General features: G+C 72.6%; 222 protein-coding genes, 5 tRNA genes and 2 pseudogenes (2 of these 229 running past the window's edge). 84 read left to right on the forward strand and 145 right to left on the reverse strand.

All coding sequences use genetic code 11. The features are described from left to right. Window positions 1-358 carry the start of an HNH endonuclease gene (locus ACH4C6_RS20800; protein WP_398110066.1) on the reverse strand. It extends 440 nt beyond the left edge of the window, so the window shows 358 of its 798 coding nt (coding positions 1-358); its start codon is at window positions 356-358; its stop codon lies off the left edge, out of view. A gap of 205 nt (window positions 359-563) precedes the next feature. After that, window positions 564-1580, reverse strand: a complete 1017-nt coding sequence (locus ACH4C6_RS20805) for an SEC-C domain-containing protein (RefSeq protein ID WP_398110067.1) — start codon at window positions 1578-1580, stop codon at window positions 564-566. 193 nt (window positions 1581-1773) lie between these two features. Here ACH4C6_RS20805 and ACH4C6_RS20810 point away from each other — a divergent pair, with 193 nt between their 5' ends. The 3 genes from ACH4C6_RS20810 to ACH4C6_RS20820 all read left to right on the forward strand — a co-directional run bounded on the left by ACH4C6_RS20810 (window position 1774) and on the right by ACH4C6_RS20820 (window position 3911). Then, window positions 1774-2085, forward strand: coding sequence for a DUF6412 domain-containing protein (locus ACH4C6_RS20810; protein WP_398110068.1), 312 nt, complete (start codon window positions 1774-1776; stop codon window positions 2083-2085). 113 nt (window positions 2086-2198) lie between these two features. After that, a complete protein-coding gene (locus ACH4C6_RS20815) occupies window positions 2199-2909 on the forward strand; it encodes a YidC/Oxa1 family membrane protein insertase (protein WP_398110069.1) in 711 nt (236 codons plus the stop codon). Window positions 2910-3053: 144 nt separating this feature from the next. Then, window positions 3054-3911 carry a fumarylacetoacetate hydrolase family protein gene (locus tag ACH4C6_RS20820; RefSeq protein WP_398110070.1) on the forward strand — a complete coding sequence of 286 codons (858 nt, stop codon included), beginning with the start codon at window positions 3054-3056 and terminating at the stop codon, window positions 3909-3911. A gap of 110 nt (window positions 3912-4021) precedes the next feature. On the opposite strand, the gene ACH4C6_RS20825 is transcribed toward ACH4C6_RS20820, so the two are convergent. From ACH4C6_RS20825 to ACH4C6_RS20835, 3 genes are all read right to left on the reverse strand, one after another. Then, window positions 4022-4888, reverse strand: a complete 867-nt coding sequence (locus ACH4C6_RS20825) for an LLM class F420-dependent oxidoreductase (RefSeq protein ID WP_398110071.1) — start codon at window positions 4886-4888, stop codon at window positions 4022-4024. 95 nt (window positions 4889-4983) lie between these two features. Beyond that, window positions 4984-5502 (reverse strand): heme-degrading domain-containing protein, encoded by a 519-nt coding sequence (locus ACH4C6_RS20830; protein ID WP_398110072.1) that lies wholly within the window; start codon window positions 5500-5502, stop codon window positions 4984-4986. Further along, complete coding sequence (locus ACH4C6_RS20835; protein ID WP_398110073.1) at window positions 5499-6590, reverse strand: Gfo/Idh/MocA family oxidoreductase; 1092 nt, start codon at window positions 6588-6590, stop codon at window positions 5499-5501. The genes ACH4C6_RS20830 and ACH4C6_RS20835 overlap by 4 nt, the downstream gene beginning before the upstream one ends. 95 nt (window positions 6591-6685) lie before the next feature. Here ACH4C6_RS20835 and ACH4C6_RS20840 point away from each other — a divergent pair, with 95 nt between their 5' ends. From ACH4C6_RS20840 to ACH4C6_RS20860, 5 genes are all read left to right on the forward strand, one after another. After that, a complete protein-coding gene (locus ACH4C6_RS20840) occupies window positions 6686-7771 on the forward strand; it encodes an ROK family protein (RefSeq protein ID WP_398110429.1) in 1086 nt (361 codons plus the stop codon). Window positions 7772-8133: 362 nt separating this feature from the next. Further along, window positions 8134-8919, forward strand: a complete 786-nt coding sequence (locus ACH4C6_RS20845) for an LPXTG cell wall anchor domain-containing protein (protein ID WP_398110074.1) — start codon at window positions 8134-8136, stop codon at window positions 8917-8919. A 92-nt stretch (window positions 8920-9011) separates the two neighbouring features. Beyond that, the gene (locus tag ACH4C6_RS20850; protein ID WP_398110075.1) at window positions 9012-9791 is read left to right on the forward strand and encodes an HAD-IIA family hydrolase; all 780 of its coding nucleotides are present in this window, start codon (window positions 9012-9014) and stop codon (window positions 9789-9791) included. Between the two features lie 120 nt (window positions 9792-9911). Next, window positions 9912-10541, forward strand: coding sequence for a hypothetical protein (locus ACH4C6_RS20855; protein ID WP_398110076.1), 630 nt, complete (start codon window positions 9912-9914; stop codon window positions 10539-10541). 3 nt (window positions 10542-10544) lie between these two features. After that, window positions 10545-11222: a class F sortase gene (locus tag ACH4C6_RS20860; protein ID WP_398110077.1), complete on the forward strand. Its 678-nt coding sequence runs from the start codon at window positions 10545-10547 to the stop codon at window positions 11220-11222. Window positions 11223-11225: 3 nt separating this feature from the next. Here ACH4C6_RS20860 and ACH4C6_RS20865 read toward each other — a convergent pair whose 3' ends face one another. Continuing rightward, window positions 11226-11969 carry a hypothetical protein gene (locus ACH4C6_RS20865; protein ID WP_398110078.1) on the reverse strand — a complete coding sequence of 248 codons (744 nt, stop codon included), beginning with the start codon at window positions 11967-11969 and terminating at the stop codon, window positions 11226-11228. A 60-nt stretch (window positions 11970-12029) separates the two neighbouring features. Here ACH4C6_RS20865 and ACH4C6_RS20870 point away from each other — a divergent pair, with 60 nt between their 5' ends. The 6 genes from ACH4C6_RS20870 (at window position 12030) to ACH4C6_RS20895 (ending at window position 17286) form a co-directional block, all read left to right on the forward strand. Continuing rightward, window positions 12030-13601: a phytoene desaturase family protein gene (locus ACH4C6_RS20870; RefSeq protein WP_398110079.1), complete on the forward strand. Its 1572-nt coding sequence runs from the start codon at window positions 12030-12032 to the stop codon at window positions 13599-13601. Between the two features lie 168 nt (window positions 13602-13769). Further along, window positions 13770-14162, forward strand: a complete 393-nt coding sequence (locus ACH4C6_RS20875) for a hypothetical protein (protein ID WP_398110080.1) — start codon at window positions 13770-13772, stop codon at window positions 14160-14162. Next, window positions 14159-14797 carry a DUF5819 family protein gene (locus ACH4C6_RS20880; RefSeq protein ID WP_398110081.1) on the forward strand — a complete coding sequence of 213 codons (639 nt, stop codon included), beginning with the start codon at window positions 14159-14161 and terminating at the stop codon, window positions 14795-14797. Before ACH4C6_RS20875 ends, ACH4C6_RS20880 begins: the two co-directional genes overlap by 4 nt. Window positions 14798-14805: 8 nt before the next feature. Beyond that, the gene (locus ACH4C6_RS20885; RefSeq protein WP_398110082.1) at window positions 14806-15900 is read left to right on the forward strand and encodes a hypothetical protein; all 1095 of its coding nucleotides are present in this window, start codon (window positions 14806-14808) and stop codon (window positions 15898-15900) included. 22 nt (window positions 15901-15922) lie between these two features. Then, window positions 15923-16429: a hypothetical protein gene (locus tag ACH4C6_RS20890; protein ID WP_398110083.1), complete on the forward strand. Its 507-nt coding sequence runs from the start codon at window positions 15923-15925 to the stop codon at window positions 16427-16429. After that, on the forward strand, window positions 16426-17286 hold the full coding sequence (locus ACH4C6_RS20895) for a serine hydrolase domain-containing protein (protein WP_398110084.1): 861 nt from the start codon (window positions 16426-16428) through the stop codon (window positions 17284-17286). The genes ACH4C6_RS20890 and ACH4C6_RS20895 overlap by 4 nt, the downstream gene beginning before the upstream one ends. A gap of 285 nt (window positions 17287-17571) precedes the next feature. Here the strand turns inward: ACH4C6_RS20895 and ACH4C6_RS20900 are convergent, their stop codons facing one another. Then, complete coding sequence (locus ACH4C6_RS20900; RefSeq protein WP_398110085.1) at window positions 17572-18516, reverse strand: helix-turn-helix transcriptional regulator; 945 nt, start codon at window positions 18514-18516, stop codon at window positions 17572-17574. 435 nt (window positions 18517-18951) lie between these two features. On the opposite strand from ACH4C6_RS20900, the gene ACH4C6_RS20905 reads away from it, so the two are divergent. After that, window positions 18952-20007: a glycoside hydrolase family 6 protein gene (locus ACH4C6_RS20905; protein WP_398110086.1), complete on the forward strand. Its 1056-nt coding sequence runs from the start codon at window positions 18952-18954 to the stop codon at window positions 20005-20007. A gap of 93 nt (window positions 20008-20100) precedes the next feature. On the opposite strand, the gene ACH4C6_RS20910 is transcribed toward ACH4C6_RS20905, so the two are convergent. From ACH4C6_RS20910 to ACH4C6_RS20920, 3 genes are all read right to left on the reverse strand, one after another. Beyond that, window positions 20101-22041 carry a galactose oxidase-like domain-containing protein gene (locus tag ACH4C6_RS20910; protein ID WP_398110087.1) on the reverse strand — a complete coding sequence of 647 codons (1941 nt, stop codon included), beginning with the start codon at window positions 22039-22041 and terminating at the stop codon, window positions 20101-20103. Continuing rightward, complete coding sequence (locus ACH4C6_RS20915; RefSeq protein WP_398110088.1) at window positions 22038-24038, reverse strand: glycosyltransferase family 2 protein; 2001 nt, start codon at window positions 24036-24038, stop codon at window positions 22038-22040. Before ACH4C6_RS20915 ends, ACH4C6_RS20910 begins: the two co-directional genes overlap by 4 nt. 623 nt (window positions 24039-24661) lie before the next feature. Further along, a tRNA-Lys gene (locus tag ACH4C6_RS20920) sits at window positions 24662-24735 on the reverse strand. Window positions 24736-24933: 198 nt separating this feature from the next. On the opposite strand from ACH4C6_RS20920, the gene ACH4C6_RS20925 reads away from it, so the two are divergent. The 4 genes from ACH4C6_RS20925 to ACH4C6_RS20940 all read left to right on the forward strand — a co-directional run bounded on the left by ACH4C6_RS20925 (window position 24934) and on the right by ACH4C6_RS20940 (window position 28821). Next, entirely contained in the window at window positions 24934-26250 is a 1317-nt protein-coding gene (locus ACH4C6_RS20925) for a peptidoglycan-binding protein (protein WP_398110089.1), read from the forward strand. A 136-nt stretch (window positions 26251-26386) separates the two neighbouring features. Beyond that, window positions 26387-27508 (forward strand): SPFH domain-containing protein, encoded by a 1122-nt coding sequence (locus ACH4C6_RS20930; RefSeq protein ID WP_398110090.1) that lies wholly within the window; start codon window positions 26387-26389, stop codon window positions 27506-27508. 101 nt (window positions 27509-27609) lie between these two features. After that, window positions 27610-28215 (forward strand): lytic polysaccharide monooxygenase, encoded by a 606-nt coding sequence (locus ACH4C6_RS20935; protein WP_398110091.1) that lies wholly within the window; start codon window positions 27610-27612, stop codon window positions 28213-28215. A gap of 108 nt (window positions 28216-28323) precedes the next feature. Continuing rightward, window positions 28324-28821 (forward strand): hypothetical protein, encoded by a 498-nt coding sequence (locus ACH4C6_RS20940; protein WP_398110092.1) that lies wholly within the window; start codon window positions 28324-28326, stop codon window positions 28819-28821. A 45-nt stretch (window positions 28822-28866) separates the two neighbouring features. Here ACH4C6_RS20940 and ACH4C6_RS20945 read toward each other — a convergent pair. The 7 genes from ACH4C6_RS20945 to ACH4C6_RS20975 form a co-directional block, all read right to left on the reverse strand. Further along, window positions 28867-28943: transfer RNA gene (locus tag ACH4C6_RS20945), tRNA-Lys, on the reverse strand. A gap of 52 nt (window positions 28944-28995) precedes the next feature. Then, on the reverse strand, window positions 28996-29802 hold the full coding sequence (locus ACH4C6_RS20950) for an IclR family transcriptional regulator (RefSeq protein WP_398110093.1): 807 nt from the start codon (window positions 29800-29802) through the stop codon (window positions 28996-28998). A 197-nt stretch (window positions 29803-29999) separates the two neighbouring features. After that, the gene (locus ACH4C6_RS20955; RefSeq protein ID WP_398110094.1) at window positions 30000-30785 is read right to left on the reverse strand and encodes an amino acid ABC transporter ATP-binding protein; all 786 of its coding nucleotides are present in this window, start codon (window positions 30783-30785) and stop codon (window positions 30000-30002) included. Beyond that, on the reverse strand, window positions 30775-31425 hold the full coding sequence (gene ehuD, locus ACH4C6_RS20960; protein WP_398110095.1) for an ectoine/hydroxyectoine ABC transporter permease subunit EhuD: 651 nt from the start codon (window positions 31423-31425) through the stop codon (window positions 30775-30777). The genes ACH4C6_RS20955 and ehuD overlap by 11 nt, the downstream gene beginning before the upstream one ends. After that, on the reverse strand, window positions 31422-32123 hold the full coding sequence (gene ehuC / locus ACH4C6_RS20965; RefSeq protein WP_398110096.1) for an ectoine/hydroxyectoine ABC transporter permease subunit EhuC: 702 nt from the start codon (window positions 32121-32123) through the stop codon (window positions 31422-31424). The genes ehuD and ehuC overlap by 4 nt, the downstream gene beginning before the upstream one ends. Then, a complete protein-coding gene (gene ehuB / locus ACH4C6_RS20970; protein WP_398110097.1) occupies window positions 32120-33046 on the reverse strand; it encodes an ectoine/hydroxyectoine ABC transporter substrate-binding protein EhuB in 927 nt (308 codons plus the stop codon). The genes ehuC and ehuB overlap by 4 nt, the downstream gene beginning before the upstream one ends. A 120-nt stretch (window positions 33047-33166) precedes the next feature. Next, window positions 33167-34114, reverse strand: coding sequence for a D-2-hydroxyacid dehydrogenase (locus ACH4C6_RS20975; RefSeq protein ID WP_398110098.1), 948 nt, complete (start codon window positions 34112-34114; stop codon window positions 33167-33169). Window positions 34115-34426: 312 nt separating this feature from the next. On the opposite strand from ACH4C6_RS20975, the gene ACH4C6_RS20980 reads away from it, so the two are divergent. Further along, window positions 34427-35155: an aspartate/glutamate racemase family protein gene (locus ACH4C6_RS20980; protein WP_398110099.1), complete on the forward strand. Its 729-nt coding sequence runs from the start codon at window positions 34427-34429 to the stop codon at window positions 35153-35155. 149 nt (window positions 35156-35304) lie between these two features. Continuing rightward, window positions 35305-36402 carry an LLM class flavin-dependent oxidoreductase gene (locus ACH4C6_RS20985; RefSeq protein WP_398110100.1) on the forward strand — a complete coding sequence of 366 codons (1098 nt, stop codon included), beginning with the start codon at window positions 35305-35307 and terminating at the stop codon, window positions 36400-36402. Here ACH4C6_RS20985 and ACH4C6_RS20990 read toward each other — a convergent pair. Continuing rightward, a complete protein-coding gene (locus tag ACH4C6_RS20990) occupies window positions 36372-38237 on the reverse strand; it encodes a putative bifunctional diguanylate cyclase/phosphodiesterase (RefSeq protein ID WP_398110101.1) in 1866 nt (621 codons plus the stop codon). The two genes, ACH4C6_RS20985 and ACH4C6_RS20990, sit on opposite strands and share 31 nt — an antisense overlap. Before the next feature lie 307 nt (window positions 38238-38544). On the opposite strand from ACH4C6_RS20990, the gene ACH4C6_RS20995 reads away from it, so the two are divergent. After that, window positions 38545-39816 (forward strand): M6 family metalloprotease domain-containing protein, encoded by a 1272-nt coding sequence (locus tag ACH4C6_RS20995; RefSeq protein WP_398110102.1) that lies wholly within the window; start codon window positions 38545-38547, stop codon window positions 39814-39816. Window positions 39817-39896: 80 nt separating this feature from the next. Here ACH4C6_RS20995 and ACH4C6_RS21000 read toward each other — a convergent pair. From ACH4C6_RS21000 to ACH4C6_RS21035, 8 genes are all read right to left on the reverse strand, one after another. Next, a tRNA-Lys gene (locus ACH4C6_RS21000) sits at window positions 39897-39970 on the reverse strand. Further along, window positions 39961-40596: a bifunctional DNA primase/polymerase gene (locus ACH4C6_RS21005; protein WP_398110103.1), complete on the reverse strand. Its 636-nt coding sequence runs from the start codon at window positions 40594-40596 to the stop codon at window positions 39961-39963. Before ACH4C6_RS21005 ends, ACH4C6_RS21000 begins: the two co-directional genes overlap by 10 nt. Before the next feature lie 146 nt (window positions 40597-40742). Continuing rightward, complete coding sequence (locus tag ACH4C6_RS21010) at window positions 40743-41111, reverse strand: hypothetical protein (RefSeq protein ID WP_398110104.1); 369 nt, start codon at window positions 41109-41111, stop codon at window positions 40743-40745. 139 nt (window positions 41112-41250) lie between these two features. Then, a complete protein-coding gene (locus ACH4C6_RS21015) occupies window positions 41251-41403 on the reverse strand; it encodes a hypothetical protein (protein ID WP_398110105.1) in 153 nt (50 codons plus the stop codon). Continuing rightward, window positions 41400-42734 (reverse strand): AAA family ATPase, encoded by a 1335-nt coding sequence (locus ACH4C6_RS21020; RefSeq protein WP_398110106.1) that lies wholly within the window; start codon window positions 42732-42734, stop codon window positions 41400-41402. The genes ACH4C6_RS21015 and ACH4C6_RS21020 overlap by 4 nt, the downstream gene beginning before the upstream one ends. Beyond that, window positions 42731-44323 carry a hypothetical protein gene (locus tag ACH4C6_RS21025; protein WP_398110107.1) on the reverse strand — a complete coding sequence of 531 codons (1593 nt, stop codon included), beginning with the start codon at window positions 44321-44323 and terminating at the stop codon, window positions 42731-42733. Before ACH4C6_RS21025 ends, ACH4C6_RS21020 begins: the two co-directional genes overlap by 4 nt. Then, a complete protein-coding gene (locus tag ACH4C6_RS21030; protein WP_398110108.1) occupies window positions 44314-45432 on the reverse strand; it encodes a hypothetical protein in 1119 nt (372 codons plus the stop codon). Before ACH4C6_RS21030 ends, ACH4C6_RS21025 begins: the two co-directional genes overlap by 10 nt. After that, window positions 45383-46336 carry a phosphatase PAP2 family protein gene (locus ACH4C6_RS21035; protein ID WP_398110109.1) on the reverse strand — a complete coding sequence of 318 codons (954 nt, stop codon included), beginning with the start codon at window positions 46334-46336 and terminating at the stop codon, window positions 45383-45385. The genes ACH4C6_RS21030 and ACH4C6_RS21035 overlap by 50 nt, the downstream gene beginning before the upstream one ends. 187 nt (window positions 46337-46523) lie before the next feature. Between ACH4C6_RS21035 and ACH4C6_RS21040 the strand changes: the two genes are divergently transcribed. After that, window positions 46524-47117, forward strand: a complete 594-nt coding sequence (locus tag ACH4C6_RS21040) for a histidine phosphatase family protein (protein WP_398110110.1) — start codon at window positions 46524-46526, stop codon at window positions 47115-47117. Between the two features lie 134 nt (window positions 47118-47251). On the opposite strand, the gene ACH4C6_RS21045 is transcribed toward ACH4C6_RS21040, so the two are convergent. After that, complete coding sequence (locus ACH4C6_RS21045) at window positions 47252-48703, reverse strand: hypothetical protein (protein ID WP_398110111.1); 1452 nt, start codon at window positions 48701-48703, stop codon at window positions 47252-47254. A gap of 297 nt (window positions 48704-49000) precedes the next feature. Here ACH4C6_RS21045 and ACH4C6_RS21050 point away from each other — a divergent pair, with 297 nt between their 5' ends. Further along, window positions 49001-49396: a hypothetical protein gene (locus ACH4C6_RS21050; RefSeq protein WP_398110112.1), complete on the forward strand. Its 396-nt coding sequence runs from the start codon at window positions 49001-49003 to the stop codon at window positions 49394-49396. Between the two features lie 58 nt (window positions 49397-49454). Then, window positions 49455-50324 carry a spermidine synthase gene (locus tag ACH4C6_RS21055; RefSeq protein ID WP_398110113.1) on the forward strand — a complete coding sequence of 290 codons (870 nt, stop codon included), beginning with the start codon at window positions 49455-49457 and terminating at the stop codon, window positions 50322-50324. Between the two features lie 28 nt (window positions 50325-50352). On the opposite strand, the gene ACH4C6_RS21060 is transcribed toward ACH4C6_RS21055, so the two are convergent. Next, window positions 50353-50883 (reverse strand): hypothetical protein, encoded by a 531-nt coding sequence (locus ACH4C6_RS21060; protein WP_398110114.1) that lies wholly within the window; start codon window positions 50881-50883, stop codon window positions 50353-50355. A gap of 132 nt (window positions 50884-51015) precedes the next feature. Here ACH4C6_RS21060 and ACH4C6_RS21065 point away from each other — a divergent pair, with 132 nt between their 5' ends. Together ACH4C6_RS21065 and ACH4C6_RS21070 are read left to right on the forward strand one after the other, a co-directional pair. Further along, complete coding sequence (locus tag ACH4C6_RS21065; RefSeq protein ID WP_398110115.1) at window positions 51016-51714, forward strand: response regulator transcription factor; 699 nt, start codon at window positions 51016-51018, stop codon at window positions 51712-51714. Beyond that, window positions 51711-53105 carry an ATP-binding protein gene (locus tag ACH4C6_RS21070; protein ID WP_398110116.1) on the forward strand — a complete coding sequence of 465 codons (1395 nt, stop codon included), beginning with the start codon at window positions 51711-51713 and terminating at the stop codon, window positions 53103-53105. Before ACH4C6_RS21065 ends, ACH4C6_RS21070 begins: the two co-directional genes overlap by 4 nt. 279 nt (window positions 53106-53384) lie before the next feature. Here ACH4C6_RS21070 and ACH4C6_RS21075 read toward each other — a convergent pair whose 3' ends face one another. The 4 genes from ACH4C6_RS21075 to ACH4C6_RS21090 all read right to left on the reverse strand — a co-directional run bounded on the left by ACH4C6_RS21075 (window position 53385) and on the right by ACH4C6_RS21090 (window position 58179). Beyond that, window positions 53385-54821, reverse strand: a complete 1437-nt coding sequence (locus tag ACH4C6_RS21075) for a GH1 family beta-glucosidase (protein WP_398110117.1) — start codon at window positions 54819-54821, stop codon at window positions 53385-53387. Window positions 54822-54935: 114 nt separating this feature from the next. Further along, window positions 54936-55844, reverse strand: coding sequence for a carbohydrate ABC transporter permease (locus ACH4C6_RS21080; RefSeq protein WP_398110118.1), 909 nt, complete (start codon window positions 55842-55844; stop codon window positions 54936-54938). A gap of 11 nt (window positions 55845-55855) precedes the next feature. Further along, entirely contained in the window at window positions 55856-56869 is a 1014-nt protein-coding gene (locus ACH4C6_RS21085) for a carbohydrate ABC transporter permease (protein ID WP_398110430.1), read from the reverse strand. Window positions 56870-56874: 5 nt separating this feature from the next. Beyond that, the gene (locus ACH4C6_RS21090) at window positions 56875-58179 is read right to left on the reverse strand and encodes an extracellular solute-binding protein (RefSeq protein ID WP_398110119.1); all 1305 of its coding nucleotides are present in this window, start codon (window positions 58177-58179) and stop codon (window positions 56875-56877) included. Window positions 58180-58581: 402 nt separating this feature from the next. Here ACH4C6_RS21090 and ACH4C6_RS21095 point away from each other — a divergent pair, with 402 nt between their 5' ends. Then, a complete protein-coding gene (locus ACH4C6_RS21095) occupies window positions 58582-59637 on the forward strand; it encodes a LacI family DNA-binding transcriptional regulator (RefSeq protein WP_398110120.1) in 1056 nt (351 codons plus the stop codon). A 128-nt stretch (window positions 59638-59765) separates the two neighbouring features. Here the strand turns inward: ACH4C6_RS21095 and ACH4C6_RS21100 are convergent. The 4 genes from ACH4C6_RS21100 to ACH4C6_RS21115 all read right to left on the reverse strand — a co-directional run bounded on the left by ACH4C6_RS21100 (window position 59766) and on the right by ACH4C6_RS21115 (window position 62660). Continuing rightward, a tRNA-His gene (locus tag ACH4C6_RS21100) sits at window positions 59766-59838 on the reverse strand. 115 nt (window positions 59839-59953) lie between these two features. After that, window positions 59954-60556: an oligoribonuclease gene (gene orn / locus ACH4C6_RS21105; RefSeq protein WP_398110121.1), complete on the reverse strand. Its 603-nt coding sequence runs from the start codon at window positions 60554-60556 to the stop codon at window positions 59954-59956. Window positions 60557-60714: 158 nt separating this feature from the next. Continuing rightward, the gene (locus ACH4C6_RS21110; protein ID WP_398110122.1) at window positions 60715-61950 is read right to left on the reverse strand and encodes a helix-turn-helix domain-containing protein; all 1236 of its coding nucleotides are present in this window, start codon (window positions 61948-61950) and stop codon (window positions 60715-60717) included. Between the two features lie 377 nt (window positions 61951-62327). Beyond that, entirely contained in the window at window positions 62328-62660 is a 333-nt protein-coding gene (locus tag ACH4C6_RS21115) for a hypothetical protein (protein ID WP_398110123.1), read from the reverse strand. A gap of 308 nt (window positions 62661-62968) precedes the next feature. On the opposite strand from ACH4C6_RS21115, the gene ACH4C6_RS21120 reads away from it, so the two are divergent. Beyond that, window positions 62969-63496, forward strand: coding sequence for a universal stress protein (locus tag ACH4C6_RS21120; protein WP_398110124.1), 528 nt, complete (start codon window positions 62969-62971; stop codon window positions 63494-63496). Between the two features lie 122 nt (window positions 63497-63618). Continuing rightward, on the forward strand, window positions 63619-64179 hold the full coding sequence (locus ACH4C6_RS21125; RefSeq protein ID WP_398110125.1) for a hypothetical protein: 561 nt from the start codon (window positions 63619-63621) through the stop codon (window positions 64177-64179). A gap of 180 nt (window positions 64180-64359) precedes the next feature. On the opposite strand, the gene glmS is transcribed toward ACH4C6_RS21125, so the two are convergent. From glmS to ACH4C6_RS21140, 3 genes are all read right to left on the reverse strand, one after another. Beyond that, entirely contained in the window at window positions 64360-66177 is a 1818-nt protein-coding gene (glmS, locus tag ACH4C6_RS21130) for a glutamine--fructose-6-phosphate transaminase (isomerizing) (RefSeq protein WP_398110126.1), read from the reverse strand. A gap of 12 nt (window positions 66178-66189) precedes the next feature. Beyond that, on the reverse strand, window positions 66190-66447 hold the full coding sequence (locus tag ACH4C6_RS21135) for a hypothetical protein (RefSeq protein ID WP_369196586.1): 258 nt from the start codon (window positions 66445-66447) through the stop codon (window positions 66190-66192). A gap of 131 nt (window positions 66448-66578) precedes the next feature. Beyond that, window positions 66579-67460 (reverse strand): DUF4429 domain-containing protein, encoded by an 882-nt coding sequence (locus ACH4C6_RS21140; protein ID WP_398110127.1) that lies wholly within the window; start codon window positions 67458-67460, stop codon window positions 66579-66581. 149 nt (window positions 67461-67609) lie between these two features. Here ACH4C6_RS21140 and ACH4C6_RS21145 point away from each other — a divergent pair, with 149 nt between their 5' ends. Further along, entirely contained in the window at window positions 67610-69139 is a 1530-nt protein-coding gene (locus ACH4C6_RS21145) for a beta-N-acetylhexosaminidase (RefSeq protein ID WP_398110431.1), read from the forward strand. A gap of 109 nt (window positions 69140-69248) precedes the next feature. Here ACH4C6_RS21145 and ACH4C6_RS21150 read toward each other — a convergent pair whose 3' ends face one another. The 10 genes from ACH4C6_RS21150 to ACH4C6_RS21195 all read right to left on the reverse strand — a co-directional run bounded on the left by ACH4C6_RS21150 (window position 69249) and on the right by ACH4C6_RS21195 (window position 82302). Further along, window positions 69249-71021, reverse strand: a complete 1773-nt coding sequence (locus tag ACH4C6_RS21150; protein ID WP_398110128.1) for an IucA/IucC family protein — start codon at window positions 71019-71021, stop codon at window positions 69249-69251. Further along, window positions 71018-71569, reverse strand: coding sequence for a GNAT family N-acetyltransferase (locus ACH4C6_RS21155; RefSeq protein ID WP_398110129.1), 552 nt, complete (start codon window positions 71567-71569; stop codon window positions 71018-71020). The genes ACH4C6_RS21150 and ACH4C6_RS21155 overlap by 4 nt, the downstream gene beginning before the upstream one ends. Then, window positions 71566-72843, reverse strand: a complete 1278-nt coding sequence (locus tag ACH4C6_RS21160; protein ID WP_398110130.1) for a lysine N(6)-hydroxylase/L-ornithine N(5)-oxygenase family protein — start codon at window positions 72841-72843, stop codon at window positions 71566-71568. The genes ACH4C6_RS21155 and ACH4C6_RS21160 overlap by 4 nt, the downstream gene beginning before the upstream one ends. After that, window positions 72827-74269 (reverse strand): lysine decarboxylase DesA, encoded by a 1443-nt coding sequence (gene desA, locus ACH4C6_RS21165; RefSeq protein ID WP_398110131.1) that lies wholly within the window; start codon window positions 74267-74269, stop codon window positions 72827-72829. Before desA ends, ACH4C6_RS21160 begins: the two co-directional genes overlap by 17 nt. A 154-nt stretch (window positions 74270-74423) precedes the next feature. After that, window positions 74424-75266, reverse strand: coding sequence for a siderophore-interacting protein (locus tag ACH4C6_RS21170; protein ID WP_398110132.1), 843 nt, complete (start codon window positions 75264-75266; stop codon window positions 74424-74426). A 124-nt stretch (window positions 75267-75390) separates the two neighbouring features. Beyond that, window positions 75391-76434: an ABC transporter substrate-binding protein gene (locus ACH4C6_RS21175; protein ID WP_398110133.1), complete on the reverse strand. Its 1044-nt coding sequence runs from the start codon at window positions 76432-76434 to the stop codon at window positions 75391-75393. 207 nt (window positions 76435-76641) lie between these two features. Next, window positions 76642-77802, reverse strand: a complete 1161-nt coding sequence (locus ACH4C6_RS21180; protein WP_398110134.1) for an acyl-CoA dehydrogenase family protein — start codon at window positions 77800-77802, stop codon at window positions 76642-76644. Window positions 77803-77807: 5 nt separating this feature from the next. After that, window positions 77808-78758 (reverse strand): hydroxymethylglutaryl-CoA lyase, encoded by a 951-nt coding sequence (locus tag ACH4C6_RS21185; protein ID WP_398110135.1) that lies wholly within the window; start codon window positions 78756-78758, stop codon window positions 77808-77810. Next, the gene (locus ACH4C6_RS21190) at window positions 78755-80671 is read right to left on the reverse strand and encodes a biotin carboxylase N-terminal domain-containing protein (protein ID WP_398110136.1); all 1917 of its coding nucleotides are present in this window, start codon (window positions 80669-80671) and stop codon (window positions 78755-78757) included. Before ACH4C6_RS21190 ends, ACH4C6_RS21185 begins: the two co-directional genes overlap by 4 nt. 14 nt (window positions 80672-80685) lie before the next feature. Then, window positions 80686-82302 carry a carboxyl transferase domain-containing protein gene (locus ACH4C6_RS21195; RefSeq protein ID WP_398110137.1) on the reverse strand — a complete coding sequence of 539 codons (1617 nt, stop codon included), beginning with the start codon at window positions 82300-82302 and terminating at the stop codon, window positions 80686-80688. Between the two features lie 86 nt (window positions 82303-82388). Here ACH4C6_RS21195 and ACH4C6_RS21200 point away from each other — a divergent pair, with 86 nt between their 5' ends. The 3 genes from ACH4C6_RS21200 to ACH4C6_RS21210 all read left to right on the forward strand — a co-directional run bounded on the left by ACH4C6_RS21200 (window position 82389) and on the right by ACH4C6_RS21210 (window position 85534). After that, complete coding sequence (locus tag ACH4C6_RS21200; protein ID WP_398110138.1) at window positions 82389-82982, forward strand: TetR/AcrR family transcriptional regulator; 594 nt, start codon at window positions 82389-82391, stop codon at window positions 82980-82982. 464 nt (window positions 82983-83446) lie between these two features. Continuing rightward, on the forward strand, window positions 83447-84604 hold the full coding sequence (locus tag ACH4C6_RS21205; RefSeq protein ID WP_398110139.1) for an acyl-CoA dehydrogenase family protein: 1158 nt from the start codon (window positions 83447-83449) through the stop codon (window positions 84602-84604). A 45-nt stretch (window positions 84605-84649) separates the two neighbouring features. Further along, entirely contained in the window at window positions 84650-85534 is an 885-nt protein-coding gene (locus ACH4C6_RS21210) for an acyl-CoA thioesterase (protein WP_398110140.1), read from the forward strand. Window positions 85535-85566: 32 nt separating this feature from the next. Here the strand turns inward: ACH4C6_RS21210 and ACH4C6_RS21215 are convergent, their stop codons facing one another. Together ACH4C6_RS21215 and ACH4C6_RS21220 are read right to left on the reverse strand one after the other, a co-directional pair. After that, window positions 85567-86355, reverse strand: a complete 789-nt coding sequence (locus ACH4C6_RS21215; protein ID WP_398110141.1) for a phosphatase — start codon at window positions 86353-86355, stop codon at window positions 85567-85569. Window positions 86356-86460: 105 nt separating this feature from the next. Beyond that, entirely contained in the window at window positions 86461-87936 is a 1476-nt protein-coding gene (locus ACH4C6_RS21220) for a PucR family transcriptional regulator (protein ID WP_398110142.1), read from the reverse strand. Between the two features lie 129 nt (window positions 87937-88065). On the opposite strand from ACH4C6_RS21220, the gene ACH4C6_RS21225 reads away from it, so the two are divergent. The 7 genes from ACH4C6_RS21225 to ACH4C6_RS21255 all read left to right on the forward strand — a co-directional run bounded on the left by ACH4C6_RS21225 (window position 88066) and on the right by ACH4C6_RS21255 (window position 99077). Further along, window positions 88066-89532: a sodium:solute symporter gene (locus ACH4C6_RS21225; protein ID WP_398110143.1), complete on the forward strand. Its 1467-nt coding sequence runs from the start codon at window positions 88066-88068 to the stop codon at window positions 89530-89532. Between the two features lie 56 nt (window positions 89533-89588). Then, window positions 89589-90569 carry an agmatinase gene (speB, locus tag ACH4C6_RS21230; protein ID WP_053674033.1) on the forward strand — a complete coding sequence of 327 codons (981 nt, stop codon included), beginning with the start codon at window positions 89589-89591 and terminating at the stop codon, window positions 90567-90569. Beyond that, window positions 90566-92251: a thiamine pyrophosphate-binding protein gene (locus ACH4C6_RS21235; RefSeq protein WP_398110144.1), complete on the forward strand. Its 1686-nt coding sequence runs from the start codon at window positions 90566-90568 to the stop codon at window positions 92249-92251. The genes speB and ACH4C6_RS21235 overlap by 4 nt, the downstream gene beginning before the upstream one ends. A gap of 87 nt (window positions 92252-92338) precedes the next feature. Continuing rightward, window positions 92339-93190, forward strand: a complete 852-nt coding sequence (locus ACH4C6_RS21240) for a serine hydrolase (RefSeq protein ID WP_398110145.1) — start codon at window positions 92339-92341, stop codon at window positions 93188-93190. Between the two features lie 113 nt (window positions 93191-93303). Then, a complete protein-coding gene (locus ACH4C6_RS21245; RefSeq protein ID WP_398110146.1) occupies window positions 93304-97029 on the forward strand; it encodes an ABC transporter ATP-binding protein in 3726 nt (1241 codons plus the stop codon). A gap of 104 nt (window positions 97030-97133) precedes the next feature. Then, complete coding sequence (locus tag ACH4C6_RS21250; protein ID WP_398110147.1) at window positions 97134-97523, forward strand: hypothetical protein; 390 nt, start codon at window positions 97134-97136, stop codon at window positions 97521-97523. Window positions 97524-97640: 117 nt separating this feature from the next. Then, the gene (locus ACH4C6_RS21255) at window positions 97641-99077 is read left to right on the forward strand and encodes a S28 family serine protease (RefSeq protein WP_398110148.1); all 1437 of its coding nucleotides are present in this window, start codon (window positions 97641-97643) and stop codon (window positions 99075-99077) included. 19 nt (window positions 99078-99096) lie between these two features. Here ACH4C6_RS21255 and ACH4C6_RS21260 read toward each other — a convergent pair whose 3' ends face one another. The 6 genes from ACH4C6_RS21260 to ACH4C6_RS21285 form a co-directional block, all read right to left on the reverse strand. Continuing rightward, window positions 99097-99753, reverse strand: a complete 657-nt coding sequence (locus ACH4C6_RS21260; RefSeq protein WP_398110149.1) for a hypothetical protein — start codon at window positions 99751-99753, stop codon at window positions 99097-99099. Between the two features lie 114 nt (window positions 99754-99867). Then, window positions 99868-101703, reverse strand: a complete 1836-nt coding sequence (locus ACH4C6_RS21265) for a glycoside hydrolase family 3 protein (RefSeq protein WP_398110150.1) — start codon at window positions 101701-101703, stop codon at window positions 99868-99870. Between the two features lie 412 nt (window positions 101704-102115). Continuing rightward, window positions 102116-103408 (reverse strand): LPXTG cell wall anchor domain-containing protein, encoded by a 1293-nt coding sequence (locus tag ACH4C6_RS21270; protein ID WP_398110151.1) that lies wholly within the window; start codon window positions 103406-103408, stop codon window positions 102116-102118. Between the two features lie 255 nt (window positions 103409-103663). Next, window positions 103664-104461 carry a sugar phosphate isomerase/epimerase family protein gene (locus ACH4C6_RS21275; RefSeq protein WP_398110432.1) on the reverse strand — a complete coding sequence of 266 codons (798 nt, stop codon included), beginning with the start codon at window positions 104459-104461 and terminating at the stop codon, window positions 103664-103666. A 32-nt stretch (window positions 104462-104493) separates the two neighbouring features. After that, window positions 104494-105663: a dihydrodipicolinate synthase family protein gene (locus ACH4C6_RS21280; protein ID WP_398110152.1), complete on the reverse strand. Its 1170-nt coding sequence runs from the start codon at window positions 105661-105663 to the stop codon at window positions 104494-104496. Beyond that, a complete protein-coding gene (locus tag ACH4C6_RS21285) occupies window positions 105660-106811 on the reverse strand; it encodes a Gfo/Idh/MocA family protein (protein WP_398110153.1) in 1152 nt (383 codons plus the stop codon). Before ACH4C6_RS21285 ends, ACH4C6_RS21280 begins: the two co-directional genes overlap by 4 nt. A gap of 277 nt (window positions 106812-107088) precedes the next feature. Between ACH4C6_RS21285 and ACH4C6_RS21290 the strand changes: the two genes are divergently transcribed. The 3 genes from ACH4C6_RS21290 (at window position 107089) to ACH4C6_RS21300 (ending at window position 110254) form a co-directional block, all read left to right on the forward strand. Next, window positions 107089-108138, forward strand: a complete 1050-nt coding sequence (locus ACH4C6_RS21290; RefSeq protein WP_398110154.1) for a LacI family DNA-binding transcriptional regulator — start codon at window positions 107089-107091, stop codon at window positions 108136-108138. Between the two features lie 193 nt (window positions 108139-108331). Beyond that, window positions 108332-109258: an amidohydrolase family protein gene (locus tag ACH4C6_RS21295; protein ID WP_398110155.1), complete on the forward strand. Its 927-nt coding sequence runs from the start codon at window positions 108332-108334 to the stop codon at window positions 109256-109258. Between the two features lie 198 nt (window positions 109259-109456). Then, window positions 109457-110254 carry a sugar phosphate isomerase/epimerase family protein gene (locus tag ACH4C6_RS21300; protein ID WP_398110156.1) on the forward strand — a complete coding sequence of 266 codons (798 nt, stop codon included), beginning with the start codon at window positions 109457-109459 and terminating at the stop codon, window positions 110252-110254. A gap of 229 nt (window positions 110255-110483) precedes the next feature. On the opposite strand, the gene rbsD is transcribed toward ACH4C6_RS21300, so the two are convergent. From rbsD to ACH4C6_RS21325, 5 genes are all read right to left on the reverse strand, one after another. Then, on the reverse strand, window positions 110484-110873 hold the full coding sequence (rbsD, locus tag ACH4C6_RS21305) for a D-ribose pyranase (RefSeq protein WP_398110157.1): 390 nt from the start codon (window positions 110871-110873) through the stop codon (window positions 110484-110486). Beyond that, window positions 110870-111784, reverse strand: coding sequence for a ribokinase (locus ACH4C6_RS21310; protein ID WP_398110158.1), 915 nt, complete (start codon window positions 111782-111784; stop codon window positions 110870-110872). The genes rbsD and ACH4C6_RS21310 overlap by 4 nt, the downstream gene beginning before the upstream one ends. Window positions 111785-111859: 75 nt before the next feature. After that, window positions 111860-113806, reverse strand: a complete 1947-nt coding sequence (locus ACH4C6_RS21315; protein WP_398110159.1) for a substrate-binding domain-containing protein — start codon at window positions 113804-113806, stop codon at window positions 111860-111862. Continuing rightward, complete coding sequence (locus ACH4C6_RS21320) at window positions 113796-115331, reverse strand: sugar ABC transporter ATP-binding protein (RefSeq protein WP_398110160.1); 1536 nt, start codon at window positions 115329-115331, stop codon at window positions 113796-113798. Before ACH4C6_RS21320 ends, ACH4C6_RS21315 begins: the two co-directional genes overlap by 11 nt. Continuing rightward, window positions 115328-116347 carry a LacI family DNA-binding transcriptional regulator gene (locus tag ACH4C6_RS21325; protein ID WP_398110161.1) on the reverse strand — a complete coding sequence of 340 codons (1020 nt, stop codon included), beginning with the start codon at window positions 116345-116347 and terminating at the stop codon, window positions 115328-115330. The genes ACH4C6_RS21320 and ACH4C6_RS21325 overlap by 4 nt, the downstream gene beginning before the upstream one ends. 309 nt (window positions 116348-116656) lie before the next feature. Here ACH4C6_RS21325 and ACH4C6_RS21330 point away from each other — a divergent pair, with 309 nt between their 5' ends. Continuing rightward, window positions 116657-117307 carry a dihydrofolate reductase family protein gene (locus ACH4C6_RS21330; RefSeq protein ID WP_398110162.1) on the forward strand — a complete coding sequence of 217 codons (651 nt, stop codon included), beginning with the start codon at window positions 116657-116659 and terminating at the stop codon, window positions 117305-117307. On the opposite strand, the gene ACH4C6_RS21335 is transcribed toward ACH4C6_RS21330, so the two are convergent. Beyond that, window positions 117279-118118 (reverse strand): MBL fold metallo-hydrolase, encoded by an 840-nt coding sequence (locus ACH4C6_RS21335; RefSeq protein ID WP_398110163.1) that lies wholly within the window; start codon window positions 118116-118118, stop codon window positions 117279-117281. The two genes, ACH4C6_RS21330 and ACH4C6_RS21335, sit on opposite strands and share 29 nt — an antisense overlap. Window positions 118119-118204: 86 nt before the next feature. On the opposite strand from ACH4C6_RS21335, the gene ACH4C6_RS21340 reads away from it, so the two are divergent. Beyond that, window positions 118205-118798 (forward strand): CGNR zinc finger domain-containing protein, encoded by a 594-nt coding sequence (locus ACH4C6_RS21340; protein ID WP_398110164.1) that lies wholly within the window; start codon window positions 118205-118207, stop codon window positions 118796-118798. A 507-nt stretch (window positions 118799-119305) separates the two neighbouring features. Here ACH4C6_RS21340 and ACH4C6_RS21345 read toward each other — a convergent pair. Next, a complete protein-coding gene (locus tag ACH4C6_RS21345) occupies window positions 119306-119782 on the reverse strand; it encodes a MarR family winged helix-turn-helix transcriptional regulator (protein WP_398110165.1) in 477 nt (158 codons plus the stop codon). 68 nt (window positions 119783-119850) lie between these two features. Here ACH4C6_RS21345 and ACH4C6_RS21350 point away from each other — a divergent pair, with 68 nt between their 5' ends. The 3 genes from ACH4C6_RS21350 to ACH4C6_RS21360 all read left to right on the forward strand — a co-directional run bounded on the left by ACH4C6_RS21350 (window position 119851) and on the right by ACH4C6_RS21360 (window position 124766). Beyond that, the gene (locus ACH4C6_RS21350) at window positions 119851-120723 is read left to right on the forward strand and encodes an alpha/beta fold hydrolase (protein ID WP_398110166.1); all 873 of its coding nucleotides are present in this window, start codon (window positions 119851-119853) and stop codon (window positions 120721-120723) included. A gap of 295 nt (window positions 120724-121018) precedes the next feature. Then, the gene (locus tag ACH4C6_RS21355) at window positions 121019-123298 is read left to right on the forward strand and encodes an ATP-dependent RecD-like DNA helicase (RefSeq protein ID WP_398110167.1); all 2280 of its coding nucleotides are present in this window, start codon (window positions 121019-121021) and stop codon (window positions 123296-123298) included. Window positions 123299-123476: 178 nt separating this feature from the next. Further along, window positions 123477-124766 carry a citrate synthase gene (locus ACH4C6_RS21360; RefSeq protein ID WP_398110168.1) on the forward strand — a complete coding sequence of 430 codons (1290 nt, stop codon included), beginning with the start codon at window positions 123477-123479 and terminating at the stop codon, window positions 124764-124766. A 703-nt stretch (window positions 124767-125469) separates the two neighbouring features. On the opposite strand, the gene ACH4C6_RS21365 is transcribed toward ACH4C6_RS21360, so the two are convergent. After that, window positions 125470-127710, reverse strand: a complete 2241-nt coding sequence (locus tag ACH4C6_RS21365; RefSeq protein WP_398110169.1) for a heavy metal translocating P-type ATPase — start codon at window positions 127708-127710, stop codon at window positions 125470-125472. 148 nt (window positions 127711-127858) lie between these two features. Beyond that, a complete protein-coding gene (locus ACH4C6_RS21370; RefSeq protein WP_369195535.1) occupies window positions 127859-128098 on the reverse strand; it encodes a heavy-metal-associated domain-containing protein in 240 nt (79 codons plus the stop codon). A gap of 211 nt (window positions 128099-128309) precedes the next feature. Here ACH4C6_RS21370 and ACH4C6_RS21375 point away from each other — a divergent pair, with 211 nt between their 5' ends. Continuing rightward, window positions 128310-129353: a zinc-dependent alcohol dehydrogenase family protein gene (locus ACH4C6_RS21375; protein WP_398110170.1), complete on the forward strand. Its 1044-nt coding sequence runs from the start codon at window positions 128310-128312 to the stop codon at window positions 129351-129353. Between the two features lie 69 nt (window positions 129354-129422). On the opposite strand, the gene ACH4C6_RS21380 is transcribed toward ACH4C6_RS21375, so the two are convergent. Then, window positions 129423-129623, reverse strand: coding sequence for a MerR family transcriptional regulator (locus tag ACH4C6_RS21380; RefSeq protein WP_333933447.1), 201 nt, complete (start codon window positions 129621-129623; stop codon window positions 129423-129425). A 391-nt stretch (window positions 129624-130014) separates the two neighbouring features. On the opposite strand from ACH4C6_RS21380, the gene ACH4C6_RS21385 reads away from it, so the two are divergent. The 9 genes and pseudogenes from ACH4C6_RS21385 to ACH4C6_RS21425 all read left to right on the forward strand — a co-directional run bounded on the left by ACH4C6_RS21385 (window position 130015) and on the right by ACH4C6_RS21425 (window position 141079). Then, window positions 130015-130152 carry a hypothetical protein gene (locus ACH4C6_RS21385; protein WP_398110171.1) on the forward strand — a complete coding sequence of 46 codons (138 nt, stop codon included), beginning with the start codon at window positions 130015-130017 and terminating at the stop codon, window positions 130150-130152. A 47-nt stretch (window positions 130153-130199) separates the two neighbouring features. Further along, window positions 130200-130316, forward strand: a pseudogene (locus tag ACH4C6_RS21390) (5-deoxy-glucuronate isomerase); the annotation flags it as partial. Between the two features lie 12 nt (window positions 130317-130328). Next, window positions 130329-130529 (forward strand): annotated as a pseudogene (locus tag ACH4C6_RS21395) (hypothetical protein); the annotation flags it as partial. Then, window positions 130526-132028: a CoA-acylating methylmalonate-semialdehyde dehydrogenase gene (gene mmsA, locus ACH4C6_RS21400; RefSeq protein ID WP_398110172.1), complete on the forward strand. Its 1503-nt coding sequence runs from the start codon at window positions 130526-130528 to the stop codon at window positions 132026-132028. The pseudogene ACH4C6_RS21395 and the gene mmsA, both read left to right, overlap by 4 nt. Window positions 132029-132248: 220 nt before the next feature. Beyond that, on the forward strand, window positions 132249-133637 hold the full coding sequence (locus ACH4C6_RS21405) for an APC family permease (RefSeq protein WP_398110173.1): 1389 nt from the start codon (window positions 132249-132251) through the stop codon (window positions 133635-133637). 268 nt (window positions 133638-133905) lie between these two features. After that, window positions 133906-136560, forward strand: coding sequence for an alpha/beta fold hydrolase (locus ACH4C6_RS21410; RefSeq protein WP_398110174.1), 2655 nt, complete (start codon window positions 133906-133908; stop codon window positions 136558-136560). Further along, on the forward strand, window positions 136557-137423 hold the full coding sequence (locus tag ACH4C6_RS21415; RefSeq protein ID WP_398110175.1) for an ABC transporter permease: 867 nt from the start codon (window positions 136557-136559) through the stop codon (window positions 137421-137423). Before ACH4C6_RS21410 ends, ACH4C6_RS21415 begins: the two co-directional genes overlap by 4 nt. Window positions 137424-137571: 148 nt before the next feature. Next, on the forward strand, window positions 137572-139062 hold the full coding sequence (locus ACH4C6_RS21420; protein ID WP_398110176.1) for a von Willebrand factor type A domain-containing protein: 1491 nt from the start codon (window positions 137572-137574) through the stop codon (window positions 139060-139062). 97 nt (window positions 139063-139159) lie between these two features. Next, entirely contained in the window at window positions 139160-141079 is a 1920-nt protein-coding gene (locus ACH4C6_RS21425) for an AMP-dependent synthetase/ligase (protein ID WP_398110177.1), read from the forward strand. 78 nt (window positions 141080-141157) lie between these two features. Here the strand turns inward: ACH4C6_RS21425 and ACH4C6_RS21430 are convergent, their stop codons facing one another. Further along, entirely contained in the window at window positions 141158-141553 is a 396-nt protein-coding gene (locus ACH4C6_RS21430) for a rodlin (RefSeq protein ID WP_266457110.1), read from the reverse strand. Between the two features lie 246 nt (window positions 141554-141799). On the opposite strand from ACH4C6_RS21430, the gene ACH4C6_RS21435 reads away from it, so the two are divergent. From ACH4C6_RS21435 to ACH4C6_RS21445, 3 genes are all read left to right on the forward strand, one after another. After that, window positions 141800-142195, forward strand: a complete 396-nt coding sequence (locus tag ACH4C6_RS21435; protein WP_376334374.1) for a rodlin — start codon at window positions 141800-141802, stop codon at window positions 142193-142195. Between the two features lie 232 nt (window positions 142196-142427). Continuing rightward, window positions 142428-142655 carry a chaplin gene (locus ACH4C6_RS21440; protein WP_398110178.1) on the forward strand — a complete coding sequence of 76 codons (228 nt, stop codon included), beginning with the start codon at window positions 142428-142430 and terminating at the stop codon, window positions 142653-142655. Window positions 142656-142792: 137 nt separating this feature from the next. After that, entirely contained in the window at window positions 142793-143524 is a 732-nt protein-coding gene (locus ACH4C6_RS21445; protein ID WP_398110179.1) for a chaplin, read from the forward strand. Window positions 143525-143577: 53 nt separating this feature from the next. On the opposite strand, the gene ACH4C6_RS21450 is transcribed toward ACH4C6_RS21445, so the two are convergent. Next, complete coding sequence (locus ACH4C6_RS21450; RefSeq protein WP_398110180.1) at window positions 143578-143796, reverse strand: hypothetical protein; 219 nt, start codon at window positions 143794-143796, stop codon at window positions 143578-143580. Between the two features lie 40 nt (window positions 143797-143836). Continuing rightward, window positions 143837-145045 carry an ATP-grasp domain-containing protein gene (locus ACH4C6_RS21455; protein ID WP_398110181.1) on the reverse strand — a complete coding sequence of 403 codons (1209 nt, stop codon included), beginning with the start codon at window positions 145043-145045 and terminating at the stop codon, window positions 143837-143839. A gap of 128 nt (window positions 145046-145173) precedes the next feature. On the opposite strand from ACH4C6_RS21455, the gene ACH4C6_RS21460 reads away from it, so the two are divergent. Further along, a complete protein-coding gene (locus tag ACH4C6_RS21460) occupies window positions 145174-146466 on the forward strand; it encodes a glycoside hydrolase family 26 protein (RefSeq protein WP_398110182.1) in 1293 nt (430 codons plus the stop codon). A gap of 38 nt (window positions 146467-146504) precedes the next feature. Here the strand turns inward: ACH4C6_RS21460 and ACH4C6_RS21465 are convergent, their stop codons facing one another. The 8 genes from ACH4C6_RS21465 to ACH4C6_RS21500 form a co-directional block, all read right to left on the reverse strand. Further along, complete coding sequence (locus ACH4C6_RS21465) at window positions 146505-147608, reverse strand: GNAT family N-acetyltransferase (protein ID WP_398110183.1); 1104 nt, start codon at window positions 147606-147608, stop codon at window positions 146505-146507. Beyond that, window positions 147605-148255 carry a lipopolysaccharide biosynthesis protein gene (locus tag ACH4C6_RS21470; RefSeq protein WP_398110184.1) on the reverse strand — a complete coding sequence of 217 codons (651 nt, stop codon included), beginning with the start codon at window positions 148253-148255 and terminating at the stop codon, window positions 147605-147607. The genes ACH4C6_RS21465 and ACH4C6_RS21470 overlap by 4 nt, the downstream gene beginning before the upstream one ends. After that, window positions 148252-149403, reverse strand: a complete 1152-nt coding sequence (locus ACH4C6_RS21475) for a glycosyltransferase (RefSeq protein ID WP_398110185.1) — start codon at window positions 149401-149403, stop codon at window positions 148252-148254. Before ACH4C6_RS21475 ends, ACH4C6_RS21470 begins: the two co-directional genes overlap by 4 nt. Further along, window positions 149400-150191, reverse strand: a complete 792-nt coding sequence (locus ACH4C6_RS21480; protein WP_398110186.1) for a polysaccharide deacetylase family protein — start codon at window positions 150189-150191, stop codon at window positions 149400-149402. Before ACH4C6_RS21480 ends, ACH4C6_RS21475 begins: the two co-directional genes overlap by 4 nt. Then, window positions 150175-151851 carry a murein biosynthesis integral membrane protein MurJ gene (gene murJ / locus ACH4C6_RS21485; protein WP_398110187.1) on the reverse strand — a complete coding sequence of 559 codons (1677 nt, stop codon included), beginning with the start codon at window positions 151849-151851 and terminating at the stop codon, window positions 150175-150177. Before murJ ends, ACH4C6_RS21480 begins: the two co-directional genes overlap by 17 nt. Window positions 151852-152432: 581 nt before the next feature. Next, complete coding sequence (locus ACH4C6_RS21490; protein WP_398110188.1) at window positions 152433-153776, reverse strand: O-antigen ligase family protein; 1344 nt, start codon at window positions 153774-153776, stop codon at window positions 152433-152435. A gap of 6 nt (window positions 153777-153782) precedes the next feature. Next, window positions 153783-155207, reverse strand: coding sequence for a sugar transferase (locus ACH4C6_RS21495; protein WP_398110189.1), 1425 nt, complete (start codon window positions 155205-155207; stop codon window positions 153783-153785). Then, window positions 155204-156367 (reverse strand): glycosyltransferase family 4 protein, encoded by a 1164-nt coding sequence (locus tag ACH4C6_RS21500; protein WP_398110190.1) that lies wholly within the window; start codon window positions 156365-156367, stop codon window positions 155204-155206. Before ACH4C6_RS21500 ends, ACH4C6_RS21495 begins: the two co-directional genes overlap by 4 nt. A gap of 473 nt (window positions 156368-156840) precedes the next feature. On the opposite strand from ACH4C6_RS21500, the gene chpG reads away from it, so the two are divergent. From chpG to ACH4C6_RS21530, 6 genes are all read left to right on the forward strand, one after another. Continuing rightward, window positions 156841-157080, forward strand: a complete 240-nt coding sequence (chpG, locus tag ACH4C6_RS21505; protein WP_062926927.1) for a chaplin ChpG — start codon at window positions 156841-156843, stop codon at window positions 157078-157080. Window positions 157081-157329: 249 nt separating this feature from the next. After that, on the forward strand, window positions 157330-157959 hold the full coding sequence (locus ACH4C6_RS21510; protein WP_398110191.1) for a hypothetical protein: 630 nt from the start codon (window positions 157330-157332) through the stop codon (window positions 157957-157959). A gap of 168 nt (window positions 157960-158127) precedes the next feature. Then, window positions 158128-158412 (forward strand): hypothetical protein, encoded by a 285-nt coding sequence (locus ACH4C6_RS21515; protein WP_398110192.1) that lies wholly within the window; start codon window positions 158128-158130, stop codon window positions 158410-158412. Window positions 158413-158622: 210 nt separating this feature from the next. Further along, window positions 158623-159141: a hypothetical protein gene (locus ACH4C6_RS21520; RefSeq protein ID WP_398110193.1), complete on the forward strand. Its 519-nt coding sequence runs from the start codon at window positions 158623-158625 to the stop codon at window positions 159139-159141. A gap of 168 nt (window positions 159142-159309) precedes the next feature. Next, window positions 159310-159804: a tyrosinase family oxidase copper chaperone gene (locus ACH4C6_RS21525; RefSeq protein ID WP_398110194.1), complete on the forward strand. Its 495-nt coding sequence runs from the start codon at window positions 159310-159312 to the stop codon at window positions 159802-159804. Then, on the forward strand, window positions 159788-160654 hold the full coding sequence (locus ACH4C6_RS21530; protein WP_398110195.1) for a tyrosinase family protein: 867 nt from the start codon (window positions 159788-159790) through the stop codon (window positions 160652-160654). The genes ACH4C6_RS21525 and ACH4C6_RS21530 overlap by 17 nt, the downstream gene beginning before the upstream one ends. Window positions 160655-160748: 94 nt before the next feature. Here ACH4C6_RS21530 and ACH4C6_RS21535 read toward each other — a convergent pair whose 3' ends face one another. The 4 genes from ACH4C6_RS21535 to ACH4C6_RS21550 all read right to left on the reverse strand — a co-directional run bounded on the left by ACH4C6_RS21535 (window position 160749) and on the right by ACH4C6_RS21550 (window position 162901). Then, a complete protein-coding gene (locus ACH4C6_RS21535; protein ID WP_398110196.1) occupies window positions 160749-161030 on the reverse strand; it encodes a chaplin in 282 nt (93 codons plus the stop codon). A 194-nt stretch (window positions 161031-161224) separates the two neighbouring features. Beyond that, the gene (locus tag ACH4C6_RS21540; protein ID WP_398110197.1) at window positions 161225-162184 is read right to left on the reverse strand and encodes a D-2-hydroxyacid dehydrogenase family protein; all 960 of its coding nucleotides are present in this window, start codon (window positions 162182-162184) and stop codon (window positions 161225-161227) included. A gap of 55 nt (window positions 162185-162239) precedes the next feature. Next, complete coding sequence (locus tag ACH4C6_RS21545; RefSeq protein WP_398110198.1) at window positions 162240-162446, reverse strand: dehydrogenase; 207 nt, start codon at window positions 162444-162446, stop codon at window positions 162240-162242. 149 nt (window positions 162447-162595) lie between these two features. Beyond that, window positions 162596-162901, reverse strand: a complete 306-nt coding sequence (locus tag ACH4C6_RS21550) for a hypothetical protein (RefSeq protein ID WP_398110199.1) — start codon at window positions 162899-162901, stop codon at window positions 162596-162598. A 487-nt stretch (window positions 162902-163388) separates the two neighbouring features. Here ACH4C6_RS21550 and ACH4C6_RS21555 point away from each other — a divergent pair, with 487 nt between their 5' ends. Next, window positions 163389-163625 (forward strand): helix-turn-helix domain-containing protein, encoded by a 237-nt coding sequence (locus ACH4C6_RS21555; protein WP_398110200.1) that lies wholly within the window; start codon window positions 163389-163391, stop codon window positions 163623-163625. Window positions 163626-163895: 270 nt separating this feature from the next. On the opposite strand, the gene ACH4C6_RS21560 is transcribed toward ACH4C6_RS21555, so the two are convergent. After that, window positions 163896-164246, reverse strand: a complete 351-nt coding sequence (locus ACH4C6_RS21560) for a hypothetical protein (protein ID WP_398110201.1) — start codon at window positions 164244-164246, stop codon at window positions 163896-163898. 3 nt (window positions 164247-164249) lie between these two features. Beyond that, window positions 164250-164423 (reverse strand): hypothetical protein, encoded by a 174-nt coding sequence (locus tag ACH4C6_RS21565; protein WP_398110202.1) that lies wholly within the window; start codon window positions 164421-164423, stop codon window positions 164250-164252. Window positions 164424-164584: 161 nt separating this feature from the next. On the opposite strand from ACH4C6_RS21565, the gene ACH4C6_RS21570 reads away from it, so the two are divergent. Next, window positions 164585-165346 (forward strand): GntR family transcriptional regulator, encoded by a 762-nt coding sequence (locus ACH4C6_RS21570; RefSeq protein ID WP_398110203.1) that lies wholly within the window; start codon window positions 164585-164587, stop codon window positions 165344-165346. A gap of 113 nt (window positions 165347-165459) precedes the next feature. Here the strand turns inward: ACH4C6_RS21570 and ACH4C6_RS21575 are convergent, their stop codons facing one another. From ACH4C6_RS21575 to ACH4C6_RS21730, 32 genes are all read right to left on the reverse strand, one after another. Next, window positions 165460-165789: a hypothetical protein gene (locus tag ACH4C6_RS21575; protein ID WP_398110204.1), complete on the reverse strand. Its 330-nt coding sequence runs from the start codon at window positions 165787-165789 to the stop codon at window positions 165460-165462. After that, window positions 165786-166256, reverse strand: coding sequence for a hypothetical protein (locus tag ACH4C6_RS21580; RefSeq protein WP_398110205.1), 471 nt, complete (start codon window positions 166254-166256; stop codon window positions 165786-165788). Before ACH4C6_RS21580 ends, ACH4C6_RS21575 begins: the two co-directional genes overlap by 4 nt. Beyond that, the gene (locus ACH4C6_RS21585; protein WP_398110206.1) at window positions 166256-166525 is read right to left on the reverse strand and encodes a holin; all 270 of its coding nucleotides are present in this window, start codon (window positions 166523-166525) and stop codon (window positions 166256-166258) included. The genes ACH4C6_RS21580 and ACH4C6_RS21585 overlap by 1 nt, the downstream gene beginning before the upstream one ends. A gap of 52 nt (window positions 166526-166577) precedes the next feature. Further along, on the reverse strand, window positions 166578-167369 hold the full coding sequence (locus tag ACH4C6_RS21590) for an N-acetylmuramoyl-L-alanine amidase (protein WP_398110207.1): 792 nt from the start codon (window positions 167367-167369) through the stop codon (window positions 166578-166580). A 67-nt stretch (window positions 167370-167436) separates the two neighbouring features. Next, complete coding sequence (locus tag ACH4C6_RS21595) at window positions 167437-169068, reverse strand: right-handed parallel beta-helix repeat-containing protein (protein WP_398110208.1); 1632 nt, start codon at window positions 169066-169068, stop codon at window positions 167437-167439. A 10-nt stretch (window positions 169069-169078) separates the two neighbouring features. Beyond that, on the reverse strand, window positions 169079-172405 hold the full coding sequence (locus ACH4C6_RS21600) for a hypothetical protein (RefSeq protein WP_398110209.1): 3327 nt from the start codon (window positions 172403-172405) through the stop codon (window positions 169079-169081). An 11-nt stretch (window positions 172406-172416) separates the two neighbouring features. Beyond that, on the reverse strand, window positions 172417-174744 hold the full coding sequence (locus ACH4C6_RS21605; RefSeq protein ID WP_398110210.1) for a hypothetical protein: 2328 nt from the start codon (window positions 174742-174744) through the stop codon (window positions 172417-172419). Between the two features lie 174 nt (window positions 174745-174918). Then, on the reverse strand, window positions 174919-175410 hold the full coding sequence (locus ACH4C6_RS21610; RefSeq protein WP_398110211.1) for a hypothetical protein: 492 nt from the start codon (window positions 175408-175410) through the stop codon (window positions 174919-174921). Further along, entirely contained in the window at window positions 175407-175856 is a 450-nt protein-coding gene (locus ACH4C6_RS21615) for a phage tail tube protein (protein WP_398110212.1), read from the reverse strand. The genes ACH4C6_RS21610 and ACH4C6_RS21615 overlap by 4 nt, the downstream gene beginning before the upstream one ends. A gap of 58 nt (window positions 175857-175914) precedes the next feature. Further along, a complete protein-coding gene (locus ACH4C6_RS21620; RefSeq protein WP_398110213.1) occupies window positions 175915-176328 on the reverse strand; it encodes an HNH endonuclease signature motif containing protein in 414 nt (137 codons plus the stop codon). A 74-nt stretch (window positions 176329-176402) separates the two neighbouring features. Then, window positions 176403-176825 (reverse strand): minor capsid protein, encoded by a 423-nt coding sequence (locus ACH4C6_RS21625; RefSeq protein WP_398110214.1) that lies wholly within the window; start codon window positions 176823-176825, stop codon window positions 176403-176405. Beyond that, window positions 176818-177168 (reverse strand): hypothetical protein, encoded by a 351-nt coding sequence (locus ACH4C6_RS21630; protein ID WP_398110215.1) that lies wholly within the window; start codon window positions 177166-177168, stop codon window positions 176818-176820. The genes ACH4C6_RS21625 and ACH4C6_RS21630 overlap by 8 nt, the downstream gene beginning before the upstream one ends. Before the next feature lie 9 nt (window positions 177169-177177). Beyond that, window positions 177178-177495, reverse strand: coding sequence for a hypothetical protein (locus ACH4C6_RS21635; RefSeq protein ID WP_398110216.1), 318 nt, complete (start codon window positions 177493-177495; stop codon window positions 177178-177180). Then, on the reverse strand, window positions 177492-177896 hold the full coding sequence (locus ACH4C6_RS21640; protein ID WP_398110217.1) for a hypothetical protein: 405 nt from the start codon (window positions 177894-177896) through the stop codon (window positions 177492-177494). The genes ACH4C6_RS21635 and ACH4C6_RS21640 overlap by 4 nt, the downstream gene beginning before the upstream one ends. Window positions 177897-177899: 3 nt before the next feature. Continuing rightward, a complete protein-coding gene (locus tag ACH4C6_RS21645) occupies window positions 177900-178109 on the reverse strand; it encodes a hypothetical protein (RefSeq protein ID WP_398110218.1) in 210 nt (69 codons plus the stop codon). Beyond that, window positions 178109-178633 carry a hypothetical protein gene (locus tag ACH4C6_RS21650; protein WP_398110219.1) on the reverse strand — a complete coding sequence of 175 codons (525 nt, stop codon included), beginning with the start codon at window positions 178631-178633 and terminating at the stop codon, window positions 178109-178111. The genes ACH4C6_RS21645 and ACH4C6_RS21650 overlap by 1 nt, the downstream gene beginning before the upstream one ends. Before the next feature lie 14 nt (window positions 178634-178647). After that, window positions 178648-179652, reverse strand: a complete 1005-nt coding sequence (locus tag ACH4C6_RS21655; RefSeq protein ID WP_398110220.1) for a major capsid protein — start codon at window positions 179650-179652, stop codon at window positions 178648-178650. 16 nt (window positions 179653-179668) lie between these two features. Beyond that, entirely contained in the window at window positions 179669-180469 is an 801-nt protein-coding gene (locus ACH4C6_RS21660) for a hypothetical protein (protein ID WP_398110221.1), read from the reverse strand. Between the two features lie 46 nt (window positions 180470-180515). Then, a complete protein-coding gene (locus ACH4C6_RS21665; RefSeq protein ID WP_398110222.1) occupies window positions 180516-181640 on the reverse strand; it encodes a phage minor capsid protein in 1125 nt (374 codons plus the stop codon). Then, window positions 181591-183147, reverse strand: coding sequence for a phage capsid protein (locus ACH4C6_RS21670; protein ID WP_398110223.1), 1557 nt, complete (start codon window positions 183145-183147; stop codon window positions 181591-181593). Before ACH4C6_RS21670 ends, ACH4C6_RS21665 begins: the two co-directional genes overlap by 50 nt. Beyond that, window positions 183134-183331, reverse strand: coding sequence for a hypothetical protein (locus tag ACH4C6_RS21675; RefSeq protein ID WP_398110224.1), 198 nt, complete (start codon window positions 183329-183331; stop codon window positions 183134-183136). The genes ACH4C6_RS21670 and ACH4C6_RS21675 overlap by 14 nt, the downstream gene beginning before the upstream one ends. Beyond that, window positions 183331-184614 (reverse strand): PBSX family phage terminase large subunit, encoded by a 1284-nt coding sequence (locus ACH4C6_RS21680; RefSeq protein WP_398110225.1) that lies wholly within the window; start codon window positions 184612-184614, stop codon window positions 183331-183333. The genes ACH4C6_RS21675 and ACH4C6_RS21680 overlap by 1 nt, the downstream gene beginning before the upstream one ends. Then, the gene (locus ACH4C6_RS21685) at window positions 184604-185140 is read right to left on the reverse strand and encodes a helix-turn-helix domain-containing protein (protein ID WP_398110226.1); all 537 of its coding nucleotides are present in this window, start codon (window positions 185138-185140) and stop codon (window positions 184604-184606) included. Before ACH4C6_RS21685 ends, ACH4C6_RS21680 begins: the two co-directional genes overlap by 11 nt. 18 nt (window positions 185141-185158) lie before the next feature. Next, window positions 185159-185335, reverse strand: a complete 177-nt coding sequence (locus ACH4C6_RS21690; RefSeq protein WP_398110227.1) for a hypothetical protein — start codon at window positions 185333-185335, stop codon at window positions 185159-185161. Between the two features lie 285 nt (window positions 185336-185620). Continuing rightward, window positions 185621-185758: a hypothetical protein gene (locus ACH4C6_RS21695; RefSeq protein WP_398110228.1), complete on the reverse strand. Its 138-nt coding sequence runs from the start codon at window positions 185756-185758 to the stop codon at window positions 185621-185623. Between the two features lie 39 nt (window positions 185759-185797). Next, complete coding sequence (locus tag ACH4C6_RS21700; RefSeq protein ID WP_398110229.1) at window positions 185798-185947, reverse strand: hypothetical protein; 150 nt, start codon at window positions 185945-185947, stop codon at window positions 185798-185800. Window positions 185948-186082: 135 nt separating this feature from the next. Continuing rightward, complete coding sequence (locus tag ACH4C6_RS21705; RefSeq protein WP_398110230.1) at window positions 186083-186676, reverse strand: hypothetical protein; 594 nt, start codon at window positions 186674-186676, stop codon at window positions 186083-186085. Then, window positions 186673-187185, reverse strand: a complete 513-nt coding sequence (locus ACH4C6_RS21710) for a hypothetical protein (protein ID WP_398110231.1) — start codon at window positions 187183-187185, stop codon at window positions 186673-186675. The genes ACH4C6_RS21705 and ACH4C6_RS21710 overlap by 4 nt, the downstream gene beginning before the upstream one ends. Continuing rightward, window positions 187182-187826, reverse strand: coding sequence for a hypothetical protein (locus ACH4C6_RS21715; RefSeq protein WP_398110232.1), 645 nt, complete (start codon window positions 187824-187826; stop codon window positions 187182-187184). Before ACH4C6_RS21715 ends, ACH4C6_RS21710 begins: the two co-directional genes overlap by 4 nt. Then, window positions 187826-188629, reverse strand: coding sequence for a DUF2637 domain-containing protein (locus ACH4C6_RS21720; protein WP_398110233.1), 804 nt, complete (start codon window positions 188627-188629; stop codon window positions 187826-187828). The genes ACH4C6_RS21715 and ACH4C6_RS21720 overlap by 1 nt, the downstream gene beginning before the upstream one ends. A gap of 68 nt (window positions 188630-188697) precedes the next feature. Beyond that, window positions 188698-188868, reverse strand: coding sequence for a hypothetical protein (locus ACH4C6_RS21725; RefSeq protein WP_398110234.1), 171 nt, complete (start codon window positions 188866-188868; stop codon window positions 188698-188700). Then, a complete protein-coding gene (locus tag ACH4C6_RS21730; protein WP_398110235.1) occupies window positions 188865-189020 on the reverse strand; it encodes a hypothetical protein in 156 nt (51 codons plus the stop codon). Before ACH4C6_RS21730 ends, ACH4C6_RS21725 begins: the two co-directional genes overlap by 4 nt. 143 nt (window positions 189021-189163) lie before the next feature. Between ACH4C6_RS21730 and ACH4C6_RS21735 the strand changes: the two genes are divergently transcribed. Then, on the forward strand, window positions 189164-189610 hold the full coding sequence (locus ACH4C6_RS21735; RefSeq protein WP_398110236.1) for a helix-turn-helix transcriptional regulator: 447 nt from the start codon (window positions 189164-189166) through the stop codon (window positions 189608-189610). A 56-nt stretch (window positions 189611-189666) separates the two neighbouring features. Here the strand turns inward: ACH4C6_RS21735 and ACH4C6_RS21740 are convergent, their stop codons facing one another. The 23 genes from ACH4C6_RS21740 to ACH4C6_RS21850 form a co-directional block, all read right to left on the reverse strand. Continuing rightward, window positions 189667-189876: a hypothetical protein gene (locus ACH4C6_RS21740; RefSeq protein WP_398110237.1), complete on the reverse strand. Its 210-nt coding sequence runs from the start codon at window positions 189874-189876 to the stop codon at window positions 189667-189669. Next, on the reverse strand, window positions 189873-190583 hold the full coding sequence (locus ACH4C6_RS21745) for a hypothetical protein (protein WP_398110238.1): 711 nt from the start codon (window positions 190581-190583) through the stop codon (window positions 189873-189875). Before ACH4C6_RS21745 ends, ACH4C6_RS21740 begins: the two co-directional genes overlap by 4 nt. Before the next feature lie 217 nt (window positions 190584-190800). Next, window positions 190801-191418, reverse strand: a complete 618-nt coding sequence (locus ACH4C6_RS21750; RefSeq protein ID WP_398110239.1) for a hypothetical protein — start codon at window positions 191416-191418, stop codon at window positions 190801-190803. Continuing rightward, window positions 191415-191612 carry a hypothetical protein gene (locus ACH4C6_RS21755; protein WP_398110240.1) on the reverse strand — a complete coding sequence of 66 codons (198 nt, stop codon included), beginning with the start codon at window positions 191610-191612 and terminating at the stop codon, window positions 191415-191417. The genes ACH4C6_RS21750 and ACH4C6_RS21755 overlap by 4 nt, the downstream gene beginning before the upstream one ends. After that, window positions 191609-191821 carry a hypothetical protein gene (locus ACH4C6_RS21760; protein WP_398110241.1) on the reverse strand — a complete coding sequence of 71 codons (213 nt, stop codon included), beginning with the start codon at window positions 191819-191821 and terminating at the stop codon, window positions 191609-191611. The genes ACH4C6_RS21755 and ACH4C6_RS21760 overlap by 4 nt, the downstream gene beginning before the upstream one ends. Further along, entirely contained in the window at window positions 191818-192090 is a 273-nt protein-coding gene (locus ACH4C6_RS21765; protein ID WP_398110242.1) for a hypothetical protein, read from the reverse strand. Before ACH4C6_RS21765 ends, ACH4C6_RS21760 begins: the two co-directional genes overlap by 4 nt. 151 nt (window positions 192091-192241) lie before the next feature. Continuing rightward, entirely contained in the window at window positions 192242-193105 is an 864-nt protein-coding gene (locus ACH4C6_RS21770) for a hypothetical protein (RefSeq protein ID WP_398110243.1), read from the reverse strand. Between the two features lie 157 nt (window positions 193106-193262). Then, complete coding sequence (locus ACH4C6_RS21775) at window positions 193263-193532, reverse strand: helix-turn-helix domain-containing protein (protein WP_398110244.1); 270 nt, start codon at window positions 193530-193532, stop codon at window positions 193263-193265. Window positions 193533-193581: 49 nt separating this feature from the next. Then, window positions 193582-193941, reverse strand: a complete 360-nt coding sequence (locus tag ACH4C6_RS21780) for a hypothetical protein (protein ID WP_398110245.1) — start codon at window positions 193939-193941, stop codon at window positions 193582-193584. Further along, a complete protein-coding gene (locus ACH4C6_RS21785) occupies window positions 193938-194690 on the reverse strand; it encodes a hypothetical protein (protein WP_398110246.1) in 753 nt (250 codons plus the stop codon). Before ACH4C6_RS21785 ends, ACH4C6_RS21780 begins: the two co-directional genes overlap by 4 nt. 165 nt (window positions 194691-194855) lie before the next feature. Next, window positions 194856-195737, reverse strand: a complete 882-nt coding sequence (locus ACH4C6_RS21790) for a hypothetical protein (RefSeq protein ID WP_398110247.1) — start codon at window positions 195735-195737, stop codon at window positions 194856-194858. Further along, window positions 195734-196501, reverse strand: coding sequence for a helix-turn-helix domain-containing protein (locus ACH4C6_RS21795; protein WP_398110248.1), 768 nt, complete (start codon window positions 196499-196501; stop codon window positions 195734-195736). Before ACH4C6_RS21795 ends, ACH4C6_RS21790 begins: the two co-directional genes overlap by 4 nt. After that, window positions 196501-196704, reverse strand: coding sequence for a hypothetical protein (locus tag ACH4C6_RS21800; RefSeq protein WP_398110249.1), 204 nt, complete (start codon window positions 196702-196704; stop codon window positions 196501-196503). Before ACH4C6_RS21800 ends, ACH4C6_RS21795 begins: the two co-directional genes overlap by 1 nt. Next, on the reverse strand, window positions 196701-197201 hold the full coding sequence (locus tag ACH4C6_RS21805) for a hypothetical protein (protein ID WP_398110250.1): 501 nt from the start codon (window positions 197199-197201) through the stop codon (window positions 196701-196703). Before ACH4C6_RS21805 ends, ACH4C6_RS21800 begins: the two co-directional genes overlap by 4 nt. Further along, the gene (locus tag ACH4C6_RS21810; RefSeq protein WP_398110251.1) at window positions 197194-197415 is read right to left on the reverse strand and encodes a hypothetical protein; all 222 of its coding nucleotides are present in this window, start codon (window positions 197413-197415) and stop codon (window positions 197194-197196) included. Before ACH4C6_RS21810 ends, ACH4C6_RS21805 begins: the two co-directional genes overlap by 8 nt. Further along, window positions 197412-198092, reverse strand: coding sequence for a hypothetical protein (locus ACH4C6_RS21815; RefSeq protein ID WP_398110252.1), 681 nt, complete (start codon window positions 198090-198092; stop codon window positions 197412-197414). The genes ACH4C6_RS21810 and ACH4C6_RS21815 overlap by 4 nt, the downstream gene beginning before the upstream one ends. A gap of 70 nt (window positions 198093-198162) precedes the next feature. Next, window positions 198163-198585 carry an HNH endonuclease signature motif containing protein gene (locus ACH4C6_RS21820; protein ID WP_398110253.1) on the reverse strand — a complete coding sequence of 141 codons (423 nt, stop codon included), beginning with the start codon at window positions 198583-198585 and terminating at the stop codon, window positions 198163-198165. Next, window positions 198585-199766, reverse strand: coding sequence for a phage recombination protein Bet (gene bet, locus ACH4C6_RS21825; protein WP_398110254.1), 1182 nt, complete (start codon window positions 199764-199766; stop codon window positions 198585-198587). The genes ACH4C6_RS21820 and bet overlap by 1 nt, the downstream gene beginning before the upstream one ends. Further along, window positions 199766-200002 carry a hypothetical protein gene (locus ACH4C6_RS21830; RefSeq protein ID WP_398110255.1) on the reverse strand — a complete coding sequence of 79 codons (237 nt, stop codon included), beginning with the start codon at window positions 200000-200002 and terminating at the stop codon, window positions 199766-199768. The genes bet and ACH4C6_RS21830 overlap by 1 nt, the downstream gene beginning before the upstream one ends. Continuing rightward, window positions 199999-200181, reverse strand: a complete 183-nt coding sequence (locus tag ACH4C6_RS21835; protein ID WP_398110256.1) for a hypothetical protein — start codon at window positions 200179-200181, stop codon at window positions 199999-200001. The genes ACH4C6_RS21830 and ACH4C6_RS21835 overlap by 4 nt, the downstream gene beginning before the upstream one ends. Window positions 200182-200257: 76 nt before the next feature. Beyond that, entirely contained in the window at window positions 200258-200914 is a 657-nt protein-coding gene (locus ACH4C6_RS21840; RefSeq protein ID WP_398110257.1) for a hypothetical protein, read from the reverse strand. Continuing rightward, a complete protein-coding gene (locus ACH4C6_RS21845) occupies window positions 200911-201240 on the reverse strand; it encodes a hypothetical protein (protein WP_398110258.1) in 330 nt (109 codons plus the stop codon). Before ACH4C6_RS21845 ends, ACH4C6_RS21840 begins: the two co-directional genes overlap by 4 nt. A 91-nt stretch (window positions 201241-201331) precedes the next feature. After that, window positions 201332-201601 carry a hypothetical protein gene (locus tag ACH4C6_RS21850; protein WP_398110259.1) on the reverse strand — a complete coding sequence of 90 codons (270 nt, stop codon included), beginning with the start codon at window positions 201599-201601 and terminating at the stop codon, window positions 201332-201334. A gap of 538 nt (window positions 201602-202139) precedes the next feature. Here ACH4C6_RS21850 and ACH4C6_RS21855 point away from each other — a divergent pair. Continuing rightward, on the forward strand, window positions 202140-202541 hold the full coding sequence (locus tag ACH4C6_RS21855; protein WP_398110260.1) for a hypothetical protein: 402 nt from the start codon (window positions 202140-202142) through the stop codon (window positions 202539-202541). A gap of 399 nt (window positions 202542-202940) precedes the next feature. Here ACH4C6_RS21855 and ACH4C6_RS21860 read toward each other — a convergent pair whose 3' ends face one another. Beyond that, window positions 202941-203897 carry a tyrosine-type recombinase/integrase gene (locus ACH4C6_RS21860; RefSeq protein WP_398110261.1) on the reverse strand — a complete coding sequence of 319 codons (957 nt, stop codon included), beginning with the start codon at window positions 203895-203897 and terminating at the stop codon, window positions 202941-202943. A gap of 100 nt (window positions 203898-203997) precedes the next feature. Further along, window positions 203998-204070, reverse strand: a tRNA-Arg gene (locus tag ACH4C6_RS21865). Between the two features lie 321 nt (window positions 204071-204391). Here ACH4C6_RS21865 and ACH4C6_RS21870 point away from each other — a divergent pair. From ACH4C6_RS21870 to ACH4C6_RS21910, 9 genes are all read left to right on the forward strand, one after another. Further along, complete coding sequence (locus tag ACH4C6_RS21870) at window positions 204392-205999, forward strand: dynamin family protein (protein ID WP_398110262.1); 1608 nt, start codon at window positions 204392-204394, stop codon at window positions 205997-205999. 3 nt (window positions 206000-206002) lie between these two features. Then, complete coding sequence (locus ACH4C6_RS21875; RefSeq protein WP_398110263.1) at window positions 206003-207853, forward strand: GTP-binding protein; 1851 nt, start codon at window positions 206003-206005, stop codon at window positions 207851-207853. Window positions 207854-208085: 232 nt separating this feature from the next. Next, window positions 208086-208562 (forward strand): single-stranded DNA-binding protein, encoded by a 477-nt coding sequence (locus tag ACH4C6_RS21880; RefSeq protein ID WP_398110264.1) that lies wholly within the window; start codon window positions 208086-208088, stop codon window positions 208560-208562. Window positions 208563-208834: 272 nt separating this feature from the next. After that, window positions 208835-210241 (forward strand): Cys-Gln thioester bond-forming surface protein, encoded by a 1407-nt coding sequence (locus ACH4C6_RS21885; RefSeq protein WP_398110265.1) that lies wholly within the window; start codon window positions 208835-208837, stop codon window positions 210239-210241. 469 nt (window positions 210242-210710) lie between these two features. Then, a complete protein-coding gene (locus ACH4C6_RS21890) occupies window positions 210711-210914 on the forward strand; it encodes a cold-shock protein (protein WP_359325161.1) in 204 nt (67 codons plus the stop codon). Between the two features lie 252 nt (window positions 210915-211166). Further along, window positions 211167-212681 carry a DEAD/DEAH box helicase gene (locus ACH4C6_RS21895; RefSeq protein ID WP_398110266.1) on the forward strand — a complete coding sequence of 505 codons (1515 nt, stop codon included), beginning with the start codon at window positions 211167-211169 and terminating at the stop codon, window positions 212679-212681. Between the two features lie 251 nt (window positions 212682-212932). Next, a complete protein-coding gene (locus ACH4C6_RS21900) occupies window positions 212933-213112 on the forward strand; it encodes a hypothetical protein (protein ID WP_398110433.1) in 180 nt (59 codons plus the stop codon). A 52-nt stretch (window positions 213113-213164) separates the two neighbouring features. Next, complete coding sequence (locus ACH4C6_RS21905) at window positions 213165-213491, forward strand: SCO5918 family protein (protein WP_398110267.1); 327 nt, start codon at window positions 213165-213167, stop codon at window positions 213489-213491. Window positions 213492-214052: 561 nt separating this feature from the next. Continuing rightward, window positions 214053-214418 (forward strand): helix-turn-helix domain-containing protein, encoded by a 366-nt coding sequence (locus tag ACH4C6_RS21910; protein WP_398110268.1) that lies wholly within the window; start codon window positions 214053-214055, stop codon window positions 214416-214418. A 128-nt stretch (window positions 214419-214546) separates the two neighbouring features. Here the strand turns inward: ACH4C6_RS21910 and rfbD are convergent, their stop codons facing one another. From rfbD to ACH4C6_RS21925, 3 genes are read right to left on the reverse strand one after another with little or no spacing between them, the layout of a single operon-like run. Next, window positions 214547-215395, reverse strand: coding sequence for a dTDP-4-dehydrorhamnose reductase (gene rfbD / locus ACH4C6_RS21915; protein ID WP_398110434.1), 849 nt, complete (start codon window positions 215393-215395; stop codon window positions 214547-214549). A 32-nt stretch (window positions 215396-215427) separates the two neighbouring features. Beyond that, window positions 215428-216414: a dTDP-glucose 4,6-dehydratase gene (gene rfbB, locus ACH4C6_RS21920; RefSeq protein WP_398110269.1), complete on the reverse strand. Its 987-nt coding sequence runs from the start codon at window positions 216412-216414 to the stop codon at window positions 215428-215430. Further along, entirely contained in the window at window positions 216411-217478 is a 1068-nt protein-coding gene (locus ACH4C6_RS21925) for a glucose-1-phosphate thymidylyltransferase (protein ID WP_398110270.1), read from the reverse strand. The genes rfbB and ACH4C6_RS21925 overlap by 4 nt, the downstream gene beginning before the upstream one ends. A 220-nt stretch (window positions 217479-217698) precedes the next feature. Here ACH4C6_RS21925 and ACH4C6_RS21930 point away from each other — a divergent pair, with 220 nt between their 5' ends. Together ACH4C6_RS21930 and rfbC are read left to right on the forward strand one after the other, a co-directional pair. Next, window positions 217699-219744: a glycosyltransferase gene (locus ACH4C6_RS21930; RefSeq protein WP_398110271.1), complete on the forward strand. Its 2046-nt coding sequence runs from the start codon at window positions 217699-217701 to the stop codon at window positions 219742-219744. 27 nt (window positions 219745-219771) lie between these two features. After that, the gene (gene rfbC / locus ACH4C6_RS21935; protein ID WP_398110272.1) at window positions 219772-220368 is read left to right on the forward strand and encodes a dTDP-4-dehydrorhamnose 3,5-epimerase; all 597 of its coding nucleotides are present in this window, start codon (window positions 219772-219774) and stop codon (window positions 220366-220368) included. Window positions 220369-220434: 66 nt separating this feature from the next. Here the strand turns inward: rfbC and ACH4C6_RS21940 are convergent, their stop codons facing one another. After that, window positions 220435-220496, reverse strand: the 3' portion of a protein-coding gene (locus ACH4C6_RS21940) for a zinc-dependent alcohol dehydrogenase (protein ID WP_398110273.1). Its footprint extends 1114 nt past the window's final position; 62 of the gene's 1176 nt are visible here — the last part of the coding sequence; its start codon lies off the right edge, out of view — the gene reads right to left on this strand; it ends in the stop codon at window positions 220435-220437.

The raw sequence follows: 220496 nt of genomic DNA on the forward strand, positions 1-220496 counted from the left end.
ACCTCTTGTGTGCTTGACGGTCCTCATCAAGCCAGTACCGTGCTCCCCGAGCCTCGAGCCGGTACTCGTCTGTGCCGAGCGAGCCGTCATCTTTGTATGAGGGGATGATCCATCCCACTGAGCGCAGTGTGCGGAGTCGGCGATTGAGGTGCTCCGACCTGCCCACGATGCCAGGACCCAGCGCATCGCGAAGTTCGTTCATCGTGAATATGTCGTCTATTTCCTTGTTGAACCAGAGCCAGGCTGCAAGACGTCGTTCCTGACCGAACGGCTTCTTCTGTGTGCCGGGCTGGATTGTGACCTCCCACCATGGCGTTCCGCAGGGGGCTATTGGTCCATCGTTTGAACTGGCGTCCACCCTCAGAAGTATGGCCGGCCAGTTGGATCAGGGGCCGAGAGCCTCAAATGCTGCGCTGATGGAAGCGAGCAGGCGGGTCCAGGGACGCGGGAGCCAGAAATCCCTGGAGCAGCGGTGAGCAGGGCCAGCCGCCCGGCGTTGTGGCGCGTTCGTGAATTCGCGCGTGCCGGGCGGCTCAGTGGCAGTCTGCCGTGAGGGGGCGAGGTCAGGCGGTCGGGCCGTGGCACTCCCCATACGCCCGCCCCGACCCGCACCAGCAGTTCGAGCCGTCCTGCGGCGGCCACGCCACTGCTCGCCCCCGGGCCGCGAGCGTCGTCGCGTACTGGGGGAGCAGCGTCGGGTCCCCCGGGGAGCTGCCCTCCGAGGCCGCGAAGGCCTCGTAGGACGGGACCGTGCCCGTGACGATGCCGAGGTTCGGGGTGCCGGAGGCGGACAGTTCCCGCAGGGCGCGCTCTATCGAGGCCAGGTGCTCCTCCTGGGACGGGTACTCCTCGGCGAGCGCCGGGTACGCCTCCAGGAGTTCCGACAGTTCCGGCGCCGGCCAGTGCAGGATCGCCACCGGGAACGGGCGGGACAGCGCCGCGCGGTACGCGCCCAGTTCCGCTCGCAGGCGGAGGATCTCCGCCTCCAGTTCCGCCGGGTTCTCCGAGCCGAGGGACCAGACGCGCTTGGGGTCGTGCAGTTCGTCCAGGGAGACCGGCAGGGAGTGCACCGAGTCCGCCAGGGCGTCCCACTCGTCGTGGGAGCGGCCCAGCATGCGGCGGACCCGGTGGCGGCCGAAGAGCAGCGGGTGGGTCGGCTGCGCGGGGTGCGCCACGTCCGTCAGCAGGTGGCGCACCGCCTCCGTGAAGGTCTCGTGCGCTGCTTCCAGCTCGTCGTGGTTCTCCAGGGCCTCCGCGACGATGACCCAGGGGGCCGGGTCCTGGGGGGCCGAGGCGCGGACGCCCTCGATGATCGCCCGGGCCTCGGCCTCGTGGCCGTACTCCCAGAGGTTCGAGGCCTTCAGGGCGCGGACCAGGTGCGGGTTGTCCAGGCCGTCGGGAGAGGCCAGGAGGCGGTCGTAGAGCTTGGTGGCGCTGGGGCGGTCGCCGGACAGTTCCAGGTGGGCAGCCGCCCGCAGCAGCAGGGCCTCGGCGTCCTCGGGGTACAGGCCGGCGGTCCGCTCCAGGCGTGCCGCCTCGGCGGTGTGGTCGACGTTTTCGGCAGGCGTGTCGGGGCGCATGGGGGACACCGTACTGCCGGGAGGTGACAAGCGTGAGAGATCCGCAGGCCGGACCCGATGACGGACGTGCGGCGCGGCTCCCGCTCCCGCTCCTGCACCGGCGTCCACACCCCGGTCCGGCCGGGAGGGCGATCTTGTATAACGTCAGCAGAGATACGGTCAGCAGATACGCACAGGGGAGGAGGGGCAGCCGGTGAACCGCACCAGGTCCGCGCTGCGTCCCGTCCTCGCGCTGTTCCTCCTCGTCGCCGGGGTGCTGCTGCTCGACACCGGCAGCCTCTTCGCCACCGTCGCCCTCGCCGCGACCGCCGCCGCCTCGGCCGCCCTCGCCGTCTGCTCCGTCGTCGCCTCGCGCTGCGCGCCCGCCGTGCCGCGCACCCGGGTGCGCACGGCCATCCGGGACCGCGACCGCCGTACGGCCTTCCTGCCCCAGCGTGATCCCGACGCCCGGGGGCGCACCCGGCCCCGGGCGCCCGGTCACGCCCTCCGGGCGACCGTCGCGTAGGGAACCCCTCGGGGAGTCCAGGGACTTCCGGGCCTCCATGGGGCCGATCCCGCGCGGGTCGTCATGCCGCCTTCTCCGATTCCGGCACGACGAGACCCCCGGAGGGCTCACCCATGTCCGTCTTCGCTCACCTGGTCGAGCAGCTCGCCGACCTGCTCCAGCCGCTGTTCGGCGCCTCCGCGGCCGCCGCCGCGATCGTCCTGTTCACCGCGCTTGTACGGCTCCTCGTCCATCCCCTGTCCCGGGCCGCCGCGCGGGGCCAGAAGGCGCGGACCGCGCTGCAACCGCGGATCGCCGAGCTGCGCAGGAAGCACGCCGGGAATCCCGAGAAGCTGCAGCGGGCCGTGCTCGACCTGCACACCGAGGAGAAGGTCTCGCCGCTGGCCGGCTGCCTGCCCGGGCTGCTCCAGGTCCCCGCCTTCTTCCTGCTCTACCACCTGTTCTCCAGCGACACGCTCGGCGGCGAGGCCAACGGGCTGCTCGGTCACCGGCTGCTCGCCGCACCGCTCGGCGGGCGGTGGGCCGACGCGCTCGACAGCGGGCTGTTCGGCGGGGCGGGGCTGGTGTACGTGGGGCTGTTCGCCGTGGTCGCGTGCGTCGCCGTGTTCAGCTACCGGCTCAGCAAGCGCATGATGGCCGCCAACCCGGTGCTGCCGTCCGGGGACGCCGAACAGGTGCCCGGGGCGGGGGCGGTGGCCAGGGTCATGCCGTTCATGTCGTTCTTCACGCTGGTCACCGTGGCCGTGGTGCCGCTGGCGGCCGCGCTGTACGTCGTCACCAGCACGACGTGGAGCGTCATGGAGCGGGCCGCGCTGTACCGCTGACCCGGCGGTGCGGGGTCCAGTACGTGAACGGGGTATTGCGGACTGCACCCCGACCTTGGAGGATCGACCAGCCCTGCCGATGGCTCCCCGCCGCATCCGGGTCGCGCGCGTCGGACGGGCGCCCGCGATCGAGGGAGACTGATCATGAAGCTGCTGCGAGTCGGTACGGCCGGGGCGGAGCGGCCCGCGCTGCTCGACACCGACGGGATCCTGCGGGACCTGTCGGGTGTCGTCCCGGACGTCGACGGCGCGCTGCTCGCCGACGAGGAGGCGCTCGCCCGGGTCCGGGCGGCCGCCGACGCCGGCACGCTGCCCGTCCTGGATGCGGCCGGACTGCGGATCGGGCCGCCGCTGGGGCGGATCGGCAAGATCGTGTGCATCGGGCTGAACTACCACGACCACGCCCGCGAGACCGGGGCCGAACCGCCCGCCGAGCCGGTCGTGTTCATGAAGGCGCCGGACACGGTGGTCGGCCCCGACGACACGGTGCTCGTGCCCCGGGGCTCCCGCAAGACCGACTGGGAGGTCGAACTGGCCGTCGTCATCGGGCGGACGGCCAGGTACCTGGAGTCGGCGGCGGAGGGGCGGGCGCATGTCGCCGGGTACGCGGTGGCGCACGACGTGTCCGAGCGGGAGTTCCAGATCGAGCGGGGCGGCACCTGGGACAAGGGCAAGAACTGCGAGACGTTCAATCCCCTGGGGCCGTGGCTGGTGACCGCGGACGAGGTGCCCGATCCGCAGGCGCTGTCGCTGCGGCTGTGGGTCAACGGGGAGCTGAAACAGGACGGGACGACCGCCGAGCAGATCTTCCCGGTCGGGGAGGTCGTGCGGTACGTCAGCCGGTTCATGACCCTGTACCCGGGAGACGTCATCAACACCGGGACGCCGGCGGGCGTGGCCATGGGGCAGCCCGAGCCGAAGCCCTACCTGCGGGCCGGGGACGTCGTGGAGCTGGAGGTCGAGGGGCTCGGGCGGCAGCGGCAGGAGGTCAAGGACGCGTAGCGCTCCGCTGGGAGGGGCGGGGAACTCCGTGTCCGTACGCGGCTGCGGGCAGTCCGTGGCCGGTCGCGCAGTTCCCCGCGCCCCTCAGGGCGCGACACGGTGCGCTCCCCTCACGCCAGCGTCGAAGCCAGGTTCCGCCACGCCGTCCTCGGGAGGGCGTCGCGCGGGGAGCCGTCCAGGACCTGGAGGGCCAGGTGGTCCGCTCCCGCGTCGAGGAACGCGTCGATCTTCGTGCGGATCGCCGTGTCGTCGCCCCAGGCGAACAGGGCGTCCACCAGGCGGTCGCTGCCGCCGTCGCGCAGGTCGTCCTCGGTGAAGCCGTGCCGCAGGAAGTTGCCGGTGTAGTTCGGCAGCGGCAGGTAGAGCTCCAGGAACGCGCGGGCCAGCGCGCGGGCGCGGTCCGGGTCCCGCTCGGGGATCACGCCCAGCTCGGGGGCGAGCAGCGGGCCGTCACCCAGGATCTTCCGGGCGTGCGCGGTGTGTTCGGGGGTGACCAGGTACGGGATCGAGCCCGCCGCCCGGTCGCGGGCCAGGCGCAGCGACCTGGGGCCGAGCGCGGCCAGCAGCCGCCGGTCCGCCGGCATCCCGGCGGCGTCCAGCGCGTCGAGGTGACCGACCAGGGCCGTGTAGGGGCGGGCGTACTGCTCCACCCGCTGGGCGTGGCTGACGCCGAGGCCGAGCAGGAACCGGCCGGGGTGCGCGGACTCCAGGTCCGCGAAGGCCCGGGCGGTGGCGGCCGGTTCGTGCTCCCAGATGCTCTGGATGCTGGTGCCGACGACGATCCGGGAGGTCGCGTCGAGGAGCGGGGCGGCGTTGGCCGCGGAGGAGTTGCCGCCCAGCCAGAGCGCGCCGAAGCCGAGTTCCTCCAGTTCGGCGGCGGCCTCGGTGAGTTCCCCGCGCCGCTGCGGGTCCTCCGAGCGCAGGCCCACGCTCCAGACGCCGTACCGGCCGACCGCTTCCTTGACGGGCGTGCTCATCTGTCCGTTCCCTCCGGTGGGCGCCAGGTGCTGCGTACGGCAGGTGCCAACCGGAGGGAGCCGGGGTTGATTCCGCCGGGCTGGGCGGACGACCCCTAGCGGTCGAGGAACCGCTCCAGCGCCTCCACCACGAGCCGGTGGTCGTCGAGCTGCGGCAGGCCGGACACCGTCACCGCCCCGATCACGCCCACGTCCTCGACGGTGATCGGGAAGGAACCGCCGTGGGCCGCGTAGGTGTCCGGGTCGAGGCGGGAGGACTCCTCGAAGGTCGTGCCCTTGGCGCGGAAGCGGGCGCCGACCAGGTAGGAAGCGGAGCCGTACCGCTCGACCACCCGGCGCTTGCGGGCGATCCAGGCGTCGTTGTCCGGGGTCGAGCCGGGCAGGGCGGCGTGGAATAGCTGCTGTCCGGCCCGGTGGATGTCCACGGCGACCGGGGCCTGCCGCTCCCGGGCCAGCTCGACCAGCAGCGAGCCGAGGGCCCAGGCGTCGTCGTGGGTGAACCGGCGGAACACCAGGCGGCGTTCCTGCTTCTCCAGCTCCTCCAGGCTCGGGGTCAGCTCCGGGTGGAACTTCGGCCCGAGCTCCTGGGTGTGCGGGGTGTTCCGGGCGGTCACAGGGTCACCGTCACCTTCTCGCGCGCCGAACGGCGGGCGGCTTCCAGTACGTCCAGGGCGGCGGCCGCCTCGCGTGCCGTCACCGGGTTGGGGGCGCCCTCGAGCAGGGCCTTCGCCACGGCGGCGTAGTAGGCGGGGTAGTCGCCCGGCAGGGTCGGCTCGGGGCGGCCGCCGCCGGTCACCGGGGACTCGCCGGCGCCCACCCGGCCCCACAGGGACTCGGGCTCCACGCCCCAGCCGGGCCCGGGGCGCCGGCCCTCGCGCAGGGCGGCCTCCTGGGGATCCAGGCCGTGCTTGACGTATCCGGCGGTGGAGCCCAGGACGCGGAAGCGCGGGCCGAGCTGGGCGGTCGTCGCGGAGACGTACAGGTGGGAGCGGACGCCGCTTGCGTGCGTGAGGGCGATGAACGTGTCGTCGTCGGTCTCCGCGCCGGGGCGGCGGACGTCCGTCTCCGCGTACACCGAGGCCGCCGGGCCGAACAGGACCAGGGCCTGGTCGACGACGTGGCTGCCCAGGTCGTAGAGCAGGCCGCCGATCTCCGCGGGGTCGCCGGACTCCCGCCAGCCGCCCTTGGGCTCGGGCCGCCAGCGCTCGAAGCGGGACTCGAAGCGCAGCACGTCGCCCAGCTGGCCCTCGTCCAGCAGCTTGCGCAGGGTGAGGAAGTCGTTGTCCCAGCGGCGGTTCTGGAAGACGGACAGGAGCAGCCCGCGCTCCTCGGCCAGGGCGGCCAGGGCGCGTGCCTCGGCCGCGCTGCCCGCCACGGGCTTGTCGACCACGACCGGCAGACCGGCCTCGAGGGCGGTCGTCGCGAGCGGCACATGGGTCTTGTTCGGTGACGCCACCACGACCAGGTCCAGCTCGCCGGCCCGCGCGAACAGCTCGTCCGGTGAGGCGGCCAGGCGGACGTCCGGGAACTCGGCGCGCGCCTGCTGCTGCCGTTCCGGGTTCGAGGTGACGACCGTGTCGAGCACGAGGCCCTCGGTGGCGGCGATCAGCGGGGCGTGGAAGACGGAGCCGGCGAGGCCGTAGCCGACGAGGCCGACGCGGAGCGGCGAGCCGGAAGCGGTGCCGGTGGGTGTGCCAGTCATGCCGTCCACTTTCGCAACGCTGTTGCCAAAGTGCAAGCGCCGGGGACAATGGGGGCGTGAACAGGGCGGACGACAGGACGGGCGGAGTGGGCGGCATGCGGGGCACGGGCGGCGGGGTGAACCTGCCGGCCCTGCGCAGCCACAACACCGCGCTGGTCCTGGACCTGCTGCGCACCGCGGGGGAGGACGGGATCAGCCGGCTCGAACTCGCCGAGCGGACCGGTCTCACCCCCCAGGCGGTCAGCAAGATCACGGCCCGGCTGCGGCAGGACGGGCTCGCGGCGGAGGCGGGACGACGCGCCTCGACGGGCGGCAAACCGCGCACGGTCCTGCGGCTGGTGCCCGAGGCCGGGCACGCGGTCGGCGTCCACCTGGACCGGGACGAGGTGCGGGCCGTGCTCGTGGACCTGCGCGGGAGCGTGGTCGGGGAGCGGCGGGCCGCGCTGGACCTGGGCGCGGGAGCCGCATCCGTACTGGCGGCGGTGACGGGCGCGGTGCGGGAGGCGGCACACGGGTCCGGCGGCGCCCTGCTGGGCGCGGGCGTCGCGCTGCCGGGGCCGCTCGACCACGCCCGGGGCGTGCTGCACCGGGTGACCGGTTTCCCCGAGTGGGACGGCTTCCCACTGCGGCAGGCCCTGGCGGATCGGCTCGCGATGCCCGTGGTCGTCGACAAGGACACCAACGCGGCGGCCCTCGGCCTGGCCGCCGGGGGAGAGGCGGGCTCCTTCGCCTACCTGCACCTCGGCACGGGCCTGGGCGCCGGGCTCGTCTTCGGCGGCGCCGTGCACCGGGGGGCCCGGACCGGGGCCGGGGAGTTCGGCCACCAGGTGATCCGGCTGGACGGCCCGCCGTGCACCTGCGGCCAGCGCGGCTGCGTCGAGGCACTGTGTCTGGCGGCGGTGGAACGCGGCGACCCGGCGGAGGCGGCCCGGGTGCTGGGCACCGCGGCGGGGAACCTGGTCGGCCTGCTCGACATCGACGTGGTCCTGCTGGGCGGGCGGACGGTGGCGGCGGCGCCGGAGGCGTTCGTGCGCGGGGTCGGCGCGGTCCTGGCGGCCCGGGCCCGGCGCACCGGTCAGGACGAGGTGCCGGTGCGGATCGCTCCGGGCGGTGACCGGGTGGTGGCGGCCGGGGCGGCGCAGCTGGTGCTGGGGCCGGTGTTCGGGCGCGGGGGCGGGTGAGGGCGCCTGCGCGGGCCCGGGGGCCGTGCCAGACGGGCAGGCGGGGCCGTGCCGGACGGGCGGGCGGGCGGACGGTGGCGGTGCCGGAGGCGTTCGGGCGCGGGTCCGGTGGGGTCGTGCCGGACGGGTGGACGGTGGCGGCGGTAGCGGAGGCGTTCGGGCGCGGGTCCGGTGGGGTCGTACCGGGCGGGCGGACGGTGGCGGTGGCGCCGGAGGGGGTTCGTGCGCGGGGTCGGCGGGGGCGTGCCGGGCGGGCGGGTGGGGGGCGGTGTCCGCCGAGCGGGCGGTTCCGCGCCGCCGTTCGGGGGGCTTCCCGGCGCGGCGGACGTACCGGAGGCCCCGCGCGGCAAGGTCACGTCATCATGCGACCCTGCACGCCCGTACACCTCTGCCTCGCGACGGCGGCGGCCGTCCTGCTCCCTGGTGCCCACCCGGCGTACGCGGACGACCCGGCGCCCGCCTGTGCCGCGCCCGACGACCACACCTTCCCGCTCACCACCCGCGTCCACGGCGGACCCGGCACGTACACGGCCGGCGGCGGGTTCGGTACCTGGTACGTCGACCTGACCAACACGACCGACCGGACGTGCGAGGACATCCACCCCGTCGTGGTGCTGGTCGACGACAAGCGCGCCCTGGAACCCTCCCAGCCGCGGCTGGAGTTCTTCGACGGCCCGCGGGCCCACCCCGTGCGGTTCGAGCAGACCGGCGAGGACGAACTCGTGGGGGCGTTCTCCGACGAGGAGGGCGGCTTCCGCGGGTTCACCGTCGGCCCCGGCGGGACCGTCACCGTGAAGGTGCGGCTCGCGCTCACCTCGGACGCCGTGCCGAACGACGTCACCGTCAACGCGGCGGTCGTCCAGCGCCACGACGACGACGGCGACTGGGTGGGGCAGTCCGGCGACTACCGCTTCCGGATCGAGGAGGGCGGCACCGACACCGACACCGACACCGACCCCGGCACCGGGAACCGGCCCGACGCCGAGCCCGAACCGAGCCCCGACTCCTCCGCCCCGCCCCGCGAGGACCGCTTCCCGTTCGCGGAGGAACTCGCCAGCACCGGGTCCGGTGTCCGGATCGCGGCCGCCGCGTCGGCCCTGCTGCTCGCCGCGGGCGGCGCCCTGCTCCTCGCACGCCGCCGCCGTTAGACGGGGTACCCGGGGACGGGCCGTTCCCCAAGATCCCGGCACTGTTTAGGCTGGATCGCACGCTGGACCGCGTACGGCAGGAGATCCCGCACATGGCAGACCGCAAGCCCATCCAGTCGTGGCTCACCGACATGGACGGCGTCCTCATCCACGAGGGCGTACCGATCCCCGGCGCCGACGCCTTCCTGAAAAAGCTGCGGGAGTCCGGCAGGCCCTTCCTGGTCCTCACCAACAACTCCATGTACACCCCGCGCGACCTGCACGCCCGGCTGCGGCGCATGGGCCTGGAGGTGCCGGTCGAGAGCATCTGGACCTCGGCCCTGGCCACCGCGCAGTTCCTGGACGACCAGCGGCCGGGCGGCTCGGCGTACGTCATCGGCGAGGCCGGGCTGACCACCGCGCTGCACGACATCGGCTACATCCTCACCGACCACGAGCCGGACTACGTCGTCCTCGGCGAGACCCGCACCTACTCCTTCGAGTCCATGACGAAGGCGGTCCGGCTCATCAACGGCGGTGCCCGCTTCATCTGCACCAACCCCGACGAGACCGGCCCCTCCACCGAGGGCCCGCTGCCCGCGACCGGCGCGGTGGCCGCCCTGATCACCCGGGCGACCGGCAAGAAGCCGTACTTCGCGGGCAAGCCGAACCCGCTGATGATGCGGACCGGCCTGAACGCCATCGGGGCGCACTCCGAGAGCAGCGCCATGATCGGCGACCGCATGGACACCGACGTGCTGGCCGGCATGGAGGCCGGGATGCAGACGTTCCTGGTGCTCACCGGCCTGACGCGGCCCGACCAGGTCGAGGACTTCCCGTACCGGCCGTCGCAGGTCGTGGACTCCATCGCCGACCTCGTCGACCGGATCTGACCCGGGCACCGGCACCCGCGCGGGCCAAACCCGTCACCACCCGTACGGAGCAGCCGCCGCGTCCCTGCGGATGCGGCGGCCCACCGTGCGGGGGAGGCTCCAGGCGTCTGGAGGTTCACGATGGGTTCCCTGAAAGTCACTGTCTGCACCGGCGTCCTGGCCGCGGTTCTCCTCTCCCCGGCGGCGCACGCGGCGGACGGAGGGGGCGTCACGGTGACCCCGGCGTCCCCCGCACCGGGCGGTGACGTCACGCTGCGCGTGACCGACTGCGCGCGGCGCACGGCCGTCGCCGTCTCGCCGGCGTTCGTGGCGGACGCCCGGCTCACCGTCGCCGGCGACCGCACGCTCACCGGTGACAGCCGGGTCCGCTCCACGCTGGAGCCGGGCCGGTACCCGGTGCGCATCGCCTGCGGGGACACCGCCCGGGCCGGCATCCTCACCGTCCGGGACGGCGACGGCCGCCCGCGGTCGTCGTCCGTGCCCGCTCCCGGAGCGGCGGGGCAGCCGCCCGTGCCCGGCAGGGGCGGGCAGCCGTCGGCTCCCGCCGAGGGCGAGCGGGCGCCGGGCGCACCGGCCACACCCGTCGCTCCCGTCCGGGCCGGTGGTGGCGCAGCCGCGGGACTCGTGGCGGGCGGGGAGCGCGCGGCCGGGCCCGGCACGGCCCAGGGCGTGACCGGCCTGGTCCTGGCGGGCGTCGCCGCCGCGGTCGTCGTACTCGGTGGTGTCCGCAGGCGACGGGGGACGGGCTGACCCATGTCCGACCTGGAACAGTCGTACCGGCGCCCCTCCGGCACCGGCCGCATGCTCGCGGGCGTGGCCTGGGTGGTGCTGCTGCTGGGGCTGTGGCTCTGGGGCCGCGAGGTCACCGACGTGCGGCACGGCATCTCGGCGCCCACCACCGGTGACATGGCCGCGGCCGGACGCCCCCCGGACGTGAAGCTGCCGCCCGCGCACCGGCCGCTGGGCGACGCGGTGCCGCAGCGCGTCGACATCCCCGGACTCGGTGTCCAGGCCCCGGTGGTGGCGCGCGGCCTCGACGCCCGGGGGGCCCTCGACCCGCCGCCCTTCGACCAGCCGGGCGTGGTCGGCTGGTACGCCGGAGGGGCGGCGCCCGGGGCCCGGGGGACCGCGCTGATGGTCGGCCACGTCGACACCGACTCCCGGCCCGCCGTGTTCTTCCGGCTCAGCGCCATGCGCCCCGGCCAGACGATCCGGGTGGTCCGGGCCGACGCCCGGGTCGCGGAGTTCACGGTCGAGTCGGTCCAGGTCCTCACCCGCGACCGCTTCGACGCCCACCAGGCGTACGGGTCACGCGAGTCGGGGCGGGCCGAGCTGCGGCTGATCACCTGCGGCGGCAGCTTCGACCGGGCGACCCGCAGCTACACGGCGAACGTGGTGGTCTCGGCGTACCTGACGGGGAGGGGGGCGTAGCGCTCAGGGGAGCCGGTCCAGGTCGATGCTCGTGCCGGGGGCGGGCGCCTTCGCGGCAACCGGCCGGTTCCAGTCGGTGAAGGTCGTGGTGACGGTGTCGCGGTCCTTGATCCGCTCGACGACCCTGACCGGCCCGGGGGCCCTCGGGCCACCCACAGTGCTGACCAGCACCGAACCGGCCTTGTCACTGACCGACTTGGCCCACCGGCCTTCGGAAGCGACCGGCTCGGCCCAGACGAAGGGGCCCTTGCCCACCGCGCGTGCGAGGGCGCGCTGGATGCCGCCGAGGTCGCACAGGGCGGCCATGCCGCGCAGTTGCTCGTGCTCGGTGCCGCCGCGCAGATAGCGGTTCTCCAAGGCCGGGGGCACCTCGCCACCGTCGCCGAATTGTGTCTTCCAGAAGTGGACGTCCGGCTTGAGCCATAAGGTGCCGCCGATCCTGATGACGTCGGCGGTGCCGTCTGCGGAGCTGATCCGGCCCGCGCACCGCCCTTCACGGTCCATGGCGAGATCGATGTCCATCGCCTCGGGACCCGACTGTTCCATCCGCACGCGCACCGACGACGCGGCCCGGACGCCGGCCACGGCTTCCGAGGAGATCTCGTCCGGTTCCATGTCCCGTTGCGGTCCCGTGCCCATGCCGGCCCAGGTGCCGAGAAGGACCACCGAGACGGCGGCCGCGACAGCGGCGCCGTACCAGGGTGTGCGCATCCGCGTCATGACCACGCGCTTCTTCTCCCCGTTCATGTCGGCCCATCCTGCTTGGGCGGGCTGGGGAGCGGCAACGGAAGCCGGCCGAATGACACGATGCTGCATCTCCGCTTCCACTTGCGGACGTCGCCGCAGGTCCCGGGCGTTCTCCGTGGTGCCATCGATCCCGTGCGAACGCTGAGGAGTGCGGGGGAGAGTGTGGCGAGCGACCCTGACGTGGTGATTGTCGGGACCGGGCCCAACGGTCTGGCGGCCGGCGTGACGATGGCCCGGGCGGGGTTGCGGGTCACCCTGTACGAGCAGGCGACGAGCATCGGCGGCGGGCTGCGCGGCGCGTCCCTGTTCGACCGGGACATCACCCATGACATCTGTGCGGCGGTGCATCCCATGGCCGTCGCCTCCCCCTTCCTACGCGCCTTCGACCTGGCCGCGCGCGGCGTGGAGGCACTGGCGCCCGACATCAGCTACGCCCATCCGCTGGACGGCGGTCGGGCCGCGCTGGCTCACCGCAGCCTCGAGGAGACGTGCGCCGGGCTGGGGCCGGACGGGCCGCGCTGGCGGCGGCTGATGGAGCCGCTGCTGGAGCACAGCGCTGGTGTGGTCGAAATGATGCTGTCGTCGCAGCGGGCGCTGCCCGGTGATCTCGGTGTCGCGTCCGCCTTCGCGCGGCGTACGCTCGCGCACGGAACCCGCCTGGCCTCGCACGGCTTTCGCACCGAGGAGGCGCGCGCCCTGCTCACCGGGGTGGCGGCGCACGTGGTGGGTCCGATGCCGAGCATGGCGTCGGGCGCGGTGGCACTGCTGCTCGGGCACCTGGCCCACGGCGGCGGGTGGCCTGTGCTTCGCGGCGGCAGCGTCCGCATGGCCGAGGTGCTGGCCGATGACATCCGGGCGCACGGCGGGGTGTTCCACACCGGTCGGCGCATCACCGACCTGCGCCAACTCGGTCGCCCCAAGGCCGTGTTGCTGGACCTGACACCCAAGGGCCTCGCGCGGATTGCGCCCGGGCTGCCCACCGGGTACCGGCGCCGTCTGGCCCGCTTCCGGTACGGGCCCGGCGCCGCCAAGGCCGACTTCCTCGTCAGCGATCCCATCCCGTGGGCCGATCCCGCCGTCGGCCGGGCCGGCACCGTCCACCTGGGCGGCACCCAGGCACAGATGTGGCGCCAGGAGACGGCCACCGCCCGGGGCAGGGCCACCGACGAGCCGTTCGTGCTGGTCGTCGATCCCGCGGTCGCCGACCCCGAGCGGGCCAGACCTGGCAAGCGGCCCGTATGGGCGTACGCCCATGTGCCGAACGGGGACCGCCGTGACGCGGTCGAGCTGGTGCGTGCACGCATCGAGCGGTACGCACCAGGCTTCTCCGAGACGATCGTGGCGCAGCGCGGCATCAGCGCGCACGACTACGAGAGCCACAATCCGAACTACGTGGGCGGCGACATCGGCGCCGGAGCGATGACCTTGCTCCAGAGCGTGCTGCGTCCCACCGCGCGCCTCGACCCCTACACCACTCCGCTGCGCGGTGTGTACCTGTGCTCCGCGTCCACTCCGCCCGGCCCCGGGGTGCACGGGATGGCCGGTCATCTCGCGGCCTGTTCAGCGCTGCGACGGGAATTCGGCATTCGTCGGGCGCCGTCGTTGGGGCCGAAAGGCCGTGGCATGAAGTAGCCACCTGCTGCCACTTGCTGAAGCGTTCCCCCCTGGAAATAGTGGCACGGCGATGTAATGATCGCTTCACACCGGTGGTTCTCAGTCGGTTCAGGAGAAGCGAGAAATCGAGAAGGCCTGCGGCCGGCCGATTCCATCGGTCAGTGAAAACAAAAACAGGGGAGAGAAATGAAGAAGGGCATCACGGCAGCCGGCCTCATGCTGGGGGCGGCCGCCATGGTGGTGACCACCCAGGTCTCGGCCCAGGCCCAGCCGGCCGTGCCGACGACTCCGGCGGTCCAGCAGGCCGCCGCCGTCAACGCCGAACCGGAGATGAAGCCGGCCGCCATCGGCGGTCTGGTGCGGGTGGCCGGCAGGGCTGTCGGCAAGGCCGCCACCAAGGCCGGCAAGGCCGCCAAGAGCGCTGCCGAGAAGGGCTATGTCCACGCCAAGGCGGCGGGCAGTACCAAGGCCGTCCGCAACTCGGTGGGCAACATGGTCCGCATCGCCAGCCTCGGCTCAGCTCCGGCCAACACCGGTGCCGCGCAGGCCGAGTCCGTCGAATCGATCTTCGACAAGTGACGGACCACTCCGTGGCCAGGAGGGCGGCGCTGCTGTGCGGCGCTGCCCTCCTGGGCGTGTACTTCGCTCTGGCAGCCTTCTCCCAGGCGCCGCTGAGCCCCGCCAAGATCCGCTATGGCGACAAAGTCAACAGTGCGCTCAGCCCCTATTTCACGCAGGACTGGTTGCTTTTCGCTCCCGAACCCTTGGCCGACGACCGCGGGATTCTCGCCCGGGCCTCCTGCTCCGGCGGAAACAGAACTCCCTTCTATGACGTGACCAATCCCTATATCGAGCGCACGCAGAAAGACAGGTTCTTTCCCTCACGCATGTCCCGGCTGGTGTCCGGCGGAATGCAGTCCATGGAGAACAGCGACCCGTTCCTGAACCGGGTGCGGCAGCAGGAGGCGGAGCGCGACAAGCCCGTCCTGCCACCCCTCCCCTTCGAGAAGCGCAGCCGGGAGAGCGCCGAACTGTTCCTCGCCCGCTACTCCCTCACACAGATGCCGGGCGTGTGCGACGGCGAGCCCGAGAAGGTCCAGGTGCGGGTGTATGTGCACGAGTTGCGCCCCTGGTCCAAGCGCAACGACCCCAAGGCGAAGGAACCGGTCCACGTCGAGGACCTGGACTGGCACAAGGTGGGTGACCTGCAATGAGAGGGGCGATGGGCCGGACCGTCGGCTTCACCGCGCTGCTGGACCGCCTGAGCGGTTCCCCCGCCGCTGTGACAGGGGTGTCCGGGACGCGGGCCCTGCTTGGGTTCATCGGCTTTATGTTCTACGCCGGCAACTACGGTGAGCGCGGCTACCTGTTCGGCCCAGAGGGCGTGTACCGGTGGCAGGACTTCATCGACGGCCTGCACGATAATGGCACGTTCAGCCTCTACGCGCTCAGCACGTCGGGGGCGTGGTTCGAGCTCGTCTTCCACCTGGGCATGATCGCCGCGCTGGCGGTCACCTTCGGTGTCGGCGGCCGGCTGGTCCTTGCCGTCCACTGGGTGTTTCTGTGGTCGGTGTACCAGCGCATACCGCTGATCCTCGACGGGGGCGACAACCTCGCCTACATCGTGCTGCCCATGCTGCTGCTGACCAACTGCTACGACCGGTTCTCCTTCTCCACCGGCCTCGTACGGCGCTGGTCCGGCCGCGTGCCCGCCGTGGTGCGCGCCATGACGCCCGCGCTGCACAACCTGGGCGTCGTCGCCGTCGCCGCCCAGATCTGCCTGGTCTACATCGTCAGCGGCCTCTACAAGGTCCAGGGCAGGATGTGGCAGGACGGAACGGCCCTCTTCTATGTGCTGCGCATACCCGAGTTCGAATGGCCGGGGGTCTCCCGGCTGCTGTACGAGAACGACCTGCTGGTCATGGCGGGCACCTACGGTGCCACGCTTTTCATGGTCTACTTCCCGCTCGGCGTCCTCGTCCGGAGCCTGAGGCCGTGGGCCGCGCTGGGCTCCATCGGGCTGCACCTGTCCATCGCCCTGCTCATGGGGTTGACCAGCTTCGCGCTGACCATGGTGGCCTGCGACCTGATCTTTCTCAGCAGGGGGGTCGACGCGGGACTGCGGCGCGCCCGGGCAACCGGCCGGCGGCTGAGCAGCGTCCTACGAGACCGGAAGGTGTGGCCGGAAGGGGACGCCCCGCTCACCACGGCCGACAACACCGGAGACACAGGGGTTTTGACGCGTACCGCCGAGAAGAGGGGTTCGATCAGTGGCAGAACAGAGCAGGCCGACCACACCGCCGAACGGACGGCCTGACGGGTCAGCCGGTACGGGCACGATGGTCGGGCTCTTCTGGTTCGACCGGAACGGGTGCTGGCTCGGGGCCCCGGCCGGTGAGGAGGGGACGGGGGTCCGCCTGACCGACGAAGGGCTCACGCCCGTCGGCACCGCGGCAGCCGGACCGCTGAGCTGGTCCGTGACCGAGCGGGTGACCGTGCCGGACGCCCCCGCCCGCTCGGGCTTCCAGCGCCGTCTGCGTACCGCCGTCGACCTGGCCACGACCATGGCGGGATTCGGTGGCCCGGACACCGGTCACGGAATGACGGTGTGCGTCACCCACGCCGGTGGAGAGAGCGAGTACGCCGTTCACTCGGCTGCCGCGGTCGCCTACACCGAACGGGAGGTCGAGCTCTCTCACCGGCTGCTGGCCCGGTTCGTCTCCGGTGAACTGCGTCCCAACGTGCTCACGGAGCGGTGGCGGTCCGCCGGTGCGCGCTCCGGTCCGAAGCCGCAGGAGCGGGAGGCCTTCCTGGAGCGGCTGCTGGCCCTGCCGGCGCGACCGTGAGCCCGCTGCTGCCCCGGCGCGCCGTACCGGAATGCGTGCTGCGGCCGGGGCGTGAGCCCCGCACCTCGCACGGCCACGCAGCGGACCGGTTCGTCGAGATCGGCTCACTGACGAAGGTGCTCACCGGAACGGCCCTGACGCGTATGGCAGCGGCCGGGCTGCTGGATGTCGACGACCCGGTGGAGCGGTGGCTGCCTCAGGCGCCCGCGTCCGGCATCACCCTGCGGCACCTGATGGAACATACCTCGGGGCTGCCCCGCACTCCCCCCGGGGTGAAGGGCCTCAGCCGCGACCCGTACGCCGCGTTCGGCCCGCGGGCGCTGGAGGAGACACTCACCCGGCTCGACCGCATTTCGACGAGCCCAGCCGGTCTGCGGCAGGAGTACTCGAACCTGGGGTACGCCGTGCTGGGAGCGGCTCTCGTCGCCGCCGCACGACAGCCGTATCCGGACCTGCTGCGCAGGCATGTCCTGGGCCCGCTGGGCGTCGCCGATGAGGTGCTGGTCGCCCCGCCCGCCGACCGCACCCTGCGGGCGAAGGGCCGCTTCGGCGGCCATCGCGCCGCCTGGACCATGAGCGGGGCCATCCTGCCCGCCGGTGGTCTGTGGGCCACGCCCCGAGCCCTGGCCGCCGTGGTCAGCGGCCTGCTGGTGGAGCGGAAACTCGGTGCTCCTTCCCCCGCGTGGCAGACGGCGGGCCGACTGCTCTGGCACAACGGGGCCACCCGGGACGCCTCCGTCTTCGCCGGTGCGTTCGCCGACACCGGGGACTGGGTGCTCATCCACCGCATCGGCGGCTCACCGGACGACACCGACCGGATCGGCCTCGACGTCCTCGCCGAGTCACGCCCGCGATAGCGGGAAGCACGTACGTCACCGACCGGCCGGGAGGGCCCTTCCGAACGTTCGTGGCCGGAGGGAGGGCAGGGTCAGGTTTCACCAGCCGGTCAGGCGGTCGTCGACTGCCGACCTGGAGGCACGCGCTTAACGGCCCGCGGGACGCGCAAGGGCCGTGACGGCTCGCCGAGACCGCACCGTCACCATCGCCTCGATCCTTCTCCGGATCTGACCGGCGAAGACGATCTCAGGTGCATGCCTCGGGCCGGCTCCGGAGGGCACAGTGCTCTCCGGAGCCGCTCGCGGTCAGATCCAGCCGCGCTCGCGCGCGATCAGTGCAGCCTGGGCCCGGTTGCCCGCGCCGAGAGCCGCCAGCAGTTCCGCGATGCGCCGGCGGTACGTCCGTACCGAGATACCCATCGCCCGTGCTCCGGCCTCGTCCTTGCCGACCTGGCACATCAGGGTGAGGATCTGCCGCTCGCCCTCCGTGGGCGAGGCCGTGACCGGGCGCTCGTCGTCGACTGGGATCCGGGCACCGTCCCAGAGCCTGTCGAACAGGGCGCGGACACTTTTGACCAGACTGCCCTCCTGGACCACCAGCACGTCGCGTGACGCGTCCGGGGCGTCCTCGGCCACCACCGCGATCCGGCCGTCGTACACGAGCATGTGCTCGCCCAGCCGGTCCACCACCCTCACCTCGGCCCCGTGCCGGGCGAGGCTCCGGAGCCGGGACAGCGCCGACTCCTGGTGCAGCGCCTCGCCCGCCACGACGACGCGCACGCGCACCCCGCGCCGCAGGGCGCGCAGGAGCGCCGGTTGCTCGGGACCGGCGGACGGCTGGGCGGAGAGGATCTCCCTGCGGGTGAAGAGGGCCAGACGGTCGATCCGCTCGCGCACAGTCGTGGTGTCCCGCAGCCGCTCGATGCGCTCCGCCGGGAAGGCGCCCGGCTCTTGGGCGGCACGCAGCTCACCCACCAGCCGGTGGGACCGGGTGATACCCCGCAAGTCCCGCTGCAACTGCTGTAGGCGCAGATCGGTGAGCCGGTCGACGGCGGCCTCTGGCGCGATCGCGAAGACCTCGTCCTCCTCGACGATCTCCAGCAGGCCCAACCGGCACAGGCGCTCCACCGCGCCGTCCACCGCTGACCGGGACACGCCCTCGATCTCCGCCTGAGCCTGGGACGCGCCATGGTGGTGCAGGAAGTACTGATAGACGTCACCTTCTTGGGTGGAGAGCCCGAGAATCGACAAATCCACTTTGTGCAACGATTCCCCCATATGTAAAGCGTCAGTCGAGGGGGTGTGGGACCAAGCCTGCGGGGTGGTCAGCCCACGCAAGAAGCGGCGGTTCCGTGCAGCTCGACCGAAGTATCTACTTCGGAGCGCCGCACCCCCCTTAGTTTTTCCGGCCACCGCCACAACTCGCGGCAGTGGGACATGGTTTGAACGAAGGTTAGCGCAGGGGGGCGAAGGGCTCGCCGAGGGGGAACGATCACGCAGCCGAGGTGAATCATCGGCCGCAGGACGGGCACCGCTGAGAATTCCGGACGCGACGGCTCCGGGTGTCGGACGGGTGCTGATCGCGCGGTATCGGCGGCACCGGCGTACATGAAGTGAGCACCCACGGGCGCCACGGGACGTATGTCAGGATTGAGCCTTGTACGGGTGTACCCGAGGGGGAGTGGGATGTACGGCAGCAGGGGGGTCGGGGCGTCTGGGGGGAGGCGGGCGTCCGCGGTGGTGCTGGGGGCGGCACTGCTGGTCACGGGGTGTTCCTCCGGCGACGGAGGGGACGGCAGGGACGGCAGGGACGGCAAGGACGGCGCCGGGGCCGCGGGTGCGGGGGACACCCGGCAGCCCCCGGGGAGCGCCCCGTTCTGGGTCAACCCGGACGGCACGGCGGCACGGCAGGTGGCCGCCCTGGAGAAGGCCGGCAAGAAGCGGGAGGCCGGGCAGATCCGCCGCATCGCCGAACAGCCGGTCGCCGAATGGATCGGACCGGACGACCCGGAGGAGCAGACGCGGGGCCTGACCGAAGCGGCCGACGAGGCGGGCCGCACCGCGCTGCTCGTCCTCTACAACATCCCGCACCGCGACTGCGACCAGTACTCCCAGGGCGGCGCCGCCGACGGCGACGCCTACCGCGCCTGGGTGGACGGCGTGGCCGCGGGCATCGGCGACCGGTCCGCCACCGTCGTCCTCGAACCGGACGCGCTGCTCCACCTCGTGGACGGCTGCACCCCGCGCGAGTACCACGAGGAGCGCTACGACCTCCTCGAAGGCGCGGTCACCGCGCTGAAGGCGCTGAAGAACACGAAGGTCTACCTCGACGCGGGCAACGCCGGCTGGCAGGACCCCGACCGGATCTTCGCGCCCCTGGAGCGGGCGGGCATCGCCCGCGCCGACGGCTTCTCGGTGAACGTCTCCAACTTCTACTCCACCGAGGACTCCCTCGCCTACGGCAAGCGGCTGTCCGCCAAGGTCGGCGGCAAGCACTTCGTCATCGACACCAGCCGCAACGGCAACGGCCCCTACACCGGCGGCGATCCGGACGAACGCTGGTGCAACCCGCCCGGCCGCGCCCTGGGTGAGACCCCGACGACCCGGACCGCCGACCCGCTGGTCGACGCCTACCTGTGGGTCAAGCGGCCGGGCGAGTCCGACGGCGAGTGCAAGGGCGGCCCCAAGGCCGGCCAGTGGTGGCAGGACTACGCCCTGGGCCTGGCGAAGGCCACCGGCTGACGTGATGCCCGGGCCGCCGGCCCACCGACGGCGTGCCAGGGGCGCCCCCCCCGACGGGAGGCGCCCCTGGCGCGCGGGAGACCGGCCGCGGTCCTACGGCACCTTCACCCACCGGGCCCTGCTCGGTGTGCCGTCGGCGTTCGTCACGAACAGCATGTACCAGCCGGACTGCACCAGGTTGCGGTTCTTCGGCACGGTCACCTTCAGCTTGTCGCCGTCGGCCGTGAAGTCCAGGGCGATCGACCGCTGGTCGACATCCGTGACGTGCGTGGCCGCACTCGGCCGGATCAGCCGGACCTTCTCGACCTTCGCCGCGTCCCGCGAGGTGAACGTCCCCGTCCCGCCCCGCTGGAGGGTCCGCGGACCGCCCGACAGCTCGGGTCGCTCCGCACCGCCGTACAGGTACGGCGGTGTGTAGATCTCGATGCGCTGCTCGAACTCGCCGGGCTTGGTGTTGGCCTCGTCGCCGTAGAGCGAGTCGGAGCCGAAGAACATCACGCGGCCGTCGGGCAGCAGGATCGACCCCGAGTGGTAGTTGCGGCCGACCAGCGGGTCGGCGACGCGCCGGAGCTCGTTCTTCTCCGTGTCGTAGAGCCGCGCCTCGAAGATGTCGGAGTCGCCGCGACCGCGGTAGTCCTCCGAGCCGCCGGAGATCAGCACGCTGTCGTCGGGCAGGATCGAGGCGTTCGGGTAGCGGGTGCCCCTGTCCAGGGAGGGGCCGTCCACGAAGCGCGGGTCCGGCTTCTTCAGGTCGACGATCCGGGTCTTCTCGCTGGACCTCTCGGACTCGCCGACGCCGCCGCCGCCGACCACCATGTACTTCTCGTCCTGCGCCGGCGGCAGCAGCACCGTGCCGGACGTCTCCATCAGGGTGGGGTCGCTCAGACCGGGGATCTTCGAGAACGCGTTGGTGTCCACGTCCCACACGCCCGGCTCACGGCCCACGTCGTCCGGCCCGTAGCCCGCGTTGGACCCCGAGTAGAAGACCTTGCCGTTCTGCATGAGGAACAGCGCCGGGTAGGTCGGGAACTGCCGGACCTTGCCGGTGTAGGCCCACTTACCGGTCTTCGGGTCGAACACCTCGTTCTTGCCGGGGACGAGCTGGCCGATGTCGTCGAGGCCGGAGACGCTGAGGACCTTCCCGTCGCTCAGGGTGGTGAGCGTCGGGTACCAGCGGGCCTCCTTCATCGGGTCGACCTTGATGTACTTCTCGGCCACCGGGTCGAACTCGTAGGCGTCCCGGATGCCCTGGAAGTCCTTCTTGTCGAGGGCGAGTTTCTGCGCGATGCCGTAGGTGTTCCGGGCGTCGGCGCCCTTCAGGCCGTGCACCCGGTAGTTGTCCTGCGTGCCCGTCTCGTACTTCTTGCCGCGCCTCTGCGCCTCGACGTAGATCCGGCCCAGCCCGGGGTCGTTGCGCAGGAACCTCCCGGTCGCCTTGTCGAAGACCTTCTTCGCGCGCGGGACGAGCACCGGGTCCTTGGAGACGAACGTCCGGTGGTTGTCCTTGCCGGTGAACGCCGTGCCGGCGGGCAGCGTGATCGGCTCGTCCGGGTTCTCGTTGTGGACGATCATCAGGCCGCCGGCCTTGGTGACGTCGCCCTTGAGCTTCTCGTAGCGCTTGGTGCCGCCCGCGATCAGCAGGTTGCCGTCGGCGAGCTGCGTGTGGCCGGTGCAGAACAGGTCGGCGGGCGTCGGGACCTTCTTGACGGTGCCCCGGACCGGGTCCCAGATCCGGGTGTCGAACTTCTTCGCGTCGAAGTTGTCCTGGTCGTTGCCCGACCCCGCGACCAGCAGCACCTTGCCGGTGCGCAGCAGCGCCGCGTGGATGGTGTTCTGCCGGTACTCCTCGGGGAAGTCGACGATCTCCCACTTGCCGTTGGCGGCTTTGTACTCCGGCTTGTTGATCGTGTACTGGTGGTATTGCGCGGTGCCGAAGCGGTAGAGCCACGGCCCGTTCATCCCGGCCAGCGCGAGCACCACCGCCGTGCCGATGGCGAGTCGACGGGCCCGGCGGCGGCCTGCACGGTCGTTCATTCCTTACGTCCCCCAAGTCCACCAAGGGCGATCTGCATGGTCTGGCCGGCTCCCTGGGCCTCCCCCTGCGCGTCGGGGGCGGCGGCCCAGCCGGGCGTGTGCCGCGGGGTGTGCGGCGTCTGCGCCCGCGCGGCGGCAGGTGGCTGCGTGCGGTGCGGCGCCTCGGGGTCCTGCTCCGCGCCCCCGGCGTCGCCGCCGGGCCCCCTGGCGTCCTGCCGCAGTTGCCAGCGCCAGGCGAACACCGGTGAGGCCGTGATCAGCAGCGCGAAGGTCGCCCAGGTGATCATGGCCGGGTGGGCGTGGCCCAGGGTGAGGCCGGCCGCGATCGAGCCGCCGAAGACCAGGACGAAGTACCAGTGGTAGCGGAACGTGCCGAACCAGCGGTCCGGGCTCGCCGAGTCGCCCTTGGGCGTGACCACGAACTTGCTCTTGCGCCGCAGCACCGAGTCGATGAGCGCCTTGGCGTACAGCGGCGCCGACAGCGCGGACATCACCATGCCGGCCACCCCGCCGGAGCCCTCGGGCTCGTGCGGCGAGACGTTGTGCCGGCGGTTCCAGACGTACAGGCCGATCTGCAGGGCGGAGGCGTTGCCGTAGAGCATCAGCCACACGGCCGGGTCGATGTTCACACCCGAGGCGCCCAGCCCCAGGAACAGGCAGCAACTCAGCGCCGCCAGGATCCAGTTCAGGGCCGACATCGGGTAGAAGATGATCATCATGGTGTAGTTGAAGAGCTTGCCCGGCGGCAGCGAGTACCAGCCCTTCCAGTACTGCTTGAGGATCGTCTCGTACGTCCCCCGCGACCAGCGCATCTGCTGGGTGAAGAAGTCCGTCCAGGCGCTCGGGCCCTCACCGACGGCGAGCACGTCCGGGGTGTACACCGAGCGCCACTTGCGGCCCGTGGCCGGGTTCTTGTGCCGGTGCATCTCGAAGCCGGTGGCCATGTCCTCGGTGATCGAGTCGTACAGACCGCCGATCTGCTTCAGCGCCGTGATGCGCACCGCGTTGGACGTACCGACGAACATCGGGGAGCCGTAGCGGTTGCCCGCGCGCTGGATCAGCGCGTGGAAGAGGAACTGCTGCGACTCGGCGGCCTTGGTGATCGGGTTGTCGTAGTTGCCGTAGACCTGCGGGCCGATGACGAAGCCGACGTCCGGGTCGCGGAAGAAGCCGAGCATCCGCTCCAGGTAGTTGGGCAGCGGCACGTGGTCGGTGTCGACCGAGGCGAAGAAGTCGTAGTCGTCGCCGTGCGCCTCCAGCCAGGCGTTGTAGTTGCCGTGCTTGGTCCTGGCGCGGTGCGGGCCGGCGGCCTGGTTCCACTGCGCGACGCCCTTGCGGGAGAAGTGGTGCACGCCCAGGCGCTCACAGACCGCCTTCACCTCGGGGTCGTCGCCCTCGTCGAGCAGCCAGACGTGCAGCAGACCGCGGTGGCGGATCCTCACGGCCGCCTCCAGGGTCTTCGTCACCATCTCCAGCGGCTCCTTGCCGGGCACGAAGGAGGTGAGGAAGGCCACTCTGGTGCCGGTCTCGGGCACCACCGGGACCGGGTCCCGGGCGACCAGCGTGGCGTGCGCGTTGGACAGCACGTTCATGCAGCGGAAGAACTCGATCAAGCCGATCGACACGAGCATGACCATGTCCAGCGCGGGCAGCCAGGCGAAGGCCGGGTGGTCGCGCTCGGTCCAGTGCTCGGGCTGGAGCAGCCAGAACAGCAGCACCAGGGAGAGCACGGGCGCCGCGGCCAGCATCAGGGCCACCCGGACGCGGTGCGGTTCTCCGGAGATGAGCGAGCGGTACTGCACCCGGTACGGCTTGCGCGGATCGGGTTGGGTGAGGGGACCTGCGAGCCGGCTGTAGTGCTCGTAGTCGTAGCGCGGCAGCGTCTTCCTGATCCGCCGGAACGTCCCCGTGGTGCTCATCCGGTGAGCCGGCACCCTCAGCCGGGTGGTCCGGGACGGGTCGTGGTCTGGCCGGGCACCCGTGGGCCTCGACGTCATGAGTCTTCCCCCCACACGCGGACAGCCGCGTGTCGCGTAGCTTTCGTGCCGCCTGCGGGTCCCCCTAGACCGGAACAGGCGTATTCAGTGATATGCCGCGATCACCACGTCATTCCCACCCATAGACGTGGAAAAGCGACCTTCCGGTTGCAGATGCGTCCCACGGCATCGCGTCTCGGTCCGGGAGCCCCTACTCCCGCCGCTCCGCCCAACCGGTACGGATCCCCCCAACTGCCACGAAGTCGCAGCTTTCTGATGAACCAGGGGCCCAGCGTTCTACGGCGTCCCTCATGATCGCAAGATGCGCAACACGGTGTTCACCGGTCATACGCGCTCATTATGGTGCGCACAGGAGCCTTGTGGGGCGGGTGTGGACAAAAAGGCGCGGATGTGCTCGACGCGCTCCCCCCGGCCCTTCCCGCTCGCGCCGCGTCCGTGTACGCGCTCGGCAGCAGGTACGGGCGGCGGGTGCGTCCCGTTCACGGCGAGAGGGTATCCGGCCCCGCGGGCGACGGGTGGGTGTTCTCCGCAGAGAAAGGTTTCAGCCAAGGAAGTCGGCGGTGCGGGACGACTCCGGGCACGCGAAAGGCCCCCCGCTTCCGCGAGGGGCCTTCCACCGTCTGTGCGCCGCCAGGGACTCGAACCCCGGACCCGCTGATTAAGAGTCAGCTGCTCTAACCAACTGAGCTAGCGGCGCCTGCTGACACGGAAACTCTACAGGACGCCCGGGGGTGCTCCGGACCACCCCCGGGCGGCCCGGGACGCCCCGGGCGGGTCCCGCGTACATCATTCGGACCGTCAGCATGCGCGTGCGGAAGACAGTTGCGAAACTGGCGACGCGCTCCCGCACGTGCACGGGTGCCGTACATTCCGCCGGAAGTGTGAGGGGAATCGCATGGAGTCTCCGGTATTCGAGGAATTCGACCCCGCGAGCGACTGCGACTGTCCCGGCTGCGTGCACTGGCGGCGGGTCCTGCCGCATTCCCGGGCCGGCCGCGGGGCCGCCCACCCGGCCGCCCACCGGGCGCTCGCCCTGGCCGCCGTGGCCTCCGCCGCCCTCGGTGCGGGGCACGCCGTACCGGCCGTCGCCGCCCCGCACGCACCGCACCGCCCGGGTGGTCTCCCCGCAGGTGAGGAGCCCGACACGCCGCAGGGGGAGCGGGCCCCGCTGCACGGTCCGGGTGGGCGCCCGGCGCCGCAGTCCAGCGCGCCGAAGCCCACCGCCATCACCCGAGCGGAGATCATCGACCGGGCCAAGATCTGGGTCGCGGCGAAAGTGCCGTACAGCATGAGCGCGTACTGGTCCGACGGTTACCGGCAGGACTGCTCCGGCTATGTCTCGATGGCCTGGAAACTGCCGGGGAACGAATGGACCGGAAGTCTCGCCCAGTACGCGGAACGGATCACGAAAGAGGAACTCCAGCCGGGCGACATTCTGCTGTTCCACAATGCGGCCTCCCCGACCAGCGGCTCCCACGTCACCCTCTTCGGCGGCTGGACGGACGCGGCGCACACCACCTACACCGCCTACGAGCAGACCCGCCCCCACACCCGCCGGCAGTCCACCCCGTACGCCTACTGGAGCGACTCCGACCGGTACGTCCCCTACCGCTACAAGGGCGTCACCGCCGAGGAGCCCGCGCCCGAGCCGGGCGGCGGGAACCCGGGCGCCCCGGCCGTGACGCCGTATCCGGGGGCGGTGTATTTCGGCCCCGGCGCGAACAACCCGTACGTCACCCGACTCGGCCGCCTGCTCGTCGCCCGGGGGGCCGGGGGCGCCTACGCCGCCGGCCCCGGACCCCGCTGGACCGACGCAGACCGGCGGGCGACCCGGGCCTTCCAGCAGGCGCAGGGCTGGACGGGCGCGGACGCCGACGGGCTGCCCGGCCCGCTCACCTGGGAGCTGCTGGTCACGGGCAAGGGCAAGGACGTCACGGGCGGGGTGGCGGGGCCGCCGCCCGCCTCCCACGGCGTGCCCGGTTACCCGGGGCGGGCGCTGTTCCGGCCCGGCGCCGACAACGCCTACGTCACCCGGCTCGGGCAGCAGCTCGTGCGCAAGGGGTACGGCAGGTTCTACAGGGTCGGGCCGGGCCCCCGCTGGACCGAGGCCGACCGGCGGGCCGTCGAGGCGTTCCAGCGCACCCAGGGCTGGCGCGGCGGTGCGGCGGACGGCTACCCGGGCCCGGAGACCTGGCGGCGGCTCTTCTCGTGACGCCGGCGGCCGGCGGTGCCCGGCCCCCCGGGCCGCGCCTCCGGCCGCCGGCCCCGACCCCCGGCCGGGCCCGTCGAACGGGCCCGGCGGCGGGACCACCGTTGTGACGCATCTGGCGCGGAGGCTGGAGGCACGCATGAGTACGACCACTTCCCACACGTCCGAGCCCGACCGACCGGCCGAAGGGCCGGCCCGGCCCGCCCGGCTCATCCAGAACGAGTCCACCACCGAGATCCCCGTCCACCTGCTGTTCCGCGACGACCCGGACCCGGCGCCGGTGGCGCTGAAGCCGGCGGTCGTGGGCCGCAGGCACGGCACGGGGGAGCAGCCGCGCCTGCGCCGGCCGGGGGCCGTGCCGGTCCGCCCGGTGCCGCGGGCCGACCCGGACCTCGCGGAGCGGCCCGCGCGGGTGCTGCCGGGCGCGGCCGGCGTGCTCGCGGGGCTGTGCGGGGCGGCGGGGTGCGCGGCCACCTCCTGGTGGGCGGGGGTACTGCCGCCCCTGGTGGTCCAGGCGCTGGGTCTGCCGGCCGTCTCCGGGGCCGGGCTCGGCCCCGCGCAGTGGGCGGCGTACGCGGGTGCCGGTGCGCTCGGCCTGTTCGGATTCGGCGGACTGGCGCGGGGGCGTACCGGCCGGGCCTGGGTGCTGGATCTGTTCGGCCGCTACCGGGGGACGGTGCGCCGCTCCGGGCTGCTGTGGGTCAACCCGCTGCTGCTGCGGCGCCGGGTGGACGTGCGGCTGCGGCACTGGCGCAGCGAGCCGGTCCCGGCGGCCGACGCGAGCGGGGTCGCCCTGCGTGTGGTGGTCCTGGTGGTCTGGCGGGTGCGGGACACCGCCCGGGCGACGCTGGGCGTCGAGGACCACGAGACGTACCTGCGCGAGTGCGTCGAGGCGGCGCTGGCCCGGGTGCCCGTGGAGATGCCGGGCGGGGCCCGGGGCCCGGGGGGTGCGGCGGGGGAGGCGCTGACGCGCCTGGTGGCGGCGGACGCGGCACCGGTCGGCCTGGAGGTGTACGCGGTGCAGCCGCTGCGGGTGGAGTACGCCCCGGAGGTCGCCGCCGCGATGCACCGCCGCCGGATCGCGGCACTGGACGCCCAGCACCGGGCGAGCGTGCTCACCTCGGTCGTGGACTCCGTCGAGGACACGGTGACCCGACTGACCATGCGGGGACTGGTCGAACTGGACGACTACGAGCGGAAGGTGCTGGTGAAGGACCTGACGGTGGCGTTCTGCTCGGGCCGCGGGGAATCAGCTCCGTGATTGGTATGGACATGTTCAACTAACGGTCCTACGCTCGCCTTGGTCTAGACCTTCATGCACGGCTCACTGAACCCTCCCCCACGTTTCCCAGGAGCGGCAGCATGCGCACAAGGACCAAGGCGTCCGCACTCGCGGTGGGACTGGCCACGACCGGAGCTCTCTTGCTCTCCTCCGGCGGGGCCAGCGGCCACGGCTACACCGACCTCCCCATCAGCAGGCAGAAGCTCTGCCAGAACGGCACCGTGACCAACTGCGGCTCCATCCAGTGGGAACCGCAGAGCGTCGAGGGGCCGAAGGGCTTCCCGGCCTCCGGACCGGCCGACGGGCAGATCTGCAACGGTGGCGTCGGCCACTTCAGTCAGCTCAGTGCGCCCAGGACACCGTCCGGTGCGGCCTGGCCCGCCACGAAGGTGACGGGTGGTCAGAACTACACGTTCCGCTGGCAGTTCACGGCCATGCACGCCACGAGCGACTTCAAGTACTACATCACCAAGCCGGGCTGGAACCAGAACCACAACCTGTCCCGGTCCGACCTCAACCTGACGCCGTTCTTCACGGTGCCGTACAACGGCCAGCGGCCGCCGTCCACGCTCTCGCACAGCGGCCGGCTGCCGTCGGGGCTGAGCGGCCGTCATGTGATCGTCGCGGTGTGGACGGTCGCCGACACGGCCAACGCGTTCTACGCCTGCTCGGACGTCACCTTCTGACGCCCTGCGCACCTCTGAGGTTCTCTTGAGTCACCGGCGCGGCCGGCGTGGGTAGGTTCCTGCCACGCCGGCCGCTCGGGTCCGGCGCAACGACCTCGGGGGTGCGCGATGGACGTGGTCATCTACGTCGTGCCCGGTGTGATCATGGCTCTGGCGCTCTTCATGGCCTACCGCGTCGTACGGCGCTGGCTGCAGATCCGCGGCGCCTGGAACAGCGGGCTGACGGCCGAGGGGCGCTGCCTGCGGGCGTACACCACGGTGAGCGGCGGGCACGGGGACACCTCCGTGCGGACCACGCTCCACCACGTCTACGAGTTCATCGCCCAAGACGGCCGGGTCGTCCGCTTCGAGGAGGACGGCGGCCCCGGCACGACCGTCGAGGGCGACTACGTCACCGTGTACTACAGCGGCGGCCCCCGGGTGGTGGCCACCGCCCAGCCGCCGAGCCGGGTGCGGCAGACCGCGAGCGCCGTCGGCGCCCTGGTCTTCCTGGGCGTGATCGTCGTCTTCTGCGCCGGTTTCGTGACCGCCTACGGCCAGACCTTCGGCTCGTCCGGCGACATCGTCTTCAGTGTGGACGACAGCGGGACGTCCCAGCTGCCCTGAGCACGTCGAAGGGCCCCTCGCTCCCACGAGAGGCCCTTCGACGTATGGTGCGCCGCCAGGGACTCGAACCCCGGACCCGCTGATTAAGAGTCAGCTGCTCTAACCAACTGAGCTAGCGGCGCATGACTCACGCCGACCGCCGGAACGTGTTCCGCGGCTGGCGACGAGAAAATACTACCCGGCCCGGAGGGGTGCTCCGGACCACCTCGACGGCAGGCCCTGGATCGCCAGGGAGAGCAGGACCGGGGCCGCGCTGCGGTTGAGGGTCTCGGCCGCCCGGCGCAGGCGGTGGGCCTGTTCGACGGGCAGGGACAGGGCCAGGCAGCCGGCGGAGGATCCGGCCGTGATCGGGACGGCCGCGCACACCGTGCCGACCGCGTACTCCTGGAGGTCCAGGACCGGCACCGTCGGCGGCTGGGCCTCCAGCCGGGACAGCAGCAGCCGGTCGCTGGTGATGGTGCGCGAGGTCAGGCGGGCCATCCGGTGGCGGGCCAGGTGGTCGCGGCGCCCGGCGTGGTCGAGCTGGGTGAGCAGGCTCTTGCCGATGGCGGTGGCGTGGGCCGCGGAGCGGAAGTCGACCCACTCGTGGACCCTGGGCAGGGCGGGACTGTCGGCGTACTGGGTGACGCTGATCTCGCCGTCGACGTAGCTGCTGATGTAGACGGCCGCACCGACCGCGTCGCGCAGCCGGTCGAGGGTCTGCTGGAGTGTGTCCCGCAGGGCCTGCTCGTGCTGCCGGACGGAGGTGAGGCGGGCCAGGGTCTCGCCGGTGACGTACGAGCCGTCGGCGATCTGCTCGACGTAGCCCTCGCGGCGCAGCATGCGCAGCAGCGCGGTCAGCCGCTCGGGGTCGATGCCGGTGTGCCGGGCGAGGCCGGCGCCGGTGACGCCGCCGGGTCGGTGCGCCACGGTCTCCAGCACGCGCAGCGCGTCCTGGGCCGAGTGGTGTGGGGTGGTCGGCGGCTCGTGCTTCAGCGCCACGGTGGTCTCCCCCTGCGCTTGCTGTAGGGCCGTGATCCGGTCGGTCGACCTGTTCCAGGCTAGCGGGCAAACGCCGTGTGCGGAGCGGGGGTTGACAAGATTCCGGGCCGCCCGAACTGGGGCAACGGCACCCGGGCACATGCCGGCGGCATGCCCCGGTCCGGGCGGTCCGTGTTCTGCCTGGTCACCACGTGTAGTCAGAGGACTGCGCTGAGGAACTCCCGGGTGCGGTCCTTCTCCGGCTCGCTGAACATCTTCTCCGGCGGGCCCGACTCGATGATGCGACCGGAGTCGAGCATCAGTACCTGGTCGGAGATGTCCCGGGCGAAGTTCATCTCGTGGGTCACACAGAGCATCGTGATGTCGGTGGAGCGGGCGATGTCCCTGAGGACGTCGAGCACTCCCGCGACCAGCTCCGGGTCGAGCGCGGAGGTGACCTCGTCCAGCAGCAGCACCCGGGGGCGCATCGCCAGGGCCCGGGCGATCGCCACCCGCTGCTGCTGGCCGCCGGAGAGCCGGCCCGGGTGCGCGTCGCACTTGTCGGCCAGGCCCACCAGGTCGAGCAGCCCCTTGGCCCGCTCCACCGCCTCGTCCTTGGACAGGCCGAGGACGGTGACGGGCGCCTCGGTGATGTTCCGCAGCACCGTCATGTTCGGGAACAGGTTGAACTGCTGGAACACCATCCCGATCTTCTTGCGGACCTCGCGGACCTCCTTGTCGGAGGCCGGGAACAGCCGCTGCCCGTCCACGGTGATGGTGCCCTCGTCGGGCTTGGCCAGCGTCATCAGCAGCCGCAGGATCGTGGTCTTGCCCGATCCGGAGGGGCCGATGAGGGTGACGTGCTTGCCGGCGTCCACGGAGAAGTCCAGGTGGTCCAGGACGGTGTTGTCGCCGAACCGCTTGGTGACCTGCTCCAGCCGGATCAGCTCGCCGGTGCTCCCGGTGGGGTTCTTCTCGGGGTCGGTGCGGATGTCAGTGGGCAAGGCGACGCTCCAGGGCTCGCAGGCCAAGGCTGGCCAGGTAGGAAATGACGATGAAGGCCACGCCGATCAGCGTGACGGGCTCGGTGAACCGGAAGCTCTCCTGCGCGAACAGCCGCGCCTCGCCGAGCATCTCCAGCACCGTGATCGCCATCAGGATCGGGGTGTCCTTGAGCATCGCGATGACGTAGTTGCCGAGGGCCGGGACGACCCGGCGGATCGCCTGCGGCAGGATCACGGCCGTCCAGGTGCGGCGCAGCGGCAGGTTCAGTGCCGTCGCCGCCTCCCACTGGCCGGCCGGCACCGCCTCGATGCCGGCGCGGTAGACCTGCATCGTGTACGTCGAGTAGTGCAGTCCGATGCCGACGACACCCGTGGTGAGCGCCGAGAAGGCCACGCCCCACTCGGGCAGCACGTAGAAGAGGAAGAACAGCTGCACCAGCAGCGGGGTGTTGCGGACGAACTCCGTGACCGCCCCGACCGGCCAGGTCACCCAGCGCGAGGGCACCCGCATCATCAGCGCCCACACCAGGCCCAGCGCGAAGGAGATCACCGAGCCGAACAGCAGCGCCTGAAGGGTGACCAGCAGGCCGTCCCAGAAATGCGGCATGAAGTCGGAGACCGCGCTCCAGTCCCAGTTCATCGCACCGCCTCCACCACGACCGGCTCGGGCGCCCGCGTCGCACCGCCGGGCCCCTTCCCGACGCCCGCCTTCAGCTTCCGCTCCAGCCCGCGCATGCCCCGCGTGAGCAGGAACGCGATCACGAAGTAGATCAGCAGGACGTACGTGTAGACCCCCGCGCTCTCCTGGAGCGCCAGCCGCACCAGATTGCCGCTGAACGCCAGGTCACCCATGCCGATGATCGACACCAGGGCGGTCCCCTTGAGCAGTTCGACGAGCAGGTTGGAGAACGGCGGGATCATCTCCGGCACGGCCTGCGGCAGCAGGATCAGCCGCATCCGCTGCCAGGGCGTGAAGCTGAGCGCGATCCCGCCCTCCCTCTGCGCCGGGTCGACCGCGTTCAGCGCGCCGCGCACGATCTCGGAGCCGTACGCCCCGTAGGTCAGGCCGAGTGCCAGCGTGGCCGCCCACAGGGGCACGAGCTGCCAGCCGAAGGTGATCGGCAGCACGAAGAACACCCAGAAGATCATGATCAGGGCGGAGGTGCCGCGGAACACCTCGGTGTAGAAGCCCGCGAGGAAGCGGACGATCCACAGCCGGTGCGTGCGGGCGATGCCGACGACGAAGGAGACCGCCGTGGCCAGCAGTGTGCCGAGGACGAGCAGCTGGATCGTGACCCAGACGCCCTTGAGTACCAGTTCCCACAGTCCCGAGGTCATCCGCCGCACAGCTCCTTCGCGGTCAGGTCCGTCATCTCGGCCTCGGTGAAACCGAAGGGCTTGAGGATGCGGAACAGCTCGCCGCTCTTCTTGAGCTTGCGCAGCTCCACGTTGAAGGCGTCGCGCAGGTTCGTCTCGGTCGGCCGGAAGGCGAACGCGCCCCCGTCGACGTGGGGTTTGCCGCCCACCAGGGGCTTGAACGGCTCGGTCGCCTCCGCCTTGGCGGACTTCTTCACGACCTCGCGCACGGTCAGCGCCGTCCCGGCGAACACGTCCACGCGTCCGGCCTCGACGGCGTTGAGCCCCGCGACCTGGTCCGGGACGATGAGGATGTCGCTCTCCTCGTACCCCGCCTCGACGGCGTACTGGATCTCCGCGTAGCCGGTCCCGGTGGCGAACGCGGCCTTCTTCTCGACGACGTCCTCGTAGCTGCGCAGCCCCTTGGGGTTGCCCTTGCGCACGATGAACGCGTCGAGCATCTGGTAGTCGGGGTCGGAGAAGACGACCTGCTCGCAGCGCTCGGGGTTGACGTACATCCCGGCGGCGACGACGTCGAACTGCTGGGAGTTCAGGCCGGGGATAAGTGAGCCGAACTCGGTCGGCACCGGTTGCACCCGGTCGACGCCGAGCCGCTTGAAGATCACTGCGGCGAGTTCCGGTGCCTCGCCGGTCAGTTCGCCGTTCCTGTCGATGTAGCCGAACGGGATCTCGCCGGCGATCCCCAGGCGGACGACGCCCGCCGCGCGGAGCCGGTCGAGGAGGTCACCGCCTTCGACGTCCGAGGCGGTGGCCACCCGGCTGCATCCGGTGGCGCCCAGCGCGCCGAGCGCCGCCACCCCCGCGAGCAGCGACCGGCGTGTGGGTCTCGGACCGGGCCTCGGTATGTGTTCCGGACTTCTCGGGCTTCTGTGTGGTGGAGCCATGGGCGCGCGGCTACCCGAACGCCTCCGGGTTATGCAGGTCTTTTCAAGCCCCGCACGCCTGCCGTACGGACCGGCCGGCCGGGTCCGGTGCCCGCGGGGACGTCCGCCCTCCCCGGCACGTCACGGCCCGGGAACGTATCCGCGGCTCTTGTCCACCACGTTCCTCAGCGGCTCACCGGCCGCCCACCGTTCGAAGAACTCCACGAACTGCGCCGCGAGTTCGTCCCGCCGGCCCTCGGTGTCGCCGCTCATGTGCGGGGACACGATCAGGCCCGGCACCCGCCACAACGGGCTGTCCCCGGGCAGCGGTTCGGCCTCGAAGACGTCCAGGGCGGCCCCGGCGATCCAGCGCTTCTCCAGGGCCTCGGCGAGGGCCTCCTCCACGACCAGCGGGCCGCGGCCGACGTTGACGAACCGGGCGGAGGGCTGCATCACGCCGAAGCGGCGCGCGTCGAACATGCCGCGCGTCCGCTCCGTGAGGGGTGCCGCCGCGATCACCCAGTCGGCGCGCGACAGCAACCGGTCCAGGTCCTCCGGGCCGTGCACCCGGGCGCGCGCGGTCCGTCCGACCAGTGCCGTCGTGACCCCCAGGGCCTTCAGCGTGCGGGCCACGGCCCGGCCGACGGGACCGGACCCGACCACCACCGCCCGGCTGCCCGCCACCTTCCGGGACTCCCGGTGCCGCCAGGTCCGCTCGCGCTGGAGGTCCAGCGTCCGGGGCAGATCCTTGGCCATGGCCAGCACCAGCGCGGCGACGTACTCGGCGACCGGCTGGTCGAAGACCCCCCGCGCGTTGGTCACCACCGTGTCGGAGGCGGTGAGTCCGGGGCACATCAGATGGTCCACACCGGCACTCGCGGTGTGCACCCAGCGCGGGCGCGGGCCCTCGCCCGGCCAGGCGTCCGCCACGGCCCGCGAGGTGAAGTCCCACACCAGCAGGACGTCCGCGTGCGGAAGACGCCGGGCGAGTCCGGCCGCGTCGGTGTGCTCGACGCGAGCGCGTCCGGTGAGCCGGCCCAGACGGGGGAGCGGCTCGGCGTCCAGGACGAGCAGGGTGGGGGTGGGCATGAGCAGCCGTTCCTCCAGCCGTTCGGCGGATCCGGCCGGCGCGGACGCCGGGCGGGGACGGCAAGGGGCCCGGAGCCGGCCGGGCGGGAACCCGGGCGGACCGACCACGCTGGCACCCTTGGCCCGCGGCCGTCAACACACACCGTCGCCCGCCCGTCGCCCCCCCCCCGTGAGACCGGTGCCCCGGCGGGGGCCGCGCCCAGCCGCACGACCCCGCGAACTCGGCCAACCCGGTGACGGAGACGGGCGGCGCTGCGTCGACTGGGTACCCGGTCCCCGAGTACGGAAAGCAGAGCAGCAGGAAGGCTGGACATGACAGCGCTGGGATTCCTCTACCCGGGCCACTCCGCCGACGACGACTATCCGCGCATCGAGCAGCTGCTGGGCAGCGACATCCGGGTGGACCTGGTGCACACCGACCTCGGTGAGGAGAGGCACCGGATCGACACGACGGCGGCGGGCGACGCGGCCGGGCGCCTGGCGGCCGAGGTGCAGGAGCTGCGGCACGCGGGCGCGGACGCCGTGGTCTGGGCGTCCACGAGCGGCGGTTTCGTGCGCGGCTGGGACGGCGCGCAGGACCAGGTCCGCACGCTGGCCCAGGCAGCCGGCATGCCCGCCTCCTCGACGTCCTTCGGCTTCGTGCACGCGGTGCGGGAACTGCGGGTGCGGCGGGTCGCGGTCGGTGCGGCCTACCCGGAGGACGTGGCGCAGCTCTTCGCGCAGTTCCTGCGCTCGGACGGTGTCGACGTCGTCTCGGTGCACGCCTCCGGCGGCACCGCGGCCGCCGCGGGCGGCTGGGGCGAGGCCGAACTCCTCGCCCTCGCCCGCGCGTCCGACCACCCCGACGCGGAGGCACTCCTGCTGCCCGGCACGGACCTGCGCACCGCCGCCCACATCCCGGCCCTGGAGAAGGAACTCGGCAAGCCGGTCCTCACCGCCAACCAGGTCACGGTCTGGGAGGCCCTGCGCCTGGCGGACCGCCGCGTGAACGCCCCCGAGCTGGGAGCCCTCTTCACCCGCGAACCGATCGTCCAGGTCTGATCGTCCAGGTCTGATCGTCCAGGGCTGACGCCGGGGCGCTGTCCGCGGCGCCCGGCCGGCCGGGTCCCCGTGGTCCGGGAACAAACGGAGACAGTCCCCTGTTACAGCCGGAACGACAGCACACGGCCCACAGCAGGAGGCACCCCACCGTGGCGGCAGACGAGATTCGCGGCGCAGCGCAGGGCAGCGCCCCCGTCCCCCTCTCCGTACTGGACCTGGTCACCGTGGGGGCCGGCCGGACCGCCTCCGACGCGCTGCGCACCAGCGTCGAGCTGGCCCGCCTCGCCGAGCGCCGCGGTTTCCACCGGTACTGGGTCGCGGAGCACCACTCCATGCCGGGTGTGGCCTCCTCTTCCCCGGCCGTGATCCTGGCCCACCTCGCCGCCCACACCGACCGCATCCGCCTCGGCTCGGGAGGAGTGATGCTGCCCAACCACGCCCCGCTCGTGATCGCCGAGCAGTTCGGGACGCTGGAGGCCATGGCCCCCGGCCGCGTCGACCTCGGTCTCGGCCGCGCCCCGGGCACGGACGGCGCCACCGCCGCCGCCCTGCGCCGCACCGAGCGGCTGAACGAGGGCGCCGACGACTTCCCGGAGCAGCTCGCCGAGCTGATCCGCTTCCTCGACGACGACTTCCCCGACGGGCACCCCTACCGCCGCATCCACGCCGTGCCGGGCCCCGTGCAGGCCACGTCCCCCGGCGGTGTCCAGTCCCCGCACCGCCCGCCGATCTGGCTGCTCGGCTCCTCCGGCTTCAGCGCCCGGCTGGCCGGCGTCCTCGGGCTGCCCTTCGCCTTCGCGCACCACTTCTCGGCGCAGAACACCGTCCCCGCGCTCGACCTGTACCGCGAGTCCTTCCGGCCGTCCGCCGTGCTCGACCGGCCGTACGCCCTCATCGGCGTCTCCGCGCTCGCCACGGACGACGAGCGGGAGGCCCGCCGCCAGGTGCTGGCCGCCGCCCTCAACATGGTCCGGCTGCGCACCGGCCGTCCCGGCCTGGTGCCCACCCCCGAGGAGGCGGAGGCGTACCCGTTCAGCCCCATGGAGCGCGAGTTCGTCGACTCCTGGAACGCCAACGTCGTCCACGGCACCCCGGACGAGGTCCGCTCCGGCCTGGACGACCTGGCCAAGCGCACCGGCGCCGACGAACTGATGATCACGGCCAACGCGCACGGCGCGGACGTCCGCGTCCGCTCCTACGAGCTGATCGCCGACGCCTACGGATTGCCGACGCCCGCCTCGGCCTGAACGCCCGGCGTGCCCAGCAGCTCGGAGATGCGGTCCGGCGGCACCGGCCGGGAGTAGAGCCAGCCCTGCCCGGTGTCGCAGCCGATGCTGCGCAGCCGGGTGGCCTGCGCGGAGGTCTCCACGCACTCGGCCGTGACGGTCAGCCCGAGCCGGTGCGCGAGCTGGATCATCGCCTCGACGACCACCTGGTCGGCCGGGTTGGCCCGCGCGGCGGCCTCCCGGTCGTCGTACTGGAAGCCCCGCACGAACGAGCCGTCCAGCTTCAGCGCCGACACGGGCAGCCGGCTCAGGTAGGCGAGGTTGGAGTAGCCGGTGCCGAAGTCGTCGATGGCGATGCGCACGCCCATGTCGCTGAGGGCCTTCAGCGTCTGCAACGGGCGGCCCGCCGAACCCATCACGGCCGACTCGGTGAGTTCCAGCTGCAACAGGCGCGGTTCGAGTTCCGTCCCGGCCAGGACCTCCGCCACGTCCGCCACCAGGTCGGAGTCCCAGATCTGGCGCACCGCCACGTTCACGCTGACGAAGATCGGCGGCTCGCCGGGGTGGTCCAGCTGCCAGCGGCGGGCCTGCTCGCAGGCCGTGCGCAGCACCCAGCGGCCCAGCGGGACGATGGAGCCGTCCTCCTCGGCCAGTCCGATGAACCGATTCGGCGTCAGTACGCCGAACTGAGGATGATTCCAGCGGATGAGCGCCTCGACGCCGTGCAGCCGGTCGTCCTCCATGCCCACCAGCGGCTGGTACTCCAGCCGGAACTCGCCCCGGTCGATGGCCGGGCGGAGCGTGGAGGCGAGGGCCTGCCGGGTCATGCGGTGCGCGTTGCGCTCCGGGTCGAACAGGGTCCAGCGGGCCTTGCCGTCGGCCTTCGCCCAGTACAGCGTCGTGTCGGCCGCCTGCATCAGGGCCGTCGGGGTCGTCCCGGCCGCATGCCGTTCGACCACCCCGATCGACGCCGAGACCGACAGCCGCTGCCCGGAGAGGTCGAACGGGTCCTGGACCGCGCGCAGCGCCGACTCGGCCAGCTCGGCCAGCTGTTCGGTGCCGGTGGAGTCCTCCACGAGGAGGGCGAACTCGTCCCCGCCGAGCCGGGCGACCAGCGGGACGGTGGTCCGGGAGTGCCCGGCCTCGTCCGCGCAGCGCATCAGGCGCTCGGCGACGGCGGCCAGCAGCCGGTCGCCCACGCGGTGGCCGAGGGTGTCGTTGATGGCCTTGAAGCCGTCCAGGTCCAGGTAGCACAGCCCGATCCGGCCGGTGCCGCTCTGCTCGTACGACTCGGCTTCCAGTGCGGCGGACAGCCGTTCGAAGAACAGTGTGCGGTTGGGCAGCCGGGTCACCGGGTCGTGCATCTGCAAGTGGCGCAGCCGGGCCTGGAGTTCGCGGCGGGCGCTGATGTCGGCGACCGACAGCAGGACGCCCTGGTCCTCGGCCGGCAGGGGGGCGACCGTCACCTGCACCCACAGCGAGTGCCCGTCGGGGTGCTTCAGGCGGCGGGTGCAGCGCAGCCGGGACTGCCGGCCGCGCAGCACCTCGCGGTAGGCGTGCCAGGTGCGCGCGTCGGAGGTGAGGTCGACCAGGTCGGCGGCGGCCGATCCGGCGAGTTCGTCCGGCCCGCTGCCGAGCAGCGCGGCGAGCGCGTCGTTGGCGCTGACGACGGCGCCCTCGCGGTCCACGACGGCCATGGCGAGCGGGGCGGCCGTGAAGACGGAGCGGTAGGGCTGCCGTGACGGGGTCTCGGTACGGGGAGACGTGTCGATCTCACTCTCTGTGACGACCGGCCGGTCGAGGTCTGCCGCGGGCGCCGGTCCTTCTGAGGTTCCGCTCACCGCTCGCTCCCGCATGTATTCGATCTCTGTCCGTGCAGGAAAGGTCAGGAAAGTGTGCCGATCATAGAGGCTGGCCCCAGGGCCTTCCAGCCGGTGTCCGGCGTTCCGGTCCGCTCCACGCTGCTGCCAGATCGTTTCTGCTCGGCCTTGGACGGCTTCTTCAGGCCCCCGACCAGTTGTGACGTTCCGTGAGTGCTTCGGGGGCGTCATCGTTCGCATTTCTTCGGCCTCTTCACCCGACCGGTGCAGGCAAACAGGGCGCAGTACGACAAATCATCACAGTCTGGATGCGGTGTCCCGCGAACCGTACCCGGAGGTACCTGTGCCGCGTCAGTTCCCGCGCGCCCGATGGCGCAGCACCGCGGCCGTGTTCACCACCATGTCCGCGCTCGCCGCCACCTCCCTCGGTGCCGGCCCCTCCTCCGCCGGAGACGGTTCGGCCGCGCCCTGCGCCCTGACGCGTACCGACGCCCACCACTCGGAGGGCCTGGACACCTGGAACGCCGCCTATCCGCGGCCGGACCGGTCGCTGAACGCGGTGATGGTGTTCCTGTCCTTCCCCGACTCCCACCCGCTGACCACCCCGCAGGAGCTGACCGCCGACCACTTCCCGGCGACCACCCGCTTCTTCGAACGCGCCTCCTACGGCCGCTTCACCCTGCGCCCGCATCCGCTCCGCCACTGGATCCGGATGCCGCAACCGTCCACGGCCTACGACATACAGCGCGACTGGGACCCCGGCCGGCGGGCCGCGTACCTGCGCGACGCCCTGTCCGTGGCCGATCCGCAGGTCGACTTCTCCCGCTACGACGTCGTGTACTTCGTCGCCGACCCGGACGCGCCCGGCGTGGACTCGGACGCCACCAAGGTGGTGAACCTGACGAGCCCGCTGCGGGCCGACGGCACCGATCTGCGCCGGGTCGTCACGGTGTTCGAGCAGCACCCGCCGGACCGGCTCGTCCTCGCCCATGAGACCGGGCACGTGTTCGACCTGCCCGACCTGTACCACCGTCCCGCCGACGGCAAGGGCGACTGGGACACGCATGTCGGCGACTGGGACCTGATGGGCAGCCAGTTCGGGCTCGCCCCGGACCTGTTCGCCTGGCACAAGTGGAAACTGGGCTGGCTCGACCCGAGCCAGGTGCGCTGCGTGCAGGACGCCGGTCCGGCCCGGCTGACCCTGGAGCCGCTGACGGCGGGTGCCGGTCCGGCCCCTGCCGGTGCCGCCGGGGCCCAGGCCTTCGGGCTCGGTCGCGGCACCAAGCTCGCCGTGGTGCGCACCGGGCCCGACAGCGTGCTCGCCCTGGAGGCGCGGGGGCCGGTCGGCAACGACGCCGAGGCCTGCCGGGCGGGGGTGCTGGTGTACCGGGTGCGGGGCGGGGCGCAGTCGGGGGGCGGCCCCATCGAGGTGATCGACGCCCATCCGCGTACCGAGGCGTGCTGGGAGAACTCCGTCTACCCGCCGCTGGCGGACGCGCCGATCGCCCTCGGCGAGAGCTTCACCGTGCCGGGGGAGGGGGTGCGGGTGGAGGTCCGGGTGGAGGGGCGCACGGCCTCGGGTGCCTGGACCGTGAAGATCAGGGTGGGCCACTGACCGAGGCGCCGCGGCGTCGCGACCCGTCACGCCCGCACGCGAAAGGCCCCTCGCTGCTGCGAGGGGCCTTTCACCGTCTGTGCGCCGCCAGGGACTCGAACCCCGGACCCGCTGATTAAGAGTCAGCTGCTCTAACCAACTGAGCTAGCGGCGCCTGCTGACGTCGTAGACCTTAGCATCCTGGTCGGCGGGAGGAAAAATCGAAATCCGCACGGCCGAGCGGGCCGCCCGCACGGCCGCCCACAGCAGCACCTCGGGCCCGGGGAGCCAGGGCTGACGGGTGTCGGGGGCGACGAGCCAGCGCGAGCAGGACCGGGCGGCGGCGGGGCCGTCGCCGGCTCCGGCCGGGAGGGCCGTGGGGCCGCTGTACGCCGCGGCCGGGACGGTCACCGCGTCGCCCGTGCCGTGGCACAGCAGCGGCGGCACCGCGTCCGTACGGCCCCTGTCCCCGCCGTCGCGGCCGTGCGCGCCCCACTCCTCCCACTCCAGCAGCGCCGGCAGCCGCTGGGCCGTGCCGGGGGCGGCGAACAGCAGCATGCGGCCGCGGAACTCGGCGACGGGTCCCGAGCCGGGGCCGTCGCCCCACAGCCGGTCCAGCATCCGGCGCCCGAAGATCGCGGGCGCGCTGACCACGTCGAAGACCGAGCCGCAGGGCAGGACGACCGGTGCGCCCGGCCGCTCGTCCCACAGGGCGAGCGTGCTCCGCGGATACGTTCCTGCCGAGGCGAGCCAGGCGGCTCCGTCCGGGGTGACTTCGGAGGCGTTCCATGTGCTGCTCATGGCACACAGGTCTACCGGCCGTGAGCGGGCGGTTCCCCAGGGTTGCGGGAAATCGGGACAGCCGGGGGTGAGGGGGAGTATCTTGCCCGCCTGGCATATGCCAGGTGATCGTCGGGCCGGGCCGGGTCGCGACCGGGGGGGCGGGCTCAGACGGGGTCGCCGGGACCGCGGCCCTCGGCCTCGCCGCGCATCAGGTCCCGCCCGAACTCCACCATCTTCTTGGCGTAGTCCTCGGTCCACTCCGCCCGGTCGGCGATGTCCGCGGTGGTCAGCCGGTCGAACCGCCGCGGATCGGCCAGCTGCGCCGCCGCCATCGCCTGGAACTCCAGCGCCCGGTCCGCCGCGGCCCGGAACGCCAGCGTCAGCTCCGTCGCCCGGGCCAGCAGCGCCCGGGGGTCGTCGATCGACTCGAGGTCGAAGAAGTGCTCGGGATCGGAGGCCGCCTCCGCGGGCTCGAACAGCAGGGGCGCGGGGCGTAGCCGCGGCTCGTTCCGACGCGGCGTGGGCTCCGCCATGTCTTCTCCTCCTCGTACAGCGCGCACGGCCCGCCCGGCGGATCGGGCCACCGTCCATTGTCGCGCGGCGCGCAAGTGGGCATCGCGGACGCGGACGACCCGCCGCACCACCCGGCGCCCGCCGCGCCATTCCGGTTCGCTACGTCTCCCATGCCACCCGGTGTTCGCCGAGGTGGGCCAGGACCGCGTGGTTGGCCTCCCAGCCGTCCGGGCTGTGTTCGTCGGCCGCCTCCGGCGGCGGACCGGCCTCCGGCCGGTGGGGAGGGGCGGGTCGCCGGGGTGTTCTCGTCATGTCTCCCATGCCACCCGGTGTTCGCCGAGGTGGGCCAGGACCGCGTGGTTGGCCTCCCAGCCGTCCGGGAACTTCACCACCGTTCCCAGCTGGACCGGTTCCGTCGACGGGTAGTCGTCCAGGAGGTCCGTGACGCCCGCGCGGCAGACGACGATGCAGGCGTGCCGGTGGCGGGAGGTCAGGACGCAGAGGCGGCCGGTCTCCAGGTGGAACGCCGTGGCGTCGGGGCGGCCCGAGAGGGGATGCAGCACCACCGTGACGTCGTACTCGCGGCCCTGCAACCGGTTCGCCGTGTCCACCACGACGTCGGTGACGCCGAGGCCGGCCAGGGCCGCGCGCACCGCCGCCGCCTGGTCCCGGTGCGCCGTGCCGACGGCGATCCGGTCGGCCGTGAGGGGCGAGGGGTCCGGTGAGCGCTCCGAGGTCGCCGCCCCGCCGCGCTCCAGCAGGCGGCGGACGACCCGGGCCACCGCCGCGACCGCCTCCGGGTCCGTGCGCGGGGTGTGGCGGGCGGGCAGCTCCAGCAGCCCCCAGCCCGACGCCGCCGCCTCGTCGATCACCCGGTCGGTGCCCGAGCCGTCCGACGGGACCGCGAAGGCCAGGGCACGGTCGCCGTGGCCGGTGCCGCTGCGGAACGGCGTGTACGGGTAGAAGGCGTCCGACACCAGCGGGGCGGCCGAGGCCGGGAGCCGCCAGGAGACCGGCAGGCGGTGCTGGGGCAGGTCCGGGTTGTGCGCGAGCAGGGTCGTCACCGCGGAGGCCGACGGGTCGTACGTCAGGCCCGCCCACTGCTCGCTGCCCACGATCGCGAACGGGTCGAGCTGCCCCGGGTCGCCCACGAACAGCGCCCGCTCGAACAGCCCGGCCACCGCGAGCAGCGCGTCGGAGCGCATCTGGTACGCCTCGTCGACGATGGCGTGCCGCCACGGCTCGTCGGTCTTCACATGCGCCCACTTCGCCGCCGTCGAGATCACCACGGCCAGACCGGCGAGGTCGGCCGCCTTGGCGGACGTGCGGACGTTGTCCAGGGCGTCGAGCGCCTTGTCGTACGGGTCGGCGTCGCTGCTGTGCAGCCGCCCCACCGGAAGGTCGGGGTTCTTCTCGGCGAGCCGCAGCACGAGGTCGTCGACCTGGGCGTTGGTCTGCGCGACCACCATCAGCGGGCGGCCCGCCTCGGCCAGCTCCAGCGCCGCGCGGACGACCAGCGTGGACTTCCCGGCGCCCGGCGGGGAGTCGACCACGACCCCGCGCGCGGTGCCGTGCAGCGTGTCGTGCAGGATCGCCTCGGTCGCCCGGCCCGCGGCGATCGAGGGGTCGAACACCGTGGTCACAGCACATCCTCCTCGGTCACCGGATCGGCGGCCTCCAGGGTCGCCTCGCCGGGCGGCCCGCCGTGCGTCCACGGCGTCTCCTCCGGGTCGGGCAGCTTCGCCCCGCCCCGCTGCTCGTGCTCGAACAGCGTGAAGCAGACCCGGTCGCCCTTCTCCGGCACCGACCCCGGCTCGGGCTCCTTGCCGCGGCCCATCTTGTCGAGGATCCGCAGCACGACGCAGGCGCCGTCCTCCTCGGCCGCGACGAACTCCGCCGACTGCGGCTTCCCGCCCAGCGACCGGTACACCTTCGTCCGCTCCCCGAGGTACGGCCGGTCCTCCGTGCGGACCGTGACCAGCGGGCGGGGGCTCGGGCGCTTGCCGTCGCTGTACGCCATCACCACGTCGGTGACCTCGCCCGCGAACGCCTCCCCGGACAGCCGCCGTCCCGCCATCACCAGCGGGTCGTCGAGGGCCTCCTGCGCCTCCAGACGGGCCTGCTCCCGCTCGCGCGTGGCCAGCTTGTTGGCCGCCGTCACCGCGTCGTCGCGGCGCGGCTGCGGGGGCTCGCCGGCCAGCACCCGGTCGCGGTGGCCCGTGAACGACCAGCGGTCGCGGATCCACCGCTCCGCCACGTGCGCCCCCTCGGGCAGCCCGCGCAGCAGGTCGACACCGCGCCACACCGCGTCCCAGGTGGGCCGGGTCCGGCTCAGCACCAGGTCGCGGATCTCCCGCTCGGCGGCGCTCACCGCGCCCAGCCGGTCGTCCGCCTCCAGCCCGTCCTCGGCGGCCTGGAGGGCCGTACGGGCGCGGTCGTAGCGTTCGATGGCCGGGGCGAGGAGCTTGTTGTCGAACGCCGGGTCGGTGGCGGGGCCGGCCGGCGGGCAGCGCAGCTGGCCCCGCTCGTCCCGCTCCAGCTCGGCCCCCAGCGCCGCCTCGGCACCGGTGGCGTCCCCGGGCGGGTCGATCCAGGCGAGCAGCGCCCCGAGGTGCTGGTCCTCCAGCGTGGACTGCCCGGTCGCCCAGTGACGGCCCAGGACGTCGGTGATCGCCAGCAGCAAGGAGGAGCCGGGCACCCGGGCCCGCTCCCCGAAGTGCGTCAGCCACCGGCCGAGCAGCGGCACCCTCGGCGGCGCCGGGTAGGGCGCCTCGGGCTCCTGCTCGGCCGTGCGGCGGAACCGGGTGGAGCGCCCGAGCAGCCGTACCAGGTCGATGCCCGCCCGGCTCGGCACGATCAGCTGCGGCGCGTCCGCGCACAGGTCGACCTCGACCTTGACGCGCTTGCCGGTCTCCGGGTCCGTCTCCGTGCGCTCGGCGGTCTCGACGACCTCGCCGTAGGCGTCGACGTAGGGCAGCACCACGTCCGCCAGGTCCGCCAGGAAGCCGAAGCGCAGGTCGCGGTCGCGGGGCTGCGGGACGACCAGCAGGCGCGGCGCGTCCCGGTCGGTGCCGACCAGCGCGCCGAGGGGGGCGCCCGCCTCGCCGGCGGTGGTGAGCGGCACGAGGACCAGGGGGTGATCGGACAGGTGCCGGTGGCGCACGGTGGCGGCGGGCTGGGCGCGGCCGGTGCTGATCGCCTCCAGGCGGGCCAGGGTGGAGATCAGCGACACGCCGCCTCCAGCGCCTCGGCGCGCAGGGCCGCAGCCCGGCGCAGCGCGGCCACCGCCGGGTCGTCCGGGTCGCCGGCCTCGCCACGGGCCGCTGCGAGGACCTCCTCGACCGTCGTCAGACCGCCCAGCTCGGCGCGCGCCGGGCGGCCGAGCGTGGTGACCGCGCCCGACGCGCGCGACCGGGACCGGCAGTGGAAGGCCAGCTCGCAGGCGGACAGGCACTCGGGCGCGTACGTCGCCGGGACGGACTCCACGGCCGCCGTCAGCTGCTCGGCGGGCAGCTCGGGGGAGAAGCAGGTGCCCTCCGGGAGGGCGTCGGCGATCTCCTCGAGGCGGGTCAGGCGGGCCAGCTGTCGGGCCGTCACCGCGCGCTGCTTGCGGATGTCCACGGCGGAGGCGGCCGGCGGGTTGGAGAAGTCCCGGGGGCAGACCAGCAGGATCCGGTGCCGTACGCGCGGGGCGGGCTCCAGCCGCGCGGCGACCTCCTCCAGCGCCAGTACGTACACCGCCGCCTGCCGGGCCGCCGCGCCGACCTTCGCCGGGTCCGCCGAACCGTCCAGCAGCGGGAAGGACTTGATCTCCACGACCGTCCAGCTGCCGTCCGGGTGCACCACGACGGCGTCCGGCTCCAGGTACGCCGGGGAGCCCGCGACGTCCAGCGCGAGCATCGGGTGGTCGAGCAGCGTCCACGCGCCCGGATGCCCGGCGGCCTCCCGCAGCTCCAGCGCCGTACGGGCCGTGCGCCCCTGGGGGCCGGTCGCGGTCAGGTCGGGCACGCGCGCGGCGGCGGGGGGTTCCGCGGAGCGGTCCAGCTTCTCGTGCACCAGCCGCAGCAGCTCCGCGCCGCCGTCGGCCTTGACCTTCGCCTCGAAGGCGTTGCCCCGGGTGAGCGCGAACTGCGACTGCCCGAAGGCCGACGGCGAGCCGAGCGCGTCGGCCAGCACCGCCTTGTTCACCCCCGCCCCGTCCAGGATCGCGCGGCGCGCGCAGCCGGGGTTGGCGGCCAGCGCCGCCAGAGCACGCGCGTCCAGTGCCTTCGCGGGTGCGTCGCCGCGCAGCTCAGCGAGCCGGTGTCGGAGCGCCGTCCCCCGCGTCCTGGGGGGAGGCACTCGGCTCGGCTCCGGCTGCGAGCCGCGCCTCGCGCTGCCGTGGAATTCGCTCACCCGCGGAAGTCTGGCATCCGGCACTGACAATCGGGGAACCAGCGGCGGGAGAGTCCGCCGGGAGGGCTGTGGCCGCCGTGGCGAATGCGGCCTTCACACGGTCGGCGGCGCGCATCACGACCGGCGCGAGGAGCAGACCGGCACCCATGACGAGGGCGCCCGCGGCGGCGTCCAGGAAGTAGTGGTTGGCGGTGCCCATCACCACGATCGTGGTGATCAGCGGGTAGGCGACACCGGCCGCCTTCATCAGGCGCGTACCGCCGAAGCGCCACAGCATGACCCCGCACCACAGGGCCCAGCCCACGTGCAGGCTCGGCATGGCCGCGTACTGGTTGGTCATGCCGCCCATGCCGCGCGGCGCGCTGGCCGCGCCGCCCCACCAGCCGTAGGAGCTGTACTGGGCCATCGTGTCGACGAAACCGTGGCCGGCGTCGAGGAGCCGCGGCGGGCAGGTCGGCAGCAGTGTGAAGCCGATCAGGCCGATCAGGGTCGAGGTCATCAGCCAGGTGCGGGCGGCGCGGTAGCGCACCGCGCGGGAGCGGAAGAGCCACACGAGGACGACCGGCGTGACCACGTAATGCAGGGAGGCGTACCAGAAGTCGGCGGGTATGCCTATCCAGGGCTCGCGCGTGAACAGGCGGTTCAGCGGGTGCTCGGCGTTGAGGTACAGCGCCTTCTCGATCCGCAGGATCGCCAGGCCGTGGTCGACCGCCGTGGAGACGTCACCGCGGGCGAGCAGCCGGCCCGCCGTGTAGCACGCGTACACCAGCAGGATGAGCGGCAGCTCCGTCCACCAGCGCAACCTGGGCGCAGGGGCCGCCTCGGTGCCCGGTGTCTCGGTGTGCGGCATCCGATCGCCCTCCCCCTTCGTCCTCATGTGCAGCCGGTCGGCGTGCCACTTTACGGCCTGTACGCACGCCCCGGGGGGCGGCCTCCGGACCTCGAAGACGCAGGGAGTGCCCCCCGGGTTGCCCGCGGGCGGCGTGCGCGATGATGGAGAGGAGTCCCCCTCGCGTCGTATTCCGGAAAGGTTCCCCATGGCCGCGCGCATCCTCCTGGCCCGCCACGGACAGACCGCGTGGTCCCTGTCCGGCAAGCACACGGGCCGGACCGATGTACCGCTGCTGGAGGAGGGCCGCAGCGGCGCCAAGCTGCTCGGCGAGCGCCTGCACCGCGCGCCGTACGACGGGCTGGCGGGGGTCGCGGTGCGCACCAGCCCGCTGGCACGCGCGCGTGAGACGTGCGACCTGGCCGGTTTCGGCGACCGCGCCCGCACCTGGGACGCCCTGCTCGAGTGGGACTACGGGGCGTACGAGGGCATGACCCCGGCGGAGATCCAGGCCGTGCGGCCCGGCTGGCTCATCTGGCGCGACGGCGTCCCGGAGGGCGAGTCGCTCGCCGAGGTCACGGCCCGCGCGGACGAGGTGGTGTCCTGGGCGCGCTCCGCCGACCGTGACGTGCTGGTCTTCGCCCACGGGCACATCCTGCGCTCCATCGGGGCGCGCTGGCTGGGGCTGCCGCTCGACTTCGCGGCCCGCATCCGCCTCAACCCGACGTCGCTGTCGGTCCTGGGCTGGGCGTACGGCGAGCCGGCGATCGAGAGCTGGAACGACCTGGGGCACCTGGCCTGAGGCGCCGCGGCCCCGGCCGGCCCGGGGCACCGCTGCGGTCCGCTCACCGTCGCCGGCGTGGACGGGGACGACCGCCGTCGCCCGTGTCGGATCATCCGGGCGTCGCGACGCCCGCATGACGCGAGCGACATGCCTCAGGCCGTGCGCGGCAGCGAGGCGTGCCGGTCCAGGAACGCCGACACCCCCGAGGCGCGGCGGTGCGGCAGCAGCACCCGTGCCGTGGCCGCCAGCATCGTCTGGATCCGGGACGACTGGACCTCCTCCAGCAGGTCCAGCACCCGCATCCCGGCCACCGCCGCCTCGTCCGGCCGGCCGCCCCGGGCGAGATCGTCTGCCAGTTCCGCCGTGTACAGCGCGATGTTCCGCGTGAAGTGCCGGTCCTGGAGGTGCGCCGCCCGGCGCGCGTGCCGGGCCGCCCGGGGCCAGTCGCCGAGCGTCGACCAGCACTGGGCCTCCAGCCCCTCCAGCTCGGCCTCGCCGTAGAAGCTCATCCACTCGGGGTCGGCGTCCGAGGGGCCGCGTTCGAAGAGGGTCTGCGCCCGGGTCAGGGCCTGCTCGCACGCGACGCGGTCGGCGAGTCCGGCCCAGCCGCCCGCCTCGCGCAGCGCGAGCAGCGACATCAGCCGGGCGGAGCCCACCGGCCGGGCGACGCGCTGCGCGGCCTGGGCCGCGCGGACCGCCTCGCGCGGCCGGCCCGCGTCGCGCGCGAGGAACGCCGTGTTGCAGAAGGCGTGTGCCTCCAGTCCCGGGTCGCCGGTCATCCGGGCGGTCGCCAGGGCCTCGGCGTAGTGGGAGCGGGCGTCGTCGAAGCGCCCGGAGTCGTGCGCCAGCCAGCCCACGGAGATGGCCAGTTCGCCCGCGCCCGAGTAGAGGCGGTCCGCGGTCGTCTGCCGGGTCGCGCCCGCTTCGAGCAGGGCGTAGGCCGCGCGCAGGGGGGCGGCGGCGCGGCGGTAGAGCCCGTCGGCCCCGTGCCGGTCGTCGAGCAGCCGGATCCGGCGGACGGCTTCCTCCAGGGCGCCGGCGTCGCTCGCCCCGGCGCGGCGAACGGCGCGCTGGGCGGCCGAGGCGTCCCGGGAGAAGCCGGCGGGTCCCAGCGAGGCGGCGGCCACCGTGGCGCCCCCGCTGGTCATGAATGCGCGACGCAGCACGTCGCTCTCCTCGTAGGTGTCGTGCGGGTGGTACGGGTCGTACGGGTTCCGCGTTTCATACGGTTCGCACACCCTGTTGGTCTCACTGGGGGCGTCCGCCGGGTCCGGGGTGTGCGTCGGGGGCGTGTCCTCGCTCTCGCGCGCCCGGCGTCCGCGTACGGACGAGCGGGGCGCGAAGCCCAGGTCGGTCAGCGTTCGGCCCGGGAACATGTGCAGGAACACCCGCTCGTACGCGTAGTTGGGGCAGCGGATCTCGCCGGCCTCGACCCGTCCGACGTAGCGCGCGTCACAGCTGACCTGCTCCCCGATCTCGAGTCCGGCCCGGCGGATCGCCGCGGCGAACTCGGCCGGCGAGCGCCGGCCGCGCAGCCGCCGGAAGACGGGGTTCGGCCGTGCGGGCCGGTCGGGCTGAGACGAGGCCGTCGTGGACGACGCCATGGCCGGGTCCTCTCGTGCGAACCGTCGAACCATGCCGGGCTTGGGCGAGTTGCGTGCGTTGTCCGCGGATCCGCCTGGTGTCCGGCGGGCAAGAACGTACCTGCTGTGTCGGAGTCCTCACGCTGTGTTTGGCTACAAACCGGATATCTCATCCGTGATCTGCCATGAAGTGCCATCCTTTGTGGCTGACTTCTGCCGTAGCCGTTGACGCCCTGCCGCGTTGAACCGGTGGACCGGGAGGAGGCCCCCGTCTCCCGACCGCTTGTCCGAGCAGGGGTTCTCGTGGTGGAGGCCGGGATGGAAGCCAGCCGGATCGACGATTCTCGTACGCCGCCGTGCAGACCGGCGGTGGGCTGCGACGTGGTGACGGTGCCGGCGCGGCAGGGACTGGAGGCCGTCGACATCCTGCGGCGCGCCCCCGGGGACGCCGTGGGGCCCGTGCTGCACGACGACGGGGGCGACACGCTCGGCTTCCTGGTCCCGCCCGGGACCGCTGCCGGGTGGGACGTCCCCGGCAGCACCTGCACCCGCACCGACGGCCGGGGAGTGCGCCTGGCGCCCGAGCCGCCGGTGGAGGGCTCCGACTGGCTGCTGCCGCCCGGCGAGGCGGACCTCGCCACGGACCCGGCCGTCCTGCGCGAGGCCCTGGACGAGGCGGCCCGCATGATCAGGGCCGCGGACAGCTGCCGCTGACGGCCCGCCCCGGGCGGAGCGTGGGCCCGGCCCGCCGGGCGCCCGCGATAATGGCCCGATGGGAAAGTCCAGGAGCGGCCGGCGCAGACAGGCCGGTGAGCAGACCGTCGTCGAGCAGGTCGACGGCGGACTCGCCGAACTGATACCCGACCGCGAGCGCAGCCGGGCCTGGACCCTCGAGATCGACGGAGCGCCGCAGTCCCACGTCGACCTGGACGACCCGGCGTACCTGTCCTTCGAGTACCAGCGACGGCTCGGCCATGTGATCGACCTCGCCGCCCCACCCGGCCGCCCCCTGCACGCCGTGCACCTCGGCGGAGGAGCCCTCACCCTCGCTCGGTACGTCGCCGCCACCCGGCCCCGCTCCACCCAGCAGGTCGTCGAACGGGACGCGGCCCTCGTCCGGCTGGTGCGCCGCGAGCTTCCGCTGGACCCCAACGCGCGCATCAGGGTGCGGTCCACCGACGCCCGGGAAGGGCTCGCCAAGGTGCCGGACGGCTGGGCGGATCTGGTCGTCACGGACGTGTTCGGCGGGGCCCGCACACCGGCCCACCTGACCTCGACCGAGTTCCTCGACTGCGTCCGCAGGGTGCTCAAGCCCGGCGGTGTCCACGCCGCCAACCTCGCCGACGGGCCGCCGCTGACCCATCTGCGCGGCCAGATCGCCACCGCCGCCGCCCGGTTCGCGGAACTGGCCCTGGTCGCCGACCCGGCCGTCCTGCGCGGCAAGCGCTTCGGGAACGCCGTCCTGGTCGCGTGCGACCACCCGCTGCCCGTCGCCGAACTGACCCGCCGCGCCGCCTCCGACCCGCATCCCGGCCGGGTCGAACACGGCCGGGCGCTCACCGACTTCGCCGGCGGGGCGCTCCCGGTGACGGACCTCGCGGCGGTGGCATCGCCCGCGCCGCCCCCGTCGGCGTTCCGGTGACCTCACCGGCCGTGTGCCGGCCCGCCGGTCAGTAGGTGCCGATCTCCACGCGCGGCGGGCCGTCGTGCCAGGTGCAGAACACCGACACCCGGTCCGCGCCCGAGGCGAACTCCACCCGGATCCACGACTCGGTCTTCCACACCTGCATCGACCAGCCCGCGCCGGGGGTCGCCGAGACGAGGGAGGCCGACGCCTTGCCGAGGTCGAAGACCGCCCGGCCGCCCTCGGTGTCGTAGCTCTTGACCTCGCCGGTGGTGGCGGGGGCCGCCGTGGGGGAGGGAGCGCGCGACGGACCCGGCGTGCGCGCCGGGGCGGGGCTCGCCTTGCCGGACGCCGGCGGAGTGCCGGGCGTCCGGCGCTTCGGCGGGGGCGACTTCGGCGACGGAGCGGCCGGCGGCTCGGACACCCGGGCGGCCGCGTCGGCGGCCTTGATGGGCAGGGCGCGCGGCGGATCGTAGGCGGTGCCCGCCATCACCGTGTGGACACCCCACCACGACAGCGTGACCGCCGCGCCCGTGGCGAGCAGCCAGGCCATCACGTGTACGAGTCCTCTGCGCATCGCGGCCATACTGCCTCACCGGTCCCACGTGTTGTCCACAGAGCAAGCCCGCCGGGAGGCCGGCCGCCGCGGTGACGGGGAGTTGTCCACAGGCCCGTACCGGGCGGTTCGGGATGGCGTACGGTGCGGCGCATGGCAAGTGTGCTCGTGGTCGAGGACGACCAGTTCGTACGCTCGGCGCTCATCCGCCACCTGACCGACGCCGCGCACACCGTGCGCAGTGTGGGGACGGCGCTGGAGGCGCTGCGCGAGGTCGCCCATTTCCGTTTCGACGTGGTCATCCTGGATCTCGGTTTGCCCGATCTCGACGGGTCCGAGGCCCTGAAGATGCTGCGCGGCATCACGGACGTGCCGGTGATCGTCGCCACCGCGCGGGACGAGGAGACGGAGGTCGTCCGGCTGCTCAACGCGGGAGCGGACGACTACCTGACCAAGCCCTTCTCCGTCGAGCACCTGTCGGCCCGCATGGCGGCCGTCCTGCGCCGGGCCCGCTCCCGCCCGGGGGAGCAGGAGACGTCGCCGGTGCTCCGGGTCGGCGGGCTGACCGTCGACCCGCTGCGCCGCCAGGCCGAGCTGGACGGCACGCGACTCGACCTCACCCGCCGGGAATTCGACCTGCTCGCCTTCCTGGCACGCCGCCCCGGCGTCGTCGTCCCCCGCAAGGAACTGCTCGCCGAGGTGTGGCAGCAGTCGTACGGCGACGACCAGACCATCGACGTCCATCTGTCCTGGCTGAGAAGGAAACTGGGCGAGACGGCGGCCAACCCCCGCTATCTGCACACCCTTCGGGGCGTCGGTGTGAAGCTGGAACCACCGGGGGCGCCGCGATGAGGTGGGCCCTGGTCAAGGTGTCGCTGGCGGTGACCACCATGGTGGTGCTCGCCTTCGCCGTGCCGCTCGGCCTCGTCATCCGCGAGATGGCCCGGGACCGGGCCTTCTCCAACGCCGAGCGGGAGGCGGCGGCCGTCGCCCCCGCCCTGTCCATCACCACCGACCGCGACCAGCTGGAGCGTGTCGTCGCCTCCGCCGGCTCCGACGCCGGAATGGCCGTGCACATACCGGCCGGTGACGGCCAGCAGGCTCTGGAACTGGGCCGGCAGCGCGCCGCCGGTCAGGACATCGCGGCCGTGCGCAAACTGGGCCGCGCCTCCACGACCGGCGTCCCCGGCGGCTCCACCCTGCTCCAGCCGGTCGCGCTCAGCACCGGAGAGATCGCGGTGGTCGAGGTGTACGTGCCGGAGTCGGAGGTCACCAACGGCGTGGGCACGGCCTGGGCGGTGCTCGCCGCGGTCGGCGTCGCGCTGATCCTCGGCTCCGTCGCGGTCGCCGACCGGCTGGGCGTGCGCATGGTCCGGCCCGCCCAGCGGCTGGTCGAAGGGGCCGGGGAGCTGGGGCAGGGCAAGCTCGGTGCCCGCGTGCCCGAGGAGGGCCCGAAGGAACTGCGGCTCGCGGCCGTCGCGTTCAACTCCATGGCCGACCAGGTCGTGCAGCTCCTGGCCAACGAGCGGGAGCTGGCCGCCGACCTCTCCCACCGGCTGCGCACGCCCCTGACCGTGCTGCGGCTGAACACCGCCTCGCTGGGCGAGGGACCGGCCGCCGACCAGACCCGCACCGCGGTCGAGCAGCTGGAGCGCGAGGTCGACACCATCATCCGCACCGCCCGCGAGGCCAAACCCCAGACGGCCGCGGCCGGTCCGGGCGCCGGCTGCGACGCGGCGGAGGTGGTGCGCGAGCGGATGGCCTTCTGGTCGGCGCTCGCCGAGGACGAGGGGCGCAAGTGGCGGGTGGCCGGGGCCGACCGGCCGGTGCGCATACCCGTGGCCCGCGCCGACCTGGCCGCCGCGCTCGACGCGCTGCTGGGCAACGTCTTCCGGCACACCCCGGAAGGCACGGCCTTCGCGGTCGACGTGCACAACGGCGAGGACGCGGTGATCGTCCTGGTGTCCGACGCCGGACCCGGCATACCCGACCCGGAGGCCGCGATGGCCCGGGGGAGTGGTTCGGGGAGCGACGGCTCGACCGGGCTCGGCCTGGACATTGTGCGCCGCCTCGCGGAGTCGACCGGCGGGGACGTGCGCATCGGTTCCTCGGTGCTCGGCGGCACCGAGGTGCGCCTCTGGATCCAGCCGGCCGGGCGGGCGCCCGCGGGCAAGGGGCACCGGCAGATGCGACGCCGTCGCCCCGGCCGCCTGACGGCGGCACACCGCTCCCGCACCCGATGACCGCCGCGTACGCCGCCCCACCACCGCAGGTCACCCGGGCCCTGAGCGGTCCTAAGCGGTCCGACGAGGGCGGCGGAGGGGCACTGGGCGATGTGCCGGCCGTGCCGGCCGCCCCGGCGATGCCGTCCCCCGGGGCGGCCCCGTCCCGGCGATCACCGACGGCGGCTACCGACCGCCCGAGCGAGGGCTGACCGCCTGAGTGAGGGCGACCGCCCGTCGTGCGACGGGGAACGGGGCGCGGCACTCCCCTAAGCGTGCCGCGCCCCGCCCCCGCCGGGATCAGAACGCCTGCACCTCGGGCAGCGTGCCCGTCCGGGCCGCCTGTCCGTACCAGTGGGCGCTCGTCTTCGGGGTGCGCTCCAGCGTCGCGTAGTCGACGTACACCGCGCCGAAGCGCTTGCCGTAGCCGTACGCCCACTCGAAGTTGTCCAGCAGCGACCACAGGAAGTAGCCGCGGACGTCCGCGCCGTCGGCGATCGCGCGGCGCACCGCCGACAGGTGGCCGTGCAGGTAGGCGACCCGCTCCGGGTCGTGCACCCGGCCGTCCGAGTCGACCTTGTCGTCGTAGGCCGCGCCGTTCTCCGTGATGTACAGCGGCAGACCCGGTGCCTCGCGGGAGTAGCGCATGATCAGCTCGTGCAGACCGGTCGGGTCGATCGTCCAGCCCATCTCGGTGCGCTCGCCCGGGGTCTGGTGGAAGGCCACGTCGTCCACGCCCGGCCACGGCGAGTGCTCGCTCGCCCCGTGCCCGTCCGCCCGGGGCCCCTTGGTGGCCGGGTCCGCGGCCGACACCAGCGAGGGCGTGTAGTAGTTCAGGCCCAGGGCGTCCAAGGGCTGGTGGATCTGGTCCAGGTCGCCGTCGAGGACGAACGACCAGTCCGTGACACCGGCCGTCGCGGCGAACAGCGACTCCGGGTAGGCGCCGTGCAGGATCGGGCCGTGGAAGACGCCGCTGGCCAGGTCGTCGATCTTGCGGGCCGCCGCCAGGTCCGCGGGGTCCTGCGAAAGCGGCCGGACCGCGGCCGAGTTGAGGGCGATCGCCACCTGGTTGCGGGCGGGCATCACCGACCGCAGCGCGACGGCGCCCAGGCCGTGGGCGAGGTTCAGGTGGTGCGCGGCACGCAGGGCGGCGAGCGGGTCGGTGCGGCCCGGGGCGTGCACGCCCGAGGCGTACCCCAGGAACGCGGCGCACCAGGGCTCGTTGAGGGTCATCCAGTGCTCGACGCGGTCCCCGAGCGCCTCACCGACGAGCTGCGCGTACTCGGCGAACCGGTACGCCGTGTCCCGCTCCGGCCAGCCGCCCGCGTCCTCCAGCTCCTGCGGCAGGTCCCAGTGGTAGAGGGTGACGGCCGGCTTGATGTTCTTGTCCAGCAGCTCGTCGACCAGCCGGCGGTAGAAGTCCAGGCCCTTCTGCACGGCCGGGCCCCGCCCGGTCGGCTGCACCCGCGACCACGAGACGGAGAAGCGGTAGGCGCCCAGGCCCAGGTCCGCCATCAGCGCCACGTCGTCGCGGTAGCGGTGGTAGTGGTCGACGGCGACGTCGCCGTGCTCGCCGCCGGCCGTCTTGCCGGGCGTGTGGCTGAAGGTGTCCCAGATCGACGGCGTACGGCCGTCCTCCCGCACCGCGCCCTCGATCTGGTACGCGGAGGTCGCCGCGCCCCACAGGAAGGCAGGAGGGAAGGTCACCGCGGTGGCCGTGTTCTCGGAGTCAGGCATGGAAGCGCTCCCAAAGAGGTCGTGGAGACCGGAGAGTGAAGAGGGAAGGGAGGGAAGGGGAGGAGGACGAGGGACCGGGGCCGGAGCGGCACCGGCCCGGCCCCCGGGGAAGAGCTACCCCTTGACGGCGCCCTGCATGATGCCGCCCACGATCTGCTTGCCGAAGATCGCGAAGACCAGCAGCAGCGGCAGCGTGCCCAGCAGCGCACCCGCCATGATCAGGGACTGGTCGGGCGTGTAGCCGCGGCCGAGACCCGCGATGGCGACCTGCACGGTGGGGTTGCCGGTCTGGGTCAGCACCAGGAACGGCCACAGGAAGTCGTTCCAGGCCTGCACGAACATCAGCATGCCGAGTACCGCCATCGCGGGCCGGGCCGTGGGGAACACCACGTGCCACACCACGCGCCAGCTGCTCGCGCCGTCCACCCGGGCCGCCTCGATGATCTCGTCCGGCAGCGCCTGGATCAGGTACTGCCGCATGAAGAACACACCGAACGCGCTGACCAGCGAGGGGAAGATGACCGCCTGCAACTGGTCGGTCCAGTCCAGCTCGGCGACCATCATGTACAGCGGGATCACGCTGAGCTGCGGCGGCACCATCATCGTGCCGATCACCACCAGCATCAGGGCGTTGCGGCCCTTGAACCGCAGTTTGGCGAAGGCGAACCCGGCGATCGTCGACAGGACCACGATGGTCGCCGCCGAGATCCCGGCCACGATCGTGGTGTTGAGGAACGCCTCACCCAGATTGGCGTCCCGCCAGGCGATCTCCAGGTTCTTGAACAGGTTCGCGCCGAACCAGAACGGCGGCGGTGTCTCGGCCAGCCGCTGGTTGTCCCGGGAAGCGGCGATCGCCGTCCAGATCAGCGGGAAGAGCGAGACGAGGGTGAACAGGCCCAGGATCACGTAGGCGACCGGACCGGCGTGCAGGGTGCCGCCCGCCCGGGCGGACTTGGGCAGACGCGAGCGCTTCGCCTGCGGGGCGGGGGTCTTCGTCTCGGGGGGCGTCACGATCGTCGTCACGGCCACACTCCTTAAGCACTGGCGCGCAGCCGGCGCGAGATGACGTAGTTGACGATGCCGACGACGATCAGGATGAGGAACATCGTCCACGCGATCGCCGAGGCCCGGCCGAGGTGCTGGTTCACCCAGCCCTGCTCGTACAGGTACAGGCCCAGGGTCTGGAACTGGTGCTCGGCGCCGCCCGAGGCGCCCTTGTTGGCGTCGAACAGCAGCGGTTCGCCGAAGACCTGGCTGGCGCCGATGGTGGACACGACGACCGTGAACAGGATCGTGGGCCGCAGCGACGGCAGCGTCACGTGGAAGAACTGCTGCCAGCGATTGGCGCCGTCCAGCGCCGCCGACTCGTACAGGTCGTTCGGGATGGCCTGCATCGCCGCCAGGTAGATCAGCGCGTTGTAGCCGGTCCAGCGCCAGATGATGATGGTGGAGACGGCGATCTGCGAGGGCCACCGATCGTTCTGCCAGTCGATGTGGTCGATGCCGACCATGTTCAGAACCCAGTTGATCATGCCGTAGTCGCGGCCGAAGAGCAGCACGAACACCAGGGAGGCGGCGGCGATCGAGGTCGCGTACGGCGCGAGCATCACGACCCGGTAGAAGGTCGAACCGCGCAGCTTGTAGTTGAGGATGTGGGCGATGCCCATGGCCATCAGCAGCTGCGGCACCGTGGAGATGATGCCGATGGTCAGGGTGTTCTTCGCCGCGTTCCAGAAGAAGTCGTCGTCGAAGATCCGGGTGTAGTTGCGCAGCCCCACCCAGTTCATGTCGGTGGGCGCCGTGAGTTCCACCTGGTGCAGCGAGGCCCAGCCCGTGTAGATCAGCGGGAACAGGCCGAAGGCCACGAACAGCAGGAAGAACGGCGAGACGAAGGCGTACGGGCTCCAGCGCACGTCCCGCTGCCAGCGTCGGGACAACCGGGCCCGGCGGCGCTCGTCCGGCGCGGACGGCGTGCCCGTCGCCGGACGGGCCGGGGCCGCGCCCCCCTCCTTGGAGGGGAGCGCGGCGGTGTCGGGGCGGGTGGCCATACGGGTCACTTGTCCAGGTTGTTGTCGATGGTCTTCACGGCCGTGTTCCAGGCCTCCTCGGGCGACTTGCCCTTGGTGACCAGCACCAGACCGTTGTCGTTCAGCGCCGACCCGATGATCTGGTCCTTCGGGCCGATGACCTGGACCGGGCTCGTCTCGGCCGCCTCGGCGAAGATCTTGCCGATCGGGGCGTCACCGGTCATCTTGTTCTTCGCGTTCTGCACGGCCGGGGTGTCGTACGCCGACGGCGTGCTGGGGAAGCTGCCGCGCTTCTCGAACAGCTTCGCCTGCTGCTCCGGAGCGGTCAGCCAGGCGGCCAGCTCGGTGGCCTCCTTCACGTGCTTGCCGCTCTTGGGCACGCTGAGGAAGGAGCCGCCCCAGTTGCCGGACTTGGGCGCGGGGGCCACGTCCCACTTGCCCTGGGCCTCCGGCTTGGACTTGCTCTCGATGTAGCCGAGCATCCACGGCGGGCAGGACATCGCCGCGAACTTGCCGTTGGCGATGGTGGTGTCCCAGGCCGGCTGGAACTGGGTCTGCGCGCCCACCAGTCCGTCCTCGGCCGCCTTCGCGGTCATCATGAAGGACTTCTTGACGACCGGGTTGTCCTTGTAGATGACCTCGCCGGACTCGTCGTAGTAGCGGACCTTCTCGCTGGACATGATGGCGCTCATCAGTCCGCCGGGGGAGTCCATGAACGTGGTGCCCTTGGGCGCCTTCTTCTTGTACTCCTGGCCGACGTCGATCAGCTTCTGCCAGTCGCCCGACCACTTCTTCGCCAGCTCGTCGCGGTCGGTCGGCAGGCCGGCCTTCTCGAACAGGTCCTTGCGGTAGCAGATGGCCATCGGGCCGACGTCGGTGCCCAGACCTATCGTCTGGCCCTCCTTGGTGGTGGCCTGCTGCCACTTCCAGTCGAGGTAGTTGTCCTTCTTCACGCCGGGGGCCTTGGAGAGGTCCTCGAGCTTGCCCGCCTGGGTGGCCACGACCTCGGCGATGTTGCCGACCTCGACGCCCTGGATGTCCATCAGGCCGCTGTTGGTCGTGAGGTGGTTGACCAGCGCCGGGTAGTAGTTCTCGTTGCGCTCGGTGACGTTCTCCTGGATCTTGACGTCGGGGTGGAGCTTCTCGTACTCCGCGTAGAGTCCGGCCTCCTTGAAGCCGAAGGTGCCGAACAGACCCAGGGTGATGACGGTCTTGCCGCCACCGCCGCCCGACGAATCCGAGTCGCTGCCGCCGTCGTCGGCACAACCGGCCAGCAGTCCGGCGCCCAGCGACGCCACCGCCGCCAGCACTACCGCCCTACGTGCTCGCATCTGAGGTCCTCCTGTTGCCCTGACGTGCCGACCCCCCGGGCCAACTGCATTGTTGGGCCCTTTTTACTCGCTGCGGCTCGGGTGGGGAACGTGCGGGATGTGTATGTGTCAGGTACTGTGGGAGCGCTCCCACCAGTGATGTGTTGAAGGGTTGCGGGTCGGGGCGAGGGTGTCAAGGGACCGAGCACGGCGAAATGCGTTCAGTTATCGGGCTGTTAACTCGGCCCGTCGGGGCGCTCGCGGACCGGCGGCCCTGACTCGTTTCCGCCGCCGTACCGTACGTGCCGACCGTGCGGCGGCCAAGCGGAAGGCGCCGGGAGCTTCGGCTCACAGGGGCGGTCACCGGCTCTGACGGGGCTGTTAGATTCCAGCCAGCGTGACACACGACGGAAGGCGGAGCCCATGGCAAGCCACGGAGCGCGGGGCCGGAGCGGGGGCCGGCCCACCCTCGAAGAGGTGGCGGCGCGCGCCGGTGTGGGTCGCGGCACCGTCTCCCGGGTGATCAACGGTTCACCCCGGGTCAGCGACGCCACCCGCGCTGCGGTCGAGGCGGCGGTCGCCGAGCTCGGCTACGTCCCCAACACCGCGGCGCGCGCCCTGGCCGCGAACCGCACGGACGCGATCGCGCTGGTCGTGCCCGAGCCGGAGACCCGGTTCTTCGCGGAGCCGTACTTCTCGGACATGCTCAAGGGCGTCGGAGCGGAGCTGTCGGAGACGGAGATGCAGCTGCTGCTGATCTTCGCCGGCAGCGACCGTGAGCGTCAGCGCCTCGCCCAGTACCTCGCGGCCCACCGGGTGGACGGTGTGCTGCTGGTCTCGGTGCACGCGGACGACCCGCTGCCCGACCTGCTCGCGCAGCTGGAGATCCCCGCGGTCATCAGCGGCCCCCGCTCGGCCGGGGAGACGCTGGCCTCGGTGGACTCGGACAACTACGGCGGCGCCCGGCAGGCCGTGGAGCACCTGCTCTCCCGCGGCCGGCGCCGCGTCGCCCACATCACCGGCCGCCTCGACGTCTACGGTGCCCAGCGCCGTATCGACGGCTACCGCGACGCCCTGAGCGACGCCGGTCACGCGGCGGACGAGACGCTGATCGAGGCGGGCGACTTCACCGAGGACGGCGGTCTGCGCGCGATGACGGCGCTGCTGGAGCGCCACCCGGACCTGGACGCGGTCTTCGCCGCCTCCGACGTCACCGCGGCCGGTGCCCGGCAGGCCCTGCGGGAGGCGGGCCGCCGCATCCCGGACGACGTGGCGCTCGTCGGTTACGACGACTCCGCCATAGCCCGGCACATGGACCCGCCCCTCACCAGCGTCCGCCAGCCCATCGAGGAGATGGGCCGCCGGATGATCGACCTCCTGCTGTCCGAGATCGCCGATCGCCGCCCGGCGGCGGCCCGGGGGCTTCAGCGGCGCCAGCTGGTCCTGGCGACGGAGCTGGTGCCGCGGGCGTCCTCCTGACGGCGGGTGCGGGCCGTTCGTCGCGCAACGGCCCGCTCGCGCGGGGGAGTCGGGGCGCCGTGGGCCGCCCGCCGGGAACACGAACGAGGGGCTCTCCCGGTCTCCCGGGAAAGCCCCTCGTCCTTCAGGGTGAGTGACGGGACTCGAACCCGCGGCATCCTGGACCACAACCAGGTGCTCTACCAGCTGAGCTACACCCACCATGACCGGTGTGGAGATCAGTGTCTTCCCCGACCGGCCGAGAAAAAGTGTACAGGGTCCGAAGGGGTGCTCGCGCCCGCCTTTCGCGGCGCCCCTCGGCGGTCCCCGGTCCGGCCTACTGCGCAGGCAGGACGTGCTTCGCCGCGATCGTCCGCGCGGTGTCGGAGTCGGGCCCGGGCTGCGGGACGAAGACGGCCTCGCGGTAGTAGCGCAGCTCCGCGATGGACTCGCGGATGTCGGCCAGGGCGCGGTGGTTGCCGTTCTTCTGCGGACTGTTGAAGTACGCCCTCGGGTACCAGCGGCGGGCCAGCTCCTTGATCGACGACACGTCGACGATCCGGTAGTGCAGGTAGTCCTCCAGCGTGGGCATGTCCCGCAGCAGGAAGCCGCGGTCGGTGCCGACGGAGTTGCCGCACAGCGGGGCCTTGCCGGGCTCCTTGACGTGCTCCTTCACATACGCCAGGACCTGTTCCTCGGCGTCCTTCAGGGTCGTGCCGTTCTCCAGCACCGCGAGCAGGCCGGAGGCGGTGTGCATCTCGCGCACCACGTCCGGCATCGTCTCCAGGGCCTGGTCCGGCGGCCGGATGACGATGTCCACGCCCTCGCCGAGCACGTTCAGCTCGGAGTCCGTGACGAGGGCGGCCACCTCGATGAGCGCGTCGTCCGACAGCGAGAGGCCGGTCATCTCGCAGTCGATCCACACCATGCGATCGTTCATGCGCCCAACCCTACGGCGCGGGGTGCTCGACGCGACTGCCGTGTCCCCGGCTGCGGCGGCTCCCGCGGGCCGCAGTGCGCCGATCGCCGTCCTCGACGGCCGGTGGGAGCGGGAGTGGGCGGGCCGGCGTCATGCCGGCCCGCCCGGTGGCTACCGCCTCACGTTCCGCTGCGCTGGCCCGGCAGGCTCGCCGAGAGGGTCGGGGACGCTCCGACCGCGCTCGCCGCAGCCGTGCGGCGGGACTGGTGCGGTACGGGATGGTCCGGGTGCAGCGGGGTGGGCGCCTGGGCGTGGTGGCCCGGGTGACCGGGATGGCCCGGCATGCCGGAGCCGTGGCCGCCCGGGGCGGTCTCGGACTCCTGCGGACGCTCGCCCTGCGGGCGCCGGGCACGGTACGCCGCCCGGTACGCGGCCGGGGAGGAACCCAGCTGCCGCCGGAAGTGCCCGCGCAGGGCGACCGGCGACCGGAAGCCACAGCGCCCGGCCACCTCGTCCACCGAGTAGTCGGACGTCTCCAGCAGCCGCTGCGCCTGGAGCACCCGCTGCGTGATCAGCCACTGCAGCGGAGCGCTCCCGGTCAGCGAGCGGAAGCGACGGTCGAACGTGCGCCGGCTCATGTACGCGCGGGCCGCCAGCGTCTCCACGTCGAACTGCTCGTGGAGGTGCTCCAGCGCCCAGGCGACGACCTCGGCGAGCGGGTCGGCGCCGATCTCCTCGGGTAAAGACCTGTCGAGGTAGCGCTCCTGCCCGCCGCTGCGGCGCGGCGGCACGACGAGCCGCCTCGCCAGGGCCCCGGCAGCCTCGTTGCCGTGGTCCGTGCGCACGATGTGCAGGCACAGGTCGATGCCCGCCGCGGTGCCCGCCGAGGTCAGCACGTCGCCGTCGTCGACGAACAGCTCACGCGGGTCCACGTGCACCGACGGATAGCGCTTGGCCAGCGTCGGTGCGTACATCCAGTGGGTGGTCGCCGGACGGCCGTCCAGCAGACCGGCCGCCGCCAGCACGAAGGCGCCGGTGCACAGCCCGACGATGCGGGCGCCCTCCTCGTGGGCGCGGCGCAGCGCGTCGAGCGCCTCCTCCGGTGGCGGTGAGGTGATCGAACGCCAGGCCGGCACGACGACCGTGCCCGCGCGTGAGATCGCCTCCAGGCCATGTGGTGCGGTGAGTTCGAGGCCCCCTGTGGTCCGCAGCGGGCCTTCCTCGCCTCCGCACACCAGTAGTCGGTAGCGCGGTACGCCGGCGTCCTGGCGGTCAACCCCGAACACCGACAGCGGTATGGAACTCTCGAAGATGGGGCCGCCGCTGAACAGCAGCACCGCGACGATCTCCTTGCGGCGTCGCCCGGAGACTTTCCGGGCCGCGGTTTCCGGCGCGGCAGTGGAGTCGTGGCTCATCCTGCTAAGCCCCCCTCGGTGGTCGCGGCTCCTCGGTTGTGTCGCTCCTGCACGTTTCCCCTCGGTCCTGCACGAGTCCCCCGCCGTAGACAGTCAAGATCGAATCTACTGTGTCGCATTGCGCCGCAGTGGCCGGTTCGGCACTCGGCACATTGTCGACTTGGCAACTTGGCGTAAAGCATTCGATCACGAAGCGTTGCACTCGTGGGGCGTGCAGGGAAGTGCGCCTCGTCGCAGTGGCCAATCCACGTAGGGTGCGCAGTCGCCCGGAGACCCTTTCCGTGCAGGTCGAACGGGGGTTGGGGGGTGGTGGGGCGGGGGGATGTACGGGTACGAGAAGTTGGCTGAAAACCAGCGTGCCGGGGTACGGAAACCGGTCAGCCGACCGGTGTCTCTCCTCCAGTGTGTCGTCCGCCGCGATGGGACCCCGTCCCCGTGCGGTGGCGCCTGCCCCGGTGGGGGGCCCGGTCCTCGGCCGCGAGCCGGGCCGCGCCGCGCTCGGACTGGCGCAGCAGGACGCGGCAGACGCCCGTGACGGCCGCGAGCCCGAGGGCCGTGCCGGCCGCGCCGGCGAGGGTGGCGCCGTAGGCGAGGAGCACGACCGGGACGAGCAGGCAGCTGAAGACCGCCCAGCGGACCACGTCCGTCGCGGTGTCCCGCCGCGGCGGGGTCGCGCGGTCCGCCCGGGGGGCGGGGCGTGGTGCGGACATGGCGGGGCTCCCTGTGGCGTGGCTCACGGGGTTCAACGCGCGGCCGGGGCGTCGGTCACTGTGTCGCCCGATGACGGCCACGGGTCGGTGCATCCTGTGCAAACCGCCTGTACAGGGCAGCAACCATTGCGTTACGGGCGTCGCCTCGTGCATGCTCCCTGGAACCCGCACGCACGACGGGCGGGAGCTGCACCGAAGAAGCGTGCCGCCGTACCCTTGTGGGTATGGGGTTGGGAAGACCATTCCCGGACACAGCTCCGCCGCACCCTGTTGTCCCACCCATAAAGGATCACAACGCCGAGACAGCCATGGCCGGTCACGAATTCTTCGAACCCGCGGACCGCAAGCGGCCCGTCGCCGATCCCACGGCGGCCGAGCCCCTGGCGGCGGAAGAGCCACGCCATTCGTGCGATCCCGCTTTCAAGCACGGGGTCGTCGTCGGCTTCGACGGCTCGACGTCCAGCGAGCGGGCCCTGGCCTACGCGATCGGCATGGCCCATCGCTCCGGGTCGGGCCTGATCATCGTGCATGTCGCCAACCGGCTGCCGACCACCGTGTGGGCGGGCTGCGAGCCCCCCGTCTTCGTGGACGTGCCGGACCACCGGACCGAGGTGCTCGGGCTGGAGCTGGCCTGCGCGGACTACCTCGCCGAGGTGCCCTGGATCCTGGTCGAGCGCGGCGGTGACATCTGCCACGAGCTCGAGGAGGTCGGCCGGGAGTACGAGGCGGACGCCATCGTCGTCGGATCGACCCACGGCCTCGTCGGACGGATCTTCGGGTCCGTCGCGGGGCGGCTCGCCAAGCGGGCGCAGCGGCCCGTCGTCGTCATTCCCTGATCCCCCCGCCGCCCAACTCCCTTGTGCCCGCGCGAATCTCCTCGCGCGCGGAGGTGTTTGTGCCCTTGTGAAGGGCATATACGGGACATCGCACCACTGCACCTGCACGAAGGGAGCCCGCCGTGGACGAAGACGTTCCCGCGGGAAGCGGAATCACGACCGTGGCCGGTCGACTCGCCCTCGGAATCACCCTGTTGGCCTTCGGTCTGGGCAACACCGCCGTGCTCGACGGCGTCTCGGCCGCCGACGCCTCGTCGATCGCCCAGTACGTGGGCGGAGCAGCCCTGTTCGTCGCCGGGGTGGTGGCCCTGCGCGAGGGCGACGCCGCCGGCGGCACGGCGTTCTCCGTGCTCGGGGCGCTGTGGTTCACCTGGGCCGTGACCGACGCCGGCTCCGGCAACGGGGCAGGGCTGTTCCTGCTGCTGTTCGCCCTCGCGGCGCTGTCCCTCACGCTGGCGGGCGGGGATCGGCTCGGACGGGGCGTGTACGGGCTGTTCTTCGTGGCCCTGGTGCTGCTCGCGGTCGCCGCGTTCGCGGAGAACGACGCGCTCGCGAAGGTCGGGGGCTGGTTCGCCGTCGCCGCGGGCGCGGTGGCGTGGTACGCGGCGACCGCCGCGTTGGCGCACTGGCCGACGGCACTTTCGGGACGCGCTGCCGGCCGGGGAGTGACGGCCACCGGTTAGCCGCGCAGGCCGGGGAGTTGGGCGGCTTCCCGGCGATGAAACGGACCCCCCGTGCGTGGTGGCAGCACGTGGGGGTCCGTCCCGTTCGAGTGGCCTGTGCGGGTGCGTGGGGGTTGCTCGCGCCCACGCGGCGGAGCCGCACGTCGATACAGCCCCGCGCCCCCAAGCCAAGAGGGGCGACTACTCCACCGTCACCGACTTGGCCAGGTTGCGGGGCTTGTCGATGTCGCGGCCGAGGGCCAGCGCCGTGTGGTAGGCGAGGAGCTGGAGCGGGATGCCCATCAGGATCGGGTCCAGCTCGTCCTCGTTCTTCGGGACGACGATCGTCTCGTCGGCCTTCTCCTGGTGCTGGTGGGCCACCGCGAGGATCCTGCCGCTGCGGGCCTTGATCTCCTCCATGGCGGCGCGGTTCTTCTCCAGCAGGTCGTCGTCGGGGACGATGGCGACCGTGGGGAGGGCCGGCTCGATCAGGGCCAGCGGGCCGTGCTTGAGCTCGGAGGCCGGGTAGGCCTCGGCGTGGATGTAGGAGACCTCCTTGAGCTTCAGGGAGGCCTCACGGGCCACCGGGTAGCCCCGGACGCGGCCGATGAAGAGCATCGAGCGGGCCTCGGCGAACTGCTGGGCCAGCTTCTTGACGTCCTCCTCCTGCTCCATGATCTCGGCGATCTGCGCGGGCAGCTTCCGCAGGCCCTCGATGATGCGCTTGCCGTCGCGGACCGACAGGTCGCGGGTGCGGCCGAGGTGCAGGGCGAGCAGGGCGAAGGCGACCGTGGTGTTGGTGAAGCACTTGGTGGAGACGACGCAGACCTCGGGGCCGGCGTGCACGTAGATGCCGCCGTCCGCCTCGCGGGCGATCGCCGAGCCGACCACGTTCACCACGCCCAGGACGCGCGCGCCCTTGCGCTTGAGCTCCTGCACGGCGGCCAGCACGTCGTAGGTCTCGCCGGACTGGGAGACGGCGACGTAGAGGGTGTCGGGGTCGACGACCGCGTTGCGGTAGCGGAACTCCGAGGCGGGCTCGGCGTCGGCGGGGATGCGGGCCAGCTCCTCGATCATCTGGGCGCCGATCATGCCCGCGTGGTACGAGGTGCCGCAGCCGAGGATCTTCACGCGGCGGATGCGCCGGGCCTCGCGGGCGTCCAGGTTCAAGCCGCCCAGGTGCACGGTGGAGAAGCGGTCGTCGATGCGGCCGCGCAGCACGCGGTCCACGGCGTCGGCCTGCTCGTGGATCTCCTTGTGCATGTAGGTGTCGTGGCCGCCCATGTCGTAGGAGGCGGCCTCCCACTCCACGGTGGTGGGCTCGGCCGTGGTGCGGGTGCCCTCGGTGGTGTAGGTGCGGAAGTCGTCGGCCTTGAGGGTGGCCATCTCGCCGTCGTCGAGGGTGACGATCTGGCGGGTGTGGGCGACCAGCGCGGCGATGTCCGAGGCGACGAACATCTCCTTCTCGCCGATGCCGAGGACGACGGGCGAGCCGTTGCGGGCGGCGACGATCCGGTCGGGGAAGTCGGCGTGCATGACGGCGATGCCGTAGGTGCCCTCCACCAGCCGGAGGGTCTCGCGGACCTTGTCCTCCAGCTTGGTCGCCTGCGAGCGGGCGATGAGGTGGGTGAGGACCTCGGTGTCGGTCTCGGAGAGGAACTCGACGCCGTCCGCCTCCAGCTTGCGGCGCAGGTCGGAGGCGTTGTCGATGATGCCGTTGTGCACGACGGCGACCTTGTTGTCGGCCGACATGTGCGGGTGGGCGTTGGCGTCGGACGGGGCGCCGTGGGTGGCCCAGCGGGTGTGGGCGATGCCGGTCGTGCCCTTGAAGCGGGCCGGGACCTTGGCCTCCAGGTCGCGGACACGGCCCTTGGCCTTGACCATCTTCAGGCCCGAGGCCTTCGGTGACGTGACGACGATGCCCGCGGAGTCGTAGCCGCGGTACTCCAGGCGCTGCAGGCCCTCCAGGAGCAGGGGCGCGACGTCACGCTTCCCGATGTAACCGACGATTCCGCACATGTAGATGTATTCCTAGCCGTAGACGATGCGCCGCAGCTGCCGGAGCGAGAGCTCCGGCGGGGCCACCGCGCGGTACTTGAGGTCCGCCTCGATCCGCTCGAAGATCGCCGCGTTCACCAGGCCCTGGGCCTGGAGCTCGCGGTGGCGGCGACGGACGTACTCCTCGGTCGTCTCGTCGAAGTAGGCGAGCACGTCCTGGATCACGCGCAGCGCCTCGCCCCGGCCGAGGGGGCTGGACCGCGTCAGATGATCAACGAGTTCGTCGTGCACCCGATGATCCTGAGGCACGGGCCGCTCTTTCGCAAGAATCCTGCCCGATTCCGGGCAAGCAGCTCGTACGGAGTGCTGGGAGCGGCGTCGAACGGGGTATTTCGGACGCCAGGGACACCCCCCGGGCCAGGTCACATCCGTCGGAGGACCGCCTGCTTGGCCAGGGCGAACTCGTCGTCCGTGAGCACGCCCGTGCGGTGCAGCTCCCCCAGTTCGCGCAGGCGCCGCAGCAGGGCGTCGTGGTCGTCCTCGGCGGGGGCGGCCGGGGGAGCGGGCACCTCGGGCCGCACGTCCTCCGCGTCGCCGGCGGGCCGGGCCGGATGCGGAAGCCTGGCCTGGACCGCCGCCGCGACCAGCGCCATCAGCGGGTCCTTCTTGAAGCCCCACAGCTCCACGGCGTTCGGGTCGTACTTGGCCGGGGTCTTGGTGGGCGCGTTGCGCACGGTGAAGCGCAGGTGGCCGTGCTCCAGCCCGGCCGCGGGCTGCCACTCCACGCCGGTGACGTCGGTGAGCGCCAGCGTACGGGCCCCGGCGGCGGCCTTGGCGTCCTCCGTCTTCCAGTTCCACTCCAGGCGTATGCGCTCGCCGTCGAAGCTCGCGGTGCCGTCCCCGGCGGACGCCGAAAGGGGCACGCCGGGGCCGGGCAGCAGGAACTCGGTGACGGGGCCGGCCGGTACCCGGTCCAGCAGCAGCGCGTTGCGCACCTCGTCGGCGAGGTACTCCGCGACGCCGTAGCGGTCGGGCTCGACGACGAGCTGGTACGGGTCGTGGGGCTCGGTGAGCCGTCCGCCGGTCGCGTGCAGCAGAGGATCGGCCCCGGCGCGCAGGCGCAGGCGCAGCCGGCCGGCCTTCTTGCCCTGCTCGAACGAGACGCCCGCCAACGCACCCAGCGGGACGATCAGTTCACCCAGTTCCCTGCGCAGCACGCTGACGTTCCTGTCCCGTCCGGGCGTCAGCCGCAAGGCGTCGCCGTCGAAGACCCACGTGCCGTCCCTCTGGATGATTTCCGCCATGGGGTGGATTGTTCCACCCGTCTCACGAGAGAGTGGTCCAGACCTCTTGGAGCTCAACGGCTCACGGAAGGGACGGTTTTGTGAGGAACGGTCTCGTAGGACAGCACCACAGAACGCTTCGCCTTCTCGGTTCCCTGCTGCTCGTCGCGATGGGCGTCTGCGCCACCGGCGCCACCCCGGCCCGTGCGGCGGCTCCCACCCCGCTGGACCGGGTCGTCCCGGCACCCTCGTCCGTCACGCCCGGCGGCGCCCCGTTCCGGATCACGCGCGGGACGCACATCCGCGTCGACGGCTCGCGCGAGGCGCGGCAGGTCGCGCAGTACCTCGCGGACCTCCTGCGGCCCTCCACCGGCTACCGCCTGCCGGTCACCGCACACGGCGAGGGCGGCATCCGACTGGCCCTCACCCGCGGTGACCTCGGCGCCGAGGGCTACCGGCTGAGCAGTTCCCCCCGGTCGGTCACCATCAGCGCCAGGACCTCCGCGGGCCTCTTCCACGGCGTGCAGACCCTGCGCCAGCTCCTGCCCGCGGCCGTCGAGAAGGACACGGTCCAGCCCGGCCCGTGGACGGTCGCCGGCGGCACCGTCACCGACAGCCCGCGTTACGCCTGGCGCGGGGCCATGCTCGACGTCGCGCGGCACTTCTTCACCGTGGAGCAGGTCAAGCGCTACATCGACCAGCTCGCCCTGTACAAGCTCAACAAGCTGCACCTGCACCTCAGCGACGACCAGGGCTGGCGCCTCGCCATCGACTCCTGGCCGCGCCTCGCCACCCACGGCGGCTCCACGGAGGTCGGCGGCGGCCCCGGCGGCCACTACACCAAGGCCGACTACCAGGAGATCGTGCGCTACGCCGCATCCCGCCACCTGGAGGTCGTCCCCGAGATCGACATGCCCGGCCACACCAACGCCGCCCTCGCCTCCTACGCCGAGCTGAACTGCGACGGCGTGGCCCCGCCGCTGTACACCGGCACCGAGGTCGGCTTCAGCTCGCTGTGCGTCGGCAAGGACGTCACCTACGACTTCGTGGACGACGTGATCCGCGAGGTGGCCGCGCTCACCCCCGGCAGGTACCTGCACATCGGCGGCGACGAGGCGCACTCCACCAGCCACGAGGACTACGTGCGGTTCATGGACCGGGTGCAGCCGATTGTGGCGAAGTACGGCAAGACCGTGGTCGGCTGGCACCAGCTGACCGGTGCGACCCCGGCGAAGGGCGCCCTCGCGCAGTACTGGGGCCTGGACCGCACGTCGGCGGAGGAGAAGGCGCGGGTGGTGAAGGCCGCGCAGAACGGCACGGGGCTGATCCTGTCCCCGGCCGACCGGCTCTACCTCGACATGAAGTACACCGAGGACACGCCCCTGGGGCTGTCCTGGGCGGGGTACGTCGAGGTGCAGCGCTCCTACGACTGGGACCCCGGGGCCTATCTGCCGGGAGTGCCGGAGGGTGCGGTGAAGGGGGTGGAGGCGCCGATGTGGTCGGAGACGCTGGAGGAGTCCGGGCACATCGAGTTCATGGCGTTCCCGCGCCTGCCCGGCGTCGCCGAGCTGGGGTGGTCGCCGGCTGCCTCCCACGACTGGGAGCGGTACCGGGTGCGGCTCGCCGCGCAGGCGGAGCGGTGGGACGCCCTGGGCATCCAGTGGTACCGGTCGCCGCAGGTGCCGTGGAGCGCGCGGTGACGTGTCCGCGGGCCGGTGGGGGCTGAGCGCGCGGTTCCCCGCGCCCCCGACGGCACGACGACGGGCACCCCGGAGGACCGTACTCCGGGGTGCCCGTCCGTCCGGGGGGTCAGAAGCCGGCGATCGGGTTCTTCAGGGTGCCGATCAGCTGGAGGGCTCCCGACGGGTCGGCCAGGTCGACCATCTGCCGGTTGTTGCGCAGCTGGAGGCGGTTGAGGCAGGAGAGGGCGAACTCCGGGGCGAACATGTCGTACCGGCGGAACTTGTCGGCGAGCTCCGGCACCGACTCCTGGTACTCCCGGGTGACCTCGGCGACCGTGCGCCAGAAGTCGTCCTCCGCCAGGACGCCCTCGGTGGCGAGGTTCGCCGCGAGGAAGCGGAAGAAGCAGTCGAAGACGTCCGTGAAGATCGACAGCAGCTTCGTGTCCTCGGGGACGTCCACCCGCAGCCGCTCGACCGCCGGCGGCAGCACCGCGTCGACGTCCATGACCGCGATCTCCTCGGCGATGTCCTTGTAGACCGCCCGCTGCACCACCCCGTCCTTCAGCACCAGGATCACGTTCTCGCCGTGCGGCATGTACACCAGGTCGTAGGCGTAGAAGCTGTGCAGCAGCGGGGTGAAGTAGGCCCGCAGGTAGCGGCGCAGCCACTCCGTCGGGGTGAGGCCCGACTGCTCGATCAGCGCGCCCGCGATCGACGCGCCCCGGTCGTCGACGTGCACCAGCGACGCCATCGTGGCCAGGGACTCGCCCTCCCCCAGCGACGGCACGGGGCTCTCCCGCCACAGCGCGGCGAGCATCTTGCGGTAGGGCGAGTACCGGTCGGTCGCCTGCTCGTACTCCAGGTGCCGGTAGCCGACGGCGGCCCGCTCCCGGATGATCGACAGGCCGGTGGACCTCAGCACCGGGTCGCCCTCGATGAGCTGGGCCAGCCAGTCGTTGATGGCGGGGGTCGCCTCCATGTAGGCCGCCGACAGACCGCGCATGAAGCCCATGTTGACGACGGACAGGGCCGTCTTGACGTAGTGCTTCTCGGGGCTGGTCCGGTTGAAGAAGGTCCGGATGGACTGCTGGGCCAGGTACTCGTCGTCGCCCTCGCCCAGGCACACCAGGTGCCGCCGCGCGATCTCGGCGGCGAAGGTGACGGAGAGCTTGTTCCACCACTGCCAGGGGTGGACCGGGATGAACAGGTAGTCGGCCGGGTCGAGGTCCTGCTCGCGCAGCACGGCGTGGAAGCGCTCGACGGTCTCGCCGCCCAGCTCCTCGCGCAGGAACGACTCGTACTCGACGCCGGCGCCGGCCGTGAACGCGGCCCGCGAGCGGTGCGCCGCCAGCCAGACCAGCCGGACCGGGCTCGCCGTCTCCGGCGCGTACGACAGGTACTCGTGGATGCCGAACCCGAGCCGCCCGTTGTTGGCCACGAAGCAGGGGTGGCCCTCGGTCATCGAGGTCTCGATGGTCTGGAAGTCGGCGCGCGCCAGCTCCGCCGCCGGCAGGGCCGGCTGGGTGAGCTTGTAGCAGGTGCCGGACAGGGTGGAGGAGATCTCCTCCAGGTAGACCGGCAGGATCTCGTCGCTCAGGCCCAGCGACTTCTGCATCTCGATGAAGAAGTCCAGGGCGGACAGCGGGACTTCGGTGCCGTCCCGGTGCCGGGTGATCGACTCGGCGTCGACCTGCCAGTGGTCGAGGGCCCGGATCACCGCGGTGAAGGTGTACCGGGTCAGCCCGTCGTCGCTGCGAACGGTGTACCGGCCCTCGCCGTCGGCCTCCGGGGTGAGGAGCCGCTCGTGCGTGAACTCGGCGAGTGCCTTGCGGATCAGCAGGCGGTTGGCCCGCGCCCAGCGGTGGGGGGACAGGTGCGCCACGGCGTCGGACAGGGTCATACGGCTACTCCTCGGGCGGCCAGGAACTGTTCACGCGTGCAGAAGCTCAGCAGCGCGCGCTTCTCCGGCTTGTCGATCTCGCGCTCGGCCACGAAACCGACGGCCTCGTTGAGCGCGTGCACTGCCTTGTTGCCGACGTCGGGCTCCACCACGACCCGCCGGGTGCGCGGGTCGGCGAACAGCTCCTCCATCACGGTCGTGATGACGGCCCTGGTGAAACCGTGGATCGGCCGGTCGGTCGGCGCGACCAGGAAGTGCATGCCGACGTCGCCGGGCTGCGGTTCGTACAGCCCCACCAGCTCCACGTACCGGGGGTCGTACCTCTCCATGAGGAACGCGGGCCGGCCCTCGTGCAGGCCGAGGAAGGCGTCGTGGTGCTCGTGCGCCGCGATCCGCATGTACTCGCGCTCGACGTCCTGGAGCCTGGCGTCCTGCATCATCCAGTAGGCCGCCTTGGGGTGGGTGACCCAGGAGTGCACCACCTCGGCGTCCTTCAGCGGGTCGAGGGGCCGCACGGTGAGCCGGCCGATGCCGGTGCTGTCGGTCATACGGCGAACTCCTGGAACGCGATCGTCTTCTCCACCGGGTAGTACTCCGAGCCGAGCAGCTCGCGGATGATGTACGCGTTCCGGTACGGGCCCATGCCCAGGTCGGGGCTGGTGATGCTGTGCGTGTGGACGCCGGCGTTCTGCAGGAACACGCCCCGGCCGGTGACGTCGACGGCGTAGTTGCGCGCCACGTCGAAGTTCCCCTGCGAGTCGTAGACGAGGCGGTCCTTCACCGGCGCCAGGAACTCCGGCTCGGCGTATCTGTAGCCGGTGGCGAGGACCAGGCCGTCGGAGACCAGCTCGAAGTCCTTGCCCTGCTCCTCCTGGCGGAAGCCGAGCGTGTAGGTGCCGTTGTCGTACCGGGCGCTGTTCAGCGAGGAGTTGGTGAGCAGCCGGGTGGGGACGGGGCCGGCGAGGTTCTTCTGGTAGAGCAGGTCGAAGATCTCGTTGATCAGGTCGCCGTCGATGCCCTTGAACAGGCCCTTCTGCTCGGCCGTCAGGCGGTAGCGGGTCGCCTCGGGCAGCTCGCGGAAGTAGTCGACGTACTCGGGGGACGTCATCTCCAGCGTGAGCTTGGTGTACTCCAGCGGGAAGAAGCGCGGGGAGCGGGTCACCCAGTTGAGCCGGTAGCCGTGGACGTCGATCTCGCCGAGCAGGTCCTGGTAGATCTCGGCGGCCGACTGGCCCGAGCCGACGAGGGTGATGGACTCCTTCTTCTGCAGCTCCGCCTTGTGCTGGAGGTAGCGGGAGTTGTGGAGGAAGTCGCCGCCCAGGTCGCGGCACGCCTCGGGGATGTGGGGCGGGGTGCCGGTGCCGAGCACGAGGTGCCGGGCGCGGTAGGTGTCGCCGCCGGCGGTGTGGACGACGTACAGCTCGTCCTCGTACGTCACCTCGGTGACGGTGGTGCCGAAGCGGATGCTGCTCAGCTTGCCCGCGGCCCAGCGGCAGTAGTCGTCGTACTCGACGCGCAGCGGGTAGAAGTTCTCCCGGATGTAGAACGAGTACAGCCGGCCCTTCTCCTTCAGGTAGTTGAGGAAGGAGTACGGGGACGTGGGGTCGGCGAGGGTGACCAGGTCCGACATGAACGGGGTCTGGAGGTGGGCGCCGTCCAGGAACATGCCGGCGTGCCACTCGAAGTCGGGCTTGGACTCCAGGAAGACGCCGTCGAGTTCCTCGATGGGCTCGGTGAGGCAGGCCAGGCCGAGGTTGAAGGGGCCGAGCCCGATGCCCACGAAGTCGTGGGTGCTGGTTCGGTTGTCAGGACGCGCGGTCAAGGGACTCTCCCAGGTACTGCTCGGCGTGGCCGGCGATCAGGTCGAGGACGGCGGCGATGTCGGACACCGTCGTCTCGGGGTTCAGCAGGGTGAACTTCAGGTAGTGGCGGCTGCCGACCTTGGTGCCCGCGACGACGGCGTCGCCGGAGGCGAACAGGGCCTTGCGGGCGTAGAGGTTGGCGCGGTCGATCTCGGCCGGGTCGGTGACGGCCGCCGGGATGTAGCGGAAGACCAGGGTGGACAGGCTCGGTTCGACGACGACGTCGAAGCGCGGGTCCGCGGCGAGGAGCCGCCAGCCCTCGCGGGCCAGTTCGCACACCTCGTCGAAGAGCTGCCCGATGCCGTCGGCGCCCATGGTCCGCAGGGTCATCCACAGCTTCAGGGCGTCGAAGCGGCGCGTGGTCTGCAGCGACTTGTCCACCTGGTTGGGGATACGTTCCTGCACCATGCGGCGCGGGTTGAGGTACTCGGCGTGGTAGGTGGCGTGCCTCAGCGTGGCGGCGTCCCGGACCAGGACGGCGGACGAACTCACCGGCTGGAAGAAGGACTTGTGGTAGTCGACGGTGACGGAGTCGGCGCGCTCGATGCCGGCCAGGCGGTCCCGGTGCTTGAGGGAGGCGAGCAGGCCGCAGCCGTAGGCGGCGTCGACGTGCATCCACGTGCCGAACTGCTCGCACAGCTCGGCGATCTCGGGCAGCGGGTCGATGGAGCCGAAGTCGGTGGTGCCCGCGGTGGCGACGACGGCCATGGGGACGAGGCCGGCCTCCGCGCAGCGCTCCAGCTCGCGGGCGAGGGCGACGGTCTGCATGCGCTTGTCGTGGTCGACGGGGACGGACACCACGGCGTCCGGTCCGAGCCCGAGGAGCTTGGCGGACTTCTTCACGCTGAAGTGGCTGACCTCGGAGGCGAAGATGCGCAGGTCCGCGAACGTGTCGGTCTTGGCCTCCTCCCGGGCGAGCAGCAGCGCCTGGAGGTTGGACTGGGTGCCGCCGGAGGTGAACACGCCGTCGGCGTTCTCGCCGAGGCCGATGCGGGCGTTCGTCCAGTCGACGAGCTTGCGCTCGATGAGGGTGCCGCCGGCCGACTGGTCCCAGGTGTCCAGGGAGGAGTTGACGGCGGACAGGACGGCCTCGCCGAGCACGGCCGGGATGACGACCGGGCAGTTGAGGTGTGCCAGGTAGCGGGGGTGGTGGAAGTAGACGGCGTCCCGGAGGTAGACCTCCTCCAGTTCGTCGAGCACCGCGGCCGTGTCGTGCAGCGGCTGGTCGAGGTCGATCCCGTCGATGCGGGGCGCGAGGGCGTCGACGGTCACACCGGTGAACGGCCGGTCGGTGGCGGCGAGTTTGGCGGCCACCCGCTCGACTCCGGCGGTCACGGAGCGGCGATACTGCTCCGCGGTGGTGTCGTTGAGCAGGTGCGAGCGCATGTGCGGGTCCTCCGGTGGGGACAGTCCGGGGCGGAACGGTGACGGGCTGAACCGCGGGTTCAACTTAGGTTAGCCTAACCTAAGTTCCTGGCGGGAGGGGTGGGGGTCCGTCCGTGACCGTGATCACGCCGGCCTCATGGCCGCCCGACGCTCCCTAGCCCTCGGCGCGCAACTGCTCCTCGCTGACGCCCCGGCGCCAGTAGCCGACGAACGTGACCCGGCGGCGGTCGACGCCGCGCTCCGCCACGAAGTGCCGGCGCAGCTCCTTCACGCACCCCGACTCACCGGCCAGCCAGACGTAGGGCCGCCGGGCGGAGCCCAACTCCGCCGTCCGGACGGCGTCCAGGGCGGCGGGTGCCCCCATGTCCCGCACGAGCCAGGTGATCTCGGCGTCCGCCCGGGTCGACAGGTCCTGGACGTCCCCGGCGTGGGGCACCTCCAGCCACACCCGGGCGCGGGTGCCCGCCGGCAGCGACTCGACGACGGCCGAGGCGGCCGGCACGGCGGTCTCGTCGCCCCAGACGACCACGAGGTCGCTGTCGGCGGGGGGCCGGAAGCGGATCGCCCGGTTGTCGGCGACGGCCGGCCCCAGCAGCAGCACCCGGTCGCCCGCGGCGGCCCGGGCCGCCCAGCGGGCGGCGGGGCCGGCCTCGCCGTGGGCGCTCGGCCCGACGCCGTGCAGGACGAAGTCGACGTCGATCTCGTCCGGATCCCGGCGCAGCGCGCGCAGGGTGTACGACCGCATCACCGCCCGTACGTCGTCCGGCAGTTCGCGCCAGCCCTGCCACCAGCCGTCCCCCAGCTCCACGGGCACGACCGGCTCGGACTGCCCCGGGTGCGGCAGGAACAGCGACAGCGACTGGTCGCGGCCCTCGGAGTGGAAGGCGTGCAGATCGGGTCCCGCGAAGGTGACCCGGGCCAGGGACGGGCCGAGCCGCCTCGTCCGCACGACCTGGAGGGAGAAGAACCGGAACGGGGCGGCCACGGCGGTGGTCATGAGGGCTCCTGGTGTGTCACCGGGCGGTCGGGGTGGCGCCCCGTCGGGGGCGCGGGGAACCGCGCGACCTGTCACACGCGGCCCGCGGCCGCCGCTCGCGCGCAGTTCCCCGGGCGCAAGGCGGTCAGCCGACCTTCTTGGCCGTCTCGATCGCCTTCGCCAGGTTCTCCACCAGCGGCACGCACTTGTCGTAGGACAGGATCGGCTCGGCCGAACGCGGGATGACCTGACCGGCCTTGACCGCGGGCAGCTTCTTCCACGTCCCCTTGGTGATGTCGGCCGGCTGGATGGCCGAGGTGCGGTCGTCCATCATGATGATGTCGGCCCGGTACTTGTCGACGTTCTCCCAGCTGAGGCTCTCGAACCAGCCGCCGCCCTGGGTCTTGGCCTTCTCCGGCGGCTCGACGAAGTTCACGCCCAGCGCCTTGAAGTACTCCAGGTCGATGGAGAGGTTGGTGCCGGAGACGTAGAACAGCTCCTGGCTCGCGGAGCCGGCCATCACCCTGATGTCGGGGTGGGCCTTGGCGGCCTTGCGCAGCCGCTCGGAGGCCGCCTCGAAGCGCTTCTTGGCGTCCGTGGCCTTCGCGGCCTTCATGTCGCCGCCCAGGGACTCGGCCAGCTCCCACATCCGCTGGAGCGGGGCGGTGATCTGACGGTCGTAGACGGAGATGCCGACGCTCGGGGCCAGCTTGGCGATCTTGTCCTTGGAGCCGTCCGGGACGTACCAGAGGGTGCCGGCGTCGTCGAACATGGTGGAGATCAGCACGTCCGGTGCGAGGGCCGCGTACTTCTCGACGCTGAACTGGTCCCAGGTGTTGCCGAGGATCGTCACCTTGCTGACGTCCATGTCGCCGGCCTGGACATCGGCCTTGCCGTCCTGGGTCTTCGTGGGGCCGAAGACGCCCTTCACCTCGACGCCGTAGTCGTACAGGGCGGCGGCGACACCGGTGAACGCGACGATGTTCGCGGGGACCTTGCCGAGCTTCACGGTCGTGCCGCGGTCGTCCTTGAACGACCAGGAGCCGGACGCGCCGGCGCCCTTGGCGTCGGAGCCGCCGTCCTTGGAGTCCTCACTGCCACACGCGGTCACGAGGGCGCCGAGCCCGAGGGCACCACCGGCGGCGAGCAGGCCGCGACGGGAGAGACGGGCGGTTCTGGCGTTCGACATGACGGGGTCTGCTTTCGTGCGTACGGAGCCACTGCGGGCACGGCCGACAGCCGCTTGGCTGAAATCAGGCTTAGGTTAGCCTAACCTCGGTATCTGTCCAGGGGGGCCCTGGGATGTGTGCCCGAGGGCGGGGCGCGGAATGCGAACGGGCGCAGTGACACGGATCACTGCGCCCGTCCTCCGGCCCCTCGGCCGGGTGCTGCCGTCTCAGCCGACCAGCCCCAACTCCCGGGCGATCAGCATGCGCTGGACCTCGCTCGTGCCCTCGCCGATCTCGAGGATCTTGGAATCGCGCCACATGCGCGCGACCGGGTACTCGTTCATGAAGCCGTAGCCGCCGTGGATCTGGGTGGCCTCGCGGGCGTTGTCCACCGCGACCGTGGACGAGTGGAGCTTGGCCAGGGCCGCCTCCTTCTTGAAGGACGCGCCGGTCACCAGACGGGCCGCCGCGTCGCGCCAGGCCAGACGGGCCGTGTGGGCCTTCATCTCCATGTCCGCGATCTTGAACTGGATGGCCTGGTTCGACCCGATCGGCTTGCCGAACGCGTGGCGCTCCTTGGCGTACTTGACCGACTCGTCGACACAGCCCTGCGCCAGACCCGTCGCCAGCGCCGCGATGGCGACGCGGCCCTCGTCGAGGATGCGCAGGAACTGGGCGTAACCGCGGCCCTCTTCGCCCAGCAGGTTCGCCGCCGGGACGCGGACGTCCGCGAAGGACAGCTCGCGGGTGTCCGAGGCGTTCCAGCCGACCTTGGAGTACGGGGCCGCGACCGTGAAGCCGGGCGTGCCCGAGGGGACGATGATCGAGGAGATCTGCGGCCGGCCGTCGGGCTTGCGGCCCGTGACCGCCGTGACCGTCACCAGGCCCGTGATGTCCGTGCCCGAGTTGGTGATGAAGCACTTGGTGCCGTTGATGACCCACTCGTTCGTCGACTCGTCGAGCCGGGCCGTCGTCCGGGTCGCGCCCGCGTCGCTGCCGCCGTCCGGCTCGGTCAGGCCGAACGCGCCCAGGATCTCGCCCGCGCACAGGCGGGGGAGCCACTCCTGCTTCTGGGCCTCGGTGCCGTACAGGTGGATCGGCATCGCCCCGAGCGAGACGCCCGCCTCCAGGGTGATGGCGATCGAGGAGTCGACCCGGGCCAGCTCCTCCAGGGCCACGCCGAGCGCCAGGTAGTCACCGCCCATGCCGCCGTACTCCTCCGGGAACGGCAGGCCGAACAGGCCCATGCGGCCCATCTCCCGCACGATCTCGTACGGGAACTCGTGCCGCTCGTAGAAGTCGCCGATCTTCGGCGCCACCACCTCGTGGGCGAACTCCTCGACCGTGCGCCGGAGTTCCTCCAGTTCGGGGGAGAGACGGTAGTCCATGGTGATCACTGCTCCTCGGTGCCCTCGTGGGACAGAGCTCGTACGGTGCGGGAGGGGCTGGGTCGGCCCAGTCGGGCGGCCATCCACGTGCTCGTGGCGACGAGGCGGCCGAGGTCGATTCCGGTGTCGATGCCGAGGCCCCTCAGCATCCACACGAGGTCTTCGGTGGCGAGGTTGCCCGTCGCCGACTTCGCGTACGGGCAGCCGCCCAGGCCGCCCGCCGAGGCGTCGACCGTCGTGACGCCCTGCTGGAGCGCCGCGAGGGTGTTGGCGAGGGCCTGGCCGTACGTGTCGTGGAAGTGGACGCCGAGCACGGACGGCGGCACCCCGGCCTCGTCCAGGGCGGCGAGGAGCGCGACGACGTGACCGGGGGTCGCGACGCCGATGGTGTCGCCCAGGCTCAGCTCGTCGCAGCCCATGTCCAGCAGGGCGCGGCAGACCTGCACCACCTGCGGGACGGGGACCGCGCCCTCCCACGGGTCGCCGAAGCACATGGAGAGGTAGCCGCGCACGTGCACGCCCTCGGACTTCGCCCGGCCCACCACCGGCTCGAACATGGCCAGGGCCTCGTCCACCGTGCGGTTGAGGTTGGCCTTGGCGAAGGACTCCGTGGCGCTGGCGAAGACGGCGACCCGCCGGGCGCCCAGGGACAGGGCGCGGTCCAGGCCGCGTTCGTTCGGCACGAGGACGGGGAGCTCCACCGGGAGGTCCCCGACCATCGGGAACAGGGCCTCGGCGTCCGCCAGTTGGGGGACCCACTTGGGGTGGACGAAGCTCGTCGCCTCGATCGTCGTCAGGCCGGCGCCGGCCAGGCGGCGGATGAACTCCGCCTTCACCTCCGTCGGGACCGTGCCCTTCTCGTTCTGCAGGCCGTCGCGCGCGCCCACCTCGTGGATGCGGACCCGGCTGGGCAGGTCCCGGGCCGGCACGGCCATCGGGAGCCCCGGTGCTGTCATTCCGCCGCCTCCTCGTGCGGTGCGATGACCGCCAGGACCTGGTCCATGGCGACCGTGGTGCCCGGCGAGACGTCCAGCTCGGCGACCGTGCCGGCGTGCGGGGCGGAGATGACGTGCTCCATCTTCATCGCCTCCACCACCAGCAGGCTCTGACCGGCGGACACCTCGTCGCCGACGGCCACCTTCACCACCGTCACCGTGCCGGGCATCGGCGCGGTCAGCGAGTCGGCGCCCCCGTGGGCCGCCCGGGTGAGGGACGCGGCCACCGGGTCATGGTCACGGACGTGCCAGGCGTCGCCGTCCCGGCCGAGCCAGTCCGCGGCGCGGTGGAAGGTGTGCCGGACGCCGTCCAGCGTCACCGCGACCCGGTCGCCGGTGACCGTGGCCGTGCCGCGCGGGGCGTACTCCAGCGGCTCCTGCACCCTCAGGTGGAAGGCCGGTGGCCTCGGCTCGCCGCCCAGGCGCCAGCCGCTGGGGACCGAGAAGGGGTCCGTCCAGCCGCCCGGCTCGGGCTTCAGCGCCTCCAGGCGTACCGCGGCGGCCGCCTCGTAGACCTCCTCCGGCACGGCCGTGGGGACCAGGCCCTCCACCTCGCGCTCGACCAGGCCCGTGTCCATGTCGCCGGAAACCACCGCCGGGTGGGCCAGCAGGCGGCGCAGGAAACCGGCGTTGGTCTGCACGCCGAGCGTGACCGTCTCGGCCAGGGCGGCGCGGAGCTTGCGCAGGGCCGTCGCCCGGTCGGGGCCGTACGCGATGACCTTGGAGAGCATCGGGTCGTAGAGGCTGCCGACCTCCGTGCCCTCGGTGAGGCCCGAGTCGGTGCGCACCCCGTGGCCCTGGGGCTCGCGCAGCCTGAGCACCGTGCCGCCGGAGGGCAGGAAGCCGCGGGCCGGGTCCTCGGCGCAGATGCGGGCCTCCACCGCGTGCCCGGTCAGCGTGACGTCCTGCTGCGTGAAGCCGAGGGGCTCGCCCGCCGCGACCCGCAGCTGCCACTCGACCAGGTCCAGGCCCGTGACCAGCTCGGTGACCGGGTGCTCGACCTGGAGGCGGGTGTTCATCTCCATGAAGTAGTACGAGGACGGATCGGTGCCCGGGACGATGAACTCCACCGTGCCCGCGCCCCGGTAGCCGCAGGAGCGGGCCGCCTGGACCGCCGCCTCGCCCATCGCGGCACGCGTCTCCTCGTCGAGCAGGACGCTCGGCGCCTCCTCGATGATCTTCTGGTGGCGGCGCTGGAGGGAGCACTCGCGCTCGCCCAGATGGACCACGTTGCCGTGGCCGTCCGCGAGGACCTGGATCTCGATGTGGCGGGGCCGGTCGATCCACCGCTCCACCAGGAGCGTGTCGTCGCCGAAGGAGGCGCGGGCCTCGCGGCGGGCCGACGCGATCTCGTCCTCCAGCCGGCTCAGGTCCCGCACCAGGCGCATGCCCTTGCCGCCGCCGCCCGCGCTGGGCTTCAGCAGCACCGGCGCGCCCAGCGCGCGGGCCGCCTCGGCCAGCTCCGGGTCACGTCCGCCGGGCACCACCGGTACACCGGCCTCCTGGACCGTCTCCTTGGCGCGGATCTTGTCGCCCATCAGCGCGATCGCGTCCGCCGGGGGACCGATGAAGACCAGACCCGCCTCGGCGCAGGCGCGCGCGAAGGCCGCGTTCTCGGCGAGGAAGCCGTAGCCGGGGTGGACGGCCTGGGCGCCCGTGCGGGCCGCGGCCTCCAGCAGGCGCTCCACGGAGAGGTAGCTCTCGGACGCGGGGGCCGGGCCGATCCGGACCGCCGTGTCCGCCTCGCGCACGTGCCGGGCGTCGGCGTCCGCGTCGGAGAAGACGGCCACCGAGCGCACGCCCATCGACCGCAGCGTCCGGATGACGCGTACGGCGATCTCGCCGCGGTTGGCCACCAGTACTGTCTCGAACATCGTCGTCCGTCCCCTCACATCCGGAAGACGCCGAACTGGGGGTCACCCAGGGGCGCGTTGGCGCAGGCGGTCAGGGCCAGGCCCAGGACCTGACGGGTGTCCATCGGGTCGATGACACCGTCGTCCCAGAGGCGGGCCGTCGCGTAGTAGGCGCTGCCCTGGCGCTCGTACTGGGCGCGGATGGGGGCCTTGAAGGCGTCCTCGTCCTGCGCCGGCCAGGACTCGCCGCGGGCCTCCAGCTGGTCGCGCTTGACCGTCGCGAGGACCGAGGCGGCCTGCTCGCCGCCCATGACCGAGATCTTGGCGTTCGGCCACATCCACAGGAAGCGGGGGGAGTAGGCCCGGCCGCACATCGAGTAGTTGCCCGCGCCGTACGAGCCGCCGACCACGACCGTGAGCTTCGGGACGCGCGTGCAGGCCACGGCCGTGACCATCTTGGCGCCGTGCTTGGCGATGCCGCCCGCCTCGTAGTCCTTGCCGACCATGAAGCCCGAGATGTTCTGCAGGAACACCAGCGGGATGCCGCGCTGGTCGCACAGCTCGATGAAGTGCGCGCCCTTCTGGGCCGACTCGGCGAACAGGATGCCGTTGTTGGCGACGATGCCGACCGGGTGGCCGTGGATCCGGGCGAAGCCGGTGACCAGCGTCTGGCCGAACTCGGACTTGAACTCGGCGAACCGGGACCCGTCGACGACCCGGGCGATGATCTCGCGCACGTCGTACGGGGTGCGGGAGTCGACCGGGACCGCGCCGTACAGGCCGTGCGGGTCGACCTTGGGCTCGACGGGCTCGGTGACCTCCCAGGGGAGGGGGCCCCGGGCCGGCAGCGTGGAGACGATGGTGCGGACGATGCGCAGGGCGTGCGCGTCGTTCTCCGCGAGGTGGTCCGTGACGCCCGAGACGCGGGAGTGCACCTCGCCGCCGCCGAGCTCCTCCGCGGTGACGACCTCGCCGGTGGCGGCCTTCACCAGGGGCGGGCCGCCGAGGAAGATCGTGCCCTGGTTGCGGACGATCACGGCCTCGTCGCTCATCGCCGGGACGTACGCCCCGCCGGCCGTGCACGAGCCGAGGACGGCGGCGATCTGGGGGATGCCGGCGCCGGACATGCGGGCCTGGTTGTAGAAGATGCGGCCGAAGTGGTCCCGGTCCGGGAAGACCTCGTCCTGCATGGGCAGGAAGGCGCCGCCGGAGTCCACCAGGTAGACGCAGGGGAGGCGGTTGTCGAGGGCGACCTCCTGGGCGCGGAGGTGCTTCTTCACCGTCATCGGGTAGTACGTGCCGCCCTTGACCGTGGCGTCGTTGGCGACGATCACGGTCTCGCGGCCGCTGACCCGGCCGATACCGGCGATGACGCCGGCGGCCGGGGCCTGGTCCTCGTACAGCCCGTCGGCCGCGAGCGGGGCCAGCTCCAGGAACGGTGATCCGGGGTCGAGGAGGGTGTCCACCCGGTCGCGGGGGAGCAGCTTGCCGCGCGCCGTGTGGCGGGCGCGGGCCTTCTCGCCACCGCCCTGTGCGGCCCTGGCGAGCTTGGCGCGCAGCTCCTCCACGAGGGTGCTGTGCGCCTCCTCGTTGGCCCGAAAGGCCTCCGACGCGGGGTCTGCCGCGCTCGTGAGCTCCGGTGCCTCGTGCATCCTGCGGGTCCCCTCACGTGTTAATGAGCGTTAACGCATTTCCTTCAGGTTAACGAGCGCTAACCTCGCTGTCTAGAATCGATTTCATGGCCACGAGAACCGACGCCCCCACCCGCCGTGAGCAGATCCTCAAGGAGGCCGCGCGGCTGTTCGCCGAGCGGGGCTTCCACGGGGTCGGGGTCGACGAGATAGGCGCCGCGGTCGGGATCAGCGGGCCCGGGCTGTACCGGCACTTCCCCGGCAAGGACGCGATGCTCGCGGAGCTGCTGGTGGGGATCAGCGGGCAGTTGCTGACCGGGGCGAAGCGGAGGGTTGCGGAGGCGGACGGGGCGGGGGCGGAGGGGCTGCTGGACTCGCTGATCGAGGGGCACATCGACTTCGCGCTCGACGACCGGCCTCTGATCACCCTGCACGACCGGGAGCTCGATCGCCTCCGGGACAGTGACCGGAAGATGGTGCGGCAGCTGCAGCGGCAGTACGTGGAGCTGTGGGTGGGGGTCGTACGGGAGGTCTACCCGGGGCTGGGTGAGCCCGCGGCCCGGTCCGCCGTGCACTCGGTGTTCGGGTTGCTGAACTCGACGCCGCATCTGGGGAGGGGTGGGGTGTTGCCCGGGCGGGGGGCCACGGCGGAGTTGCTGCATCGGATGGCCCGGGGGGCGTTCGCGGCGGCGGAGTCGTAGGGGTCTTCGCCCAGCCGCCGGCCCGGAGCTGTGGGCTGGTTCACCCACCCGCCCGCCCGAAGCTGTGGGGCAGGGTGCCCGGGCCGCTTCGGGGCTCCGCCCCGGACCCCGGCGGGGGCTGTGCCCCCTGCACCCCCCGGGGGTTCGCCCACCCACCCGCCCGAAGCTGTGGGGCAGGGTGCCCGGGTTGCTTCGGGGCTCCGCCCCGGACCCCGGCGGGGGCTGCGCCCCCTGCACCCCCGGCGAGGGCTGCCCTTGCACCCCGCGGCGCGGCGCAGGCGTCCCCCGCACCCCGGCGCGCAACCGGACAACCCACCCCGCACCCCGGCGCCCACCCGGACAACCCACCCCGCACCCACCCCCGGCGTGACGAGCGTTACCCCCGTCCCACCCTGGACGCCCTCGGATACTCGTCGGTATCTTTGGCTGAGCAAGCGCTTAGACATAGTCGTGGAGGTGGCGGCGTGCGCCGTACGGTGTTCAACGAGGATCACGAGGCGTTCCGGGAGACCATCCGCGCCTTCATCGAGGCCGAGGTCGTCCCCGTCTACGACGAGTGGTTCGCCGCCGGCCAGGCGCCGCGCGACTTCTACTACAAGCTCGGTGAGCTGGGCGTCTTCGGCATCAGCGTGCCCGAGGAGTTCGGCGGCGCGGGCATCGACAGCCACAAGTTCGAGGCTGTCCTCTACGAGGAGACCGCCCGCGCGGGCGTCCAGTTCGGCGGCTCCGGCGTGCACGTGCTGCTCGCCCTGCCCTACCTCAAGATGCTGGCGACGGACGAGCAGAAGAAGCGGTTCCTGCCGAAGTTCGTCACCGGCGAGGAGATGTGGGCCATCGCGATGACGGAGCCGGGCACCGGTTCCGACCTCGCGGGCATGAAGTCCACCGCGAAGCTCAGCGAGGACGGCACGCACTACGTCCTCAACGGCGCCAAGACCTTCATCACCGGCGGCGTGCACGCCGACCGCGTCATCGTCTGCGCCCGCACCTCCGCGCCCACCGCCGAGGACCGCCGCCACGGCATCTCCCTGTTCGCGGTGGACACCAAGTCCGAGGGCTACTCCGTCGGCCGCAAGCTCGACAAGCTCGGCCTGAAGACCTCCGACACCGCCGAGCTGGCGTTCGTCGACGTCAAGGTGCCCGTCGAGGACCTCCTCGGCGAGGAGAACAAGGGCTTCTACTACCTCGGTCACAACCTGGCCTCCGAGCGCTGGGGCATCGCCTTCGGCGCCTACGCCCAGGCCAAGGCCGCGGTCCGGTTCGCCAAGCAGTACGTGCAGGAGCGCACCGTCTTCGGCAAGCCCGTCGCGCACTTCCAGAACACCAAGTTCGAGCTGGCCGCCTGCCAGGCCGAGGTGGACGCCGCCGAGGCCGTCGCCGACCGCGCGACCGAGGCGCTGGACGCCGGCGAGCTCACCCCCGCCGAGGCCGCCTCCGCGAAGCTGTTCTGCACCGAGGTCGCCCACCGCGTCATCGACCGCTGCCTCCAGCTGCACGGCGGCTACGGCTACATGAACGAGTACCCGATCGCCCGCCTGTACGCGGACAACCGCGTCAACCGCATCTACGGCGGCACCAGCGAGATCATGAAGACGATCATCGCCAAGGACATGGGCCTGTAAGGCCCCCGGCGCCGGCGCACGATCACTGGCCGGTACAACTACCTCATGAGCCAGGCACTCCAGGACCTCCTCGATCTGCTCGACCTCGAGCAGATCGAGGAGGACATCTTCCGCGGCCGTTCCCGGTCCGCCGTCGTCCCGCGGGTCTTCGGCGGGCAGGTCGCGGCCCAGGCGCTCGTCGCCGCCGGGCGGACCGTCCCGGCCGACCGGCCCGCGCACTCGCTGCACGCGTACTTCCTGCGGCCGGGCGACCCCGGCGCGCCCATCGTCTACACCGTGGACCGGATCCGGGACGGGCGTTCCTTCACCACGCGCCGCGTCGTCGCCGTCCAGCACGGCAAGCCGATCTTCCACCTGTCGGCGTCGTTCCAGGTGGCGGAGGACGGGCTGGACCACCAGGAGCCCATGCCCGCCTCGCCCGACCCCGCCACGCTGCCCACCGGCGAGGAGCGGCTGCGCGGTTACGCCCACCTCGACCCCGAGGTGGTCGAGCGGTTCGTCGAGGCCCGGGCCGCCGTCGACCTGCGGTACGTCGACGAGCCGCCGTACGGGAGGTTCGGCGAGCCGCGGGAGCCGCACTCGCAGGTGTGGTTCCGCACCAACGGCAAGCTGGACAGCGGGATCGACGACCCCCTGCTGCACGTCGTCCTCGCCACGTACGTCTCCGACATGACGCTGCTGGACTCCGTGCTGCTCGCGCACGGGCGCGGCGGCTGGGCCGTCGGGGACGTCGTCGGGGCCTCGCTGGACCACGCGATGTGGTTCCACCGGCCGTTCCGCGCCGACGAGTGGCTGCTGTACGACCAGGAGTCCCCGTCCGCGCACGGCGGCCGGGGACTGGGCCAGGCCCGCATCTACACACAGGACGGGCGGCTGGCCATCACGGTCATCCAGGAGGGCGTCGTCCGCGTCCCCCGCGCCCGGGACTGACCCGGCCGGGGCCCGGCCACCCGGGGCGGGCCCTAGCCCAGCCCCGCCTCCGAGAGCAGGTACGCCGTCATCGGGTCGTAGTGGCGGGGGCTGATCACGTGGTCGTCCAGGGGGACCGTCACCTGCACGGTGCCCTCGGCCTCCGCCAGGAACAGGGCCGGGTCGTTGCAGTCGGCGTAGCCGACGGAGTCCACGCCGTGCTGTCCGGCGTAGCCCGCCCAGCCGTGGTCGGCGACGACCAGGTCGGGCAGGGGGCGGCCCGCGCGCTCCAGGGCCGTCAGGATCGCCTTCATCGGTTCGCCCGAGTGGGTGTGCCACAGCGTCGCGCCGTGCTCCAGGACCGCCACGTCCGCGAACTGCATGACGTAGCCCTCCTCGGTGGTCAGCCCGTCGGGGATGACGACGATCTCGCAGCCGGCCGTGCGCAGGGCCGCCGCGGTCGCGCGGTGGACGTCGAGCAGGCCGCCGGGGTGGCCGGTGGCGAACAGGACGCGCTGGCCGCCGTCGGCCGCCTTGCGCAGCCGCGCGGCGAGCCGCTCCAGGCCCGAGACCGTCAGCTCGGGGTCGATCGTGTCCTGGCCGTACCGGTGCCCGGGGTCGTCGTTGACGCCGGCGCGCTCCGCCATCACCGCCAGGACGTCCTGCTCGTCGGTCCAGCGGTCGCCGAGTTCCAGGCCGAGCCAGTAGTGGCGGTCGCCGTTCGCCAGCTTGCGGTAGTGGGAGAGGTTGTTCTCGCGCGGGGTGGCGACGTCGCCCGCGATGCGCGTCCGTACGAGGTGGTCGACGAGTTCGGCGCGGCTGGGGGTCCCGGTTATCGGCATGGGTCCCATTGTGGGGCAGCCCCAGGTGGGCGTCCCTGGCGTATCGCGCGCTGGGACGTGCGTCACGTACTCAGGGCGGGACCGGTTCCGGATGCGCGCGGGTACTCAGAGGCGCCGCAGCGCGAACCACAGCTCCATGCGGACGTCCGGATCGTCGAGGTCGCTGTCCAGCAGGCGCGCGCAGCGGGCGACGCGCTGGCGCACGGTGTTGCGATGGACGGACAGGGCCACCGCCGTGCGGTCCCAACTGCCGTGCAGGGACAGCCAGGTGCGCAGGGTCTCGGTGAGCGCGGGGTGGGCCGTGACCGGGGCGAGGAGCGCGCGGGCGTGGGCCGCCGCCTCGTCCGGCGGGACCAGGTCGGCCAGGGCGGGGCGCGGTGCGTGCCGGAGCAGCGGGGCGCGGGTGGCGCGGGCCCGGGCCAGGGCGCGGGCCGCCTGCGTGTCGGCGGCGGCGAGGTCGGCCGGGGCGACGGCGGCGCTGACGCCGAGGGTCCAGCCGGGCAGCGTGGCCGGGGCGTGACCGGCCGGCACCAGGACGCGTACGGCGTCGCTCGCCGGGTCGACCAGGGCGGAGCCGAGCGCGGCGCCCAGGGCGGACGCGGCGACGGGGTCCGCGGGGCCGTCCCCGTCCGGCCGCGCGTGCACGACGACCCACTCCCCGTCGCCCAGCAGCGGGGCGACCTCCCCGGGCGGGGCGCCCAGCAGCAGCCGCACGAGTGCGGCGGAGCGGGCGGCGCCGGTGCCGCCGTGCTGCTCGCCGGTCAGGAGGGACAGCAGGACGGCGGCGACGGAGGCGATGGTGTGGTCGCCGGGGTCGCTGGCGGGGGCGGCCACCCCGAGCACGAAACCGTGCCCGGCGCCGAGCGCGTACGCGGCGAGGTGGAGTCCGGCGGTGGTGTCGGCGGCGGAGGCGGGCCCGGGGCGCTCGGCCGGGTCACCCGCCGGTCGTACCACGCCCGCCAGCGCCGCCAGGGCCTCGCGCGCCTCGGCCGCGGGCTCCCGGCCGGCCGCCGCGAGCCGCGCGCCGTCCGGTCCGTAGAGCACCGCCCATCCGGCCAGCCGCCCGGCGAGCTGGCGCAGGACCGAGGGGACCGGGTCCGGGCGGGAGGCCGCGGAGGCGAGGCGCTGCTGGGCGTCGGCGACCCGGCGCAGTTCCGCCAGGCGCGCCCGGGCCATCAGCTGCCAGACCGCGCGGGCGACGCCCGAGAAGGTGGTCCGCGGGGGCACCTCGAGCAGGGGGAGGCGGTGGCGTGCGCAGGCCCGGGCCAGGGGCTGCGGCACGGTGTCGTGCACCGGGGCCACGCCGAAGCCCAGCGCCGCGCCGCCCGCGGCGACGATCCGGGAGACGTAGGCGTCGAAGTAGCCGGCCGGGGCGTCCTGCGGGATGTGCACACCGGCCGAGAGCAGCAGTTCCCCGCCGAGCAGGTACGGGAACGGGTCGGCCATCTCCGAGGTGTGCACCCAGTGGACGACCCGGTCCGGGTCGTCCGGGCCGGCGACCTGCCGCAGGCCGAGGTCCTCGCGCTCCAGCAGCGCGGACAGGCGTACCGGCGGGGTGGGCGGGACGGCCGGTTCCGGCATGGTGTGCGTTCCCTCCATACCGCGCGGTTCGAATGGATGAAACGTACACTTCGCAGTCGCTTTCCGGCCACCTAGGGTCAGTGCTCGTCAACCTCGTCCCCACGACCGAGCGTGTGCGAAGGAGGCCCCATGGCCGTCGACTACCTCGTGATCGTCGTCTACCTGGCCGGCATGCTGGCCATGGGCTGGTGGGGCATGCGCCGCGCCCGCTCCAAGAGCGAGTTCCTCGTGGCCGGCCGCCGCCTCGGCCCGGCCATGTACTCGGGCACCATGGCGGCGATCGTCCTCGGCGGCGCCTCCACCATCGGCGGGGTGGGACTCGGCTACCAGTACGGCCTGTCGGGCGCCTGGATGGTGTTCACCATCGGCCTGGGCCTGCTCGCCCTGTCCGTCTTCTTCTCCGCCCGCATCGCCCGCCTGAAGGTCTACACCGTCTCCGAGATGCTGGACCTGCGCTACGGCGGCGGCCGCGCGGGGGTCATCTCCGGTCTGGTCATGTGGGCGTACACGCTGATGCTCGCGGTGACCTCGACCATCGCCTACGCCACGATCTTCGACGTCCTGTTCGACCTGAACCGCACGCTGGCGATCGTCCTCGGCGGTTCGATCGTCGTGGCGTACTCCACGCTCGGCGGCATGTGGTCGATCACGCTCACCGACATGGTGCAGTTCGTCGTCAAGACCATCGGCGTGCTCCTGCTCCTGCTGCCCATCGCCGTCGTCAAGGCCGGCGGGTTCGCCGAGATGAAGGCGCAGCTGCCCACCGAGTACTTCGACCCCCTGGGCATCGGCGGCGAGACGATCTTCACGTACGTGCTGATCTACACGTTCGGCATGCTCATCGGGCAGGACATCTGGCAGCGGGTCTTCACCGCCCGCAGCGACCGCACCGCCAAGTGGGGCGGGACCGTCGCGGGCACATACTGCCTCGCCTACGCCCTCGCCGGTGCCGTCATCGGCACGGCGGCCAAGGTGCTCTACCCGAAGCTCGGCAGCCCGGACGACGCCTTCGCCACCATCGTCAAGGACGAACTGCCCGTCGGGGTGCGCGGGCTGGTGCTCGCCGCCGCGCTGGCCGCCGTGATGTCGACCTCCTCCGGCGCGCTGATCGCCTGCGCCACCGTCGCCAACAACGACATCTGGTCGCGGCTGCGGGGCCTCGGCGGCAGGACACCGGCCGGCGACCACGACGAGGTGAAGGGCAACCGGGCGTTCATCCTGATCATGGGCCTGGCGGTGATCGGCACGGCCATCGCGATCGACAACGTCGTGGAGGCCCTGACCGTCGCCTACAACCTCCTCGTCGGCGGACTCCTCGTGCCGATCCTCGGCGGCCTCGTGTGGAGGCGCGGCACGGTGTACGGCGCCCTCGCCTCCGTCGTGGTCGGCGGCGTCGCGGTCGTCGTGCTGATGGCGACCCACGGCATCCTCGCCAACGAGCCGGTCTACTACGGGCTGCTGGCCTCGCTCGCCGCCTACGTGATCGTCTCCCTGGCGACCCCGGCCACCGACGCCGCCGTCCTCACCGCCTGGCGCGAACGCCTGGCCGGGCGCTCACCCGAACTCGCGTCCGAACCTGCCCCGGCCGCCCAGTAGAGTCGTAGGGCAAGCAGTACATACGCGATGAAGCGTAGGAAAGAAGGCATTACTTCATGAGCAGCAACGAGACCCCGCGCGGCCCCGTCGACTCCTCCCGCGTCCCGCGGTACGCCGGTCCCGCCACCTTCGCCCGGCTGCCCCGGCTGGACGAGGTCGGCCGCGCCGATGTCGCCGTGGTCGGCGTGCCGTTCGACTCCGGTGTCTCGTACCGGCCGGGCGCCCGCTTCGGCGGCAACGCGATCCGTGAAGCGTCCCGGCTGCTGCGCCCCTACAACCCGGCGCAGGACGCCTCGCCCTTCGCCCTGGCGCAGGTCGCGGACGGCGGCGACATCGCCGTGAACCCGTTCAACATCAACGAGGCCGTGGAGACCGTCGAGGCCGCCGCGGACGACCTGCTCGGCACGGGCGCCCGGCTGATGACCCTCGGCGGCGACCACACCATCGCGCTGCCCCTGCTGCGCTCGGTGGCGAAGAAGCACGGCCCCGTCGCCCTGCTGCACTTCGACGCCCACCTGGACACCTGGGACACCTATTTCGGCGCCGAGTACACGCACGGCACCCCGTTCCGCCGCGCGGTCGAGGAGGGCATCCTCGACACCGAGGCGCTCTCCCACGTCGGCACCCGCGGCCCGCTGTACGGCAAGCAGGACCTCACCGACGACGAGAAGATGGGCTTCGGCATCGTCACCTCGGCGGACGTCTACCGCCGCGGCGCCGACGAGGTCGCCGACCAGCTCCGCCAGCGCATCGGCGACCGGCCGCTGTACATCTCCATCGACATCGACTGCCTCGACCCGGCCCATGCCCCCGGCACCGGCACCCCCGAGGCCGGCGGCATGACCTCGCGCGAACTGCTGGAGATCCTGCGCGGCCTGGCCTCCTGCAACCTCGTCTCGGCCGACGTCGTCGAGGTCGCCCCCGCGTACGATCACGCCGAGATCACGTCGGTGGCCGCCTCCCACACGGCGTACGAACTGACCACGATCATGTCCCGCCAGATCGCCGCGGCCCGGAAGGACTCGGAAGCCAAGTGACCCACGACCACGACCTGGTGCTCCGCCCGACGCCCGCGCAGACGGAGGCCGCCCTCAACCCTCCTCCCGGCCGCAACGGCGGAGACCTGGTCGTGGAGACGCTGGCCGGGCTCGGCGCCACGACCGTCTTCGGCCTGCCCGGCCAGCACGCCCTCGGCATGTTCGACGCGCTGCGCCGCTCCGACCTGCGCTACATCGGGCTGCGGGTGGAGAACAACGCGGGGTTCGCGGCCGACGCCTACGGCCGGATCACCGGTGAGGCCGCGCCGCTGCTGCTGTCGACCGGACCGGGCGCGCTGACGTCCCTCGCCGCGCTCCAGGAGGCGGCGGCCGCCTCCGCGCCCGTGCTGGCGATCAGCAGCCAGGTCCCGACGGCGGGCCTGGGCGGCGGACGCCGCGGCTACCTGCACGAACTGCCCGACCAGGCCGCCTCGTTCCGGGGTGTGGTGAAGTCCGTCCACACCGTGCGCACCCCGTCGCAGATCCCCTCGGCGATCGAGGCGGCCTGGAAGTCGGCCTTGACCGCCCCGCACGGGCCGGTGTGGGTGGAGATCCCGCAGGACGTGCTGCTCGCCCGGACGTCGATCCCGGTCGTCACCGGCGGCGACGCCTTCCCCGAGGATCTCGTGCCGCGCCCCGAACTGACCGCCGTCGCCGCCGACCTGCTGTCCCGTGCGGCCCGGCCGGCGATCATCGCGGGCGGGGGCGTGGTCCGCGCGGACGCCTCGGGGAAGCTGAAGCAGCTGGCGGAGCGGATCCAGGCCCCCGTCGTCACCACGCCCGGCGGCAAGGGCGCCTTCCCCTGGAACCACCCGCTGTCCCTCCAGTCCTGGATCGAGGACCGGTACACCACCGACTTCCTGGAGGACGCGGACGTCCTGCTGGTCGTCGGCTCGGGACTCGGTGAACTGTCCTCCAACTACCACACGTTCAGGCCGCGCGGCCGGGTCGTGCAGATCGAGGCCGACCTCGGCAAGCTGGAGTCCAACCACCCGGCCCTCGGCATCCACGCGGACGCCCGCCTGGCCCTCCAGGCCCTGCTGGAGACGGTCGCGCCCCGCGAGGACGCCGCCGCGGCGGACCGCGTCCGGGCGGTACTGGCCAAGGTCGCCGGCCGCATCGCCGCCCAGGAACTCACCCTGGAGCAGGAGGTGCTGGCGTCCGTGCGCCGGGCCCTGCCCGCCGACTCGCCGTCCTTCTGGGACATGACGATCCTGGCGTACTGGGCCTGGTCGGCCTTCGACGCCAAGGGCCCCAACCACATGCACTCCGCGCAGGGCGCCGGCGGCCTCGGCTACGGCTTCCCGGCGGCCCTGGGCGCGGCCGCCGCCGACCCGGCCCGCCCGGTCCTCGCGGTCTCCGGCGACGGCGGCGCCCTGTACTCGATCGCCGAGCTGGCCACCGCCCGCCAGTACGACCTCGACGTCACCTGGCTGATCGTCGACGACGGCGGCTACGGCATCCTGCGCGAGTACATGAACGACGCGTTCGGCGAGGCGACCGCGACCGAGCTGACCCGGCCCGACTACGTGGCCCTGGCCGAGTCCTTCGGCGTGCCCGGTGTCCGCACGAGCCCGGAGAACCTGGAGCAGGACCTCGCGAAGGCGCTGCGCACGCCCGGGCCCTCGGTGGTGGTGCTCCCCGCGGTGCTGCGGATGTTCGCGCCGACGCACCTGGACTGAGCGGGCACGGGCACGAGCCCGTAACGACTCGCACAATCCTTCGCACTCCCTACAACCATTCGACGGCACCCGGCGGTCAAGGGGTGCATGACTTCAGGGACATCCCGCCGCACCAGAGTGCTGGCGGTCGCCGTGGGTACGGGCGTCCTCGTGCCGCTCGTCGCCGCCGCCACCCCCGCCGCCGCCGCGCCGCCCGCCGTGACCTGCACGTCGGCCAAGGCCGGTCTGGCCGCCAAGCTGACCAAGGACATCACCGCCGCGCTCGCCACCCGCAAGGGCACGGTCGCCGTCGGCCTCCACGACCGCAGCACGAACACCACCTGCACTCTGCGCGCCGGCTCCGCCTACGACTCGGCCAGCGTCGTGAAGGTCGCCGTGCTCGCCACCCTGCTGTGGGACGCGAAGAAGACGAACCGGTACCTCACCGACCGCGAGGCCGGCCTCGCCAAGGCGATGATCACCAAGTCGGACAACGCCGCGACCTCGACGCTGTGGAAGCAGCTCGGCATGACGAAGATCAAGAACTTCCTCACGGCCGCCGGCATGACCCAGACCAAGCCCGGCGCCGACGGCTACTGGGGCCTCACCCAGATCACCGTCACCGACGAGCAGAAACTGCTCAAGCTCATCACCGGCAAGAACGCGGTGCTCAGCGACAGCTCCCGCGCCTACCTCCTGAAGCTGATGGGCCAGGTCGTGTCGTCCCAGCGCTGGGGGACGCCGTACGGGGTGCCCTCCGGTGTCACCGTGGCGGTGAAGAACGGCTGGCTGCAGCGCTCCAGCAACGGCTGGCGCGTGCACAGCATCGGCGCGTTCAAGGGCGGTGGCCACGACTACACGATGACGGTGCTCTCGCACGGCAACAGCACCATGAACTACGGCATCGCCACCATCCAGGCCGTGGCCAAGGTGATCCACCGCGACCTGGCGGCCAGCTGACGGGGCCCGGCCCGTGCCGCCCGCCGGCGGGCGGAATTGTTACGGCGGGATGAAATCGGCCGCTCACGGCGTTGGAGCCTTCCGGCAGACCAGGACGACCGGAAGGCACGGGTGTGACACCGCAACGGGGATGGGCACGACGGCTGTGGGCCTACGCATGGCGCCACCCCAAGGACGTCGTCCTCGCCCTCGGCTCCTCGCTGGCCGGCATGGCCGTGATGGCGCTCGTGCCGCTGATCACCAAGGTGATCATCGACGACGTCGTCAGCGACCACACCCGGTCCATGACCACCTGGGCCGGGCTCCTCGTCGCCGCCGCCCTGGCCGTGTACGTCCTCGCCTACGTCCGCCGCTACTACGGCGGGCGGCTCGCCCTCGACGTCCAGCACGACCTGCGGACGGAGATGTTCGGCACGATCACCCGGCTCGACGGCCGCCGCCAGGACGAACTGTCCACCGGCCAGGTCGTCGGCCGCGCCACCAGCGACCTCCAGCTCATCCAGGGCCTGCTGTTCATGCTCCCGATGACCATCGGGAACTTCGCGCTGTTCCTGATCTCCCTGGTGGTCATGGCGTGGCTGTCCGTGCCGCTGACCCTGGTCGCCCTGGCCGTCGCCCCCGCCCTGTGGTGGATCGCCCGGCGCAGCCGCACCCGGCTGCACCCCTCCACCTGGTACGCCCAGGCCCAGGCCGCCGCCGTCGCCGGTGTGGTCGACGGGGCCGTCAGCGGTGTCCGGGTCGTCAAGGGCTTCGGGCAGGAGGAGCAGGAGACCGGCAAGCTCCGCCAGGTCGGCCGCCGGCTCTTCGCGGGCCGGCTGCGCACGATCCGGCTCAACTCGGTCTACACCCCGGCCCTGCAGGCCGTCCCCGCCCTCGGCCAGGTCGCGATGCTGGCGCTCGGCGGCTGGCTGGCGGTGCGCGGGCACATCACGCTCGGCACGTTCGTCGCCTTCTCCAGCTACCTGGCCCAGCTCGTCGGGCCGGTCCGGATGCTCGCGGTGGTGCTCACCGTCGCGCAGCAGGCCCGCGCGGGCACCGAACGCGTCCTGGAGCTGATCGACACCGAGCCCGCCATCCGGGACGGGGAGAAGGACCTGCCGGCCGACGCCCCCGCGACGGTCGAGTTCGACGGCGTCTCCTTCGGCTACGACACCGGCCGCCCGGTCCTCGACGGACTGTCCTTCCGGATCCGCCCCGGCGAGACCCTCGCCGTCGTCGGCTCCTCCGGCTCCGGCAAGTCCACCGTCTCCCTGCTGCTGCCGCGCTTCTACGACGCCACCCGCGGTGCCGTCCTGGTCGGCGGCCACGACGTGCGCGAGCTGACCCTCCGGTCGCTGAGGTCCGCGATCGGGCTGGTCCCGGAGGACTCCTTCCTCTTCTCCGACACCGTCCGCGCCAACATCGCCTACGGCCGCCCGGACGCCACCCAGGAGGAGATCGAGAAGGCGGCCCGGGCCGCCCAGGCGGACCGGTTCATCGCCGACCTGCCCGACGGCTACGACACCACCGTCGGCGAGCACGGACTGACCCTGTCCGGCGGGCAGCGCCAGCGCATCGCCCTGGCCCGCGCCCTGCTCAGCGACCCGCGCCTGCTGGTCCTGGACGACGCCACCTCCGCCGTGGACGCCCGCGTCGAACACGAGATCCACGAGGCCCTCAAGGGCGTCATGCGCGGCCGCACCACGCTGCTGATCGCCCACCGGCGCTCCACCCTGAACCTCGCCGACCGCATCGCCGTGCTCGACGGCGGCCGGCTCGCCGACATCGGCACCCACGACGAGCTCCAGCGCCGCTCGGCCCTCTACCGGCGGCTGCTCACCGACCCCGACGAGCTGGGCGGGGTCTCCCCGGGCCACACCCCGCCCGCCTGCCCCGAGGAGGACACCTCCGTCCGGGACGAGCTGGACGCCGAGTACGACGCCGAGCGCGGCGTCACCCCCCGGCTGTGGACCGGGGACCGCGAGCGCGAGGACACCGCCCTCGCCGACAGCCCCGCCACCCCGGAGCTGCTCGCCCAGGTCGAGGCGCTGCCCCCGGCCACCGACGTGCCCGACGTCGACGAGGCGCGGGCCGTGCGCCCCGAGGACTCCTACGGACTGCGCCGGCTGCTGCACGGCTTCGGATGGCCGCTGCTGATCAGCCTCGCCCTGGTCGCCACCGACGCGGGCATGGGCCTGCTGCTGCCCGTGCTGATCCGGCACGGCATCGACTCCGGCGTCACCCAGGCCGCGCTCGGCGCCGTGTGGGCGGCGGCCCTGCTGGGGCTCGGCACGGTGGCCGTGCAGTGGGCGGCCCAGGTCGGCGAGACCCGCATGACCGGGCGCACCGGCGAGCGGGTTTTGTACGCGCTGCGGCTGAAGATCTTCGCCCAGCTCCAGCGCCTCGGGCTCGACTACTACGAGCGGGAGCTGACCGGGCGGATCATGACCCGGATGACCACCGACGTCGACGCGCTGTCGACGTTCCTCCAGACGGGCCTGGTCACGGCCTTCGTCTCGGTCGTCACCTTCTTCGGCATCATGGTCGCCCTGCTGGTCATCGACGTGCAGCTCGCCCTGGTCGTCTTCGCGACGCTGCCGCCGCTGATCATCGCCACGTTCTTCTTCCGCCGGGCGAGCGTCAAGGCGTACGAACTGGCCCGCGAGCGGGTGTCGGCGGTCAACGCCGACCTCCAGGAGTCGGTGTCGGGGCTGCGGATCGTGCAGGCGTTCCGGCGTGAGCGCGACGGCGGGCGGCGGTTCGCCGAGCGCAGCCACAGCTACCGGCAGGCCCGCGTCCGCGGCCAGTGGCTGATCTCCGTGTACTTCCCGTTCGTGCAGTTCCTGTCGTCCGTGGCGGCCGCGGCCGTGCTGATCGTGGGCGGCGCCCGGGTCGACGACGGGACGCTGGCGATCGGCTCGCTGGTGGCGTACCTGCTCTACATCGACCTGTTCTTCGCGCCGGTGCAGCAGCTCTCCCAGGTCTTCGACGGCTACCAGCAGGCGACCGTCTCCCTGGGCCGCATCCAGGAGCTGCTGCGCGAACCGGCCTCGACGCAGCCCGCCGCCGCACCCGTCCGGGTCACCTCCCTGCGCGGCGACATCGCCTTCGAGGACGTGCACTTCGCGTACGGGGCCGGCGACGAGGGCGAGGCGGCCCTCGCCGGGATCGACCTGCGCATCCCCGCCGGGCAGACCGTCGCGTTCGTCGGCGAGACCGGCGCCGGCAAGTCCACGCTGGTCAAGCTCGTCGCCCGCTTCTACGACCCGACCGCGGGCCGCGTCACCGTCGACGGGACCGACCTGCGGGAGCTGGACCTCACCTCCTACCGGCACCGTCTCGGGGTCGTCCCGCAGGAGGCGTACCTCTTCCAGGGCACCGTCCGCGACGCCATCGCCTACGGGCGCCCCGACGCCACCGACGCCGAGGTGGAGGCGGCGGCCCGGGCGGTCGGCGCGCACGAGATGATCGCCACCCTGGAGGGCGGCTACCTGCACGAGGTCGCCGAGCGCGGCCGCAACCTGTCCGCGGGCCAGCGCCAGCTGATCGCCCTGGCCCGGGCCGAGCTGGTCGACCCGGACGTCCTGCTGCTCGACGAGGCGACGGCCGCCCTCGACCTGGCCACCGAGGCCCAGGTCAACCAGGCCACCGACCGCCTGGCGGGCCGCCGCACGACGCTGGTGGTCGCCCACCGCCTGACCACCGCGGCCCGCGCCGACCGGGTCGTCGTGATGGACCGCGGCCGCGTCGCGGAGGACGGCACCCACGACGAACTGCTCGCCCGCGGCGGGCGCTACGCGCGCCTGTGGCGGACGTTCGTCGGCGCCGAGCCGGAGGAGCCGGTCGGCGTGAGCCGCTGACCGGGCGGATGAGCCTGTTTCGTAACGCCCGTGCAACCGTCCGACATACGTCATGCGTCCGTACTGCCGTACGCCGATGGTCGCGGACGACGCGGAGGACGACAGTGGACAGTGGACCGATACGCCGGCGGCTCGCGCTCGGTCTGGCCCTGCTGACCGCGGCGGGGCTGCTCGCGGTCGCCGCGCCGGGCCAGGCGCAGGCCGCCTCCGCGTCCTGCCCCGGCCGCAAGGTCCGCACGCTGCCGTTCTCCACGGGCACCGTCCTCGTCTACAGGCGCGGCGGCTACGTCTGCGCCGTGACCACCACCAAGCGGCCGGGTGTGAAGCGCACGATGTCCGTCAGCGTGCAGGCCCGGGGCAACCGGCCGGTCGTCGACACGGGCCGGTACGCCCACCGCGCGGGACCGGTGACCGTGCACGCCGGACGCCGCTGCGTGTGGCTCAAGGGGCGGGTGGGGGCAGGCCGGTTCAGCTCCGGCTGGACCCTCTGCTGACACCCCGCCCCGCGGGGCCGTACGGGTCCGCGCACAGGGTTTTCCCCATGTCCCCTGGTGCTCCGGCGAGTTGGTCCGCTAGCTTCCGGCGCACATATGTCTCACAGGGGAGTGCGCATGCGCAAGGCGCTCAGATGGCTGCTGGCGCTCACGGTGCTGATAGGCACGTTGAGCACGGCGGGAGCGGCCACCGCCGCCGGAGCCACCGGCACCGACGGCACCACCGACATCAAGGAGAGGCTGCTGTCCATCCCGGGCATGAGCCTGGTCGAGGAGAAGCCCTACACCGGCTACCGCTTCTTCGTCCTGAACTACACCCAGCCGGTCGACCACCGGAAGCCGTCCAAGGGCACGTTCCAGCAGCGCATCACCGTGCTGCACAAGGACGTCGCGCGGCCGACGGTCTTCTTCACCAGCGGCTACAACGTCTCCACGACGCCCCGCCGCAGCGAGCCGACGCAGATCGTCGACGGCAACCAGGTCTCCCTGGAGTACCGCTACTTCACGCCCTCGCGTCCCGCCCCGGCCGACTGGTCGAAGCTGGACATCTGGCAGGCCGCCAGCGACCAGCACCGCGTCTTCACCGCGCTGAAGGGCGTCTACAGCAAGAAGTGGATCTCCACGGGCGGCTCCAAGGGCGGCATGACCGCCACCTACTACGAGCGCTTCTACCCGCGTGACATGGACGGCGTGGTCGCCTACGTCGCCCCCAACGACGTGGTGAACAAGGAGGACTCGGCCTACGACCGCTTCTTCGCCCGCGTCGGCACCAAGGAGTGCCGCGACCGGCTGAACGCCGTGCAGCGCGAGGCGCTGGTGCGCCGCGAGCCGCTGGAGAAGAAGTACGCGGCCTACGCCGAGGAGAACGGCCTCACCTTCACCACCATCGGCAGCCTGGACAAGGCCTACGAGGCGACCGTCCTGGACTACGTGTGGGGCTTCTGGCAGTACAGCCTGCTGTCCGACTGCGACCAGATCCCGGCCGACGCCAAGAACGCCACGGACGACGAGATCTGGAACAGCGTCGACACCATCTCCGGCTTCTCCGCCTACGCCGACCAGGGGCTGTCCACCTACACGCCGTACTACTACCAGGCCGGCACCCAGCTCGGCGCGCCCACGATCCACTTCCCGTACATCGAGAAGCGGTACATCCGCTACGGCTACCAGCCGCCGCGCAACTTCGTGCCGCGTGACATCCCGATGAAGTTCCAGCCGTCGGCGATGCGCGACGTGGACACCTGGGTCCGCCACCACGCCCGCCGCATGCTCTTCGTCTACGGGCAGAACGACCCGTGGGGCGCGGAGCCGTTCCGCGTGGGCAAGGGCGCGAAGGACTCCTACGTCTTCACCGCCCCCGGCATGAACCACGGCGCCAACGTCGCGGGCCTGGTGCCCGAGCAGAAGGCGCTGGCCACCGCCCGCATCCTCGACTGGGCGGGAGTCGCCTCCGGCACGGTCCAGGCCGACCCGCAGGCGGCGAAGCCGCTGGCGAAGTTCGACAGCAAGCTCGACAAGCGTGACGTGCGGCGCGAGATGACGCTGCGTCCGTGACCCACCCGCGCCCGGCCGTTCACAGCGGCCGGGCGCACCCCACGGGCCGCTCGCCGCCCAGCCGCACGTACAGGGCGGTCGTACCCGGGCAGTCCGCCCGCCGGACCACCGCCCGTGTGACCTCGTACTCGGGCTTCTCCCCGCCCTCGCCGTCGCAGGCCGTCTCCCGGACCTGCCCGCCGCCGGAGCCGTACACGCAGTCGCCCACGATCGTGCGCGGCCCGCCCCCGCCACCGGGATCGCCCGGGTGCGGCGGCTGGAGGTTGCGCATGCAGGCGTAACCCCGCGGCACAGCCCCGTCGCCGTCTTCGTCGAAGGAGGGCCGCTGCTCGCTGATGTGCAGCACGAAGTCGGTGGTGGGCGGACAGCGCGGCCCGTCCCGGACCGTGCCGGTGTGCCGGGCCGTCACCCGGGCCGCGGCCCGTTCCCCGGAGCACGGCACCTCGGTGAAGCTCGTCGTGCCGAACGAGCTGCATTCGCCGACCGCGAGGAACACCGCCCCGTACCCCGGCGGCCGGGCCGGCACCGGGGACACCGAGGCGGTCCGTCCGGGCGTCGGGCCGCTCGGAACGCCGTCCCCGCCCGGTCCTCCCGCGGGACGCCGGCATCCGCCCAGCAGCGCGCCGAGCAGCGCCAGCAGCCCGCAGACCACCCCCACGGAACGTCTCCCACGCATGGCCGTACCCCCCGGTTGTGCCCGCCCAGCGTGGCCCGCCGCGACGGGCGCACGCCAGGGACACAGGGGGCTTTGCGCACGATGGGGGTGGTGCGCCCGTTCCGTGGCGTACGTCTAGTACGTCAGGCCGTGCCCGATCGGGTACAGCACCTGCGCCGGGTCGTCCGCCCGCTGCACGGGCACCGGCAGCTTCCCGCGCGGCCTCACCCGTCCCGCGATGACCCGGGCGGCGGCCCGCACCTCGACGTCCGTCCAGGAGTAGGCGGCCAGGTACGCCGGCACCGACGGCAGCTGGGCCACGTCGTACGGGTTGCGGATCGCCACCGCCACGACCGGCGTGCCCGTGGCCACCAGCTGCTCGACCAGCGTCCGCTGGCTGCTGCCCGCGCCGACGTTGTACGTGGCCACCACCACCGCGTCCACGTCCCGTGCGGCCGCCACCGCCTTGGCGATCGTCGCCGCCGTGGGGGCCGTGCCGGTGGACGACGCGGTGGCGGTGAAGCCCAGGTCGGACAGGGCGCCCGCCAGCACGCCCGTGGGCGGTCCGGTCGTCCCCGACGGCGAGGCCGGATCGGCCCCGACCACGAGCACCCGGGGGTACCGGCGCCGCGACAGCGGCAGCAGCCGCCCCTCGTTGACGAGCAGGGTGGTGCTCCGCTCGGCGATCCGGTCCGCCGCCGCGCGGTGCGACCGCGTCCCCACGGTCCGCTCGACGTCACCGAGCCGGACGTACGGCTCGCGGAACAGCCCCAGCTTGGCCTTCAGCCGCAGGATCCGCAGCACCGAGCGGTCGAGCCGCTCCTCGGTCAGCTCCCCCTCGCGCACGGCGGTCAGCACGGCGTTCCACGCGAGGTCCAGGTCGGGCGGGTTGAGGAGCTGGTCCACACCCGCCTTCAGGGCCAGCACCGGCACCCGCTCGTCGCCGTACTTGGTGCGCACCCCTTCCATACCGAGGGAGTCGGTGACCACGACCCCGTCGTAGCCGAGGCGTTCGCGCAGGATGCCGGTGAGGATGGGGCGGGAGAGGGTGGCCGGGTCGCCGGAGTCGTCGAGGGCCGGGACCATCAGGTGCGCGGTCATGATCGAGTCGATGCCGGCGGCGATCGCCGCCCGGAACGGCGGGGCGTCCAGCTTCTCCCACAGCTCCCGGCTGTGCGTGATGGTGGGGAAGCCCGTATGGCTGTCGACGTTGGTGTCGCCGTGCCCGGGGAAGTGCTTCGCGGTCGCGGCGACCCCGGACCTCTGGTACCCGGCGACCTCGGCCGCCACCAGCGCGGACACGGCCTGCGGGTCGGCGCCGAAGGACCGTACGCCGATGACCGGGTTGGCCGGGTTGACGTTCACGTCGGCCACGGGGGAGTAGTCCTGCCGGATCCCCATGGCCCGCAGTTCGCGCCCGGCGACGCGCCCCAGGGTGCGGGCGTCGGAACGCGATCCGGCCGCACCGACGGCCATGGCCCCCGGGAACAGGGTCGCGGGTTCGCCGACCCGGGCCACGATCCCGTGCTCCTGGTCGGTGGAGACGAGCACGGGCAGGCCCCTGGGCAGCCCGAGGGAGGCCCGCTGGATGCCGTTGGACAGGTCGGCGATCTGGTGCGGGTCCCGGGTGTTGTGCGCCCAGGTGAAGTAGATGATGCCGCCGACCCGGTACCGGGCGATCAGCTCGGCGGCCGTGCGGACGCCGATCTCCTTGAGGTTGGCGTCGATGTCGGCCTGGTCGGGGGCAGTGGCGGAGTGGCCGTAGACCCGCATCACGAACAGCTGGCCGACCTTCTCCTCCAGCGTCATCCGGGAGACCAGCGCGCGCAGGCCGCTGTCGTCCGGGGCGGCGGCCGCGTGCGCGGGCCCCGTCGCCGCGAGGGCCGCGGTGACGCCGGCCGTGGCGGCGAGAACCGTGCGTCTGGAGGGTTGTGCGGTGCTTCCCGTACTTGCCGTGCCGGTGTCGTGCACGTGCGCTCCTTCCGGAGGTGATCCGCTCGGATCCGCTGAAGGAAACTTCCAACCGGTCACCAATATCCGGGAAGTTTCTGCCAGTCAAGGGAGCGCGCAGCGGCCGGAAGGGGCCGCCACCGGCACGGTTGGAGGGGGGACGTGCCGGTGGCGGCGGTGCCGCCGGCCGCGGTACGGCGGAGAGGGTGGTCGGCGATCGCAGCCGGAGCGAGGCCGACACCGCACCGAGGCGACTCCCCGGCGGTCGCGGATCTGACGCCCCGTCCCCGTTCCGGGTTCCCCCCGGGGCCCCCGATCCCGGAAAGTCGGAACGGACGAGGCACGGGCGACAGGGGAGGCGACGGCACCGCACAGATCGGGACGGGCCCGCCTCCCCATGGGGAGACGGGCCCGGTGAGTGTCGAGGTGGCGGTCAGGCGTCCGGAGCCGTCGTGCGGCGGCGCACGGCGAACACCGCGCCGGCGCCGAGCACGAGCGCCGCGCCGGCCCCGAGGGCGACCGTGGGCAGGGCGTCGCTCGAACCGGTCGCGGCGAGCGATCCGGTGGCACTGCCGCCGGTCGTGGTCACCGGGGTGGTGGAGGAGCCACCCTGCTGGGTGGTGCCGGTCCCGCCCTGAGGGGCCTTGTCGCCGTCGCTCTTGCCGGTCCCGCCCCCGGTGCCGCTGGTTCCGGCCTTGGCGACGATGCGGAAGTCGTGCTGGTCGAGGTCCGGGTAACCGCCGCAGGAGCCGTCCTCGTCGGCGTACTGGGCCGACACGTAGACGGCACCCTGCCCGGCCGGGGCGTCCGCGTCGACCTTCAGCCGCAGCCTGACGTCGAGCGAGGCCTTCGGCTCGAGGGAGCCGACGGGCGTCGCGTCCAGCAGGTCCAGGTCGCGCCACCGGGGGTCGGCGGCCGTGGACCACTCCAGTTCGAGGTGACGGTCGAGCTTCTTGAGGCCCTTGGCGTCGAAGGCGTGGACGGCCGCGTACGGGTACACCTCGTCCATCTTCTTGCCCGTGCCGTTGGTGAGGCGCAGGCGGAACGTGTGCGTGGTCCCGCCGACGACCTTCTCCGGCAGCCCGGTGAGGCCGGCGGTGAGCCGGGGCTCGGGGACGCAGCCGGCGTCCGGCTGCTCCTCGTCCTTGGCGTCCGCCAGCGCCTTCTTCGCGTCGGCCAGCTTCTTCTCGGCCTCGTCCCGCGCCTTCTGGAGGAGTCCGATCTTGCGGGCCTGGGCGACGCGGGCGTCGTCGTGGGCGGTGCGGGCCTCGGCGGCCTTGGTGTCGGCGGCCGTCTTGGCCTCCGCGGCCTCCCGGGCGGCCTTCTCGGCCTCGTCCAGCGCCGTCTGCGCCGTGGCCTTCTCCTCGTCGGTGGTGGCGGCGTCCAGCCCGGCCTTGGCGTCCGCGACCGCCTGGTCCGCCTCGGTCTTGGCCTTGGCGGCGGCCTCGGCGGCCTTCTTGGTCTCGATGACCGCGGCCTTCGTCGGGTACGTCTCCTCCTCCAGGCCCTCCTCGAGGAACGTGATGGCCCCGCGCACCGCTATGACAGCGGTGTCGTACTCCTTCTGGGCCAGTTCGACGGCCTGCCTGAGCTCTTCGAGCGTCGGCTTCGACTCCTGCGTCCGCGCGGCCGGCTTCTCGGCGGCGAGGGCGGGCGCGGCCGAGAGCAGGACGACCGGAGCGGTGACGGCAGCGGCGACTGCGGTCGCGAGAACACGGCGAATCATCAAAAGGGGACCCCTGGTCGCAGTGGTGGGAGAAGTGCGCTGGGCGTCGCGCCCGCGGAGTGCTCACGCGGTGCACCGCCCGGGTGATCGTATGACCTGCCCGATCAAGGCCACAGGCGGTTTTCCGCCCCTCTGCGCAAGAAACGCCCCCCACGACCGAACAAAGGCCGCCTACGCGACAGTTGCCCGCGGAATCCCCCCTTTCTCTGTGATCCATGTCATCACCGCGACCCCCCGGGCAGCCGGGAGACGGGGTCAGTGGGTGTGCTCGGTGAACCTCGCCGCCGTCTCCGCCAGGACCTCGAAGCCGTCCCGGGCCCACAACCCGTCGTTGAACAGCTCCACCTCGATCGGCCCCGTGTACCCCGCCGCCTCCACGTGGGCCTGCCACTCGCGCATGTCGATCGCGCCGTCGCCGATCTGCCCGCGTCCGTTGAGGACGCCCTCGGGCAGCGGGGTCGTCCAGTCGGCGAGCTGGAAGGTGTGGATACGGCCGCCCGCCCCGGCCCGGGCGATCTGTCCGGGAGCGGTGTCGTCCCACCAGACGTGGTACGTGTCGACGGTGACGCCGACCTGCCGCGCCGGGAAGCGTTCGGCGAGGTCCAGGGCCTGCGCCAGCGTCGACACCACGCAGCGGTCGGCGGCGAACATGGGGTGCAGCGGCTCGATCGCCAGCCGGACCCCGTGCCGCTCGGCGTACGGGCCCAGCTCCGCCAGGGCCTGCGCGACGCGCTCCCGCGCCCCGCGCAGGTCCTTGGATCCGGCGGGAAGACCGCCCGAGACCAGCACCAGCGTGTCCGTGCCCAGGGCCGCCGCCTCGTCGACCGCCCGGCGGTTGTCGGCCAGCGCCTGGGTCCGCTCCCGCGCGTCGATCGCCGTGAGGAAGCCGCCCCGGCACAGCGTCGTCACCGACAGACCCGCGTCCCGCACCAGTTTCGCTGTGGCCTCCAGCCCGTGGGCGCGGACCGGCTCCCGCCACAGGCCGACGTGCCCGATGCCCAACCGGGCGCACCCGTCGACGAGTTCCGGCAGCGACAGTTGCTTCACCGTCATCTGGTTGACGGAGAAGCGCTCCAGCGACGCGCTCACTGTTCCACCCCGTACACGCCCAGCAATGTCCTCATGCGCTCCTCCGCGAGCTTCGGATCGGGGAACAGGCCCAGTCCGTCGGCGAGTTCGTAGGCCCGCGCCAGGTGCGGCAGCGACCGGGCCGACTGCAGACCGCCGACCATCGTGAAGTGCGCCTGGTGGCCCGCCAGCCACGCCAGGAACACCACGCCCGTCTTGTAGAAGCGCGTGGGGGCCTGGAACAGGTGCCGGGAGAGCACGACCGTGGGGTCGAGGAGGTCCCGGAAGCCCCGGGTGTCCCCGGTGTCCAGGAGCCGGACGGCCTCGGCCGCCAGGGGGCCCAGCGGGTCGAAGACGCCCAGCAGGGCGTGGCTGAAGCCCTGTTCGTCCCCGGCGATCAGCTCCGGGTAGTGGAAGTCGTCGCCCGTGTAGCAGCGCACGCCCCGCGGCAGGCGCCGGCGGATGTCGACCTCGCGTCGCGCGTCCAGCAGGGAGACCTTGACGCCGTCGACCTTGTCGGGGTGGGCGGCGATGACGTCCAGGAAGGTGTGCGTGGCCGCGTCCAGGTCCGTCGCGCCCCAGTAACCCTCCAGCGCGGGGTCGAACATGGGGCCGAGCCAGTGCAGGACGACCGGCTCCGACGCCTGGCGCAGCAGGTGCCCGTAGACCTCCAGGTAGTCCTCCGGGCTCCGGGCGGCCGCGGCCAGGGCCCGGGAGGCCATCAGGACCGCCTGCGCGCCGGACTCCTCCACGAGAGCGAGCTGCTCCTCGTACGCGGCCCGGATCCCGGCGAGGCCGTACGGGTGGCCGGACGCGGTGACCGGCAGCTGGTCGGTGCCCACACCGCAGGCGATCAGGCCGCCGGCCGCCTTCGCCTCGGCCGCCGACCGGCGGATCAGCTCCGCCGCCGCCGGCCAGTCCAGGCCCATCCCGCGCTGCGCGGTGTCCATCGCCTCGGCCACACCCAGCCCGTGCGACCACAGGTGGCGGCGGAAGGCGAGCGTGGCGTCCCAGTCGACGGCGGCGGGCGCGTCCGGCGAGACGTCGGCGTACGGGTCGGCGACGACGTGCGCGGCCGAGAAGACCGTACGGGAGGTGAAGGGCGCGCCGGGAGCCCTGACCGACGGCTCGGAGCGGGGCTCGTAGGCGCGCAACGCCCCGCCGGGGCCCGGGAGTCGGATCGTCACAGCGAGATCTCCGGCACGTCGAGACGGCGGCCCTCGGCCGAGGAGCGCAGGCCCAGCTCGGCGAGCTGGACACCGCGGGCGCCGGCCAGCAGGTCCCAGTGGTAGGGGGCGTCGGCGTACACGTGCTTGAGGAACAGCTCCCACTGGGCCTTGAAGCCGTTGTCGAACTCACCGTTGTCCGGGACCTCCTGCCACTGGTCGCGGAAGACCTCCGTGGCGGGGACGTCCGGGTTCCACACCGGCTTGGGGGTGGCGCTGCGGTGCTGGGCGCGGCAGGTGCGCAGCCCGGCCACCGCCGAGCCCTCGGTGCCGTCGACCTGGAACTCCACCAGCTCGTCGCGGTGGACGCGCACGGCCCAGGAGGAGTTGATCTGCGCGATCGCACCGCCCTCCAGCTCGAAGATGCCGTAGGCGGCGTCGTCGGCGGTGGCGTCGTAGGGCTTGCCGTTCTCGTCCCAGCGCTGCGGGACGTGCGTGGCGGTGAGGGCCTGCACCGACCGCACCCGGCCGAACAACTCGTGCAGCACGTACTCCCAGTGCGGGAACATGTCGACGACGATGCCGCCGCCGTCCTGCGCCCGGTAGTTCCACGACGGCCGCTGCGCCGCCTGCCAGTCGCCCTCGAAGACCCAGTAGCCGAACTCGCCGCGCACGGACAGGATCCGGCCGAAGAAGCCGCCGTCGATCAGGCGCTTCAGCTTCAGCAGGCCCGGCAGGAAGAGCTTGTCCTGCACCACGCCGTGCCTGACGCCGGCTCCGGTGGCGAGCCGGGCGAGGTCCAGGGCGCCGGCGAGCCCCGTCGCGGTCGGCTTCTCCGTGTAGACGTGCTTGCCGGCGGCGATGGCCTTGGTCAGCGCCTCCTCGCGGGCGGAGGTGACCTGGGCGTCAAAGTAGACCTCCACCGAGGGGTCCGCCAGGACCGCCTCCAGGTCCGTCGACCAGTGCTCCAGGCCGTGCCGCTCGGCCAGGGCCCGCAGCGCGTGCTCGCGGCGGCCGACCAGGACCGGTTCGGGCCACAGCACGGTGCCGTCGCCGAGGTCGAGTCCGCCCTGCTCGCGCAGGGCGAGGAGGGAGCGCACCAGGTGCTGGCGGTAGCCCATGCGCCCGGTCACGCCGTTCATGGCGATTCGCACCGTCTTGCGTGTCACGTCGATCCCTTCGTACGCGGACGCCGCGCCGCGTGCGCCCCACCCGTCACCGGCGCCCCCGGGGAGACGTCCGGAACTGGTGAGCGTTGCAGCAAGCGCTTTCTATGCAGACAGAAACTAGCCCCTGGCCGCGGTCCGGACAAGACCGTGACCATCACGAGTTGTTCGAGGGGGCGAACAAGTCGGGGCCGGGGGCTTAAGGTCTGCTCGGAACCACGGCCACGGGTGTGGGCGTGGACGAGGGCGGACACGACACGCGCGACCGGAGGACGACGAGATGACGGTGACCCTGGCGGACGTGGCGGCCCGCGCGCAGGTCTCGCCCGCGACGGTGTCGCGCGTGCTGAACGGGAACTACCCCGTGGCCGCCTCCACCAGGGAGCGGGTGCTCAAGGCCGTCGACGAGCTGGACTACGTGCTCAACGGACCCGCCAGCGCCCTGGCCGCCGCCACCTCCGACCTGGTCGGCATCCTGGTCAACGACATCGCCGACCCCTTCTTCGGCATCATGGCGAGCGCCATCCAGGCCGAGATCGGCGGGCCGGGCGGCCGCGCGGGCGGGGAGCGGCTCGCGGTGGTCTGCAACACCGGCGGCTCCCCGGAGCGCGAGCTGACCTACCTGACGCTGCTCCAGCGGCAGCGGGCGGCGGCCGTGGTGCTCACCGGGGGCGCCATCGAGGACCCGGTCCACCAGGCGGCCATGGACGCGAAGGTGCGCAAGCTGGTCGACGCCGGGACCCGGGTGGTGCTGTGCGGGCGCCCGCCGGCCCCGGACACCGGGGCGATCGCGCTGACCTTCGACAACCGCGGGGGCGGGCAGGAGCTCACCGAGCACCTGATCGGGCTCGGCCACCGGCGGCTGGGGTACATCGCGGGACCGCAGGAACGGACGACGACCCGCCACCGGCTGGAGGGCCACCGGGCCGCGCTCGCGGCACACGGCATCGAGGAGGACCCCCGCCGTACCGTGCACGGGCGCTACGACCGGCGCTCCGGGTACGAGGCGACCCTGGAGCTGCTGCGGCGCGACCCGTCGCTGACGGCGGTCGTCGCGGCGAACGACTCCGTCGCACTGGGGGCGTGCGCCGCGCTGCGCGACTCGGGGCTGCGCATCCCCGAGGACGTGTCGGTGGCCGGCTTCGACGACCTGCCCTTCAGTATCGACGCGGTGCCCTCGCTGACGACGGTGCGGCTGCCGCTGGCCGAGGCGGGCGCCCGGGCCGGACGCGTCGCGATGGGCCGGGAGGAGGCGCCGCCCGGGGGGATCGCCTCGGTGCGCGGCGAGTTGATGGTCCGGGGTTCCTCCGGAGTGCCGCGGACGTCGTGAGGGCGGCCGCTCCTTGTGGCCGCCCCCGTGCCGCAGTACCCGTGCCGCAGTACCCGGGCCGCCGCACCGGCCCCCTGGGGCCCGCGTCCCCGGCGGGCCCGGGCGCCGGACGGTCCGCCGTGTGACGCACACCTCAGACGCTTGTCCGCCCGGGGGATCGCCCTTCTTCCCGGCCGCGGGTGATCGTGAGGGCATGGCGGAAGAGCGAGCCGGGAGCGCCGGCCCGGAAGAGGCCCGGGAGGTGCGGGCGTTCTGGGAGCGGCTCGGCCTGCCCGGGCTCGTCGACGTGCACACCCACTTCATGCCCGAGCGCGTCCTGCGCAAGGTCTGGGACTACTTCGCCGCCAACGGCCCCCTGGTCGGCGGCCTGGAGTGGTCGATCACCTACCGGCACGAGGAGGCCGAACGGACCGCGCTGCTGCGGGAGTTCGGCGTCCGGGCGTTCACCGCGATGCTCTACCCGCACAAACCCGGCATGGCCCGGTGGCTGAACGGCTGGGCCGCGGAGTTCGCCCGCCGCACGCCCGACTGCCTGCACACCGCCACCCTCTACCCCGACCCGGACGTCGAGAGCTACGTCCGCGAGGCCGTCGAGGCGGGCGCGCGGGTGTTCAAGGCGCATGTGCAGGTCGGTGCCTACGACCCGGCCGACGAGCGGCTGGAGCGGGCGTGGGGACTGCTCGCCGAGGCCCGGATCCCCGTGGTGATGCACTGCGGCTCCGGCCCCGCACCCGGCAGGCACACCGGCCCCGGGCCCGTCGCCCGGGTGCTCGCCCGGCACCCGCGGCTGCGGCTCGTCGTCGCGCACATGGGCATGCCCGAGTACGAGGACTTCCTCGGGCTGGCCGAGCGCCACGAGGAGGTCCGGCTGGACACGACCATGTCGTTCACCGACTTCGGCGAGCGGCTCGCGCCGTTCCCGCGCCGCGCCCTGCCCCGGCTCGCCGCCCTCGGCGACCGCGTCCTGCTCGGCTCCGACTTCCCCAACATCCCCTACCCCTACCTGCACCAACTGCACGCCCTGGAACGGCTCGGGCTCGGCGCGCCGTGGCTGCGCGCGGTGTGCCACGACAACGCGGCGGAACTCTTCGGGCTGGACGGCGGGCGCGCGGCGAGGTGACGGCGTCGGCGTCCCGCGCCGGCGAGGAGGTGCGCGCGGCACCGGGTCGTCCCGGCGCGCCGCGGGGCCCGGCACGCCCGTCCGCGGCGCACGCCCGTCCCCTGCGTCGACCGGCCGGGACCGGCGGCCGGACCCGTCCGCAACACCCGGGGTGTGAGGGGGAATCGCGTGCGGGGTTCGCGGGTAGTGTCCGTCCACATGAAGCTCGCGTTCTCCACCCTCGGTGTCCCCGGCCTGCCGCTGCCCGACGTCCTGCGGCTCGCGACCACTCACGGCTACCACGGAGTGGAGCTGCGCACCCACCCCGAGGAGCCGGTGCACATCGGCCTCGACCCGGACCGGCGGGCCGAGGTGGCGGCCGAGTTCAAGGGTGCGGGTGTGGAGCTCCTGGGACTGGCCGGCTACGTGGGCGTCGCCGCGCCCGGCGACGACGGCCTCGTCCTGGCCGAGCTCCGGGCCCTGCTCGACCTGGCCCGCGACCTGGGCGCCCCGTACGTGCGGGTCTTCCCCGGGGGCGAGGCCCGGACGCCCGAGGAGGCCGACGCGACGGCCGCCCGCCGCCTGGGCACCGCCGCCGAGTACGCCACCGACCTCGGCGTGCGCATCCTGCTGGAGACCCACGACTCCCACCGCACCGCCGCCGACGCCATGCGCGTCCTCGGCCTGGTCGGCCACCGGCAGGTCGGCGCCCTGTGGGACGTCATGCAGACCTGGCTCGGCGGCGAGCAGCCCTCCGAGTCCTACATGGCCCTCGCCCCGCACCTCGGCTACGTCCAGGTCAAGGACATCGCCTCCGCCGAGGACACCACCCCCCTGCCCCTGGGCCGGGGCGTCCTCCCGCTCGCCGACTGCGTGGAGGTCCTCTCCCGCCACGGCTGGGACGGCTGGCTGTGCTGGGAGTACGAGAAGCGCTGGCACGAGGACGCGGCACCGCTCCCCGACCTCCTGGAAGAGGGCCGCGACCACCTGAACCGCCTGCTGAACGACTCGGCCTGACGCATCCGGCGGCGCCCTGCGGGGGTGCCGCCGCACGGGCGCGGGGAAAATTCTCGTTCCGGCGTGCAACCCTCCGCCGCCTCCGCGGGTCGTACCCGGTGTCAGGACCTCCGGGGGGATTCCGGGGGGGATCGAGGGAGTTCCTGACGGGAGGGGAAACGCCGAGGGGACCCGGTCGACGGACCGGGTCCCCTCGAAACGTCTCCGGGGTCCGGGACGGCGCCGGGCCTCAGAAGAAGACGCCGCAGCGCAGCAGCACGTTCGCGTACGGCCGTGCCTCGCCCGTGCGGACGATCAGCCGGGCCCGGGACGATAGTTCCTTGAGACGCTCGTGCGGGACGAGCTCCAGCGCGGGGAAGTGCCCCTCCAGCAGCGCCGCCGCCCGCGGGTTCGCCGCCCGGACCTCCTCCGCGGCCGTCGCCCCCTCGACCACCAGTTCCGCGAGCAGTCCGTCCAGCACCTCCGCGAACGCCGGCACCCCGGCCCGGAACGCCAGGTCCACCACACGCGGGCCGTCGGGCACAGGCATGCCCGCGTCGCACACCAGCACCCCGTCGCCGTGGCCGAGGGCGGCCAGCGCGCCCGCCAGGTGGCGGTTGAGTATCCCGCTCCTCTTCACGCGGACCCGCCCCGCGACGCGACCTCCGCCGCCGTCGGGAAGGAGGCCTGCGCGCCCTCCTTCAGCACCGTCGCCGCCCCGACCCGCGCCGCGTAGGCCGCGGCGTCCGCGAGGGACTCGCCCGCCCCCAGCCGCCAGGCCAGGGCGGCCGTGAAGGCGTCCCCGGCGCCGGTCGTGTCCACGGCCTCCACCCGCACGGACGGCACCCGCGCGACCCCCTGCGCCGACGCCACCAGCGCACCCTCGGCGCCGAGCGTCACCACCACCGACCTCGGGCCCTTCGCCAGCAGGATCCGCGCCCAGTCCTTGGGGGCGTCCCCGACGGCCGCCCCACCGAGGATCACCTTCGCCTCGTGCTCGTTCACGATCAGCGGGTCACAGGCCGCGAGCACCTCCTGGGGCAGGGGCCGCGGCGGCGAGGGGTTGAGGACGAAACGGCTCCCCGGAGCCAGGTTCCGCACCACCTCCACCACCGACTCCAGCGGGATCTCCAACTGCGCCGAGACCACCCGGGACCCCTGGAACAGACACCCGGCGGCCCGCACGTCCTCGGGCGTGAGGCGGCCGTTCGCGCCCGGGGAGACGACGATGCTGTTGTCCCCGGACGGGTCGACCGTGATCAGCGCGACGCCCGTCGGCGCGCCGCCCACCAGGACCCCCACCGTGTCGACCCCGGCCCGGCGCTGCGAGTCCAGCAGCAGCCGGCCGTGCGCGTCGTCGCCGACCCGGGCCAGCAGGGCCGTGCGGGCCCCGAGCCGGGCGGCGGCGACCGCCTGGTTGGCGCCCTTGCCGCCCGGGTGGACGGCCAGGTCGGAGCCGAGCACGGTCTCGCCCGCGCCGGGCCGGCGCTCCACTGAGATCACCAGGTCGGCGTTGGCCGACCCCACGACCAGCAGGTCGTAGTCGTACATGTGTCGTCTCCCCTTGTGAGTGGCACGGGCGGGCGGTCGCGCACGCCGTGTGCGACCGCCCGCCGTTCCCTGCCGTCAGCCGCTGAAGCCGGCCACGTTCTCCTTCGTGACCACCTTCACCGGCACCTTCACCGTCTGCTCGACCTTCTTGTCCCGGAGCGCCTTCAGGGCGTTGTCGACGGCGATCCTGCCGAGCTGGGACGGCTGCTGCGCGACCGACGCGTACAGCGTGCCGCCCTCGACCGCCTTCAGCCCGTCAGGCGTGCCGTCGAAGCCGACCACCGGGACCGACTTGCCGGCCTTGGACCCCAGCGCCTTGATCGCGCCCAGGGCCATCTCGTCGTTCGCGGCGATGACGCCCCGCACGTCCGGGTGGGCCTGCAGCAGGTTCGACATCACGTCGAGTCCCTTGGTGCGGTCGAAGTCGGCGGGCTGCTGCGCGACGACCTGGATGCCCGGGAAGGACTCCAGCCCCTTCGCGAAGCCCTGGGCGCGCTCGCGGGCGGCGGAGGTGCCCGCCTGGCCCTGGAGGATCACGATCTTGCCCTTGCCGCCGAGCCTGTCCGCGATGGTCTTCGCGGCGAGTTCGCCACCGGCGACGTTGTCGGAGGCGACCAGGGTGTCCACCGCCGCGTCGTTGACGGTGCGGTCCACGGCGACGACCGGGATGTCCGCCTTGCCGGCGGCCTTCACGGAGTTGCTCGCCGCGTCGGAGTCCACCGGGTTGACGATGATCGCGTCCAGCTCGGAGCTGGTGAAGTTCTGCAGCTGGTTGGCCTGCTGGGAGGCGTCGTTCTGGGCGTCCGTGACGGTCAGGTCGATGCCGCGCTTCTCCGCCTCGGCCTGGGCGCCCGCCCGGATCTGCACGAAGAACGGGTTGTTGAGCGTGGACAGCGACAGGCCCAGCTTCGGCTTGTCCGAGGAGGAGCCGTGGTGCAGGAACGAGGTGGCGCCGACGATCGCGACCGTGACGACGGCCGCCAGCGCGTACGTCGCCGCCTGCCTGCCCTTGGGGCCGCCGGCCCCGGCCGCCACCGGGGTCGCCCCCGCCTTGCGTCGCAGCGTGTCGAACAGCACCGCCAGCGCGATGACGACGCCGATGACGACCTGCTGCCAGAAAGCCGACACGTTCAGCAGGTTCAGCCCGTTGCGCAGCACGGCCAGGATCAGCGCGCCGACGAGCGTCCCGGACGCCTTGCCCGTACCGCCCGCCAGCGAGGCGCCGCCGATGACGACCGCGGCGATGGCGTCCAGCTCGTAGCCGTCGGCGGCCTGGGGCTGGGCGGAGGAGAGCCGGGCGGCCAGGACGACACCGGCGACGGCGGCGAAGACACCCGAGAAGGCGTAGATGGCGAGCTTCTGCCGCTTCACGCGCAGCCCGGACAGCCGCGCGGCCTCCTCGTTGCCGCCGATGGCGTACATGGAGCGGCCGATGTAGGTCCGGCCGAGCACGAAGGCGGCGATCAGGCCCATCACGATCATCACCAGGACCGGCACCGGCAGCCAGCCGCCGAGCGTGTCGCCGAGGTGGGAGACCGAGTCGGGGAAGGCGATGGGGGAGCCCTCGGAGATGACCAGGGACAGACCGCGCGCCACGGACAGCATGGCGAGGGTGGCGATGAACGGCGGCAGCTTGCCGTAGGAGATCAGGACGCCGTTGACCAGGCCGCAGACGATGCCCGTCGCTATCGCGAGCAGCACGGCGAGGAACACCGGGACCCCCGCCGAGGTGGCGCTCCAGGCGAGGACCGTGGCGGACAGCGCGGCGACCGAGCCGACCGACAGGTCGATGCCCGCCGAGACGATCACGAACGTCACACCGAAGGCGAGGACGGCGGTCACGGCCGCCTGGACGCCGACGTTGAGCAGGTTGTCCGCCGTCAGGAAGTCGCCGGACAGCGCCGACATCGCGACGACGAGGACGATGAGCGCGGTGAGCGCGCCGTTGTCGAGCAGGAGGCGGCGCAGCCCTCCTGGGGCGCCACCCGCGCCCGTCGTGCTCTTGAGCGTGTCAGTGGCCACCGGAGGCCTCCGTTCCGGTCGTGGTCGTGGTCGTCGTGGGGGTGCTGACGGCGAGGGCCATCACGGCGTCCTGGGTCGCCTCGCCGGCGGTGAGTTCACCGGCGATCCGGCCCTGGGCCATCACCAGCACCCGGTCGCTCATGCCGAGCACCTCGGGCAGGTCGCTGGAGATCATCAGGACGGCCGCGCCGGCGGCGGTGAGTTCGTTGACGAGCTGGTAGATCTCGACCTTGGCGCCGACGTCGATGCCGCGCGTCGGCTCGTCGAGGATGAGCACCTTGGTGTCGGCGAGCAGCCACTTGCCGATGACGACCTTCTGCTGGTTGCCGCCGGACAGCGTGCGCACGTGCTGGCCGAGGCCCGCCATCCGCACGCCCAGCTGCCCGGCGATCCGCTCGGCGGCCGCGCGCTGCCCCTTGAGGTCGACGAGCCCGGCGCGCGTGGCCGACCGCAGGGTCACCAGCCCGAGGTTCTCCTCCACGGACGCGTCCAGCACCAGGCCCTGGCCCTTGCGGTCCTCGGGGACCAGGCCGATGCCGGCGGTCATCGCCGCGTTCACGTCGTGCTTGGCCACCGGCGCGCCGGACACCTTCACGCTGCCCTCGTCGTACGAGTCGGCCCCGAAGACCGCCCGGACGACCTCGGTGCGTCCGGCACCGACCAGACCGGCGATGCCGACGACCTCACCGGCGTGCACCTCGAAGCCCACGTCGTGGAAGACGCCGTCGCGGGTGAGCCCCTCGACGGTCAGCAGCGCGGGGCCGCGACCGGCCCGCTCGCGCGGGTACTGCTGCTCGATGGAACGCCCCACCATCAGCCGGACGAGTTCGTCCTCGGGCGTGGTGGCGGGCACCTGGCCCACGCTCCTGCCGTCCCGGATCACGCTGACCCGGTCGCCGAGCGCGGCGATCTCCTCCAGGTGGTGCGTGATGAACACGATCCCGACGCCGTCCTCGCGCAGCGAGCGCACGATCGCGAAGAGCGTGTCGACCTCCTCGGAGGTGAGCACCGCCGTCGGCTCGTCCATGATGAGCACGCGCGCGTCCAGGCTGAGCGCCTTGGCGATCTCGACCATCTGCAGGCGGGCGATGCCCAGTTCGCGGACCCGGGCGCGCGGGGGGACGTCCAGGCCGACCCGCTTCAGCAGGACCGCGGCGTCGGCCTCCATCCGCTTGCGGTCGATCATGCCGAGGCGGCGCGGCTGGCGGCCCAGGAAGATGTTCTCGGCGACGGTCAGGTCCGGGACCAGGTTGAACTCCTGGTAGATGGTGGCGATCCCGAGCCGCTCGGAGTCCTGCGCACCCTGGATGCGCGTCTCCTCGCCGCCCACCAGGATCCGCCCGGCGTCGGGCGTGTAGGCGCCGGAGAGCATCTTGATCAGGGTGCTCTTGCCGGCGCCGTTCTCACCGAGCAGCACGTGCACCTCGCCCCGGCGCAGGTCGAAGTCGACGCCGTCCAGCGCCACCACGCCCGGGAAGGTCTTGCGTATGCCCTCGATGCGCAGCAACTCGTCCGCGTTGCTCACGACGTGCTCCTTTGCACTGGGGTGGGGTTCTCGCCGCACGAGCGGCGCACGACGAGACGGGCGGGAAGGGTGACGGACTCCCCGGCCCGCCCCTCGATGCGGTCGACCAGGGCCCGTACGGCGGCCCGGCCCAGCTCGCCCGTCGGCTGGGCGATCGCCGTGATGGGCGGATCGGTGTGCACGAACCACGGGATGTCGTCGAAGGCGGCCAGCGCGAGGTCGTCCGGCACGCGCAGTCCCCGCGCGCGTACGGCGTCCAGCGCGCCCAGCGCCATCAGGTTGTCGGCCGCGAACACGACCTCCGGCGGCTCGGCCAGGTCGAGGAAGCCCTCGGTGACCCGCCGTCCGCTCTCGGCCTGGAAGTCGCCCTGCCCTATGTAGGTGCCGGGCAGGTCCAGCCCGAAGGCGGCGAGCGCCTCCCGGAAGGCCTCCACGCGCTCGCGGCCGGTCGTGGTCGCCGCCGGGCCCGCGATGATGGCGAGCCTGCGGTGTCCCAGCCGGTGCAGATGCGCCACGAGGTCCCGTACGGCGCTCCGCCCGTCCGACCGCACCACCGGCACGTCCACGCCCGGGATCCACCGGTCGACGAAGACCATGGGTGTCCCGGCCCGCGCGGCGTCCAGCATCAGCGGGGAGCCGCCGTCCGTCGGGGAGACGAGCAGGCCGTCGATCCGGCGGTCGAGCAGGGTGCGTACGTGGTGGTCCTGGAGGTCCGGCCGCTCGTCGGCGTTGCCGATGATCACGCTGTAGCCGAGCGCGCGGGCCTCCTCCTCGACGGAGCGGGCCAGTTCGGTGAAGTACGGGTTCAGCACGTCGCTGATGACCAGGCCGAGGGTGCGGGTCTGGTCGGTGCGCAGCGAGCGGGCGACGGCGTTCGGGCGGTAGCCCAGGGCCTCGACGGCCGCCAGCACGCGGGCGCGTGCCGCGGCGCTGACCGACGGGTGCTCGTTCAGGACGCGCGAGACCGTGGCGACGGAGACGCCCGCCTCGGCAGCGACGTCCTTGATGCTGGCCACCGCCGCTCCACCTCCTTGTGGATCAGTCGGGTGAGCACCTCGCGGTGCTCGTGGAATCGATTACATCCACGGGTGCATGGAATCGATTACACGGCGGGGAGGCAAGACCTCCCGAGCCCTCTTGACCGGATCGTGATGTCGCGGAGCGGGCCGGGGCGGGTGGGGGTGGAGGTGCGTGGGGGCCCCGCGGAGGGCTTGTGGAGCAGCGGTGGGCCGGGATCGCGGCGGCGCCGGGAACCGGGGTCCGGGCCACCGATGAGTTCCGGCGGCCCGGGCGGTCCACATCGCGTCGACCACAGGAGGAACGCTGTGCCCCAGTTGCTGCGCGTGCAGAATTTCAACGTCTCGAGCGACGGCTTCGGCGCCGGGGAGAACCAGAGCCTGGAGAGGCCCTTCGGCCACGCCGACCCGGGCGAGATGTTCGCCTGGGCCGGTGCCACGGCGAGCTGGCCCAACCGCACCGCCCCGGGCGGCAGTCGCGGTCTCGACGACTACCTCACCCGCGATTTCAAGAACAACATCGGCGCGGAGATCATGGGCCGCAACAAGTTCAGCCCGCACCGCGGCCCGTGGCAGGACCACGAGTGGCAGGGCTGGTGGGGCGACGAACCCCCCTTCCACACCCCGGTGTTCGTCATGACCCACCACGAACGCCCGTCGTTCACGCTCTCCGACACGACGTTCCACTTCGTCGGCGGGGATCCGGCCGAGGTCCTCGCCCTGGCGCGCAAGGCGGCCGGGGGCAAGGACGTCCGGCTCGGCGGCGGGGCGGCGACCATCCGGCAGTTCCTGGACGCCGACCTGGTCGACACGCTGCACGTGGCGGTCTCGCCCGACGTGGTGCTCGGGTCCGGCTCACGGCTGTGGGAGTCCCCCGAGGAACTGCTCGACCGCTTCCACCGCGATGTCGTGCCGAGCCCGAGCGGAAAGGTCACGCATCACCTGTTCTGGCGGAGGTGACGTCAGGTCGGACGGCCGTGCCCCAGTCCAGGCGGTCGGCGAGCCCGGCGGCGGCGAAGGCGGCCTCCAGGTCGTCGCGGCCCTCGGTGAAGTGGGCCCAGCTGTCGTAGTGGACGGGCACGACGCGGCGGGCGCCCAGGACGCGCGCGGCCTCCGCGGCCATGGCGCTGTCCAGCACGATGACCCGGTTGTCGAAGAGGACGGGGAAGCGGGGCGCCCCGGCGAAGAGGACGGCGGTGTCGACGGGGCCGAAGCGCTCGGCGATCTCCCGGACGGCGTCGAGGGAGGCGTTGTCGCCGCTGACGTAGACGGTGGGCAGGCCCTCGCCGGTCAGGACGAAGCCGACGACCTGCCCGGTGACCGCCTCGACCTCCTCGCGGGTGCCGGGCCCGTGCAGCGCCGGGACGCCGGTGACGGTCACGGCGCCGCCCCCGGGCCGGTCCAGCTCGACGGACTCCCAGTCGGCCAGCCCCCGGACCCGCTCGCCCAGGGTCTCGCCCAGGCGCTTGCCGCCGCCGGGGGTGGTCAGGGTCAGCGGGACGCCGGCGAGCAGGGCGCGGCCGGAGTCGTCGAGGTTGTCGGGGTGCTCGTCGTGGGAGAGGAGCACCACGTCGACGCGCCCGAGGTCGTCGGGGGAGGCGGCGGAGGGTGCCGTCTTGGTCAGGAACCTGGCCTCGCCCCGGGGGTAGTCGCCGGGGGCGTCGAAGGTCGGGTCGGTCAGGAAGCGCAGCCCGCCGTACTCGAAGAGGGCGGTGGGGCCGCCGAAGACGCGCACGATGAGGTCGCCGGTGGGCACGGACGTGGAGGACATGCAGCACCTCACGGATAGACGTGGTGGAACCGTGAGAAGACCGTAGCCCTTTCTCACGGATGGCGGCAAGCCGTACCATGAGAACCATGGAGGAGTCCGTGACCGAGCAGCCCGTCCCGCCGCCCGCCCAGGGTGAGGAGGAGCACCCGTCCCTCGCCCTCGCCAACAGCGCGATGGCCCTGCCCGGCGGGCACACGATCGATCTCCTGGGCTCGCCCGCGCAGGCCAACCACTGGCTCACCGAGCGCGGACTCGCGCCGGCCGACGCCGGGATGCGGGAGATGTGCGCGGCGCAACTGCGCTCGCTGCGCGAGCAGATCAGATCGCTGTTCGCCGCCCGGGCGGAGGGCCTGCCCGCCCTGCCGGCGGCCGTCGACGCGGTCAACGACGCGATGACCCGCGTGCCCACGGCCCCGCTGCTGCGGTGGGACGACAGGACCGGGCCGTACCGCACCGCCCCGCACCCCACGACCGCGATCGTCGACCTCGCCGTCGCGACGCTCGCCGCCGACGCGGCCGACCTGCTCACGTCCCCGGCGGCGGAACGCCTCACCGCCTGCGGCTCCCCGCCCTGCAACCGTTTCCTGCTCCGTCACGGCCGCCGCCAGTGGTGCTCCACCCGCTGCGGCGACCGCGCCCGCGCGGCCCGGGCCTACGCCCGCAGAACGGCCGAGGCCTGAGCCGGACGCCGGCCCCGGACCCCGCGACCCACCGGATCCGGCCCTGCTCGCACCTCGCAACTGCCCGCTCCGAAGCGCCCGCTGCCTCCTGCCCTGCCGGGCAGGCCGCACCCCTGTCCGTACGGCCGTGGAGGCGTGACGCTGTCCGGCTTCCCGAGTGTGTGGGCTACCGCCGCCCGCCCTTCCGGGTGGGTCACGCTGCGGTCGACCCTCACGTGCGGGCTGGGGCCGGCCATTGCCGCCCCTCGCCGCGAGCCGCTGTCCGAGCCGCCGTGCGAGCCGCGCTGCTCTGCATACCGGTCTCCGCCCCCCGGGCGGGGCCCGGGTCGCTGTCCGCGTCCGTGCGGGCCCTCGCTCCTCCGTGCCTCCCCGGCGAGCCGCACCGCCGTCCGCCGCGGTCCGTGTCTGCGTGCGGGCCGCACCGCCGTCCGCCCCCACACGAGCCGCCGCTTGCCCCCGGGCAGGCAGCACCTGCCCGGCCTTTCGCCAGGCGCTTCGCCTGGGGCCCTACGTGTCCTCCCCGGCGGCCGCTTCCCGAACGCCCGTCAGGAACGTGCGGATCGCGGCCAGTTCCCGCTCGTCGTAGGAGCGCAACAGGGTCACGGCGTGGTCGATCAGTGGGCCGAAGTGCTCCCGGCCGAGGGCGACCGCCCGTTCCTCCACCTCCACGACGACCTTCCGCCGGTCGCCGGCGCCCCGCACCCGCCGCACGTGCCCGGCCTGCTCCAGCCGGTCCACGAGGGCCGTGGTGCCCGCCGAGTTGAGCCCGAGCGCGGCACCGAGGCGGCCGGCCGTGGTCTCCTCGCCGGCGCGGGACGCGTCCATCAGGGCGATCAGCGCCCGCACATCCGTCGGGTGCAGGCCGTGGCGCTGGGCGAACCGGGCGCTGTGCCGGCCCAGTTCGACGGCGACGGCCCGCAGGAGATGGACGACCTCCATCTCGGGCCCCGGCCCGACGGACTCCTCGATCTGCTCGCCGGACATGCCAGCCTCCGTTACCATCTCGCTCAACAAGTATCTCGTCGAGCGAGATAATAGGGGGTCCCCGGCTCATGAACGCGCGCGGTCCGTACGACATGGACGCTTTCCTCGCCGCCTACGACAAGGTCATGGCCAAGTGGCCGGCGTCCCGCGAGACCCGGACGGTCCCCACGCCCTTCGGCGCGACGCACGTGACGGTGTGCGGCCCCGCCGACGGGCCTCCCCTCCTGCTGCTCCCCGGCGGGGGCGGCGCCACCTCGGCGACCTGGTTCCGGCAGGCCGCCGAACTCTCCCGTGCCCACCGGCTGTACGCCGTCGACCTGGTCGGCGCGCCGGGCCGCAGCGCCGCCGACCCCGAGCGCCGTCCCCGCACGGCCGCCGACCTGTCGGCCTGGCTGGACGCCCTGCTCACGGAGTTGGGCCTGCCGAGGGTCGACCTGGCCGGTCACTCGTACGGTGCGTGGATCGCGCTGCACCACGCCCTGCGGGCCCCGGACCGGGTGCGCCGGCTGGTGCTCCTGGACCCGACGAACTGCTTCGCCGGCTTCCGGCCCGCCTACCTGTGGCACGCGCTGCCGACGCTGCTGCGGCCCACGCCCCGCCGGGCGCGCGCCTTCCTGGAGTGGGAGACCGGCGGGGCCGGCCTGGACCCCGACTGGCTGGCCCTCCAGGAGGCGGCCGCCGGTTTCCCCGCCCTGCGTCCCGTCACCGGACCCCGTCCGGCGCCGGCCGCCCTGCGCGCCCTGGAGCCGCCGGTCCTGCTGCTGCTCGCGGGGGCCGGCCGCACGCACGACCCCGCCGCGGTCACCGCCCGGGCCGAGGCGCTGCTGCCGCAGGTCACGATCGCCACCCTGCCGGACGTGTCCCACCACGCGCTGCCCTTCGCCGACCCGGCCGTCTGCGCCCGGCGCGTCACCGGCTTCCTCACCCGCCCCGACGCCTGATCCCGCCCGCCCCTCCCGGAGCGCCGTCCCCTCACTCCCGCCGGACCCTGCTGCGATTTCCCCGCGCCCCTGCGGTCGTCCTCACCGAGCAGGCTGTCACGCACCGGCGACGCCCCGGCGACCGAACCGAACGCCGGCACCGGGAACCGGGCTCGGCTCATCCACTCGCCCGTCCCGCACGGCCCGACGAGCAGAGGAACCCCGCGGCTGCCCCCCAAGCCGGGCCGCCACGGGCCGGGCGCCTCTGCGGCCCATGCCCGCCACCGTTGTCGTACCCGGGCGGTACCGTCGGATCATGACCGATCAGGCGGGGGCCGCCCATGCGGGCGAGCGGCGACCGGCCACGCTGGAGGGCGTGCTGGAGCGCATCACGTACGCCAACGAGGAGAACGGCTACACGGTCGCCCGGGTCGACACCGGCAGAGGCGGCGGCGACCTGCTCACGGTCGTCGGGGCGCTGCTCGGCGCCCAGGTCGGCGAGTCCCTGCGCATGGAGGGCCGCTGGGGCTCCCACCCCCAGTACGGCAAACAGTTCCACGTGGAGAACTACACGACGGTCCTGCCGGCCACCGTCCAGGGCATCCGCCGCTACCTCGGGTCGGGCCTGGTCAAGGGCATCGGCCCGGTCTTCGCCGACCGCATCACCCAGCACTTCGGCATGGACACCCTGAAGATCATCGAGGAGGAGCCCAAGCGGCTCGTCGAGGTCCCCGGCCTCGGCCCCAAGCGCACGAAGAAGATCGCCGACGCCTGGGAGGAGCAGAAGGCCATCAAGGAGGTCATGCTGTTCCTCCAGACCGTGGAGGTCTCCACGTCCATCGCCGTGCGCATCTACAAGAAGTACGGCGACGCCTCCATCGCCGTGGTGAAGAACCAGCCCTACCGGCTCGCCTCCGACGTGTGGGGCATCGGCTTCCTCACCGCCGACAAGATCGCCCAGTCGGTCGGCATCCCGCACGACAGCCCCGAGCGCGTCAAGGCGGGCCTTCAGTACGCGCTGTCGCAGTCCACCGACCAGGGCCACTGCTTCCTGCCCGAGGAGCAGCTGATCAAGGATGCGGTCAAGCTCCTCCAGGTCGACACGGGCCTGGTCATCGAGTGCCTGGCCGAGCTGGCCGAGCCGCGGGAGGACGGCGAGGAACCCGGCGTCGTACGGGAGAAGGTGCCGGGTCCCGATGGCGGCGAGCCCGTCACCGCCATCTACCTCGTCCCCTTCCACCGCGCCGAACTCTCCCTGTCCGCCCAGTTGCTGCGCCTGCTGCGCACCGGCGAGGACCGCATGCCCGGCTTCGCGTCCGTCGCCTGGGACAAAGCGCTGACCTGGCTGATGGGCCGCACGGGCGCCGATCTCGCGCCCGAGCAGGAGGCCGCCGTGCGGCTGGCGCTCACCGAGAAGGTCGCGGTCCTGACCGGCGGCCCGGGCTGCGGCAAGTCCTTCACGGTCCGCTCGATCGTGGAACTGGCTCGCGCCAAGAAGGCCAAGGTCGTGCTCGCCGCGCCGACCGGCCGGGCCGCCAAGCGCCTGTCCGAACTCACCGGCGCCGAGGCCTCCACGGTCCACCGCCTGCTGGAGCTCAAGCCGGGCGGGGACGCGGCCTACGACCGCGACCGCCCCCTGGACGCCGACCTGGTGGTGGTCGACGAGGCGTCCATGCTCGACCTGCTCCTGGCCAACAAGCTCGTGAAGGCCGTCCCGCCCGGAGCGCACCTGCTGTTCGTCGGGGACGTGGACCAGCTGCCCAGCGTCGGCGCGGGCGAGGTGCTGCGGGACCTGCTGGCCGACGGCAGCCCGATCCCCGCCGTCCGCCTCACCCGGGTCTTCCGCCAGGCGCAGCAGTCCGGCGTGGTCACCAACGCCCACCGCATCAATGCCGGGCAGCACCCGGTCACCGACGGCATGAAGGACTTCTTCCTCTTCGTCGAGGACGACACGGAGGAGACCGGCCGGCTAACCGTGGACGTGGCCGCGCGCCGCATCCCGGCCAAGTTCGGCCTGGACCCGCGCCGGGACGTGCAGGTCCTCGCCCCCATGCACCGCGGTCCGGCCGGCGCGGGCACGCTCAACGGCCTGCTCCAGCAGGCCGTCACCCCGGGCCGCCCGGACGTGCCCGAGAAGAGATTCGGCGGCCGGGTGTTCCGCGTCGGCGACAAGGTCACCCAGATTCGCAACAATTACGAGAAGGGCACCAACGGTGTCTTCAACGGCACCGTGGGCGTGGTGACCTCGCTCGACCCGGTCGACCAGCGCCTGACGGTGCTCACGGACGAGGACGAGGAGGTCGCCTACGAGTTCGACGAGCTCGACGAGCTGGCCCACGCCTACGCCGTGACGATCCACCGCTCCCAGGGCAGCGAGTACCCGGCGGTCGTCATCCCGGTCACCACGGGGGCCTGGATGATGCTCCAGCGCAACCTGCTCTACACGGCGGTCACGCGCGCCAAGCGGCTGGTCGTCCTCGTCGGTTCGCGCAAGGCGATCGGCCAGGCGGTGCGCACGGTGTCGGCGGGTCGGCGGTGCACGGCACTCGACTTCCGGCTCGGCTCGGCAAAAAATGATCGATCAAATGAGTCGTGAAGGTCACAAGCCACTTCCGGAAGGGGATCACAGGGGGCAGGATGGGCAAGTTGGCGGCACTCAGTGCCGTCAGTAGGCCCGATGGTCGACCCCGAGTGCACTCTCCTGAGCCAAGTGGGGGATGGTAGAGACAGTCAGGGCACCTCGAAGATGAGGCACAACGTCGGTGAGGGAAGACGTGAGCGACAACTCTGTAGTACTGCGGTACGGCGACGGCGAGTACACCTACCCGGTGATCGACAGCACCGTCGGTGACAAGGGCTTCGACATCGGAAAGCTCCGCGCCCAGACCGGTCTGGTGACGCTGGACAGCGGTTACGGCAACACCGCCGCGTACAAATCCGCCATTACGTACCTGGACGGCGAGGCGGGCATCCTGCGTTACCGCGGGTACCCGATCGAACAGCTGGCCGAGCGCTCCACCTTCCTGGAGGTCGCCTACCTGCTGATCAACGGCGAGCTGCCGACCGTCGACGAGCTCTCCTCGTTCAAGAACGAGATCACGCAGCACACCCTGCTGCACGAGGACGTCAAGAACTTCTACAAGGGCTTCCCGCGCGACGCCCACCCGATGGCCATGCTGTCCTCGGTCGTCTCGGCGCTGTCCACGTTCTACCAGGACAGCCACAACCCGTTCGACGAGCGCCAGCGCAACCTCTCGACGATCCGCCTGCTCGCCAAGCTCCCGACGATCGCGGCGTACGCGTACAAGAAGTCGATCGGTCACCCGTTCGTCTACCCGCGCAACGACCTGGGCTACGTCGAGAACTTCCTCCGCATGACCTTCTCGGTCCCGGCGCAGGAGTACGAGCTGGACCCGACCGTGGTCTCCGCGCTCGACAAGCTGCTGATCCTGCACGCCGACCACGAGCAGAACTGCTCGACCTCCACGGTCCGCCTGGTCGGCTCCTCGCAGGCGAACATGTTCGCCTCGATCTCCGCCGGCATCAACGCGCTGTGGGGCCCGCTGCACGGCGGCGCCAACCAGTCCGTGCTGGAGATGCTGGAGGGCATCCGCGACTCCGGCGGCGACGTCGACTCCTTCATCCGCAAGGTGAAGAACAAGGAGGACGGCGTCCGCCTGATGGGCTTCGGCCACCGGGTCTACAAGAACTTCGACCCCCGCGCCAAGATCATCAAGGCCGCCGCGCACGACGTGCTGTCCGCCCTCGGCAAGTCCGACGAGCTGCTGGACATCGCGCTGAAGCTGGAGGAGCACGCGCTCTCCGACGACTACTTCGTCCAGCGCAGCCTCTACCCGAACGTCGACTTCTACACCGGCCTGATCTACCGGGCCATGGGCTTCCCGACCGAGATGTTCACGGTCCTGTTCGCCCTCGGCCGGCTGCCGGGCTGGATCGCCCAGTGGCACGAGATGATCAAGGAGCCGGGCTCCCGCATCGGCCGTCCGCGCCAGATCTACACGGGTGTCGTCGAGCGCGACTTCGTCCCCGTCGAGGAGCGCTGAGGCAGCCGCCCGGCAGCCCTGGGTCGCCCTTCCGCCCGAGCCCCCGCCGTCCGGCCGCCGGACGACGGGGGCTCGGGCGTGCCCGGGGCTCCGCCGCACGCGCACGCGCACGCGTAAACGCAGACACGGGAACGGGCACGGAGTGATCTTTCACGGGATTTCTTACGCAATGAAGAAGGCGCCCCGGCGTCGGTCCCCCCACGGGCCGACGACCAGGGCGCCTTCCCAGTCCCGGTACGGATTCCCCCCACGGGATCCGGCCGGGCGTCTGTGAGGACAGCGCCTGAATCGCTGTGCGAGCACGACGGGCGGAACTCGCCGTACTCCTTGTACGAGGTGCGATCTGCCGGGACAGCGCACGCCCGGGAGGGCCGCTCAAAGCTTCCCGGTGTACGTGCCCCGGCAACGCATCTCCGGGGAAGTCCCCCAAGACATCCCCAGATGTCGGGTCGCGCCCCCCAAGACGCTTCCTGACATCGTCAACTTAGACCTTCGAACCCCTCGGATGGTTACGTTCACATCACTGTGATCTGCGTCTCTTGCATATGTCCTATAGATGGGCAAGAGCCCGGATATGCCATCCGGGGGGTCCCAGCGTAAGGATGATGCGCGAGCCTTGTGAAGAGCTTATGTGAGCCGGGCCCGGGACTCCAGAGGGGTTCAAATCACGTTCGCCGTGAATTTACGGCGAATTCGGGCGAGTTCACCTGAATGTCCGCAGTCGGAGGCTGTTGGTGACCACGAAGACCGACGAGAAGGCCATCGCGGCCCCCGCGATCATGGGGTTCAGGAGGCCCGCGGCCGCCAGGGGCAGCGCGGCCACGTTGTAGCCGAAGGCCCAGACGAGATTGCCCTTGATCGTCGCCAGGGTACGGCGGGAGAGCCGGATCGCGTCCGCGGCCGCCCGCAGGTCGCCGCGGACGAGGGTCAGGTCGCCCGCCTCGATCGCCGCGTCCGTGCCCGTGCCCATGGCGAGGCCCAGATCGGCGGTGGCGAGCGCGGCCGCGTCGTTGACGCCGTCGCCCACCATGGCGACGACCCGCCCCTCGGCCTGCAACCGCCGCACGGCGTCGACCTTGTCCTCGGGCAGGACCTCGGCGACCACCCGCTCGATCCCCACGGCTTCGGCCACCGCCTCGGCCACCGTGCGGTGGTCGCCGGTCAGCAGTACCGGTGCCAGTCCCAGCGCGCGCAGCTCGCGCACGGCCTCGGCGCTGGTGTCGCGGACCGCGTCCGCCACGCTGAGCACGGCCCGCGCCGTCCCGTCCCAGCCGGCCAGGACGGCCGTGCGTCCCGCCCGCTCGGCCTCCTCCCGCACCCGGGCGAGGTCCGGCGGCACCTCGTCGAAGAGCCGCCCCACGGCGACCTCGCGGCCCTCCACCCGGCCGCGCACGCCCCGGCCGGGCACGCTGCGGAAGTCCTCGACCCCGGGCAGGTCCCCGGTCCTGTCGGCGGCGCCCAGGGCGATCGCGCGGCCGACGGGGTGCTCGGAGGCGTGCTCGACGGCTCCGGCCAGCCGCAGCACCTCCTTTTCGTCCGTCCCCTCGCCGGCGTGGACCTCCTGCAACGTCATGCGGCCGGTGGTGACGGTGCCGGTCTTGTCCAGCACGACCGTGTCGATCCGGCGGGTGGACTCCAGCACCTCCGGGCCCTTGATGAGGATGCCGAGCTGGGCGCCGCGGCCGGTGCCGACCATCAGCGCGGTCGGGGTGGCCAGACCCAGGGCGCAGGGGCAGGCGATGATCAGCACGGCCACCGCGGCCGTGAACGCGGCGACGCCGTCCCCGGTCAGCCCGAGCCAGGCCCCGGCCGTGGCGACGGCGAGGAACAGCACCACCGGGACGAACACCCCGGCGACCCGGTCGGCCAGCCGCTGCACCTCCGCCTTGCCGCTCTGCGCGTCCTCCACCAGCCGGGCCATGCGCGCGAGCCGCGTCCCGGCGCCGACCCGGGTGGCCTCGACGACCAGCCGGCCGCCCGCGTTCACCGTGGCACCGGTGACCGCGTCCCCGGCCGCGACGTCCACCGGCACCGACTCGCCGGTCAGCATCGACACGTCCACCGCGGAGGCGCCCTCCACGACCGTGCCGTCGGTGGCGATCTTCTCGCCGGGCCGGACGACGAACCGGTCGCCCACGGCCAGCCGCTGGGCCGGGATCCGCACCTCGCGTCCGTCGCGCAGCACGGTCACGTCCTTGGCGCCCAACTCCATCAGCGCCCTCAGGGCCGCTCCCGCGCGGCGCCGGGAGCGGGCCTCCAGCCAGCGCCCCAGCAGGATGAAGGCGGTGACGCCGGAGGCCACCTCCAGGTAGATCGTGGAGGCGCCGTCGCCGCGGGCGACCGTCAGCTCGAAGGGGTGGCGCATGCCCGGCAGGCCCGCGTCGCCCAGGAACAGCGCCCACAGGGACCAGCCGAACGCCGCCAGCGTGCCCAGGGAGACCAGGGTGTCCATGGTGGCGGCGCCGTGCCGGGCGTTCGTCCAGGCCGCCTTGTGGAAGGGCAGCCCGCCCCAGACCACGACCGGCGCGGCCAGGGTGAGCGAGAGCCACTGCCAGTTGTCGAACTGCAGGGCCGGGACCATGGCGAGCAGCACGACCGGCAGGGCGAGGCCGACCGAGACCACGAGGCGCCGGCGCAGGGCCGACAGCGCGGGATCCGCCTCCTCGGCCGCGGGCGTCTCCTCGGCGGGCGGCGCGGGCTCCTCGGCCGTGTAGCCGGTCCGCACCACGGTGGCGATCAGCTCGTCGACCCCGACCTCCGCGGGGTGGGTGACCCGGGCCTTCTCCGTCGCGTAGTTCACCGTGGCGCTCACCCCGTCCATGCGGTTGAGCTTCTTCTCCACGCGCGCGGCGCACGCGGCGCAGGTCATGCCGCCGATGAGCAGTTCGGTCTCGGTGGCCGCCGGCTCGTGGCCGGCCGGTGCCCGGCCGGTGGTGCTGGTCATGTCGTCGCTCCAGGTGACGCGGTGTGCCCGCCGGACGGTACGGGCCGCACGGGCCGGGAACGGCTGCGCACGGCCCGTACCGGGTACGAGTGCCGGGGCCGGGCCGCTCGACACCTCGGTGCGGGCGCCGGGCCCCGGCGTCGGTGGGTCAGGCCCGGCCGGACAGTTCGAAACCGGCCTCGTCGACGGCCGCGCGCACGGCCTCGTCGTCGAGCGGGGCCGCGGAGACGACGGTGACCTCACCGGTGGAGGCGACGGCCGTCACCTCGCTGACGCCGGGGAGCTGCGCGATCTCGCCGGAGACGGCGCCTTCGCAGTGTCCGCAGCTCATGCCGCTCACCTTGAAGACGGTGGTGACGGGGCCCGTGGTGTCGGTCTGGGCGGTCATGTCGTTGCTCCTCGTCGAGGCGTGTGGGGCCGCGGGGGCCCGTGAGGGGTTCCCCCGCTTCTCTCCACTGTACCCCTAGGGGGTATGAGTCCCGGACGCCCCACCGGCCGGGCGTCACCCCGGCGGCTAGCGTTCCCCCGCAGGGGCCGACGGCCGGGTCGCGGGGGCCTCCCGCGCAGCCGGGCGGGCCGGGACGGAAGGCGGGCGGGGCATGCGGGCCGTGGTGTTCGAGCGGTACGGGGAAGCGGCCGAGGTGCGGGAGGTGGCCGATCCGAGGCCCGCCGGGCACGGGGTCGTCGTGCGGGTCGAGGCCACCGGGCTGTGCCGCAGCGACTGGCACGGCTGGCAGGGGCACGATCCGGACATCACGCTGCCGCACGTGCCCGGGCACGAACTCGCCGGGGTCGTCGAGTCGGTGGGCGCCCGGGTGACCCGGTGGCGGCCGGGCGACCGGGTCACCGTGCCGTTCGTCTGCGCCTGCGGCACCTGCCCCTCCTGCGCGGCCGGCGACCACCAGGTGTGCGAGCGCCAGACCCAGCCGGGCTTCACCCACTGGGGCTCCTTCGCGCAGTACGTGGCGCTGGACCACGCCGACGTCAACCTCGTGGCGCTGCCCGAGGAGCTGTCGTACGCGACGGCGGCCTCGCTGGGCTGCCGGTTCGCCACGGCCTGGCGGGCGGTGGTGCAGCAGGGCAGGGTCGCGGCGGGGGAGTGGGTCGCCGTGCACGGCTGCGGCGGGGTCGGGCTGTCGGCGGTGATGATCGCCGCGGCCTCCGGGGCCCGCGTGGTGGCGGTGGACGTGTCGGCCGGGGCCCTGGAACTGGCCCGGACGTTCGGCGCGGCGCACTGCCTGGACGCGTCGGCCGTGCCGGACACCGCGGCGGCCGTGCGCGACCTCACCGGCGGCGGCGCCCACCTCTCCCTCGACGCCCTCGGTTCACCCGTCACCTGCGCCGCCTCCGTCGACGGGCTGCGCCGCCGCGGCCGCCACGTCCAGGTCGGCCTGCTGCCCTCACCGGACGGCACCACAGCCGTACCGATGGCCCGTGCGATCGCCCTGGAGCTGGAACTGCTCGGCAGCCACGGCATGGCCGCCCACGCCTACCCGCCGATGCTGGAACTGGTCCGCGGCGGGGTGCTGCGCCCGGACCTGCTGGTGACGTCGGTGGTCGGGCTGGAGGAGGTGCCGGCCGCGCTGGCGGCGATGGGGACGGCGCCCGCGCCGGGGGTGACGGTCGCCGAGCCCTGGCGCTGACACCGCCGGGAACGGCTGTGCCCCGCCCGGAGGCGGGGCACGGCACGGTGGACTCGGGGGTGCGGCGGGTCAGTCCGCCCTCCGGCCCCGGTTGCCGGGCCGGGCGGCCACCCAGGCCCGGACGGTGTCGGCGTACCAGAAGGGCTTGCCGCCCTCCACGTGGTCGGGCGGCGGCAGCAGCCCGTGTTTGCGGTAGGACCGCACGGTGTCCGGCTGCACCCGGATGTGCGCCGCGATCTCCTTGTACGACCAGAGCCTTCGGTCGGTCATGACGTGCACCTCCCCGCGCGCACCGCGGCGGCGGCCGGGGGCCGGCCGTCCGGGGGAGCCGGGTGCTGCGCTGGCGATCAACAAGCCTGTGTCCGGTCAACGACACCCCCCGGGACGGGACAGGGCCTGTGGGACGGGTGTGACGCAAGACCCGCGTACGCGCGACATGTGTGACACGGGGGAGGTGTTTGTGACAGACCCGGCGCAAAGCCGCGCGCCCCGACGGCGGCGGGGCGCCTTGACGAAGGGCGGGGCCCTTCCCGGAGGAGAGGGGCGAGGCGCGGCGCCGGAAACCCGGTCGCGATCTGGTCCGAATGTCCGGACAAAACATTGACATGGCTTCGGGAAGAGGGCTAGAAAGCCGGGGAGAGCCGAGCACGAGGGGACCGTGATGGCGCACGACCTGATCACCAGGGGGCGGTTCGGAGTGGATCCGCACCCGCTCCGGACGGGCCTGATCCCGTCCCGGGTCCCGTCCTTCGGTGCGGTCCTCGGCGGTTCGGCCGTCACCGCGGGGGCCGTCACGTGACCGGTACCCGTCCTCCGGCCGCCGGAGAGCCCCGCCACCCGGACGCGCCAGGCCGCGCCCGGGTCCAGATCGCCTCCGGCGCGGGAGGCCGCTTTGCTTTGGCAGGAGCGAAGTGCGAGCGACAACTCCCCGCCCGCTACGGCCCCGCGCCGGAGGTCCCCGTCCACCGATGCCGCCGGTCCGCCGGCACTCCCACATGTGTCCACTCGGAGACCCGAACGGCAGACACAGTGTCGGGCGCGCCCGCCGCCCGGGACTGGTGGGATGGATCCGTGGCCGAGACCGCGACAGTGCAGTCCGCGGTCGAGGCACATGAGCTGTACGAACGGCACGTCTCCACCCGACGCCGCCATCTGCGAAGGAGTTCCCGGCCATGACGAAGATCGTCAACCACTGGATCGGCGGCAAGACCGCCGAAGGCGCCTCGGGCACGTACGGGCCGGTGACGGACCCGGCGACCGGCGCGGTGACGACGAAGGTCGCCTTCGCCTCGGTCGACGAGGTGGACGCGGCGGTGGCCGCCGCCAAGGAGGCCTTCGCCACCTGGGGCCAGTCCTCCCTGGCCCAGCGCACCTCGATCCTGTTCCGGTTCCGTGCGCTGCTCGACGCGCACCGCGACGAGATCGCCGAGCTGATCACCGCCGAGCACGGCAAGGTGCACTCCGACGCCCTCGGCGAGGTCGCCCGCGGCCTGGAGATCGTGGACCTGGCCTGCGGCATCAACGTGCAGCTGAAGGGCGAGCTGTCCACGCAGGTGGCGAGCCGCGTCGACGTCTCCTCCCTGCGCCAGCCGCTCGGCGTCGTCGCCGGCATCACGCCGTTCAACTTCCCGGCCATGGTGCCGATGTGGATGTTCCCGGTGGCCATCGCGTGCGGCAACACGTTCGTGCTCAAGCCCTCCGAGAAGGACCCCTCCGCGTCCGTCAGGCTCGCCGAGCTGCTCGCCGAGGCGGGCCTGCCCGACGGCGTCTTCAACGTCGTCCACGGCGACAAGGTGGCCGTCGACCGCCTGCTGGAGCACCCGGACGTCAAGGCCGTCTCCTTCGTCGGCTCGACCCCCATCGCCCGCTACATCCACACCACCGCCTCCGCCAACGGCAAGCGCGTGCAGGCCCTGGGCGGTGCGAAGAACCACATGCTCGTCCTCCCGGACGCGGACCTCGACGCGGCTGCCGACGCCGCCGTCTCGGCTGCCTACGGCTCCGCCGGCGAGCGCTGCATGGCCATCTCGGCCGTCGTCGCGGTCGGCGCGATCGGCGACGAACTCGTGCAGAAGATCCGCGAGCGCGCCGAGAAGATCACGATCGGCCCCGGCAACGACCCGGCCTCCGAGATGGGCCCGCTCATCACCAAGGTCCACCGCGACAAGGTGGCCTCCTACGTCGAGGGCGCGGCGGCCGAGGGCTGCGAGGTCGTCCTGGACGGCACCGGCCACACGGTGGAGGGCTTCGAGGACGGCCACTGGATCGGCATCTCGCTGCTCGACAAGGTCCCCACGTCCGCCAAGGCCTACCAGGACGAGATCTTCGGCCCGGTCCTGTGCGTGCTGCGCACCGAGACCTACGAGGAGGCCCTGGACCTGATCAACGCCTCGCCGTTCGGCAACGGCACCGCGATCTTCACCCGGGACGGCGGCGCGGCCCGCCGCTTCCAGCTGGAGGTCGAGGCGGGCATGGTCGGCGTGAACGTCCCGATCCCGGTCCCCGTCGGCTACCACAGCTTCGGCGGCTGGAAGGACTCGCTCTTCGGCGACCACCACATCTACGGCAACGACGGCACGCACTTCTACACCCGCGGCAAGGTCGTCACCACCCGCTGGCCCGACCCGGCCGACGCCCCCGCGGGCGTCGACCTGGGCTTCCCGCGCAACCACTGACACCGGGCGCCGGGACCACCGGCACCGTGCACCGGGGCCGTCCGCATCGCGGACGGCCCCACTTTTTTACCCGCCCGCCCTGCGGTTCCCGCACGCGCCGGATCCGTGGCGCAGAAGACGTTAACGCAACGTTAACGGCTGAAAGACTCGCCTCTGGCTGCGGATTCCGTAGGTGAAGAGGCATTGACGTGATGGTTTCCGTCGATGTTGCATCCCTCACGTGACCGACACCCTCACCCCTGTCGAGGCCACCGTCGCGCAGGCGCCGGGTGGCCCCAAGAAGCTGAAGCGCTCCATCGGCGTGGTCGGCGGCACCCTGCTCACGCTGTCCTGCGTGACCCCCGCCTCCACCCTGTTCGTGGTGGTCCCCGACCTGTTCGGCACGCTCGGCACCGCCACCGCCCTCACCATCGCCATCGGTTCGCTGCTCTGCGTCGCGGTGGCGTTCTGCTATTCCGAGCTCGGCACCCTCATCCCGAGTGCCGGCGGGGAGTACGCGATGGTGTCGACGCTGGCCGGCCGGCTCGCGGGCTGGCTGGTCTTCGTGCTCTCCCTGCTCGTCGTGATGATCGTCCCTCCGGTCATCGCCATGGGCACGGCCGACTACCTCGCCCCGCTCGTCCACCTCGACCCGTCCTGGACGGGCGCCTCGGTGATGCTCCTGGCGACCCTGGCGGGCCTGCTCGACCTGCGGGCCAACGCCTGGATCACCGGGATCTTCCTGGTCCTGGAGGTCATCGCGGCGGCCGTGGTGGCCATCCTCGGCTTCGCCCACGCCGAGCGCGGGCCCGGTGCCCTGACCTCGATGGAGGTGGCCGGGCCGAGCGGCGCCCCGGACACGGTGACGGCCCTGCTCGTCGTCTCCGGACTGGCGATCGCCCTCTTCGTCACCCAGGGCTTCTCCACCGCGGTCTACCTCTCCGAGGAACTGGAGAACCCCCGCCGCTCGGTCGCCCGCACGGTCCTGGCCACCCTGGCCATCTCCGCCGTGATCATCCTCGTCCCCGTGGCCGCCATCACCCTGGGCGCCCCGGACCTCGCCGCGCTGACGGGCGGCGACATCGGCGCCATGGTCACCGCCTGGTCCAACTCGGCCGTCGGCACGTTCGTCAGCCTCTGCGTGGCCCTGGCCATCATCAACGCCGGGATCGTGATGGTCATCCAGAACTCGCGCGTGCTGTTCGCCTCCGCCCGTGACAAGGCGTGGCCCTCCCCGGTCAACGGCCTCTTCTCCCGCCTCGGCCGCTTCGGCTCGCCCTGGGTCTCCACGCTCGCCGTCGGCGTCCCCGGCGCCGCCCTGTGCTTCGTCGACCTGGACACCCTCTACGGCGTCACCGGCGTCTCGGTGACCGGCATGTACCTCCTGGTCGCCGTCGCCGCGCTGCTCTCCCGCCGCGGCGCCCACCGGCACACCCCGGCCTGGCGCATGCCCCTGTGGCCGGCGGCCCCGCTCCTGCTGATCGTGGTCCTGGTCTACGTCCTGGTCCAGCAGGATCCGACGTACCTGCTCTGGACCGGCGGCATCACGGCGGCGGCCACCCTGTACTGGGCGCTGTACCTGCGCCCGCGCCGGGAGACGCGCTGGCTGGTGTCGGTACCGGAGGAGTGAGGACGGTTCTTCGGCAGCGCCGGGAGCTGCATGCCCTCAGGGGCGCGGGGAACTGCGCGAGCAACTCCGAAGCACCCGCACCCGGCAGACGACAGCAACTCCCGAGCTCCACGCCGTACACCACCCGGCCGACAACAGCACCTCCCCCGAGCTGCACGCCGTACACCACCCGCAGTACGCCGCAAACTCCGTGTACACCCCTGGAAGGCCCCGCACTTCGGCCTCCGGTCGACAACCGACCGACAGTTTCACCCCGTACCGTTGACGCATGGATCTTCGACTGCCCGACCTGCGCGGGCTGCTCCGGCGGCCCCGAAGGCTGCTCGCCGCCGGGGCCGCCGTCGTCGTCCTCGCGGGCGCGGGCACGTGGACGGCCGTCGGGAACGACGACGAGCCCGCCGTCCACCGCGAAGACCGGGCCCTGGCCACCGGCGCCGGCATCCGCATCGACACCTCCTACTTCACCGCCCCCGGGGAGGGCCGCCGCCCCGCCGTCCTGCTCGGGCACGGCTTCGGCGGCAGCAAGAACGACGTCCGGCAGCAGGCCGAGGACCTCGCCCGGGACGGCTACGCGGTCCTGACCTGGTCGGCCCGCGGCTTCGGGAAGTCGACCGGGAAGATCGGCCTGAACGACCCGCGGGGCGAGGTCGCCGACGTCTCGCGGCTCATCGACTGGCTCGCGGAGCAGCCCCAGGTGGAGCTCGACGCGAAGGGCGACCCCAGGCTCGGCATGGCCGGCGCCTCCTACGGCGGTGCGATCGCCCTGCTCGCCGCGGGCCACGACGACCGCGTGGACGCCGTCGCCCCGGCCATCACCTACTGGAACCTGGCCGACGCCCTCTTCCCGAACGGCGTGTTCAAGAAGCTGTGGGCGGGCATCTTCGTCAACTCCGGCGGCGGCTGCGCGCAGTTCACCCCCGAGCTGTGCCGGATGTACGAGCGGGTCGCCGAGTCGGGCGAGCCCGACGCGAAGGCGCGCGAGCTGCTCCAGGAGCGTTCGCCGTCCGCCGTCGGCAAGGACATCGAGGTGCCGACGCTGCTGATCCAGGGCCAGTCCGACTCCCTCTTCCCGCTCGGCCAGGCCGACGAGGCCGCGAGGACGATCCGCGCCAACGGCGCCCCCGTCGGCGTCGACTGGATCTCCGGCGGCCACGACGGCGGCGACATGGAGACCGGCCGGGTCCAGGACCGCGTGGCCTCCTGGTTCGACCACTACCTGAAGGGCGACGAGGGCACCGCCACCGGCCCCGCCTTCCGCGTCACCCGCACCCTCGGCACCGGCTCCGGCGACGGCGAACCCCGCCTGGCCGGGGTGACCTCCGAGCGCTACCCCGGCCTGGAGAGCGGACGGCGTTCCGTCGACCTGGCCGGGCGCGAGCAGAGCTTCGCCAACCCGCCCGGTGCCAGCCCGCCGGGCGTCTCCGCCCTGCCCGGACTCGGGGGAGCGGGCGGCCTGAGCCGGCTCTCCACGCTCGGCATCGGCGTCTCTCTGGACTTCCCCGGCCAGTTCGCCGCGTTCGAGTCCGCGCCGCAGCGCGAGGACCTCCAGATCACCGGCTCGCCCACGGTCACCGTCCACGTGCGGTCCACCGGCGACGACGTCGTGCTCTTCGCCAAGCTCTACGACGTCGGCCCGGGCCGCACCCAGCCCGTCCTGCCGTCCCAGCTCGTCACGCCCGTCCGGGTCGAGGGAGCCAAGGAGGGCAAGGACGTCCGCATCACCCTCCCGGCGATCGACCACGAGATCGACGACGGCCACCGCCTGCGGCTGGTCCTCGCCTCCACCGACCTCGGCTACGCCTCCCCGACGGCCCCGGCGACCCACACGGTCTCCCTCGAGGGCGACCTGGCGGTGCCCTCCGCGCTCGGGCAGCGCGACTCCGGGGCCGGGCTGCCCGCCTGGGTGTGGTGGCTGCCGCTCGCGGGCGCCGCGATCGCCCTGGCCCTGATCGTCACGGGCCGCCGCCGCACGGCCGCCCCCGCCCCGCCGGACCCCGCCCTCGCCGAGGTCCCCCTCCAGATCACCGGCCTCACCAAGCGCTACGCGAAGTCCTCCGACCGGTACGCCGTCAGGGACCTCTCCTTCCGCGTGGACAAGGGCCAGGTCCTCGGCCTCCTCGGCCCCAACGGCGCCGGGAAGACCACCACCCTGCGCATGCTGATGGGCCTGATCAAGCCCGACGGCGGCGAGATCCGCGTCTTCGGCCACGCCATCGCCCCGGGCGCCCCGGTCCTCTCCCGGGTCGGCGCCTTCGTCGAAGGGGCGGGCTTCCTGCCGCACCTGTCCGGCCGGGAGAACCTGGAGCTGTACTGGCGCGCCACCGGCCGCCCCACCGGGGACGCGCACCTGGAGGAGGCCCTGGAGATCGCGGGTCTGGGCGACGCCCTCGCCCGGGCGGTACGCACCTACTCCCAGGGCATGCGCCAGCGCCTGGCCATCGCCCAGGCCATGCTGGGCCTGCCCGACCTGCTCATCCTCGACGAGCCCACCAACGGCCTCGACCCGCCCCAGATCCGCGAGATGCGCGAGGTGATGATCCGCTACGCCGCCGCCGGCCGCACGGTCATCGTCTCCAGCCACCTGCTCGCGGAGGTCGAGCAGACCTGCACCCACCTGGTCGTGATGGACCACGGGCAGCTGGTCCAGGCGGGCCCGGTCGCGGACATCACCGGCTCCGGCGACACGCTCCTCGTCGGCACGGCCACGCCCGTGGACGAGCCGCTGCGGGAGAAGGTCACCGCCCTGCCGGGCATCGCCTCGGCGGTGCGCACCGACGACGGGCTGCTGGTCCGGCTCGACCCCGAGGGGAGCCCGCAGCGCCTGGTCGCCGACCTCGTGCGGCTGGACGTGCCGGTCACCTCGGTCGGCCCGCACCGCCGGCTGGAGGACGCCTTCCTCACCCTGATCGGAGCCGAAGCATGAGCCAGCTCGCCGAGCCACCGACCGAGGTCGCCGACGGCTACCGCGCGGGCCGCACCCTGCCCTTCCGCGTGGAGCTGGTCCGGCAGCTGAAGCGGCGCCGCACGATGGTCATGGGCGGCGTCCTGTTCGCCCTGCCGGTCATCCTGCTCATCGCCTTCCAGGTCGGCGGCGACCCCGGCGGCACCAACGACCGCGTCAACCTCATGGACACCGCCACCGCGTCCGGCGCCAACTTCGCGGCCGTCAACCTGTTCGCCGCCGCCGGGTTCCTGCTCGTCATCCCCGTCGCCCTCTTCTGCGGCGACACCGTGGCCTCCGAGGCGAGCTGGTCCTCCCTGCGCTATCTGCTGGCGGCACCCGTGCCCCGGGCCCGGCTGCTGTGGTCCAAGCTCGCCGTCGGACTCACCCTGAGCCTCGCGGCCCTGCTGCTGCTCCCGGTGGTCGCCCTGATCGCCGGCACGGCCGCGTACGGCTGGGGCCCGCTCCAGTTGCCCACCGGCGGCGCGCTGCCCACCGGCACGGCGGCCCAGCGCCTGCTGATCGTCGTGGCGTACCTCATGGTGTCCCAACTGGTCACCGCCGCCCTGGCGTTCTGGCTGTCGACCCGGACGGACGCCCCGCTCGGCGCCGTCGGCGGCGCGGTGTTCCTCACCATCATCGGCAGCGTCCTGGACGAGGTGACCGCCCTCGGCGACTGGCGCCACTTCCTGCCCGCGCACTGGCAGTACGCCTGGCTCGACGCGGTCCGGCCCCGGCTGGAGTGGTCCGACATGATCCAGGGCACGTCGATCTCCGTGACCTACGCGCTGGTGCTGTTCGCCCTGGCCTTCCGCGGTTTCGCCCGCAAGGACGTCGTCTCCTAGGTCGACGGAGGATCACCCACCGGTCTCGAAGACCGCTCCCCGTGGCCGCTTCGAGACGATTCCGCAACGCCCCGTACCGCACGTTCCGCCCTCCGGCGCCGTCACAGTCGCAAGAAGCCGACGGCAACGGACCCAGGGGGTAAGGACGATGGAGCGGTACCGGACACGCACACTGCTGCTCGCGTGCACGGCGGCGGGCGGACTGCTGCTCACCGCGTGCGGCGGGGGAGGGGCCGGCGAGAGCGGCAAGAGCGCCGACCGCGACCTCCCCGGCCTGCCCGCGCCCGCCCCCGGCCGGGGCACCGACCAGTACGACGACCGCCGTGCGGACCCCGGCCACCTCTCCACCTTCGCCCTCGACGTCGACACCGCCTCCTACGACCACGCCCGCCGCACCCTGGCCGACGGCCGGCTGCCCGACCCCTCGACCGTCCGCCCCGAGGAGTTCGTCAACAGCTTCCGCCAGGACTACGAACGCCCCGACGGCGACGGCTTCTCGGTGACCGTCGACGGCGCCCGCACCGGGGAAGGGAACTGGTCCCTGGTCCGCGTCGGCCTCGCCACCCGCCCGGCCGGGCACACCGGCGCCCGCCCGCCCGCCGCCCTCACCTTCGTCGTCGACGTCTCCGGTTCCATGGCCGAGCCGGGCCGCCTGGACCTCGCGAGGAAGTCCCTCGCCGTGATGACGGGCCGGCTGCGCGACGAGGACTCCGTCGCCCTGGTCACCTTCAGCGACGAGGCCGAGACCGTCCTGCCCATGACCCGCCTCGACGGCAACCGCGACCGGATCCTCGACGCCGTCGACGAGTTGGAGGTCCAGGACTCCACCAACCTCGGCGCCGGCGTCGAGAAGGGCTACGAGACCGCCGTGGAGGGCCTGCGCCGGGGCGCCACCAACCGGGTCGTCCTGGTCTCCGACGCCCTGGCCAACACCGGCGACACCGACGCCGGCACCATCCTGGAGAAGATCGCCGGGGAGCGCCGCGAGCACGGCATCACCCTCTTCGGCGTCGGCGTCGGCAGCGACTACGGCGACGCCCTCATGGAACGCCTGGCCGACCGGGGCGACGGCCACACCGCCTACGTCTCCGACGAGGCCGGGGCCCGCAAGGTGTTCGGCGAGCAACTCCCGCGCCACGTCGAGCTCACCGCGCGCGACGCCAAGGCCCAGGTCGCCTTCGACCCGGCCACCGTCGAGGAGTTCCGGCTGATCGGCTACGACAACCGCCGCGTCGCCGACGAGGACTTCCGCGACGACCGCGTCGACGGCGGCGAGGTGGGCCCCGGCCACACCGTCACCGCCCTGTACGCCGTGCGCACCCGGCCCGGCGCCCACGGGCACCTCGCCACCGCCACCGTCCGCTGGCTCGACCCGAACACCCGCGACCCGCACGAGGAGACCGGCGACCTGGAGACCGGCGCCCTCGGCGACTCCGTCTGGAGCGCCGGCCGCGGCCTGCGGACCACCGCCACGGCCGCCTACTTCGCCGACGCCCTGCGTCATGGCGAGCACCCCGTGCCGGGCGCCCCGAGGATCGAGCAACTCGTGGGCCGGGCGGACGACTTGGCGGACCGGTCCGAGGACGCCGAGCTGCGCCGCCTGGCCGAGGCGATCCGCACCGCGCACCGCCTGATGTGACCCCCGCCCCATTGACCCCTGGCTACGCATGAGTAAGTTGACTCCGGAGTAAGTAAGTACGGCAGCACGTCAGCCTCATCCGCGACCGGGAGCCGTCATGGGCGTACGCAAGGATCTGCAACGGGCGAAGCACCGCACCGACCTGGCGGTCAGGGCCGAGACCGTCCGGGACGAGCGGGGCGTCGTCCGCGAGGCCCGCACGGCCCCCCTCGCGCCCCGCCCGACGACCGGCAGCACCGCGGACATCCCCTTCACCAACGCGGCCGAGGACCCCGACGCCGTGGTGCTGCGCCGCGAGCGGCACGGCACCTGGCAGCCCGTCACGGCGGCGGCCTTCGCCCACGAGGTCACCGCCGTGGCCAAGGGCCTGATCGCGGCCGGTCTCGAACCGGGCGGCCGCGTCGCGATCATGTCCCGCACCCGCTACGAGTGGACGGTCCTGGACTTCGCCGTCTGGTCCGCCGGCGGCCAGAGCGTCCCCGTCTACGCCACCTCCTCCGCCGACCAGGTCGAATGGATCGTCCGCGACTCGGGCGCCCGGTACGTCGTCGCCGAGACGGCCGCGAACGCCGGGACGGTCCGCGCGGGTACCGCCTCCCACGCCGAACCGCCCCGCGTCTGGCACCTGGACGGCGGCGCCCTCGACGACCTCACCGCCCTCGGCCGGGACGTCCCCGACGAGGAGGTCACCAAGCGCCGCACCGCCCTCACCCCCGGCACCACGGCGACCCTCTGCTACACCTCCGGCACCACCGGACGTCCCAAGGGCTGCGTCCTCACCCACGCCAACCTGCACGCCGAGGCCGCCAACACCGTCGAGCTGCTGCACCCGCTGTTCAAGGCGGTCACCGGCGAGGCCGCCTCCACCCTGCTGTTCCTGCCCCTCGCGCACATCCTCGGCCGCACCCTCCAGATCGCCTGCCTGATGGCCCGCATCGAGACCGGCCACTGCCCCGGCATCAAGCCCGACGAACTGCGCCCGGCCCTCAGGTCGTTCCGTCCGACCTTCCTGGTCGGCGTGCCCTACCTCTTCGAGAAGATCCACGACACCGGCCGCGCCACCGCCGAGAAACTCGGCCGCGGCGCCTCCTTCGACCGCGCGCACCGCATCGCCGTCCGCTTCGGCGAGGCCCACATGAACCGGTTCCTGGGCCGCGGCAAGGGCCCCGGCCCGGGCCTGCGCGCCGCCCACGCCCTGTACGACCTGCTGGTCTACCGCCGCATCCGCAAGGAACTCGGCGGCCGCATGCGCTACGCCATCAGCGGCGGCAGCCCCCTGGACCGCGAACTCAACCTGTTCTTCTACGCGGCCGGCATCCTGATCTACGAGGGCTACGGCCTCACCGAGACCACCGCCGCCGCCACCGTCGTCCCGCCCCTGGACCCCCGCCCCGGCACGGTCGGCCTGCCGGTGCCCGGCACCGCCGTCCGCATCGCCGGCGACGGCGAGGTCCTCATCAAGGGCGGCATCGTCTTCGGCGCCTACTGGAACAACCCCGCCGCGACCGTCGAGGCGCTGGACGACGGCTGGTTCGCCACCGGCGACCTCGGCTCCCTCGACGAGGACGGCTACCTCACCATCACCGGCCGCAAGAAGGACATCCTCGTCACCACCGGCGGCAAGAACGTCTCCCCGGCCGTCCTGGAGGACCGCCTGCGCAGCCGCCCGCCCGTCGGCCAGTGCCTCGTCGTCGGCGACGGGCGCCCCTTCGTCGCCGCCCTGATCACGCTCGACCCCGAGGCACTCGCCCACTGGCTCGCGGTGCGCCGACTGCCCGCGGACACCCCGCTGTCCGAGCTGATCCACGACGAACGGCTGCGCGCCGACGTCCAAAGGGCCGTCGACCACGCCAACGAGGCCGTCTCACGCGCCGAGTCGATCCGCGCCTTCGCCCTGGTCGAGGGCGAGTTCACCGAGGAGAACGGGCTGCTCACCCCGTCCCTGAAGGTCAAGCGCCCGGCGGCGACGGCCGCGTACGCGGAGCAGATCGAGGCGCTGTACGCGCGCCGGGCCTGACGCACCGCGGGCACCCGCACACAAGAAGGCGGGCCGCCGGGCAGCAGCCCGACGGCCCGCCTCGGCGGAGCCGGAACGTCACTCGCCGTTGGCCGACAGGATCGACACGTCCTCCAGCAGGTGCGCCAGCGCACCGTCGCGCTTGGCGTTGGTGCTGTTCTCCGCACACTGCTGCTGCTGGTGGTCCGACAGGATCGGGATGTCCTGGATCGGGATGCCGATGAGCGCGCCGACCCCGATGGGCAGGTCGTTCACCGCGATGCACGGCTTGTTGAACGAGCCCTGGATCAGCGCCATCTGGGGGCTCATGTTGCCGTACGTCGAGGAGTTGCCGAAGCTCTGCATCGCCCCGTTGCCGTTCACGGCCGTGGGGCCGCTGTCGTCGCCGATCGCCAGGGCCTGCGGGGCCGCGGCGGCGGAGGCTCCCATGACGGAAGCGGCGATCGCCGCGGTGGCAATAACCTTCTTGATCACTGACCAGTCCTTTCTGAGGAAACCCCGTCCTACGGAGCGTTCTGGTCAACTGCGCGAGCGGTGCATGGTTTCTCCTCGTCACCCTGTCGGCCCACGCGAGGACAGTTTGTGTGTTCTTCGCCCCCGGCTGATTATCAGGAGTTTCGGGCGCTGCGGGCCAACCGGGTGAACACCCGCAACCAATCATCCGGAGCCCTGTTGATGAGGCCGTAGGACAGTGCGTCGCTACGAGGAAAGGAACGCGAAGTGCTCAAGAAGGCAATGGTCGCCGCGGCGGCCGCCGCCAGTGTCATCGGAATGTCGGTGGCGGCAGCTCCCCAGGCTCTTGCCGTCGGGGACGACTCCGGACCGTCCGTCGCCAACGGCAACGGCGCGTCGTCGTCGTTCGGCAACTCGGCGACCAAGGGCGACATGAGCCCGCAGCTCTCGCTGGTCGACGGGACGCTCAACAAGCCCTGTGTCGCCGTTCAGGACCTCGATGTCGGTGTCGCCGCCCTCATCGGCGTGGTTGTCCAGGACATCCCGGTCCTGTCGGACCACGTCCAGCAGCAGTGCGCGGACAACTCCACGAACAGCAAGCGGGACGGCGCGCTCAACCACATCCTGGAGGACCTGTCGGTCCTCTCGGCGAACGGCGACTGAGCAAGTACCGCACGCAAGCTTGGGCGGCCCACCGGAGATCCGGGGGGCCGCCCGGCCGTATCCGCATCTTTTCCTGCGGCATTCGAGTGAATTACCCGGTGCGACACGTTGCTCAGTTTCCCCGGGCGTCAATTCCTCGTTTGCAGGCTGCAGGTCATGGTGCGAGCCGTACAAGCTGTGCTCGCTCGGTTTCGGCCGTCAAAGGGGCATGACCGCAGAGAAGGGAAGTCTCATGAAGAAGAGCGCTGCTGTCGTCGCGGGCGCGATCATGGCGCTGGGCATGGCCACCCCGGCCATGGCGGACGCGGGCGCCCAGGGTGCCGCCGTCGGTTCCCCCGGTGTGCTGTCCGGCAACGTCATCCAGATCCCCGTGCACATCCCGATCAACCTGTGCGGCAACACCGTGGACATCATCGCCCTGCTGAACCCGGCGTTCGGCAACGCGTGCGTGAACGACTGACGCGGTAACGCACCTGCAGCACCGGCTGCGACCTGGCCGGCCCCGGGACATCACCTTCCGTTCCGGGGCCGGCTTTTCCCACTTCCCCGAGCTCCCACGAGCTTTCACGAGCTTCCATGAGCGGAAGGACTACGAGATTGCGACAGACCCTGAACAGGGGCATGGTCGCGGCGGCGGCTGCGACGGGCATCCTCACCCTGTGCGGCGGCGCCGCGCTCGCCGACACGTCGGCCGACGGAGTGACCGCGGGCTCGCCGGGCGCCGTGTCCGGCAACAACGTCCAGGTCCCCGTCGAGGTGCCGGTGAACGCCTGCGGCAACACCGTCGACGTGGCCGCCGCGCTCAACCCCGCCTTCGGCAACTCCTGCGCCACCGACTCGGACGGCGGTGAGGGCCACCACGCACAAGAGCGGCACCACTCCTCCGGCACGTCCGCCCACGAGGACGAGGGCACCTCCCGCGGTCACGCCGGGGACACACCGTCCGGCGGCGGGTACGGCGACGAGGAGTACGGCGGCGGCGGGTACGGGGACGACGACCACGGCGACGGCGGCTACGGGGACGACGACGGCGGGTACGGCTACGGCGACACCCCTCCCACCAAGCCCCCGCAGACACCCCCGGTCACGCCCCCGCACACCCCTCCGCCGACCACACCCCCGCACACGCCCCCGCCGGGCGGCCACGAGTCGTCGCCCCCGGCGACGCCCCCGGGCGGTCGGCACACGCCCCCCGGCACGCCCGAGCAGCCGCCCAGCCTCCCCGAGACCGGCGCCGAGGCCGTCTACGGAGCGGGCGCCGCCGGTGCCGTGATGGTCGCGGGCGGCGTCGTGCTCTACCGCCGCGGCCGAGCCGCCTCCCACCGCTGACACGACGGGTGCCGGACGCAAGCGCGCCCGGCACCCGTTCACGGTCCGTGGGATCAGCAGTCGGCCGGGTAGAAGAACCCGAGCAGCGGGATGCCCAGCAGGAGCAGACCCAGACTGTCGTGCTCGTTGCACTCACGGGAGTCGGACGAGCTCGACGCGGAGTCGAGCCGCGGGAGGAAGTCCGCGTCGGCGGCGGACGCCGTGCCGCCGAGGACGGAGACGCTCAGGGCGAGGCTGGTGAGCACCGTGGCGGTGCGCTTCATGTGAGTCATGAGCACAAGTTAGACATTTAAGTATGAAAGTCACGTACTTCTACCGAGCCAGCCGGGTGAGGCCCCCCAGGGACGCAGGGCTCGGGCGCCGCAGCACCCGGCCCGCCGCGTGCCGGGTCCACAGACGCCACATGGCCCGCCCCGGTGCCCGGTCGTCCGGTGCGTGCCAGGCCAGCTCGCGTCCCGCCGGCGCCGGACGCAGCGCGCTCCACGGCGCGTAGTTCTCCACCACGAACGCCCGCCCCGGCCGCGGCGCCCCCTCCGGCAGCGGACGGTGCGTCAGGTCCAGGTGCAGCGCCCGGACGACGTCCAGGCCCGCCGAATCGGTGAACAGGCGGAACTGCGCCCCGGGACGCGGGTTGAAGTCGAGCAGGTGGTAGCGGCCCGTCGCGCCGCAGCGGCGGAAGTCCAGGTCGAGGATGCCGCGGTAGCCCAGGGCCCGCGTGATCCGCTCGGCGAGCGCCCCGACCTCCGGGTTGGCCGTCCAGCGGCCCACCGACGTCAGGCCCGCCCCGCGCGGCCGCGCCCGCTGCTTGCGGCCGGTGCCGCCGGCCCGTACGGCCCCGGAACGGTCGGCGTACCCGTGGACGAACCAGTCCCGGTCCCGCCCCGGCGGCAGGAACGCCTGAAGCAGCAGCGGGCTGCCCGCCTCCTGCGAGCGCGCGTACAGCTCCCGGGCCTGCCGCGAGGAGTGCACCAGTACCGTGCTGCGCAGCCCGGCCCCCGGCGGCAGCAGCCAGGGCCGGCTCCACTTCGCCACCACCGGCAGCCCCAGGCGCGCGACGGCCGTGACGGCCTCGGCCGGGCTGTCCGGGGCGATCGTCTCCGGGTGCGCGACGTCCAGGGCGGCGCACGTCCGGGCCAGCTCCGCCTTGTCGGCGACGCGCTCGCAGAGCGTGCCCGGCAGGGACGGCAGCAGGTAGCCGGACCCCAGTTCCTCACGCGTCCGGCCCACCGCGAGGGCACTGGCGTCGTCCATCGGCACGAGCACCGCCGGCCGCCCGACCCGGGCCGCCACCGCACGCAGCACCCGCGCGACCTCCGCCGGGTCCGCCCCGGGCGGCGGGGGCGTGTGCACCCCGCGGACGAAGCAGGAGCGGCGCACCGGACTGCCCGCGCCGTCGGCGACCACGTGCACGTCCACCCCGGCCCTGCCCAGGGACCGGACCGCGCCGAGGGTCCCGTGGTGAAAGGGGTTCCGGTCGATCCGCAGCACCACCGCGGGGACGCGAACATCGAGCAGCGACACGAACTCATTCCTTCGAACTGGGTCACCGGTGCGGACGAGGGGGCCACTCGAAAGCCTCACCGGCGGTGGCATGAATGCCTTTCATATGACTGAGTGTCAGTAAGCGGAGACGAGCGAAAGGGGCGCCCATGGCCACACGGCAGCGACGCGCACGGTCCCGGCGGCTGGCATTCGTCGCGGCGGCGGTGGCCGCGACAGCGGTCCTGGCGTCCGGCCAGACCACCGCGGCGGGCGCGGGAACGGCACGGACCGACGAACCGGCACCGCCATCGGTGACGGCCACCCCGGCGGCCCCCACCCCCACCGCGTCCGCCCCACCCGCGCGCACCACCCCGGCCATCGGCGCCTACCTCGACTACGGCCCCCGCGGCGTGGCCCGGATGGCGCAGCTGAGCACCTGGCTCGGCGGCGCGGACCTGCGCGTCGGGCACACCTACCTGCCCGGCGACCGCTGGAGCAACATCGAGGGCCGCCCCGGCTTCCTCGACGTGTGGGCCAACTGGCGCCGCGAGCGGCCCGACCGGCTGCTCGTCCTCAACGTGCCGATGATGGAGCGCAACGAGGAGGGCGTGTCCGACCGCGAGGTGCGCCGGCTGCTGCGCGAGGCCGCGGCCGGCCGGTTCGACCACCACTTCCGCGCACTCGGCGAGCGGCTGGTCGAGCTGGGCGTACCGGACACCGTCCTGGTCCTCGGCTGGGAGATGAACGGCATCACCTACACCCACCGCTGCGGGCCCGACCCCGAAGCGTGGAAGCAGTACTGGAACCGGATCGTCACCACCATGCGCGCGGTGCCGGGCCAGAAGTTCCGGTTCGACTTCACCCCGAGCCGCGGCCGCGACGCGGTGCCCTGGACGGAGTGCTACCCGGGCGACGACACCGTCGACATCATCGGCCTGGACGCCTACGACCAGCCGCGGGGCATGGCCTTCGAGGAGCAGGTGTCGGAGCCGTACGGGCTCCAGCACCACGTGGACTTCGCCAAGGCGCACGGCAAGGCCATCTCGTTCCCCGAGTGGGGACTGTTCCGCAACGGCGACAACCCCGAGTACATGAAGCGCATGCTCGCCTGGATGGACGAGCACAAGCCGCTCTACCAGACGCTCACGGACTACTGCCCCCACGGCGTCTGGCAGTGCGGGGCCAACCCCCGGGCGTCGGAGGTCTACCGGTCGTTCCTCTTCGGCCGCAAGGACCCGGAACCGGCCCCCACCACGCCGACCGCACCCCCCACGCCCACCGCACCCCCCACGCCCACCGAACCGGCCCAGACCCCGGCCCCGACCCCGACGCCCACACCCCAGCCGAGCACGCCGCGGCCGCAGGACTGCTCGCCGCTGAACCTCGGCGACTGGGTGGAGTACTGGATCGGCGGGAAGCTCTGCCTGCGCCTCGACTGGATGCCGCGCACCACGCGCTAGCCCGGGACAGGACATGCGTGCCGCGGCGGCGGGCCCGGTCAGGGCCGGCCGCCGCGGTCGCGTTCGCGCGGTCCGCGCAGCAGCTCCTTGCCGTGCCGGCGGGCCGTCGCGTCGCACAGGGCGGCGGCCAGCAGCGGCGCCGTGTGCCGGCGGGCCAGCAGCAGCCGCTGGTTGACCACCGCCCGGGGACGCCAGTGGTGCTTGTAGGGCTCGTTGCCGCGCAGCAGGCTGAGCGTGCCCGGGACGCCGTCCTTGACGTGCGTGGCCGTCGAGTCCAGCAGCATCGCCGCCACGTCCGCCTTGCGCTCGCGCAGCACCGGGTGCGCGCCGTACAGGTAGCCGCCCGCGAGGCGGGGCGAGAGCAGGGTGACGTCGACCGCCACGACCTCGCCGTCGAGCCGGAACTCGGTCACCACCGCGTCCCCGGAGCACACCATCGCGCCGACCGCCCGCACCAGGTGCTCGCGGAACCTGGGCCGCAGATGTTCCGACGTCACCTTCCGCCCCTGCCACTGGAGCCGGTGCAGCTCCAGCAGCCGCACCAGCGCGGCCTCGACCCCGCCGGGGGCGACGACATGGCGCTGGACACCGAGCGCGTCCAGCTTGCGCAGCTTGGCGCGCAGCCGCTGCTGGGTCCTGGACGGCAGCCGGGCGATCAGCTCGCTCATGGGCGCGGCCGGCAGTTCCAGGCACACCGAGTCGTCCACCCGCCGCCGGGGCCCGGGCCACTGCTCGTAGAGCCGCTCGGCCGCGCCGCCCGGCCGGACCTCGCGCAGGTCGATCAGCGCCCCGCGGGCCACGTCCGACAGCGCGCCGGACAGCACGGCGAGCGGCTCGTCGCCGTGCTCGTCGGCCAGCAGCACGTCCCCGTAGTCGGAGACCGCCCCGCCCAGTGGCACCAGCGCGGGCAGCGGACGCCGGACGCGCATCAGCGGGGCCGCCGCGGCCAGTTCGCCGCCCGCGGCGCGCACCAGCACCAGCCGCAGCCGGGCGTGCTGCCCGTAGGACCGCCACCACGAGTGCAGCCAGGCGTGGCTCTGGAACGGGGTGGCGCAGGCGCAGTGCCGGTACAGCCGGTTCCAGTCGTCGGCCAGCCCCGCGAAGTCCCGCTCGTCGGTGACCAGTTCGGCGCGGTACGTCACAGTTGCCGCTGCGCGTCGGCGGCGAAGGCCGGGCCGGGCACGGAGGCCGGGCGGCCGGGGCGCCCGGTGACCCGCCGCGGCCGGACCAGCAGCGCCAGCCCGCCCAGCAGCCCGCCCGCGCTCGCCCCGACCAGGCCGGTCACCCCCGCGGACGCCGAGGACGGTTCGTCCGGGCTCACCGCGCGGGCGAACTGCCGCAGCTCGACGTGGGTGGACGGCTCGGCGTCCTCGGCGTGCCGGGTCAGCGCCCGGGCCACGGCGTTGGCCATGTCGGCGGCCTGTTCCGGGCGCTCCGAGGTCGCCGTGACCGCCACCATCGGCGCGTCCGGCGAGGTCGCGGTCCGGACACCGCCCCGCAGGGTCTCCACGGGGACGCCCGCCCACACCTGTGCGTCCCCGAGCACCGCGAGCTGGGTGGCCACCCGGCCGTAGGCCTGGGCGAAGCCGAGGGCGGTGGAGGTGTCGGACTTCGCCGTCGGCACGGCCACGACATAGCTGGTCGCCGTGTACTCGGGGGTCCGGACCAGTCCGTAGGCACCCCCGAGCAGACCGCCTGCCACGGCCCCGGCCGCGAGCAGGGACCAGGGGGGCAGGGTCCGGGTGAGGGCGGAGGCCTGGCGGTGCTGCCGTGCGGGGGTGTCGGTCATGAGGTGCGGGCTTCCTGGGGCGGGGCGGGCAGGGGACGGGCGACCGCGGCGGCGTAGACGTCCATGAGCCGGGCGGCGCTGCGGGTGATGCAGTAGTGGCGGGCGGCCTCGGGCACCGAGCGCGGCCCGGGCCCCTGCCGGCGTACGTCCGCCAGGGCCCGGGCGTACGCGTCCGGGCCGCCGGTGACGTGCCGGGCGGTGGGCGCGGCGGACGCGGGCAGGTCCTGCAGAGCCGGGCAGGAGGCGTAGAGCACCGGCAGCCCGGCCGCCAGCGCCTCCACGACGGCCAGGCCGAACGCCTCCTCCGGGGACGGGGAGGCCAGGACGTCCATCGCGGAGGTCAGCGACGGCAGGTCGGGGCCGGGCGTGCCGTCGGGGACGTAGGGGCGTTCGCCGGTGAACAGCACCCGGTCGGCGACCCCCGCCGCCCGGGCGGTGCGGCGCAGCACGTCCTCCTCGGGGCCGGCGCCGACCAGCAGCAGCCGGTGGTCGGCGGGCAGGTGGGCCAGCGCCCGGATCAGCGTCCCGAAGCGCTTGCCGGGGGCGAGGCGGCCGACCGCGCCGACGACGTACGCGTCGTCCGGCAGGCCCAGCCGGCGGCGGGTCTCGGCGCGGCGGGCCGGGTCGTAGCGGAAGCGGGCCACGTCGATGCCGTTGGGCACGACCTCGATGCGCGGGCCCGGCACGCCCCAGCGCTCCAGGCGCTCGGCGACCGTGGGGGACACGGCGACCGTGGTGCGGCCGAGCCGCTCGCCCGCCAGGTACAGGGCACGCACCCCGGCGTTCAGGGGCCGCCCCTCCATCTGCGAGTCGCCCAGGGAGTGCTCGGTGGCGACGACCGCCCGGACGCCCGCCAGGCGCGCGGCGATCCGGCCGTACAGGCACGCGCGGTACAGGTGGGTGTGCACGAGCTGGTAGCCGCCGCGGCGGATGAGACGCACCAGCCGGGGCAGGGCCGCCAGGTCGCGGTTGCCCGCCATGCCGAGGTGGTGCACCCGCACCCCGTCGGCGGCCAGCCCGGCCGCGACCGCGCCCGGGTTGGTCAGCGTCACCACGTCGCAGTCGACGGGCAGGTGCCGCAGCAGCAGCCGCAACTGCTGCTCGGCACCGCCCACGCCGAGGCCGGTGATGATGTGCAGGGCCTTCACCGCGGCTCCTGGACGGCTCGGCGGCGCAGCCGGTGCAGCCGGTACTTCAGGAACAGCCGTACGCCGGTGTCGTTCTGGCCGATGTGTACCCGGGGCAGGGCGTGCGGACCGCCGAGGGGGCCGGGGTCGATCGCGCAGCCGTAGCTGTAGCCCGCCGCCCGCACGGCCTCGACGGCCCGGGCGTCGAGCGTGCCGTACGGGTAGCAGAAGCCGGCGGGCGCGGTGCCGGTCAGCTCCGCGAGCACGGTCCTGCTGCCCTCGGTCTCCGACGTCAGCGTGGCGTCGTCGGCCTTGGTCAGGTCCACGTGGGTCAGCCCGTGCGAGCCGATCTCGACGCTCTCGGCCGCGGCCTGCCGGACGCCCTCCGCGGTCAGCAGCCGCTTGCGCGGGCCCAGCGGGTCCCAGGCGTTGTCGCCGCCGAGCCGGCCCGGCAGCACGAACAGGGTGGCGCCGCAGTCGTGCCGGCGCAGGACGGGCAGGGCCTCGGTGACGAAGTCGGCGTACCCGTCGTCGAAGGTGAGCCCGACCAGGCCGTGGCCGGCGCCCCGGGCCCGGGCGGCCAGCAGGTCCGCCATGGACACCCCGCGCAGACCGCGCCGCCGCAGCCAGTGCAGCTGGCGGTCGAGCCGCTCGGGCGAGACCGTCACGCGGTACGGGTCGTCCGTGGGGTCGCCGACGGAGTGGTACATCGCCACGAACAGGGCCGGGCCGGGTGCGGCGCCGGTTCCGGGTGCGGAGTCGGTTGCGGCGCCGGCCCCGGCGTCGGGGGAGTCAACGGGTGCGGCCATGAGGGAGCCTTCGTGAGACGGAACGGAGGGACTGCAGCGCGGTGACGCAGCCCTGGTCGCCCAGGGCGCGGCCGAGCGGGAGGAAGACGACGGCGACGGTGACGGCACCGGCGGCGAGACCAGGCACGGGCGAGCCGGACCGGCCGGCCGCCCAGGCACCGGCGAGAGCCGCGGGCAGCGCCGCACCCACCGACCGGGCCAGTGCGGACCGGACCCGCCGGGTGCGGACCGGGACGCCGCGCGTGGCCAGTCCGGCGAGCAGCAGCACGGCCGTGACGGTGATGCCGGCGGCGTTGGCGGCGGCGATCCCGCGCACGCCCCACGGCCCCACCGTCCACACGCCCGCCACGGCCGTGACGGCGAGGCCCGCGGCCATCGCGCCGAGCGGGAACCAGGTGACCCGCCCGGCCGAGAAGTAGGAACGGATCAGGGCGCCGACCAGGGTGTGCGCGAGGAGGCCCAGGGCGTAGACGCGCATCACCTCGACCGTCGCCGCGGTGTCCCGGGCGGTGAACGCACCGCGCTGGAGCAGCAGTTCGACGATCTGCGGGGCGCAGGCCACCACCACCGCCCCGCCGGCCAGCACCATCGAGGCGGCCAGCGCGAGGTCGCGCTCGACCCGGGAGCGGGCCCGCTCGGTGTCCCCGTCGGCGAGGGCCCGCGCGACCACCGGGAAGGTGACCGTGCACAGCATCAGCGACAGGGTCATCGGGATCTGGGTGATCTTCTGCGCGTAGTTGAGGTGCGAGATGGCACCGGCGGGCAGCGTGGAGCCGAGGAACCGCTCGACGAGCACCTGGGACTGGCGGCACAGCGCGAACAGCAGGACCGCGGCCAGCAGCGCGACCCCCATCGCCCGCCCCTCGCCCGTCCCGGCGGGCGGCTGCGCGAGCGGAACGCCCTTGTGGCGCAACTCCCGCCACAGCACCGGCACCTGCGCCAGCACCATGAGGCAGCCGCCGACGGCCACGCCGGCCGCCGCCGCCCGCACGCCCCACCGCCCGCCCAGCACGAGCACGGCGGTGATGATGCCGGTGTTGTACGCGACGTAGATCGCCGCCGGGGCGAGGAACCGGCGGTGGGCGCGCAGGGCCGCGCTGCAGTAGCCGGCGAGCCCGAACGTCAGCACGCAGGTGGCGGTGAGCCGGGTGCAGTCGACCGCGAGCCCGGGGTCGGGCAGCCCGGGCGCCAGGACGGCGACCAGCTGCGGTGCGAGCACGGCCAGGAGCGCGGCCACGGCGGCGAAGGCCAGGGCCAGCCGGGGCAGCGTGTGCGCGACGAGCGAGCGGACGGGGTCCCCGGCGGCGCCCCCGGCACGCCGGGCCAGGGCCATGCTGAACGCCGGGATGAGGGCGATCGCCAGCCCGTCCTCGATGAGCAGGGTGGCGGCGAACTCCGGCACGGTCCACGCCACGAGGAACGCGTCCGTCGCGCTCCCGGCCCCGAACATCCGCGCCAGCGACTGGTCCCGCACCAGCCCCAGCAGGGCTCCCGCCGCCGACAGCACGGCGGTGAGCGCGGCGGCCCGGGCGAGGAACCCCCGCGTGACGGGCGCGTCGGCAGCGCCGGGGGCGGAAGGCGGGACGTCGCCGGAGACCGGACGCCGGACCGGCGGACCCGCGGCCGGGCAGGCACCGGGCCCGTCCGCCGTGACGGGCATGCCCGGCCCTCCGGGGAGCGGCGCCCCTCCGCTGGCCGCGGCCGGCTCGCCCGCGGTGGCTTCCCGTGGGCGGGCGGCCGGCGGGATGCGGGGGGTCGCCGAGGGGGTCTGGGGCGCTGGTCCGGTGGTCGGATCGGGTCGGGCAGGTGAAGCCGGTCCGACGGTCGGAGCGGGTCCGTGGGCTGGAGCGGGTCCGGCGGGTGAAGTCGGTCCGGTGGGCGGGGTCGGGTCGGTTGCGGTGGCCTCCCGTGGGCGTGCGGTGGTCGGGATGCGGGGGGTCGCGGAGGGGATCCGGGTTGCTGGTCCGGTGGGTGAGGTCGGAGCGGGCCCGGCGGGCGAAGCCGGTCCGGTGGTCGGAGCAGGTGCGGCTGGTGATGTGCCGGTGGCCGGGGTGGGTCCGTGGGCTGGAGCGGGTCCGGCGGGTGAAGTCGGTCCGGTGGGCGGGGCCGGGTCGGCTGCGGTGGCCTCCCGTGGGCGGGCGGCCGTCGGGATGCGGGGGACCGCCGAGCGGCCCCAGGTCGCCGGCGCCGGGCCCGGGAACCCCGTTCCGCCGCCCGCGCCCGTCTGTTCTGGCGTCACCGTCATCGTGCCGGCGCCTCCTGTACCGCGCCCCGGGCGTCCGGGGCGGTGGCGGTGGGCCCGGCCGCGGCGAGACCCGTCCGGTCGGACAGGCCCCACCACGCCGCCAGGCCGAAGCACATCGCCGTCAGGACGGTCGACGGGCCGCCGATGTCCGCATAGGCGAAGTCGGTCAGCTGCCACACCAGGAGGCCGGAGGCGACCAGGCCGCAGTCCAGGCCGGGGCCGGCCGCGCGGCGAGTGCGCCACAGGGCGCGCACCGCGCACAGCAGCAGCGCCAGCCAGCTGCCCGCCAGCGCCAGCAGGCCGATCAGCCCCTGCTCGGCCAGGACCAGCAGGTACATGTTGTGCGGGGACAGCAGCGGCTGCTTGCGGAAGGCCGCCCCCGCGCCCTCCGTGTCGCTGCCCGCGGACAGGGCCAACGACGAGTGCCCGTCCCGGTGTTCGGGGAAGCCCTTCAGGCCGACACCGGCCAGCGGGTGCTCGCCCCACATGCCCGTCGCCGCCGCCCACATGGTGTACCGGTCGGTCACCGACTGGTCGGGCGCGTCGGCGACCCGCGTGATGCTGCTGATCCGCTCCTGCAGCATCGCCGTGCCGACGCCGAAGCCGCCGACCAGGATCACGCTCGCCGCGGCCACCACGGCCCCGGCCGACAGCGCCCGCCGCAGCCCGGACAGCAGCAGTTGCGCCACGCACGTCACCGCCGTCGCGATCCACGCCCCGCGGCTGAAGGACACCGCCAGGGGCGGCAGCAGCAGCAGTGCGCAGACGAGGGCGATCACCCGCTGCCGCACCGGCGCGCTGCCCAGCGCGAGACCCACCGCGCAGACCAGCCCCAGCGAGACGACCGTGGCCATGCCCATCACGTCCTGCGCCCCGAACGTGCCCACGGCCCGTACCGGCCGGCCCTGGTACGAGGCGCCGGTCGCGGTCGCGTACTGGTGCACGCCGACGGCCCCCTGCCACACCGCCAGCCCCACGAACGACCAGGCCAGCAGCCGGAAGTCGGCCCGGTCCCGCAGGAGCAGCAGCACGGACAGCGGCACCAGCACGAACACCTGAAGGTAGCGGCCGAGGCCGACGAGCCCCTCGCCCGGCGACACCGCCCCGGCCGCGGCGACGGCGACCCCCAGCACGGGCAACCCCAGCACCACCGCGGCCGCGGGGGACAGGGGCCGCCGGCGGTCCCGGACGAGACGGACCGCGCAGTACAGCACGACCAGCGCGGACACCGCGTCCGCCGGGCCCGCGCCGCCCTCGCCGCCCGGCCCCAGCGGCAGGGCGAGCAGGGCGACGACGGCCAGCAGGGGGAGAACGGGCGCGTGCGCCCCGACCCGGGTCATGCGCGGTCAGCTCCCCGTCGGACGTACGAGCGCCGCCGCCGTGCGCAGCAGGATGCAGACGTCCCGCCACAGCGACCAGTCGTCGATGTACGCGTTGTCGAACCGGGCGCGGTCCTCGATCGAGGTGTCGCCGCGCAGCCCGTGCACCTGCGCCAGGCCCGTGACGCCGACCCGGACCCGGTGGCGGGCGGCGTAACCCGGGTAGGTCTGGCCGAACTGGGCGACGAAGTAGGGGCGTTCGGGCCGCGGTCCGACCAGGCTCATGTCGCCGCGCAGGACGTTCCACAGCTGGAGCAGCTCGTCGAGGGAGGTGCGGCGCAGGAACCGGCAGAACCAGGGCATCTGGCGGTCGTTCGCCACGCTCCACCGCGTCGCCGACTCGTGCTCGTCGACCGGGCGGTGGGTGCGGAACTTCAGCAGCGTGAAGGGCCGGCCGTCCTTGCCGATGCGCTCCTGCCGGAAGACGACCCCCGGACCGCCGGTCAGCCGCAGCACTGCCGCGCACACCAGCAGCAGCGGGCTGACCAGCAGGAGCAGCGTCCCGGACACCACGACGTCCAGGGCCCGCTTGCCGATGCTGCCGCGCAGCCGCGCTCCGAGGTCGAGGCGGCGGCAGGGGAACCCGGCGAGCCGGTCCCCCGACCGGCTGGAGGGCACGTCCGGGTCGATCTCCCACACCGTGCAGCCCGACTCGGCCAGCGCCCGCAGCAGCGGCCCGTGCGAGGCCCGGGCCGAGGTCCGCACGGCCAGCACCTCGCGCACCCCGTTCTGCACGACCGCCCGCTGCACCTCCTCGCCCGTGGTCAGCACGGGCAGCCCCGCGCTGCCGTCGGGTTCGTCGGTGACGACCCCCACGGGCCGCACCCCGTAACGGGGGTGGCGCAGGACGGCGGCGGCCACGCGCTGCGCGGTCGCCACCGGTCCGACCACCAGCGCGGCCTGCGGCCGGTGCAGCAGTTCGGCCCGCCGGTAGGCGTGCACGGCGGCCCGCCCCGCGCAGCAGACCACCGTCTGGAGCAGCATCCCGGTGGCCAGCGTCCACAGGGACAGCGCGTGCTGCGGCACGCAGGCCGCCGTGAACACCCCGAGCGCCAGCCAGGCCACCGCGATCCGTCCGCTGACGGCGGGCAGTTCGTCGAGCAGCGCGGGCAGCCGGGCGGGGCGGTGGGAGTGCAGCAGCAGCGACGCGGCCACCAGGACCGCCAGCAGCAGCGGGTGGCGCTGGGTGCCGGACAGCGCCAGCCCGCCCAGGACGGCGGCCGTGCCGTCGGCGGTGAGCAGCGGAAGCGGTGACGCGGCCCGCACCGGTGGGCGCCGCTCGGGGACGCGGAAGCCGGTCGCGGTGCCGCGCGGCGGCAGCAGCGACACGGGCGGGCGTGCGAGCCGCCGGGGCTGCCCGGTGGGAGGGGGGACGGTGCTTTCCGCGGTCACGAGGCGACTGACTCCCTGCGCTCGGTGGACTCGGCGCGCGCGCCCAGCAGTTCGCGGTACACGTCCGCGACCGCCCGGGCCGTGCGGCGCACGTCGTGCGTGGACAGGACATGCCGGCGCCCCTGGTCGCCGAGGGACCGGCGCAGCGGCGCGTCCAGGAGCAGTTCGGTCACGGCCCCGGCCAGGGCCGCCGGGGCGAGGGCGGGCACCAGACAGTGCGGCGCGAGCCCGGGCGGCAGGCTCTCCCGGGCCCCGCCCACGTCCGTCACCACCACCGGCCGCCCGCACGCCATGGCCTCCAGCGGCGCCAGGGCCATGCCCTCCCAGCGCGAGGGCAGCACGACCAGGTCCGCCGCCTGGTACCAGGGCACGACGTCGGCGACGTCCCCCGCGAACCGCACGGAGGGGGGCGCCAGGGCCCGCAGCCGAGCGTGGTCGGGACCGTCGCCGACCAGCACCAGCCGCGCCCCGGGCACCCGCCGCAGCACCGACTCCCACGCCGTGAGCAGGACGTCCTGGCCCTTCTGCCGGCACAACCGCCCCACGCACATCACGAGCGGCCCCCGGCGTTCGGCCTCCGGCAGCAGGTCCGCCCGTACGGCGTCGGCGCCGGCCGGGCGGAAGCGCTCGACGTCGATCCCGTTGGGCACCACGCTCCACCGCCCGTGCACCCCGGCCGCCTCACCGAGCCGGCGTTCCGCCTCGCTGACGCACACCACCCGGGCCGCCCAGCGGGCCCCCCACCGCTCCCAGCCGCGCGCGAGGGCCGCGGCCGTGCCGCCGACCGCCTCGAACGACCAGGCGTGCGGCTGGAACACCGTCGGGACGCGGCCGCGCAGGGCGAGCCGCCCGGCCAGGCCGGCCTTCGCGCTGTGTGCGTGCACCAGGTCGGGCCGCACCTCCGCGGCGATCCGGGCCAGCCGGCGTGTCTCGGCGGCGGTGGAGCCTCCCGGTGCGCGCGTGGCCGCCCAGTGCCGTACGTCCGCGCCGAGTTCCCCCAGCCGGGCCGCGAGAGGGCTGCGGGGGCAGGCGACGGTGACGCGCAGGCCGTCGGCGAGCTGGGCGCCCACCAGGTCCGTCACGACGCGGGCGACACCGCCGTCCACGGGCTGGGTGATGTGCAGGACCCGCGGCGGAGGGTCGGTCGGTGACAGGTGCATGCGCGGTTTTCCTCGCTCACGGACGGCGCTCGGTACGGCGGGAACGCGCCTGGCTGCCGGGTGCCGACGGCGCCGCGGAGCGCGCCGGCGCACACCGCGTCCCGCTGGCCAACGAGCCGGACGCCCGCCGGTCACCACCGCACGGCAGGGCGTCGCGGAACGTGCTCCCCCCTGGGTGGCCGATCGAAAGAGCGAGCGAGGCACATGCGAGGTGCGCATGACCGGCGAGGCCTTTCACGAAGATGGCGAGGGACCGTCAGAACTGCGCGCGGCAGGGGTGTGCGGGAAGGTGCGCCACTGTAGTGGCCATCCGTACGATCCCGGAGAAACCGGGCGCGGGTGTCGTTGCCGGTGGAGCGGGCTCCGCGGCGACATCACTCCTTTGGCGGCACAACTCGGGTGCACGCCACGCGTTGACACAGCGCCGGGCATCCGCCCGGATGTTTGTGTCAACCCCCAAGGAGCACCTCTCCATGTCGCGTATCGCGAAGGGCCTGGTCCTGACCTCCGCTGCCGCTGCCGCTGTCGCGGGCAGCACCGGCATCGCCGCCGCCGACGCCGGCGCGCAGGCCGCGGCCGCCCACTCCCCGGGCGTGCTGTCCGGCAACGTCGTCCAGGTTCCGCTGCACATCCCGGTCAACGTCTGCGGCAACACGGTCGACATCATCGGCCTGCTGAACCCGGCGTTCGGCAACGAGTGCGAGAACGACTGACGTCGTTCCGGAAACCCTGGCCGGCCGCCCTCCCGTGGGACCCACGCGGGAGGGCGGCCGGTTTCGCGTTGCCCCGAACGGGGGCGGGCGGGCCGCCGGCGGGCGGACCGGGTGCACGCCGCCTCACCAGGGGGGACGGCGCCGGCTCGCGCGGACGCCGCTGACCTGGTGCGTTCGCTCGGTTGCGGAGGTCGGCCACCCCTCGCACGGTGGGCACAAGATCCGACGCCCCACCGAAAGGAACCCCCCATGCGTCTGCCCGCACGGCGAATCGCGACCCCCGCGCTCTGCGCCACGCTGCTGCTCGGGATCGCCGGGCCCGCCGCCGTGGCCGCCGACACCGCCCCGGACCGGGAGCGCGCCCACTCGGCCACCCGGGCCCCCGCCCCCGACGCGGACGCGACGCTGGAGCAGGTCGAGGCGCTCGGCGACCTGGGCGGTGTGCTCACCCCGGTCGCCGATCTGCTGACCGCCGTGCTCCAGGCGGAGGGCGGTCAGCTGCCGCCGTCGCAGGCTGCCGAGCTGAGCACCGGGGTGAAGGACGCCATCGCCCAGGCCACCGCGGTGTCCGGGCAGAGCGCCGGCACGACCGGCACAGCCGCCCCGAGCAGCCCGCTGCCCCAGGCCAGCACCCTGCCCGCCCCGGTCGAGGGACGGGCCGAACTGCCGGAGGACCTGGCGGCCGAGGCGCTGGCCGCCCTGCGCGAGGCCACCGACGTTCTGGTCGCGGCCGTGACCTCCGGCGACACCGCCGAGGTCACCCCGGCGGTCGACCAGGTCGTCACCGGGCTCGTCAACACCGTCGCCGCCACCCTGGTCGGCAGCGAACTTCCCGCCCCGGACCTGGCGGGCCTGTCCGCCCTGCCGAAGGCTCCCTGACGCCACGCCCCCGAACGTCGTGCCGGCCGTCCCCGACCGGCACGACTTTCTGTTTCAGCGACTCATATGAGGTTCTGGTCACGGGGTTTCCGCGCCGCACGCCCCTCGTTAGGCAGGCGTCGGACATTCACCCCACACGGTGACAACAGTCGCCCAGGAAGGACCCCGATGAAGCCTCTGAAGGCCGCCGCCGTCCTCGTCGGTTCCCTCGCCGCCGCAGCCGCCGCCACCCCCGCGCACGCCGCCTACGACCCGGCCACCGTCACGCCCACCAGTCTCAACGGCGCCGTCAACGCGCTCACCCGCGAGCCCATCGACCCGATGCCGCTCAAGCACCAGTCGAACGCCCTGGACACCGAGAACCAGGACTCCGTGCTCAGCACCGTGAAGCACGCGACGACCAAGCTGAACTCCAAGGGCGGCCTGCTCGGCGGTCTTCCGCTGCCGAAGTGACACCGACGGCGCGTCCCGCGGCACGCCCGGCGGACGCCGGAGGGCGTTCGCCGGACCGGGGCGGCGCCTGTCGGACCGGGGCGTTCGCCGGACCGGGGCGACCGTCGTATTACTGCGGCAGTCGGGGGAATTGTGCGCTCGTGCGGTTCCCCGGCTCGTTACTCGGTACGCACGCCGAGCCCCCGACCCAGGAAAGGGACCGCACCCCAGATGAAGTCGACCACCCGAGGAACCCTCGCCGCAGTGCTGACGTGTGTGGCGGCCGCGGCCGGCGCCGCCGCCGCGACCCCCGCCGCCGCGGTCGGCACGGTCCCCGTCCCGCTGCCGCTGGGCGGCGCCGAGAAGGCGCTCGACATGGAGCTGCCCGAGGCCACCGGGCACCTCCCCCTGCCCGTGCCGGGCTCGCCCGACGGTCCCCGCTACGTCGAGGGCCGGCTCCTGCCCGACCGGACCGTGCCGCAGCTGCCCGTCCACGGCGGGCTGCCCGGCGCCGACGTGCGGGCGCCCCTGCCGCACGTCCTCGGTGCCGGCTTCGACCACCTGGGTGTCGACGCCCCCGCCTCCGACCTGCACACCCTCGCCCCGGGCCTGTCGGTCGACGCCCCGCTCGGCGCGCCCAACCCGGCCGGCTTCGGCCTGCCGCAGGCGCAGCTGCCGCAGGTGGGCCTGCTCGCCCCGCTGGTGCAGACCGTGCCGACGGCGGACCTGGGCATCGGCCCCGGCCTCTAGGGCCCGTAGCGCCTGTACGGCCTGTACGACCTGTACGGCCTGTACGGCCTGTAGAGGTGCGCCCCTGACGGGAGTTCTCGTGTGGCCCTCGCGGCGGTGACCGCGGGGGCCTTCGGGCTGTTAGCGCTACGGACACCGACGACGAGCACCGAGCACGAGGAGCACAGGATGGTCACAGCGGCCGGCGGAGTACCGGTGGGAGCCGAGCGGGAAGCGGCGGGGGGGCCGGCCCCGCGGACCCGGCGGGGTCTGGTGCGAGGGTTGCTGGCCGTGGCGCTGGGCGCCGCGGCCGTGCCCGTCGTCGCGGCCACCCGGTTCGGGGAGCCCGAGGCCGCGGACGGCGGGAACCCCGACCTGTGGACCGGCGACGGCGGGTTCGAGGAGACCTACCGGGGCCGCCGCATCCAGGGCGTGCCGCTCGTCCCCGAGCAGGCCTCCGGGGACGAGCAGTGGCACGTCACCGTGGACGGCCGGCCGCTGCACCTGATGCGCCGGGCCGACGGCACCTGGCTGAGCATGGTCGACCACTACCGCTCCTACCCCACCCCCCTGGCGGCGACCCGGGCCGCCGTCGACGAACTCGGCCCCGGGCAGCGCCTGCGCGACCTGCCCGGCCACGGCCCGGGTCAGCGGGACGGGGGAGCGCATGGCGTACACGCGTAAGGACGTCAGCACACTCACCGGCAGCGAGAAGCGCCGGTTCGTCAACGCGCTGCTGGAGGTGAAGCGGCGCGGCGAGTACGACGAGTTCGTGCGCACGCACATCGAGTACTACGCCTCCGACGGCGAGGACGGCCTGCGCACGGCCCACATGGCGCCCTCCTTCCTGCCCTGGCACCGGCAGTTCCTGCTGGAGCTGGAGACGGCCCTGCGGCGGGTCGACGCGTCGGTGTCGGTGCCCTACTGGGACTGGACGCGCAACCGCTCGGCCACGTCCACGCCCTGGACGGACGACCTCCTCGGCGGCACCGGCCGGCGCTCCGACCGCCGGGTGACGACCGGGCCGTTCGCCTACGCGCAGGGCAACTGGACCATCAAGGAGGGCGTCACGGACGAGGAGTTCCTCACCCGGGACCTCGGCCGCGCCCGCGACCCGATCCAGCTGCCGACGAAGAGCGAACTGGAGCAGGCCCTCAAGGACCCGGTCTACGACGTCTCGCCCTGGGACTCCACGGTCCGCAAGGGCTTCCGCAACAAGCTGGAGGGCTGGGGGAGCGGGCGGGGCAGCGCCTCCTGGCTCAACCACAACCGCGTGCACCGCTGGGTCGGCGGGGCGATGGTGGGCGGGGCCTCCGTCAACGACCCGGTCTTCTGGCTGCACCACGCCTTCGTCGACCTGGTGTGGTCCCGCTGGCAGCAGCGGCACCGCGAGCACCGCTACCTCCCGGCGAAGCCGCCCGGGCGGGGCAGCGCGCAGTACCGGCGGGTCGTGGCGCGGCACGAGCGGCTCCCACCCTGGGACCTGACACCGGACCAGTTGGAGGACCACGGGCGGATCTACCGGTACGCGTGACGCGTCCGGACGTCCCGCACGCGAGAGGAGCCCCGGCGCGTCAGGTGCCGGGGCTCCTCGTCGTGCACAGGCTGTGCACGGGGGTGCGTGCGGATCAGTTGCCGTACCCGTAGCCACCGTCGTGGTGCTTGGGGTCGTCCTTGTTCTCGCACTGGTTGCCGAACGCCGGGTTGAGCAGCCCGATGATGTCGACCGTGTTGCCGCAGACGTTGACCGGGATGTGGACCGGCACCTGGAGGATGTTGCCCGACAGGACGCCCGGCGACCCGACGGCCGCGCCCTGGGCACCCGCGTCGGCCGTGGCCAGCCCGGCCCCGCTCAGTACCACGGCACCCGTGCCCAGTGCCACGCCGGCCGCCTTCGCGATGCGAGACATCACGTACTCCTTCTGATCGGTGAGCACGGGGGCAGGTGGCGCCACCGTGCTTCCCGTTCAACGCGCCCGCTGACGGAGGGTCACGGCGATCATGGCCGGATCACCCGTCCTGAAGGCGGACGGGGCCGGAAGGCGCCGTGCTCATGGCGACTCGGGCCGCCTCGGGGCGGCTGAGGGCGCCGGGTCCAGGCAGCTCAGGGGAGCCGGCGCACGGGGGAGCCGTCGAGGAAGGCGCGGATGTCCTCGACGGCGTGGCCGTAGTAGGTGGCGTAGTTGGCGCGGGAGACGTACCCCAGGTGCGGGGTGGCCAGCAGGCGCGGTGCCGTGCGCATCGGGTGGTCCGCGGGCAGCGGCTCGACGTCGAAGACGTCGACCCCGGCTCCGGCGATGCGGCCCGAGCGCAGCGCGTCGAGCAGGGCGTCCTGGTCGACGATCGCCGCGCGCGAGGTGTTGACCAGGTAGGCGGTCGGTTTGAGCAGGGCGAGTTCGGCGGCGCCCAGCAGGCCGCGGGTGCGGTCGCCGAGGGCGAGGTGGACCGAGACGAAGTCGCTGTCCGCGAGCAGCTCCTCCTTGGACGCGGCGAGTTCGACCCCCACCGCGCCGGCGCGCTCACGGGTGAGGTTCCGGCTCCAGGCGCTCACCCGCATGCCGAAGGCGAGGCCGACCTGTGCCACCCGGGAGCCGATCTTCCCCAGGCCGAGGAGGCCGAGCCGGCGGCCGAACAGATCGGCGCCGACCGTGCTCTGCCAGGGCCCGTCGGAGCGCAGGGCGTTGCTCTCCTCGACGATGCCGCGGGCGAGGCCGAGCAGCAGCGCCCAGGTCAGTTCGACCGGCGGGGTGGAGGAACTGGCCGTGCCGCACACCGTGACGCCGTGCGCCTCGGCGGCCGCGTAGTCGATGACCGAGTTGCGCATCCCGGAGGCGACGATCAGTTTCAGCCGGGGCAGGCGGGCGATCAGCGAGCCGGGGAAGGGGACGCGTTCGCGCAGGGTCACCACGATGTCGAAGCCGGCCAGGGCCTCGGCGAGGGCGTCCTCACCGTCGAGGTGCCGGCCGAACGACACGACCTCGACCTCGTCCGCGACCGAGGACCAGTCGGCGGCCTCGCCCGCCACGTCCTGGAAGTCGTCGAGCACAGCACAACGCAACCGCACGCGTCGCCCCTTTCCCTGGTGTTTCTCGAGACCGCCCCGCCCGACGCCGTCGACGTCAGCCTGTGAGCAGCTTCGGATACGGGCACGGCTCCAGGCCGCCGTGGAGCCCGTCCGACCATCTCCACCAGACGTGCCGGCTGCCGCAGGCCGAGACCGCGCGGCAGACGCGCCGTCCGTCCTCCTCGCGCCTGGCGAGGACCATGGCCCCGATGGTGAGGCGTCCACCGCACTGGGGGCAGGTCTGCGGTTCTTCGCTCGGCATGGCGTGGAGCATATAGGGGGCGTCCCGGCAGGACTCGAACCTGCACGCGAGCACCGAAGGCGCTGGGTGGGTCCGGGGCTGTGGCCCCGGCTGTCGACACGATCGGGAGAAGTGACCCCTCTCGCGCCGATGTGCATGCGCGGTGCGGATCAGCGCGGGTCGTCGGGCTCCCGCGCCCAGGCGTAGGGCATCGGCTCGTTCGTGTCCAGCACCCAGGGGCTGGGGTACCTGGCGTGACATCCCGTGCACCTAGCGACGAACGTCCCGATCTCGGGGTTCGTCATGATGCTGTAGTGCGCTGACGGCAGCGCGCGCATCACGTAGCCGTTCGCCGTCGTCTCCAGCGCCGGCCACTCGGGCGAGCACGCACACGGCCTCTCCCGCGCGAACGTCTCGTCGCCCGGTGCCTCGTGCGTGTTCCGGAGCGTCGCGAAGAGCTTCCTCAGCGACTTCACGCCGCCTCCCGTCCATTGCCCGGCGCGTCGGCCCCGCGCCCCACGAGCCGCTCAGACTACCGCCGGAGCCCACCCTGACCAGCCTGACCAGCAAAAAGCCCTCCCGGAGGGAGGGCGGAGACGTGCGCCCCCGGCAGGACTCGAACCTGCGGCCAAGCGCTTAGAAGGTGTTGAGCACTTAGCTCTGTACTAACCTGCGGTTTTCCCTGGTCGCGCTCCGCCACATTAATGCAAGGCGCTTGGCCCATCTCCCGGCCCATCCGACCGGGAACCGATCCCCCCGAAGAGGGACCGCCCCGACCCATCGTAGGGCCGGGGCGGCCAGCCGGCGCGCGGAGCCGCCATCCGAGCGGCAGACCTCGTGCAGAGAGTCCCGCGACCGGCGCCCGTGAGGGGGGTGGTGCCAGGCCGTGATACCCACCCCGCCCGCAAATGATGTAGGCCAACCCCTACAGACAAATTGATCTTGACCCGCCAACGTGAGCGGGTGCCATCTGCCTCGCCTCCGCCGGACTGGGTCCTCGCGCGTCGGCGGCAGGTAGGCGAACAGATCCGCGCCTTACGGCTGGACGCGAACCTCACGCAGGAGACCGTCTCCTTGACCGCCGGCATCGACCGCCCCTCCGTCGTCCGCATCGAGCAGGGACAGCAGTCCCCGACTCTCGACACGCTCATCCGTCTCGCCGAAGCCATCGGCGTCCCCCTGCGAGACCTCGTTGGGTGAGCGGCCCGCCCCCGACGGGGGACAGGGGCAGGCCGCTCGGTCCCGCTACCGGCCCGGCCGGCGTGCCGCAGGCCGGGAGCGGGGGTCAGTGGCGCGGGTGCCGGCGTATCCGCACGTTGCAGTCCGAGACGCGCGCCCCGTCGCCCTCAGCCCGGGCCGTGCTCCGCTCGCGGGCCCAGCGCTCACACGCCGTGCAGCCCGGCGCGGGATCCGGTTCGGGCAGCGGCTCGCCGAGGAGCGGAGCGTTCTCCATCGTCTTCACTCGCGGGGTCACAGCCACCCCCGACGCAGATGCAGGCGCAGCAGCGCCGCGCCGATCGGGCACGTGTCGCTGCCCCGGCACTCCCGGCAGTGCTCCAGCGTGTGTTCGAACAGGGCCACATACGCCTGCTCGGCCACGTGCCGCCGGCAGCCGCGAGGGAACCAACGCATCGGCGATGACGTACCGGCCAGCTCGGTCATGCGCTCGCCGAGGTCAACCGCGGATTCCCCGGTGAGCACATCCTCGTGGCGGTCCCACACGCACACTCGGCCCTGCACCTGCTCGTCGGTCAGCGTGGCCAGGTCGGGCACGGCCAGCTCGGCTATGGCCTGTGGGGTGACCTCCGTTGTGCTGCTCATCTGCTACCCCTCGTGTATCTCGGCCCAGACCTCCGGTGCGTCCGCCGTGTCGCAGCTGCCCCAGTGGTCCGCGCTGGCGAGCGCGGGCAGGACTCTGCGCCAGGCGGCTATGTCCCGGGGCTCGGGTGCCGTGGCGTGTAGGCGGGTACGGCCGCCGTCCAGCACGAGCAGGTGCACCGGCCCGTCGAGGGCCCGTTCCAGCGCGGCTCTTAACGCCGCTGCTCGCAGGCTGATAGGCACAGCACATCCCCGGTCTCGTGCGAGAGACTGACTCTCGTACGAGAGTAGCGAGACCGGCACTACTCTGTCACGCAGGTCACACAGAAGGGAGGCGGACAGTGAGCACCAGCGAGCCGCCGCTGTACCTGCGCGTAGCTGACGAGCTGCGCGCCCGCATCACCTCGGGTGAACTCGCGCCCGGGTCCCGCCTCCCATCCGTCGCCGAGCTGATCGAGCAGTACGGCGGCAGCAACAGCGTGGCCAGCCGCGCGTACAAGGTGCTCGTCGATGACGGCCTGGTCGTCTCCCGGCACGGCGTCGGCCACTACGTCCGCGGCACCGAGACGCCGGAACTTCTCGTCCGCCAGCACCGCCGCCGGTCCGAGGACAGCCCGTTCGCGCGGGGCGTGGCCGAGCAGGGCGCGGTGGGCACGTGGCGGCACGAGTCCACCACCGAGCAGGCGAGCGAGGCGCTGGCCGCCCGGCTCGGCATCGACGCCGGGGCGCCGGTGATGCACACCTCGTACGTCTACCTCGCCGACGAGCGGCCCGTGCAGCTGGCCGAGTCGTGGGAACCCCTCGCGCTCACCGGGCAGTCCCTCGTTGCGCTGCCCGAGGTCGGCCCCTACGCCGGGGTCGGCGTCGCGGCGCGGATGCGGGTGCTGAGCATCGAGGTCGGTGACCCCGTCGAGCGGGTCCGCGCCCGCATGGCCACCCGCGCCGAGGCCCAGGCCCTCGGCATGACCCCGCCCGGGCCCGTCCTCGCCGTCGAGCGGACCTACTACGACCAGGCCACCGGCCGCCCCGTCGAGACGGCCGACGTCGTCATGCGCGGCGACCGGTGGGTAGCGGTGTACGGCGAGGCCCCGGCCGTGCGCTGACCCCGGGCACGACAAAGCGCCCCCGCCCTCCCCATAACCGGGGAGGACGGGGGCAAGTTTCGTGGGGGGCACACGTCCCGGGCCGGCCTCCCACCACGGGGCCGGGCCGGGGCTCACACACCGGTGCGGTAGAACTCCTCGATCTCCTGGGGGGTCGGTTCGGGGGTACCGCCGAGGCGCTCGACTTGGTCGCCGCGCCGCTTAGCCCACCCGATTGCGTCCCACAGCAGCGTGCGGAAGCGGGTGAGCTGCCGCTGCATCTCGCCGTGTTCCTTCTCCAGACGCTCAACGCTCGCCTGGAGGACCGACAGGTCGACCTGCTTGGACGTGGGGGCGGAGTTGATGCGCGCGGCAGACCGTGTGCCTCGGTAAGTGAGAACCCCCATGGTGATGGTGCCGATGACGCTGATGGCTGCACCGATGATTCCCCAGGCGCCGTTCATCCAGGTCTCCCCTCAGCCGCCTGGCCAAGGTTCCGGGGTGATCCGGCATCAGGCGGAACTCGTGATGCGCACCAGATCACCCCACAGTGCGACGTGATGTACCAGACGAACAGCCACAGGCCACGGGCGTAACCGTCCGCCAGGCCCGCCCAGCCGTAGGCGAACGCCCACAGGGCCGGCGGGGCGGACGCGGCGACGAACCCCCAACCGTCCCAACCGAAGCGCAGCCAGGCCGAGCAGAACGTGGCGGTGCCGCAGATGATCCACACCCATGCCCAACAGTGCAGCGGCGCGAAGTGCAGCAGCAGTTCCAGGCCGCCGGTGGTCGTGGGCGGGTCGAGGATGAACGACGCACCGAGGCAGACCTTGCCGATGCCCATGAAGATGAGGAACGGGCCGCGGCGGCCGAGGTGCCCGGTGAAGCGGCGGCCCAGCCGTCTGGTCAGCCGCCGGGCCGCCGCGCGCATCAGAGGGCCGCCGGTCCGCTCGGCGCGGTGTGGCCGCCGGGCCGGGCGACCGTCTCCGTGATGCCGGGCCCCTCCGTGCCGCCGCTCGTGGCGATCGCGGTGAGCACCGCGAGGGCAGCGGCCAGGCCGCCGATGCCGAACGCGTCGCCCCAGTCGACGTCGAGCAGGCCGAGCCCGTCGGCGCTCACGGCGCCGAGGGTGCCCTGCGCGAAGGTGCGCACCGCGCGTTCGATGGTCGCCTTCCAGAAGGCTCCGGTGGTCAGGGTCATGGTGTCGTCCTGTCTGTGAGGTGAGATGGGGCCCCGCGAGCAGCGCTGAGCGCTACTTCGCCGGCAGGGTGAGCTTCTGGCCGGGCGTGATGTCGTCCGGGTTCTTCAGGCCGTTCTGGGTGGCGATCTCCCGCCACCGGTTCCCGTTGCCGAGCTTGCTGGCCGCGATCGACCAGAGGGTGTCGCCGCGGGCGACGGTGTACGTGGCGCCGGGCGACCAGCCAGCGGGGTGGGCGAGCAGCTCGTCGACGTCGCGGCGGAAGTCGGCCATGTCGATGCCGCGCGGGTCGACCTTCCAGTCGGACCACTCCAGGTGCCCGATGCCGCTCCGGGCGTTCCAGCCGTGCGACCGGCAGATGGCGGCGGTGGCCCGGACCATGGCGTCGTACTGCACGCGCGGCCACGGGTCCTTGCCGTCGCCCTTGTTCTCGCACTCCCAGCCATAGAAGCGGGCGTTGCCGTCGACCGCACCGGCGGAGCCGTCGTGCTCGGTCGGCGCGGCCGGGCGGGTCTTGTAGGACTCGCCGATCACGGCTTGGAGCACGTCGCCGTCCCCGCCGCCCGCGTGGTTGGCGCGGCCGTTGCCGGTCAGGTGCACCACGCCGTCCTTGGTGATGCAGCCGGTCGCGAGCGGGCCCGGCAGGGTGCTGTGCCCGCGGAAGATCAGCCCCACGACGTCCACGCCCGGCCCGGTCACGGTGTGGTGGATCATCACCCCGTGCACCGGGCCCCACTTGCCCTTGTGGTTGCGGTTGTTGCTGCGCCAGCCGGGCACCTCGTGCACGGTGCAGCCCTCGGCACGCAGCGCGGCGACGAGCCGGTCAGCAGTGAGCGGTGTGGCCACTGGGGGGCCTCCAGACATGAGAAAGGCCCCGGCCAGCCGGCGCGGGGCGTACGAGGGATGAGGCGGTCTACTGGATGTCGGTAGCGGTCGTGTTCGGCGACGTGGAGGCGTCCTCGATGCCGGTCCCGCCGGATCCGGACCACGTGCCACGCATGTCGTTGCCGAACCGGTGGATCGACGTGCCGGACGAGATGGACAGGCCGCGCACGGCCTTCGTGCTGGACCCGCCCGGGCGGCACTTGTTGCCCGAGATGGCCACGCCCGCCGGGTTCGTCGACACGCGGATCCCGTACGCCGAGGTGTTCCCGCGGTTCGCGCCGTCCACGAAGTTCCCGCGGATCTGGATGTCCGTGCCGCCCTGCACGAGGATCCCGCTGGACCACGGATCACGGACCTGGTTGTCGAGGATGTTCGAGTTGTTGCTGTCGACCATCGTGATGCCGTGCGCACCACCGAAGATGATCGAATTGCCGATCACCACGGCGTTGTTCACGGCCTCGGTGGAGATGTTTGTCCCGGCCGTGTTCGCCACGATGTTGCCGTTGACCACGGCCCGTTCCACCCGGTACAGGCGCAGCCCGGACTGGCCGCCGGTCGTCCCGTCGATGACGTTGCCGACGATCGTCACGCCGAGGATCTGCCCGGTCGTCTCCCCGTACGCCACGATCGCGTTGTCGTAGCTCCCGCCCGACCGGAACGAGTTCCCGACGATGGAGATGTTCTTCATGTCCTGGCTGGCGCCGGTGGCGTTGCCGTTGACGTCCTTCGTGTCCTCCGGGTCCGATACGATCACCGAGCGCAGACGCACCCCGCCGCCGCACGAGACGAACGTGTTCCCGGTGATCGTCACGTCTTCCCAGTTGTACGCGCTGATCGCGTACTGGACGACGTTCTCGAACGAACAGTTCGCGATGCGGATGCGGCGATGCCGCTTGCCGATCGTCGCCGAGTGGGAGCCGATCCCGCGCGGCCACGGCGTGGTGCCCGCCGTGTCGGAGCCACCGAAGTGGCACCCGGTGATCGTGACGTCCTTGGTCTCGGTGTGGTCGTACGGGCCGAACCCGCCGAACACGGCGGCGCTCTTGGCCAGGTCGATCTGGATGGCCTCGCTGAAGTCCCGGCCGCCCGGGTCGACGTACCCCCGGAACTGGCAGTTCGTGACGAGGGCGTGGTTCGTCGAGTTCAGCTCGATCGCGTGGAAACCGGGCAGGTCGCGGACCTCCAGGTCGCGGATCACGATGTCCGTGGCGTGTCCGATCGAGATGCACATGGCGGACGCGGTTAGCCCGGCCGTGGTGCCGCGCATGTTCCACAAGCCGCCCTCGATGGTGATGCGGGAGTGCCCCGTGTACCCGCCGAAGGCCTGGCCGGCGTCACCGTTGATGAGCATGGTGGCGGCCACGTTCCGCCGGAACTCCGCCCCCTCCCGCAGCGTCAGCCGGGTGTTGCCGTAGATGCGGAGCGTCTGCCCGATCAGGTACACCCCGGGCGGCACGAGCACCTGCGCCCCGCCCCGGTCCCGGGCCGCGTTCAGCGCCAACTGGATCGCGGCAGCGTCGTCGGCGGAGCCGTCCCCGACCACGCCGTATGACGCCACGTTGATGACGCTGCCGCCGGTGAGAGCCACCTCCAGCATGTACTGGAGGCGGCCGGCGGTGATGGCCATGCCCGGGTACCAGCGGCTCACGGGAGTGGACAAGGGGAGCCTCCTACAGGGCAGCGATAGCGGGTTGAGCGAGGGCGAGCGACGCGCCCGCGGGGTGGGCCTTGACGACGCCGTTGACGCTGCGCACGACCGTGAGCGTCTGCGGGCTGATCTGGTCGAAGTTCCGGTAGCGGATCTCCGCGTTCGTGTTGGTGTTGCCGGTCGCGGAGATCGACCGCAGGCCCACCGACCCGGCCCCGGGGAGCGTGGAGTCCGTCACCTGCACCTGCCAGGTGGCCGGCTCCGCGGTGCCCACCCGCCACGCCTTCGCGCGCAGCGTGGACCCCGCCCCCTGGAAGCGGAGCCGCATGTACGTGCCGGGGGTGTGCGTCAGCCCGGTGGTGTACGAGCCGAGCACGCTCTCGGAGTTGGCGAGCCAGCGGCGGATGCCCAACACGATCGCGCCCGCCGTGGTGAACTCCAGCCGCGCCATGTACATGTTGTCGATGTCGACATAGCGGGCCATGATCGCGCCCGTCAGCGACGCGCCCGTAGCCGCAACGCTGCTGGTCATGTCGACGTAGATGTCGAAGTCCGCGGCCGGGGCCGGCAGCAGCGAACGGCGGGACACGCCCACCGTCGACAGGGTGTGCACGCCCTGCCCGCCGGTCACGTCGTAGTTTCCGGCGGCGCCGCCCGCGGTGGTCCACGTGCCGCCCACGGTGGCCGCGCCCCACGAGTCGACCAGCGTCCGGGCGAACGAGTCCTTCCGCGAGCTGGTGCACGCGGTGACCGTCATCGTCTCGCCCCCGGCCCGCACCAGGGCGGGGTACACGGCCGGATCGGTCGACCAGGGCGGGCCCGCGGTCGTGAAGACGTCGACACCCGTCTCCGCCGTGGTGAGATCCTCCGCGAGGCGGGAGCCGTCGGTGTCCGCGCGGCTGTGCGACGGGCCGTCCGCGACCGCGACCAGCCACGGTTCCCCCGGCTTGCAGTTGAAGACGATGTCCCACTGGAACGGGCCCTCGAACGTCTCCTCGTAGCCCTGCACGATCAGCTCGATGTCCCCAGGGGCCACCCAGATCGGCGGGTTCTTGATGACGAGCCGGTCGCCCACGTCCACCGCGAGGATCTGGTCCAGCAGCTCGGGCGGTGCCTTGTGCACCATCACCCGGACCTGCGGATACCGGCGGCCCTCGTAGGTGCCCAGCCGCAGCCGCCAGTACGCGATCGGCTCCGTCTGGTCGTCCGAGTGCAGGTTCAGCGTCTCCTGCACGGGATAGGCGCCCACCCCGTTCGGCGGGGCCTGCACCGACAGGGCGCCCTGCTCGAGTACCGCCCGGCCGCTGGATCCGCCCGTCCGGGAGATCGTCACGTCGTTCTCGGTTCCGTCGTCGTCACCGGTGGGCTCCAGCGGCGCGGCCAGGCCGGGCTGCGTGTAGTCCAGGGTGAGCGCCGGGCGCTGGCTGTACATGCTGGCCCGGGTGCGGTAGGTCAGCGCGGGCCGCTCCCGGTCCTCGTACAGGATCCCGCCGTCCGCGTCGGCCGCCTCCTCCAGCAGCGCGAGCACCGGCGCGGGCGACTGCGGCCCCACCCGCTCCTGCTCGCGGGGCGGCCCGTACACGGACACGGGGAGGGACTCCTCCTGGGCCAGGCGCCGCATCCGGGCCCCCGCTGTCTCCCCCGTCCACGCGTCGATCGCACCGTCATAGGCGAACGTGTACTCCACGTCGAACACGGAGATATGGCCGATGGCCATGCCGTTGAGGGCCTGCGCGTAGCCGTCGGGCGGGGAGGCGACACCGACCGGCCGGCCGGACGTGCCGGGGAAGGTGCCCGTGAAACCGCCCGCGTCGCCGCCGACGTCCATCCACGAGATACGCCAGCGGACGGTGCCGCCTTCCTGCACGACCCGGAAGCGCACCATGACCCACTGGCCGTAGAGGTCGTTCTCTGTGCCGATGAGCTGGTTAAACACCTCGGCGCCGGACCCGTTCTTGCCGATGATGCGCGTCTGGCTGTTGCGGGTCTGGACGTACCACTCCCGCACGGTGCCGGTGCTCAGGATCCGCATGAACGTGTAGTGGGTGTCGTTGATCTGGTCGAGTCGGTAGATCCAGTGGACGGACCACGCGGGCAGGCTCGGGCCCGACCCGCCCGGCACCACGCCCAGCATCCGCGCGTTGTTGCCCGACGTGGAGTTGAGCACCGGCAGGGCGTTGCTGCTCGGCAGGGAATCGGCGCTGCCCCAGTCCACCTCGGTGAAGTCCAGCGGCGCGACGCCCGGGATCGGCGAGTACCCCTGAGTGGCGCGCGGGCCGTCCTCCAGCGGCCAGTACGCCAGCGGCCGGTACGAGGGGATACGGCGGCGGAGCGTCGAGTCCAGGGCCGAAGTGCTGCGGCCCAGGCGCCGCAGGATGCCCGCCGTCTGCGCGTCCACCCACGCGTGCGCCCCGGAGGGATGCCAGCGCGTCGGGTAGGCGGCCAGCTCGTGCACGAGCCGGGTCCGGCGGTCGGTGATGCGGGCCGTACCCGTCAGCGTCCACAGGCGGCCCGCCGAGTCGGTGAAGCTAGTGGTGCCCGCAGCCTGCGCGCCGAAGTTCGGGGCGGCCACGATGGGCCCGTTGATGCCGTTGCGGACCTCGGCCCGGTAGACGCGTCCGGCGACCGCCGGGCGCACACTGCCCTCGTCGAGCTGCTCGGGAGCGATCGTCAGCGGCGCCGTGCCGACGAACACAGACAGCGTCTCCGGCACCACGATGTCGTCGCTGAACTGCACCCACGGCCCGTCCAGGGACGGCGCCCAGTACAGACGGATGGTGACCCCGCCCGCCCCGTTGTCGACGTCCATCGTGCCCCGCACGGCCGCGCGGCGAGGCAGCGCCGGCAACGGCCACCGGCCGAAGGTTCCGGTCGTGCCGTTGCGGGCGCCCAGTATGTACAGCGAGCCGCTTTCCAGGCGCAGCGTGTACGACCGGTTTCCGGGCCCGCCCCACTTGCCCATGAGGGTTTGGAAGCCGGGGGCGTACCAGTCGGCCTCGCCCTCCCATCGCAGGTCGAGGTCTCCGGTGATGTTGAGGCTGGTGTGGCTGGGCGTGGCGGCGTTGTTGGCGCCGTTGCCGTCCAGCTCCAGCGCGGGCGTGCCCGCGCGCACCGACACCCGGAACGGCGTGTTGCGGCCGAACTGGCCGTAGTACGGGCCCGCCGGGTTGTCCGGGGAGAACCGGCCGTCGGTGTTGTTCAGCAGCGGGGCGCACGTGGACGGGTCGACGCGGGCGCCCTGGTCCTGCCGGCCCCGCGAGTGCACGAGCGCCTGCCGCTTGAGCATGTTGCCCGTGGCGTCCACCCACGTCCCGCCGATGAACAACTCCCCGCGCAAGTCCAGTTCCACGGCGCCCCTCTTTACGGTCGTCGTCCTCGCCCGAAGGCCTTCTGTACGTCTCCGCCGCCCCGGACGGCGACGGACTCCCGGATGATCTGCGTGAGCATCGCCTCTACGCGGTTGCCCGAGCCCTCGCGGACCTCGAGCACGACCGGCGCGGGCCGGGCCGCGGCCGGGGCGAGACCGCCCGGGACCGCGCCGAGCCCGAGCCCGGGCACCGCCATGTCCGGCACCGGCAGGCCCGGCATGCTGTCCATGACCCGCCGCACATACGGCAGCTGCTCCGAGATGCCGCGGCCGAAGTCCTGCGCGAGCGCCCGCCCGGAGTGCAGCGTGTAGCCCTTGCCGCTGAACGGCCCCTCCTTGGCCGGCGAGAACGGGAAGAAGTTCCGCGCCGCCTTCACGACGCTGCTCGCGGCGTTCCTGACCGAGCCGATCATGCCCTTGATGCCGTTGATGAAGCCCTGGATCAGGGCGCGGCCGGCGCCCAGCAGCAGTCCGCCGAGGTTGCCCAGCGCCGAGCGGGCCCGGCCGGGGATGCTGCGCACCAGCGACACGAACGCGACGGCCTTTTCGGCCGCCACCTGCCGGAACCGGTTGAAGGCGTTGGAGGCGATCGAGCGCAGGGTGCCCGCGAGTCCGGCGATAGCCGAGCCCACGCGGCCCGGCAGGCCGGTCATCCACGAGACCAGCTCCAGCGCCTTGCGGACGGCCCAGTCCTTCGCCTGGCCGAACCAGGCGCCGATCTTGCCGGGGATCTGCGCAAGCCACTGGATCCCGGCGAGGATGCCGTTCACGGCGCCCTTGACCTGCGCCACGATCCAGTTCCACGCGATCATCGTGTAGGCCTTGATCGTGTCCCAGTTGGCGATGATCAGCGCGACCAGGCCCACGACGATCGCGATGATCCAGCCGACGGGGCCCATGGCGATCAGCCACTGTGCGGCCATCGTCGCGGCCCAGATGACCGCGCGGGCGGCCATGCGGGCGAAGTTCGCGACCGCCACGGCCGCGGTGCGGATCATCTGGGCAGCGAAGCGGGCCATGCCGCGCAGCGCCGCACCGGTCCACGCTGCTGCGGTGCGCGCTGCGTTGGCCGTGGCCGAGGCAGCGATGCGGGCACCGGACGCGACGGCGGTGGACGCGGTCGACACCCACCGCCGGGCCACCGTGCCCAGCCGTGAGTTCATCAGGGTGGATGCCGTGTCGACCACCGACGACGCGGCCCGGAACGCCTTGAAGGCGACGACGGCGCTCAGGACGGCCCCGGCGAGGACGTTGAGAACGTCCGGCGGCAGCGCGTTGACGATCTCCGCGAGGTGCAGGGCGACCGTCGCCGCGATCCCGATAAACGGACCCAGCGCAGCAATCAGCTTCAGGACGGCCTGCGCGAGCGTGCCGAGCGTCTGCGCGCCCTGCTTGGCCAGAGCGAGGAACTGCGCGAACCCTTCGCTGCCTTGGAGGGACTGCCCCCACTCGGCGAACCGCTGCGTCAGCGACACCAGGCCGCCGGTCATGCCCTCGCTGGCCGGCAGGAACGCCTGGAGCAGGCCACCGAACCCGATCGCCAGGTTCTTGATCACCTGGAGGAAGTCGCGCAGGGCCGGGCCCGCCGCAGCGGCCATGTCCGCCGCCCACTGCTTGAAGCCCGCCGAGCGGACGCCGGCCCCGACCTCGTCGAGGAACCCGCCGAATGCGTCGGCCGCCGCCTTCACGAACGGTGTCAGGCTCGGCAGCAGGTCCCGGAGGATCTGAATGCCCTTGGTGAACACCGGCATCGTGGTGCCGGACAGCCCGTCAGACCACGCCTTGAAGTCCGACTTGAGGCCGATGAACGCCTTCGCCGTCTCCTGCGTGGCCGGGGGGAGCTGCGCGAGGGCGTCGGTGTAGGCCTTCTGCTTCTCCGCGGCGTCCGCGGCCCCGGACGCCGCGGCCTTCTGCGCCTCCTCGGCGAGCGTCGCCACGTCCTGAACGGCCGTCCACTGCTGCCCGGCCGCCAGGCTGAACGCCTTCACGGCGATGCCCGCGGCGGCGGCGCCCGCGGCGAGCCCGCCGAGCGCCGCCCCCACCGCGGCGACCGCGGGCAGGCCCACGCCGATCGCGCCGACCGCCAGGCCCACTCGGCGCACCGCCGGGGCCGCCATCTCCGCGTGCGCCCGGATCCCGTCCGCCAGGCCCCGCCCGGCCGCCTCGCCCTCGGACACGAACCGGCCGCGGATGTCCCGCAACCGGCCGTCCACGTCCCGCTGAAGGCCCCGCATGCGTAGGCGGGCCGCCTCCATGCCGCGCGTGAACCCGGAGTCGTCGGCCCGGATGAAGCCCACGAGTTCGCCGATGGACAGGGCCACAGTGCACCCCCCATCGGCGCCCGGTGGGCGCGGTGTTCAGTTGTGCCGGTCAGCGCCGCAGCGCGGCCCGGATCTGCTCGTCGTCGTCGATGACGGAGATGTAGTCACCCGCCATTCGGCGGAACAGTGCCTCGCCGCTGAGGCCGCTCAGCAGGGTGTAGAAGCGGCGCCGTGTCAGGCGCGCGATGTCCTGCGGGCCGAGGTGGTACTCCCTCTGGAAGTCGCACTCGACCGCCCACCACCAGCGGCGGACCGCTTCGCGGGTGCGGCCCTCCTCGCCGCGCGGTTCGGCCCCTTCGGGCCGACCGTTTTTCCCTCACCGGCCCCCTTGCGCACGAGGTCCAGCGCCTCGGCGAAGGTGAGGTCCGTGCCGCCGGCCTGCGCCATGCCCCAGGTGAGGACCGTCTGAAACTCCAGCGCGCCCATGCCCGCCTCGATCCACTGGTCCATGACGTCCGCGCCGAACAGCAGCGCGATCAGCTCGGCTACGTCCTTCTCGTCCTGGGAGTCGCTCAGTTCCTCCAGGCGGCGTTCCATCGCGAGCGGCACGTCCGACGGGACGCGCACCTGCACGCCGCGGATCGTCTCCGTGCGGCCGTCGGACACCTCCGACCAGAACGCATCCCACGTTTCATGATCGGCGGCGGGCTTGCGGGCAGGGCTCACGACTTCACCGCCGTGGTGTCCGCGCCGGACCGGGTGAACGTCGCCGACCAACTGGTCTTGTCGTTGTTGCCGCCGCCCTCGTCACCCATGTTGACGTGAGCGGTCCAGATGATCCACTCGTCGTCATCCTTGTGCGCGTACCGGATCCTCCCCAGCGACGCCGCGCCGAGCCGCTCCGACAGGGTCTCCACCATCGCCTGCCCGGCGTCGATCGCCCCCGTCACGCTGTCCCGGAGCCGCATACCTTCCAGCTCCAGTTCCTTGCTGATCTCCATCTTCTCGGACTCCGCCTGCCCCTCGGAGGCGAAGGTGGTGGTCTCGGCGGTCTCCTCGTCGTGGGACTTGGACCACGTGTTCAGGCCGCCGATCTCGATCCACTGGTTTGGTGTGGTGACGTTCTCAATTTCGAAGAAGACGTCCCTGGCGTTGTATTTTTGAAGGGCCATCAGTGCCTCCAGGCATGCAAAAGACCCCAGTCGATGACTGGGGCCTTAGGTTGGTTACTTACGGCGTTTGTCGCCGGGCGGCTTCTCGTTCACGGTGGCAGGCCTTGCAACTCCGCCGCCCTTTGTAGAGCCGAGTGTTCTGAGCGTCGTACGGATGGCCCTTCGGGCAATGCGTCCTGAGCCTCTGGGTACGCCCAGGTGCGATCCCACGACCGAGGTTCACGCTCCTGGTGACCGGCTCCAGGTGGGCGGGGTTCACGCAGTGCCGTACCCGGCACAGGTGGTCCAGGTCCAACCCCTCGGGCACCTCACCCACATAGTGAAGGTAGGACACACGATGTGCGTTGGCAGCTTTCCCCTGGAAGCGGAACACTCCGTACCCGTTGTTCCCTATCGCTGCGGTCCATACCCAGCAGCCACCAGCGCTGGTCTCGAATTTGCTTGTGAAGCGCGCGAGGGTAGCCTCGTCCACGTCAACCTCTTCCCGGGTTGGCCGCGCCCCGGGGGTGTTACAGCACCTGCCGGGGCATTTATGTCTCCGCCATTCTATTGACGGTGCGCCGAGACGTTACGAATATCCAACCGGAAGTTGCACACGTGCTCGTGCCGACCGCTGGTGTCCTGGCCCATGTAGGCGGGCGCGGCCTGGATCGCGATGGCCAGTTGCAGGAACGTGCCGTCGGGCAGGGTGAGCGGGCCGAGGCCGTGCAGCTCGTCCCGGATCGCCGCGCACTTCTGCCGCGACGGCCGGGGGTCGCGGCCGCCGCGGGTGCGTACCTGGAGCGACACCTCGTCGAACGGCAAGCGGCTGTCCGACTCGGGCCCGCCGTACAGGGTCAGCGTCACCGCCTCGTCCGGGCGGCTGGGGGTGGTCTCGATGAACGTGTCCCCGGTGGTGCCGTAGGGGTCGTAGTCGAGCAGGCCGCGGGCGTCGAGGTGGCGGGCGATGCCGTCGAGGAGATCAGCCACGCAGCCACCTCCGTAGCGACACCTGCATGAGCCTCAGCACGACGTCCCGTTCGCTGTTCATCGGGGTTTCCAGGTACTTGGCCTGGCGCCCGGGGAGGTGCTTCCACGTCAGTTCCTCGTGCTGCCGGACCGCATACACCGTGTCGAACGTGATCGCGCCGTTCATGCCGTCCCGCACGACGCGGCCCGTCCGTTCGAGGGTGCCCTCCTCCAGCGGCACCAGTCGGCGGGCCTCGCCAAGGATGTGCTCCAGGCCCCGCTGCAACCCCTCCTCGGCGAGGCGCCGACCGCGGGACGTCCAGTGGCGTTGCCCGTCGAACCGGAGTCGGGTGTACTGCGCCACGGGCACCCCCTACGCGAGTTGCACTTCGAGGTGGTCGGGGGTGGGCAGGCCGCCCCCGTCGTGCGGCACCACCGCGATGACGGTGGTGGTGGTGTCGTCCGGCAGGGTCACCCGCGCCTCGGCCTCGATTCCGGCGTCCAGCCGCGTGCGGAACGTGCCGGACGACGTGGTCTCCTCGCCGTTCTGGCCGCGCACGGTGCGGATGCTGCGTTCCAGCAGGCCCCGCACGACCGTCGGGGGACCGTAGCGGGGCCCGTAGGCGGACTCCCCGAGGTAGGCCTCCACCGTGACGTCATGGCGCAGCAGGAACGCGGGGAACCCGCTCACGTCCACACCACCTGTTCGAGGTTCAGCTCGGCGAGGATCTCGGCGGCCTCCGGGGTGAGCGCCGTGTCCTCCGCGGTCGCCACCGGCGCGGACTGCCGCGAGAACGACAGGCCGCCCGCGCTGATCGACGTCCACGGCGACGCGGCCGGATCCGAGGCGTCCCCGGCCGCCGCCGCGTCCCGCTTCGCCCACACCTCCACCTGCGCACAGGTAGCGTCCCGGAACGCCTCGCGCACGTCCTCGTCCGACGGGAAGCCAGCCGGATCCGTGTCGTACACGGCCGCTTTCGTGGCCGCGGAGACCAGACGGGAAGCCCGCGCCAGCAGCCGAGCCGCACCCGCCGGGGCCTCAGTCCCGGTGTACGCCTCGTACTCCGCCGTCGTGGCGTAGACGCGGGCCACCGGTCACGCCTCCTTCACGGGCGGCTTCGGCTGCGCGGCCGGCCGCCGCTTCGGCTCCGCCGCCGGGGCCTGCTCGCCGTCGCCCTCAGCGCGCCGCCACACCTTCGAGCCCGTGGCCGAGGCGGCGAGCTGCTGGTCCCGCGGGGAGCCGTCCACGGTGAGGACGGTCTCCACCACCTCGTGATCCTCGTTCAGACGCTCGTACCGGCCCATCAGCCGTTCTCCTTCCGGCTGTAGCGCTCGGCCAGCTCGTCACGGGTGGCGGCCTCGGCGTCCTCGCGGGGCATGCCCTGCGCGGTCGCGTAGTCCACCCAAGTAGCCTTCGATGCGGACTTGGCGGGCGGCTCCTGCCGCACCTCAGACGCGGGCACCAGGCCCTCGCCCTCCGGGTCCTCCACCACCGGCGGCGCCCCGATACCCGGGGCCACGACGAGGGGCCCGTGCGGGTTGGCCAGGCCAGCGTTCGACGGCGGTACGTCGCCCGGGCGGGGGTCGACCGCCGCATCCCGCAGCGGCGCCGTGTCCGGGACGTCCTGCACGAACCGGGGGTCCGGCACGTCCACGGTGCGCGCGGCGGGCGGGGTGTCGGTGTACGTCTCGCCGTCCACGGTGTATCCGGCGCCCTGGCAGTACGAGATCACCGCCGGGTCGTCGGTCTCCGCGATACCGTCCTCGAAGTGGACGCCGCCGGGGCCCGTGCCGGTGAAGCTGCGGTTGGGGCTTTCGATGCGTGCCATGTTCAGGCCTCCTGTCAGGCGCTCTTGATGTTGCGGAAGACGCCCGCGGCCTTGGTGGCCTTGAGCACGACGGCCAGCGGCCCCATCTCGACCTCACCCGTCTTCACCGCACCAGCGCGCGTGAAGTCGGGCAGCCACGTCTCGACCAGGTCGCCGACGACGGACACGCCGTGGAACCCGTCGAGGCCGTACCGAACGGCGTACAGGTCACCGAGGTTGGTGATGTTGCCGCCCGCGCCGCCCGCGTCGGTGTCTCGGGTGACGAGGCCGATCACGTCGGTGTTGCTGCCGGCCTTGGTCTTCAGGTCGACGAGGTCGATGCCGTTGTAGCGGGTGATGGGCCGGCCGAACGCGTCGGACGACTTCTCGTACTGGTCGGTCCACATCGCCAGCCGCTTGAAGAGGGCCAGGGTCTTGCGGTTGCCGTAGATCACGTCCGGGGTCTCGTCGAGGCTGGCGAGCCACGAGTCGATGTGCGTCATGGCGGCCATGGCGGTCGCCTTGTCGTTGACCGCGGTCCAGTCGACGTAGCCGGTGCTGACGCCGTTGGAGAGCGGCAGGTACTCGGTGGACGTGCCGGTGAGGATCTTGGACAGGCCGTCGAACCCGTTGGAGTCGACGGCGGTGTCCCCGTTGATCACGGCGTCGGCGAACTTGGCGCGGGCGGCCTTGATCTTCTGGGACATGTTCAGTGCGACCGCGCCCGACGCCGCGGCGCCGATCCGGGCGACCACGCGGTCCACCTGGAAGGCGCCACCGAGGGGCTTGAGGTCCACGGTGTAGCGCTGGGTGGTGACCTCGGTCGGGCTGTACTCGGAGTTGATCGCGCGGAAGTCCGCGGACACCTGGGTGATCAGGCGCCGGTATCCGTACGTCAGGGTGTCGCCGCCGGTCGGCGAGACGACGTCGTCGAACGTCATCCGGCTGAGGATGTCCGACGACTTGGCGAACTCGTCGATGACCTGCACATCGACGTCGTCCTGTGCGTTGAGCTTCGCCTCCGCAAGGGTGACGGGCATGTGGTGCTCCTAGGGTTCAGCCGCCGAGCTTGGCGGCGATGGCGTCGTGCAGTGAGGTGGGGCGGCGCTGGGTGCCGGGCCCGCCGGTGAAGTCGCCCCCGCCCCGCCGCGGCACCAGGCCCGTGCGGAGCTGCGCGTTGCTGTCGACGGCCGCCTTGATCGCGTCGTCGAGCTTGGTGGTGAAGTCACTTGCCGAGGGGTCCAGCCCCTTGACGGACTCCAAGAACGAGCGGGAGTCGAGGAGAGCGGCCGGGTTGGCGCCGTGCTTGTCGGCGGCCTTGTACGCGGCCAGTTCGACGGCCAGCGTGCGGTTGGTGCTCTCCAGCTCCCCGATCCGGGTGGTCTGGGTGGTGATGGTGCGGGTCAGCTCGGCGGGGTCGGCGGGCTTGTCGTCCTTGACCAGGCCGAGGGCCTTGCCGATCTCCTGCGCGAGTTCCTGCCGGGCTTCCTGCGCGGCGTTCGCCTTCGCGGTGGTGCGGGACTTGCCGGCCTCTTCGCGCGCCTCGCGGATGACCTTCGCAACCGGTTCGGGCAGGGACTCGACCTTGCCATCCCACTGGAATTCGGCCCACGGATCCGACGATCCGGGCTGTCCGGACTGCTGTCCGCCCTGGCTGGAGCCCTGGGCCCCGGTACCTGCGGCGCCCTGTCCGGACTGTCCGGGCTCACTGGATCCGGGCTGTCCGCCCGATCCGGCGGCGCCTGCGCCCTCGTCGCTGCCACCCGCGATCGCGTAGACGGGCCTGCCGCCCACGTAGCCGAGGATCGTTCCCGCGGCGTGCGTGGCGAGCGGGTGACGGAAAGGGATCTTGTGCATGTGCCCTCCTGGGGCGCATCGGGCCCGCGCCTGGCGGGCCGGTGGGTCAGCGCGCGGCGCCGATCTGCTCGCGCGCGGGCTTCCTGCGCAGGTGCTCGTGCGCGGCGATGTGCTCGCGCTGGGCCTTCTGCCACTCGCGGACCTTCGCCCCGGCCACGCGGCGCGCTGTGTCGTCCATGGCGGCGGCCTGGCGCCGCTTCCACCGGCGGATGTGGCGCTCGATCTCCCGTTGCCGCTGCGTGTCCTCGTAGGTGGTGCCCGGGGTGGGATGGTCGGGCGGCCGGGTGGTGACGCCTGGGATGTACGCGGCGAGGCTGTGGCGGCAGTTCGGATGGAACAGGCCCGCGGCCCGGGCCTCCGTGAGGCTGCCGGCGACGTGCACGGCGATGATCCGTGGCCGTCGGCGCAGCCTCCCTACGGTCTCGGTGGCGTGCTCCGCGCGGATCGTGTGCGGCCCGGACTGGCCGGATAGGGTGAGCGTCTCGCCCTCCCACGGCCGGCACAACGGGCACTCCAGCGGCGCATCCGACACGATCACCAGGCCTACGCCGATCTCGGCGAGCGCATCAACGTGGCCCTCGATCGCGGCGCGGGCGGTGACGGACCGAACGGCCATCTCCGCATACGACGCCATGTCCCACGAGCGGCCCGCAGAGTCCACGAACCCCGTGACGCCCCGGTTCGCGAACTGGTCCAGGGCCCGCTGCGCGGCCTGCCGGCGGGTGAGCCCACCGAGCAGCGTCGAGGCGGACGCCCGGGACGTGATCGCCCGGTACACGTCGACCACGACGCGCGTAATGCGGGCGTACACCGGGCGGGTGTCCTCCGCGAGGGACGCGGCCAACCGGTCCACCGCGGGCGCGCCCGGCAGGGCGTCCCGGGCGGCCAACTCCCGGCCGATGTCCAGCGCGCCCAGCTCGGCGACCGCCGCCTGACGGCCCCGGTTGTACGCCTCCACCAGGGCCCGCCGCACCGCCCCGTTGGTGTCCTGCTGCAGCGCTTCGGCAACTACCTCCACTGCAGAGCGCAGGTTGCCGACTGCAGCTAGCTTCAGCTCAGCCCAGCGCGGCGAGTCGATGTCTGCAGCGAGCGCTGCAGCGAGCTTCTCCAACAGGGCGGCCTCAGCGTCCTGGTACAGCCTGGCTACCTCGCTCGCCAGATCCTCCGCCATCGCTGGGGACACCGGCATTCGGCACCCCCTCGCCCTCGGATCCGGTCTCGGCCGGGTCGTTCACGAGCTGGCCCGTCTCGCGAAGGATCCGCTCGGTTTCCTGCCGGACGGCTGTGTCGTCGAGCTCGGGCGAGCGCATGCGCACCTTCGCCTCGGTGCTGATGGCCTGAGCCTGCGTGAGCAGCGCGAGCGTCTCCGCGACGCTCTTGGGGTCCTCGCTGACGGAGTCCCCGAACTCGACCTTGGGCCGCTCCGGGGCCACCTTCGAGAACCCCAAGCGGGCGTCCATCATGAGCTGAACTTCCAGCATGTCCGCGAGCACCGGCCCCCAGTAACGGGCCTTCTTATCGCGGGTGATCATGCTCTTTCGCTCGCGGGCCACCACCTCGGTAGCGGTCACCGCGGCGTCCCCGTCCATGCCGAACGACTGCGCCGAGTACCCGGCCAGCTTCACCGCCTGCCGCACGATCGCCTCGGCGCTGCGCTGGTGCTCCTCCACCCGGATGGCGAACTGGTTCTCGGTGATGGACTCGCCCGACGTGGGGGACGCGTTGATCGCCGCGACCACCTCTTGATCGAGGTCGAACGTCGCGCCGAGCCCGGGCCCGGCACTGTTCAGGTAGCCGGCCGGCACGATCAGCCGGGCCTTCGCGAGGCGGATGTCCCGCAGCCACGACGTCCATGTCTCGTCGAGGGCGTGGAACAGGTCGTGAACGCCCTGGTAGTCGGACCGGCCGAGGGGTGAGCGGCGGTCCTGCCGGTCCGGGCCCATGTTCCGCACGTAGCCGGCGGTCAGCCGGGGGATGCCGGTGGTGATGGTCTGCCCGTCGCCGTCCGGGTCGAGGGAGCCCACGAGGTCCGCGGTTGCCTGGTCCTCGGTGAGGGGCACCGCGCGGCCGAGGTTGGTCGTGGTGCCCTCGTACAGGCCGTGCAGGATCCGGCCCGGCTCGTGCCGCTCCAGGTGCCGCAGCACCCGCACGCCGTCGGCCGCGACCTCCCGCCAGAACGTGACCGCGGTGAGGATGCCGCTGGACCACTCGGGCACGGCGGTGTCGGCGTGGTGCACGGTGAGCAGGGCCCGCTGTGCGAGGTCGGCGTTCCATGTGACGCGCAGATAGGCGCCGCGCAGGGCGGCGGCCACCTCGGCGGCCTCCAACAGGGTGTTGGCCAGGCCCCCGGCGTCGGCCAGCTCGTCCAGCCGGGCCTGTGTGGCCGCAGTCTCCACGGTGAGCGTGGGCGGTTCGGAGAACAGCAGGTCGGCCGAGGTGGTGGCGATGTCGCCGGGGAGCGGCACGTGAAGGGCGTGGTCCGGGGTGTCGAGTCGCTTCGGTCGCTCCCAGAATCGGCGGAACCGGCCCGTGTCGGTGACCTCGGCGGACTTGGGCCGGTACGCGGCGCGGATGCGGTCGCGGTCTCCGGAGTACCACGCGTCGTCCACGGCCATGGTGGCGAGTGCGGCGGCCATCTCCGGGGGCGGCCACGGGACTCCGTTCTCAGGCAGGGGCATCGGGAGCGTCCTCCTGTCCGGCTCGCTCCAGGGCGTCTGCGGCCTGTCGTAGGCCATCCGCGATGTCCGACACGGTGAGGGTGGCCTTGCCGTCGGAGTCAACAGCCACCAGGGCCTCGCCGATCTGCACGTCGGTTCCGTTGCCTACGCGCAGGTACAGCGGGATCGACAGCGTCGCAGCCATCAGGCGGCCTCCTGGTACTCGATCAGGCCGCGCCACTCGTGCGCGGTGGAGTGGAGCGCGTAGCGGAGGGCGTCCGCGCTGTGGTCGGCCACCTTCAGCGGCTTGTCCTCGCCGCGCTCGGCGGCCTTCTCATCCCAGGCGTAGCCGGGCAGTTCGCCGAGCAGGCCCGTGCACGAGCGGTGGATACGCAGCAGCCCGGAGCCGAGCGCGACGGACACGGACCGGATCCCGTCGATGACGTCGTTGACCGCGGGGGCGATGTTCGGCACCCGCTCGGTCCACAGCTGGTTCATGAACGAGGCGGCCGACGGGTCCACGAAAATCCATTCGGGGCGGACTCCGCGCGCCTGCCCGTGCTCGCCCGGACGCCGGATGCCGGCCAGCCACTCGCGGACGTTGCGGCTGTACTCGGCGTCGGTGAGCTGGCGCAGCGCGGTCGCGGACTCGTGCCGGTACTCCGACACGGCATACAGCTTGTCGTCCTCGCCGTGCCCGATGAGCACCGCAGAGAAGGGGTTGACGGTGCCGTAGTCGATGCCGACGGCGGTCCAGCGGCGCATGTACGGCATGAGGTCCACGACGTGGCGGGCCTCGTCGAACATGTCGTAGACCGCGCCCTGCGCGAGGCACCACTCGCCGAGGATGAATCGCCGGTACCACAGGCCGGTGTACTGCGCTTTCAGCCGCGCGACGAACCCGGGGTCCAGCGACGGGTTGTCGTCGAGGGTGAAGTGCCAGTTCGTGAGCCCCACCTCGGCGCCGCGAAGGATGAACTCCTTGCGTAGCCAGTGGAACGGCCCGTCCGGGTTCGTCGTGGCGAGCAGCCGGGACTGCGCGCCGACACGGAGCCGGGACAGCAACATCATCCAGAACGCGTGCGGCACGAGCGTCGCCTCGTCGACGTAGGCGAGCGCGATCGTGGCGCCTCGAATGCGGCCCTCGGCGCGGGCGTCGGACGCGCCCACGAGGTGCACGGTGCGTCCCAGGATGGTCGCGGTGGTCGAGCCGGTGGTGTGGTGGACGTGCGCGGCGAGCGGCCCGAACAGGTGCCGGGACTGCAACGGGTCCACGAGGTTCCGCTCGATGGTCTGGAGCGTGCGGCCGACGACCACGATCAGGCCGTGATCGGGCGCGGCCACGAGCGCGATCAGGAACGCGATCAGGGACGCGATGGTTTTCCCGGACGACACGGCCCCGGACCACAGGGCAAGGGGCGCCTGCTGCGCCTCCACGATGCTCGCAACCTGCTTGCGGGACAGGGGAAGCGGGACGTCACGGAGCATCACCCGCCCCCTCGTTCATGGCGTTGTACGCCGCGGTGAGGCCGGCGGCGAGCTGACCGAGCATGCTCTTCGCCTCGTCCACGCCGTTGTTCGTGTCGAGCGCTTCGAGCTTCGCGGCCTGCGCGAGGTACTGGCCGGCTGCGGTGGCCAGGGACCGCTCCTCGGGTCCAGGGACGTGGTCCAGGGTCCTGGTCTCGATGCCGTTGACGGTGGTCGCGGTGAACTTGTAGCCGCTGGTCTCGTCGGCTTCGAGCCGGTCGTAGATCTTCTCGGCGCGGGTGTAGGCGCGCAGGACGAGCGCGGCGCGCCGGGCCTTGGCGTCCATCACTCGTGCCTGCGTGGCTACGGCGGTCATGGTGCGGTCGAACGTCACGGGCGGGTCGAGCTTCTCGGCGATCTGGCTGATGGTGCGCGGCGACCGCTGCAACTCTCTGGCGATCTCGTTGCGGCCCTTGCCCTCGGCGGCCAGGCGGCGGACGGCTTCTCGGTCCTCGTTGGTGACGGGCCGGTTGTACTGGTTCGGCACGGCGTCACCTCCCGGGTGCTACTTGCCTCGGCGGGCGCGGGTGCGGGCCGCCTTCTTCGCCATCTTGCTGCGCCCGGCTTTCGTCTTGCCGGCGTTGGCGATCTTCGCGGCCTTCTTCTTGCTCATGCCCTGGTCTCTGAGCGCTTCGTAGGCGTCGACTCGTCCGGGCGTGATGCCGCGCTTCTTGCTGGCCATGGGGCCTCCGAGAGGGTGGTCCGCGCAGGGCGCGCGTCGGCAACCACCACGTGTCGTGTCGTGGGGTTGTGCCCTGCGCGGGGTCTGGGGGCATGCGAACGGCCCCCGCTCGGGTGGAGACGGGGGCCGTGGTCGCGAGGTCCGGGCACGCCGGACGTGGGGCCAGGATGGGGCATGATCGCGCGCAATGCAACTACGGGCGTAGTCGGGCCCCGTCGCGTTGGGTGGCGCGGCGGGGCCTCGGGTTTGCCGGGCGCTACCCGGCGCGAGTCACCAGTGTGGCGGTCAGCACTGGCAGTTGTCCTGCTTCTGCATGCAGTCGTAGCAGCGCGGGCAGTCGCAGCCGCACGCACAGTCGTCGTGCTCGGGGCCGAAGCCGGAGCAGTAGCAGCCGGATTCGCCGCAGGGCATGTTGTCGCTCATTGGTTCAGCCTCTCGCAGGGGTCTGACAGTGAGGTGCGGTCACTTCTTCGGCTGGCCGGGCACGGGCTTCTTGGGCTCCGGGTAGTGCCCGCCGCGCGAGGCCTGGAACGTGGTCGCGTGCTTCGCCTGCTGCTCGACGGACAGCTTCGCGCGCAGCTCGGACTGCGGGACGGATCGGCGGAAGGCCATGATGGTGCTCCTGTCTCTTCGCTGGGATGGGGACCGGGGCGGCCGGACGACTTGGCGGAAGGACGGCCGCCCCGGGGTAGATGGGCCGGTAGATCCGGCGGTAGACGGCGGTAGATGCGCCGGTAGACGTGCAGGTCAAGCGGCGGTAGACGGCGCAGGAGACGCCTCCTGCGGCTCGGCCGGGGAAGGGGCTTCGAGGTCCCTGCGACGCACCCCCCACGTGGGGGTGCCGGCCACCTTCACGGAGCGGCTGACGGGGATGTGCAGGCGCTCCAGATGCACGCGCAGATCGGTCACCTTCCTGCCCTCCCACTGGCCGTGCTGCTGAAGGTGGGCGAGGACCGCCCGGAGGTGCACCCCGGAGGCGTCCCCCATGACGTCCAGGAGGAGGCGCCGCACGGCCTCCACGTCGGGCACTTCGGGGGCGTCCGCGGGGGGCCTGTCGGCGGCCTCCGGGGAGGGCGCTCTCCCGGCCCGCCACGCGGCGGCGATCCACCCGGCCGAGAGCAGCCACAGCAGCGCCGGCAGGAAGCGCACGAGGCGCCACAGCAGGTACAGGCCGAGGGTGAGCAGCGCGAGGCGGAGCCAGCATCCGAGGGAGGCGCGCCAGCCGGTGAGGTCATCGCGGCGGGCGCGGGCAACCCATGCGGCGAGTCGCGCGCCGGTGCGTCGGGTGAGGGCGCTGGAGCCGTCAGCGAGGCGTCCGGCGGCGCGGGCGAGGCGGGTCACAGCAGGCCCGCCCCCTGCACCGCGGCGACCACGCCGTCCCCGATGCCGTTCAGCGCGCCGGGCAGCCACGCGAGCGCGCCCGCTACGCCCGCGGTCAGGCACAGAGTGCTGCCCACGTAGGCCCCGCCGATGATCCGGCGCCGGTCCTTCTTCCCGGCCTCCTTGTAGGCGAGGACGACGAGGGTCACGGCGATGACGACGACGACCGCTCCGGTCGCGCCGAGGCCGACGAGTTGGCCGGTGGTGAGGGCCTGCGCGGAGTTGGTGCCGGTGGTGGCCTGGCTGGTGCGCTCGCCTACGCCGTTACCAACGGTCCCGGAGCGGGAGTGGGCCCAGCCGAGGATCCCGCCCGGGCAGGCCGCGGCGCACGCGGCGCCCCCGAAACCCTTCCCGAACATGGCCAGCTTGGACATCTCCCGGCCGCCGCGATACCAGGGGTAGAGGTTGCAGGTGAGGATGATCAGGGCGAGCAGCAGCCCGCCGAGGGTGAGCGTGGACGTGGCGTTCACAGGTCGACTCCGGTCAGGGCGAGGAACGGGTCCCACCAGTGCAGGACGCCGAAGGCGCCGAGGCTGGCAGTGATGAGCAGGGCGCGGGGTACGGCGCGGCCGGTGTGCCGGTCGAGAGCCCAGGCGGCGGCGAGGGCCACGCCCGCGATGACGTAGGCGGCGCCGATGCCGGCCTCTGTGCGGGCCTGGTGGACGGTGTGCGACCACATGCCGACGGGGCTCTCTCCGCCCACCCACGGGGTGACGGCGGTGAGGATCGCGACGACCATGCGCCAGGTGAACAGGCGCTCCCACAGGCGTTCCCACAGGCGCGGACGGGGCTCCGGATCGGGGTCCGGGCTGGTGAGCAGCACTTCGTGAACGTGGCGGACTTCGACGATCCGGGGGCCCGGATCGGGCTCGGGAGCTACGGGCGGCGGCGAAGGGGGCGGCGGCATGCGCCAGGGCGGGGCCTCCCCGGGCTCGGGCGGCCGGGCGGGCAGCGACGCCCCGGCGGGGATGACGCGGGTCGGGGTGACGGGACGGGGCGCGGGCTCGTGCATGGGTGGCTCCTGGTGGCCGAGGGGGCGGGCGCCGAGACGGCGGAGGTAGTGGCGGGTGCGCAGCTCGTCACCGCCGGGCGATGCCGGCTGCGCACCCATCACGCGCTCTTGGGGAGCTGCGCCTGAATGCGCTGGGCGCGGCGCTGGCCGATTCGCAGCCCGTCTTGCAGCCGTCGCAGGGATGCGGGCCGGCCGGTCTCGGCGAGTGCATCCGCATTCAGCTTCCGGGCGGCTTCGAGCAGTTCCGCATCCGCATCCGGGGTGGTGATCTGGTGCACGACTGGGGCGGCTGCGGCGGGCTCCGGGCGCGGCTGCGCGGCGGCTGCATCCGGCAGGTGACCTGCGGGGGATGCGGCTGCGCACACCTCGGGGTGCGGCTGCGGGTGCGGCTGGAAGTCGAGGACGAGTCCGGCGGGTGCAGTCGTCTCGGTGACCTCTACGGCCTGCTCGGCTGCGCGCTCGAAGTCGTCGGCCGGGTGCGGCTGCGCGGGTGCGGCTGCGGTCTGGATGCGGTGCAGCGCCTCGTGCACCTGCCGCATGAGTGCACCGAAGGCGATGAGTGCAGCCGACGGGGGGACGGCTGCAACGACGTACTCCATCGGTTGCGCGCCGTGCCCGACGCCGAACACGTTGAGTGCGATGGAGCCGCCCGAGCCGACTGCGGCGAGTGCGTAGGCCCACCAGTCGACTACGCCGCGGAGGGACGCCCGGAGGACGAGCAGCTCCCCGGCGATGATGAACAGGTCGACGGTTGCGGGCCATGCCCAGGCGCGTGCTCCGGTGAGGCCGTTGGTGCTGGCGATGTCGTGCAGGTGCTCGTACGACAGCCAGAACGCGGCGCCGGTGAGAGCGATGGTGACGACAGCTGCGCCCGCGGCGAGTGCGGCGGTCGGGTTCTTCACGGCTCCTCCGGGAGCGGGTGAAGGCCGGGCCCCGCTGGGGGTTGTACGGGGCCCGGCCGGTCGGTGGGTCAGCGTCCGGCGGCGTTGATGCGGCCGAAGGCGGCCTGGTCGCGTGCGGCGCCGGCGGCGGCCTGCTGCTCGCTCGGCGAGCGGAGGTCACCGGCGCAGGTCTCCGGGGTGGCCGGTTCGGCGAGGATCGGGTTCGGCCGCGGGGTTAGGTCCCGCTGCTCGCCGCTCACTTACCGGCCGCCTGCCGGGGGAAGGGGTGCTCGGCGAGGTGCTTGCCGAGCGCGCGGCCCTGGGCGGCGAGGGCGGGGTGGCGGAGGCTGCTGCAGAGGTTGCAGGCGCGGGGGTCGTGCTCGGGGGTGTGGTGGTCGGTACGCTCAGGCACGGGCCTGCTCCTTCGTCACGGTTGCGAGTGGGTCCGCCCCCGGCCCATATGGCGTGTGCAGCGCCGGGCCGGGGGCTTTGTCGTGCAGTGCCAGACTGGCAGGACCTCTTTACAACGTCAAGAGGTTCGGGAAGGATGTTGCCGTGCCCAAGAACCCTGACAGCGAGGGGGTGCCGCGCTTGATGACCGTCACGGAGATCGCGGAGGAGCACGGGGTCAGCCGGCAGACGGTGCACTCGTACCGGACGCGCGGCAGCTTCCCGAAGCCCGTCGAGGGTGAGGGCAGCACCCGGCCCCGGTTCCGCGCGGACGAGGTGGCCGCATGGTTCACAGCGAACCCGCCGCGGCCGGGCAAGCGCACAGACCTCGCCAGCCACGATGAAGGAGCGCCCATGACGAGTCCGAAGCAGCCGCAACCGGACGCCCCAGACCTGAGCCTGGCCGATCGGCTAGCCAACGTGCTGGCCTACCAGACGGGGTTGGCGGTGCAGCAGCTCGGCGTGTCCGAGGAGCGGGGCGAGCTGCTCGCCCGCGAAGTGGTGCGGACGGTTCACGAGGTGGCGGCCGAGTGGGAGGACGCCCCGGAGTAGCCGCGCGCACGAGTAGGGCCCCTGCCGTGGGAGTCGGCAGGGGCCCTCATGCTGATCTACGCCCCGAGCGCGCTCATCATCCGAGCATGCAGAGCCTCGCCGCTCAACACCACAGATCCATCCGGGCCGAGAATGTCGATCTCGGACAACCTGCCCCGCTCCCAGCCGACCGCCAGGAACGCCACCGCCTCGTCGAGAGTCTCGAAGGGCTCGCGGTCCTTCGCCTTGTACTGCCAGAAGCGGGCCACGTACTCGTCGCTCGTCATGCTGCCACCGTCTCACCAGTCCAGGTCCGGCCGCAGCCGGTGCAGTGCGCGGTCGGGTGCGCGCCGGCCCCGCCGTACACGTCGATCCGCCCGCCGCAGTCGTGCCGTTCGGCCAGGCTGCGGCGCTGCCCCACGATGTCCAACGCCCGTTCGACGCGTCCGCACGCGGCCCGGGCGACGGATGCCACGTGGTCCAGCTCCAGCGGGCGCAGGGGCCGGAACGGGCCGGGGGCGCCCTGCACGCGGGCGAGCAGCCACAGGGCGGTGTACGCGGCGTCGGGGCGTATCCCGGCCCAGCGCCAGCGGCGGGGGTCGCGCCGGTCCTGCATGATCAGGATGTCCCGGCGGGCCCGGTCGACGTCCGGGTATCCCTTCGGCAGGGGGCTCATCACGGGGCGCTGCACGGCGGCGGCCGTCTGGTCGGCGCACTCCAGCAGGTCCGCGTGGACGGTCTGCATGATCTCCAGGACGTGCAGGCGGATGGGGGCGCGCATCTCGCCGATCTGCTCGGGGGAGCGTTCGAGGGTACGGAGGGCGGCGGCCCGGTGCTGCGCGGCCTCGGCCTCGTCGTCGCTGCGGTGGATGCTGGCGAGGTAGTCGGCCATGCGGCCGGCGGGGGGCCATGTGGCGGTGCCGGTCGATGCGAGTGCGGTGGTGAGGTCCCGCCAGTGGTGGGCGATGGTCCAGAGGTGTGCGGCGGTGGTCATCGTGCGCTCCGTGTGCGTGGTGGGGCGGTACGGTGTGGCCACCGGTGGGGCGTGCCTGGAGCTGGGGAGTTCGTGGGCACGCCCCTTCGTTGTGCTCAGGTGGCGAGTCGGGCGGCCAGGTTGGCGATCCATCCGCAGACGATCAGTAGGCAGATCCATCGCGGGACGCCCCACTCGCCAGCGAGCCACTGGCCAACGGCGCGGGTCCTGCGCATGGTCACTGCTCCTTGGGCTGGTCGGCGGACGGGAGGATCGCTTCGTTCAGCTCGACCAGGCGGGCGTCCCACCAGCGGCTCACACTCGTGCCGAGGGGCGGCGGCCCGGCCTTCACCCACCGCTCGTACAGGGCGATGACGCGCTGCATGTCGGCGTTGGCCAAGCGGGCGAGCGTCGCGGTGATGAGGGCGCCGGGCTGGACGACGCTTAGTGCGGCGTCGGCGTCGTTGCCGTAGCAGACGCGGTCGTCGGGGTGGGCTTTGGCCCAGCGGTGGCCGGGGTTGTTCCGCTCGTAGATCGCGGCGGCGATCAGGTCGCGCAGCGGGGACTCGGCGGGCTCGGCCGCCGGCTCGTACGTCTCGGCGAGCACGTCCTCGGCGATCGGGTAGAACTCGCCGTGCACGCCGCGCACGATGTGCTGGCCGGTCTTCACGCCGACCCAGGTGTCGTGCAGCTCGTCGTAGACCTGTGCGGTCACGTCCGGCTTCTCGGCACGGGCCTCGGGCGGAATGGCCTCGAAGCGGTGGCCGGTGAACTCGACCAGCTCGGCCGCGTTGTCGCCGGTCCACTGGATCGTGTCGACCTCGACGGGGCGCTTGCGGTAGCGGGTGATGGTCACTTCTTCCTCCGTGCTGCGCGCGCGGCCGCGCGCCGTGTCTCGCGGTTGGGCTTCGGCAGGTCACGCCAGCCGAACGGGGACTCGCCGTCGTCGCTGTCGACGACGACCTCGCCGAGGCTGATCAGCTCGGTGCTCCAGGTGACGCCGGGCGCGGGCGTGTGCTCGCCCTGGGGCGTGGACGACGGGCCGGTCACTGCTCACCGCGCAGGGCCTCAGCAACCGCGACGAGCGCCGAGGCGATCGCCAGGTTCGAGCGGACGGTGAGCACGCCGACAGCGGTCGGCCCGTCGAGGTCGCGCGAGCGCCCGCTGGGGAGGCGGCACATCGCGTTGATGGACTCGTCTACGCCGTTGATCAACCAGAGTGCGTGATCGTGGGGCTTGCGGGCGGTGGGCTGGCTCATGTGGTCTGGTCCTTCCGGGTGCAGGTGGCGGGGTCGTGCTCGTCGTCGCGTCCGCCGGACTCCCACGAGCGCAGGCAGCAGGCTTCGGCGAGCTCTTGCCAGCCGAGGGCGATCTCGTCGGCGATGGCGTGGGGGCCGGGTGGTCGGGCGTCGTGTTCGGCGCGGCGGCCGGTGTCGTATCGGCCGCGGGCCCACCAGCCGAGGCTGTAGGCCACGGCCACGCCGAGGGTGAGGGCGAGGACGGTGCATGCGGCGGCGCTGGTGGTCACAGGTACCTCCCGGCGGGTCGGATGGTGGTCATCGTGTAGAGCTGGTGGAGGGTGGCGCGTTGGCCGCGTAGGTCGCTGGGGGGCCGTGTGTGGGTGCAGCGGCAGGTGCCGGTGGTGGGGAGGAAGTGGCCGCGGGGGCATCGGCGGCGGGTCACGGCCGGGCCCCGTCCTGCTGCGCCCCGGCGGCTCGGTGTGCGGCCACTACGCATTCGCCTGAGCAGTACGGCCGGTCGTCGCCGGTCCGGTAGACGAAGTCGTCCTCGGCGTAGTTGGTGATGTCCTCGCCGCACTGCGGGCAGCGGAGACGGACGTCCGCCCCGTCCTGCTGCGCCTCGGCGGCGGGCTGGTGGTCGCGGCCGATGCAGACGCGGCGGCAGGGGCAGTCGTCCGGGCAGTCCCGGGCGGGCACCTCGGCGGGCTGCGCCTCGTCGGCCATGCGGCGCAGCTCGCTCGCCGCACGGTTGACGCCCTCGGCTGCCTTCTGGCCCATGTCGTCGTAGACGGCGGGGAAGAGGGCCGTGTACAGGTGCTGAGCGGCTTCGCGGAGGACGGCGGCCCGGTCCACCGGCGCGGGCAGTTCGGCAAGCACTGCCTCGAGGACGAGGTCCATCTCGCGGACGACGGGTTCAGTGCGCTCACCGTCCCAGCCGTTGCGCAGCATGAGCGCGTAGAGCGCCTCGGCGATGCGGTCGCGGAGCGCGGCCCGGTCGGTGGCGGACTCCGGGTCGTGAAGCCGGGCCTCTTCCGCAAGCCACGCCGGCCATCCGTCCAGGCCGTCGAAGTAGTGCTGCCCGTACAGGCCGCCGGGCTGGAGCGGGGTTTCCACGCCGTCCACGAAGATCCGCCCGGCCACGTAGGCGTGAACCCGGCCCAACTGGCTGTCGGACGACGCCTGGTAGGTGAGCGTGATCTCGGACGGCACGAGGACGCCGGGCCCGTACTGGTTCGGCACCTCGGGCAGGCCGCGCACGGCGTAGTGCACGGAGCTGGCGAGGGGGATGCGGTCGGTGGTCACGGTCGGGCTCCGTTCGGTGGTGATCGGCGAGGGGCTGTGCGCCCGCTGGAGGGCCTGTGGCGGTGTCGGTGACACCCGGGGCCCGGCGGGGCGCTGCGGGGCCCGTGGTGGGCCGTCTGCGCGCGATGCCGGGCGTAACCGGATGTCCCAGCCGGTGTCAGGCTGCGTTGCGTAGTGCTGCGAGGAGTTGTTCGCGGTTGGCGCGGGCCTGGTCGCGGCTGGTGGGCATGAGGCCGGGCTTCCAGTCCTTGACGCGTCCGGTGGGGATGGCTTCGGCGTAGATGCGGGTCAGCTGCGTGGCGGGCGGGTAGCGGAGGGCTCGGCGTGCGCGGGCGATGGTGGTGCGGTGGTAGCCGGTGTGGGCGGCTATGTGGGTGTCGGTGTGGCCGGCGCGGATGAGTGCGGCGATGTCGGCGCGGATCTTCACGGTGGGCCTCCCCGGGGGTGGTGCTCGGGCGGTTGGTCGGCGGTGCCGGTCAGGCGTCGAGGGCGAGTTGTCCGGAGGCCTCGATCGCGGCGCGGCGGGTACGGGCGCGGGTCTCGGCGTGGTGGTCGCGGTCGTAGTGCAGGTGGCATGCCTGGCACATGGCGCGGAGGTTGGCGGGGTCGCAGTTCTCGGGGGTGTGGTCGAGGTGGGCGACGGTGAGCACTACGCGGCTGCCGGTGCCGTACGCCGGGCTTCCGTTGGCGTTGGGGCAGCGGCCGGTGTGGGTTCCGCGTCCGCATTCGCCGAGGCATTCGCAGCGGCCGGCGGCGCGCTCGAAGCGGATGCGCCGGCTGATGTCGGGCCAGTCGGCGGGGTAGCGGTCGCGGTTCTCGGGCCGGATGGGGCTCATGCGCTGTGCCTCTCTCGGTCGGCGAGGTGGGGTTCGCAGCGGGCGTGGACGGTGCGGCCGGGGCGTCTCGGGTCGGGCATGACGCGGCGGTGGCATGCGGGGCAGACGGGCCACGTCTCGAAGTCGTCCGGGTTCGACGGCGGCGTGGTGTCGTCGTGGTGTTCCTGGTGATCGCTCTGGTCGTCCGGAGCGCCCACTAGCTGAGGTCGGAAAGAGACCTCGGCCGATTCATGGGTTAGTTCTTGGCTAACCCCTGGGTTGTTCGGGTCGCGGTGACCCGAACCCATCGGGTCGCGGTGACCCGAACTCCAAGGGGTCGCGGTGACCCGAACTTCGGAATCCGTACCGTCGGTAAGTTCGGGTCGCGGTGGCCCGAACTGGTTCGGGTCGCGGTCACCCGAACTTTCGGTCTCCTCGGACCATGCCGCGGGCCGCTTCCCGGGCTTCCGGGCGGTGGTCTTCAGGTAGTCCTCGGCGGCCGGCCAGTCCGGGAACGGGTGCACGAGGAGCACGTACAGCGTTGGGACGCCACGCTTGCGCTCGCCTCGAACGGTGACGACGCCCGCGCGGATGGCGGCCTCGATGTAGCGGCGGGCGTCCTTCTCGTTCGCGCACGCAGCCTTGGCGATGTCCTGAATACGGATGGGCTTGCGGTCGCCGCTGAAGCGGAGTTCTCCCGCGGAGTTGGCCATGGCGCGCAGGGCGTAGAGGAGCGTGGGCAGGCCGGACCGCCGGACGTAGGCGGGCATGGCGCGGGTCCACTTCCATGCGAGGGCGTTACCGAACGCGTTGGGGACGCTGCCGGTGGCGGGACCCTGCTCCTCTGTACTCAACTCGGTCTTCTCTCAGTGCGGGTGGTGATCCGATCCGGCGGTGCCGCCCGGGGCGGCCTGTGGAGGCCGCCCCGGGGGCTGTTACTTGGGCTCGGGGTACGTCTCCGGCGTGGCTCCACCCGGCTTGTAGGTGAGGAGCCGGACCTGGCGGCCTTCGCGGTAGGCGTTCCAGCCCTTGATGACCAGGGCGGTCATGTGTTCCTCGTTGATGCGCCCCTTGTCCTTGGCGAAGTTCTCCGCTACGCGGCGCAGGGCGTAGATGGGGTCGTCGGTGTCGAGGCCGGCCCCGTCAGTGAGGCGCGCGAAGAAGAACGCGCAGTCGCTCTGGTCGATCCGGTTGAACAGCCAGTGGCACAGGCCGGCCGTGCTGGCCGAGATGCTGACGGCTCCGCGGACGCGGGAGCCGATCTCGGCGGATCGGCGCAGCTCGGGGTGCTGCTCGAGGAACTGGAGGAGCTGGCGGTGGGTGGGCTTGGCGCGGTCCGCCTTCATGCTGCGGCGCTGGCCCTGCACTTCCCACAGGTAGACGCGGAGCAGGATGGCGGCGAGGGGTACGTACCGTTCCTCTCCGCGCAGCTTGAGGACGTCTCCGAGGCTGCGCTTAGCGCCGGTGTCCATGGTTTCCTGCGTGCTGTCGGGCAGGTTGGAGACGACGAGCATGCGGATGGTGGTGTCGGCGGCGACGATGGCGCTGAGGCGGTGCTGTCCGTCCAGGAGGGGCCCGCCGTGGATGGGCGGGGTGTCGAGGAGGACGACGTCGCCCTTGGCGAACTTGATGCTCTGGCCGTCCTCCACCCAGTTCCCGGACCGCATGTCGGCGGCGTATCCGTTGACGACGCGCTCGCGGAGGTTGCGGTTGTGGGTGTTCTGGGCGAGCCACTTCTTGGCGAGGTCGGGGGTGATGTCGACGACGTTGTAGACGGGCCTGTCGGGGGTGTTGCTGGGTACGATGGTGTTGTTCACTGCTTCTCCTGTTCGAGGGTGTTGGCGACGTCGGCGAGGGCGTCGCTGATCTTGTGGAGGCTCGTCGCCCACCAGCGGCGGGCCTCTTCGCTTGCCTCGGCGGCCGGGAGGTTCATGGCGGTGAGGAGGCGGGTGGTGTTGTCCAGCGCGCCGAGGAGTTCGGGGAGCTGGTGGTGGCTGGTGTCCCGGTTCTTCTGGAACCGGTCGTCTTCGGTGAGGCGGGCGAGGCGTTCGGCGGCGCGTGCGAGGTCGCGGCCGGCGTCGGTGAGGGCCTCGGGGAGGGGGCGCCGCTTGGGCTTCGGCGGCGGGGTGACAGCGGCCTCGAAGCCGGGCCCTTCCGGTTGCACCCAGTCGTCGCCCGCGAGGAGTTCGGCGTCTGCGGGCGGGGCGGGGCGGGCTGACGCGTAGGTCTTCCCGTCCGTACCCTGCACGTCGGAAGAGGTGTTCATTTCTGAACACCTGGACAGTTCGCCGTGCACTGTCCCAACGCTCACGCCGGTTGCTGAGCTGATCGCCCGGACGCTCATCCCGGCGGACCTAAGCGACTGGATCGTCTCGGCCCGCTCCTCCTTCGGCAGCGCGAGCCGGGCAGCCCGGAATTCGGTGTCGACGTACGCGTCCCATGTCCGGTATCCGAGGGCGGCCCAAGCGCGGGAGGTGTACGCCTCCTGGATCAGCAGCCACGTGCCCTCGACCGCTACCTTGATCCGGTCCGTCAGGGCGCGCGCTTCGCTCGCCGTCGGCAACGCCACAGCGTTGTCCATCAGGTCTGTCCGTTCTCGTGGTCGGGGTCCGCGCTCGCGGCGCGGTAGGTGTAGAGGGCGCCGGGCCCCGGTGCCGGCCGCGGCAGTCCCCGCACGGCCCACGGCGAGTGCCGGTCGCACTTCCACCCGGTCAGGTAGAAGCGCACCTCCCCCTCGTGGTCGTCGCGCGGGATGTCGCACGGCTCCGGGGCCCGGGCGGTCACTCGGGCGGCCCGAAGATGGCGGCGAACAGGGTGTCGACGCGCTTCTCCCGCTGCTGCTCGGCGCGCTCCCGCCGTCTGCGCTCGGCCCGGTCCGCGCGGTCCTCGTGGTGGCCGGGCTTCACGCACTGGTGGTGGCCGCAGGACGGGAGTGCCTGCCCCTCGGGCTCACGGCCGTTGGCGATGCGGAAGGCGATCCGGTAGGCGGTCTGGTTCTGTCCGCCGTGGCGCAGACACGGGGTGCCCCGGCCGCTCGAGCTGTAGAAGCCGGTCCACTCCATATGACCGTCGTCCGTGGGCTTCACGCGGCGCCAGAACAGGTCTTCCGCGCTGGCCGCGGGCTTCTTCCCCGGCTTCCCCTTGGGCAGGCCGAGCGCAGCGCGGGCCGGGGCGACGGTGGCCTTCGCGTCTACGCCGAGCTGCCGGGCTATGGCTCGGTTCGAGAGGCCGGCGTGGAGCAGCTCGGCCACGTCGGGGCGGATGCGGATGAGGTCAGCCATGGGGCACCGCCGTGGGGACGGTGTGCCCGCAGGCACAGCAGGTTCGGGTGTCGTCCGCGTGGAACCGGTGCAGGTGCTCGGCCTGCTCGGCCGGGCACCACGCGAGGTCGACGACCTCGGCGGCCGGGGTGACGTACCAGCGGGAGAGGAGCGCGCCCGCGGCGAGGGACAGGAGGAGGGTCAGCGCGCCCAGCGCCGTGTGCCAGTCGCTCACGACTCGTCACCGCCCCCGCGCAGCTCGCGGGCGTGGTCGTAGCCCTCCCAGTTGTCGACCCCGGCGGCCTCCAGGGCGGACAGCCAAGCGTCGCGCTTGCGGAGCTCGGCCAGCTCGGCGCGCAGCTTCTCGATGTTGTCCCCGCCGGCCTCGATGGCGGCCGGGTTGCTGACGCCGGGCAGGGCCAGGGCTCCCGCGCGCCAGGCCTCGGCGATGGCGGCCTTGCCCTCGTCCGGGACGGTCAGCCGGGTGTAGGCGGCGCGGCCCTGCATCGTGACGCCGGGTACTTCGTGGATCACGCCGGTCTCCGGGTCGGCCCACTCCGCCGTCCCGGCGGCCGTGATCTCGGAGAGCAGCTTCTTCTGGAACCCGGGCTTCACGGAGGTGACGAACTTGCGCTCCACCTCGCTGGCGAAGCGGTCGCCGAAGCTGACTACCCACGCGGCGAACGCGTCGGGGTCGGCGACGGCCGCGGCCGGCTTGGGCTGCACCAGGCTGACGGTGCCGACTTCCCGGCCCTCGTCGAGGCTGACGGCGATCTTCTGCGTGCCGGTCTCCTCCTTCGCGGCCTTCAACCCGGCCTCCAACTCCTTCTTGGCGGGCTTCAGCTGGTCGCCGATGGCGTCGTGCAGGGTGGCGAGGACCGCGACGGTGCGCGCGGTGTCCTTCAGGCTCATGTGCGTGGTCTCCTTGAGAGGCGGGGCCCTGCCTGCTTCCGACGGGCAGGGCCCCGAATCGTGCGGTAGGTCAGGCGGCGGAACGGCGCCAAGTGCGCTGCCGGCTGCGCTGGCATGTGCGGCACTGACGCCTTCCGCGTGGCGTCACGTACGTGTTGCTGGCGCTGAACTCGTGGCCCTGTTTGCAGTGCGTCTTGACCGCGTTCTTGGCCGACGGCCCCTCGCCCCGCAGGGAGTTGACCCGCATCGTCACCGGCTCCAGGTGGTCCGGGTTGACGCAGTGCCGCACCCGACACAGGTGGTCGAGGACCAGGCCCTCCGGTATCGGACCCACAAGCGCCTCGTAGGCGAAGCGGTGGGCGTTGCCGCGCTGGCCTCCGTACATGAAGTGGCCGTAACCACCGGTGTTTTTGGAAGCGGTCCAGAACCAGCAGCCGTCGTCCCGCTTTGCGACGTTCAGCCAGAACCGCTTCAGGTCGCTTTCCCTGCTCATCACGCGGCGCCCGTCAGCAGGGAGGTCATCTCGCGCAGCTGGCGGACGCCGGCCTGCGCGATGGGCAGGCCGTAGGACTGCTCGAACTCGGCGTCGAGGTTGTCGAGCCCGACCCGCTGGGCGGCGGCGCGCAGCTCCTGCTCGGCGTCCTGTGCGTCGGCGTCGGCGGCGGACTCGTCGAGCATCTCGGCGACGACCACGGCGTCCGGGATGTCGTCGGCGGAGTGGCGGGCGATGTCCGGCAGGGGCGACGCGGCAGCGGCGGCCACCGCCCTGTCCCGGGTCGGCGTGGGCTCGGCAAGCTGCTGGCCCCGAGCGATCAGGTACGCCCCCAGCTCCAGCAGCTCCCGGTCCGGCGTCTTCACCGTCTCGGCAAGGAGACCGGCCGCGTGCGCCTGCCGGTAGATCTCCTTCACAGCCGCAGGATCGGTCGCCTCCGCCGCGTCCGTGGCGAAGTCCTGCGCAGGCTGCGAGCGACCGTTGACCGCGGCGGGACGGCCCTGATCGGCGTCCGGCCAGGGCGTGGCCCATGGATCGGTCTCGCCCGGCTGCACCTTCCGCAAGTGCCGCTCGCCGGCCGCCGGGTTGTCCGCCTGCGCCATTTCCTCAGCCGTGTACACCCCGGCCAAGTCGTGCGGGAACGCCATGCGGAGCGCGAGGGCCTCGGCGCACTTCGCCGTCATGGTCGCGGGCATCTTGCCCCACAGCCCCGACGGCTCCCCGTCCCTCAGCTGGACGTACTCGGCGTACCGGGCGACCGCCGAGAACCGCATCCCGTTGCGGATCACGGTCACCTTCGCGGCGGCCGGCGGCTCCTCGGACAGCCACACGTCCTGCCACCGGCCGTCCTTCGCGCACCACAGGGTGTCCTCGTAGCCGAGCGCGTGCCCGGCCTCGGCCGCCGCACGGTGCGCGATGACCCGGTAGCCGTCGATGCTGGTCTGCGGCGTGTACACCTTGCGGCGCTGCCGCTTGTCGTACCGGCCGATCAGGTAGATCTGCCGAGAGAACGGGTCCAGACGCGTGCGCTGGCACAGGTGCAGGAAGGCGGACAGCTCGGCGGGGGCCACCTGGTTGTCGATGCCGGACTGCTGGAGGACGGCGGCCTGGTCGGGGGTCCAGTTGGTCTGGTCGGGGCGGATGGCCAGCGAGCCGGCCGCCGGGGTGAGTTCAGCGCTCATCAGGCGCGGTCCTTCCTGGTGCGGAGAGTGAAGTAGCGGCCATCGGTCGGGCCGTGCTGGACGAGGTGGCCCCGGCGGGCCAGCGCGAGCAGGTCCATCCGGGCGGTGGTGCGGCACGGCGCCTCACCGGTCAGCCGGCGGAGTTCCTGCACGCGGCCGGACGTCCACCGGCCGCCGTGCGTGCGGATCGTGTCGAGGAGCTGCGCGCGGCGCTGCTCACGGCTGGTCGCCTTCACGCGCTCCTCCGGTCCTGCTGCGTCGGTAGCGGGTTGGCGGCGAAGTGCGCGCGGGTCCGGGCGTGCGACGGGTGCCGGATCGCGCGGGCTGCCCACGGGCGGCCGGTGTCCGCATAGGCCACCTCGTCCGCGATGTCCATGCCCTCGGGCTCGTCGGCGTCGTACGGGTTCGGGCTCACCGCTCGGCCCCCTTCACCACGGCCACGGAGCCGAGGACGTACAGGGCCAGACAGGCCAGGAAGAACACGAGAGCGGTCACACGGCACCGCCCTCGGTCGGTGCGATGAACTGCGCCAGCCGGTCCGCGGACTCGCCCACCGAGACCGGAGCGAACCTCTCGCACGGGCAGATGCGGACGGGCTGGCCGAGCGCGCGCGGGAGGCGGGCCCAGCACTTCACGCCCACGTGGTGGTACTCGCTGCCGGGGTGGCCGCAGCCACACCGCACCGTGGCGGGCGGCAGGGCAACGGCCGTGGCGTGCTCGGTGAGCGTGTACCGGATCGGGTCCTCGTCGGCGGGCCGCTCGTACTCGGCGAGCCGCTCCCGAGCGCGCTCCCAGCCCTTCACGGCCGCCTCGGCGTCCCGCGCCTTGGCCGCAAGGTCCGTCTCCAGTTCGGCAACCCGGGCCTCGGCGTCCACCAGGCGGCGCAGCACGGGCGCCATACGCTCGCCCAGCCACGACACGAGGTTGAGGCAGTACAGGTCTTCCCAGGCGGGGTGCTCGTGGGTGGCCCGGTCGTGCACGGCCTGGGCCATGTGCTGGACGAGGCGAGCCGTGGCGGGCCTCGCGTCGCCGATCAGCTCGGCGATGGCGGCCCGCTGCTCGGCGGTCAGGTCCGCGGTACCGACCGGCGCCGGCAGGGCGCCCATCTCACGGACCGCGGTCTCTGTGTCGCGGATCGGCTCGGTCATGCCGCCACCGCCGAACCGGCGCCAGCCGTGCACGTGCCCCACACGTTCACCTGCACGTCCCGCCACCGCGTGTACAGCGACACCGACACCGAGCGGCCGTGCTGCGGGGACGTGAAGTGCTGCTCGTGCACGGACCCGCCCAGCACCTTGGCGTACGCCCGCATCGCGGACTCCAACTCGGCCCCGTCAGCGTGAATCGCCACGGTGCCGCTCAGCAGCCCGTCACGGTCCACCCGCCACGAAGCGGCCGGCAACTCGGGGTGCTCCACGAGGAGCTGCGTCAGCGCGAGCGCTGCACTGCGCTGCGTCTGGGATGATGTGGCCACGGTGGCCTCACTTTCTGGATTGGTGGGGTGCGCCGGTCGCGGGGCCGTCAGCCGGGCAAGGTGGGCGGCCCTTCGGCGCGTTCATGGGGAGTCAGGCAGCAGCGGGCTTGATCGCGGCCTTCGCGCGGCGGGCCTTCGCCGACGCCAGCGCCATGGCCGCGTAGTGCGCCTTCTTCAGGTGCGCGGCCACCCGGGCGATCTGCTCGTCCGAGGCGTCCGGGTGCAGCTCGCGCGCCTTCTTCTCAAATCGGCCGGCTGCCGCGGCTCGCGCCTTCGCCGTCCGGCTCTTCGGGTCGAGCGTGTTCGCCCAGCTGGTGTGCACGGCGAGCCGAGCGCGCAGCGTGCGGTCCTGGGGGTCCATCGGGGCGTGCCTCCTTGCGGGTCACGGGGTCTGTGTCCATGTCCATGGACGTGGACACTGGGTGGAAGAGAGCGCGTGGGGGGAGGTGGTAGGCGTGTGCCACCCTCCGCGCCTCGTCGCCGGTGACCGTCGGCCGGTCCTCGTCCACGAGGGCCTGCACCTTGCTCTTGCTGAGCCCTATGGCGGCGGCGAGTTCGCGGACGCTCGCCGGCTCGTCGTTGCGGTGGCAGTCGATAAGCCTTCGCAGCAGGTCACCGGCATGCAGGCGGTAGCGGTCGTCCACGGTTCTCCGTTCTTGTCCACGTTTCTGGACACGAGAAGCATGACACCTAGTACAGAGCTTGTCCAGCTTTCTGGACAAGGCGTGTCCACGCGTTAGGCAAGGAGTCGGCCAAAGAACAGGGGGCCGGTAGCGGCAGGCGTCCAGAAGCGTGGACAATGGGTGTCCACGTGCTGAGGGTTGCCTAACGCCTCACACGCTGGGACGTTTTCGTTGGGGCTACAGCGATCACGTGGACATTCGGTAAGGGAGAGGCCAGTGCCGGATCAGAACGACGCGCTCACGCGGCTCGTGCAGGAGCACGTCGGCCGGGGACGCCGCCTCACTCTCCGCGCCTTCGAAGAGCAAGCCGTCGACCCGATCAGCAAGCGGCGCCTCAGCAAGTCACTGGCCGGCAACATCGTCCAGGGCCACCAGATCAAAGTGACCCCCGAAGTGCTGCGCGCCATCGCGGCCGGCATCGGCGAGAGCCTGGCCACCGTCCGCGCCGCGGCCATTCAGCAGTACATCGGAATCGAGGTGACTGACCCGTTTCAGACACCGCCCGGCGACGATGACACCGTGCTCCGCGTGGCACACGAAGTCGGGGCCAGCGCTGAGGATTTGCAGCAGGTCCGGCACGCTCTGGGCAACTCTGAGCCAGAGGGTGACTCTCGGTAAAACCCGCCCACCTGCGACGTTCCACGCGCGACTAGTTTAACTTCAGCCAATCAGGTGACTCCCTGATAGGACATGTTCCGCGTACAGTGATCGAACCTCGTGCAGGTCGAACGTACGTGCGAACCGTGCTGCGCTCGCGCGTCCGTGGAAGTGGGGGTCGAGTGGCAACACCGCAGGTAACCGTCTACGCAGCCGATCTCGGCGGCCGGGCGCCGGCCGCCCTGAAGGACAGCCGCAGCCAGTTCGTGCTGGCCATCGATTTCAGCCAGCCACCCGAGAAGATCGCCGCCAGCCTCACGCTGCTCTTCCAAGAGAGCGTCGACACGCGGAGGTGGACGCGGCGCGAAGGGCCGGACGACGACGAGGGCGCGGAGAATAGCCCCACGCCCTCGTCAGGCACTACTTCAGGCGGTCGCCCGGGCTCAGGTCCCGGTGCTGCTGTCGCGCCCGCTCTTCGCCTGCGGACGCGCCGTACCGCGACAGCATCTGCCGGGACCGCCAGCCCGTGATCCGCATGAGAGCGTCCTCGTTGCCGCCGTGCAGCTTCCACAGGTGCGCGAAGGTGTGCCGGAACTGGTGCGGGTGGATGTGCGGGATGCCGGCCTGCTTGCACCGCCGCTCGATCATGGTCCCGACACCCCAGATGGTCAGCGCCCGCTTGCTCTTGACCCCCCACCAGAGCGGGTCGTCGTCCGTCAGCTCCCGGCCCAGGTGCTTGCCCGCAGCCCGCAGGTACCGGTCCATCGCCAGCGCGGTGGCCCGACCGAACGGCACCGGCCGCTCCCGGCCGCCCTTGCCCAAGACGTGCAGCACCATCAAGTCCAGGTCCAGCTTGCTCACGGTGCGGTTCGTCAGCTCCGACAGACGGCCGCCCGTGTCGAGGAACATCATGATGATGGCGGTGTCCCGCCGGTCCTCGAACGTCTTGCCCTTGCAGGTGGCCAACAGCTTCTTCAGCGCGTCGTCCGGGATGACGGGCACCTCGACCTCGGGCAGCTCCGGTGCCTTCATCGTGCGCATGGGGGACCGGTCCATCTCCTCCTCGTCGACCAGCCAGTTGAAGAACGTCTTCAGGCTGCGGAAGTGCTGGTGCGCGTTCCCCGCTGAGGTGCGCTCCCGGAGCCGGGTGATGTGCACCTCGATGTGCTCGCGGTGGATGCCGTTCTTCCCCTCCAGCGCGGTCGGCGCCGGCCGGGCGTCCGCCTCCTCGGGCTCGTAGCTCAGCAGGAACTCGCGGAGATCCTTCGTGGCTCGGGCGTAGATGCGCTGCGTGTTGGCCGAGAGGTTCCGGGCGCGTAGGGAGCGGGCCCAGGATGCGGCGAGGGGGCCGATGTCGTAGCCGGTGCGGTCGCTCATCCCTGCACAGTAGATTCCGCAAGGCGCTTGGTCCATATGCACTGTACGAACTGGACACGAAGAAGCCTCACCGGCGTTTCCGCTGGTGAGGCTGGGCTTGCGCCCCCGGCAGGACTCGAACCTGCGGCCAAGCGCTTAGAAGGCGCCTGCTCTATCCACTGAGCTACGGGGGCCGGGTGTGGTGGCCTCTGTCGTGGTGCCCGGGTGTGGGCCGAACCGTGACGTTGCCGGGGACAAGGATAGGGCTCCCGCGTCCTCGTCCCTGTTGCTTCGCCTCCGTGGCTCGATGTGGAGGTTCAGTGAAGCGGTCCTGATAATCGCAGGCAGGTACGAATCGTGCATCGCTTTTGGCGTCTGCGGCATCGGGTGTTGTGCACTCGTTATGCCTGGAGTGCGCCTGTGTCCCAGTCGTCCCTTCCGTCCCTTGTGTTCTATCGGCGCGCAGACATGCTCATATGCTTCAGAATTCCCCTAAAATTGGGCATTCTGCACATGTGGTGACCTTGGACGTACGGCCTCAGCTGCTCGACGCACTCTCCGCCCTGCGCGACCGTGTCGCCGCCGCACGCTTCCCGCTGCCCCTGGCGGGGGCCCCACGCGCGCGTGCCAACCGCGACGAACTGCTCGCGCAGCTCGACGACTACTTGGTGCCCCGGCTGCGCGACCCCGAAGCGCCGCTTCTGGCCGTCGTGGGCGGCTCCACGGGCGCGGGCAAGTCCACGCTCGTGAACTCCCTCGTGGGGCGCCGGGTCAGCGAGGCCGGGGTGCTGCGGCCCACGACACGGACCCCGGTGCTGGTCTGCCATCCGGAGGACCACCACTGGTTCAGCGGCATGAGAGTCCTGCCCGACCTCACGCGCGTGTGGATGCCCCAGCAGGACGCCCCCGACGACCTGTTGCTCCCGGGCGAGAACCCCGCGCGCGTGCTGCGCGTCGAGACCGCCGAGACGCTGCCACCCGGACTCGCCCTGCTGGACGCCCCCGACATCGACTCCCTGGTCGCCGACAACCGTGTCCTGGCCGCCGAACTCATCTGCGCCGCCGACATCTGGGTCATGGTCACCACCGCCGCCCGGTACGCCGACGCCGTCCCCTGGCACATGCTGCGCACCGCCAAGGAGTACGACGTCACCCTGGTCACCGTCCTGGACCGCGTGCCCCACCAGGTCGTCAACGAGGTGTCCCGGCAGTACGGCGCCCTGCTCGCCAAGGCCGGCCTCGGCGAGCTGCCCCGCTTCACCGTCCCCGAACTGCCCGAGTCCGCCTGGGGAGGCGGGCTCCTGCCCGCCTCGGCCGTCGCCCAGTTGCGCAACTGGCTCATCCACCAGGCGCAGGACCCCGCAGCCCGGCAGCAGGTCACCACGCGCACCGCGTACGGCGTCCTCGACTCCCTCAAGTCCCGCATGCCGGAACTGGCCGGTGCCGCCGCCGCCCAGTACGCCGCCGCCCTGCGGCTCACCTCCGCCGTCGAAACGGCGTACGACAGCGAGCACGCGCGCGTGCGGGGCCGGTTGCAGTCCGGCGCGGTCCTCGCCGGGGACGCGCTCAAGCGGTGGCGCGCCTTCCCGCTGGACTGCACCTCCGGGGAACTCCTGGACGCCCTCGTGGAGAGCCTGAGCGCGCTGCTGCTGTGCGCCGTCACGGCGGCCGAGGAACGCGTCGACGACGCCTGGCGCCGCGAACCCGCCTCGGCCGCCCCCGAGCTGGCCGTGCCCGACGCCGCCTCGGAGAGCGCCGAGCACCGCATCGGACTGGCCGTACGGCGCTGGCGGCGGGAGCTGGAGGAGTTCGCCGAGGAGGAGGTCCGCGAGGTCGACCGCACCCTGGCACCCGATCCCGAGCTGGTCACCGCCCTGGTCGCGACCTCGCTGCTGGGCGGCCGCCGGGGCCGCACGGCCGGCGAGTCACTCGCCGAGCGGATCGGCGCCCACGGCGCGCTGCGGCTGCGCGACCGCGCCGGACGGCTGCTCGGCGAGCACGTCGACCGGGTCCTGCACGCCGAACGCGAGCGCCGCCTCGCCCCGCTGGACGCCCTCGACATCCACCCCGAGCCCCAGGCCGAACTCATCGCCGCGCTGTCCGTACTGCAGAAGGAGAGGTGACCGGTGACCGCCGTCACTGACCAGGACCACACCGAGCACGCCGACCGGCCGGACGGTGCGAACGGGAAGGAGTCCGGCGGGAAGCCGTCCGGCAAGGGCCCGCAGGGCGACCCCGCGGAAGGCGGGCACGCACGCGTGGAGGACGGCCGCGCGGAGCCGGCGGGCGACGCCTGGGACGACGGGCTGATCGCCCGCCGGGTCGACGAGACCGCGCAGAACACCCGCTACCCCACGGCGGACAGCCGCTCCGCCGCCCCGGCGGCCGTCACCCCACTGGTGTACGACGGGCCGCTGCGGGCCCGCCTGGAGGCGCTGCGCGAACTCGTGGGCCTGTCCCGCACCCGTCTCGACAGCCGCACCCTGTCCGAAGCCGGCCGGGTGCTCGACGAGGCCTCCGCACGGCGCCGGCTGTCGGGACAGCACACCGTCGTCGCCATCGCGGGCGCCACCGGCAGCGGCAAGTCACAGCTGTTCAACGCACTCGCCGGGGTGACCATCTCGGAGACGGGCGTACGCCGTCCCACCACCGCGGCGCCCATCGCGTGCAGTTGGAGCGACGGGGCCGCGAGTCTCATCGAACGGCTCGGCATCCCGCCCCGCCTGCGCCGCCGGCCGCTGCCGGCCGCGGACGGCGAATCGCCCCTGCGCGGCCTCGTCCTGATCGACCTGCCCGACCACGACTCGGCCGCCGTGCAGCACCGCGAGCACGTGGACCGCATCCTGGCCCTGGTCGACGCCGTCATCTGGGTCGTCGACCCGGAGAAGTACGCCGACGCCGTCCTCCACGAGCGGTACCTGCGGCCGATGGCCGCCCACGCCGAAGTCATGTTCGTGGTGCTGAACCAGGTCGACCGGCTGCCCGGGGAAGCCGCCGAGCAGGTCCTCGACGACCTGCGGCGCCTCCTGGACGAGGACGGCATCGCGCTGGGCGAGTACGGAGAGCCGGGGGCCACGGTGCTCGCGCTGTCCGCACTCACCGGCGACGGCGTCGGCGAACTGCGCGAAGCACTCGGCCAGTTCGTCTCGGAGCGCGGAGCGCCGACGCGCCGCATCTCGGCCGACGTGGACATCGCCGCGGCGCGCCTGTGGCCCGTCTACGCCACACAACGGCGCACAGGGCTCAGCGAGCAGGCGCGGGAGGAGTTCGCCGACCGGCTCGCGGACGCGGTCGGTGCCACGGCGGCCGGCGAGGCCGCCGAACGGGCCTGGCTGCGCAACGCCAACCGTGCCTGCGGCACCCCGTGGCTGCGGCTGTGGCGCTGGTACCAGGACCGGGGCGAGCCCACCACGGGCCGGATCTCCCGCACACAGGCCGACGAGGAGGCCACCGCCCGGCAGCGGGTGGAGCAGGCGGTGCGGACGGTGGCCGACCGGGCCTCCGCGGGACTGCCCGCCCCCTGGGCCCAGGCGGTGCGCGAGGCCGCCGCCCGGGGCGCGCAGGGGCTGCCCGAGGCGCTGGACGAGCTGTCGGTGCGCGCGGGCGTGCCGACCGGCCGGCCGCCGCGGCCCGGGTGGTGGCCGCTGGCCGTGCTGACACAGGCGTGCATGACGATCCTGCAGTTCCTGGGCGGACTGTGGCTGGTGTGCCAGATCGTCGGCGTCATGGCGCCGAACCTGGGTGTGCCGGTCCTGCTGATGGTGATCGGCATCGTGGGCGGCCCGCTCATCGAGTGGAGCTGCCGCATGGCCGCACGCGGCCCGGCCCGGCGCTACGGGCAGGATGCGGAACGCCGGTTGCGCGAGGCCGCGGCCGGGTGCGGCAGGGCCCGGGTGCTGGACCCGGTGGCGGCGGAGTTGCTGCGGTACCGGGAGGTCCGCGAGCAGTACGGGAGGGTGGTGGGGGCGGGGCGGTGATGCTGCGGCGACGTGGCGTGACGTGACGTGACGTGGCTTGGCGTGGCGTTGCGGTGACGCGACGGCGGCTCTCACTCACTCGGATGACGGCCTTGTCCACAGGTCACAGGTGCGTCCACAGGGTTCAGCGGGCCCGGCTCGACGGCGGCAGTCTGGGGGACACAGCCGTACGGGACGGGCCCGTACCGCATGCCGGTCCGGCGCGGTGAGCCGGGCGAGGGAGGGGTTCACGATGAACGAGACGATGGTCTGCGCGGTGGGCAGGGTGGCGACGCAGCCGGTGTACCGGGAGATGGCGTCCGGCCCGTCGGCACGGTTCCGGCTGGCGGTGACCGCCCGTTACTGGGACCGCGAGAAGAACAGCTGGACCGACGGGCACACCAACTTCTTCACCGTCTGGGCCAACCGGCAGCTGGCCACCAACACGGCGGCGTCCCTGACCGTGGGCGAGCCGGTGGTGGTGCAGGGCCGGCTGAAGGTGCGCACCGACGTGCGCGAGGGGCAGAACCGGACGTCGGCGGACATCGACGCCGTGGCGATCGGCCATGACCTGGCCTGGGGGACCTCGGCGTTCCGGCGTGGCAGCAGGTCGGACACGTCGGTGCCCCCGGCGCAGCCCGAGCCCAACTGGGAGACGCCACCCGACGGTTCAACGGAGGAGCCGGGGGCGCAGGGGCAACAACACGTGCAGGTACCGGCTCTGACTTAGCGTCAGTCGTGCCGTCTCCGTCCGGGCTGCGGCTTATCGGCGTCTACGCCCGCTACGACCCGGGTGAAATCGTCGATGAGCCCTGCCCGCAAGGGCTTTGGCGATAACGATTCCGAGTCGGATCACTCGTCCGACTGTCTGACCGGCGGCCGGGCTCCGCCGCATCCCTAGGATGCCGGACATGGCTTCCGGGGCTGGTGTGGCCTGAGATGCTTCTGATTCTGCTGGTGGGACCGTCCCCCCACAACCGGTCCTGCTCAAAGGGGAATTTGGTGCTTGCTTCGTTCTCTGAGCTGTTCGCACGCAGGCGAGGGACCCGCCTGGTCGCCGCGACGCTGGTGTCCGGGATGGTCACCGCGGGCGGGCTGGCGGGCGCCGGCCGGGCCGCCGCGGACGAGACGACGCAGAGACAGGGCGGGGCCGCCGCGACGATAGGGGGCCTCAAGACCTTCGGAGCGGCCGTCATACGCGGCGGCACCGGCGACCGGGAGATCTCGGCGGGGCTCTTCGAGATGTCCGTGGACGGCGGCGGCATGCTGCAGACGTACTGCGTGGACCTGCAGAGCCCCACGCAGCGGGACGCCAAGTACCACGAGACGCCGTGGAGCGGCACGTCCCTGGGCGCCAACCGGGACGCCGGGAAGATCCGCTGGATCCTGCACCACTCCTACCCGCAGGTGAACGACCTGGCCGCGCTGGCACGCAAGGCCGGTGTGCGGGGCCCGCTGACCGAGCAGGACGCGGCGGCCGGCACCCAGGTGGCCATCTGGCGCTACTCGGACGACGCGGAGGTCGACGCCGTCGACCCGCAGGCCGAGCAGCTCGCGGACTACCTGGAGAAGAGCGCCCGCGCCATGACCGAGCCGAGGGCCTCGCTGACCCTCGACCCACCGGCCGTCTCCGGCCGGCCCGGCGAGCGGATCGGTCCGGTGACCGTGCGGACGAACGCCGGCAGCGCGACGGTGACGCCGCCGGCCGACGCGGCCACGAGCGGTGTCCGCATCGTCGACCGGCAGGGCGAGCCCGTCACCGCCACCACCGACGGCGGACAGGTGTACGTCGAGGTCCCCGAGGAGGCGGACGCCGGTACGGCGGATCTGACCGTGCAGGCCTCGACCACCGTCCCGGTCGGCCGGGCCTTCGCCTCCGAGAGCCGCAGCCAGACGCAGATCCTGGCCGGGTCGAGCGAGTCGACGGTGTCGGCGACGGCCGGGGTCACGTGGGCGAAGGAGGGGCCGGTCCCGGCCCTGTCCGCGGCGAAGAACTGCGCCGAGGGCGGGCTCGACGTCATCGCGTCCAACAAGGGCGACGAGCCGTTCACCTTCGACCTGGCCGGGCTCGAGCACACCATCGCCCCCGGTGAGACCCGGACCGTGACCGTCCCCCTACAGGAGGACCAGTCCTACGACTTCACGATCCACGGGCCGGGCGGCCTGGAGAAGCGCTTCTCGGGGGTGCTGGACTGCCAGACCCGGGGCAGCGCGGACGGTACGACCACCCAGACGCTCAGTGAACCGTCCCCGGCCACGGTCAGCGGTACGGCCGCCGACACCAACCTCGCCGAGACCGGCGGTTCGGCCCTCACGCCCCTGATCGCGGGCACCGCCATCGGCCTGGTCGTCATAGGCGGGGCGACGCTGATCGTGCTGCGGCGCAGGGAGACCACGGCAGGCGAGTGACCGGCAGGCGAGTGACCGGCTGGTGAAGGTCCGGTCGGCGGGCGACCGGCCGGGGGTGCTGCCGTGCGGCGGACACGCCGCCATTCGGTCGATGTGGCCCTCGTCGCATTGAGGGCGCCCGGGGGCCCCACACCACTGGTGCGCTCACCGGCACCGGCAAGCGCGGCACAGGGGTGATCGTCGGTGGTCACGGCGTTGCGGTGCAGCCCGCCGACAGAAACCCGAGGTTTCCGCGGTGCCCATATCTGTCGCCGTGAGGACAGAATTAGCGGCGGCGCTCGACGAGTATTCCTCTCTCGCGGGTCGAAATGGAAAACGATGAACCCGCAGGCCGGAAGGGGCCGTGCTAACGTCGTTCCCAGTTGCAGGTGTGGTTGCCAGAAGGTTCATTTTCCGACGGTTGATCAACACGGCGACTCGACATCCGCACAGGGCGGATTTCGAACACCGTCTCCGAAGGAGAAATGACATGGCTACTGGCACCGTGAAGTGGTTCAACGCGGAGAAGGGCTTCGGCTTCATCGAGCAGGACGGCGGCGGCGCCGACGTCTTCGCCCACTACTCGAACATCGCCACCCAGGGCTTCCGTGAGCTGCTGGAAGGCCAGAAGGTGACGTTCGACATCGCGCAGGGCCAGAAGGGCCCGACGGCGGAGAACATCGTTCCCGCCTGACCCACGCGGCAACGCGTACTTGGCAGCTGGGGCCCGCACCTTGGGGTGCGGGCCCCAGCTCGCTGCATTTTCAGGGCGCACGACGGGAATTTCCCCGGACCCTGAACGGGGTGCCCGCCCCCGCCGTATCCGTCGATCCATCGAATCGGCGCGCTTCGTTTTCCGGCTCGTTCTCGAGATTCTCTGCGCCGTTCGTCTTGCTGCGGAATTTCCTCGCTACGCGCCCCTGTGCCACATCGAGGAAGGTTTCGCATGAACTCCGCACGCACTCCCCGCACATCGACCCGCTCCAACGCACGCTCCCATGACCGCTCCAAGGGCTCCAAGGGCTCCGAGGCCCGGCGATCCGGGGGTTCGCGGCGTTCCGCCGGCTACGGACGCCGGCAGTCCGCGCCGGGGGGCGAGTTCGCCCCGCCGGTCACGGTCACGCCCGCGCTGCCCGCCGTCGAGTCGTTCGCCGATCTGGATCTGCCGGCTCCCTTGCTGACCGCGCTCGGCCACGAGGGTGTGACCGTGCCGTTCCCCATTCAGGGCGCGACCCTGCCGAACTCCCTCGCCGGACGGGACGTGCTGGGCCGCGGCCGTACGGGATCGGGCAAGACCCTGGCCTTCGGCCTCGCGGCACTGGCCCGCACCGCGGGCCGGCGGGCGGAGCCGCGCAAGCCTCTCGCTCTGGTCCTCGTGCCGACCCGTGAACTGGCCCAGCAGGTGACCGACGCGCTGACCCCGTACGCCCGCTCGGTGCGACTGCGGCTCACGGCCGTCGTCGGCGGCATGTCGATCGGCCGGCAGGCGAACGCGCTGCGGGCCGGGGCGGAGATCGTCGTCGCGACGCCGGGGCGGCTCAAGGACCTCATCGACCGTGGGCACTGCCTGCTGGACGACGTCACCGTCACCGTCCTCGACGAGGCCGACCAGATGGCCGACATGGGCTTCATGCCCCAGGTCACCGCGCTGCTCGACCAGGTGCGGACCGGTGGACAGCGGATGCTCTTCTCGGCGACCCTCGACCGCAACGTCGATCTGCTGGTGCGCCGGTACCTGTCCGACCCGGTGGTCCACTCCGTCGACCCGTCGGCGGGCGCCGTCACCACGATGGAGCACCACCTGCTCCACGTCCACGAGGCGGACAAGCACCGGACCACCACGGAGATCGCGGCGCGCGACGGCCGGGTGATCATGTTCCTGGACACCAAGCACGCCGTGGACCGGCTGACGGAGCACCTGCTGCACAGCGGTGTCCGCGCCGCGGCGCTGCACGGCGGCAAGTCGCAGCCGCAGCGCACGCGGACGCTGGCCCAGTTCAAGACGGGTCACGTGACGGTCCTGGTGGCCACCAACGTGGCGGCCCGCGGCATCCACGTCGACCACCTCGACCTGGTCGTCAACGTGGATCCGCCGGTCGACCACAAGGACTACCTGCACCGTGGCGGACGCACCGCCCGCGCCGGCGAGTCCGGCAGCGTCGTCACCCTCGTGACACCCGGCCAGCGCCGCGGCATGCACCGGCTGATGGCCTCGGCCGCGATCACTCCGCAGGTGACGGCGGTGCGTTCCGGTGAGGCGGAGCTCAGCCGGATCACGGGCGCCCAGGCGCCCTCCGGTGTCCCGGTCGTCATCACCGCGCCGGCAGTGCCCCGCCCCCGCCGGTCCGGATCGTCCGGTGGATCCTCCTCCCGCGGTCGCGGCGACCGTGCTTCTCAGGTGCGTACGAGTGGACGGGCCGGCCGGCGCGGCACGCCGCGTGCCGCCGGCCGGACGGCCTAGGGCTCGGACGTCGTCCCCTCGGGCATCGTCCCAGCGATCCACGAGGTGGGCCTCGACGTCGTCCCGGCGGCTCGGCCCCCGGGCTCGCGGTCCCGCCGGCGGCCGGCCCGGCTGCGGCTGACCGCTCCCCACTCGTCCCCAGCCAGGAGGCACCTTTGACCACTGTCCTGACACCGCGGCCGCAGACGGCCCCCTGCGTCCCGGCCACGGCTCACGAGGAGGATGCATCCGGCCCTCGCGTCCGGGGCGACATGACGGTCGAGGTCGCTCTGTCCGTCATGGACGGTGCCCGTGTGGAGCGTCTGCTCCTGTGCGACGAGGACGACCAGTGCACCGGATCGGTGACCCGGGCCGAACTCACCGCACACCGCGGCAGTCCCTCGTACACGGATCGGTTGCGTCTGCGGGACGTGCTCGTCTCTGCCCGCTGAACCGCCCCCGCCCTCCCGGACCACCCCGTCCCCTTCTCCCCGCAGGAGCACCTTGCGCTGTGTCATCGCCCGCTATCCGTTCGACCTGACCAGGAACGGCGTGCTGGCCCTGATGAAGGGTGTCACGCCGGAACCCGTCACGGCCGAGTCCGTGGCCATCGGCCGTCGCCGCTACCCCGTCAAGCAGGTGGGCCAGGTCATCACCCGGCAGGACCGTCGTGACTTCACCGCTGGCGAGGTCGTCCGGGCTTTGACGCGCCTCGGATTCACCTGCCACATCCCCGGGGCCGCGCCCGCACACGCCCTCACGCCGCTCGAGACGGCGTCGGCCCTGCTCGGCTCGCCCGGACCGGCGGACCACGCGCCCCAGGACAGCTGAGCGAAGGCGGGAAACCGCCGCTGCGAGCCCGGTGCGGGCCCTGCCGACGCGCGTCGGCAGGGCCCTCACCGCTGTCCGAGCCCCTGGCGCGGCGGGGAGTCGGTTCAGCGGATCCGACGACACGTGACCCTTGTCCGTGACCAGGACAGAAACCCGCGCTCTCGTGTGCCCAAAAATCTACTCTGGCGAGAGTAGACTTTCACTACTCGCTCGGTTAGTCTCTTCCTCGTAGTCAAGGTCTGACGAGCCCGGCGGACACGACGAGCCGGGAACGGACGGAAGCAGTAGGTACAGAGGTAGTAGGTACAGAGGAAGAACGGAGGAGTAGACGCCATCGGGATCGCCCGGCCGGAGATGCAGCGGCCGGGTACCGCAAGACCCCGGATTGGAAGGTGGTCCCCGGTCACGCAGCCGCGATCCCCGCTCCCCCCTGTTCAGGGCCGGTAGCGGACAGAGAAGGTCGGCACCGCATAAGGGCCGACAGATGGTGTTCAATTTCCTTCGGGGCCCTGGTGCCGTACGGCACCAGGGCCCCTCGACGCGTTCGTACATCGAGGTGACATGACGGCAGACAGACCCCTCAGTGATCGTCTGGACGACGATGACTACCCCGCCTACACGATGGGCCGGGCCGCCGAGATGCTCGGCACCACCCCCGCGTTCCTCCGGGCCATCGGCGAAGCCCGTCTGATCACTCCGCTCCGTTCGGAGGGTGGGCACCGCCGGTACTCCCGCTACCAGCTGCGCGTCGCGGCCCGGGCCCGCGAACTCGTCGACCGGGGCACCCCGATCGAGGCCGCCTGCCGCATCGTCATCCTCGAGGACCAGCTCGAGGAGGCGCAGCGTCTCAACGCCGAGTACCGCCGCCGCGCCGGCCACACGGCACCCGACGCCTCCGGTTCCGGCTCCAGCTCCCGCAACGACTGACAGCGACTCTCAGCCGTCCGGCACGATGATGATCCGCCGGGCACCACGACCCGTGCGGCACCACGACCCGTGCGGCACGACGCCCCGTCCGGCACGGAGCCCCGTCGTTCGGTGCGCGTCTGCCCGGCCTACGGCCGCTCCGCCGCCAGCAGTGCCGGGAACGCCTCGTGCAGCGCCTCGCGCCAGTCGCGGATCGGCTCGATGCCGGCGGCGGACCAACGGTCATGGCCCAGGACGCTGTAGGCGGGCCGGGGAGCCGGACGGACGTAGGCGGCGCTGCTGGTCGGACGCACCCGCTCCGGGTCCGCGCCGAGCAGCCGGAAGATCTCCCGGGTGAGGCCGAACCAGGTCGTCTCGCCGCCGCTGGTCCCGTGGTAGATCCCCGCCGGAGCGGCGCCGGCCAGCGCGGAGTTCCCGAGCCGGACGAGCCGGTCGGCGAGATCGACGGTCCAGGTGGGCTGACCGCGCTGGTCGTCGACCACGTCGAGGGTGTCCTTGACGCCTTCGAGTCTGATCATCGTACGGACGAAGTTGCCGCCGCCCGCGCCGTACAGCCACGCCGTGCGCACCACGTAGCCCGCGTCGGGGAGTGCGGCCAGCACCGCCTGCTCGCCCGCCAGTTTGGTGCGGCCGTAGGCGCTTCGCGGGCCCGTGGGGGCGTCCTCGGCGTACGGGGAGTCGCTGTCGCCCGCGAAGACGTAGTCCGTGGAGACCTGGAGCAGCCTGGCGCCGGTTCCGGCGCACGCCGCTGCCAGGTTCCGGGGCCCGTCGCCGTTGATCCGCAGGGCGTCGGTCTCACGGGTCTCCGCGTCGTCGACGGCCGTCCAGGCGGCACAGTTGACCACGACGTCGGGACGGTGCTCCGCCACGGCCCGACGCACCGCCTCCGCGTCCGTGACGTCAAGGTCGTCGCGGGTCAGGCCCACGCTCCGCACGCCGTCGGCCGCCAGGCGGGCGGTGAGGTCCCGGCCGAGCATTCCGCCGGCTCCGGTGATCAGCCAGGTGGAGGTCACAGCGCCGCGCGCTCCTTCAGGGGCTCCCACCAGGCGCGGTTGTCCCGGTACCAGGCGACGGTCTCGGCGAGGCCGGCGGTGAAGTCCTTGCGGGGTTCGTACCCCAGTTCCGTCCGGATCTTGGTGCAGTCCACGGAGTAGCGGCGGTCGTGGCCCTTGCGGTCCTGGACGTACTCGACGCTCTTGTCCCAGTCGGCGCCGCACGCCTGGAGCAGGAGCCGGGTCAGCTCCTTGTTGGACAGCTCGGTGCCGCCGCCGATGTTGTAGATCTCCCCTGCCCGGCCCCGGGTGCGGACCAGCTCGATGCCCTGGACGTGGTCGTCGATGTGCAGCCAGTCGCGGACGTTGCCGCCGTCGCCGTACAGCGGGACCTTCTTGCCGTCCAGCAGGTTCGTGATGAACAGCGGGATGACCTTCTCGGGGAAGTGGTGGTGCCCGTAGTTGTTGGAGCAGCGGGTCACCCGCACGTCGAGGCCGTGGGTGCGGTGGTACGACAGCGCGATCAGGTCGCTGGACGCCTTGGCCGACGAATAGGGCGAGTTGGGCTGCAGGGGATGGGTCTCCGGCCACGAGCCCTCGTCGATGGAGCCGTAGACCTCGTCGGTGGAGATGTGCACGAACACCTTGATCCCGGCCCGGTGTGCCGCGTCGACCAGGGTGTGCGTGCCGACCACGTTGGTGCGGACGAACTCGGCGCCGCCGTCGATGGACCGGTCCACGTGCGACTCGGCGGCGAAGTGCACCACCTGGTCGTGCCGCGCCATGAGTTCGGCGACCAGTTCGGGGTCGCAGATGTCGCCCCGGACGAACGCGAAGCCCGGACGGTCGCGCACCTCGTCGAGGTTGGCCGGGTTGCCCGCGTAGGTGAGCTTGTCCAGGACGGTGATCGCCACGTCACCCGGGCCCGAGGGGCCGAGCAGGGTGCGGACGTAGTGGGAGCCGATGAAACCGGCGCCGCCGGTCACGAGGATGCGGGTCGTCATGAGGAGATCTGCACTTTGCTGTGGTCGCCGAGGACGAGGCGGTGGGCTGCGGGATTGCGGGGCGCGGGAGTGACCTGGACGTTGCGGCCGATGAGCGAGGTCTCGATCCGTCGTACGCCGGTGATGGAGGACTCCCGCAGGACGATGGAGTACTCGACCTCGCTGTCGTCGATCCGGCACTCCTCGGAGATGGACGTGAAGGGGCCGATGTACGAGTCGCTGATCACCGTGCCGGGGCCGATGACGGCGGGACCCACGATGCGCGAGCCGCGGACCTCGGCGCCGGCCTCGATGCGCACGCGGCCGATGATCTCGCTGGACTCGTCGACGCTGCCCTCGATGCTGCGCTCCAGCGTCTCGAGGACGGAGCGGTTGACCTCCAGCATGTCGGGGACGTTCCCGGTGTCCTTCCAGTAGCCGGAGATGGTCGTCGAGCGGACGTCCTTGCGCTGGTCGATCAGCCACTGGATGGCGTGGGTGATCTCCAGTTCGCCGCGCCGGGACGGCGCGATCTCGCGGACCGCCTCATGAATGGCGGGAGTGAAGAGATACACCCCCACCAGCGCGAGATCGCTCTTCGGCTCCTCGGGCTTCTCCTCCAGCCCGGTCACCCGGCCACTGTCGTCGAGTTCGGCGACACCGAACGACGTCGGATCGGGCACCCGGGTCAAAAGGATCTGCGCGTCGGGGCGTTCCGTGCGGAATCCGTCGACGAGGCCGGTGATGCCGCCGACGATGAAGTTGTCGCCGAGGTACATCACGAAGTCGTCGTCACCCAGGAATTCGCGTGCGATGAGCACGGCGTGGGCCAGGCCGAGCGGCTTGTCCTGGGGGATGTACGTGACGTCGATCCCGAGCTTCGAGCCGTCACCGACGGCTTCCCGGATCTCTTCGGCGGTGTCGCCGACGATGATGCCGACATCGGTGATGCCGGCATCGGCGATGGCCTCGAGCCCGTAGAAGAGCACGGGCTTATTGGCGACGGGCACCAGTTGCTTGGCCGATGTGTGGGTTATCGGACGCAGGCGAGTGCCCGAGCCACCCGACAGAACGAGAGCCTTCATACCGGGCATCCTAACCACGGGGCTGTGCCCGGCTCCTGTCCTGTGTTCCACCGCAGTTTGCCGAAACCTTACGGGTGTTACTCGTTCTGTTCGCGTCGGCGACCGTCGGTTTGACGTGGCCGCGGCCCGGTCGTCACCCGTTAGCCTTGCCTTCGACGAGCGGCGTTGCGCGCCGGTTCATGCCGTGGTGAGTCCCAGCAACTGAGGCGGAAGAAGAGACATGTCCATCAAGGTGAGCGTGGTCGTCCCGGTCTACAACCCGGGCAAGTACATCGAGGACTGCATCGCCTCTCTTCTGCGCCAGAGCCTGCCGGACGACGAGTACGAGGCGATCTTCGTCGACGACGGCTCCACCGACGAGACACCCGAGCGCCTCGACCGGCTGGCCGCCGAGTACCCGCACATGCACGTCGTCCACCAGGAGGGATCCGGGTGGTCGGGCAAGCCGCGCAACGTCGGCATCGAGGCGGCCAAGGGCGAGTTCATCCAGTTCGTGGACAACGACGACTGGCTGGGCGACGAGGCCCTTGAGCGCATGTACGACTACGGGGTGCGCAACGACGCCGACGTCATCGTCGGGAAGATGGCCGGAAAAGGCCGCCCCGTCCCGCTCGAGCTGTTCCGCAGGAACCGGCCGCACGCGAACGTCGAGAATGCCCCGCTGATCGACAGCCTCACCCCGCACAAGATGTTCCGCAAGGAGTTCCTGGACAAGCACAACCTCCGGTTCAAGGAGGGGCGCCGCCGTCTGGAGGACCACGTCTTCGTCGCGGAGGCCTACCTGCGGGCCGAGAACGTCGCCGTTCTCAGCGACTATCTCTGCTACTACCACGTCAAGCGCGAGGACGCCTCCAACGCGGGCTTCCAGCGTTTCGACCCGGTCGGCTATTTCACCAACCTCCGTGAGGCTCTCGACGTGGTCGAGGAACTCACCGAACCGGGGCCGCTGCGCGACCGGCTCTTCCGCCGCTGGCTGCGCAACGAGATGGTCGAGCGTTTGCGCGGACAGCGTCTGCTGAGCCTGCCCGAGGACTACCGCCAAGAACTGTTCGACGAGATCCACAAGGTGGTCGTCGAGCGTTTCGGGCCCGGTGTCGCAGCGGGTCTGCAACCCACCCAGCAGATCGTCGCCGGTCTGATCTCGGCCAATCGTCTGGCCGAGGTCGAGGAGTTCGCGCGATGGGAGGCGGGAATCAAGCCCTTCGGTTCCCTCGAGAGCCTCGGCTGGGAGAACGGCAGGCTGGCGATCGGTTTCACCGCCGAGTACAGGTCGGGAGGCGAGCCTCTCACTTTCCGTGCCGACGGGGAGAAGGACGTGCTGATTCCGCCTCTGTCGCGGACCGGACTGAGCGCCATCGCCCTGCTCGGCGCCGACACCTCCGCCCCGCTGGACAAGTCCAAGGTGGACCTGGTGGTGCGGGAGCGCGCGACGGCTGCGGAGTTCTTCCAGCCCGTGGAACTCACCCGCGAAAAGCTCGCCGTGGAGGGCGGGGAGAGCGTGGAGAGCGAGGCGAGCGGGGAGAGCCGGAAGGGCCGGTTCCGCCAGGTGCTGCGCGCCACCTCGCTGGTCGACCCGCTCTCGGCGGCGAACGGCGCCCCGCTCGACGAGGGCATCTGGGACGTGCTCATCCGCATCAGCTCCTGCGGATGGACGAAGGAGACGCGCCTCGGTTCGGTGCGCACCGACCAGGCCGGACACGGGCGCCGCGCCGCCGTCGTCGGCTCCCCGGCCCGTACGGTCCTGCCGTACTGGACCGACCCGCACGGCAACCTCTCGCTCGACGTCGACCAGAAGACCAACCGCCTCGCGTACGAGTTCGCCGGCCTGGCTCCCGGCGACGTGACCGTCACGACGAGCCCCGGGCGCCTCTCCGCCGTTCTGCCGTTCCACGTCCAGGGCGAGTGCGAGGCGGCCCTGAAGCTCACCGACGTCGCGTCCGGGCGGTCGGTCGAGGTCGCCGCCACGCTGACCGGCCGCACCACCGGTGACGCCGACCTGCGCGCCGACCTCCCGTCCGGCGAGCCGGCGGAGGGCCACTGGCGGATGGACCTGACCCTGCCGTCGCTCGGAGCCGGCAAGCCGGTGCAGCTCCCGCTGGCCCTGGAGGTGCCGGCGGGCGGCGAGGCCGTGGTCAAGCGCCTGGCTGCGGCCGCCGCCGACCTGGCGGCCAAGGGTCCCGCCCGGCGCGGGCCCGGCTCGCGACCGGCGAAGCCGACGTTCCTGCGCCGCGCGGTCCGCAAGATCCGTCGGACCCTGAAGAAGTGACCGCACGACGCGAACGAGGATCAGGACATGCGACCACTGGGTATTGAGGGAGCCTGGGTGCTGGAGCCCAAGGTGTTCCCCGACGACCGCGGCAGCTTCCACGAGTGGTTCCGCGGCGCGGAGTTCCGCGAGGCGACGGGCCAGGACCTCCACCTCGCCCAGGCCAACTGCTCCGTCTCCAGGCGGGGCACCCTGCGCGGCATCCACTTCGCGGACGTGCCGCCGAGCCAGGCCAAGTACGTCACGTGTGTCCGGGGTGCGGTCGTCGACGTCGTCGTCGACATACGCGTCGGCTCACCGACGTACCGGCAGTGGGAGGCGGTCCGGCTGGACGACCGGACCCACCACGCCGCCTACCTGTCCGAGGGCCTCGGCCACGCCTTCTTCGCGCTGACGGACGACGCGACCGTGGTCTACCTCTGTTCCGAGGGCTACGCCCCCGAGCGGGAACACGGCATCCACCCGCTGGACCCGGACCTCGCCATCGACTGGCCGGCCGGCATCGAACCGCTGCTGTCCCCGAAGGACGAGCAGGCACCGACGCTGGCCGAGGCGGAGGCGCGGGGTCTGCTCCCGGCGTACGAGGACTGCGTCGCCTTCCGCAGGACGCTCCGCGGCGACTGACAGCCGCCCGGTCGCAGAAGGGGCCCTCCCGTGTGGGCACGGGAGGGCCCGGCGCTCTTCTGGACCTCACGGGGTGAGGACGACCTTCTCGCAGTGGTCCTTCTTGTTCTTGAACAGGTCGTAGCCGG

The organism is Streptomyces sp. NPDC017943 (assembly GCF_044328425.1).
GTDB classification, from domain to species: domain Bacteria; phylum Actinomycetota; class Actinomycetes; order Streptomycetales; family Streptomycetaceae; genus Streptomyces; species Streptomyces djakartensis_A.

What these genes read in the sequence shown, in the direction of transcription:
- ACH4C6_RS20805 (WP_398110067.1), bottom strand. Translation starts at nt 1,580, where the DNA reads ATGCGCCCCGACACGCCTGCCGAAAACGTCGACCACACCGCCGAGGCG.
- ACH4C6_RS20815 (WP_398110069.1), top strand. Translation starts at nt 2,199, where the DNA reads ATGTCCGTCTTCGCTCACCTGGTCGAGCAGCTCGCCGACCTGCTCCAG.
- ACH4C6_RS20820 (WP_398110070.1), top strand. Translation starts at nt 3,054, where the DNA reads ATGAAGCTGCTGCGAGTCGGTACGGCCGGGGCGGAGCGGCCCGCGCTG.
- ACH4C6_RS20825 (WP_398110071.1), bottom strand. Translation starts at nt 4,888, where the DNA reads ATGAGCACGCCCGTCAAGGAAGCGGTCGGCCGGTACGGCGTCTGGAGC.
- ACH4C6_RS20835 (WP_398110073.1), bottom strand. Translation starts at nt 6,590, where the DNA reads ATGACTGGCACACCCACCGGCACCGCTTCCGGCTCGCCGCTCCGCGTC.
- ACH4C6_RS20840 (WP_398110429.1), top strand. Translation starts at nt 6,686, where the DNA reads ATGCGGGGCACGGGCGGCGGGGTGAACCTGCCGGCCCTGCGCAGCCAC.
- ACH4C6_RS20845 (WP_398110074.1), top strand. Translation starts at nt 8,134, where the DNA reads ATGCGACCCTGCACGCCCGTACACCTCTGCCTCGCGACGGCGGCGGCC.
- ACH4C6_RS20850 (WP_398110075.1), top strand. Translation starts at nt 9,012, where the DNA reads ATGGCAGACCGCAAGCCCATCCAGTCGTGGCTCACCGACATGGACGGC.
- ACH4C6_RS20855 (WP_398110076.1), top strand. Translation starts at nt 9,912, where the DNA reads ATGGGTTCCCTGAAAGTCACTGTCTGCACCGGCGTCCTGGCCGCGGTT.
- ACH4C6_RS20860 (WP_398110077.1), top strand. Translation starts at nt 10,545, where the DNA reads ATGTCCGACCTGGAACAGTCGTACCGGCGCCCCTCCGGCACCGGCCGC.
- ACH4C6_RS20865 (WP_398110078.1), bottom strand. Translation starts at nt 11,969, where the DNA reads ATGAACGGGGAGAAGAAGCGCGTGGTCATGACGCGGATGCGCACACCC.
- ACH4C6_RS20870 (WP_398110079.1), top strand. Translation starts at nt 12,030, where the DNA reads ATGCTGCATCTCCGCTTCCACTTGCGGACGTCGCCGCAGGTCCCGGGC.
- ACH4C6_RS20875 (WP_398110080.1), top strand. Translation starts at nt 13,770, where the DNA reads ATGAAGAAGGGCATCACGGCAGCCGGCCTCATGCTGGGGGCGGCCGCC.
- ACH4C6_RS20885 (WP_398110082.1), top strand. Translation starts at nt 14,806, where the DNA reads ATGGGCCGGACCGTCGGCTTCACCGCGCTGCTGGACCGCCTGAGCGGT.
- ACH4C6_RS20890 (WP_398110083.1), top strand. Translation starts at nt 15,923, where the DNA reads ATGGTCGGGCTCTTCTGGTTCGACCGGAACGGGTGCTGGCTCGGGGCC.
- ACH4C6_RS20905 (WP_398110086.1), top strand. Translation starts at nt 18,952, where the DNA reads ATGTACGGCAGCAGGGGGGTCGGGGCGTCTGGGGGGAGGCGGGCGTCC.
- ACH4C6_RS20910 (WP_398110087.1), bottom strand. Translation starts at nt 22,041, where the DNA reads ATGAACGACCGTGCAGGCCGCCGCCGGGCCCGTCGACTCGCCATCGGC.
- ACH4C6_RS20915 (WP_398110088.1), bottom strand. Translation starts at nt 24,038, where the DNA reads ATGACGTCGAGGCCCACGGGTGCCCGGCCAGACCACGACCCGTCCCGG.
- ACH4C6_RS20925 (WP_398110089.1), top strand. Translation starts at nt 24,934, where the DNA reads ATGGAGTCTCCGGTATTCGAGGAATTCGACCCCGCGAGCGACTGCGAC.
- ACH4C6_RS20930 (WP_398110090.1), top strand. Translation starts at nt 26,387, where the DNA reads ATGAGTACGACCACTTCCCACACGTCCGAGCCCGACCGACCGGCCGAA.
- ACH4C6_RS20935 (WP_398110091.1), top strand. Translation starts at nt 27,610, where the DNA reads ATGCGCACAAGGACCAAGGCGTCCGCACTCGCGGTGGGACTGGCCACG.
- ACH4C6_RS20940 (WP_398110092.1), top strand. Translation starts at nt 28,324, where the DNA reads ATGGACGTGGTCATCTACGTCGTGCCCGGTGTGATCATGGCTCTGGCG.
- ehuD (WP_398110095.1), bottom strand. Translation starts at nt 31,425, where the DNA reads ATGAACTGGGACTGGAGCGCGGTCTCCGACTTCATGCCGCATTTCTGG.
- ehuC (WP_398110096.1), bottom strand. Translation starts at nt 32,123, where the DNA reads ATGACCTCGGGACTGTGGGAACTGGTACTCAAGGGCGTCTGGGTCACG.
- ehuB (WP_398110097.1), bottom strand. Translation starts at nt 33,046, where the DNA reads ATGGCTCCACCACACAGAAGCCCGAGAAGTCCGGAACACATACCGAGG.
- ACH4C6_RS20975 (WP_398110098.1), bottom strand. Translation starts at nt 34,114, where the DNA reads ATGCCCACCCCCACCCTGCTCGTCCTGGACGCCGAGCCGCTCCCCCGT.
- ACH4C6_RS20980 (WP_398110099.1), top strand. Translation starts at nt 34,427, where the DNA reads ATGACAGCGCTGGGATTCCTCTACCCGGGCCACTCCGCCGACGACGAC.
- ACH4C6_RS20990 (WP_398110101.1), bottom strand. Translation starts at nt 38,237, where the DNA reads ATGCGGGAGCGAGCGGTGAGCGGAACCTCAGAAGGACCGGCGCCCGCG.
- ACH4C6_RS21005 (WP_398110103.1), bottom strand. Translation starts at nt 40,596, where the DNA reads ATGAGCAGCACATGGAACGCCTCCGAAGTCACCCCGGACGGAGCCGCC.
- ACH4C6_RS21010 (WP_398110104.1), bottom strand. Translation starts at nt 41,111, where the DNA reads ATGGCGGAGCCCACGCCGCGTCGGAACGAGCCGCGGCTACGCCCCGCG.
- ACH4C6_RS21015 (WP_398110105.1), bottom strand. Translation starts at nt 41,403, where the DNA reads ATGACGAGAACACCCCGGCGACCCGCCCCTCCCCACCGGCCGGAGGCC.
- ACH4C6_RS21035 (WP_398110109.1), bottom strand. Translation starts at nt 46,336, where the DNA reads ATGCCGCACACCGAGACACCGGGCACCGAGGCGGCCCCTGCGCCCAGG.
- ACH4C6_RS21040 (WP_398110110.1), top strand. Translation starts at nt 46,524, where the DNA reads ATGGCCGCGCGCATCCTCCTGGCCCGCCACGGACAGACCGCGTGGTCC.
- ACH4C6_RS21045 (WP_398110111.1), bottom strand. Translation starts at nt 48,703, where the DNA reads ATGGCGTCGTCCACGACGGCCTCGTCTCAGCCCGACCGGCCCGCACGG.
- ACH4C6_RS21050 (WP_398110112.1), top strand. Translation starts at nt 49,001, where the DNA reads ATGGAAGCCAGCCGGATCGACGATTCTCGTACGCCGCCGTGCAGACCG.
- ACH4C6_RS21055 (WP_398110113.1), top strand. Translation starts at nt 49,455, where the DNA reads ATGGGAAAGTCCAGGAGCGGCCGGCGCAGACAGGCCGGTGAGCAGACC.
- ACH4C6_RS21060 (WP_398110114.1), bottom strand. Translation starts at nt 50,883, where the DNA reads ATGCGCAGAGGACTCGTACACGTGATGGCCTGGCTGCTCGCCACGGGC.
- ACH4C6_RS21065 (WP_398110115.1), top strand. Translation starts at nt 51,016, where the DNA reads ATGGCAAGTGTGCTCGTGGTCGAGGACGACCAGTTCGTACGCTCGGCG.
- ACH4C6_RS21070 (WP_398110116.1), top strand. Translation starts at nt 51,711, where the DNA reads ATGAGGTGGGCCCTGGTCAAGGTGTCGCTGGCGGTGACCACCATGGTG.
- ACH4C6_RS21075 (WP_398110117.1), bottom strand. Translation starts at nt 54,821, where the DNA reads ATGCCTGACTCCGAGAACACGGCCACCGCGGTGACCTTCCCTCCTGCC.
- ACH4C6_RS21085 (WP_398110430.1), bottom strand. Translation starts at nt 56,869, where the DNA reads ATGGCCACCCGCCCCGACACCGCCGCGCTCCCCTCCAAGGAGGGGGGC.
- ACH4C6_RS21090 (WP_398110119.1), bottom strand. Translation starts at nt 58,179, where the DNA reads ATGCGAGCACGTAGGGCGGTAGTGCTGGCGGCGGTGGCGTCGCTGGGC.
- ACH4C6_RS21095 (WP_398110120.1), top strand. Translation starts at nt 58,582, where the DNA reads ATGGCAAGCCACGGAGCGCGGGGCCGGAGCGGGGGCCGGCCCACCCTC.
- orn (WP_398110121.1), bottom strand. Translation starts at nt 60,556, where the DNA reads ATGAACGATCGCATGGTGTGGATCGACTGCGAGATGACCGGCCTCTCG.
- ACH4C6_RS21110 (WP_398110122.1), bottom strand. Translation starts at nt 61,950, where the DNA reads ATGAGCCACGACTCCACTGCCGCGCCGGAAACCGCGGCCCGGAAAGTC.
- ACH4C6_RS21115 (WP_398110123.1), bottom strand. Translation starts at nt 62,660, where the DNA reads ATGTCCGCACCACGCCCCGCCCCCCGGGCGGACCGCGCGACCCCGCCG.
- ACH4C6_RS21120 (WP_398110124.1), top strand. Translation starts at nt 62,969, where the DNA reads ATGGCCGGTCACGAATTCTTCGAACCCGCGGACCGCAAGCGGCCCGTC.
- glmS (WP_398110126.1), bottom strand. Translation starts at nt 66,177, where the DNA reads ATGTGCGGAATCGTCGGTTACATCGGGAAGCGTGACGTCGCGCCCCTG.
- ACH4C6_RS21140 (WP_398110127.1), bottom strand. Translation starts at nt 67,460, where the DNA reads ATGGCGGAAATCATCCAGAGGGACGGCACGTGGGTCTTCGACGGCGAC.
- ACH4C6_RS21145 (WP_398110431.1), top strand. Translation starts at nt 67,610, where the DNA reads ATGGGCGTCTGCGCCACCGGCGCCACCCCGGCCCGTGCGGCGGCTCCC.
- ACH4C6_RS21150 (WP_398110128.1), bottom strand. Translation starts at nt 71,021, where the DNA reads ATGACCCTGTCCGACGCCGTGGCGCACCTGTCCCCCCACCGCTGGGCG.
- ACH4C6_RS21155 (WP_398110129.1), bottom strand. Translation starts at nt 71,569, where the DNA reads ATGACCGACAGCACCGGCATCGGCCGGCTCACCGTGCGGCCCCTCGAC.
- desA (WP_398110131.1), bottom strand. Translation starts at nt 74,269, where the DNA reads ATGCGCTCGCACCTGCTCAACGACACCACCGCGGAGCAGTATCGCCGC.
- ACH4C6_RS21170 (WP_398110132.1), bottom strand. Translation starts at nt 75,266, where the DNA reads ATGACCACCGCCGTGGCCGCCCCGTTCCGGTTCTTCTCCCTCCAGGTC.
- ACH4C6_RS21175 (WP_398110133.1), bottom strand. Translation starts at nt 76,434, where the DNA reads ATGTCGAACGCCAGAACCGCCCGTCTCTCCCGTCGCGGCCTGCTCGCC.
- ACH4C6_RS21180 (WP_398110134.1), bottom strand. Translation starts at nt 77,802, where the DNA reads ATGGACTACCGTCTCTCCCCCGAACTGGAGGAACTCCGGCGCACGGTC.
- ACH4C6_RS21185 (WP_398110135.1), bottom strand. Translation starts at nt 78,758, where the DNA reads ATGACAGCACCGGGGCTCCCGATGGCCGTGCCGGCCCGGGACCTGCCC.
- ACH4C6_RS21190 (WP_398110136.1), bottom strand. Translation starts at nt 80,671, where the DNA reads ATGTTCGAGACAGTACTGGTGGCCAACCGCGGCGAGATCGCCGTACGC.
- ACH4C6_RS21195 (WP_398110137.1), bottom strand. Translation starts at nt 82,302, where the DNA reads ATGCACGAGGCACCGGAGCTCACGAGCGCGGCAGACCCCGCGTCGGAG.
- ACH4C6_RS21200 (WP_398110138.1), top strand. Translation starts at nt 82,389, where the DNA reads ATGGCCACGAGAACCGACGCCCCCACCCGCCGTGAGCAGATCCTCAAG.
- ACH4C6_RS21210 (WP_398110140.1), top strand. Translation starts at nt 84,650, where the DNA reads ATGAGCCAGGCACTCCAGGACCTCCTCGATCTGCTCGACCTCGAGCAG.
- ACH4C6_RS21215 (WP_398110141.1), bottom strand. Translation starts at nt 86,355, where the DNA reads ATGCCGATAACCGGGACCCCCAGCCGCGCCGAACTCGTCGACCACCTC.
- ACH4C6_RS21220 (WP_398110142.1), bottom strand. Translation starts at nt 87,936, where the DNA reads ATGCCGGAACCGGCCGTCCCGCCCACCCCGCCGGTACGCCTGTCCGCG.
- ACH4C6_RS21225 (WP_398110143.1), top strand. Translation starts at nt 88,066, where the DNA reads ATGGCCGTCGACTACCTCGTGATCGTCGTCTACCTGGCCGGCATGCTG.
- speB (WP_053674033.1), top strand. Translation starts at nt 89,589, where the DNA reads ATGAGCAGCAACGAGACCCCGCGCGGCCCCGTCGACTCCTCCCGCGTC.
- ACH4C6_RS21240 (WP_398110145.1), top strand. Translation starts at nt 92,339, where the DNA reads ATGACTTCAGGGACATCCCGCCGCACCAGAGTGCTGGCGGTCGCCGTG.
- ACH4C6_RS21255 (WP_398110148.1), top strand. Translation starts at nt 97,641, where the DNA reads ATGCGCAAGGCGCTCAGATGGCTGCTGGCGCTCACGGTGCTGATAGGC.
- ACH4C6_RS21260 (WP_398110149.1), bottom strand. Translation starts at nt 99,753, where the DNA reads ATGCGTGGGAGACGTTCCGTGGGGGTGGTCTGCGGGCTGCTGGCGCTG.
- ACH4C6_RS21270 (WP_398110151.1), bottom strand. Translation starts at nt 103,408, where the DNA reads ATGATTCGCCGTGTTCTCGCGACCGCAGTCGCCGCTGCCGTCACCGCT.
- ACH4C6_RS21275 (WP_398110432.1), bottom strand. Translation starts at nt 104,461, where the DNA reads ATGACGGTGAAGCAACTGTCGCTGCCGGAACTCGTCGACGGGTGCGCC.
- ACH4C6_RS21290 (WP_398110154.1), top strand. Translation starts at nt 107,089, where the DNA reads ATGACGGTGACCCTGGCGGACGTGGCGGCCCGCGCGCAGGTCTCGCCC.
- ACH4C6_RS21295 (WP_398110155.1), top strand. Translation starts at nt 108,332, where the DNA reads ATGGCGGAAGAGCGAGCCGGGAGCGCCGGCCCGGAAGAGGCCCGGGAG.
- ACH4C6_RS21300 (WP_398110156.1), top strand. Translation starts at nt 109,457, where the DNA reads ATGAAGCTCGCGTTCTCCACCCTCGGTGTCCCCGGCCTGCCGCTGCCC.
- ACH4C6_RS21310 (WP_398110158.1), bottom strand. Translation starts at nt 111,784, where the DNA reads ATGTACGACTACGACCTGCTGGTCGTGGGGTCGGCCAACGCCGACCTG.
- ACH4C6_RS21335 (WP_398110163.1), bottom strand. Translation starts at nt 118,118, where the DNA reads ATGTCCTCCACGTCCGTGCCCACCGGCGACCTCATCGTGCGCGTCTTC.
- ACH4C6_RS21340 (WP_398110164.1), top strand. Translation starts at nt 118,205, where the DNA reads ATGGAGGAGTCCGTGACCGAGCAGCCCGTCCCGCCGCCCGCCCAGGGT.
- ACH4C6_RS21345 (WP_398110165.1), bottom strand. Translation starts at nt 119,782, where the DNA reads ATGTCCGGCGAGCAGATCGAGGAGTCCGTCGGGCCGGGGCCCGAGATG.
- ACH4C6_RS21350 (WP_398110166.1), top strand. Translation starts at nt 119,851, where the DNA reads ATGAACGCGCGCGGTCCGTACGACATGGACGCTTTCCTCGCCGCCTAC.
- ACH4C6_RS21355 (WP_398110167.1), top strand. Translation starts at nt 121,019, where the DNA reads ATGACCGATCAGGCGGGGGCCGCCCATGCGGGCGAGCGGCGACCGGCC.
- ACH4C6_RS21365 (WP_398110169.1), bottom strand. Translation starts at nt 127,710, where the DNA reads ATGACCAGCACCACCGGCCGGGCACCGGCCGGCCACGAGCCGGCGGCC.
- ACH4C6_RS21370 (WP_369195535.1), bottom strand. Translation starts at nt 128,098, where the DNA reads ATGACCGCCCAGACCGACACCACGGGCCCCGTCACCACCGTCTTCAAG.
- ACH4C6_RS21375 (WP_398110170.1), top strand. Translation starts at nt 128,310, where the DNA reads ATGCGGGCCGTGGTGTTCGAGCGGTACGGGGAAGCGGCCGAGGTGCGG.
- ACH4C6_RS21380 (WP_333933447.1), bottom strand. Translation starts at nt 129,623, where the DNA reads ATGACCGACCGAAGGCTCTGGTCGTACAAGGAGATCGCGGCGCACATC.
- ACH4C6_RS21385 (WP_398110171.1), top strand. Translation starts at nt 130,015, where the DNA reads ATGGCGCACGACCTGATCACCAGGGGGCGGTTCGGAGTGGATCCGCAC.
- mmsA (WP_398110172.1), top strand. Translation starts at nt 130,526, where the DNA reads ATGACGAAGATCGTCAACCACTGGATCGGCGGCAAGACCGCCGAAGGC.
- ACH4C6_RS21410 (WP_398110174.1), top strand. Translation starts at nt 133,906, where the DNA reads ATGGATCTTCGACTGCCCGACCTGCGCGGGCTGCTCCGGCGGCCCCGA.
- ACH4C6_RS21415 (WP_398110175.1), top strand. Translation starts at nt 136,557, where the DNA reads ATGAGCCAGCTCGCCGAGCCACCGACCGAGGTCGCCGACGGCTACCGC.
- ACH4C6_RS21420 (WP_398110176.1), top strand. Translation starts at nt 137,572, where the DNA reads ATGGAGCGGTACCGGACACGCACACTGCTGCTCGCGTGCACGGCGGCG.
- ACH4C6_RS21425 (WP_398110177.1), top strand. Translation starts at nt 139,160, where the DNA reads ATGGGCGTACGCAAGGATCTGCAACGGGCGAAGCACCGCACCGACCTG.
- ACH4C6_RS21440 (WP_398110178.1), top strand. Translation starts at nt 142,428, where the DNA reads ATGAAGAAGAGCGCTGCTGTCGTCGCGGGCGCGATCATGGCGCTGGGC.
- ACH4C6_RS21450 (WP_398110180.1), bottom strand. Translation starts at nt 143,796, where the DNA reads ATGACTCACATGAAGCGCACCGCCACGGTGCTCACCAGCCTCGCCCTG.
- ACH4C6_RS21460 (WP_398110182.1), top strand. Translation starts at nt 145,174, where the DNA reads ATGGCCACACGGCAGCGACGCGCACGGTCCCGGCGGCTGGCATTCGTC.
- ACH4C6_RS21470 (WP_398110184.1), bottom strand. Translation starts at nt 148,255, where the DNA reads ATGACCGACACCCCCGCACGGCAGCACCGCCAGGCCTCCGCCCTCACC.
- ACH4C6_RS21480 (WP_398110186.1), bottom strand. Translation starts at nt 150,191, where the DNA reads ATGGCCGCACCCGTTGACTCCCCCGACGCCGGGGCCGGCGCCGCAACC.
- murJ (WP_398110187.1), bottom strand. Translation starts at nt 151,851, where the DNA reads ATGCCCGTCACGGCGGACGGGCCCGGTGCCTGCCCGGCCGCGGGTCCG.
- ACH4C6_RS21490 (WP_398110188.1), bottom strand. Translation starts at nt 153,776, where the DNA reads ATGACCCGGGTCGGGGCGCACGCGCCCGTTCTCCCCCTGCTGGCCGTC.
- ACH4C6_RS21500 (WP_398110190.1), bottom strand. Translation starts at nt 156,367, where the DNA reads ATGCACCTGTCACCGACCGACCCTCCGCCGCGGGTCCTGCACATCACC.
- chpG (WP_062926927.1), top strand. Translation starts at nt 156,841, where the DNA reads ATGTCGCGTATCGCGAAGGGCCTGGTCCTGACCTCCGCTGCCGCTGCC.
- ACH4C6_RS21510 (WP_398110191.1), top strand. Translation starts at nt 157,330, where the DNA reads ATGCGTCTGCCCGCACGGCGAATCGCGACCCCCGCGCTCTGCGCCACG.
- ACH4C6_RS21515 (WP_398110192.1), top strand. Translation starts at nt 158,128, where the DNA reads ATGAAGCCTCTGAAGGCCGCCGCCGTCCTCGTCGGTTCCCTCGCCGCC.
- ACH4C6_RS21520 (WP_398110193.1), top strand. Translation starts at nt 158,623, where the DNA reads ATGAAGTCGACCACCCGAGGAACCCTCGCCGCAGTGCTGACGTGTGTG.
- ACH4C6_RS21525 (WP_398110194.1), top strand. Translation starts at nt 159,310, where the DNA reads ATGGTCACAGCGGCCGGCGGAGTACCGGTGGGAGCCGAGCGGGAAGCG.
- ACH4C6_RS21530 (WP_398110195.1), top strand. Translation starts at nt 159,788, where the DNA reads ATGGCGTACACGCGTAAGGACGTCAGCACACTCACCGGCAGCGAGAAG.
- ACH4C6_RS21535 (WP_398110196.1), bottom strand. Translation starts at nt 161,030, where the DNA reads ATGTCTCGCATCGCGAAGGCGGCCGGCGTGGCACTGGGCACGGGTGCC.
- ACH4C6_RS21545 (WP_398110198.1), bottom strand. Translation starts at nt 162,446, where the DNA reads ATGCCGAGCGAAGAACCGCAGACCTGCCCCCAGTGCGGTGGACGCCTC.
- ACH4C6_RS21560 (WP_398110201.1), bottom strand. Translation starts at nt 164,246, where the DNA reads ATGAGCAGCACAACGGAGGTCACCCCACAGGCCATAGCCGAGCTGGCC.
- ACH4C6_RS21575 (WP_398110204.1), bottom strand. Translation starts at nt 165,789, where the DNA reads ATGAACGGCGCCTGGGGAATCATCGGTGCAGCCATCAGCGTCATCGGC.
- ACH4C6_RS21580 (WP_398110205.1), bottom strand. Translation starts at nt 166,256, where the DNA reads ATGCGCGCGGCGGCCCGGCGGCTGACCAGACGGCTGGGCCGCCGCTTC.
- ACH4C6_RS21585 (WP_398110206.1), bottom strand. Translation starts at nt 166,525, where the DNA reads ATGACCCTGACCACCGGAGCCTTCTGGAAGGCGACCATCGAACGCGCG.
- ACH4C6_RS21615 (WP_398110212.1), bottom strand. Translation starts at nt 175,856, where the DNA reads ATGGCCCTTCAAAAATACAACGCCAGGGACGTCTTCTTCGAAATTGAG.
- ACH4C6_RS21645 (WP_398110218.1), bottom strand. Translation starts at nt 178,109, where the DNA reads ATGGGCCGGTACGAGCGTCTGAACGAGGATCACGAGGTGGTGGAGACC.
- ACH4C6_RS21650 (WP_398110219.1), bottom strand. Translation starts at nt 178,633, where the DNA reads ATGGCACGCATCGAAAGCCCCAACCGCAGCTTCACCGGCACGGGCCCC.
- ACH4C6_RS21655 (WP_398110220.1), bottom strand. Translation starts at nt 179,652, where the DNA reads ATGCCCGTCACCCTTGCGGAGGCGAAGCTCAACGCACAGGACGACGTC.
- ACH4C6_RS21660 (WP_398110221.1), bottom strand. Translation starts at nt 180,469, where the DNA reads ATGCACAAGATCCCTTTCCGTCACCCGCTCGCCACGCACGCCGCGGGA.
- ACH4C6_RS21665 (WP_398110222.1), bottom strand. Translation starts at nt 181,640, where the DNA reads ATGGCGGAGGATCTGGCGAGCGAGGTAGCCAGGCTGTACCAGGACGCT.
- ACH4C6_RS21670 (WP_398110223.1), bottom strand. Translation starts at nt 183,147, where the DNA reads ATGCCCCTGCCTGAGAACGGAGTCCCGTGGCCGCCCCCGGAGATGGCC.
- ACH4C6_RS21675 (WP_398110224.1), bottom strand. Translation starts at nt 183,331, where the DNA reads ATGGCTGCGACGCTGTCGATCCCGCTGTACCTGCGCGTAGGCAACGGA.
- ACH4C6_RS21680 (WP_398110225.1), bottom strand. Translation starts at nt 184,614, where the DNA reads ATGCTCCGTGACGTCCCGCTTCCCCTGTCCCGCAAGCAGGTTGCGAGC.
- ACH4C6_RS21690 (WP_398110227.1), bottom strand. Translation starts at nt 185,335, where the DNA reads ATGGCCAGCAAGAAGCGCGGCATCACGCCCGGACGAGTCGACGCCTAC.
- ACH4C6_RS21695 (WP_398110228.1), bottom strand. Translation starts at nt 185,758, where the DNA reads ATGAGCGACAACATGCCCTGCGGCGAATCCGGCTGCTACTGCTCCGGC.
- ACH4C6_RS21700 (WP_398110229.1), bottom strand. Translation starts at nt 185,947, where the DNA reads ATGGCCTTCCGCCGATCCGTCCCGCAGTCCGAGCTGCGCGCGAAGCTG.
- ACH4C6_RS21715 (WP_398110232.1), bottom strand. Translation starts at nt 187,826, where the DNA reads ATGGGTGCGCAGCCGGCATCGCCCGGCGGTGACGAGCTGCGCACCCGC.
- ACH4C6_RS21740 (WP_398110237.1), bottom strand. Translation starts at nt 189,876, where the DNA reads ATGACGAGCGACGAGTACGTGGCCCGCTTCTGGCAGTACAAGGCGAAG.
- ACH4C6_RS21745 (WP_398110238.1), bottom strand. Translation starts at nt 190,583, where the DNA reads ATGACCACCGCCGCACACCTCTGGACCATCGCCCACCACTGGCGGGAC.
- ACH4C6_RS21760 (WP_398110241.1), bottom strand. Translation starts at nt 191,821, where the DNA reads ATGAGCCAGCCCACCGCCCGCAAGCCCCACGATCACGCACTCTGGTTG.
- ACH4C6_RS21780 (WP_398110245.1), bottom strand. Translation starts at nt 193,941, where the DNA reads ATGAGCCCCATCCGGCCCGAGAACCGCGACCGCTACCCCGCCGACTGG.
- ACH4C6_RS21785 (WP_398110246.1), bottom strand. Translation starts at nt 194,690, where the DNA reads ATGCCCGCCTACGTCCGGCGGTCCGGCCTGCCCACGCTCCTCTACGCC.
- ACH4C6_RS21795 (WP_398110248.1), bottom strand. Translation starts at nt 196,501, where the DNA reads ATGGACAACGCTGTGGCGTTGCCGACGGCGAGCGAAGCGCGCGCCCTG.
- ACH4C6_RS21805 (WP_398110250.1), bottom strand. Translation starts at nt 197,201, where the DNA reads ATGGCTGACCTCATCCGCATCCGCCCCGACGTGGCCGAGCTGCTCCAC.
- ACH4C6_RS21815 (WP_398110252.1), bottom strand. Translation starts at nt 198,092, where the DNA reads ATGAGCCTGAAGGACACCGCGCGCACCGTCGCGGTCCTCGCCACCCTG.
- ACH4C6_RS21820 (WP_398110253.1), bottom strand. Translation starts at nt 198,585, where the DNA reads ATGAGCAGGGAAAGCGACCTGAAGCGGTTCTGGCTGAACGTCGCAAAG.
- bet (WP_398110254.1), bottom strand. Translation starts at nt 199,766, where the DNA reads ATGAGCGCTGAACTCACCCCGGCGGCCGGCTCGCTGGCCATCCGCCCC.
- ACH4C6_RS21840 (WP_398110257.1), bottom strand. Translation starts at nt 200,914, where the DNA reads ATGACCGAGCCGATCCGCGACACAGAGACCGCGGTCCGTGAGATGGGC.
- ACH4C6_RS21850 (WP_398110259.1), bottom strand. Translation starts at nt 201,601, where the DNA reads ATGGACCCCCAGGACCGCACGCTGCGCGCTCGGCTCGCCGTGCACACC.
- ACH4C6_RS21860 (WP_398110261.1), bottom strand. Translation starts at nt 203,897, where the DNA reads ATGAGCGACCGCACCGGCTACGACATCGGCCCCCTCGCCGCATCCTGG.
- ACH4C6_RS21880 (WP_398110264.1), top strand. Translation starts at nt 208,086, where the DNA reads ATGAACGAGACGATGGTCTGCGCGGTGGGCAGGGTGGCGACGCAGCCG.
- ACH4C6_RS21890 (WP_359325161.1), top strand. Translation starts at nt 210,711, where the DNA reads ATGGCTACTGGCACCGTGAAGTGGTTCAACGCGGAGAAGGGCTTCGGC.
- ACH4C6_RS21895 (WP_398110266.1), top strand. Translation starts at nt 211,167, where the DNA reads ATGAACTCCGCACGCACTCCCCGCACATCGACCCGCTCCAACGCACGC.
- ACH4C6_RS21900 (WP_398110433.1), top strand. Translation starts at nt 212,933, where the DNA reads ATGACGGTCGAGGTCGCTCTGTCCGTCATGGACGGTGCCCGTGTGGAG.
- ACH4C6_RS21910 (WP_398110268.1), top strand. Translation starts at nt 214,053, where the DNA reads ATGACGGCAGACAGACCCCTCAGTGATCGTCTGGACGACGATGACTAC.
- rfbD (WP_398110434.1), bottom strand. Translation starts at nt 215,395, where the DNA reads ATGCTCGGCCGGGACCTCACCGCCCGCCTGGCGGCCGACGGCGTGCGG.
- rfbB (WP_398110269.1), bottom strand. Translation starts at nt 216,414, where the DNA reads ATGACGACCCGCATCCTCGTGACCGGCGGCGCCGGTTTCATCGGCTCC.
- ACH4C6_RS21925 (WP_398110270.1), bottom strand. Translation starts at nt 217,478, where the DNA reads ATGAAGGCTCTCGTTCTGTCGGGTGGCTCGGGCACTCGCCTGCGTCCG.
- ACH4C6_RS21930 (WP_398110271.1), top strand. Translation starts at nt 217,699, where the DNA reads ATGTCCATCAAGGTGAGCGTGGTCGTCCCGGTCTACAACCCGGGCAAG.
- rfbC (WP_398110272.1), top strand. Translation starts at nt 219,772, where the DNA reads ATGCGACCACTGGGTATTGAGGGAGCCTGGGTGCTGGAGCCCAAGGTG.